The 226,628-nt window shown below is 64.1% G+C and carries 207 protein-coding genes and 1 riboswitch (1 of these 208 cut by a window edge); of the genes, 103 read left to right on the top strand and 104 right to left on the bottom strand.

The window, feature by feature from the left end:
* Positions 1-524 precede the first annotated feature (524 nt).
* On the top strand, positions 525-2,702 hold the full coding sequence (locus tag BM019_RS20190; protein ID WP_009045921.1) for a malate synthase G: 2,178 nt from the start codon (positions 525-527) through the stop codon (positions 2,700-2,702).
* 112 nt (positions 2,703-2,814) lie between these two features.
* Here the strand turns inward: BM019_RS20190 and BM019_RS20185 are convergent, their stop codons facing one another.
* The gene (locus BM019_RS20185) at positions 2,815-3,261 is read right to left on the bottom strand and encodes a response regulator (RefSeq protein ID WP_009045922.1); all 447 of its coding nucleotides are present in this window, start codon (positions 3,259-3,261) and stop codon (positions 2,815-2,817) included.
* 253 nt (positions 3,262-3,514) lie between these two features.
* On the opposite strand from BM019_RS20185, the gene BM019_RS20180 reads away from it, so the two are divergent.
* The 7 genes from BM019_RS20180 to BM019_RS20150 all read left to right on the top strand — a co-directional run bounded on the left by BM019_RS20180 (position 3,515) and on the right by BM019_RS20150 (position 11,930).
* Positions 3,515-5,455, top strand: a complete 1,941-nt coding sequence (locus tag BM019_RS20180; RefSeq protein ID WP_037005035.1) for a putative nucleotidyltransferase substrate binding domain-containing protein — start codon at positions 3,515-3,517, stop codon at positions 5,453-5,455.
* On the top strand, positions 5,452-6,159 hold the full coding sequence (locus tag BM019_RS20175; RefSeq protein ID WP_092419590.1) for a 3'-5' exonuclease: 708 nt from the start codon (positions 5,452-5,454) through the stop codon (positions 6,157-6,159). Before BM019_RS20180 ends, BM019_RS20175 begins: the two co-directional genes overlap by 4 nt.
* A gap of 274 nt (positions 6,160-6,433) precedes the next feature.
* Positions 6,434-6,952, top strand: a complete 519-nt coding sequence (locus BM019_RS20170) for an RNA polymerase sigma factor (protein WP_092419587.1) — start codon at positions 6,434-6,436, stop codon at positions 6,950-6,952.
* On the top strand, positions 6,949-7,935 hold the full coding sequence (locus tag BM019_RS20165) for a FecR domain-containing protein (RefSeq protein ID WP_092419584.1): 987 nt from the start codon (positions 6,949-6,951) through the stop codon (positions 7,933-7,935). Before BM019_RS20170 ends, BM019_RS20165 begins: the two co-directional genes overlap by 4 nt.
* Positions 7,936-8,119: 184 nt before the next feature.
* On the top strand, positions 8,120-10,549 hold the full coding sequence (locus BM019_RS20160; RefSeq protein ID WP_092419581.1) for a TonB-dependent siderophore receptor: 2,430 nt from the start codon (positions 8,120-8,122) through the stop codon (positions 10,547-10,549).
* A gap of 62 nt (positions 10,550-10,611) precedes the next feature.
* A complete protein-coding gene (locus tag BM019_RS20155) occupies positions 10,612-11,745 on the top strand; it encodes a PepSY-associated TM helix domain-containing protein (RefSeq protein WP_009045928.1) in 1,134 nt (377 codons plus the stop codon).
* Positions 11,742-11,930: a hypothetical protein gene (locus tag BM019_RS20150; protein WP_092419578.1), complete on the top strand. Its 189-nt coding sequence runs from the start codon at positions 11,742-11,744 to the stop codon at positions 11,928-11,930. Before BM019_RS20155 ends, BM019_RS20150 begins: the two co-directional genes overlap by 4 nt.
* Here BM019_RS20150 and BM019_RS20145 read toward each other — a convergent pair.
* Positions 11,908-12,330 (bottom strand): hypothetical protein, encoded by a 423-nt coding sequence (locus BM019_RS20145; RefSeq protein ID WP_092419574.1) that lies wholly within the window; start codon positions 12,328-12,330, stop codon positions 11,908-11,910. The two genes, BM019_RS20150 and BM019_RS20145, sit on opposite strands and share 23 nt — an antisense overlap.
* Before the next feature lie 111 nt (positions 12,331-12,441).
* On the opposite strand from BM019_RS20145, the gene BM019_RS20140 reads away from it, so the two are divergent.
* Positions 12,442-13,071, top strand: a complete 630-nt coding sequence (locus tag BM019_RS20140; RefSeq protein ID WP_092419571.1) for a glutathione S-transferase — start codon at positions 12,442-12,444, stop codon at positions 13,069-13,071.
* 194 nt (positions 13,072-13,265) lie between these two features.
* Here BM019_RS20140 and creD read toward each other — a convergent pair whose 3' ends face one another.
* The 4 genes from creD to BM019_RS20120 form a co-directional block, all read right to left on the bottom strand.
* Positions 13,266-14,642 carry a cell envelope integrity protein CreD gene (gene creD, locus BM019_RS20135; protein ID WP_092419568.1) on the bottom strand — a complete coding sequence of 459 codons (1,377 nt, stop codon included), beginning with the start codon at positions 14,640-14,642 and terminating at the stop codon, positions 13,266-13,268.
* A 364-nt stretch (positions 14,643-15,006) separates the two neighbouring features.
* Complete coding sequence (creC, locus tag BM019_RS20130) at positions 15,007-16,428, bottom strand: two-component system sensor histidine kinase CreC (RefSeq protein WP_092419565.1); 1,422 nt, start codon at positions 16,426-16,428, stop codon at positions 15,007-15,009.
* The gene (gene creB / locus BM019_RS20125; protein ID WP_092419563.1) at positions 16,428-17,108 is read right to left on the bottom strand and encodes a two-component system response regulator CreB; all 681 of its coding nucleotides are present in this window, start codon (positions 17,106-17,108) and stop codon (positions 16,428-16,430) included. Before creB ends, creC begins: the two co-directional genes overlap by 1 nt.
* Before the next feature lie 59 nt (positions 17,109-17,167).
* Positions 17,168-17,668, bottom strand: coding sequence for a retropepsin-like aspartic peptidase RloA2 (locus BM019_RS20120; RefSeq protein WP_038575213.1), 501 nt, complete (start codon positions 17,666-17,668; stop codon positions 17,168-17,170).
* A 212-nt stretch (positions 17,669-17,880) separates the two neighbouring features.
* Between BM019_RS20120 and BM019_RS20115 the strand changes: the two genes are divergently transcribed.
* The gene (locus tag BM019_RS20115) at positions 17,881-18,768 is read left to right on the top strand and encodes an acyltransferase (RefSeq protein WP_007926017.1); all 888 of its coding nucleotides are present in this window, start codon (positions 17,881-17,883) and stop codon (positions 18,766-18,768) included.
* On the opposite strand, the gene BM019_RS20110 is transcribed toward BM019_RS20115, so the two are convergent.
* On the bottom strand, positions 18,769-19,341 hold the full coding sequence (locus BM019_RS20110) for a DUF2780 domain-containing protein (protein WP_092419560.1): 573 nt from the start codon (positions 19,339-19,341) through the stop codon (positions 18,769-18,771). It abuts the gene before it with no gap.
* Positions 19,342-19,685: 344 nt separating this feature from the next.
* Between BM019_RS20110 and BM019_RS20105 the strand changes: the two genes are divergently transcribed.
* Positions 19,686-20,252, top strand: a complete 567-nt coding sequence (locus tag BM019_RS20105) for a hypothetical protein (RefSeq protein ID WP_092419557.1) — start codon at positions 19,686-19,688, stop codon at positions 20,250-20,252.
* 62 nt (positions 20,253-20,314) lie between these two features.
* Here the strand turns inward: BM019_RS20105 and fdhA are convergent, their stop codons facing one another.
* The 8 genes from fdhA to BM019_RS20065 all read right to left on the bottom strand — a co-directional run bounded on the left by fdhA (position 20,315) and on the right by BM019_RS20065 (position 30,608).
* Complete coding sequence (gene fdhA, locus BM019_RS20100) at positions 20,315-21,514, bottom strand: formaldehyde dehydrogenase, glutathione-independent (RefSeq protein WP_009045939.1); 1,200 nt, start codon at positions 21,512-21,514, stop codon at positions 20,315-20,317.
* A 211-nt stretch (positions 21,515-21,725) separates the two neighbouring features.
* The gene (gene purU, locus BM019_RS20095; RefSeq protein ID WP_007926386.1) at positions 21,726-22,583 is read right to left on the bottom strand and encodes a formyltetrahydrofolate deformylase; all 858 of its coding nucleotides are present in this window, start codon (positions 22,581-22,583) and stop codon (positions 21,726-21,728) included.
* Between the two features lie 144 nt (positions 22,584-22,727).
* The gene (gene soxG / locus BM019_RS20090; RefSeq protein ID WP_092419554.1) at positions 22,728-23,360 is read right to left on the bottom strand and encodes a sarcosine oxidase subunit gamma; all 633 of its coding nucleotides are present in this window, start codon (positions 23,358-23,360) and stop codon (positions 22,728-22,730) included.
* A 171-nt stretch (positions 23,361-23,531) separates the two neighbouring features.
* Positions 23,532-26,549 carry a sarcosine oxidase subunit alpha gene (locus BM019_RS20085; RefSeq protein ID WP_092419551.1) on the bottom strand — a complete coding sequence of 1,006 codons (3,018 nt, stop codon included), beginning with the start codon at positions 26,547-26,549 and terminating at the stop codon, positions 23,532-23,534.
* Complete coding sequence (locus tag BM019_RS20080; protein WP_007926380.1) at positions 26,546-26,875, bottom strand: sarcosine oxidase subunit delta; 330 nt, start codon at positions 26,873-26,875, stop codon at positions 26,546-26,548. Before BM019_RS20080 ends, BM019_RS20085 begins: the two co-directional genes overlap by 4 nt.
* A 14-nt stretch (positions 26,876-26,889) precedes the next feature.
* Positions 26,890-28,140, bottom strand: coding sequence for a sarcosine oxidase subunit beta family protein (locus BM019_RS20075; RefSeq protein ID WP_007926378.1), 1,251 nt, complete (start codon positions 28,138-28,140; stop codon positions 26,890-26,892).
* Positions 28,141-28,163: 23 nt separating this feature from the next.
* The gene (gene glyA, locus BM019_RS20070) at positions 28,164-29,417 is read right to left on the bottom strand and encodes a serine hydroxymethyltransferase (RefSeq protein WP_009045942.1); all 1,254 of its coding nucleotides are present in this window, start codon (positions 29,415-29,417) and stop codon (positions 28,164-28,166) included.
* A gap of 447 nt (positions 29,418-29,864) precedes the next feature.
* Entirely contained in the window at positions 29,865-30,608 is a 744-nt protein-coding gene (locus tag BM019_RS20065; RefSeq protein ID WP_092419547.1) for a TraX family protein, read from the bottom strand.
* A 224-nt stretch (positions 30,609-30,832) separates the two neighbouring features.
* On the opposite strand from BM019_RS20065, the gene BM019_RS20060 reads away from it, so the two are divergent.
* From BM019_RS20060 to BM019_RS20045, 4 genes are all read left to right on the top strand, one after another.
* Positions 30,833-31,873: a threonine aldolase family protein gene (locus BM019_RS20060; RefSeq protein WP_007926372.1), complete on the top strand. Its 1,041-nt coding sequence runs from the start codon at positions 30,833-30,835 to the stop codon at positions 31,871-31,873.
* 167 nt (positions 31,874-32,040) lie between these two features.
* Positions 32,041-33,486 carry a purine-cytosine permease family protein gene (locus tag BM019_RS20055; protein ID WP_092419543.1) on the top strand — a complete coding sequence of 482 codons (1,446 nt, stop codon included), beginning with the start codon at positions 32,041-32,043 and terminating at the stop codon, positions 33,484-33,486.
* Entirely contained in the window at positions 33,483-34,307 is an 825-nt protein-coding gene (locus BM019_RS20050) for a nitrilase-related carbon-nitrogen hydrolase (protein ID WP_092419540.1), read from the top strand. Before BM019_RS20055 ends, BM019_RS20050 begins: the two co-directional genes overlap by 4 nt.
* 137 nt (positions 34,308-34,444) lie before the next feature.
* The gene (locus BM019_RS20045) at positions 34,445-35,269 is read left to right on the top strand and encodes an SDR family oxidoreductase (RefSeq protein ID WP_092419537.1); all 825 of its coding nucleotides are present in this window, start codon (positions 34,445-34,447) and stop codon (positions 35,267-35,269) included.
* A 128-nt stretch (positions 35,270-35,397) separates the two neighbouring features.
* On the opposite strand, the gene gbcB is transcribed toward BM019_RS20045, so the two are convergent.
* Positions 35,398-36,498 carry a glycine-betaine demethylase subunit GbcB gene (gene gbcB / locus BM019_RS20040; RefSeq protein WP_009045947.1) on the bottom strand — a complete coding sequence of 367 codons (1,101 nt, stop codon included), beginning with the start codon at positions 36,496-36,498 and terminating at the stop codon, positions 35,398-35,400.
* Between the two features lie 284 nt (positions 36,499-36,782).
* Between gbcB and gbcA the strand changes: the two genes are divergently transcribed.
* On the top strand, positions 36,783-38,078 hold the full coding sequence (gene gbcA / locus BM019_RS20030) for a glycine-betaine demethylase subunit GbcA (RefSeq protein WP_007926366.1): 1,296 nt from the start codon (positions 36,783-36,785) through the stop codon (positions 38,076-38,078).
* Positions 38,079-38,963: 885 nt separating this feature from the next.
* Here gbcA and BM019_RS20025 read toward each other — a convergent pair.
* The 6 genes from BM019_RS20025 to BM019_RS20000 all read right to left on the bottom strand — a co-directional run bounded on the left by BM019_RS20025 (position 38,964) and on the right by BM019_RS20000 (position 46,840).
* A complete protein-coding gene (locus BM019_RS20025) occupies positions 38,964-39,734 on the bottom strand; it encodes an electron transfer flavoprotein subunit beta (RefSeq protein ID WP_007926363.1) in 771 nt (256 codons plus the stop codon).
* 16 nt (positions 39,735-39,750) lie between these two features.
* Positions 39,751-40,971 carry an electron transfer flavoprotein subunit alpha gene (locus BM019_RS20020; protein ID WP_009045950.1) on the bottom strand — a complete coding sequence of 407 codons (1,221 nt, stop codon included), beginning with the start codon at positions 40,969-40,971 and terminating at the stop codon, positions 39,751-39,753.
* Positions 40,971-42,920: a dimethylglycine demethylation protein DgcB gene (gene dgcB, locus BM019_RS20015; RefSeq protein ID WP_092419534.1), complete on the bottom strand. Its 1,950-nt coding sequence runs from the start codon at positions 42,918-42,920 to the stop codon at positions 40,971-40,973. The genes BM019_RS20020 and dgcB overlap by 1 nt, the downstream gene beginning before the upstream one ends.
* Before the next feature lie 172 nt (positions 42,921-43,092).
* Positions 43,093-45,153: a dimethylglycine demethylation protein DgcA gene (gene dgcA / locus BM019_RS20010; protein WP_009045952.1), complete on the bottom strand. Its 2,061-nt coding sequence runs from the start codon at positions 45,151-45,153 to the stop codon at positions 43,093-43,095.
* Positions 45,154-45,168: 15 nt separating this feature from the next.
* The gene (locus BM019_RS20005; RefSeq protein ID WP_007926354.1) at positions 45,169-45,699 is read right to left on the bottom strand and encodes a DUF5943 domain-containing protein; all 531 of its coding nucleotides are present in this window, start codon (positions 45,697-45,699) and stop codon (positions 45,169-45,171) included.
* A 163-nt stretch (positions 45,700-45,862) separates the two neighbouring features.
* Positions 45,863-46,840, bottom strand: a complete 978-nt coding sequence (locus tag BM019_RS20000) for a dipeptidase (protein ID WP_007926352.1) — start codon at positions 46,838-46,840, stop codon at positions 45,863-45,865.
* 227 nt (positions 46,841-47,067) lie between these two features.
* Between BM019_RS20000 and BM019_RS19990 the strand changes: the two genes are divergently transcribed.
* The 4 genes from BM019_RS19990 to BM019_RS19975 all read left to right on the top strand — a co-directional run bounded on the left by BM019_RS19990 (position 47,068) and on the right by BM019_RS19975 (position 48,710).
* Positions 47,068-47,469, top strand: coding sequence for a lysozyme inhibitor LprI family protein (locus tag BM019_RS19990; RefSeq protein WP_009051237.1), 402 nt, complete (start codon positions 47,068-47,070; stop codon positions 47,467-47,469).
* Between the two features lie 229 nt (positions 47,470-47,698).
* Positions 47,699-47,953 carry a type II toxin-antitoxin system RelE family toxin gene (locus BM019_RS19985; protein ID WP_085533063.1) on the top strand — a complete coding sequence of 85 codons (255 nt, stop codon included), beginning with the start codon at positions 47,699-47,701 and terminating at the stop codon, positions 47,951-47,953.
* Positions 47,892-48,260: a helix-turn-helix domain-containing protein gene (locus BM019_RS19980; RefSeq protein ID WP_092419528.1), complete on the top strand. Its 369-nt coding sequence runs from the start codon at positions 47,892-47,894 to the stop codon at positions 48,258-48,260. Before BM019_RS19985 ends, BM019_RS19980 begins: the two co-directional genes overlap by 62 nt.
* A 33-nt stretch (positions 48,261-48,293) precedes the next feature.
* A complete protein-coding gene (locus BM019_RS19975; RefSeq protein WP_092419525.1) occupies positions 48,294-48,710 on the top strand; it encodes a DUF3010 family protein in 417 nt (138 codons plus the stop codon).
* Positions 48,711-48,924: 214 nt separating this feature from the next.
* Here BM019_RS19975 and BM019_RS19970 read toward each other — a convergent pair whose 3' ends face one another.
* Positions 48,925-49,722 (bottom strand): hypothetical protein, encoded by a 798-nt coding sequence (locus BM019_RS19970; RefSeq protein ID WP_092419522.1) that lies wholly within the window; start codon positions 49,720-49,722, stop codon positions 48,925-48,927.
* Positions 49,723-49,887: 165 nt separating this feature from the next.
* The gene (locus BM019_RS19965; RefSeq protein ID WP_092419519.1) at positions 49,888-50,838 is read right to left on the bottom strand and encodes a GlxA family transcriptional regulator; all 951 of its coding nucleotides are present in this window, start codon (positions 50,836-50,838) and stop codon (positions 49,888-49,890) included.
* Positions 50,839-51,031: 193 nt separating this feature from the next.
* On the opposite strand from BM019_RS19965, the gene choX reads away from it, so the two are divergent.
* The 7 genes from choX to aac(6') all read left to right on the top strand — a co-directional run bounded on the left by choX (position 51,032) and on the right by aac(6') (position 57,008).
* Positions 51,032-51,976: a choline ABC transporter substrate-binding protein gene (gene choX / locus BM019_RS19960; RefSeq protein ID WP_092419516.1), complete on the top strand. Its 945-nt coding sequence runs from the start codon at positions 51,032-51,034 to the stop codon at positions 51,974-51,976.
* A gap of 73 nt (positions 51,977-52,049) precedes the next feature.
* Positions 52,050-52,937: a 3-dehydrocarnitine:acetyl-CoA trimethylamine transferase CdhC gene (locus BM019_RS19955; protein ID WP_092419513.1), complete on the top strand. Its 888-nt coding sequence runs from the start codon at positions 52,050-52,052 to the stop codon at positions 52,935-52,937.
* A 140-nt stretch (positions 52,938-53,077) separates the two neighbouring features.
* Positions 53,078-54,043 carry an L-carnitine dehydrogenase gene (locus BM019_RS19950; RefSeq protein ID WP_092419510.1) on the top strand — a complete coding sequence of 322 codons (966 nt, stop codon included), beginning with the start codon at positions 53,078-53,080 and terminating at the stop codon, positions 54,041-54,043.
* Positions 54,044-54,190: 147 nt separating this feature from the next.
* Positions 54,191-54,667, top strand: coding sequence for a thioesterase family protein (locus BM019_RS19945; RefSeq protein WP_092419507.1), 477 nt, complete (start codon positions 54,191-54,193; stop codon positions 54,665-54,667).
* 24 nt (positions 54,668-54,691) lie between these two features.
* The gene (locus BM019_RS19940; protein WP_092419504.1) at positions 54,692-55,855 is read left to right on the top strand and encodes a gamma-butyrobetaine dioxygenase; all 1,164 of its coding nucleotides are present in this window, start codon (positions 54,692-54,694) and stop codon (positions 55,853-55,855) included.
* Positions 55,856-56,238: 383 nt separating this feature from the next.
* Entirely contained in the window at positions 56,239-56,499 is a 261-nt protein-coding gene (locus BM019_RS19935; protein ID WP_007925996.1) for a hypothetical protein, read from the top strand.
* Positions 56,500-56,561: 62 nt separating this feature from the next.
* Positions 56,562-57,008, top strand: a complete 447-nt coding sequence (gene aac(6') / locus BM019_RS19930; protein ID WP_092419501.1) for an aminoglycoside 6'-N-acetyltransferase — start codon at positions 56,562-56,564, stop codon at positions 57,006-57,008.
* Here aac(6') and BM019_RS19925 read toward each other — a convergent pair whose 3' ends face one another.
* Positions 57,009-58,103 carry a choline metabolism transcriptional regulator GbdR gene (locus BM019_RS19925; RefSeq protein WP_009045963.1) on the bottom strand — a complete coding sequence of 365 codons (1,095 nt, stop codon included), beginning with the start codon at positions 58,101-58,103 and terminating at the stop codon, positions 57,009-57,011.
* 570 nt (positions 58,104-58,673) lie between these two features.
* Positions 58,674-60,050 carry an L-serine ammonia-lyase gene (locus tag BM019_RS19920; RefSeq protein ID WP_085533052.1) on the bottom strand — a complete coding sequence of 459 codons (1,377 nt, stop codon included), beginning with the start codon at positions 60,048-60,050 and terminating at the stop codon, positions 58,674-58,676.
* Positions 60,051-60,476: 426 nt separating this feature from the next.
* On the opposite strand from BM019_RS19920, the gene BM019_RS19915 reads away from it, so the two are divergent.
* The 3 genes from BM019_RS19915 (at position 60,477) to choV (ending at position 63,511) form a co-directional block, all read left to right on the top strand.
* Positions 60,477-61,424: a choline ABC transporter substrate-binding protein gene (locus BM019_RS19915; protein WP_007925988.1), complete on the top strand. Its 948-nt coding sequence runs from the start codon at positions 60,477-60,479 to the stop codon at positions 61,422-61,424.
* A 66-nt stretch (positions 61,425-61,490) separates the two neighbouring features.
* Complete coding sequence (gene choW, locus BM019_RS19910; protein ID WP_007925985.1) at positions 61,491-62,336, top strand: choline ABC transporter permease subunit; 846 nt, start codon at positions 61,491-61,493, stop codon at positions 62,334-62,336.
* On the top strand, positions 62,333-63,511 hold the full coding sequence (gene choV, locus BM019_RS19905; RefSeq protein ID WP_009045965.1) for a choline ABC transporter ATP-binding protein: 1,179 nt from the start codon (positions 62,333-62,335) through the stop codon (positions 63,509-63,511). Before choW ends, choV begins: the two co-directional genes overlap by 4 nt.
* A gap of 230 nt (positions 63,512-63,741) precedes the next feature.
* Here choV and betT read toward each other — a convergent pair whose 3' ends face one another.
* Positions 63,742-65,739, bottom strand: coding sequence for a choline BCCT transporter BetT (gene betT / locus BM019_RS19900; protein ID WP_007925980.1), 1,998 nt, complete (start codon positions 65,737-65,739; stop codon positions 63,742-63,744).
* A gap of 425 nt (positions 65,740-66,164) precedes the next feature.
* Here betT and betI point away from each other — a divergent pair, with 425 nt between their 5' ends.
* The 9 genes from betI to yccS all read left to right on the top strand — a co-directional run bounded on the left by betI (position 66,165) and on the right by yccS (position 80,414).
* The gene (gene betI / locus BM019_RS19895) at positions 66,165-66,758 is read left to right on the top strand and encodes a transcriptional regulator BetI (protein WP_009045966.1); all 594 of its coding nucleotides are present in this window, start codon (positions 66,165-66,167) and stop codon (positions 66,756-66,758) included.
* Between the two features lie 113 nt (positions 66,759-66,871).
* Positions 66,872-68,344 (top strand): betaine-aldehyde dehydrogenase, encoded by a 1,473-nt coding sequence (gene betB, locus BM019_RS19890; RefSeq protein WP_007925976.1) that lies wholly within the window; start codon positions 66,872-66,874, stop codon positions 68,342-68,344.
* 181 nt (positions 68,345-68,525) lie between these two features.
* Complete coding sequence (gene betA / locus BM019_RS19885; RefSeq protein WP_009045967.1) at positions 68,526-70,229, top strand: choline dehydrogenase; 1,704 nt, start codon at positions 68,526-68,528, stop codon at positions 70,227-70,229.
* Positions 70,230-70,639: 410 nt separating this feature from the next.
* A complete protein-coding gene (locus BM019_RS19875) occupies positions 70,640-72,082 on the top strand; it encodes a TldD/PmbA family protein (protein WP_092419498.1) in 1,443 nt (480 codons plus the stop codon).
* Positions 72,082-73,419 (top strand): TldD/PmbA family protein, encoded by a 1,338-nt coding sequence (locus tag BM019_RS19870; RefSeq protein WP_092419495.1) that lies wholly within the window; start codon positions 72,082-72,084, stop codon positions 73,417-73,419. The genes BM019_RS19875 and BM019_RS19870 overlap by 1 nt, the downstream gene beginning before the upstream one ends.
* A gap of 63 nt (positions 73,420-73,482) precedes the next feature.
* Entirely contained in the window at positions 73,483-74,955 is a 1,473-nt protein-coding gene (mdtD, locus tag BM019_RS19865) for a multidrug transporter subunit MdtD (protein ID WP_259679317.1), read from the top strand.
* Positions 74,956-75,168: 213 nt separating this feature from the next.
* Positions 75,169-76,506, top strand: coding sequence for an ATP-dependent RNA helicase DbpA (dbpA, locus tag BM019_RS19860; protein ID WP_230589677.1), 1,338 nt, complete (start codon positions 75,169-75,171; stop codon positions 76,504-76,506).
* 128 nt (positions 76,507-76,634) lie between these two features.
* The gene (locus tag BM019_RS19855) at positions 76,635-77,813 is read left to right on the top strand and encodes a BaiN/RdsA family NAD(P)/FAD-dependent oxidoreductase (protein WP_007922295.1); all 1,179 of its coding nucleotides are present in this window, start codon (positions 76,635-76,637) and stop codon (positions 77,811-77,813) included.
* A gap of 408 nt (positions 77,814-78,221) precedes the next feature.
* Positions 78,222-80,414, top strand: a complete 2,193-nt coding sequence (gene yccS, locus BM019_RS19850) for a YccS family putative transporter (protein WP_062824369.1) — start codon at positions 78,222-78,224, stop codon at positions 80,412-80,414.
* A 108-nt stretch (positions 80,415-80,522) separates the two neighbouring features.
* Here the strand turns inward: yccS and BM019_RS19845 are convergent, their stop codons facing one another.
* Positions 80,523-81,260, bottom strand: a complete 738-nt coding sequence (locus BM019_RS19845) for a substrate-binding periplasmic protein (RefSeq protein WP_085533045.1) — start codon at positions 81,258-81,260, stop codon at positions 80,523-80,525.
* A 275-nt stretch (positions 81,261-81,535) separates the two neighbouring features.
* Here BM019_RS19845 and BM019_RS19840 point away from each other — a divergent pair, with 275 nt between their 5' ends.
* Positions 81,536-81,988, top strand: a complete 453-nt coding sequence (locus BM019_RS19840) for a GNAT family N-acetyltransferase (RefSeq protein ID WP_085533043.1) — start codon at positions 81,536-81,538, stop codon at positions 81,986-81,988.
* Positions 81,989-82,085: 97 nt separating this feature from the next.
* On the opposite strand, the gene BM019_RS19835 is transcribed toward BM019_RS19840, so the two are convergent.
* Genes BM019_RS19835 through BM019_RS19825 form a run of 3 tightly spaced genes read right to left on the bottom strand, consistent with a single transcriptional unit; the run spans position 82,086 to position 85,081 of the window.
* The gene (locus BM019_RS19835) at positions 82,086-82,382 is read right to left on the bottom strand and encodes a winged helix-turn-helix domain-containing protein (RefSeq protein ID WP_007922307.1); all 297 of its coding nucleotides are present in this window, start codon (positions 82,380-82,382) and stop codon (positions 82,086-82,088) included.
* A 20-nt stretch (positions 82,383-82,402) separates the two neighbouring features.
* Positions 82,403-82,915 (bottom strand): M48 metallopeptidase family protein, encoded by a 513-nt coding sequence (locus BM019_RS19830; protein ID WP_007922309.1) that lies wholly within the window; start codon positions 82,913-82,915, stop codon positions 82,403-82,405.
* Between the two features lie 42 nt (positions 82,916-82,957).
* Positions 82,958-85,081, bottom strand: a complete 2,124-nt coding sequence (locus tag BM019_RS19825; RefSeq protein ID WP_092419492.1) for a putative bifunctional diguanylate cyclase/phosphodiesterase — start codon at positions 85,079-85,081, stop codon at positions 82,958-82,960.
* Between the two features lie 320 nt (positions 85,082-85,401).
* Here BM019_RS19825 and BM019_RS19820 point away from each other — a divergent pair, with 320 nt between their 5' ends.
* A complete protein-coding gene (locus tag BM019_RS19820) occupies positions 85,402-86,073 on the top strand; it encodes a polysaccharide lyase family 7 protein (protein WP_092419489.1) in 672 nt (223 codons plus the stop codon).
* 103 nt (positions 86,074-86,176) lie between these two features.
* On the opposite strand, the gene BM019_RS19815 is transcribed toward BM019_RS19820, so the two are convergent.
* From BM019_RS19815 to tkt, 7 genes are all read right to left on the bottom strand, one after another.
* Positions 86,177-87,133, bottom strand: coding sequence for a WaaS/CpsH family glycosyltransferase (locus BM019_RS19815; RefSeq protein ID WP_092419486.1), 957 nt, complete (start codon positions 87,131-87,133; stop codon positions 86,177-86,179).
* Positions 87,134-87,329: 196 nt separating this feature from the next.
* Positions 87,330-88,394 (bottom strand): class II fructose-bisphosphate aldolase, encoded by a 1,065-nt coding sequence (fba, locus tag BM019_RS19810; protein WP_003229012.1) that lies wholly within the window; start codon positions 88,392-88,394, stop codon positions 87,330-87,332.
* A 218-nt stretch (positions 88,395-88,612) separates the two neighbouring features.
* Entirely contained in the window at positions 88,613-88,942 is a 330-nt protein-coding gene (locus BM019_RS19805; RefSeq protein ID WP_007922315.1) for an MliC family protein, read from the bottom strand.
* A gap of 60 nt (positions 88,943-89,002) precedes the next feature.
* Positions 89,003-89,221: a hypothetical protein gene (locus BM019_RS19800; protein WP_009045980.1), complete on the bottom strand. Its 219-nt coding sequence runs from the start codon at positions 89,219-89,221 to the stop codon at positions 89,003-89,005.
* A gap of 31 nt (positions 89,222-89,252) precedes the next feature.
* Positions 89,253-90,416, bottom strand: a complete 1,164-nt coding sequence (locus BM019_RS19795) for a phosphoglycerate kinase (protein WP_009045981.1) — start codon at positions 90,414-90,416, stop codon at positions 89,253-89,255.
* Positions 90,417-90,458: 42 nt separating this feature from the next.
* On the bottom strand, positions 90,459-91,514 hold the full coding sequence (gene epd, locus BM019_RS19790; RefSeq protein WP_009045982.1) for an erythrose-4-phosphate dehydrogenase: 1,056 nt from the start codon (positions 91,512-91,514) through the stop codon (positions 90,459-90,461).
* Between the two features lie 184 nt (positions 91,515-91,698).
* On the bottom strand, positions 91,699-93,696 hold the full coding sequence (gene tkt / locus BM019_RS19785) for a transketolase (RefSeq protein WP_092419483.1): 1,998 nt from the start codon (positions 93,694-93,696) through the stop codon (positions 91,699-91,701).
* Between the two features lie 273 nt (positions 93,697-93,969).
* Between tkt and BM019_RS19780 the strand changes: the two genes are divergently transcribed.
* The 4 genes from BM019_RS19780 to BM019_RS19765 all read left to right on the top strand — a co-directional run bounded on the left by BM019_RS19780 (position 93,970) and on the right by BM019_RS19765 (position 98,598).
* Positions 93,970-94,965: an ArsR/SmtB family transcription factor gene (locus tag BM019_RS19780; protein ID WP_092419480.1), complete on the top strand. Its 996-nt coding sequence runs from the start codon at positions 93,970-93,972 to the stop codon at positions 94,963-94,965.
* A gap of 19 nt (positions 94,966-94,984) precedes the next feature.
* A complete protein-coding gene (gene metK / locus BM019_RS19775) occupies positions 94,985-96,175 on the top strand; it encodes a methionine adenosyltransferase (protein ID WP_009045984.1) in 1,191 nt (396 codons plus the stop codon).
* 244 nt (positions 96,176-96,419) lie between these two features.
* Positions 96,420-98,105 carry an NAD-dependent DNA ligase LigB gene (ligB, locus tag BM019_RS19770; RefSeq protein ID WP_092419477.1) on the top strand — a complete coding sequence of 562 codons (1,686 nt, stop codon included), beginning with the start codon at positions 96,420-96,422 and terminating at the stop codon, positions 98,103-98,105.
* Between the two features lie 97 nt (positions 98,106-98,202).
* The gene (locus BM019_RS19765) at positions 98,203-98,598 is read left to right on the top strand and encodes a DUF1090 domain-containing protein (protein WP_062824362.1); all 396 of its coding nucleotides are present in this window, start codon (positions 98,203-98,205) and stop codon (positions 98,596-98,598) included.
* A gap of 52 nt (positions 98,599-98,650) precedes the next feature.
* On the opposite strand, the gene BM019_RS19760 is transcribed toward BM019_RS19765, so the two are convergent.
* Positions 98,651-99,100: a c-type cytochrome gene (locus tag BM019_RS19760; RefSeq protein WP_092419474.1), complete on the bottom strand. Its 450-nt coding sequence runs from the start codon at positions 99,098-99,100 to the stop codon at positions 98,651-98,653.
* A 128-nt stretch (positions 99,101-99,228) separates the two neighbouring features.
* Here BM019_RS19760 and BM019_RS19755 point away from each other — a divergent pair, with 128 nt between their 5' ends.
* Complete coding sequence (locus tag BM019_RS19755) at positions 99,229-100,404, top strand: murein transglycosylase A (RefSeq protein ID WP_092419471.1); 1,176 nt, start codon at positions 99,229-99,231, stop codon at positions 100,402-100,404.
* 146 nt (positions 100,405-100,550) lie between these two features.
* Here the strand turns inward: BM019_RS19755 and BM019_RS19750 are convergent, their stop codons facing one another.
* Both BM019_RS19750 and BM019_RS19745 read right to left on the bottom strand, forming a co-directional pair.
* Entirely contained in the window at positions 100,551-100,937 is a 387-nt protein-coding gene (locus BM019_RS19750; RefSeq protein WP_092419468.1) for an MAPEG family protein, read from the bottom strand.
* A 36-nt stretch (positions 100,938-100,973) separates the two neighbouring features.
* Positions 100,974-101,807 (bottom strand): EamA family transporter, encoded by an 834-nt coding sequence (locus BM019_RS19745; RefSeq protein WP_092419465.1) that lies wholly within the window; start codon positions 101,805-101,807, stop codon positions 100,974-100,976.
* A gap of 209 nt (positions 101,808-102,016) precedes the next feature.
* Here BM019_RS19745 and BM019_RS19740 point away from each other — a divergent pair, with 209 nt between their 5' ends.
* Complete coding sequence (locus tag BM019_RS19740; protein WP_092419462.1) at positions 102,017-103,186, top strand: MFS transporter; 1,170 nt, start codon at positions 102,017-102,019, stop codon at positions 103,184-103,186.
* Between the two features lie 181 nt (positions 103,187-103,367).
* Positions 103,368-104,627 carry a cation:proton antiporter gene (locus BM019_RS19735; RefSeq protein WP_092419460.1) on the top strand — a complete coding sequence of 420 codons (1,260 nt, stop codon included), beginning with the start codon at positions 103,368-103,370 and terminating at the stop codon, positions 104,625-104,627.
* Here the strand turns inward: BM019_RS19735 and BM019_RS19730 are convergent.
* Both BM019_RS19730 and BM019_RS19725 read right to left on the bottom strand, forming a co-directional pair.
* Positions 104,621-105,508, bottom strand: coding sequence for a formate/nitrite transporter family protein (locus BM019_RS19730; RefSeq protein ID WP_037005041.1), 888 nt, complete (start codon positions 105,506-105,508; stop codon positions 104,621-104,623). The genes BM019_RS19735 and BM019_RS19730 overlap by 7 nt on opposite strands.
* A gap of 100 nt (positions 105,509-105,608) precedes the next feature.
* On the bottom strand, positions 105,609-106,013 hold the full coding sequence (locus BM019_RS19725; RefSeq protein WP_007932525.1) for an acyl-CoA thioesterase: 405 nt from the start codon (positions 106,011-106,013) through the stop codon (positions 105,609-105,611).
* A 197-nt stretch (positions 106,014-106,210) separates the two neighbouring features.
* Positions 106,211-106,317, top strand: a riboswitch (S-adenosyl-L-homocysteine riboswitch).
* A 22-nt stretch (positions 106,318-106,339) separates the two neighbouring features.
* Between BM019_RS19725 and ahcY the strand changes: the two genes are divergently transcribed.
* The 5 genes from ahcY to BM019_RS19700 all read left to right on the top strand — a co-directional run bounded on the left by ahcY (position 106,340) and on the right by BM019_RS19700 (position 112,902).
* The gene (ahcY, locus tag BM019_RS19720; RefSeq protein ID WP_009045993.1) at positions 106,340-107,749 is read left to right on the top strand and encodes an adenosylhomocysteinase; all 1,410 of its coding nucleotides are present in this window, start codon (positions 106,340-106,342) and stop codon (positions 107,747-107,749) included.
* A 189-nt stretch (positions 107,750-107,938) separates the two neighbouring features.
* Positions 107,939-108,784, top strand: coding sequence for a methylenetetrahydrofolate reductase [NAD(P)H] (gene metF / locus BM019_RS19715; RefSeq protein ID WP_007932530.1), 846 nt, complete (start codon positions 107,939-107,941; stop codon positions 108,782-108,784).
* Positions 108,785-108,866: 82 nt separating this feature from the next.
* Positions 108,867-109,949, top strand: coding sequence for a hypothetical protein (locus tag BM019_RS19710; RefSeq protein WP_092419457.1), 1,083 nt, complete (start codon positions 108,867-108,869; stop codon positions 109,947-109,949).
* Positions 109,950-110,004: 55 nt separating this feature from the next.
* On the top strand, positions 110,005-110,820 hold the full coding sequence (locus BM019_RS19705) for a substrate-binding periplasmic protein (protein WP_092419454.1): 816 nt from the start codon (positions 110,005-110,007) through the stop codon (positions 110,818-110,820).
* A 225-nt stretch (positions 110,821-111,045) separates the two neighbouring features.
* Positions 111,046-112,902 carry an RNA helicase RhlE2 gene (locus BM019_RS19700; RefSeq protein WP_009045996.1) on the top strand — a complete coding sequence of 619 codons (1,857 nt, stop codon included), beginning with the start codon at positions 111,046-111,048 and terminating at the stop codon, positions 112,900-112,902.
* Positions 112,903-113,089: 187 nt separating this feature from the next.
* Here the strand turns inward: BM019_RS19700 and BM019_RS19695 are convergent, their stop codons facing one another.
* Positions 113,090-113,689 carry a YceI family protein gene (locus BM019_RS19695; protein WP_007932534.1) on the bottom strand — a complete coding sequence of 200 codons (600 nt, stop codon included), beginning with the start codon at positions 113,687-113,689 and terminating at the stop codon, positions 113,090-113,092.
* A 32-nt stretch (positions 113,690-113,721) separates the two neighbouring features.
* Entirely contained in the window at positions 113,722-114,273 is a 552-nt protein-coding gene (locus tag BM019_RS19690; protein ID WP_062824355.1) for a cytochrome b, read from the bottom strand.
* A gap of 280 nt (positions 114,274-114,553) precedes the next feature.
* Here BM019_RS19690 and BM019_RS19685 point away from each other — a divergent pair, with 280 nt between their 5' ends.
* Both BM019_RS19685 and BM019_RS19680 read left to right on the top strand, forming a co-directional pair.
* Positions 114,554-115,960 (top strand): adenosylmethionine--8-amino-7-oxononanoate transaminase, encoded by a 1,407-nt coding sequence (locus BM019_RS19685; protein WP_092419451.1) that lies wholly within the window; start codon positions 114,554-114,556, stop codon positions 115,958-115,960.
* 96 nt (positions 115,961-116,056) lie between these two features.
* Positions 116,057-116,776 (top strand): 16S rRNA (uracil(1498)-N(3))-methyltransferase, encoded by a 720-nt coding sequence (locus BM019_RS19680; RefSeq protein ID WP_062824354.1) that lies wholly within the window; start codon positions 116,057-116,059, stop codon positions 116,774-116,776.
* A 65-nt stretch (positions 116,777-116,841) separates the two neighbouring features.
* Here the strand turns inward: BM019_RS19680 and BM019_RS19675 are convergent, their stop codons facing one another.
* The 3 genes from BM019_RS19675 to BM019_RS19665 are packed head-to-tail and all read right to left on the bottom strand — an operon-like array spanning position 116,842 to position 119,391.
* On the bottom strand, positions 116,842-117,744 hold the full coding sequence (locus BM019_RS19675) for a transporter substrate-binding domain-containing protein (protein ID WP_092419448.1): 903 nt from the start codon (positions 117,742-117,744) through the stop codon (positions 116,842-116,844).
* Positions 117,745-117,771: 27 nt separating this feature from the next.
* The gene (locus BM019_RS19670) at positions 117,772-118,122 is read right to left on the bottom strand and encodes a RidA family protein (RefSeq protein ID WP_009046000.1); all 351 of its coding nucleotides are present in this window, start codon (positions 118,120-118,122) and stop codon (positions 117,772-117,774) included.
* A 27-nt stretch (positions 118,123-118,149) separates the two neighbouring features.
* Complete coding sequence (locus tag BM019_RS19665; protein WP_092419445.1) at positions 118,150-119,391, bottom strand: D-amino acid dehydrogenase; 1,242 nt, start codon at positions 119,389-119,391, stop codon at positions 118,150-118,152.
* A gap of 107 nt (positions 119,392-119,498) precedes the next feature.
* Between BM019_RS19665 and BM019_RS19660 the strand changes: the two genes are divergently transcribed.
* A complete protein-coding gene (locus tag BM019_RS19660) occupies positions 119,499-120,413 on the top strand; it encodes a LysR family transcriptional regulator (RefSeq protein WP_092419442.1) in 915 nt (304 codons plus the stop codon).
* Between the two features lie 106 nt (positions 120,414-120,519).
* Here BM019_RS19660 and BM019_RS19655 read toward each other — a convergent pair whose 3' ends face one another.
* Entirely contained in the window at positions 120,520-121,137 is a 618-nt protein-coding gene (locus BM019_RS19655) for a PAQR family membrane homeostasis protein TrhA (protein WP_009046003.1), read from the bottom strand.
* A gap of 153 nt (positions 121,138-121,290) precedes the next feature.
* Here BM019_RS19655 and BM019_RS19650 point away from each other — a divergent pair, with 153 nt between their 5' ends.
* On the top strand, positions 121,291-122,208 hold the full coding sequence (locus BM019_RS19650; protein ID WP_009046004.1) for a LysR family transcriptional regulator: 918 nt from the start codon (positions 121,291-121,293) through the stop codon (positions 122,206-122,208).
* 95 nt (positions 122,209-122,303) lie between these two features.
* On the opposite strand, the gene madM is transcribed toward BM019_RS19650, so the two are convergent.
* From madM to pilG, 16 genes are all read right to left on the bottom strand, one after another.
* Positions 122,304-123,068 carry a malonate transporter subunit MadM gene (gene madM / locus BM019_RS19645; RefSeq protein ID WP_007932567.1) on the bottom strand — a complete coding sequence of 255 codons (765 nt, stop codon included), beginning with the start codon at positions 123,066-123,068 and terminating at the stop codon, positions 122,304-122,306.
* A 1-nt stretch (position 123,069) separates the two neighbouring features.
* Positions 123,070-123,486 carry a malonate transporter subunit MadL gene (gene madL / locus BM019_RS19640; RefSeq protein ID WP_037005044.1) on the bottom strand — a complete coding sequence of 139 codons (417 nt, stop codon included), beginning with the start codon at positions 123,484-123,486 and terminating at the stop codon, positions 123,070-123,072.
* Between the two features lie 66 nt (positions 123,487-123,552).
* A complete protein-coding gene (mdcH, locus tag BM019_RS19635; RefSeq protein WP_092419439.1) occupies positions 123,553-124,488 on the bottom strand; it encodes a malonate decarboxylase subunit epsilon in 936 nt (311 codons plus the stop codon).
* Entirely contained in the window at positions 124,485-125,105 is a 621-nt protein-coding gene (locus BM019_RS19630) for a malonate decarboxylase holo-ACP synthase (protein ID WP_092419717.1), read from the bottom strand. The genes mdcH and BM019_RS19630 overlap by 4 nt, the downstream gene beginning before the upstream one ends.
* A 5-nt stretch (positions 125,106-125,110) precedes the next feature.
* Complete coding sequence (gene mdcE, locus BM019_RS19625; RefSeq protein WP_092419436.1) at positions 125,111-125,914, bottom strand: biotin-independent malonate decarboxylase subunit gamma; 804 nt, start codon at positions 125,912-125,914, stop codon at positions 125,111-125,113.
* Entirely contained in the window at positions 125,911-126,762 is an 852-nt protein-coding gene (locus tag BM019_RS19620) for a biotin-independent malonate decarboxylase subunit beta (protein WP_092419433.1), read from the bottom strand. The genes mdcE and BM019_RS19620 overlap by 4 nt, the downstream gene beginning before the upstream one ends.
* The gene (locus BM019_RS19615) at positions 126,755-127,054 is read right to left on the bottom strand and encodes a malonate decarboxylase subunit delta (RefSeq protein ID WP_092419430.1); all 300 of its coding nucleotides are present in this window, start codon (positions 127,052-127,054) and stop codon (positions 126,755-126,757) included. The genes BM019_RS19620 and BM019_RS19615 overlap by 8 nt, the downstream gene beginning before the upstream one ends.
* On the bottom strand, positions 127,054-127,929 hold the full coding sequence (locus tag BM019_RS19610; RefSeq protein WP_092419426.1) for a triphosphoribosyl-dephospho-CoA synthase: 876 nt from the start codon (positions 127,927-127,929) through the stop codon (positions 127,054-127,056). The genes BM019_RS19615 and BM019_RS19610 overlap by 1 nt, the downstream gene beginning before the upstream one ends.
* Positions 127,930-129,600, bottom strand: a complete 1,671-nt coding sequence (gene mdcA, locus BM019_RS19605) for a malonate decarboxylase subunit alpha (protein ID WP_092419422.1) — start codon at positions 129,598-129,600, stop codon at positions 127,930-127,932.
* Positions 129,601-129,745: 145 nt separating this feature from the next.
* Positions 129,746-130,006 carry a hypothetical protein gene (locus BM019_RS19600; protein WP_092419419.1) on the bottom strand — a complete coding sequence of 87 codons (261 nt, stop codon included), beginning with the start codon at positions 130,004-130,006 and terminating at the stop codon, positions 129,746-129,748.
* Positions 130,007-130,963: 957 nt separating this feature from the next.
* On the bottom strand, positions 130,964-131,419 hold the full coding sequence (locus BM019_RS19595) for a chemotaxis protein CheW (RefSeq protein ID WP_009046013.1): 456 nt from the start codon (positions 131,417-131,419) through the stop codon (positions 130,964-130,966).
* Positions 131,412-137,366, bottom strand: a complete 5,955-nt coding sequence (locus BM019_RS19590; protein WP_092419416.1) for an Hpt domain-containing protein — start codon at positions 137,364-137,366, stop codon at positions 131,412-131,414. The genes BM019_RS19595 and BM019_RS19590 overlap by 8 nt, the downstream gene beginning before the upstream one ends.
* Before the next feature lie 30 nt (positions 137,367-137,396).
* Positions 137,397-139,433, bottom strand: coding sequence for a methyl-accepting chemotaxis protein (locus tag BM019_RS19585; protein ID WP_239691091.1), 2,037 nt, complete (start codon positions 139,431-139,433; stop codon positions 137,397-137,399).
* Positions 139,434-139,557: 124 nt separating this feature from the next.
* Positions 139,558-140,097 carry a chemotaxis protein CheW gene (locus BM019_RS19580; RefSeq protein ID WP_062824341.1) on the bottom strand — a complete coding sequence of 180 codons (540 nt, stop codon included), beginning with the start codon at positions 140,095-140,097 and terminating at the stop codon, positions 139,558-139,560.
* Positions 140,098-140,108: 11 nt separating this feature from the next.
* Positions 140,109-140,474, bottom strand: a complete 366-nt coding sequence (gene pilH, locus BM019_RS19575; RefSeq protein ID WP_092419714.1) for a twitching motility response regulator PilH — start codon at positions 140,472-140,474, stop codon at positions 140,109-140,111.
* Between the two features lie 43 nt (positions 140,475-140,517).
* The gene (pilG, locus tag BM019_RS19570; RefSeq protein WP_007929962.1) at positions 140,518-140,925 is read right to left on the bottom strand and encodes a twitching motility response regulator PilG; all 408 of its coding nucleotides are present in this window, start codon (positions 140,923-140,925) and stop codon (positions 140,518-140,520) included.
* A gap of 236 nt (positions 140,926-141,161) precedes the next feature.
* Between pilG and gshB the strand changes: the two genes are divergently transcribed.
* The 7 genes from gshB (at position 141,162) to BM019_RS19535 (ending at position 147,313) form a co-directional block, all read left to right on the top strand.
* A complete protein-coding gene (gene gshB / locus BM019_RS19565) occupies positions 141,162-142,136 on the top strand; it encodes a glutathione synthase (protein ID WP_092419410.1) in 975 nt (324 codons plus the stop codon).
* 150 nt (positions 142,137-142,286) lie between these two features.
* Positions 142,287-143,186 carry an energy transducer TonB gene (locus BM019_RS19560; RefSeq protein ID WP_062824340.1) on the top strand — a complete coding sequence of 300 codons (900 nt, stop codon included), beginning with the start codon at positions 142,287-142,289 and terminating at the stop codon, positions 143,184-143,186.
* Positions 143,187-143,378: 192 nt separating this feature from the next.
* Positions 143,379-143,948 (top strand): YqgE/AlgH family protein, encoded by a 570-nt coding sequence (locus BM019_RS19555; protein WP_007929972.1) that lies wholly within the window; start codon positions 143,379-143,381, stop codon positions 143,946-143,948.
* On the top strand, positions 143,948-144,385 hold the full coding sequence (gene ruvX, locus BM019_RS19550; RefSeq protein WP_009046019.1) for a Holliday junction resolvase RuvX: 438 nt from the start codon (positions 143,948-143,950) through the stop codon (positions 144,383-144,385). The genes BM019_RS19555 and ruvX overlap by 1 nt, the downstream gene beginning before the upstream one ends.
* Positions 144,386-144,507: 122 nt before the next feature.
* A complete protein-coding gene (gene pyrR / locus BM019_RS19545; protein WP_007929976.1) occupies positions 144,508-145,014 on the top strand; it encodes a bifunctional pyr operon transcriptional regulator/uracil phosphoribosyltransferase PyrR in 507 nt (168 codons plus the stop codon).
* A 26-nt stretch (positions 145,015-145,040) separates the two neighbouring features.
* Positions 145,041-146,045, top strand: a complete 1,005-nt coding sequence (locus BM019_RS19540) for an aspartate carbamoyltransferase catalytic subunit (protein ID WP_007929978.1) — start codon at positions 145,041-145,043, stop codon at positions 146,043-146,045.
* Positions 146,042-147,313 carry a dihydroorotase gene (locus BM019_RS19535; RefSeq protein WP_009046020.1) on the top strand — a complete coding sequence of 424 codons (1,272 nt, stop codon included), beginning with the start codon at positions 146,042-146,044 and terminating at the stop codon, positions 147,311-147,313. Before BM019_RS19540 ends, BM019_RS19535 begins: the two co-directional genes overlap by 4 nt.
* A gap of 105 nt (positions 147,314-147,418) precedes the next feature.
* Here BM019_RS19535 and BM019_RS19530 read toward each other — a convergent pair whose 3' ends face one another.
* A complete protein-coding gene (locus BM019_RS19530; RefSeq protein ID WP_092419407.1) occupies positions 147,419-147,838 on the bottom strand; it encodes an NINE protein in 420 nt (139 codons plus the stop codon).
* Positions 147,839-148,088: 250 nt separating this feature from the next.
* Here BM019_RS19530 and BM019_RS19525 point away from each other — a divergent pair, with 250 nt between their 5' ends.
* Positions 148,089-148,721: a C40 family peptidase gene (locus BM019_RS19525; RefSeq protein ID WP_009046022.1), complete on the top strand. Its 633-nt coding sequence runs from the start codon at positions 148,089-148,091 to the stop codon at positions 148,719-148,721.
* A gap of 76 nt (positions 148,722-148,797) precedes the next feature.
* Here the strand turns inward: BM019_RS19525 and BM019_RS19520 are convergent, their stop codons facing one another.
* Positions 148,798-149,832, bottom strand: a complete 1,035-nt coding sequence (locus BM019_RS19520) for a type IV pilus twitching motility protein PilT (protein WP_092419404.1) — start codon at positions 149,830-149,832, stop codon at positions 148,798-148,800.
* A 57-nt stretch (positions 149,833-149,889) separates the two neighbouring features.
* Between BM019_RS19520 and BM019_RS19515 the strand changes: the two genes are divergently transcribed.
* The 11 genes from BM019_RS19515 to BM019_RS19465 all read left to right on the top strand — a co-directional run bounded on the left by BM019_RS19515 (position 149,890) and on the right by BM019_RS19465 (position 157,632).
* Entirely contained in the window at positions 149,890-150,588 is a 699-nt protein-coding gene (locus BM019_RS19515; protein WP_009046024.1) for a YggS family pyridoxal phosphate-dependent enzyme, read from the top strand.
* A 34-nt stretch (positions 150,589-150,622) separates the two neighbouring features.
* On the top strand, positions 150,623-151,441 hold the full coding sequence (gene proC / locus BM019_RS19510; protein ID WP_009046025.1) for a pyrroline-5-carboxylate reductase: 819 nt from the start codon (positions 150,623-150,625) through the stop codon (positions 151,439-151,441).
* A gap of 10 nt (positions 151,442-151,451) precedes the next feature.
* Positions 151,452-152,042, top strand: a complete 591-nt coding sequence (locus tag BM019_RS19505; RefSeq protein WP_009046026.1) for a YggT family protein — start codon at positions 151,452-151,454, stop codon at positions 152,040-152,042.
* A gap of 13 nt (positions 152,043-152,055) precedes the next feature.
* The gene (locus BM019_RS19500; protein ID WP_009046027.1) at positions 152,056-152,349 is read left to right on the top strand and encodes a DUF167 domain-containing protein; all 294 of its coding nucleotides are present in this window, start codon (positions 152,056-152,058) and stop codon (positions 152,347-152,349) included.
* A gap of 209 nt (positions 152,350-152,558) precedes the next feature.
* Positions 152,559-153,698 carry a homoserine O-succinyltransferase MetX gene (locus BM019_RS19495; RefSeq protein ID WP_009046028.1) on the top strand — a complete coding sequence of 380 codons (1,140 nt, stop codon included), beginning with the start codon at positions 152,559-152,561 and terminating at the stop codon, positions 153,696-153,698.
* Between the two features lie 7 nt (positions 153,699-153,705).
* Complete coding sequence (gene metW / locus BM019_RS19490; protein WP_007921185.1) at positions 153,706-154,326, top strand: methionine biosynthesis protein MetW; 621 nt, start codon at positions 153,706-153,708, stop codon at positions 154,324-154,326.
* Positions 154,327-154,353: 27 nt separating this feature from the next.
* A complete protein-coding gene (locus tag BM019_RS19485) occupies positions 154,354-154,788 on the top strand; it encodes a DUF4426 domain-containing protein (RefSeq protein WP_009046029.1) in 435 nt (144 codons plus the stop codon).
* Positions 154,785-155,381, top strand: a complete 597-nt coding sequence (gene rdgB, locus BM019_RS19480) for an RdgB/HAM1 family non-canonical purine NTP pyrophosphatase (protein WP_009046030.1) — start codon at positions 154,785-154,787, stop codon at positions 155,379-155,381. Before BM019_RS19485 ends, rdgB begins: the two co-directional genes overlap by 4 nt.
* On the top strand, positions 155,378-156,580 hold the full coding sequence (hemW, locus tag BM019_RS19475) for a radical SAM family heme chaperone HemW (protein WP_092419401.1): 1,203 nt from the start codon (positions 155,378-155,380) through the stop codon (positions 156,578-156,580). The genes rdgB and hemW overlap by 4 nt, the downstream gene beginning before the upstream one ends.
* A 22-nt stretch (positions 156,581-156,602) precedes the next feature.
* On the top strand, positions 156,603-156,926 hold the full coding sequence (locus BM019_RS19470) for a DUF3392 domain-containing protein (RefSeq protein WP_007921199.1): 324 nt from the start codon (positions 156,603-156,605) through the stop codon (positions 156,924-156,926).
* Between the two features lie 157 nt (positions 156,927-157,083).
* Positions 157,084-157,632 carry an RNA 2'-phosphotransferase gene (locus BM019_RS19465; protein WP_092419398.1) on the top strand — a complete coding sequence of 183 codons (549 nt, stop codon included), beginning with the start codon at positions 157,084-157,086 and terminating at the stop codon, positions 157,630-157,632.
* 107 nt (positions 157,633-157,739) lie between these two features.
* Here the strand turns inward: BM019_RS19465 and trmB are convergent, their stop codons facing one another.
* The 4 genes from trmB to BM019_RS19445 form a co-directional block, all read right to left on the bottom strand.
* Positions 157,740-158,465, bottom strand: coding sequence for a tRNA (guanosine(46)-N7)-methyltransferase TrmB (gene trmB / locus BM019_RS19460; RefSeq protein WP_016704842.1), 726 nt, complete (start codon positions 158,463-158,465; stop codon positions 157,740-157,742).
* Between the two features lie 9 nt (positions 158,466-158,474).
* Positions 158,475-159,269, bottom strand: a complete 795-nt coding sequence (locus BM019_RS19455) for a thiazole synthase (RefSeq protein ID WP_007921204.1) — start codon at positions 159,267-159,269, stop codon at positions 158,475-158,477.
* 67 nt (positions 159,270-159,336) lie between these two features.
* Positions 159,337-159,537 (bottom strand): sulfur carrier protein ThiS, encoded by a 201-nt coding sequence (gene thiS / locus BM019_RS19450; RefSeq protein ID WP_007921206.1) that lies wholly within the window; start codon positions 159,535-159,537, stop codon positions 159,337-159,339.
* Between the two features lie 90 nt (positions 159,538-159,627).
* Positions 159,628-159,999, bottom strand: coding sequence for a DUF423 domain-containing protein (locus BM019_RS19445; protein ID WP_092419395.1), 372 nt, complete (start codon positions 159,997-159,999; stop codon positions 159,628-159,630).
* A 73-nt stretch (positions 160,000-160,072) separates the two neighbouring features.
* Between BM019_RS19445 and mtgA the strand changes: the two genes are divergently transcribed.
* Positions 160,073-160,795, top strand: a complete 723-nt coding sequence (gene mtgA / locus BM019_RS19440) for a monofunctional biosynthetic peptidoglycan transglycosylase (protein WP_092419711.1) — start codon at positions 160,073-160,075, stop codon at positions 160,793-160,795.
* A 137-nt stretch (positions 160,796-160,932) separates the two neighbouring features.
* Here mtgA and rpoH read toward each other — a convergent pair whose 3' ends face one another.
* The 4 genes from rpoH to ftsY form a co-directional block, all read right to left on the bottom strand.
* Positions 160,933-161,787 (bottom strand): RNA polymerase sigma factor RpoH, encoded by an 855-nt coding sequence (gene rpoH, locus BM019_RS19435; protein ID WP_007921212.1) that lies wholly within the window; start codon positions 161,785-161,787, stop codon positions 160,933-160,935.
* Between the two features lie 115 nt (positions 161,788-161,902).
* On the bottom strand, positions 161,903-162,925 hold the full coding sequence (gene ftsX / locus BM019_RS19430; protein WP_009046038.1) for a permease-like cell division protein FtsX: 1,023 nt from the start codon (positions 162,923-162,925) through the stop codon (positions 161,903-161,905).
* Positions 162,922-163,593 carry a cell division ATP-binding protein FtsE gene (gene ftsE / locus BM019_RS19425; RefSeq protein WP_007921216.1) on the bottom strand — a complete coding sequence of 224 codons (672 nt, stop codon included), beginning with the start codon at positions 163,591-163,593 and terminating at the stop codon, positions 162,922-162,924. The genes ftsX and ftsE overlap by 4 nt, the downstream gene beginning before the upstream one ends.
* The gene (gene ftsY, locus BM019_RS19420; protein ID WP_092419393.1) at positions 163,590-165,194 is read right to left on the bottom strand and encodes a signal recognition particle-docking protein FtsY; all 1,605 of its coding nucleotides are present in this window, start codon (positions 165,192-165,194) and stop codon (positions 163,590-163,592) included. Before ftsY ends, ftsE begins: the two co-directional genes overlap by 4 nt.
* A gap of 356 nt (positions 165,195-165,550) precedes the next feature.
* On the opposite strand from ftsY, the gene BM019_RS19415 reads away from it, so the two are divergent.
* From BM019_RS19415 to BM019_RS19395, 5 genes are all read left to right on the top strand, one after another.
* Complete coding sequence (locus BM019_RS19415) at positions 165,551-166,906, top strand: M16 family metallopeptidase (RefSeq protein ID WP_007921220.1); 1,356 nt, start codon at positions 165,551-165,553, stop codon at positions 166,904-166,906.
* The gene (locus BM019_RS19410) at positions 166,899-168,389 is read left to right on the top strand and encodes a M16 family metallopeptidase (RefSeq protein WP_092419390.1); all 1,491 of its coding nucleotides are present in this window, start codon (positions 166,899-166,901) and stop codon (positions 168,387-168,389) included. Before BM019_RS19415 ends, BM019_RS19410 begins: the two co-directional genes overlap by 8 nt.
* Positions 168,389-169,009: a 16S rRNA (guanine(966)-N(2))-methyltransferase RsmD gene (gene rsmD / locus BM019_RS19405; protein WP_009046042.1), complete on the top strand. Its 621-nt coding sequence runs from the start codon at positions 168,389-168,391 to the stop codon at positions 169,007-169,009. Before BM019_RS19410 ends, rsmD begins: the two co-directional genes overlap by 1 nt.
* A 63-nt stretch (positions 169,010-169,072) precedes the next feature.
* Complete coding sequence (locus BM019_RS19400) at positions 169,073-170,077, top strand: hydrolase (protein ID WP_092419387.1); 1,005 nt, start codon at positions 169,073-169,075, stop codon at positions 170,075-170,077.
* Positions 170,074-170,907 carry an AraC family transcriptional regulator gene (locus tag BM019_RS19395; protein ID WP_053262997.1) on the top strand — a complete coding sequence of 278 codons (834 nt, stop codon included), beginning with the start codon at positions 170,074-170,076 and terminating at the stop codon, positions 170,905-170,907. Before BM019_RS19400 ends, BM019_RS19395 begins: the two co-directional genes overlap by 4 nt.
* A 130-nt stretch (positions 170,908-171,037) precedes the next feature.
* On the opposite strand, the gene BM019_RS19390 is transcribed toward BM019_RS19395, so the two are convergent.
* On the bottom strand, positions 171,038-171,892 hold the full coding sequence (locus tag BM019_RS19390; RefSeq protein WP_092419384.1) for a sulfurtransferase: 855 nt from the start codon (positions 171,890-171,892) through the stop codon (positions 171,038-171,040).
* A gap of 39 nt (positions 171,893-171,931) precedes the next feature.
* Positions 171,932-172,603, bottom strand: a complete 672-nt coding sequence (locus BM019_RS19385; RefSeq protein WP_009046046.1) for a TetR/AcrR family transcriptional regulator — start codon at positions 172,601-172,603, stop codon at positions 171,932-171,934.
* A gap of 145 nt (positions 172,604-172,748) precedes the next feature.
* Between BM019_RS19385 and BM019_RS19380 the strand changes: the two genes are divergently transcribed.
* The 5 genes from BM019_RS19380 (at position 172,749) to BM019_RS19360 (ending at position 177,508) form a co-directional block, all read left to right on the top strand.
* Complete coding sequence (locus BM019_RS19380; protein ID WP_092419381.1) at positions 172,749-174,179, top strand: coniferyl aldehyde dehydrogenase; 1,431 nt, start codon at positions 172,749-172,751, stop codon at positions 174,177-174,179.
* Between the two features lie 27 nt (positions 174,180-174,206).
* A complete protein-coding gene (locus tag BM019_RS19375) occupies positions 174,207-174,752 on the top strand; it encodes a twin-arginine translocation pathway signal protein (RefSeq protein WP_092419378.1) in 546 nt (181 codons plus the stop codon).
* Positions 174,753-174,908: 156 nt separating this feature from the next.
* Positions 174,909-176,504: a GMC family oxidoreductase gene (locus tag BM019_RS19370; RefSeq protein WP_092419375.1), complete on the top strand. Its 1,596-nt coding sequence runs from the start codon at positions 174,909-174,911 to the stop codon at positions 176,502-176,504.
* Positions 176,505-176,619: 115 nt separating this feature from the next.
* Positions 176,620-177,099, top strand: a complete 480-nt coding sequence (coaD, locus tag BM019_RS19365) for a pantetheine-phosphate adenylyltransferase (RefSeq protein ID WP_003229157.1) — start codon at positions 176,620-176,622, stop codon at positions 177,097-177,099.
* A gap of 157 nt (positions 177,100-177,256) precedes the next feature.
* Positions 177,257-177,508 (top strand): YfhL family 4Fe-4S dicluster ferredoxin, encoded by a 252-nt coding sequence (locus tag BM019_RS19360; protein WP_007921257.1) that lies wholly within the window; start codon positions 177,257-177,259, stop codon positions 177,506-177,508.
* Positions 177,509-177,636: 128 nt separating this feature from the next.
* Here BM019_RS19360 and mutM read toward each other — a convergent pair whose 3' ends face one another.
* Together mutM and BM019_RS19350 are read right to left on the bottom strand one after the other, a co-directional pair.
* A complete protein-coding gene (mutM, locus tag BM019_RS19355) occupies positions 177,637-178,449 on the bottom strand; it encodes a bifunctional DNA-formamidopyrimidine glycosylase/DNA-(apurinic or apyrimidinic site) lyase (RefSeq protein WP_009046050.1) in 813 nt (270 codons plus the stop codon).
* Positions 178,450-178,483: 34 nt separating this feature from the next.
* Complete coding sequence (locus BM019_RS19350; protein ID WP_164485217.1) at positions 178,484-179,296, bottom strand: HDOD domain-containing protein; 813 nt, start codon at positions 179,294-179,296, stop codon at positions 178,484-178,486.
* A 276-nt stretch (positions 179,297-179,572) separates the two neighbouring features.
* Between BM019_RS19350 and BM019_RS19345 the strand changes: the two genes are divergently transcribed.
* From BM019_RS19345 to ilvD, 3 genes are all read left to right on the top strand, one after another.
* The gene (locus BM019_RS19345) at positions 179,573-180,769 is read left to right on the top strand and encodes a class I SAM-dependent rRNA methyltransferase (RefSeq protein ID WP_092419372.1); all 1,197 of its coding nucleotides are present in this window, start codon (positions 179,573-179,575) and stop codon (positions 180,767-180,769) included.
* A gap of 216 nt (positions 180,770-180,985) precedes the next feature.
* A complete protein-coding gene (locus BM019_RS19340; protein ID WP_009046052.1) occupies positions 180,986-181,444 on the top strand; it encodes an REP-associated tyrosine transposase in 459 nt (152 codons plus the stop codon).
* A gap of 333 nt (positions 181,445-181,777) precedes the next feature.
* The gene (gene ilvD / locus BM019_RS19335; protein ID WP_092419369.1) at positions 181,778-183,619 is read left to right on the top strand and encodes a dihydroxy-acid dehydratase; all 1,842 of its coding nucleotides are present in this window, start codon (positions 181,778-181,780) and stop codon (positions 183,617-183,619) included.
* Positions 183,620-183,705: 86 nt separating this feature from the next.
* On the opposite strand, the gene BM019_RS19330 is transcribed toward ilvD, so the two are convergent.
* Positions 183,706-184,761 (bottom strand): HAD family hydrolase, encoded by a 1,056-nt coding sequence (locus BM019_RS19330; RefSeq protein ID WP_062824325.1) that lies wholly within the window; start codon positions 184,759-184,761, stop codon positions 183,706-183,708.
* 240 nt (positions 184,762-185,001) lie between these two features.
* Between BM019_RS19330 and BM019_RS19325 the strand changes: the two genes are divergently transcribed.
* Positions 185,002-186,393 (top strand): L-cystine transporter, encoded by a 1,392-nt coding sequence (locus tag BM019_RS19325; protein WP_092419366.1) that lies wholly within the window; start codon positions 185,002-185,004, stop codon positions 186,391-186,393.
* Between the two features lie 218 nt (positions 186,394-186,611).
* Here the strand turns inward: BM019_RS19325 and BM019_RS19320 are convergent, their stop codons facing one another.
* Entirely contained in the window at positions 186,612-187,124 is a 513-nt protein-coding gene (locus BM019_RS19320; protein WP_092419363.1) for a dihydrofolate reductase, read from the bottom strand.
* Between the two features lie 96 nt (positions 187,125-187,220).
* Between BM019_RS19320 and BM019_RS19315 the strand changes: the two genes are divergently transcribed.
* Positions 187,221-188,600, top strand: a complete 1,380-nt coding sequence (locus BM019_RS19315) for a DUF2868 domain-containing protein (protein ID WP_092419361.1) — start codon at positions 187,221-187,223, stop codon at positions 188,598-188,600.
* Positions 188,593-189,981 carry a GTPase/DUF3482 domain-containing protein gene (locus BM019_RS19310; protein WP_092419358.1) on the top strand — a complete coding sequence of 463 codons (1,389 nt, stop codon included), beginning with the start codon at positions 188,593-188,595 and terminating at the stop codon, positions 189,979-189,981. The genes BM019_RS19315 and BM019_RS19310 overlap by 8 nt, the downstream gene beginning before the upstream one ends.
* A gap of 117 nt (positions 189,982-190,098) precedes the next feature.
* On the opposite strand, the gene BM019_RS19305 is transcribed toward BM019_RS19310, so the two are convergent.
* The 7 genes from BM019_RS19305 to BM019_RS19275 all read right to left on the bottom strand — a co-directional run bounded on the left by BM019_RS19305 (position 190,099) and on the right by BM019_RS19275 (position 199,317).
* On the bottom strand, positions 190,099-190,653 hold the full coding sequence (locus BM019_RS19305) for a phosphonate degradation HD-domain oxygenase (protein ID WP_092419355.1): 555 nt from the start codon (positions 190,651-190,653) through the stop codon (positions 190,099-190,101).
* A complete protein-coding gene (locus BM019_RS19300) occupies positions 190,653-191,786 on the bottom strand; it encodes a TIGR03364 family FAD-dependent oxidoreductase (protein WP_092419352.1) in 1,134 nt (377 codons plus the stop codon). The genes BM019_RS19305 and BM019_RS19300 overlap by 1 nt, the downstream gene beginning before the upstream one ends.
* 120 nt (positions 191,787-191,906) lie before the next feature.
* Positions 191,907-192,932 (bottom strand): putative 2-aminoethylphosphonate ABC transporter substrate-binding protein, encoded by a 1,026-nt coding sequence (locus BM019_RS19295; protein ID WP_092419349.1) that lies wholly within the window; start codon positions 192,930-192,932, stop codon positions 191,907-191,909.
* A gap of 50 nt (positions 192,933-192,982) precedes the next feature.
* Positions 192,983-194,707 (bottom strand): putative 2-aminoethylphosphonate ABC transporter permease subunit, encoded by a 1,725-nt coding sequence (locus tag BM019_RS19290; RefSeq protein ID WP_092419346.1) that lies wholly within the window; start codon positions 194,705-194,707, stop codon positions 192,983-192,985.
* Position 194,708: 1 nt separating this feature from the next.
* On the bottom strand, positions 194,709-195,785 hold the full coding sequence (locus tag BM019_RS19285) for a putative 2-aminoethylphosphonate ABC transporter ATP-binding protein (protein ID WP_092419343.1): 1,077 nt from the start codon (positions 195,783-195,785) through the stop codon (positions 194,709-194,711).
* Between the two features lie 288 nt (positions 195,786-196,073).
* Positions 196,074-196,937, bottom strand: coding sequence for a LysR family transcriptional regulator (locus BM019_RS19280; RefSeq protein ID WP_092419340.1), 864 nt, complete (start codon positions 196,935-196,937; stop codon positions 196,074-196,076).
* A gap of 16 nt (positions 196,938-196,953) precedes the next feature.
* A complete protein-coding gene (locus BM019_RS19275; protein ID WP_092419337.1) occupies positions 196,954-199,317 on the bottom strand; it encodes a heavy metal translocating P-type ATPase in 2,364 nt (787 codons plus the stop codon).
* Between the two features lie 85 nt (positions 199,318-199,402).
* Between BM019_RS19275 and cadR the strand changes: the two genes are divergently transcribed.
* Entirely contained in the window at positions 199,403-199,852 is a 450-nt protein-coding gene (gene cadR, locus BM019_RS19270; RefSeq protein WP_007930346.1) for a Cd(II)/Pb(II)-responsive transcriptional regulator, read from the top strand.
* Between the two features lie 214 nt (positions 199,853-200,066).
* Here cadR and BM019_RS19265 read toward each other — a convergent pair whose 3' ends face one another.
* From BM019_RS19265 to BM019_RS19255, 3 genes are all read right to left on the bottom strand, one after another.
* Positions 200,067-201,038 (bottom strand): thymidylate synthase, encoded by a 972-nt coding sequence (locus tag BM019_RS19265; protein WP_007927352.1) that lies wholly within the window; start codon positions 201,036-201,038, stop codon positions 200,067-200,069.
* A 47-nt stretch (positions 201,039-201,085) separates the two neighbouring features.
* Positions 201,086-201,907: a prolipoprotein diacylglyceryl transferase gene (gene lgt / locus BM019_RS19260; protein ID WP_009046066.1), complete on the bottom strand. Its 822-nt coding sequence runs from the start codon at positions 201,905-201,907 to the stop codon at positions 201,086-201,088.
* 78 nt (positions 201,908-201,985) lie between these two features.
* On the bottom strand, positions 201,986-202,768 hold the full coding sequence (locus BM019_RS19255) for a sulfite exporter TauE/SafE family protein (RefSeq protein WP_053263017.1): 783 nt from the start codon (positions 202,766-202,768) through the stop codon (positions 201,986-201,988).
* Positions 202,769-202,891: 123 nt separating this feature from the next.
* On the opposite strand from BM019_RS19255, the gene BM019_RS19250 reads away from it, so the two are divergent.
* The gene (locus BM019_RS19250) at positions 202,892-203,638 is read left to right on the top strand and encodes an NRDE family protein (RefSeq protein ID WP_092419708.1); all 747 of its coding nucleotides are present in this window, start codon (positions 202,892-202,894) and stop codon (positions 203,636-203,638) included.
* Positions 203,639-203,710: 72 nt separating this feature from the next.
* Here BM019_RS19250 and ptsP read toward each other — a convergent pair whose 3' ends face one another.
* Together ptsP and BM019_RS19240 are read right to left on the bottom strand one after the other, a co-directional pair.
* A complete protein-coding gene (ptsP, locus tag BM019_RS19245) occupies positions 203,711-205,990 on the bottom strand; it encodes a phosphoenolpyruvate--protein phosphotransferase (RefSeq protein ID WP_009046069.1) in 2,280 nt (759 codons plus the stop codon).
* Positions 205,991-206,012: 22 nt separating this feature from the next.
* Positions 206,013-206,492, bottom strand: coding sequence for an RNA pyrophosphohydrolase (locus BM019_RS19240; RefSeq protein WP_007927344.1), 480 nt, complete (start codon positions 206,490-206,492; stop codon positions 206,013-206,015).
* A 143-nt stretch (positions 206,493-206,635) separates the two neighbouring features.
* On the opposite strand from BM019_RS19240, the gene BM019_RS19235 reads away from it, so the two are divergent.
* Positions 206,636-207,292 carry a histidinol-phosphatase gene (locus BM019_RS19235; RefSeq protein ID WP_007927343.1) on the top strand — a complete coding sequence of 219 codons (657 nt, stop codon included), beginning with the start codon at positions 206,636-206,638 and terminating at the stop codon, positions 207,290-207,292.
* Between the two features lie 50 nt (positions 207,293-207,342).
* On the opposite strand, the gene BM019_RS19230 is transcribed toward BM019_RS19235, so the two are convergent.
* Positions 207,343-207,771 carry a DUF2269 family protein gene (locus BM019_RS19230; RefSeq protein WP_007927342.1) on the bottom strand — a complete coding sequence of 143 codons (429 nt, stop codon included), beginning with the start codon at positions 207,769-207,771 and terminating at the stop codon, positions 207,343-207,345.
* A 40-nt stretch (positions 207,772-207,811) separates the two neighbouring features.
* Complete coding sequence (gene ilvA / locus BM019_RS19225) at positions 207,812-209,326, bottom strand: threonine ammonia-lyase, biosynthetic (RefSeq protein WP_007927333.1); 1,515 nt, start codon at positions 209,324-209,326, stop codon at positions 207,812-207,814.
* Between the two features lie 285 nt (positions 209,327-209,611).
* Here ilvA and rpiA point away from each other — a divergent pair, with 285 nt between their 5' ends.
* On the top strand, positions 209,612-210,283 hold the full coding sequence (gene rpiA, locus BM019_RS19220; protein ID WP_092419334.1) for a ribose-5-phosphate isomerase RpiA: 672 nt from the start codon (positions 209,612-209,614) through the stop codon (positions 210,281-210,283).
* Between the two features lie 298 nt (positions 210,284-210,581).
* Positions 210,582-212,534, top strand: a complete 1,953-nt coding sequence (locus BM019_RS19215) for an autotransporter domain-containing protein (protein WP_092419331.1) — start codon at positions 210,582-210,584, stop codon at positions 212,532-212,534.
* Between the two features lie 214 nt (positions 212,535-212,748).
* On the opposite strand, the gene BM019_RS19210 is transcribed toward BM019_RS19215, so the two are convergent.
* The 4 genes from BM019_RS19210 to BM019_RS19195 all read right to left on the bottom strand — a co-directional run bounded on the left by BM019_RS19210 (position 212,749) and on the right by BM019_RS19195 (position 217,007).
* Positions 212,749-213,660 (bottom strand): SdiA-regulated domain-containing protein, encoded by a 912-nt coding sequence (locus tag BM019_RS19210; protein ID WP_053263023.1) that lies wholly within the window; start codon positions 213,658-213,660, stop codon positions 212,749-212,751.
* A gap of 115 nt (positions 213,661-213,775) precedes the next feature.
* Positions 213,776-214,705 carry an SdiA-regulated domain-containing protein gene (locus BM019_RS19205; RefSeq protein WP_009046074.1) on the bottom strand — a complete coding sequence of 310 codons (930 nt, stop codon included), beginning with the start codon at positions 214,703-214,705 and terminating at the stop codon, positions 213,776-213,778.
* 186 nt (positions 214,706-214,891) lie between these two features.
* A complete protein-coding gene (locus tag BM019_RS19200) occupies positions 214,892-215,557 on the bottom strand; it encodes a fumarylacetoacetate hydrolase family protein (RefSeq protein ID WP_053263025.1) in 666 nt (221 codons plus the stop codon).
* A 55-nt stretch (positions 215,558-215,612) separates the two neighbouring features.
* Complete coding sequence (locus BM019_RS19195; protein ID WP_092419328.1) at positions 215,613-217,007, bottom strand: FAD-binding oxidoreductase; 1,395 nt, start codon at positions 217,005-217,007, stop codon at positions 215,613-215,615.
* Between the two features lie 204 nt (positions 217,008-217,211).
* Here BM019_RS19195 and serA point away from each other — a divergent pair, with 204 nt between their 5' ends.
* A complete protein-coding gene (gene serA / locus BM019_RS19190) occupies positions 217,212-218,441 on the top strand; it encodes a phosphoglycerate dehydrogenase (RefSeq protein ID WP_007932850.1) in 1,230 nt (409 codons plus the stop codon).
* 73 nt (positions 218,442-218,514) lie between these two features.
* On the opposite strand, the gene BM019_RS19185 is transcribed toward serA, so the two are convergent.
* Positions 218,515-218,952: a DUF4399 domain-containing protein gene (locus tag BM019_RS19185; RefSeq protein ID WP_009046077.1), complete on the bottom strand. Its 438-nt coding sequence runs from the start codon at positions 218,950-218,952 to the stop codon at positions 218,515-218,517.
* Positions 218,953-219,085: 133 nt separating this feature from the next.
* Between BM019_RS19185 and BM019_RS19180 the strand changes: the two genes are divergently transcribed.
* The gene (locus BM019_RS19180) at positions 219,086-219,859 is read left to right on the top strand and encodes a transporter substrate-binding domain-containing protein (protein WP_009046078.1); all 774 of its coding nucleotides are present in this window, start codon (positions 219,086-219,088) and stop codon (positions 219,857-219,859) included.
* A 94-nt stretch (positions 219,860-219,953) separates the two neighbouring features.
* On the opposite strand, the gene BM019_RS19175 is transcribed toward BM019_RS19180, so the two are convergent.
* Both BM019_RS19175 and BM019_RS19170 read right to left on the bottom strand, forming a co-directional pair.
* The gene (locus BM019_RS19175; RefSeq protein WP_092419325.1) at positions 219,954-220,436 is read right to left on the bottom strand and encodes a 2-thiouracil desulfurase family protein; all 483 of its coding nucleotides are present in this window, start codon (positions 220,434-220,436) and stop codon (positions 219,954-219,956) included.
* A gap of 2 nt (positions 220,437-220,438) precedes the next feature.
* Positions 220,439-221,071, bottom strand: coding sequence for a 2OG-Fe(II) oxygenase (locus BM019_RS19170; RefSeq protein WP_009046080.1), 633 nt, complete (start codon positions 221,069-221,071; stop codon positions 220,439-220,441).
* A gap of 171 nt (positions 221,072-221,242) precedes the next feature.
* On the opposite strand from BM019_RS19170, the gene BM019_RS19165 reads away from it, so the two are divergent.
* Complete coding sequence (locus tag BM019_RS19165; protein WP_009046081.1) at positions 221,243-221,995, top strand: DUF2059 domain-containing protein; 753 nt, start codon at positions 221,243-221,245, stop codon at positions 221,993-221,995.
* Positions 221,996-222,118: 123 nt separating this feature from the next.
* On the opposite strand, the gene BM019_RS19160 is transcribed toward BM019_RS19165, so the two are convergent.
* On the bottom strand, positions 222,119-223,042 hold the full coding sequence (locus BM019_RS19160) for a phospholipase BipL (protein WP_092419322.1): 924 nt from the start codon (positions 223,040-223,042) through the stop codon (positions 222,119-222,121).
* A gap of 109 nt (positions 223,043-223,151) precedes the next feature.
* Between BM019_RS19160 and BM019_RS19155 the strand changes: the two genes are divergently transcribed.
* Positions 223,152-223,730: a DUF6436 domain-containing protein gene (locus BM019_RS19155; protein ID WP_007932728.1), complete on the top strand. Its 579-nt coding sequence runs from the start codon at positions 223,152-223,154 to the stop codon at positions 223,728-223,730.
* Positions 223,731-223,836: 106 nt separating this feature from the next.
* A complete protein-coding gene (locus BM019_RS19150; RefSeq protein ID WP_092419319.1) occupies positions 223,837-226,248 on the top strand; it encodes a penicillin acylase family protein in 2,412 nt (803 codons plus the stop codon).
* Positions 226,249-226,621: 373 nt separating this feature from the next.
* On the opposite strand, the gene BM019_RS19140 is transcribed toward BM019_RS19150, so the two are convergent.
* Positions 226,622-226,628 carry the 3' portion of an ABC transporter permease subunit gene (locus BM019_RS19140; RefSeq protein ID WP_009046085.1) on the bottom strand. It continues 884 nt past the right edge of the window, so only the last 7 of its 891 coding nucleotides appear in the window; the start codon falls outside the window, past its right edge; it ends in the stop codon at positions 226,622-226,624.

The following is a 226,628-nucleotide window of genomic DNA, read 5'->3' as shown; positions in this document are numbered from 1 at the left end:
TGTAGAAGGTCAAGTATAGGCAAGCCGCAGGGTCGCCGCGGCCCGGCAGGAGCGACGCCTGCTCGCGACAAGAATCACCCGGCCGGCATCGTTGGGACTGTCAGGACGCCATCGCGAACAAGCTTCGCGCCTACAAGGAAAAAAGGGGGCTTGAGACAAATCGTGTACATGTTTTTTGAATTCTATGGAACAATCTGCAAGTTTTTTGAGAACATCCTATTCCCCAGCGTGACCATGCCGCGAACTTGAGTCGCGGAACGACGTATTTAGTCTAATTTTCACAACCGCAATTCATCATGTAGTATGCCGCAGCGCGCACTACATAACGTTGAATCGATGTCTGCCAAGGCGCGGTCGCAACCCTGAAAGCCCTGTCAGCAAGGCTCCTAGCCGTTGATTGGAACCATCCCAGCCGCCCGCGATGGCATGTACTGGTAGAGGGGTTTGTGGTTTAAATGGCCAGAGGCTTCATTGTTAATTTGAAGAGCTGAAAAGCGAAATAGCTGAGCAGAGTGAGGCAAGCAATGACTGAACACGTTCAAGTCGGTGGCCTGCAGGTCGCCAAAGTCCTGTTCGACTTCGTGAACAACGAAGCCATTCCCGGTACCGGCCTCACCGCCGACACGTTCTGGGCCGGCGCCGACAAGGTCATCCACGACCTGGCGCCGAAGAACAAAGCCCTACTCGCCAAACGCGACGATTTCCAGGCGCGTATCGATGCCTGGCACCAATCTCGTGCCGGCCAGGCCCACGACGCCGTGGCCTACAAAGCCTTCCTGCAAGACATCGGTTATCTGCTGCCAGAAGCGGCGGACTTCCAGGCCACGACGCAAAACGTCGATGACGAGATCGCCCGCATGGCCGGTCCGCAGCTGGTGGTCCCGGTGATGAATGCCCGCTTCGCCCTCAACGCCTCCAACGCCCGCTGGGGCTCGCTGTACGACGCGCTCTATGGCACCGACGCCATCAGCGAAGCCGACGGCGCGGAAAAAGGCAAAGGCTACAACAAGGTGCGCGGCGACAAAGTCATCGCCTTCGCCCGCGCCTTCCTCGACGAGGCCGCGCCATTGGCCGCCGGCTCCCATGTCGACTCCACCGGCTACAAGATCGTCGACGGCAAGCTGGTGGTCGCCCTCAAGGGTGGCAGCAACAGCGGCCTGCGCGACGACGCCCAGCTGATCGGCTACCACGGCGATGCCGCGGCCCCGACCGCGGTGCTGCTGAAACACAACGGCCTGCATTTCGAGATCCAGATCGACGCCAGCAGCCCGGTCGGCCAGACCGACGCCGCCGGCGTCAAGGACGTGCTGATGGAAGCCGCCCTGACCACCATCATGGACTGCGAAGACTCGGTCGCCGCCGTCGACGCCGATGACAAGGTGGTGATCTACCGCAACTGGCTCGGCCTGATGAAGGGCGACCTGGCAGAAGAAGTGGCCAAGGGCGGCAAGACTTTCACCCGCACCATGAACGCCGACCGCGAATACACCGCGCCCAACGGCGGCAGTGTGAAGCTGCACGGCCGTTCGCTGCTGTTCGTGCGCAACGTGGGTCACCTGATGACCATCGACGCGATCCTCGACAGCCAAGGCAACGAAGTGCCGGAAGGCATCCTCGATGGCCTGGTCACCAGCCTGGCGGCGATCCACAACCTCAACGGCAACACCTCGCGCACCAACAGCCGCACCGGCTCGGTGTACATCGTGAAGCCGAAGATGCACGGCCCGGAAGAAGCCGCTTTCACCAACGAGTTGTTCGGGCGCATCGAAGACGTGCTGGAGCTGCCGCGCAACACCCTGAAAGTCGGGATCATGGATGAGGAGCGCCGCACCACGGTCAACCTCAAGGCCTGCATCAAGGCCGCCAGCGAGCGCGTAGTGTTCATCAACACCGGCTTCCTCGACCGTACCGGCGACGAAATCCACACCTCCATGGAAGCCGGCGCCGTGGTGCGCAAGGCCGAGATGAAGGCCGCCAAGTGGATCGGCGCCTACGAGAACTGGAACGTCGATATCGGCCTGAGCACCGGCCTGCAAGGCCGCGCGCAGATCGGCAAAGGCATGTGGGCCATGCCGGACCTGATGGCCGCCATGCTCGAACAGAAAATCGCCCACCCGCTGGCCGGCGCCAACACCGCCTGGGTGCCGTCGCCCACCGCCGCGGCCCTGCACGCCCTGCACTACCACAAGGTCGACGTGTTCGCCCGCCAGGCCGAGCTGGCCAAGCGTGCCCGCGCCTCGGTGGACGACATCCTGACCATCCCGCTGGCCAGCAACACCAACTGGTCGGCCGAAGAGATCAAGAACGAACTGGACAACAACGCCCAGGGCATTCTCGGTTACGTGGTGCGCTGGATCGACCAGGGCGTCGGCTGTTCCAAGGTGCCGGACATCAACGATGTCGGCCTGATGGAAGACCGCGCCACCCTGCGTATTTCCAGCCAGCACATCGCCAACTGGCTGCGCCATGGCGTCGTCACCCAAGCCCAGGTCATGGAAAGCCTCAAGCGCATGGCGCCCGTGGTGGACCGGCAGAACGCCGGCGACACCCTGTACCGTCCGCTGGCACCGAACTTCGACAGCAACATCGCCTTCCAGGCGGCGGTCGAACTGGTGATCGAAGGCACCAAGCAGCCCAACGGCTACACCGAGCCGGTGCTGCACCGCCGTCGTCGCGAGTTCAAGGCCCGCAACGGCCTGTGATCCTGCGTTGACGCGGTAAAAGAAAAAGCCCTGGTCGCAAGACCAGGGCTTTTGTGTTTCTGCCGGGGAGTCTTATCGCGAGCAAGCTCGCTCCTAGGGGGACACCCTGTTCCTAGCGCACCACTCCCAGCTCATGCTTGACCAGCGCCAGCAGCTTGCCGGTGTCGATCGGCTTGAGCAGGAAGTCCACCACGCTCAGGTGCATGGCCGCGATGGCGTCGCGCACATCGGCATCCCCGGAAATGATAATGATCGGCAACGCCGCCCGCTCCGATTCGCGCACCTGGCGTATCAGGTCCAGGCCGTTGCAGGGGGCCATGCGCAGGTCGGTGATCAGCAGTCCGATCGATTTGTTCGAGTTCAACAGTTCCAGCGCTGCCTTGCCACTGGCCGCGGTCATGCAGCGAATGCCATCCAGTCCGAGAATCTCCGACAGCAACTCACGGGCATCCTTGTCATCATCAGCGATCAACACGCGCTGGGGCGGCAGATCGGGCTCGAGCATCACGGCGTTCAACGCCTCGCGCTCGGCATCACTCAAAATATCGTGGTCGGACATGGCTTTCTCTACATATTCAAATCGTTCCCCTAGCACAGTGGTCAGACATCGCTAAGCAGGCCTCCAATGTGCACTTCGTCGGTTTTTTTTCCAAGAGGCCGGATAAGTACTTTTTTCACAGTTTTGACACCTGCTTGAAGCGAATTAACAGGTGCAGAGCCGCTACCTAGACTTACGTCCAATGGGCACCTGGCAGCGTGGGACCGACCATGACCGAAGACCCGACCACGACAAATCCAAAAAGACTGCGGTAATGGTTATGAGTAAAGCGGATGCCTTCACCCAGGCAGGGAAAACCGCGGTGTTGCAGAACATCCACGGCACGATGCAGTTTCTCCAGCGGTTCCCCCCCTTCAATCAGATGGAAAACGCTCACCTGGCGTACCTGGTCGAGCAATGCCAATTGCGTTTCTACGGCCCCGGCGAAAGCATCATCAAACCCGCCGACGGACCGGTCGAACACTTCTATATCGTCAAGCAGGGCCGGGTGGTCGGCGAGCGCCAGCACGCCCTCAAGGGCGGTACCGAAACCACTTTCGAGATCACCGCCGGCGAGTGTTTTCCCCTCGCCGCACTGCTGGGCGAGCGCGCCACTCGCACCGAACACCTGGCGGCCGAGGACACCTTCTGCCTGCAACTGAACAAGCCAGCCTTCATCAAGCTGTTCGCTCTTTGCGCGGTGTTTCGCGATTTCGCCCTGCGCGGCGTCAGCAGCCTGCTGGACCAGGTCAACCAGCAGGTCCAGCAAAAAGCCGTGGAAACCCTTGGCACCCAATACTCCCTCAACACCCGGCTGGGCGAACTGGCGATGCGCCACCCAGTGACCTGCAGCCCGTCCACCCCATTGCGCGAAGCCGTGAGCCTGATGCACGAACAGCAGGTCGGCAGCATAGTGGTCGTAGATGAACACAAGGCGCCGCTCGGCATCTTCACCCTGCGCGACCTGCGCCAGGTGGTGGCCGACGGCACCAGCGACTTCAACCAGGGTATCGAACGGCACATGACCCAAGCACCGTTCGCCCTCTCGCCGGACCACAGCGCCTTCGACGCCGCCATCGCCATGACCGAACGGCACATCGCCCACGTCTGCCTGGTCAAAGAGCAGCGCCTGTGCGGCGTGGTTTCCGAGCGCGACCTGTTTTCCCTGCAACGGGTCGACCTGGTGCACCTGGCGCGGACCATCCGCAACGCGCCGCGCATCGACAACCTGGTGGCGATTCGCGGCGAGATCGGCCAGCTGGTGGAGCGCATGCTCGCCCACGGCGCGTCCTCGACCCAGATCACCCACATCATCACCCTGCTCAACGACCACACCGTGTGCCGGGTCATCGAACTGACCCTGGCCGACAAGGGCGACCCGGGCGTGCCGTTCAGCTGGCTGTGTTTCGGCAGCGAAGGCCGGCGCGAGCAGACCCTGCACACCGACCAGGACAACGGCATCCTGTTCGAAGCGCGCGACGCCGCTCATGCGGCAGAGATTCGCGGCAAGCTGCTGCCCCTGGCGCAACAGATCAACCAGAGCCTGGCGCTGTGCGGCTTCACCCTGTGCAAGGGCAACATCATGGCCGGCAACCCCGAGCTGTGCCTGTCCCGCGCCGAATGGGCACGGCGCTTCGCCGCCTTCATTCGCGAGGCCACGCCGGAGAACCTGCTGGGTTCGAGCATCTATTTCGACCTGCGGGTGGTCTGGGGCGACGAGCAGGGCTGCGCGCAACTGCGCCGCGGCATCCTCGACCAGGTCGGCGACAACCGCCTGTTCCAGCGCATGATGGCCGAGAACGCGCTGCGCCAGCGCCCGCCGGTGGGGCGTTTTCGCGAGTTCGTCCTGGCCAGGAAAAATGGCGAAAAAGCCACCCTCGACCTCAAGGTCCAGGGCCTCACCCCCTTCGTCGACGGTGCGCGCCTGCTGGCCCTGGCCAATGGCATCGATGCCAACAACACCCTGGAGCGCCTGCGCCAGCTGGTGGCCAGGGAAGTCATCGAAACCCTCGACGGCGCCGCATATGAAGAGGCTTATCACTTCATCCAGCAGACCCGCATGCAACAGCACCAATTGCAGACCCGGCAGAACCTGCCCTACTCCAACCGCGTCGACCCGGACAGCCTCAACCACCTGGACCGGCGCATCCTGCGCGAGTCGCTGCGCCAGGCCCAGCGCCTGCAAAGCAGCCTGGCGCTGAGGTATCAGCTATGAGTCTGTTCGCCTGGTTGCGCCCGGCCAGCGCGGCACTCAGCGCCGAGCAGCAACAACGCCGCGAGCGCCTGCCCGTCGCCCCGGCGCTGGGCGAATGCAGCCTGCGCGAACAGCGCTGGGTGGTGCTGGACCTGGAAACCAGCGGGCTCAACCTCAATCGCGACCAGGTGCTGTCCATTGGCGCGGTGGTGATAGAAGACGGCGCCATCGATTTGGGCCAACAGTTCGAGCGCACCTTGCAGCGTACCGATCACAAGCTCAGCCCCAGCGTGCTGATTCACGGTCTCGGCCCTAGCGCGATCGCCGCCGGCAGCGACCCGGTGGAAGCCTTGCTGGATTTCATGGCGTTCGTCGGCAACAGCCCGCTGCTGGCCTTCCATGCGCCATTCGACCAGCACATGCTCGGCCGGGCGCTGAAGGACAGCCTGGGTTATCGCCTGCTGCACCCGTTCCTCGACGTCGCCGACATGGCCCCGCTGCTCTGCCCCCAGGCGCATATCCGCGAAGCCGGGCTGGATGACTGGATGGGCTACTTCAAGCTGCAGGCCGGCGAACGCCACCATGCCGCCGCCGACGCCCTGGCCACCGCCGAGCTGGCGCTGATCCTGTTCAGCCGCGCCCGCCAGCAGCAGATCCACAGCCCGCTGAACCTGCAACAGCGGCTCAGCCAATGGAAACGCCGACAGCAGAGCCACTCCTTCTGACCCTGTAGCCGCTGCCGAGCAACGCAAGGCTGCGATCGACCGCATATCGGTCGCCGGCCGGGGCAGCGCGCTCTGCCTGGCACACTGCAAGCCCAGGCTTTGCGGCAACTGCGTTGCCGGTCGCAGCCTCGCGTTGCTCGGCAGCGGCTACAGGTATCGGCCCGCAAACATTGGCTGCGCCCCCGCCGACCGGCGCCCATTGCGCGGCTCTTTGCGCCCTGCCACAATCGCGAATAATTCTCGTTAGTTTCAACTTCTCGATTGGGATACCCAGGTGCCGTCAGCCCAAAGCCCCCACAGTGACCTCGTTGGTGCGTTGTATCGCGACCATCGCGGCTGGCTGCTGGCCTGGCTGCGGCGCAACGTGGCCTGCCCACAACGGGCCGAGGACCTGAGCCAGGACACCTTCGTCCGCCTGCTGGGCCGCGACGAACTGAAAGCCCCGCGCGAGCCGCGGGCGTTCCTGGTGGCCATCGCCAAGGGCCTGCTGTTCGACTACTTCCGCCGCGCCGCGCTGGAGCAGGCCTACCTCACCGAACTGATGCTGATCCCGGAAGAGGAACAACCCTCACCGGAAGAACAGCAATCGATCTTCGAAGACCTCAAGGCCATCGACCGCCTGCTGGGCAAGCTGTCGAGCAAGGCCCGCGCCGCCTTCCTCTATAACCGCCTCGACGGCCTCGGCCACGCCGAAATCGCCGAACGCCTCGGCGTGTCCGTGCCGCGGGTCAGGCAGTACCTGGCCCAGGGCATTCGCCAGTGCTACGTCGCCCTGTACGGTGAGCCGGCATGAGCCCGCTCAACGCCAAACCGGTGTCCGCCCGGGTGCTGGACGCGGCGATTGCCTGGCAGTTGTCGCTGGATTCCGGCGAGGGCAATCCGATGGCCCGCGAAGAATTCGCCAAATGGCACGCCGCCGATGAAGAACACGCCCGCGCCTGGCGCCAGCTGGGCATGCTCGACCAGCGTTTCAGCGTCGCCAGCGGCCCGGCCCGCAGCGCCCTGCTGCAATCGCGGGACGGCCTCCGCCGTCGTGTGCGTAAGCTCGGCAGTGGGCTGGCCAGCGTCGCCCTGCTGCTGGGCCTGGCCCTGTTCGCCGGCGAACGTTACGGCCAGCTGGATTACTGGCTCGCCGACCAGCGCACCGCCACCGGCGAGCAGCGCACCCTGCGCCTGGCCGACGGCACGCTGATCAACCTCAATACCCACAGCGCCGTGGATGTGCGTTTCGACGAAAAGCAGCGGCGCATCGTGTTGCAGGAAGGCGAGATCCTGGTCGAGACCGGCCACAACGACGCCCGGCCCTTTATCGTCGAAACCCGCGAAGGCCACATGCGCGCGCTGGGCACGCGGTTCCTGGTCAAGCGCGAGGAACAGGGCACGCGCCTGAGCGTGCTGCAATCGGCCGTGGCCGCGCGGGCGGAATCCAGCCAGGACGAACAGATCCTCAAGGAGGGCCAGCAGGTGCTGATGCGCCGCGACGGCCTCGGCCCGCTGCTGGCCCTGAACCCCGGCGCCGACGCCTGGACCCGCGGCATGCTGGTGGTGGACAACGCGCGCCTGGCGGACCTGGTCAGCGAGCTGGGGCGCTATCGCCGCGGCCATCTGGGGGTGGCCGACGAGGTGGCCGACCTGCGCATCACCGGCAGCTTCCCGCTGCACGACACCGACCTGGCCCTGAGCGCGCTGCTGCCGACGCTGCCCGTGGCCATCGAGCGGCATACGCCCTGGTGGGTGACGTTGGTGGCGCGGGCCGAGAGCAAGGCCAAGCCCTAGGCGGCGTCGGCACGATTTTTATCGCGAGCAAGCTCGCGAAAATTCCAACTGACGCCGCCTGCCCCAACCTGAAACATCCCTCTTATTTTCGTGAACCGAAATTATTTTCAGTCCGCCCTATCACTTTTTGAATCTCGTCCGGCACATAGGCAATTGAGAAATGTTTCCATCCAGGAGCCGCCGTATGTCCCGCTCGCTAGACACCCTGTTGCGCCCCAGCCTGTTGGCCGTGGCGATTGCCCTTTGCGCCCCGCTGGCCAGCACCCCGCTGATCGCCGCCGAACAGGCGTCCAGCGTGCGCGCCTACAACCTGCCGGCCGCGCCCCTGGCCAGCACCCTGAACCAGATCGCCAGCCAGGCGGGCCTGGCCCTGAGCCTCAACCCGAGCCTGGCCACCGGCAAGACCTCGGCCCCGGTCAAGGGCCAGTTCGACGCCGCCGGCGCCTTGCGCGAGGCCCTGCGCGGCACCGGCCTGCAACTGGAACAAAGCAGCGCCGGCACCTACAGCCTGGTGGCGATTCCCGACGGTGTGGTGGCCCTGCCGGAAACCAGCATCACCGGCCAGCAGGCTTATGAGAGTGCCTGGGGGCCGGTGGACGGTTACCTCGCCACGCGCACCGCCGCCGGCACCAAGACCGACACCTCGCTGGTCGAAGCGCCGCGTTCGATTTCCGTCGCGACCCGCCAGCAGATGGAAGACCGCAACGTGCAGAATCTGGACGATGCCGTGCGTTACATGCCCGGCATCGTTTCCGCCAGCTACGGCAGCGACACCCGTTATGACTGGATGCGCGTGCGCGGCTTCGAGCCCACCCAATTCCTCGACGGCCTGCCACTGCCCCGCGGCGTGTATGCCAACCCGAAAGCCGAAACCTGGAACCTCGACCGCCTTGCCCTGCTGCGCGGCCCGGCCTCGTCGGTCTACGGCCAGACCCCGCCGGGCGGCCTGCTGGACATGGTCAGCCGGCGTCCCAGCGCGGAATCGAGCAATGCCATTCAGCTGCAGTACGGCAGCGACAACTACCGCCAGATCAACTTCGCCAGCACCGGCAAGATCGACGACGAAGGCCAGTTCCTCTACGGTCTCAGCGGCGTGGTGCGGGACGCCGGTACGCAGGTCGATCACATCGACAACAAGCGCTACAACATCGCCCCCAGCCTGACCTGGAACATCGATACCGATACCAGGCTGACCCTGCTCTCGCAGTTCACCCGCGACGATACCGGCGCGACCAGCCAGTTCATGCCGATCCAGGGCACCAAGATCAAGTCGCCACTGGGCGACGTCTCCCATCACAAGAACCTCGGCGACCCGGACTACGAGTTCTACGACCGTACCTACTACGCCCTGGGCTATGCCTTCGAGCACCGTTTCAACGATGTCTGGCAGTTCCGCCAGAACCTGCGCTATACCAAATCGGAGCTGTCCTTCCAGCAACTGACCGTGGGGTCCTACGCCTACGCCCCGGCCGACGAGCAAGGCAATATCAGCCGCACCTCGACCAATGTCGACGAGGACATCAGCCAGTTCGCGGTCGACAACAACTTCCAGGCCGACTTCGCCACCGGCGACATCACCCACACCGTGCTGATCGGCCTGGATCACCAACGGACCGACACCTCCTACCTGTCGATTTACGGCGACGGCGGGACCACCAACATCTTCAATCCGGTTTATGGCCAGCCGATCGTGCGCCCGGCGCGCTCCAGCGCTTACTACGACTACAACCAGAAAACCGTGCAGACCGGCCTCTACGTGCAGGACCAGATGGCCCTGGACAAATGGCGCCTGACCCTGGGCGGGCGTGAAGACTGGGTGCACCAGGGCACCACGTACTTCAACAAGAACGACGTGACCAACACCGACCGCAGCAAGAACTTCAGTGGCAACGCGGCACTGAGCTATGTGTTCGACTCGGGCCTGGTGCCGTACCTGTCCTACGCCGAATCCTTCCAGCCCGCCAGCAACGCCAGCGTCTCCCCCAGCGAGTCGTATAAACCCACCGAGGGCAAGCAATGGGAGCTGGGCATCAAGTACCAGCCGCCGGGCTCCAATACTCTGCTGAGTGCGGCGGTCTACGACCTGACCCAGAAAAACGTGCTGGTGACCAGCATCGGTGCCGGTGGCGAGTCGGTCACCAACCAGACCGGCGAAGTGAAGGTCAAAGGCCTGGAACTGGAAGCCGTGTCCGACGTGACCGACAACCTCAAGGTCATCGCCGCCTACACCCTGGCCAAGTCCGAGGTGCAAAAAGGCATCTACAAAGGCAACCGCCTGCAACTGATGCCCAACCAGCAAGCCTCGCTGTGGACCGACTACACCTGGCACAGCGGCGTGCTCGACGGTTTCGGCATTGGCGCCGGAGCCCGCTATACCGGCAACACCTACGGCGACCAGGCCAATACCTGGCTGGGCAAGGCCAATGCCTACACGGTGTTCGATGCCGCCGTGCATTACGACCTGGGCCGCCTGGACAACAGCCTCAAGGGCGCGTCGCTGAAGCTCAACGCCACCAACCTGTTCGACAAGGACTACCTGTCCACCTGCGATGGTTCCTACTGCTATTTCGGCGATCAGCGTAGCGTGGTCGCCAGTGCCACCTATCAGTGGTAATCGGCTGAGTAACCACCGGGCCGTCCTGCAAGGACGGCCTTGCTGTGTCTGAAGGCGAAGAAATGAAAAGCAAAACCATCCGCCGCTGGTCCTTTATCCACACCTGGACCAGCCTGATCTGCACGGTGTTCCTGCTGATGCTGGCCCTGACCGGCCTGCCGCTGATCTTTCACCACGAGATCGATCACCTGCTGGGCGACGCGCCGCAGTTGCGGGAAATGCCCGCCGACACCCCGCAGCTGGACCTGCAGCAGCTGGTGCGCGCCGCCGAGGCCCATCGGCCGGGCGAAGTCATGCAGTACTTCGGCTGGGACGAGGAAGACCCCAACGGCGTGCTCACCATCATGGCCAGGACCGCCGGCACCGAGCCCAACTCGTCCCACACCTTCATGCTCGACGCGCGCACCGGCGAAGCCGTGGAAACGCCCTCGGCCAACGGCGGGCTGATGATGTTCATGCTGCGCCTGCACGTGGACCTGTTCGCCGGCCTGCCGGGCAAGCTGTTGCTGGCGTTCATGGGGCTGCTGTTCGTGCTGGCGATCGTCTCCGGCGTGGTGCTGTACCTGCCATTCATGCGCCGGCTGGAATTCGCCACGGTGCGCCAGGACAAGTCCACCCGCCTGCGCTGGCTGGACCTGCATAACCTGATCGGCGTGGTGACCCTGACCTGGGCCCTGGTGGTCGGCGTCACCGGCGTGATCAGCGCCTGCGCCGACCTGCTGATCGCCGCCTGGCGCAACGACAGCCTCAGCGCGATGATCGAGCCTTACCGCGATGCCCCGCCACTGACCCGACTGGCCCCCGCCAGCCGCCTGCTGGAGATCGCCAAGGAGGTGGCGCCGGGCATGCAGCCGGACTTCATCGCCTTCCCCGGCACACGCTTTTCCAGCGAGCACCACTACGCGGTGTTCATGAAAGGCAGCACCCACCTGACCTCGCACCTGCTGACCCCGGTGCTGATCGACGCCAGCACCCTGGAAGTCACCGCGGTGGCCGAACGTCCCTGGTACATGGACGCCATGGGTATGTCGCAACCGCTGCACTTCGGCGACTACGGCGGCCTGCCGATGAAGATCCTCTGGGCGACCCTGGATGTGCTGACCATCATTGTCCTGGGCAGCGGGGTGTACCTGTGGCTGGTGCGGCGCCGTGCGGCCCGGCCGGCATTGGGCGAACCCGCCGCGGTGGCGCCATGAGGCCGCGGCAATCGAACTTCTGGAAGGTCTTCGGCGCGCCGCTGTTCATTGCCGTGCTCTGTGCCGCGGGGCTGTTCTCCGCGCTGCTCGGCGACGGCATCTGGGACGCCCTGAGCTGGCTCGGCCTGGGCGCCCCGGCCCTGATCGCCCTGCGGGGTCTGTTCAACCACCCGCCACCGGCCTGACCCCGGCGGCGGGGAAACCGCGCCACAGGTACAGCGCCAGCCCCAGGCCGATCGGCAGCACCGGGATGAATACGCGGTTTTCCTGCTGCGCCTCGGCGGCCACCAGTACGCAGAACAGCGCCAACCCCAGCAGCGGTACATAGCTCGCCGCCAGGCTCCAGCGCCAGGGCCGGGTCACCGGACCGGGGCCCCGCAGGCTCAACAGGGCACAGCCCAAAGCCGGCAGGGCCAGCGCCGGCAGCGCCCAGTACCAGGCCATGTAGGCGAACGCCATGATCAACTCCGGCTCACCCTCGCCGTGGCGACGAAACTCGTACTGCAAGGCCAGGTACACCGCCAGCGCGCCCGACAGCGTCAGGACCAGGCTGTACAACCCGTGTCGAAAATAACACCTGCGCATTCATCACTCCTTGTCTGTCCTGCATGCCGCCCCTGTGGCCGGGGCCAGAGGCTGCGTTAAGATCCCCGGGGCGGCGAGCCTGCGCTCCACTTCCACCTTCGAGGAATATTCATGTCCACCCCCAGCATGACGCTGTTCCACAACCCGGCATCACCTTATGTGCGCAAAGTCATGGTGCTGCTGCACGAGACCGGCCAGCTGGACCGCGTGGCCCTGCAAGCCAGCCAGTTGACCCCGGTGAACCCGGACACCGCCCTCAACCAGGACAACCCGCTGGGCAAGATTCCCGCCCTGCGCCTGGCCGACGGCAACGTGCTGTACGACAGCCGGGTAATCCTCGATTACCTCGACCAGCAGCATCTCGGCAACCCGCTGATCCCCCGCGAAGGCTCGGCCCGCTGGCGGCGCCTGACCCTGGCGGCCCTGGCCGACGGGATCCTCGATGCCTCGGTGCTGATCCGTTACGAACTGGCCCTGCGCGCCCCCGAGAAACACTGGGAGCAGTGGCTCGACGGCCAGCGCGACAAGATCCGCCGCGCCCTGGCCGTGCTCGAGGCCGATGCGATCGCCGAACTGGCCAGCCACTTCGACATCGCTTCCATCAGCGTTGCCTGCGCCCTGGGTTACCTCGATTTCCGCCACCCCGACCTGCGGTGGCGCGATGCCCAGCCCCAACTGGCGGCCTGGTACGCCGAGGTCAGTCGACGCCCTTCGATGCTGGCGACCCAGCCGCCGGTTTGAAGCCTCCCACCTGAAGCATGGTGGTGGCCGCGCCGACCCTATCGCGAGCAAGCTCGCTCCTACAGGTACTGCGCTGTTCCATGTAGGAGCGAGCTTGCTCGCGATGGCCGCCCCACGGAGCTTCAGGCAACAACCCGACTATCCATGCCAGCAAGGCTTCCGCTGCCTGCTGGTCCTCGCGCAACCCCAACGACCTACTCATGGGCCACCTGCGCCTCGAATGTCAGCGGCTGGGCCGGTTTGGCCTGGCCTACGCCGTACCAGTCGAGTTTGCGGGTCAGCACCATGAACACCCCCAGCAGGCCGAACAGCAGCAACGAGCCCATCAGCAGCGCGTAATCCTCGGCGCTGAGCAAGCCGTACAACAGGCCATACAAAGCGGCCAGGCCAGCGGCGAAACTCAGGCCGTGGCCCAGGCTGCGCAACACATGGCTGACGTAGAAACCGATCAGCGTCACGCAGGCACCGGCCGAAAGCAGGTAGGCCAGGGCGAAGCCGATGTGCTCCGACAGCGACAGCAGCAACAGATAGAAGAACGCCAGGGCCACGCCCACCAGGGCGTATTGCACCGGGTGCACCGCCAGGCTCTTGAGCACCTCGAAGAGGAAGAAGCCGGCAAAGGTCAGGGTAATGAACAGCAGCGCGTATTTGATCGCCCGGTCGCTCTTGAGGTACTGGTCCACCGGGTCGATGAAACTCACGCCGAAGGAGCGGTTCTTGAATTCCTTGCACTGCCCGCTGGCCAGGCAATTGATCAATGCGCTTTCCAGGTTGGTGGAGAAGAACGAGGTCTGCCAGTTGGCGGCGAAGCCCAGGTCGGAAATCTCACGCTGGGCCGGCAGGTAGTTGCCGATAAAGCTCGGATGAGGCCAGTCGGCACGCAGGCGCACCTTGCTGGTCTTGCCCACCGGCAGCACCTGCAACTGGCCGGTGCCTTGCAATTGCAGATCGAAGGCGAAGTCCAGGTCGGTGCTGCGCTTGCCGTCCAGCAGCGGCAGGTTGACGTGTACGCCCTCCCCGAGCCAGTCAATCCGGCTGCCGGGCGCGAAAGGCAGGTTCTGCCCGTTCAGTTCGAGGGCCAGCGCTTGTTCGATGCCGCGAATGTCGCTGATGCCCACGGCGAGAAACGGCTGCTCGAATTTGTAGTCGACGAAGTCTTCCTTGATCCCCAATTGCTCGGGCAGCGCAAACTGGCCGCTGATGCGGTTGTTGGCATGGAACAGCCGGGCCTGGTAGATGCCCCGGGCGCGCAATTCGGTCCGCACCTGGCCGTCGAGTTCGAAGTGCTCCGGCAGGAAATACAGCTGCCCGCGTTCTTCTCCCTGTTCCTGGTAACGCGTGTTGGTCTTCTCGTTGGTTTTCCAGGTGCGCACCACCTTGCGATAAGGCACCACCAGCAGCGGGCCGCTCAGTTGCTGGCTGTAGCTGGAGCTGCGGGCGATGTCGGTCAGCACACCGTCGCGCAGTTCCTGGCGCTCTTGGATCAGCCCGTCGATCATCAACAGCGGGACCAGCAGCCCCAGGATCAAAAGGGCGATAGCCCCAAGCTTTATGGTCAGATTGCGATTCATGGGTTTTCTCCCTGTTCGAATGAGGGAGAGTCTGGGCAGCCCATGTGGGGGTTTTATGGGGGCTGTGTGGAGACTGTGTGGAGATTGCGGTTCTGTCTTTGCAGGAACAGCCGGCCAACGACTGACAACCTGTAGCCGCTGGCGCAGCCTGCGATCGACTGCGCAGCGGTCGTAAAACCAGCCGGCACGTTTTTCCAGGTGAATCGCAGGTTCAGGGTTTACGGTCGCTACGTCGGAATGCCGCCCAAACCGGGCGCAGCCTCGCGGGCTCGGCAGCGGCTACATGGACTGCGCGCATCCTGTAGCCGCTGGCGAAGGCTGCGATCGGTCTGCAAAGCAGCCGCAAAACCGTACACGCAGGCAATCAGGCCGGGAACTGCAAGGTCACTTCAACGCCCCCGGCCACGTTGCCGATCCGCATCTGGCCGCCATGCAGCTGCACCACCTCTTCGACGAAGTTCAGCCCCAGGCCGGTGCTTTTGCGCCCGCTGTCAGGCCGTGGCAGGGAGTAGAAACGCTCGGTCAGGCGCGCCAGGGCGTAGTCCGGGATGGGCTCGGCCTGGTTGAACAGGCTCAACCGCAGCTGGTCGCCCACCCGGCTGGCGCTCACGCGCAACACACCACCGGCGGGGGTGAAATCCAGGGCGTTTTCCAGCAGGTTGCCCAGGGCCTGGCGCAACAGGAATGCCTCTCCCGACAGCTTCAGCCCCGGGTCGATACGCTGCTCGACCTGCAGGCCCTTGCCCTCGATCCGTGCCTTCTGGCTGTCCAGTACCTGGTTCGCCAGGTCCGCCAGCGGCACCGCTTCCCGTTCTTCCAGGCCATGGCGCTGCTCGACCAGCGCCAGGTTCAGCAAACGCTCGATCAAGTGCTGCATGCGCGCGCTTTCGCTGTCGATGTTGCTGACGAAACGTGCGCGCTGCTCGCCGGGCATATCGCTCTGCAGCAGCTCCGCCGCCCCGCGAATCGCCGCCAGCGGGCTTTTCAGTTCGTGGGTCAGGGTGTGCACATAACGCTCGACATAGGCCTTGCCCTCCAGCTGGGTGCGCATGTCCTCCACCGCCGTGGCCAGCTGTTCCAGCTCGCCGCCGCGATAGTGCGGCAGCTCGGCGCGACGGCCTTCGCTGACCGCCTGGGCATAACCGGTCAGGCGGCGCAGGGCAGCGCTCAGCCACCAGGACAGCAAGGCGCCGAACAACAGGCCCAGGCCGATCAGGCCGGCGCCGTACCACAGCAGGCGGCGCTCGGTGCGGTCGACATAGGGTTGCAGGGAACTGTTGGGCTTGGCCACGGTGACCACGCCGATGATCCGGCCGTTGTCGCGAATCGGCGCGCCGACATGCATCACCGAAGAGTTCGGGTCATCGGCCACGCTGCGCGAGGAGCGCGCGCCGTATTGGCCACGCAGGGTCAGGTACACATCGTTCCAGCGCGAATAGTCCTGGCCGACCGCCAGGCCACTGGAGTCCAGCACCACCTTGCCCTCGGCGTCGGTGACGTAGATGCGGTGGTTGACCTGGTTCTTCGGCAGGCCCCAGATGGTCGCCGCCGGCTGCCGCTCGCCATAAGCCTTGAGCAACTGCGGCCAACGGTTCTCGCTGAGGGTGCCGGCCTTGAAGTCATCGCGCAGGATTTCCGCCAGCAGGTTGGCGGTGTCCACCAGGGTTTCCTCGGTGGACTGGCGCACGCCCGGGCGGATTTCTTCCATTACGGTGCTGAGCACGAAATAGCCGGTCAGGCCGACGAACAGAACGTAGACCAGGAAAATCCGGATTCCCAACGGCATCAGCTGTGCCCCGGGCTGTAGCTGTAGCCCAGACCGCGATGGGTCTGGATCGGCTCGGCATCGGCCACCACCAGGCGCAGCTTGGCCCGCAGGCTCTTGATATGGCTGTCGATGCTGCGCTCGTAGCCGGCATCCGCCGCCACGCCCAGGGCATCGAGCAACTGCTCGCGGCTGAACACCCGCTCGGGTTGCTCCAGCAGGCAATGCAGCAGGCGGAACTCATGGCGGGTCAGGCTCAGCAACTGGCCGCGGTAGCTGATCTGGAACTTGTCGGTATCGATCTGGAACGGCGAGGCCGGCGCCTCGACCACCGCCCGCGGCGCCATGCGCTTGAGGATGGCCTTGACCCTTGCGGCGACCTCGCGCGGGCTGAAGGGCTTGACCACATAATCGTCGGCACCGATTTCCAGGCCCACCACCCGGTCGATTTCCCCGTCCCGGGCACTGAGGAACATCACCGGCACCTCGCTGAAGCGCCGCAGTTGCTTGCAGGTTTCGAAGCCGCTGATGTCCGGCAGGCCAATGTCGAGAATCAGCAGGTCCGCCGGTGTATGGCGCTGATAGTCCAGCGCCGCCTGCCCGAGATTCAGCCAGGTGGTGCTGAAACCTTCACCCTGCAGGGCAAAAATCAGCGTATCGGCAATCGCCGCTTCGTCTTCGACAATCAGGATATGAGGCATGGCATCCAAGCACGGGAAGTAAGTGCCAGAACGGTGCCGGATGCCTCATGCGCCGTCAATCAGCAGTCGGGCTTGTCCGCGGTATAACGCCGGGCCGGGTTCACCGCCGCGCCGAACTCACGCAGGGCCTTGGCGCCGATCAGCAGCGGATAATTGAAGCTGCTGCGGTCGGTCAGGTTGACCTCGACGGTGCGTTTGACGTTGCCCAGGCACATTTCCAGGTCGACCACCGGCCGCTTGGCCACCTGGGCCTCTTCCTTGTCTTCGTCTTCATCGGCGCGGCTCTTGATCTTGCTGATCCGCGCCACCTTGTGTTCGTAGACCTTGCCGTCGGCATCCTTGGTCGCCAGGCGGAAACGCACCCACTCCTCGCCATCGCGGGTGAAGGTCTCGATGTCCTTGGCCGACAGCGAGGCGGTCAGGGCGCCGGTGTCCATCTTGGCCTTGAGGGTTTCGCCGATTTCCGGCAGTTGAATGTATTCGTAGCGCCCGTAGAGGGTCGGCTCGGCGGCCATGACCGGCAGCGCCAGCAGGGACAGGAGTGCAAGGACGGATTTCACGTGAGCAGGTTCCTTGGAAAGTGGGCAGCAAGATTTTAGACCGTGGCCGGGCAATTGGTTCGGCCCGCGAGAAAACCCGCAGCCGCCACGGTCGGCGAAATTGACCGCCAGCATATCCCGGTATACGTGAAACATTCGTCAGCACATCAGGATTTGGCCAGCCCGGCGAAGGTGCTTATCATGGCGCGCCCAAAGGTTTTCAAGAGTTCCTTATGCGCCGCCTGCTCACCGGCTGTTTCGTCACCCTGCTGCTGTTGCTCAACACCCTGGTCCTGTTCGGGCCGCTGATGGTGTTCGCCCTGCTCAAGCTGGTCCTGCCAGGGCGCCTGCGCGACCATGCGTCGAAGGCGGTGATGTGGATTGCCGAAACCTGGGCCGAAATCGACAAACTGATCTTCGCCCTGTGCATTCCCACCCAGTGGGATATCCGCGGCGGTGACGAGCTGCGGGGCGACACGTCTTACCTGGTGATCAGCAACCACCAGTCCTGGGTCGACATCCCGGCGCTGATCCAGACCCTCAACCGCCGTACCCCCTTCTTCAAGTTCTTCCTGAAAAAAGAGCTGATCTGGGTGCCCTTCCTCGGCCTCGCCTGGTGGGCCCTGGATTACCCCTTCATGAAGCGCTACAGCAAGGCGTTCCTGGCCAGGAACCCGGAGCTGCAAGGCAAGGACCTGGAAATCACCAAGGCCGCCTGCGAGCTGTTCAAGCGCCAGCCGGTCACCGTGGTCAACTACCTGGAAGGCACCCGCTTCACGCCGGCCAAGCGTGAGCAGCAGCAATCCCCTTTCAAGCAGTTGCTCAAGCCGAAGGCCGGCGGCGTGGCCTTCGTGCTGGCGGCCATGGGCGAACAGCTCGACGCCATCCTCGATGTGACGGTGGTCTATCCGCAGCAGAAGATTCCCGGTTTCTGGGACCTGATCAGCGGCAACGTGCCGCGGGTGATCGTCGATATCCAGACCCGTGAGCTGGACCCGGCGTTGTGGCAGGGGGATTACGAAAACGATCCGGCGTTTCGCCAGACTGTCCAGAACTGGGTCAACCAGCTCTGGACCGAAAAGGACCAGCGCATCGACGCCTTGCGCGCCGAGCGCCGTTGATCAACTGCCGCTGCCGACGCCCCAGATCCCGCCCAGGCTGTTGAGCAGCGAACCGCCCACGCCCTGCTGACCCAGGTATTGCAGGAGCACCGGGGCGAACTGGCCGATCATGCCGCTGTCCATGCCCAGGGCGCTGAACGCGCTGTTCAGGTCATTGGTGTTCTGCACGTTACCCAGCGCACTCTCTAGGCCGGCGGCCTTGTTGCCACCGCTCTGCCCCAGCAGGCCACTCAAGGCGCCCAGGCTGCCCAGCGCGTTGCCGCCCGAGAGCTTGTCCAGCCCCGGAACGCTTTTGCTCAGTTGCGAGTAGTCGGTGCTGCTCAGCTGGTTCTTCGCCAGGCCCAGCATCGCGCCGGTACCGCCGATGGCCTGCTCCGGCGTGACATCCAGTTGCGAGAGTGCACTGAGCAGATTGGCGGTCTGCGAGGTTGGAGCGGCAGCGGCGGCCTTGTCGCCACCCTGCATGCTGGACACCGCATTGGCGGCATCGCTCAGGCTGAAGCCTGCGGCAAAAACCGGGCTGGCTCCCAGGGTCAGCAACGTAGCCAGTGCAACACTGCGGGAAATTTTCATCGAGACAACCTCTTGAGCATGAAAACCACCCGATATTGGGTGGGAAAAAGCAGCCATTTGACTGGTGGCCAATAGGAATGTTCCCGGTCGCCGATCACAGATCACCACAAGGTTACCTCCCCAGCGCGAAACCAGGTTTTCCGAAGATCGACCTTTAGCCCCGCACGACAAAACCTGAATCAATGTCGAGCAGGTTTTATTGCGGGCAAGCTCGCTTCTACAGCGCAGAAGCGGCCCCTGACCGATAACCTGGCAAAGACGTTTCTGAAAAGTCTCAGCATGGTCCCCATGCAACCGGGTCTATGATTTCGCTGTTTTCGTCAAAGCAGCCATAGCAAACCACAATGAAAAAAATCCTGTATCCACTCTTGGCCATTGCACTCATCTCCATCGTGGCCTGGCGCGTCTGGTCACCGGTCGATGATTTGGCCTGTGCGGGCCAAACCGTAGCCAACGGCCCGCTGACCCGTTTCGTTACCGACTACTTCAAGCAAGGTAATGAAAGAGCCTGGCAAGAAGACACCAACGTCTTCGATATCCTCGCCGAACCCACGGCCAGCAGCATCACCCAGCAGCCGCAAGCGTATTACTGCGAAGCGCTCGGTCTGCTTGAAAGCCCGACACGCACACAGTCGGAGAAGGTCTATACCTCGATCCTGATGCTGAAGCTGCCCATCAACCATTACCTGAGCCTCATGGATCACAGCCACAGGTTTTATAAAGAGGGGCGGATCGATGACACAGTGCTGGGGTTTGTCCTTAAACCCAGAGGAACCGCACTCAACTATTGGTGGCTTCCGCAATGGCGCTCCCGCTTCAACCGAGATGCGCCGTCTGTGTTCCCTCCACCCGATATTGCAGAAATACTGTCCGGGAAATACTGGCTCCACTATCCAGGCGCAGGTTTCTGAACATCGAAAACAGGCATAAAAAAGGGCGACCCGAGGGTCGCCCTTTTTACTGCGTCAAAGCCTTAGGCCGCACTGAACAGCTTGTGCGGGTCGATGACGAATTTCTTCGGCACACCGGCATCGAACTCGCCGTAGCCACGTGGGGCGTCGTCCAGGCTAATGACCTGCACGCCGACCACTTCGGCGATGTTGATGCGGTCCCACATGATGGCTTGCATCAATTGGCGGTTGTACTTCATCACCGGGGTCTGGCCGGTGTGGAAGCTGTGGGACTTGGCCCAGCCGAGGCCGAAGCGGATGCTCAGGCTGCCCATCTTGGCCGCGGCATCCACCGCGCCCGGGTCTTCGGTGACGTAGAGGCCGGGAATACCGATCTTGCCGGCGACCCGTACCACACCCATCAACGAGTTGAGCACCGTGGCCGGCGCTTCGTGCTGGGCACCGGAATGGCCATGGCCGCGGGCCTCGAAGCCCACCGCGTCGACCGCGCAATCCACTTCCGGCTCGCCGAGCAGCGCGGCGATCTGTTCGTGCAGCGGGGTGTCCTTGGACAGGTCGGCGATTTCAAAGCCCTGGGCCTTGGCGTGGGCCAGGCGTACCGGGTTGACGTCGCCAACGATCACCACCGCCGCGCCCAGCAGACGGGCGGACGCAGCCGCGGCCAGGCCCACCGGGCCGGCACCGGCGATGTAGACGGTGCTGCCCGGGCCAACGCCGGCCGTCACCGCGCCGTGATAGCCGGTCGGCAGGATGTCGGACAGGCAAGTCAGGTCGCGGATCTTCTCCATGGCCTTGTCGCGGTCCGGCAGCTTCAGCAGGTTGAAGTCGGCGTACGGCACCAGCACGTATTCGGCCTGGCCACCGGTCCAGTCGCCCATGTCGACGTAGCCGTAGGCACCGCCGGCGCGAGCCGGGTTGACGGTCAGGCAGACCCCGGTGTGTTGCTCCTTGCAGGAACGGCAGCGCCCGCAAGCCACGTTGAACGGCACCGAGACCAGGTCGCCGAGCTTCAGGTTCTCGACGTCGCTGCCCTTCTCCACCACCTCGCCGGTGATTTCGTGACCCAGGACCAGGCCGACCTGGGCAGTGGTACGGCCGCGCACCATGTGCTGGTCCGAACCGCAGATATTGGTGGATACCACGCGCAGGATGACGCCGTGCTCAATCTTCCTACCGCGCGGGTCCTGCATTTTGGGATAGTCGATTTTCTGTACTTCGACCTTGCCATTGCCGAGATACACGACACCACGATTACCAGACATGCTTTCACCTCGCTGTTGTTTTTATGAAACCGCGTTGCCGGAAAAAGGCAGCGCGTAGAGTGCTCGGGTACAGATGCTGTTTCGTTCTTCAAAATCGCTTCGCTGTAGCCGCTGCCGCAGGCTGCGATAAGTCCGGGCCACGTTGGTCGAAGGGCCCTCAAGAGCGGCGCCCCCTACGGGGTCGATCGCAGCCTTCGGCAGCGGCTACGGGTCATAGAACCACTGTTCGATTGGCGTTGAGGAACACCCGCCGTTCGATGTGATAACCCACGGCCCGCGCCAGGGTCAGGCCTTCGATATCGCGCCCCTTGGCGATCAGGTCCTCGGGGTAATGACTGTGGTCCACCACTTCCACGCCCTGGGCGATGATCGGGCCCTCGTCCAGGTCGTTGTTGATGTAGTGCGCGGTGGCGCCCACCAGTTTCACGCCCTTGTTGTAGGCCTGGTGATAAGGCTTGGCGCCCTTGAAACCGGGCAGCAGGGAGTGGTGGATGTTGATCGCCTTGCCATCGAGCTTGCGGCACAGCTCCGGCGACAGCACTTGCATGTAGCGCGCAAGGATCACCAGTTCGGCGCCGGAGTCCTCGATCACCTGCCACACCTGGCGCTCCTGGGACGGCTTGTCGTTGGGGTCCAGGGGGAAGTGGTAGTACGGGATCTGGTGCCAGTCGGCCAGGGGCTTGAGGTCCGGGTGGTTGGACACCACCGCCACCACGTCCATCGCCAGTTGGCCGATGCGCTGGCGGTAGAGCAGGTCGTTGAGGCAGTGATCGGCCTTGGAGACCATGATCACTACTTTCGGCCGATGCTGCGGCGGGGTCAGTTCGACGTTCATGTCGAAAGCCCGGGCGCGCTCGGCCAGACCGTCGCGCAGGCCCTGCTCGTTGAAATTCTCGGGCTGGCGGAATTCCACGCGAATGAAAAAACGCGCCGAAAGCCGGTCATCGAAAGAATGGTGCTCGGTGACGTAGCAGCCCTGCTCGAACAGAAAGCGGGTCACCGCGTCCACCGTGCCGAGCACGCTGGGGCAGTCGGCGGTGAGAATCCAGGTATCGGGTGCGCGGCTCATGCGGGGTGACTCCTGTTCGTAAGTACACTTCTGTAGCCGCTGCCGCAGGCTGCGATCGACCCCGAAGGGGGTGTGCCCTGCAGAGCCTCGGAAGGCCCTGCGGGCCTTCATCGCAGCCTGCGGCAGCGGCTACAGGGATTCGCGTCAGGCCTGGACGCTGAGGCCGTATTCGGCGGCGGCATCCTGCAGCCACAACCACCAGTAATCGGAGAAGCTGCGGCGGATCACCAGTTCCCAGGTGTCTTCGCCCATGCGGCGGATCACCAGTTGCGACTTGGCGAACACAGTGCCGACGGCCTTGCCCACCGGGAAGTTGTTCGGGTGCACGTCGTAGCTGGTGGACTTCATCAGCACTTGGCGCACGTTCGGGCCGGACAGTTCGAGAATCTGCTGGCCGCCACTGACGTTGACGATCTGGATGTGCAGGTCGCCCAGCGCTTCGCGCAGTTTTTTCTCGGCGGCGAATTCTTCGCCGCTCGGCACCACCAGCAACCACTCGTCCGGCCCCATCCACTGCAGGCTGGTTTCGCCCTTGGCGACCACGGTCAGGGCCACTGGCAGCTCCAGGCCCAGGGCCTTGTGCACGCCGGCAGCGAAGGTCGGGTCATGAGCATCGCCACGGATGGTCAGGTGGCCGAGGAGTTTCTTCTCGCGCAGGGTCACGCCTGCGTTCTTGCGGCCCTTGCCCACCAGGCTGGCGAGGTCGGCATGGTGCAGCGACGACTCGGCTTTGGCGCCAGTGGTCGGGCGCTGTTGGTAAACGTTGACTGCGGTCATAGAGCACCTGTCTTGAATTCTGTTGTGCGAAAACCACCGATCCCGTAGCCGCTGCCGAAGGCTGCGACAGGCCGGGGTCGCGCCCGACTCGAAGAACCTTCCTGCGCCCTCGAAAGCGGCGCCTGCTTCGCAGTCGTACGCAGCCTGCGGCAGCGGCTACATGGATCTTTGTTAAACGTTCTGGCGATCGCCTTTCGGATCGAAGAACACCGAAGAAACGATTTCCGCCTCGATCACCGTGCCGTCGGCCAATGGCGCGAACACCCGCTCGCCCATCCGCTTCAGGCCGCCCTTGACCACACCCATGGCAAACGAATAACCCAGGGAGTTATGGGCGTAGCTGGAGGTCACGTGACCGACCATGCTCATCGGGATCGCCTGCTTGGTGTTGAACACCAGCTGCGCGCCTTCCGGCAGCCACTGGTTCGGGTCGATCGGTTTCAGGCCCACCAGCTGCTTGCGCTGGTCGCGCACGCAGTCTTCGCGGTTCATGCCACGCCAGCCGATCCACGAGAACGGCTTGGTGCGACCGACGCACCAGCCCATGTTCAGGTCGTCCGGGGTCATCGAGCCGTCAGTGTCCTGGCCGACGATGATGAAGCCCTTCTCGGCCCGCAGTACGTGCATGGTTTCGGTGCCGTACGGGGTCAGGTTGTACTTCTTGCCGGCCTCGACGATCTGCTCCAGCACGCCCATGGCGTAGTCGGCCTGGACGTTGACTTCGTACGACAGCTCACCGGTGAAGGAAATGCGGAACACCCGCGCCGGCACGCCGCCCACCAGGCCTTCTTTCCAGGTCATGAACGGGAAGCCGTCCTTGTCCAGGTCGATGTCGGTGACTTCGCTGAGCAGCTTGCGGCTGTTCGGCCCGGACAGGGTCATGGTCGCCCAGTGGTCGGTGACCGAGGTGAAGTACACCTTGAGGTCCGGCCATTCGGTCTGCTGATAGATCTCCAGCCATTGCAGGACGCGCGCCGCGCCGCCCGTGGTGGTGGTCATGATGAAATGGTTTTCGCCGACGCAGGCGGTCACGCCGTCGTCGAAGACCATGCCGTCTTCCTTGCACATCAGGCCGTAGCGCGCCTTGCCCACGTCGAGCTTGGTCCAGGCGTTGGTGTAGATGCGGTTGAGGAACTCACGAGCGTCCGGGCCCTGGATATCGATCTTGCCCAGGGTCGAGGCGTCGAGCAGGCCGACGCTGTCGCGCACCGCCTTGCACTCGCGCTTGACCGCGGCATGCAGGTCTTCGCCATTCTTCGGGAAGTACCAGGGGCGCTTCCACTGGCCGACGTCCTCGAACTCGGCGCCGTTCTTCACGTGCCACGCATGCAGCGCGGTGAAGCGTACCGGCTCGAAGATGTGCCCGCAGTGACGGCCGGCCACGGCGCCGAAAGTCACCGGCGTGTAGTTCGGACGGAACATGGTGGTGCCCATCTGCGGGATGCTCACGTTCAGCGAGCGGGCCGCGATGGCCAGGCCGTTGACGTTGCCGAGCTTGCCCTGGTCGGTACCGAAGCCCAGCGCGGTGTAGCGCTTGACGTGCTCGACCGACTCGAAGCCCTCGCGGGTCGCCAGTTCGATGGCGGCGGCGGTGACGTCGTTCTGCAGGTCGACGAATTGCTTGGGTGCCCGCGCGGTGCCTTTTTCATGGGGCACCTGGAACAGCGCCAGGGTCGGCTCTTCCACACGGCTCAGGGCCTTGGGCAGTACCGCTTCCACGGCCTTGAAACCCGCTTCGCTGGCGGCGCGCACGCCCCCTTCGAAACCGTCGGCCAGGGAATCGCCGAGGCCGTAGACGCCGTTGATGCCGCCGACGCACACGCGTTTCTGCGGCGCTTCGCCCGGTACGAAACCGAGGATGTCTTCACGCCAGATCGGCTTGCCGCCCAGGTGCGACGCCAGGTGCACCACCGGGCTGTAGCCGCCGGAGCTGGCAATCAGGTCGCAGTCCAGCCACTCGCCTGGGCTGGTGACCTTGTGGGCCTTGACGTCGATCGCCGCGACGCGGGCGCCGGTCACATGCTTGCTGCCACGGGCTTCGATCACCGCACTGGAGGTGAGGATGCGAATGCCCTTGGCGCGGGCTTCTTCCACCAGCGCGCCACGTGGGTTGTGACGGGCATCGGCGATGGCCACCACTTGCAGGCTGGCGTCGAGCCAGTCCAGGGCCACACGGTAGGCATGGTCGTTGTTGGTGCTCAGCACCAGCTTCTTGCCCGGTGCCACGCCGTAGCGGCGCACATAGACCGAGACCGCGCCGGCCAGCATGTTGCCCGGCACGTCGTTGTTACCGTAGACCAGCGGACGCTCGCAGGCGCCGGTGGCCAGCACCACGCGCTTGGCGCGCACCCGGTGGATGCGCTGGCGCACCTGGCCGATTGGTGCGCGGTCGCCGAGGTGGTCGGTCAGGCGCTCGTGAATGGTCAGGAAGTTATGGTCGTGGTAGCCGTTCACGGTGGCCCGTGGCAGCAGGATCACGTCCGGCAGCGACTTCAGCTCGGCGACCACGGTGGCGATCCACTCGGCCGCCGGCTTGCCGTCCAGGCTTTCGCGGCTGTCCAGCAGGCTGCCGCCGAATTCTTCCTGCTCGTCGGCGAGGATCACCCGCGCACCGCTGCGCGCAGCCGCCAGGGCCGCGGCCAGGCCGGCAGGACCGGCGCCGACGATCAGCACGTCGCAGTGCTGGTTCATGTAGTCGTAGGTGTCCGGATCGTTCTCGGTCGGCGAGCGACCCAGGCCCGCGGCCTTGCGGATGTACTTCTCGTAGGTCATCCAGAACGATTGCGGGTACATGAAGGTTTTGTAGTAGAAGCCCGGTGGCATCAGCTTGCCGCCGACCTTGCCGAGAATCCCCATCATGTCGTTGTTGACGCTCGGCCAGCCGTTGGTGCTGGTGGCGACCAGGCCCTGATACAGCGCCTGTTGGGTGGCGCGCACGTTAGGGATCTGGGTGGCCTCGGTGGCGCCGATCTGCAGCACCGCGTTCGGCTCTTCGGCACCGGCGGCGAAAATGCCGCGCGGCCGGGAATACTTGAAGCTGCGACCGATGATGTCCACGCCGTTGGCCAGCAGGGCGGCGGCCAGGGTGTCGCCTTCAAAGCCTTTGTAGGTCTGGCCGTTGAAGGTGAAGCTGAGGACTTTGTTGCGGTCGATGCGTCCGCCGTTGGACAGGCGATTGGACTGGCTCATACCTTCTCTCCCAGAGCCTGCGTGGCCGCTTTCGGGCTATCGGTCTTGTCGGTGAATTGTGGCTTGGTACCGATCTTGTAGGTTTCGAGAATCTCGTAGGTCACGGTGTCGCGGGTGGCGTTGAAGTACTGACGGCAGCCGGCGGCATGGATCCACAGCTCGTGGTGCAGACCGCGAGGGTTATCGCGGAAGAACATGTAGTCGCCCCACTCCTCGTCGGTGCAGTTGTTCGGGTCCAGTGGACGCGGGATATGCGCCTGGCCGGACGAATGGAATTCCTCTTCGGAGCGCAGTTCGCCGCAGTGAGGACAGAAGATGTGCAACATAGGGATTTCTCCTGTTAGTGGGCGACAGCTGCAGCGCCGTGTTCATCGATCAGCGCACCGTTGTGGAAACGGTCGATGGAGAAAGGTGCGGCCAGCGGGTGCATTTCACCCTTGGCCAGGCTCGCGGCGAATACGTTGCCCGAGCCAGGTGTTGCCTTGAAGCCGCCGGTACCCCAACCGCAGTTGAAGAACATGTTCGGCACCGGAGTCTTGGAAATGATCGGGCAGGCGTCCGGGGTGGTGTCGACGATGCCGCCCCATTGGCGGTTCATGCGCACCCGCGAAAGGATCGGGAACATCTCGACGATGGCCTGGATGGTGTGCTCGATCACCGGGTACGAACCGCGCTGGCCGTAGCCGACCCAGCCGTCGATACCGGCGCCGATCACCAGGTCGCCCTTGTCGGACTGGCTGATGTAACCGTGCACCGCGTTGGACATGATCACGCTGTCGATGATCGGCTTGATCGGCTCGGACACCAGTGCTTGCAGCGGGTGCGATTCGATCGGCAGGCGGAAACCGGCGAGCTTGGCCATGTGCCCGGAGTTACCGGCGGTGACCACGCCGACGCGCTTGGCGCCGATGAAGCCCTTGTTGGTTTCCACGCCGATGCACACACCGTTTTCCTTGCGGAAGCCGATCACTTCGGTCTGCTGGATCAGGTCCACGCCCAGAGCGTCGGCGGCGCGGGCAAAGCCCCAGGCCACGGCGTCGTGACGGGCCACGCCGCCACGGCGCTGGACGGTGGCGCCCAGCACCGGGTAGCGGGTGTTCTTGGAGCAGTCCAGGTACGGAATCTCGTCCGCCACCTGCTTGGCGTTGAGCAGCTCGCCGTCCACGCCGTTGAGGCGGTTGGCGCTGACCCGACGCTCGGAATCACGGATGTCCTGCAGGGTGTGGCACAGGTTGTAGACGCCGCGCTGGGAGAACATCACGTTGTAGTTGAGGTCCTGGGACAGGCCTTCCCACAGTTTCATCGCGTGTTCGTACAGGTGCGCCGACTCGTCCCACAGGTAGTTGGAACGCACGATGGTGGTGTTGCGCGCGGTGTTACCGCCGCCCAGCCAACCTTTCTCGACCACGGCGACGTTGGTGATGCCGTGCTCCTTGGCCAGGTAGTAGGCGGTCGCCAGGCCATGCCCGCCACCGCCGACGATGACCACGTCGTAGACCTTTTTCGGGGTCGGCGTGCGCCACATGCGCTGCCAGTTTTCATGGTGGCTGAGGGAGTGCTTGAAGAGGCCGAAGCCCGAGTAGCGTTGCATAGTCATTTACTCCAAAACCGCACTCAGCGATAAACCGGGAAGTCCGCGCACAGGGCCGATACCTGACGAGCGACATTGGCCTCGACATCGGCATCGCCGAGGTGGTCGAGGATGTCGCAGATCCAGCCGGCCAGTTCCACGCACTGGGTAACCTTGAAGCCGCGGGTGGTCACCGCCGGGGTGCCGATACGCAGGCCGGAGGTCACGAACGGCGACTGTGGATCGTTCGGCACGGCGTTCTTGTTCACGGTGATGTGGGCGCGCCCCAGGGCGGCGTCCGCATCCTTGCCGGTGAGCCCCTGACGGATCAGGCTGACCAGGAACAGGTGGTTGTCGGTGCCGCCGGACACTACATCGTAGCCGCGTTTGATAAATACGCCGGCCATGGCCTGGGCGTTGTCGATCACTTGCTGCTGGTAGGCCTTGAAGCCAGGCTCCAGCGCTTCCTTGAAGCACACCGCCTTGCCGGCGATCACGTGCATCAGCGGGCCGCCCTGGGCGCCCGGGAAGACCGCGGCGTTGAGCTTCTTCTCGATTTCTTCGTTGGCCTTGGCCAGGATCAGGCCGCCACGCGGACCGCGCAGGGTCTTGTGGGTGGTGGTGGTGACCACGTCGGCGTAAGGCAGCGGGTTCGGGTACAGGCCAGCGGCGACCAGGCCGGCGACGTGGGCCATGTCGACGAACAGCAGCGCGCCGACCTTATCGGCGATCTGGCGGAAGCGTGGGAAGTCGAGGGTCTTGGAGTAGGCCGAGAAGCCGGCGACGATCATCTTCGGCTTGCACTCGACGGCCAGGCGCTCGACTTCGTCGTAGTCGATCAGCCCGGTGTTGGTGTCGATGCCGTACTGCACGGCGTTGTACAGCTTGCCCGAGGACGACACCTTGGCGCCGTGGGTCAGGTGGCCGCCGTGGGCCAGGCTCATGCCCAGGATGGTGTCGCCGGCTTGCAGCAGGGCCAGGTACACGGCGCTGTTGGCCGAGGAACCGGAGTGCGGCTGGACGTTGGCGTAGTCGGCGCCGAACAGTTGCTTGGCGCGTTCGATGGCCAGGGCCTCGACCTTGTCCACGTGCTCGCAGCCGCCGTAGTAGCGTTTGCCCGGATAACCTTCGGCGTACTTGTTGGTCAGGCCGCTGCCTTGCGCTTGCATCACGCGCTTGCTGGTGTAGTTCTCCGACGCGATCAGCTCGATGTGATCTTCCTGACGTTGCTCCTCGGCATTCATGGCCGCCAGCAGTGCATCGTCATAACCCTGGATTTGGTCTTGCTTGCTGAACATCGCGTCTCTCCCAGCGGCGGCGGTGCGCCTTTCGTCTCGGTGAGGCACGTACCCTGCGGTAGTGCCCTTTGGATGCGATGGTATGACCGGCGCTGACCGGCCAAATGCCTATGGACGCCACGCAAAGGTGCGTTTACGACATGGCCTGGCGCAGAGAGACAATTGCTTGCGGGCGCCACGCGCCGAAGGCTCTATATCGGTGGCTTGCCCGCGACCGCCAGCCCCCGCCACCGACCAGTGGCGCCACAGCTTTCGGGTTGGCGTGTCGCCTCTGTAGCCGCTGCCGAGCCCGCGAGGCTGCACTCGAGGACGCAGTCCTCGCAAAACCTGAGCACGCGATATGCCTGGAAGAACAGGTTGCCTGGTTTTACGACCGCTCCGTGGCCGAGCGCAGCCTCGCCAGCTCGGCAGCGGCTACAGGACGTTCGTAGCGACAACGGTTCGCCGTCAGGCCAGCAGGTTGCGCAGCATCAGCAGCAGGAGGAAATGCCCGGGGTACAGCAGATAGGCCCAGCGCCGCATCGGTGGCGGCGAAAAACCGCGCATCCGCCGCAGGATCGCCAGCCCCAGCCACGGCGCCAGCACGCAGGCGAGCAACGCCCAGGCCGCCACCTGATTACCCAGGCGCGCGGCCGGCAGCAGGCTTTGCCACTGGTTGGCCGCCAGGCACAGCAGCCCCGGCAGCAGCGCCCAGTACCAGCGGCGCTGCAGCACCAGCAACATCGCCAGCGGCAGCAAGACGCCGAACAGGCCGAACATCAGGTACCGGTCGAACAGCCCGCCGAGCAAGGCCGCGCCGATCCCCAGCCACAGCGCCAGCCCGCCGCGACGCTGCCAGGCGCGGGCCACCAACAGCCCCAGGGCCAGGGTCGGCAGCACATTCAGGGTGTCGGGGTCGGGAATGTACAGCCGGTACGGCACCTCGCTGAGCAGGCTGAACAGCAGCAGCCAGCCCAGGTAACGCCATTGCCCAGCCCCCTCGCGATCCACCGCGCCGGCCCGCGCCACATTGGCCGCCAGCGCCAGGCAGAACCAGGGAAACGCCAGGCGCCCGGGCACATACAGCAGATCGAGGCTCCAGCCGACGTAGCGCAGGTGATCGAGCACCATGCTCAGCAGCGCCAGCCACTTGAGCAGGTCCAGGGCGCCATCGCGCCGGGCGGCCAGCGGGGTCAGCATCGGGTCTGGCATATATCCTCATGGCCTGTGCATTTTTCACCCATAAACAGAGCCTGTGCTCCCCCCTCAATCTTGGGTAAAGTGGCGCTCCACCGATCTCTGCGGGGCCTGCGCTGTCCTGCTGGCCCAGACCTCGTTGCGGACGCTTTACCCAAGGGCTCCTTACCCAGGAGCGCCTTATCCGGAGCCCTTTATCGAAGGACTCCCCTTTCGGACCCTTAGCACGGAAGACGGCCATGACCGACAAGAGCCAACAATTCGCCAGCGACAACTATTCCGGCATTTGCCCCGAGGCCTGGGCGGCCATGGACCAGGCCAACCGCGGCCACGAGCGCGCCTATGGCGACGACCAGTGGACCGCGCGCGCCGCCGATTATTTCCGCAAGCTGTTCGAGACCGACTGCGAGGTGTTCTTCGCCTTCAACGGCACCGCCGCCAACTCCCTGGCCCTGTCGTCGCTGTGCCAGAGTTACCACAGCGTCATCTGCTCGGAAACCGCCCACGTCGAAACCGACGAATGCGGTGCCCCGGAATTCTTCTCCAACGGCTCCAAGCTGCTGATTGCCGGCACCGAGAACGGCAAGCTGACCCCGGACTCGATCCGCGACATCGCCCTCAAGCGCCAGGACATCCACTACCCCAAGCCACGGGTGGTGACCCTGACCCAGGCCACCGAGGTCGGCAGCGTCTATACCCCGGAAGAAATCCGCGCCATCAGCGCCACCTGCAAGGAACTGGGGCTGAACCTGCACATGGACGGCGCGCGCTTCTCCAACGCCTGCGCTTTCCTTGGCTGCTCGCCCGCCGACCTGACCTGGAAAGCCGGGGTCGACGTACTGTGCTTCGGCGGCACGAAAAACGGCATGGCGGTGGGCGAGGCGATCCTGTTCTTCAACCACAAGCTGGCCGAAGACTTCGACTACCGCTGCAAGCAGGCCGGCCAGCTGGCCTCGAAGATGCGTTTTTTGTCCGCGCCCTGGGTCGGCCTGCTGGAAAACGACGCCTGGCTCAAATACGCCCGCCACGCCAACCATTGCGCGCAATTGCTGGCCGAGCTGGTGGCGGACATTCCAGGGGTGGAACTGATGTTCCCGGTGCAGGCCAACGGTGTGTTCCTGCAACTCTCGGAACCGGCCATCGCCGCGCTGACCGCCAAGGGCTGGCGCTTCTACACCTTCATCGGTAAAGGCGGCGCGCGCTTCATGTGCTCGTGGGACACCGAAGAAGCGCGGGTCCGCGAACTGGCCGCGGACATTCGCCAGGTCATGGCCGGCTGAATGCCCTCGTCGGCCTGCCGCCTCCTGTCGAGATCGGGAGCGGTGGGCCGGCGCTGCGTGACATCAGTTCACAAATTCCTGAACTGATTATTTCCCTCCACTGATTCAACATCACAGGCGTATATCCGAGACTCCGGGGTCAATTTATAAAAACAAGGCACTGCCCCATGACCAGCCTGCCCGCGGCAACGGAAAAAGCCCCGTCCCCCAGCCTCAAGATCGAAACCCGCTCCATCGACTACGTGCCGCGCCACGAGCGCCACGGCAAGGTCTGGCACCAGGGTCCGTTCTGGTTCACCGGCAACTTCGTCCTGACCACCATGGTCACCGGCTTCACCGGCGCCGCCCTCGGCCTGAGCCTGCACTACTCGATCCTGGCCATCGTCCTCGGCGTGTGCCTGGGCACCTTCTGCATGGCCTTCCACGCCAACCAGGGGCCACGCATGGGCCTGCCGCAGATGATCCAGTCGCGGGCGCAATTCGGCCTGCGCGGGGCCATCGTGCCCTTCACTGCGGTGGTCTTCGTCTACGTCGGCTTCAACGTGTTCAACGTGATCCTCGCCACCGATGCCATCAACACCGTGGTGCCCGGCGCGCGGGCGCCCTGGTACAGCCTGATGATCATCCTTGCGGTGATCATCGCCGTGGTCGGGCATGACCTGCTGCACGCCGTGCAGCGCTGGCTGACCTACATCATGATCAGCGTGTTCACCGTGCTGACCATCAGCGCGCTGATGACCCTGCAGGCCGACGCCGCCGTGGCCGACGCGCACTTCTCCTGGTCGGCGTTCCTGATCCAGCTGTCGGCGGCCGCCGGCTACCAGATCAGCTACTCGGTGTATGTCTCGGACTATTCGCGCTACCTGCCGCACAAGACCTCGTCGCGCCAGGTGATTTTCTGGACCTACCTGGGCGCCGCGGGCTCGGCGCTGTGGCTGATGTCCCTGGGCGCCTTCCTCGCCTCCGCCCTGCCGTCGCCGGACGCCATCGGCAGCGTCCGCGAAGTCGGCAACCAGATGATCCCGGGCTTCGGCACCTTTACCGTGCTGATCGCCGTGCCCGCCCTGGTCGGCATCATGGCGGTCAACTGCTACGGCGCGATGCTCACCGGCATCAGCGCCATCGACGGTTTCCTGCAAATCCAGCCGAACCTCAAGAGCCGGGTGGTGGGCATCGCCCTGGTGGCGGTGGTGATTTTCCTGATCGCCATGAACATTCCCGACAGCTACCTGGCGAGCTTCAACACCTTCGTGCTGCTGATGCTGTATTTCCTGGTGCCCTGGACCGCGGTCAACCTGGCGGACTTCTACGTGGTGCGCAAAGGTCACTACGCCATCAACGACATCTTCAACCCGGCCGGCATTTATGGCCGCTGGGCCATGCCCGGGCTCATCGCCTATTTCCTCGGCCTGGTCGCGATGATTCCGTTCATGTCCCTGAGCTTCTACCAGGGCCCGGTGGCCCGGGCGCTGGAGGGCGCGGACATCGCCTTTGTCATCGGCCTGGCCGTGGCCGGCGTGGCCTACTGGGCGCTGACCCGGGGCCTGGACCTGGACGCCGAGCGCCTGGCGATCCAGGCCAGCGAACGCCAACTGGAAGGAGCCGGCCAATGACTGGATTGCCCACCCTGAAAGTCGCCTGCCAGCAGATCGCCCCACGGGTGGGCGAGCTCGACTACAACCGCGAGCTGGGCCAGCGGGCCATCCGCGAGGCCGCTGCCCAGGGCGCCCAGGTGGTGGTGCTGCCGGAACTGGTGCAGAGCGGTTATGTGTTCACCGATCGGCAGGAAGCGCTGGCGCTGTCCGAGGCCCTCGACGGGCCGACGCTGACCCTGTGGAAGGCCCTGGCCGCAGAACTGCAGGCGGTGATCGTCGGCGGTTTCTGCGAGCGCCTGAATGCCGGGCAAGTGGCCAACAGCGCCGCGCTGGTCGAGCCCGAGGGGCGGGTGACGGTGTATCGCAAGGCCCATCTGTGGGACCGGGAAAAGCTTGTGTTCACTGTCGGCGACCAACCGCCACCGGTGGTCGAAACCCGTTTTGGCGCGATCGCGATGCTGATCTGCTACGACCTGGAGTTCCCGGAGTGGGTGCGCCTGCCCGCGCTGGCCGGCGCCGCCCTGCTCTGCGCCCCGGTCAACTGGCCGGACGGGCCACGCCCGGCGGGCGAACGCCCGGCGGAAATGGTCCGGGTCCAGGCCAACGCCGCGGTCAACCGCATGTTCATCGCTGCTTGCGACCGCTGCGGCGACGAGCGTGGCGTGGCCTGGGTCGGCGGCTCGCTGATCGTCGACGCCGACGGTTATCCGCTGGCCGGCAGCGCCCGTCATCCCCAGCAGCAACTGCTGCTGGCGGAGTTGCCCCTGGCGGACGCCCGGCACAAGCACATCAGCGCCCACAACCACGTGCATCTGGACCGCCGCCCGGCGTTGTACTGAGCCCTCCCCGGCCGCGGGCAACGCTCGCGGCCCTTCGCCTTTTCGCCCCTGATCCGCGCGCGCCGCCAGACATGAACTAGATTGTCTGGCGAGCCGCTGTACCCGCTCGGATAACGACAATAATCAGGAGCGCATCCATGTCCTTACAAGGCAAGACCCTGTTCATCACCGGCGCCAGTCGTGGCATCGGCCGTGAAATCGCCCTGCGGGCGGCGCGGGACGGGGCCAATATCGTGATCGCGGCCAAAAGCGCCGACCCCCATCCCAAGCTGCCCGGCACCATCTTCAGCGTGGCCCGCGAGGTCGAGGCGGCGGGCGGCAAGGCCCTGGCGCTGCAGGTGGACGTGCGTGACGAAGAGACGGTGCGCCAGGCCCTGGCCAAGGCCGCCGAGCATTTCGGCGGCATCGATGCGCTGGTCAACAATGCCGGGGCGATCAAGCTGACCGGGGTGCAGCACATCGAGCTCAAGCGCTTCGACCTGATGCACCAGATCAACACCCGCGCCGTGCTGCTGTGCAGCCAGGCGGCCCTGCCCTACCTGAAAACCAGCGGTGGGCACATCCTCAACCTGTCGCCGCCGCTGAACCTGGCGAGTAAATGGTTCGCCCAGTACAGCCCCTACACCGTGACCAAGTACGGCATGAGCATGCTGACCCTGGGCATGAGCGAGGAATTCAGCAACTACGGCATCAGCGTCAACTCGCTGTGGCCGCAGACCATGATCGCCACGGCCGCCATCGAGTTCCAGCTGGGTTCGCGCGAGTCGTTCAAGCATGCGCGCACGCCTGCAATCATGGCCGACGCGGCCCACGCGATCCTCTCCAGCAGCCAGCGCCGCATCACCGGGCGCTTGCTGATAGACGAGGAAATACTGCGCGAACAGGGGGTGAGCGACTTCGCCCATTACCGCTTCGATCCCGACAGCAGCGAAACGCTGATGACGGATCTGTTTATCGATTGAAGAACCACAGCGCGCCAATCGCGAGCAAGCTCGCTCCTACAGGTCAGGTGCAGAACCTGTAGGAGCGAGCTTGCTCGCGATGAACGATAACGCGGTCCCAAGCCATGCCCGGGACCGGAAACGTTCGCTCAATACTCGACCCGCACATCCCCCTTCGGCACGCTGCAGCAGGACAGGATGTAGCCTTCGGCTTCGTCTTCCTCGGTGATGCCACCGTTGTGGTCCATCTCCACTTCACCACCCAGCTTGAGCACCTTGCAGGTGCCGCAGATCCCCATGCCGCAGGCCTTGGGGATCATCAGGCCAAGCTTGGCCGCGGCGGCGTGGACGGTCTCGCCCGGCGCCACGCGGATGCTCTTGCCGGAAGCGGTGAACTCCACCTGGTGCAGGTCGGCGATATCGATTTCCGGCGCCTCGGCGGCCTGCTCGGCCTGTTCCACGGCGTCGGCGCGGGCTTCCGCCGGCGTCGCGCCGAAGGATTCCTCGTGGTAGCGCGACATGTCGAAGCCGCTGGCTTCGAGCAGGCGCTTGACCGCGTTCATGTACGGCGTCGGGCCGCAGCAGAACACTTCACGCTCGAGGAAGTCCGGCGCCATCAGCTCCAGCATCTTGTGGTTCAGGTAGCCGCGATAACCGGCCCAGGGCTCGCCCAGGCCGTGTTTCTCGCAGATCAGGTGCAGGCTGAAGTTGTCGATCCGCGACGCCATGTGCTCCAGCTCGCGGTGATAGATGATGTCCTTCGGCGAACGGGCGCTGTGAATGAACACCATGTCGACATTGCCGTTGGTGTCGTAGAACCAGCGCGCCATGGACATCACCGGCGTGATGCCGACGCCGCCGCTGAGGTACAGGACTTTCGGGCTCGGGAAGTCGATGGCGTTGAACAGCCCCACCGGCCCGTGCACCGCCAGTTCCTGGCCTTCGTGCAGGGTGTCGTGCAGCCAGTTGGAGACCTTGCCGCCCGGGACGCGCTTGATGGTCACCGAGAAGCTGTACGGCACCGAGGGCGAGCTGGAAATGGTGTAGGAACGCATGATCGGCTGGCCTTCGATCTCCAGCTCCAGGGTGACGAACTGCCCCGGTTTGAAGAAGAACATGATCGGCTGGTCGGCCATGAAACAGAAAGTGCGCACGTCCCAGGTTTCCTGGATGACTTTGACGCAACGGACGATGTGTCGGCCATTGGCCCAGGTCTGGGTGGTTACCGGGTTCAGGAAGTTGTTGGACATGCTGATCTCCACGGCCGACTGCCGGCCTTTATGGTGGCGATTGTGCGCAGGCCCATGAACACCCATTTACCTATCTGCGACATTCACATACTTATCGCGACCAGCCCCCAACCACCGGGGCTTGCGCGTCGGGAACAGATTGGGCCATGTCGCCCATGGATAAGGTTCCGGGCCGCGCCGGCCCCACACTCGCCTCAACTGATAACCGCTGATTTTTCAGCCTTGCGTCGCACCAACCGTAGCCACTTTCGCCGGCCACACAGATGGCCATGAGGACCAAAACGATGGACGTCACCGCAACCCTGAGCCTGGGCGATCCGCTGGAACCCGCACGCAAGGCCACCGCACAAATGCTCCAAGAACGCGAGCGGACCTTTTCCCTGCCGCAACCGTTCTACTGCGACGAGCGCCTGTTCGATATCGACATGCAGGAGATCTTCCAGAAGGAATGGCTGATCGCCGGCATGACCTGCGAGATTCCGACCAAGGGCAACTACATGACCCTGCAGGTCGGCAAGAACCCGATCATCGTGATCCGTGGCGCCGACGGCGTGGTCCATGCCTTCCACAACGTCTGCCGCCACCGCGGTTCGCGCCTGTGCACCAGCGACAAGGGCAAGGTCGCCAAGCTGGTCTGCCACTATCACCAGTGGACCTACGAGCTGGACGGTCGCCTGCTGTTCGCCGGCACCGAGATGGGCGCCGACTTCGACATGAAGCAGTACGGCCTCAAGCCAGTGAACGTCAAGACCGCCGGAGGCTACATCTTCATCTCGCTGGCCGAGAACCCGCCGGCCATCGATGACTTCCTGGCGACCCTGACGCACTACATGGAACCCTACGACATGGAGAACACCAAGGTGGCGGTGCAAACCACCTTGATGGAAAAGGCCAACTGGAAGCTGGTGCTGGAAAACAACCGCGAGTGCTACCACTGCGGCGGTTCGCACCCGGAACTGCTGAAGACCCTGCTGGAGTGGGACGACGTCACCGACCCGCGCGCCGACCAGGCGTTCAAGGACCACGTGGCCGCCTCCGCCGCCGCCTGGGAAGCCGAGAAGATCCCTTACGCCCACGCCAGCTTCGGCCTGCGCAACCGCATCGTGCGCATGCCGCTGCTCAAGGGCACCGTGTCCATGACCATGGACGGCAAGCAGGGCTGCGCCAAGCTGATGGGCCGGATCAAGAACCCGGACCTGGGCTCGATGCGCATCCTGCACCTGCCGCACTCGTGGAACCACTGCATGGGCGACCACATCATCGTGTTCACCGTGTGGCCGATCAGCGCCCAGGAAACCATGGTCACCACCAAGTGGCTGGTGCACAAGGACGCGGTCGAAGGCGTGGACTACGACGTCGCGCGCATGCGCCAGGTGTGGGACGCCACCAACGACCAGGACCGTCGCCTGGCCGAAGAGAACCAGCGCGGCATCAACTCCACCGCCTACCAGCCAGGCCCGTACTCCAAGACCTACGAGTTCGGCGTGGTCAACTTCGTGGATTGGTACAGCGAGCGCATGCTGAGCAACCTCGGCGCCGAACCGGCTCCGTACCTCAAGGGCGTGCCGGTTCACGGCTGATCCCGGGCTGGGCTTCTGTAGGAGCGAGGCTTGCCCGCGAAGGCCGCGACACGGTGTACCGAACCACCGCGTTAGCGTTCATCGCGAGCAAGCTGCGCTCCTACAGGGGCAAGCTTGCTGTACGTTTTTTGATCGGAATCCCTCCCGGCCATGGCCGACAAGGCTCCCAGCCTTCCGCGAACAAGTTACCCACATCTCCACCCACAGCAAATGTGGGCAACTCGGCTTTCAGCCGGTGAAGTCGTTGGTAGAACCTGAAGAAAATCCGTGACTTGTCCGGAAAGGCCTTTTCCACAAGGCCTTGATCGTTTTTTGTACAACCTCCTGTAAGCCACGTATTTAAAGGCCCGCAGACGAAGGCGAACACCTTATCCACAGAAGCGCCAACAGACTTTGGGGGCAACTTTGCGGCCAAGGGCAGCGAGCTGTGGAAAACCGCCGAATAGCGCGAAATATCAAGGCTTCAGGGCCGCCGGCGAGGCAAAACCGCGGATTTGCCTGTTTTTTGATCAGACCTCTGTAGACCACTGTTTATAAGGCTCTCAGCGGAGAGCGAACATCTTATCCACAAAGAGGCCAACAGACTTTGGGGGCAACTCGGCAGCGGCAGAAGACCGAGGGAATTCCTTATCCACAGAAAAACCTTTGTAAAAACCTCGACTTAGCTTGATCGTTTTTCGTACAACGCGCTGTAGCGCTTGATTGGCGAGGCTTGCAGAGAGGGACGAACATCTTATCCACAGAGGCGCGCACAGGGATTGTGGGTAACCGTGGGGTATGTGGCGTTTGGAGGATTTATCGCGAGCAAGCTCGCTCCTACATGGGACTCACACATCCCTGTAGGAGCGAGCTTGCTCGCGATAACGGTACAACGGCGGCCCGACCCTAGCGGACCACACCCTCTTCGATCAGCAGCTTGAGGATGGCCTCGGCCCCGGCTTCGGCGCTGACGCCCTTGAGCACCTGGCCGCCACCGCCGCTGGCCTTGGCGGTCGCGGCTTTCATGCGGTCAGCGCCGCTCTTGGCCTTGATCACTTTCAGGCGCTTGGGCCGCGGTTTGGCCGGTTGCAGGGTGGCGCTTGTGAATAACTCATCGTCGAGCACTTCCACCTGCCGCGCCTGCAGCAGCCCACGCCGGGCCGGGCCGTAGGCGCTCTGCCGTGGCTTGGGCGCGGCGTTATCCACAGTGGCGAGGAACGGCAGGCGCACCTTCAGCCGACGGCGCTGGCCGCGCGGCAGGGCTTGCAGCACCAGGGCCACGCCGCCGTCGATGGATTCCACCTGGGCCAGGCCCACCACCAGTGGCCAACCGAGGTTTTCCGCCAGCAGGAACGGCAGCATGCCCGAGCCTTCGCCGGTTTCCGCCTGGCTGCCGGTCAGCACCACTTGCGCCCCGGCATCGCGCAGATAATCGGTCAGCGCCGGCAGCGCATCGGCACCGGCCGACTGCTCCAGCACGTGCATCTGTTCCAGGCCCATGCCCAGGTACGCGCGCAGGGCCGGCTCGGCGATATCGCCGGCGTGCAGCACCTGCAGCCTGTCCCCGGCCAGTTGCAGCCCCAGCTCGACCGCCCGCGCATCCTGCTCGGCGCGCCGTGGCCGGCCGGAAGTCGGGTGGGCGCCGATGGACACCAGGCTGATCACATTGGTACTCATAAGCTCTGTCCTTCCCTTAAGCCGCATCGCGCTTGGCGCCGTTGCGGTAGGCCTCTACCGCCGCGATCAAGGCTTGAAGCAGCTCGGCGCTTTCGCCAATCACCGACAGGTCGGCGCGTTTGATCATGTCGCAGCCCGGATCGAGGTTGATCGCCACCACCTTGTCGCAGGCACCGATGCCCTGCAGGTGCTGGATCGCCCCAGAAATCCCCACCGCCACGTACACCCGGGCGGTGACCCAGGTGCCCGAGGCGCCGACCTGACGGTCGCGGGCCATGAAACCGTCGTCCACCGCCACCCGCGACGCGCCTTCGGTGGCGCCCAGGGCCGCGGCGGTCCTGTGGAACAGCTCCCAGTCCTTGACCCCGTTGCCGCCGGAGAAAATGAACTCCGCCTCGGCCATGGGAATCGCCGCCGGATCCACCGCCACCGCGCCCAGGTCCTCGATTCGCGCCAGGCTGCGCGCCACCGTTGTGGATAACTCCACCGGCAGGGCTTCGTGGCGGGTTTCACTGACCGGCTCCGCGCATTCGGCAGCGGCCAGGATCAAGCGCGCCAGCGGCCGAGCCAGGTCCTGCAAGCCGGCACCCGCGCGGCCGACGCACTGCTCGTCCTTGACCTGCCAGACCCGCGTGGCCGGGCGTTCGCCCAGGGCCGCGGCAAAACGCCGGCCCAGTTCGCCGCCACCGGTACGGCTGTCGGGCAGCAACCAGTGGCGCGGGCTGAACTGGTTATCCACAGCCCGCAGGCCCTGGACTCGCTGTTCCGGTGCATAACCGCTGAATTCGTTGCCTTCGAGCACCAGCAGGCGGTCGACTCCGGCCGTGGCGAAGGCGTTTTCCTTGTGCTCGCCGAACACCACCGCCAGCACCGCGCCGTCCTTGCCGGCCAGCTGATGGGCCAGGCCCAGCAGGTCGCGGTCGTGGCTGCTCAGGCGGCCGCCGACCATATCCGGCACCACGCTGATGTAGAACGCCGGCTGCGCCACCTGATGCAGCGGCAGCTGGACTTCGACCGCGGCGCTGCGCTTGACCGCCCCGCCCTGCTGGGCGCCGCTGCGGTCGATGCGCTTGATGCCGTTGGGGCCGATGAAACCGATCCCGTGGGGGTTCTTGCGGAGGATGCCGTTGGGCCCCATCCAGCTGTGTTGCGCCGGTTGCATGGCCGCGTGCAGCGGGTGCAGGCGGTTACGGGCGATCCATTCGGCCCGCGGGTCGCGGCGGATAATGTCGCTCATCAGTGGGCCTCCGCAGGTTCACGTTTGGCCGGGGTCGCCGGCTTGCCGGGCGCGGCGTCTTCGAGCAAGGCATCGGCCACCAGTTCGGCGATGTCCTTGATCAGCGGTCGTGGTTCGACCACGCCTTCGAGCATCGCGGTGCACTGTGGACAACCCACGGCCACCAGCTCGGCACCGGTTTCGCGAATGTCGTCCATGCGCATGTCGGGGATCCGCTGCTTGCCCGGGATGTCGGTGATCGGCGCGCCGCCGCCACCGCCGCAGCAGCGCGAGCGGAAACCGGAGCGTTGCATTTCCTTGACCTCGATCCCCAGGGCGCGCAGGACCTCGCGCGGCGCCTCGTACTCGCCGTTGTAGCGGCCCAGGTAGCACGGGTCGTGATAGGTCACGCTGTTGCCTTTGTGCTGGCCCAGATTCAGGGCGCCGCCGGCAATCAGCTCGGCCATGTAGGTGCTGTGGTGCTGCACCACGTACTCGCCGCCGAGGGCGCCGTATTCGTTTTTCAGCACATGGAAACTGTGGGGGTCGCAGGTGACGATGCGCTTGAAGCTGTACTTGGCCAGGGTCTGGATATTGCGCTTGGCCAGCAGTTGGAAGGTCGCCTCGTCGCCCAGGCGCCGGGCCACGTCGCCGCTGTCGCGCTCTTCCAGGCCCAGCACCGCGAAGTCGACCTTGGCCGCTTTCAGCACTTTGACGAAGGCACGCAGGGTGCGCTGGTTGCGCATGTCGAAGGCACCGTCGCCCACCCAGAACAGCACGTCGGTGGTTTTCTTCTCGCCCAGCAGCGCCAGGTTGAGGTCCGCCGCCCAGTTCATCCGCCCACCCGGGGCGAAACCGCCCGGGTTGTCGGTGGCGATCAGGTTTTCCAGGACTTCGGCGCCCTTGTTCGGGGTAGCGCCCTTTTCCAGGGTCAGGTGACGGCGCATGTCAACGATGGCATCGACGTGCTCGATCATCATCGGGCATTCCTCGACGCAGGCGCGGCAGGTGGTGCAGGACCACAGGGTCTCGGCGTCCACCAGGCCGTTGACGATCGGCTGGTGCGGATTGCCGCTGTGTTCACCTATGGGCTTGCCTGGGTAAGGACTGCCAGCGAACTTGGCATCGGTACCGCCAGCCAGGCCGACGACCATGTCCTGGATCAGCTTTTTCGGGTTCAGCGGCTGGCCGGCGGCAAAGGCCGGGCACGCGGCTTCGCATTTACCGCACTGCACGCAGGCGTCGAAGCCGAGCAACTGGTTCCAGGTGAAGTCCTTGGGTTTTTCCACGCCCAGCGGCGCGTTCGGGTCTTCCAGGTCCAGCGGCTTGAGGCCAGTGGAGCGGCCGCCACCGAAGCGTTCGGCACGGCGGTGCCAGGCCAGGTGCAGGGCACCGGCGAAGGCGTGCTTCATCGGGCCGCCCCAGGTCATGCCGAAGAACAGCTCGGACACGCCCCACAACACACCGATGCCGAGGATCGCGGCCAGTACCCAGCCGCCGAAGTTTTCCGGGAGGATCCCGGCCACCGGCAGGGTCACCAGGAAGAACGACGCCGAGAACGCCAGCAGGCTTTTCGGCAGGCGCATCCACGGGCCTTTCGACAGGCGCGCCGGCGGGTTGCGACGGCGCAGGTAAACGAAGATCGCGCCGACGAACATCACCGCAGACATCAGCAGCAAGGCGTAGCCGAGGATGCGGTTATGCAGGCCGAAACCGTGCACCAGGATCGCCAGCACGATGGACGCCACGGCGCCACCGGCCGTGGCCACGTGGGTGTTGGCGATGTATTTGTCCCGCGCCACCACATGGTGCAGGTCGACCATGTAGCGCTTGGGCATGGCCAGCAGGCCGCCGATCAGGTCGACCTTGGACGCACGGCCCCGGCGCCACATGGCCACCCGCCGCAACGCGCCCAGGACAGCCAGGCCGATGGCTGCGAACAGCAGGATGGGAAGAAGGGTGTTCAACATGGTGGAGCTCCCAAAGACCTCGGGCTTAACTACCTGGATGACTTGCTTGATTCCTTGTAGGAGCGAGCTTGCTCGCGAAAAGCCCGAGAACGACGCGTTAAATCAGACCGCACGCGTCATCGTTCACGTCCATCGCGAGCAAGCTCGCTCCTACAGGGTTATCCACAAGCGCTTAGAAATCCTTGCAGATCCGCAGGGCGTCATAGATGGCCGCGTGGGTGTTGCGCTGCGCCACGCAGTCGCCGATGCGGAACAGCAGATAACCGTCGCCCGCCTGGCTCAACGAAGGCTGCGGCTTGATCGCGAACAGCGCTTCGACGTCGACCTGGCCCTTGTTGCGCGAGCCTTCCTTGAGCGCGTAGTAGATCGCTTCGTCGGGCCGCACGCCGTTCTCCACCACCACCTGGTCGACCACCCGCTCCTCTTTGGCGCCGGTGTATTCGTTCTCCAGCACCGCCACCAGCTTGTCGCCCTCGCGGTAGACCTTTTCCAGCATCATGTCGCCGGTCATGATCACTTCCTTGGGGTACATGCTGCGGTAGTAGGTCGGGAACGACGTACCGCCGATGGCCACGCCCGGCTTGATGTCGTCGGTGACGATCTCGACCTGGCTGCCCTTGTCGGCGAGGAAGTCGGCCACCGACATGCCGGTGAACTCGCAGATGGTGTCGTAGACCAGCACGTTCTTGCCCGGCGCGACCTTGCCGTCGAGCACGTCCCAGCTGCTGACCACCAGCCCTTCGGCGGCGCCCCAGTGTTCGTTCTGCTCAAGGAACGGATGCCCGCCGACGGCCAGCACCACGATGTCCGGACGCAGGTCGAGGATGGTCTCGGCATCGGCCGCGGTGCCCAGGCGCAAGTCGACCTTCAGCCGCGCCAGCTCCAGCTGGTACCAGCGGGTGATGCCGGCGATCTGGTCGCGCTGCGGCGCTTTCGACGCAGTGGTGATCTGCCCGCCGATGGCCTCTTTCTTCTCGAACAGGGTCACGTCGTGGCCACGTTCGGCCGCCACCCGCGCCGATTCCATGCCGGCCGGGCCGGCGCCGACCACCACCACCTTGCGTTTCGGCCCGGTGGACTTCTCGATGATGTGCGGCACGCCCATGTATTCACGGGAGGTCGCGGCGTTCTGGATGCACAGCACATCCAGGCCCTGGTACTGGCGGTCGATGCAATAGTTGGCACCCACGCACTGCTTGATCTGGTCGACCTGGCCCATCTTGATCTTGGCGATCAGGTGCGGGTCGGCGATGTGCGCACGGGTCATGCCGACCATGTCGACGTAACCACCCTCGAGGATGCGGGTGGCCTGGTTCGGATCCTTGATGTTCTGCGCGTGCAGTACCGGAACCTTGACCACTTCCTTGATCCCGGCAGCCAGGTGCAGGAACGGCTCCGGTGGATAACTCATGTTCGGAATCACGTTGGCCAGGGTGTTGTGGGTATCGCAACCCGAACCCACGACGCCGATGAAATCGAGCATGCCGGTGTCGTCGTAATACTTGGCGATCTGCTTCATGTCCTCGTGGGACAGGCCGTCCGGGTGGAACTCGTCACCGCAGATACGCATGCCCACGCAGAAATCGTCGCCGACTTCGGCGCGTACCGCCTTGAGCACTTCCAGGCCGAACTTCATCCGGCCTTCGAAGCTGCCGCCCCATTCGTCGGTCCGCTTGTTGACCCGCGGGCTCCAGAACTGGTCGATCATGTGCTGGTGCACGGCGGACAGCTCGACGCCGTCCAGGCCACCGGCCTTGGCCCGGCGCGCGGCCTGCGCGTAGTTGCCGATCACCCGCCAGATCTCTTCCACCTCGATGGTCTTGCAGGTGGCGCGGTGCACCGGTTCGCGGATGCCCGACGGCGACATCAGGGTCGGCCAGTTGAAACCGTCCCAGCGCGAGCGGCGGCCCATGTGGGTAATCTGGATCATGATCTTGGCGCCGTGCTTGTGCATGGCGTCGGCCAGGTTCTGGAAGTGCGGAATGATGCGGTCGGTGGACAGGTTCACCGAGCTCCACCATTCCTGCGGGCTGTCGATGGCCACCACGGACGAGCCGCCACAGATCGCCAGGCCGATACCGCCCTTGGCTTTCTCTTCGTAATACTTCACGTAGCGGTCGGTGGTCATGCCGCCATCGGTGGCGTAGACCTCGGCGTGCGCGGTGCTGAGCACCCGGTTGCGGATGGTCAGTTTGCCGATCTGGATCGGCTGGAACATCGCTTCGAAAGCCATTTTTCTTAACTCCGCTTACAACGGCTTGACGGTGAACAGGCCATCGTCGTGGCCTTCTTCGGAACCGCCGTAGACCTGTTCGGCGACGGTGCGGATCTTGCTGCCGCGGGCCGCCAGGATCTGGTCCATGGCGCCGGCGAACCAGCCGGTGAACATGTAGTCGACCTTGCGCCCGACCTTGCCATACACATAGACGAAGGCCGAGTGTTCGAGCTTGACGCTGGCGGTGCCCTTGTCGAGGTCGATGTCCTGGATCTTGAACAGGCCCCAGCCGCGCTGCGACAGGCGCTTCATGTAGTGCTCGAACACCGCGACGCCTTCCAGGCCATGGCACTCGGCTTCTTTTTCACACCAGTGCCAGGCGGACTTGTAGCCAGCCTTGTAGAGGATCTCGGCGTAGGCGTCGGCGCCCAGCACTTCCTCGATGCCCATGTGGTTGTTGACGAAGAAGTGACGCGGCACGTACAGCATCGGCAGGGCGTCGGAGGTCCAGACACCGGTTTCGCTGTCGACTTCGATGGGCAGTTGCGGGGCGATCTTGGCCATGTTTCAAAACTCCGGAATTCTTTTGGATTGGTGCATCCGTAGCCGCTGCCGAAGGCTGCGATAAGGCTCCAAGAGCCTTCCGAGGGCCGCAGGAGCGCGTCTCCTTCGGAGCCGATCGCAGCCTTCGGCAGCGGCTACAGGTGTGTGCTGTGGAGGGTTGGCGTTATTCGCCCCAGACGTCCTTGAGGACGTTCACCCAGTTCTCGCCCATGATCTTGCGCACCACACGCTCGGAGTGACCGCGCTTGAGCAGGGTCTCGGTGAGGTTGGGGAACTCGCCCACGGTGCGGATGCCCAGCGGGTTGATGATCTTGCCGAAGTTGGTCAGGCGACGGGCGTAGCCCTTGTCGTGGGTCAGGTATTCGAAGAAGTCCTGGCCATGGCCCTGGGTGAAGTCGGTGCCGATGCCGATGGCGTCTTCGCCGACGATGTTCATGGTGTATTCGATGGCCTCGGCGTAGTCGTCGATGGTCGAATCGATGCCCTTGGCCAGGAACGGCGCGAACATGGTCACGCCGACGAAACCGCCGTGGTCGGCGATGAACTTCAGCTCTTCATCGGACTTGTTGCGCGGGTGTTCCTTGAGGCCCGACGGCAGGCAGTGGGAGTAGCAAACCGGCTTTTTCGATTCGAGGATGACTTCCTCGGAGGTCTTGGAACCGACGTGGGACAGGTCGCACATGACGCCGACGCGGTTCATCTCGGCGACGATCTCGCGACCGAAGCCCGACAGGCCGCCATCGCGCTCGTAGCAGCCGGTGCCCACCAGGTTCTGGGTGTTGTAGCACATCTGCACGATACCCACGCCCAGCTGCTTGAACACCTCGACGTAGCCGATCTGGTCCTCGTAGGCATGGGCATTCTGGAAGCCGAACAGGATGCCGGTCTTGCCCAGTTCCTTGGCCTTGCGGATGTCGGCGGTGGTGCGCACCGGCATCACCAGGTCGCTGTTCTCGCGGATCAGCTTCTGGCTGGAGGCGATGTTGTTGACCGTGGCCTGGAAGCCCTCCCACACCGACACGGTGCAGTTGGCCGCGGTCAGGCCGCCCTTGCGCATGTCTTCGAACAGTTCACGGTTCCACTTGGCAATGATCAGCCCGTCGATAACGATGCTGTCGGCGTGCAATTCGGCTGGGCTCATCAGGCAGTCCCCTTATTGGCAATTCATGCGCCGAATCGTCTGCCGGCGCTTTGGGGTCAGCATATGCCTCGGTGCCCGGGCAACCGGGTGCAAAAACGACAGGGGAATTGCCGAAAGCGTCAATCCGCGACAAAGGGTCTGCCGGGCGTCCCTTGCACCATCTGTTCTTTGTCATGCGCATGGGCCAGAATCCGCCGCATCACTGGATTAGAGGGGGCTGCGACGCAATGAAATCGATCTTCCTGGCTTTGGCACTGCTGGCGACGGGCGCACAGGCGGCTGAAGAGGCCGACAACTCCCCGTGCGACAGCGTCGAACAGGATCAACAGACTCTGGAATGCGCCACCTTCAACAAAACCACCGCCGAGCAACTGCTGAGCGACAACCTGCAGGGCCTGCTCGAACGCCTGGGCACGCAATACGGCAGCGACAAGGCGCAGCTGGCCGACATCACCGCCAAGGTGCAGAACGCCCAGCAGCTGTGGCAGAAACAGCGCGACGCCGACTGCGCCATCGACACCTTCCCCGCCAAACCCGGCAGCAAGGCCTACGCCATTGCCCAGGCCGATTGCCTGGCGCGCATGAGCGATGAACGGTCGGAGTTTCTTGAGTCGATCGGGCAGGAATAGGCCCGACCGATACCTCTGCGGCAACCGTCATGACGTCATCGCGAGCCAGCTCGCTCCTACAGGCGTTGCGCCATACCTGTAGAGCGAACTTGCTCGCGAAAATCCCCCGGCCTCCCCTCTCTCCCCGCTGTAACAAGCCATGAGCAATACCCGGACAAGGTTCTCGCCTTGGCCCGCGAGCGAATATAAGCAAAGATTGATTAATCTTATAAAAGGCTTATATTTGTTCATGAACAGCATCCTGTGGACCCGTAAGGCCGTCAAACAACTGCTGCGATTGCACAGCGCCCATCAGGTACAGATCCGCGACGCGGTGACCTTGCTCGGCGACATGCCCGACACCGGCAACGTCAAGGCACTCAGCGGTCACACCCATGCTTACCGCCTGCGAGTGGGCAACTATCGAATCCTGTTCGACTGGGATGGCGCTATCAGAGTGGTCAGTATCCAAGAGGTCAAGAAACGTGACGAACGCACCTACTGACATCCAAATCATCAACGGCACGGACGGCAAGCCGGCGTTCGTGGTGATCCCTTATGCGGACTATGTGGCGCAACGCCAGGAGCCGGACCTGATCCCCCATGACGTGGTCAGCCGCATCGTTGACGGCGCCACGCCAATCCGCGCCTGGCGCGAGCACCTGCACCTGACCCAGGACGAGGTCGCCAGGCGCCTGGGCATTTCCCAGCCGGCCTTCGCCCAGCAGGAAAGCGTCGCCAAGCCCCGCCGCGCCACCCGCGAGAAGATCGCCGCGGCCTTTGGCATTCGCGCCGACCAGCTGGAACTGTAAGCTGCACGCCATTCATCGAGAAAAGGTTTTCCCATGAGCATCTGCGGCATCGAAATCAAAGGCAGCGAAGCCATCTTCGCCCTGGCCACCCTGCAAGACGGCACGGCGCAACACCTGGCCAACGCCTGCAAGAAAATCGCCCTGGACGACGATGACGAAGCCGCCAACGTCAAAGCCTTCGCGGCCCAGGTGGCCGCCTTCGTCCGCGACAACGGCATCAGCCGCATCGCCATCAAGAAACGCAGCAAAAAAGGCGAATTCGCCGGCGGCCCGACCACCTTCAAGATCGAAGGCGTGTTCCAGCTGCTGGACAACTGCGAGGTGACCCTGCTGTCGCCGCAGACCATCAACGCGCAGAACAAGAAGCACAACTTCGACCTGCCGGCGAGCCTCAACAAATACCAGCACGAAGCTTACAAAACTGCCTGCGCGGCCCTGGCTAAACTTTAACACTCAACTATTTAGCCTGAGCCTGTATGGGGGCCTAGTTAATCCAGAGCCCCCTCAAATTTGACATCAAGGCCACTGTTAAAAACAATCAAGCCACTTGTGCACTCATAAAAACCAGCCAGGTCACAGCCAGAACAGATAAGCACCAACCCACACAATGTGCACGGCGAAAGCTTCGCATCACTTTTACCCAGACCCAAGCAACACCTGCTCTTCAAAAAGCATGCTGGGCACAACCAACTTTCTCAGAACTTTCCATCAAGTTACGAACATCTTTCATCACATTAGAATATTCACCCTCCGCCGCTTCTTTTGAAAATACAAAATGCGGAGGAGCCAAAGACTTTCCGGCAGCATTACGATACATACCTATGACTACCTTACTATCTGTCGCGACAATGGACATAGTAAAGCTATAACCAAATTTATAGATACTTAGCTCATTCGACTCTGGAGCGCCTTTGTAGAAGTCTTGATAATCCTTTATACACTCTTGTATTTTTCTACCGTAATAACCAGCCCCCTCCTTTCCGTTTCTCTTATTCAGAATATCCTCTGATGAAGAGGTATCAGAAAGAAGGATAATAACAGTTTTTCTATTTTCTTTCTTGAAACGCTCGGCAAGTTTCTTTGCGTTATTTGTGAAGAAGTTCTTCCCATCATTCATAACAATATAAAGATTTGGCTCGCTTACTAAATCAATACCAACGACCTCCATATTATTACCATAAACAATCTCCTCCAGTCCTAGGCGCTCAAACTCCAGCAATCTCGGAATATGCTTTTCTATTAACTCATTGACCTCCAACTCCTTACTTGCAGATATTCGCTTATCCACAAGAAAAGTTATTGACATGGCCGCAAGTAATGACGTCCCAAAACCTTGCAGCACGTTCAACCAGACCCCATCTAATTTAAGCAGTGTCGGCAACACAGTAAACACAATAAACCCGATAACCCCCAACAATGCATAGTTCGCTTTCAGCAGCTTAGCAACTCTATTTTCGGACATCATAAACCTCCTTGTTAACATTAGCTCAATAGACCGTCCTGCCGACAAACATTAACCAAAAGCCCTCACAACGTCCAACATCTTAGTTCGAATAACATAGACTCCGCCGTGTAACCCCGTAACGCTCTAATTTATAAAAGTAGCTATCTGGATCACCTTCCCGAGTCAACCTGACACAGCGGACCCGCGCCGGTCTTCCCGCGGGCACTGGGCAAACCGGGCGCGATAGCTGCGGGTGAAATACGAGGGTGATTCGAAGCCGCAGGCGATGCTGACTTCCAGCACGCTCATGTCGGTCTGGCGCAGCAGTTGCCGGGCCTTTTCCAGGCGCAGCCCCAGGTAGAAGTTGCTCGGCGTGTCGTTCAGGTGCAGGCGGAACAGGCGTTCGAGCTGACGCCGGGTGACCTTGATCGACTCGGCCAGCTGCAGGGTGCTCAGGGGCGGCTCGCTGTGTTGTTCCATCTCGCCGATCACCTGCACCAGCTTCTTGTTGCGGATGCCGTAGCGGGTGGCGACTTCCATGCGCTGGTGGTCCTTGCGCGGACGGATGCGTCCGAGCACGAACTGTTCGCTGACCTGGATCGCCAGCTCCGGGCCGTGGGCCTGGCCGATCAGGTCGAGCATCATGTCGATGGACGCGGTGCCGCCGGCCGAGGTGATGCGCCGTCGGTCGATCTCGAACAGCTCCTGGGTCACGCTGATCTGCGGATAGGACTCCTTGAACGCCTCGATCGCTTCCCAGTGCAGGGTCACGCGGTGGCCTTCGAGCAGCCCGGCTTGTGCGAGGACCACGCTGCCGGTATCGATGCCGCCCAGGGTCACGCCCTCCACATCCAGGCGGCGCAACCAGTGCACCAGCGCCGGGGTGACGAACTTCAGCGGCTCGAAGCCGGCCACCACCAGCAGGGTCGCGCCCTTCTTCAACGGCTCCAGCGCCGCGTCGGCGTTGACCGACATGCCGTTGCTCGCCAATACCGCGCCACCATCGGCGCTCAGCACATGCCAGCGATACAGCTCGCCGCGAAAGCGATTGGCCACGCGCAGCGGCTCGATGGCCGAGATGAACCCGATGGCCGAGAAGCCCGGCATCAGCAAGAAATAGAAATCCTGGGACATGGAACGCACTCGGATGACGGGCAGCGTGGCCACTGTGATACGCCGTTTCCACGCCGGGTTCAAGACCAAGGTCGCCGCAGTGCAAGAGCCGGTCGCCGCTGTGCGTTTTCAGCGCCCGCCGGCTGCGTAACGTGGCATCACCGGCGCACATAGACGCCGGAACCGACAATAACGACCTGCCGAGGAAACCTTCATGAAACGACTGATCAGCAGTTGCGTCCTTGCACTCAGCGGTACCGTCTTTCTCAGCTCCGGCGCCATGGCCGCCGACGCCGCCAGCTGCCAGAACGTGCGCCTCGGCGTGGTCAACTGGACCGACGTGATCGCCACCAGCGCCATGGCCCAGGTACTGCTCGACGGCCTCGGCTACAAGACCAGGCAGACCAGCGCCTCGCAGCAGATCATTTTCGCCGGCATCCGCGACCAGCGCCTGGATCTGTTCCTCGGCTACTGGAACCCGCTGATGACCCAGACCATCACCCCCTTCATCGAAGCCAAGCAGGTCAAGGTGCTGGCCGAGCCCAGCCTCAAGGACGCCCGCGCGACCCTCGCCGTGCCTACCTACCTGGCGGACAAGGGTCTGAAAACCTTCGCCGACATCGCCAGATTCGAGAAGGAACTGGGCGGCAAGATCTACGGCATCGAGCCCGGCTCGGGCGCCAATACCCAGATCAAGGCAATGATCACCAAGAACCAGTTCGGCCTGGGCAAATTCCAGCTGGTCGAATCCAGCGAGGCCGGCATGCTCGCGGCGGTGGATCGCGCCGTGCGACGCAAGGAAGCCGTGGTGTTCTTCGGCTGGGCGCCGCACCCGATGAACGTCAATGTGCAGATGACCTACCTCACCGGCAGCGACGACGCCCTGGGCCCGAACGAAGGCATGGCCACGGTGTGGACCGTCACCGCGCCGACCTACGCCGAACAGTGCCCGAACGTCAGCCGGCTGCTGAGCAACCTGACCTTTAGCGCCGAGGACGAGAGCCGCATGATGCAACCGCTGCTCGACCACAAGGACGCCCTGGAATCGGCCAGGCAATGGCTGGCCGAGCATCCGCAGGACAAGGCGCGCTGGCTCGAAGGGGTCACCACCTTCGACGGCAAGCCCGCCGCCGACAACCTGAAACTGACCAGCCAATAACCACCCCGAACTCCCTCTGCGCAGCGCCAAACGGCTGCGCAGCGACCCACCACGCCTGTAAGGAACCCGCACCATGAACCACGACGTCATCATCACCTGCGCACTCACCGGTGCTGGCGACACAACCGCCAAGAGCCCCCACGTGCCGGTCACCCCGAAACAGATTGCCGCCGCCGCGGTGGAAGCGGCCAAGGCCGGCGCCACCGTGGTCCACTGCCACGTGCGCAACCCGGACACCGGCAAGTTCAGCCGCGACGTCGCGCTGTACCGCGAAGTGATGGAGCGCATTCGCGAAGCGGACGTCGACATCATCGTCAACCTCACCGCTGGGATGGGCGGCGACCTGGAGATCGGCGCCGGCGAAAACCCGATGGAGTTCGGCCCCAACACCGACCTGGTCGGCCCGCTGACCCGCCTGGCCCACGTCGAGGAACTGCTGCCGGAAATCTGCACCCTGGACTGCGGCACCCTGAACTTCGGCGACGGCGACACCATTTACGTGTCCACCCCGGCGCAACTGCGGGCCGGCGCCAAGCGCATCCAGGAACTGGGGGTGAAGGCCGAGCTGGAGATCTTCGACACCGGCCACCTGTGGTTCGCCAAGCAGATGATCAAGGAAGGCCTGCTGGACGACCCGCTGTTCCAGCTGTGCCTGGGCATTCCCTGGGGCGCGCCGGCCGACACCACCACCATGAAGGCCATGGTCGACAACCTGCCGGCCGGCGCGGTCTGGGCCGGCTTCGGTATCGGCCGCATGCAGATGCCGATGGCCGCGCAGGCGGTGCTGCTGGGCGGCAACGTGCGGGTCGGCCTGGAGGACAACCTGTGGCTGGACAAGGGCGTACTGGCGACCAACGGCCAGTTGGTGGAGCGCGCCAGCGAGATCCTCAGCCGCCTCGGCGCCCGCGTCCTGACCCCGGCCGAGGGCCGGGCCAGGATGGGCCTGCGCAAGCGCGGCTGACCCCGATATCCCTTCTTCTGTAGGAGCGAGCTTGCTCGCGAAAAATGGCTGCATCCGATGCAATTTCTGCGTCTGGAAGATTGCCATCGCGAGCAAGCTCGCTCCTACAGGAAGACCGTGAACTCTTTCAGGAAATGACCATGAGCTTTATCACCGAGATCAAAACCTTCGCCGCCCTGGGCAGCGGTGTCATCGGCAGCGGCTGGGTATCGCGCGCCCTCGCCCACGGCCTGGACGTGGTGGCCTGGGACCCGGCGCCCGGCGCCGAGGCGGCCCTGCGCAAGCGTGTGGCCAATGCCTGGGGCGCCCTGGAGAAACAGGGCCTGGCACCGGGCGCTGCGCAGGATCGCCTGCGCTTTGTCGCGACCATCGAGGAGTGCGTGAAAGACGCCGACTTCATCCAGGAAAGCGCCCCGGAACGCCTGGAGCTGAAACTCGAGTTACACGCCAAGATCAGCGCCGCGGCCAAGCCCAATGCGCTGATCGGCTCCAGCACCTCCGGCCTGCTGCCGAGCGAGTTCTACGAGAGCTCCACCCACCCGGAACGCTGCGTGGTCGGCCACCCGTTCAACCCGGTGTACCTGCTGCCGCTGGTGGAAGTGGTCGGCGGCAAGAACACCGCGCCAGAAGCCGTGCAGGCCGCGATCAAGGTCTATGAATCCCTGGGCATGCGCCCGCTGCATGTGCGCAAGGAAGTCCCGGGCTTTATCGCCGACCGTCTTTTGGAAGCGCTGTGGCGCGAGGCCCTGCACCTGGTCAACGACGGCGTCGCCACCACCGGCGAAATCGACGACGCGATCCGCTTCGGCGCCGGCCTGCGCTGGTCGTTCATGGGCACTTTCCTGACCTACACCCTGGCCGGGGGCGATGCCGGCATGCGGCACTTCATGGCCCAGTTCGGCCCGGCCCTGCAACTGCCGTGGACCTACCTGCCGGCCCCGGAACTGACCGACAAGCTGATCGACGACGTGGTCGAAGGCACCGCCGAGCAGCTCGGCACCCACAGCATTTCGGCGCTGGAGCGCTATCGTGATGACTGCCTGCTCGCCGTGCTCGAAGCGGTTAAAACCACCAAGGCCAAACACGGCATGAGCTTCAGCGAGTAACCCTGACGCCCCCTGTAGCCGCTGCCGCAGGCGGCGATAAGGCTCGAAGAGCCTTCCGAGGGCCGCAAGAGCGCGTCTCCTGCGGAGCCGATCGCAGCCTGCGGCAGCGGCTACAGGTTCAGCCCGCCATTTTCGTGAGCCCATGACATGCCCGTACTCACCACCTACACCACCCGCATCAGCCCCGACTGGGTCGATTACAACGGCCACCTGCGGGACGCCTTCTACTTGCTGATTTTCAGCTACGCCACCGACGCCCTGATGGACCGGCTGGGCATGGACAGCAACCACCGCGAAGCCAGCGGCAACTCGCTGTTCACCCTGGAGCTGCACCTCAATTACCTGCATGAAGTGAAGCTCAATACCGAGGTCGAAGTGCGCACCCAGATCATCGGCCACGACCGCAAGCGCCTGCACCTGTACCACAGCCTGCACAAGGTCGGTGACGACCTGGAACTGGCCGGCAACGAGCAGATGCTGCTCCACGTCGACCTCGCCGGCCCGCGCTCGGCGCCGTTCAGCGAGTCGGTGCTGCAGTGCCTGCAGGCCATCGCCGCCGAGCAGGCCGACCTCCCCGCCCCCGCCTGGATCGGTCGGGTGATTGCCCTGCCGCCGGAAAAATAACCGCCCATAAGAAAGGACCGCACCGTGAATACCTCCACCGCTTTTGCCGACTTCCGCAGTTACCCGTTGATCAGCGCGTTGACCGCTGTACAAGCCCAGGCGGACCGTGTTCAGGTGCAGTGGGCCGACGGTCGCTCGAGCCCCTTTCATCATCAGTGGCTGCGCGACAACTGCCCCTGCGCGCACTGCGTGTACAGCGTGACCCGCGAGCAGGTGCTGGAGATCGTCGACGTCGCCGAAGGCCTGGCCCCGGCCGCCAGCCGGATCGACGCCCAGGGCTGCCTGAGCATCGACTGGCAGGACGGTCACCTCAGCCGCTTCGATCCGGGCTGGCTGCGGGCCCACGCCTACGACGATGAAAGCCGCGCCGAGCGCCGCGCGCGTCGCCCGCACAGCCAGCTGTGGGACAGTCGGCTGCAACTGCCGGTGTTCGAGTACCAGGCGCTGATGGAGGATTCCCGGGCGCTGTTGCAATGGCTGCTGGCGGTGCGCGATATCGGCCTGACGCAGGTCCGTGGCGTGCCCACCGAACCGGGGTCGCTGGCCCAGGTCGCCAAGCGCATTGCCTTTATCCGCGAGAGCAATTTCGGCGTGCTGTTCAACGTGCAATCCAAGGCCGACGCCGACAGCAACGCCTACACCGCCTTCAACCTGCCGCTGCACACCGACCTGCCGACCCGCGAGCTGCAACCGGGCCTGCAATTCCTGCATTGCCTGGTGAACGATGCCGAAGGCGGCGAAAGCATCTTTGTCGACGGTTTTGCCATCGCCGACGCCTTGCGCCGCGAAGACCCCGAGGCGTTTCGCGCGCTGTGCGAGATTCCCGTGGAGTTTCGCAACAAGGACCGCCACAGCGACTACCGCTGCCTGGCGCCGGTGATCGCCCTGAATACAGTGGGCGAGGTCGCGGAGATCCGCATGGCCAACTTCCTGCGCGGGCCGTTCGAGGCCTCGGTGGACGACATGCCCCGGCTCTACCACGCTTATCGACGTTTTATCGTCATGACCCGCGAGCCGCGCTTTCGCCTGATCCAGCGCCTCAACCCGGGCGAGCTGTGGTGCTTCGACAACCGCCGCACCCTGCACGCGCGCAACGCCTTCGACCCCGCAACCGGCGCGCGGCATTTCCAGGGTTGCTACATCGACCGCGACGAGTTGCTGTCGCGGATCCTGGTGTTGCAGCGCTAGACCGCGTCGCGTCAATCGCGAGCAAGCTCGCTCCTACAGAGGCGATGTCGTACCCAGCATCGTGCTACGACGCGAACCTGTAGGAGCGAGCTTGCTCGCGAAAAAACCTCCCAGGCAGCCCCTTTTTCCCAGACAAAAAAAGACCCCGATCAAGCCGTGACAGGATCGGGGCAGAGGAGGTTTTCTGAGGAGCCGACACGAGGGTGACCAAACCTTCGATGACCGAGCTGGAATCCAGTGTGCCCAGTCGCCTTCAAGCCAAGTTAGCCGAAAACGACCTGTTCATAGGCATCCCGGCCATTGCGACAATTCGCCCTTGCCGACTGTCCGGGTGGCTACCAGAATCGGCTCACGACCACGCTCCCTGAACAAGGATAAGAGTCATGATGCACGCGGATCTGATTGACCAGGACGACCTGCTCGGCCAGCTGAGGGCCCTGGGTTTTGAAATGCCGGCCGGCGCCACGGCCGACCAGGCCTGCGAGTGTGCGGTGCGCGGCTTGAGCGATGCCCGGGCCAAGGCCCTCAAGGGCATGGTCGAGCAGATGCTCACCGGCAATGCGACCATCCTGCCGGCCGTGCGCCAGGCCATCGACAAACAACTGTTGCCGGCCCTGGCCCAATTCCAGAACAGCCGCGCCTGAGCCTTCGCCGGGCGCGGATCGCAGAGTAGAGTGCGGTGCCTGCAAGCCAAGGAGCCGCCCCCATGATTCGAATCGAACCCTGCCAGTCAGCCCATCAAGCGGGCTGGCTGTCATTGCGCCAGGCGCTGTGGCCCGACTGTCCGGCCGAGGAACACCGGGACGAAATCGCCCGCTTGCTGGGCGACCCGCGGCGCTATATCAACCTGCTGGCTTATACCGCCGATGGGCAGCCAGTAGGGTTGGCCGAGGCTTCGTTGCGCCACGACTACGTGAACGGCACCGAGCATTCGCCGGTGGTGTTTCTGGAGGGTTTGTACGTCAGCGCCGAACAACGGCGCCAGGGCATTGCCGAACGACTGATCGATGCCGTCGCCCAATGGGGACGGGAGCAGGGCTGCGTGGAAATGGCTTCGGATACCGGCCTGGAAAACCTGGTGAGCCAGACCGTGCACAAGGCGCTCGGTTTCGAGGAAACCGAGCGCGTCGTGTACTTCAGGAAAAGCCTGTGATTACAGCCTGACGCTGGCAAAGGTCGATTCGTTGCGCGCCTGGCTCAGCGAGGACATCGGGCCAGCCAGCACCAGCGCCTGCGGAATCGGCATCATCGCCACCTGTTGGGCGGTGTTGGAGCCCACGCGTTCGTCACGCGGAGGAATGCCGAAGTACTCGCGGTAGCACTTGGAGAAGTGCGGCGTGGAGACAAAACCGCAGACCGAAGCCACTTCGATGATCGACATCGGCGTCTGCTTGAGCAGCTGGCGGGCGCGGATCAGCCGCAGCTTCAGGTAGTAGCGCGATGGCGAGCAGTGCAGGTATTTCTGGAACAGCCGCTCCAGCTGGCGACGGGATACCGAAACGTAGACCGCCAGTTCGTCGAGGTCGATCGGCTCTTCCAGGTTGGCTTCCATCAGCGCGACGATTTCCTGCAGTTTCGGCTGGTTGGTGCCGAGCATGTGCTTGAGCGGCACGCGCTGGTGATCCTGCTCGTTGCGGATACGTTCGTAGACGAACATTTCCGAGATCGCCGCCGACAGTTCACGGCCGTGATCGCGGCTGATCAGGTGCAGCATCATGTCCAACGGCGCGGTGCCGCCGGAACTGGTGAAGCGATTGCGGTCGAGGGTGAACAGGCGGGTGCTCATGGCCACCCGCGGGAAGGCTTCCTGCATCGAGGCCAGGCATTCCCAGTGCACGCTGCAATCGAAGCCGTCGAGCAGGCCGGCGCAGGCCAGGGCCCAGCTGCCGGTGCAGACCGCGCCGAGGCGACGGGACTGGCGCGCCTGGCTTTGCAGCCAGGACACATGTTCGCGGGTCACGGTGCGCTGGATGCCGATGCCGCCGCAGACGATCACGGTGTCCAGGGCCGGGGCTTTGTGCATGGAGGCGTCGGGGGTGATCTGCAGGCCATCACTGGCCCAGACCTGGCCGCCGTCGACGCTGAGGGTGGTCCAGCGATATAGCTCGCGGCCGGACAACTGGTTGGCCATGCGCAGCGGCTCGACCGCGGACGCCAGGGAAATCAGCGTGAAATTGTCCAGCAGCAAAAAGCCGATGGATTGAGGCGCACGGTTCTGGGGTTGAGCCCCGGAGTTGAACGTCGTCATCGCGGTATCTCCTCACACAAAGCAGGTGATGGCCTCAGGCGGAGGCTCTTGTTATTGCCATCATTCTCACGCGGGAGACGGGCTTTGTGATGACAGAGCAATTGCCATGCCTAAAATTGAATGGCCATTCAATAACTCCTGAAAACGACGTCGCGATGCGTCTATATAAGCCGTGCGCAATGTGCGGGTTATCAGTGCCGAATCGGCCGTGGAGGGCCCTGGGCCGGTGGCTGTGAGCAAATCGGTAGCACTTGTGGGAACGGCGAGAAACGTCCCGGGAAAAGAGTGTCACCGCAAGCACAGGTGGGCGCTCAGCCGAGGTCAGCAAAAAACCTGACCGATGGGCCTTGGGACTTACCTGTTTGCGACGCTCCAAAAGGTGGCGTGGGCGTCGCGAGGTGTTCAATTTATGAGCAGAACCCGGCTGACCTGACGGATGAATTCTACTTGTGGTTGGCGGTAAAAAGCCTGACGTCATCGCGAGCAAGCTCGCCCCTACAGGAGAACGCAGCACCTTGTAGGAGCGAGCTTGCCCGCGATGAACTGCGCAGCAGTCCCGCTGTTAAAGCATCAACACTCCACGGCGCTGACCGCCAAGCCGCCGCGGGATGTCTCCTTGTATTTGTCATGCATGTCGGCGCCGGTATCGCGCATGGTGCGGATCACCCGGTCCAGGGAAATGAAGTGCTGGCCGTCGCCGCGCAGGGCCATTTGCGCGGCGTTGATGGCCTTCACCGCGGCAATTGCGTTGCGCTCGATGCACGGCACCTGTACCAGGCCGCCGACCGGATCGCAGGTCAGGCCGAGGTTATGCTCCAGGCCGATTTCCGCGGCATTGCACAGCTGCTCCGGCGACGCCCCGAGAATCTCCGCCAGACCAGCGGCGGCCATGGCGCAGGCCGAGCCCACCTCGCCCTGGCAGCCGACTTCGGCGCCGGAGATCGAGGCGTTTTTCTTGCAGAGGATGCCCACCGCCGCCGCGCCGAGGAAAAAGTCCACCACGTTGGCGTCGGTGACGTCCTCGCTGAAGCGCATGAAGTAATGCAGCACCGCCGGGATGATCCCCGCCGCGCCGTTGGTCGGCGCCGTCACCATGCGTCCGCCGGCGGCGTTTTCCTCGTTCACCGCCAGGGCGAACAGGTTGACCCACTCCATGGCGCTCAGGGTCGAGCCGATCACATTGGGTTTGTTCAACTCCTGCAGGCTGCGGTGCAGCTTGGCCGCGCGGCGCCGCACATTGAGCCCGCCGGGCAGGATGCCTTCGTGTTTCAGGCCCTGCTCGACGCAATCCTGCATGGCCTGCCAGAGCTTCATCAGGCCGGCGCGGATCTCCTCCTCCGAACGCCAGACCTTCTCGTTGGCCATCATCAGTTCGGCCACCCGCAGGTTGTGCTTCTGGCACAGGCTCAGCAGCTCCACGGCGCTGGAGAAGTCATAAGGCAATTCGGTGCGATCCAGGTCCACCACGCCGCTGCTGGCCTGGGCTTCGTCGACGACAAAACCGCCGCCCACGGAATAATAGGTATCGCGGTGCAGTTCCCCGGACTCGCCTTCGGCCACCAGGGTCATGGCGTTGGGATGGAACGGCAGGTTCTCGTCGATCAGCAGCATGTCGCGCGCCCAGACGAAGGGAATCGGCAGGCGGTTGTCGAGCAGCAGGGTATTGGTTTCGCGCAGGGTCTCGATACGACAGCCGATCTGCGACGGATCGATCGCATCCGGCCATTCGCCCATCAGCCCCATGATCACCGCGTTGTCGCTGCCGTGGCCGATGCCGGTGGCCGACAGCGAACCGTAGAGCCGTACCTCGATGCGGCGCACCTGCTCCAGCAGGTCTTTTTCCCGCAGTGCCTGGACGAACAGCGCCGCGGCACGCATGGGCCCGACGGTGTGAGAACTGGAGGGGCCGATGCCGATTTTGAACAGATCGAAAACACTGATAGCCATGACTGCGAAACTCCTCGATGAGCACACGCCGGGCGCCAAAACGCCCGGTGGCGAAGCTGCTACGCTCAAGCAGTAATCCGCCGAGATACGCGCATCATCAGGCTTTTGCAGTGTCGTTCGACGTCTCACACCGACTCACTCATGCCCACCAACGCCGTGGCCCGCCGACCTCTGGTTTCGGCCGTTTTTTTGCGGTTCAGATGGGCAAAAAGTGCTGAAAAAAGCTGTAAGCGACCTCACCGACACTGGATGCGACCCTCCCTGTACTGGATACGACGCACCCTGTAGGCGTCAGATTTTCACTGGTACATGATCAGTCTCGACTCGATTGCAAGGCACTGTGGTAGAGCTGTCCCACTCGCCCCAACCGCAACACTTATAAGTGCGGTCAGATACACCGCCAGAAAACACCCAGGAGTCCACCCCATGAAAGGTTCCCCGTCGTTGTTGTTGGCCGCCATGCTGAGTCTGCCGCTTCTGGCGCACGCCGCAGAACCGGCGCAATGCAGCACCGTAAACTTCTCCGATGTCGGCTGGACCGACATCACCGTCACCACCGCGACCACCAGCGTCGTGCTCGATGCCCTTGGCTACAAGACCAAGACCACGATGATTTCCGTGCCGGTGACCTACAAGTCCCTGGCCGATGGCAAGAACATGGATGTGTTCCTCGGCAACTGGATGCCGACCATGGAAAACGACATCAAGCCCTACCGCGATGCCGGCACCGTGGAAACCATCCGCGCCAACCTGGAGAACGCCAAGTACACCCTGGCGGTCCCGGAAGAGCTGTACAACAAGGGCCTGAAGGATTTCGCCGACATCGCCAAGTTCAAGAAAGAACTGGACGGCAAGATCTACGGCATCGAGCCGGGTAACGACGGCAACCGCATGATCCAGAGCATGATCGACAAGAACGCCTTCGGCCTCAAGGACGCCGGCTTCAAGGTGGTCGAGTCCAGCGAGGCGGGCATGCTGTCCCAGGTCGAGCGCGCGCAACGGCGCAGCACCGCGGTGGTGTTCCTGGGCTGGGAACCGCACCCGATGAACACCCGCTTCAAGATGAAGTACCTGACCGGCGGCGACGAGTTCTTCGGCCCCAACTACGGCCAGGCGACCATCTACACCAACACCCGCAAGGGCTACGCCGAGGAATGCAGCAACGTTGGTCAGTTGCTGAAGAATCTGTCGTTCACCCTGAACATGGAAAGCACCCTGATGGGTAACGTCCTGGACGACAAGATGAAGCCCGAGGCGGCCGCCAAGGCCTGGCTGAAGAAAAACCCCGAGGTACTCGATACCTGGCTCGCTGGCGTGACCACCATTGACGGAAAACCTGGCCTGGAGGCCGTGAAAGCCAAGCTTGCACAGTAAGTCGCTTATGCCGGGTGGGGTCGCCCGCCCGGGCTGTTTATTCCTTGCATGCGGACGTTCAATACCATGCTCATTGATCAGAAAATCCCTTTAGGCCAGTACATCGCTGCCTTCGTCGAATGGTTGACGCAACACGGCGCCAACACATTCGATGCGATCGCATCGACCCTGGAAACGATGATCCACGGCGTGACGTTTGCGCTGACCTGGTTCAACCCCCTGGCCTTGATCGGCCTGATTGCCTTGCTGGCGCACATCATTCAACGCAAATGGGGCCTGACGGCCTTCGTCGTGCTGTCCTTCCTGCTGATTCTCAATCTGGGTTACTGGCAGGAAACCATGGAAACCCTGGCCCAGGTGCTGTTCGCCACCCTGGTCTGCGTGCTCATTGGCGTGCCGTTGGGCATCGTCGCCGCGCACAAGCCGATGTTCTACACCATGATGCGTCCGGTGCTCGATCTGATGCAGACCGTGCCGACCTTCGTTTACCTCATTCCTACCCTGACCCTGTTCGGTCTGGGCGTGGTACCAGGCCTGATTTCCACGGTGGTGTTCGCCATTGCCGCGCCGATCCGCCTGACCTACCTGGGCATCCGCGATGTACCACAAGAGTTGATGGACGCCGGCAAGGCCTTTGGCTGCTCCCGCCGTCAACTGTTGTCGCGTATCGAGCTGCCCCATGCCATGCCGAGCATCGCCGCCGGCATCACCCAGTGCATCATGCTGTCGTTGTCGATGGTGGTGATCGCGGCCCTGGTGGGCGCCGATGGCCTGGGCAAACCCGTGGTCAACGCACTGAACACCGCCGATATCGCCCTGGGCTTCGAAGCAGGCCTGGCAATCGTACTGCTGGCGATCATGCTCGACCGTATCTGCAAACAACCCGAAGCCAAAGTAGGGGGTGACGCATGAGCATAATCCGCTTCGATAACGTCGACGTTATCTTCTCCAAGGATCCACGCGAGGCGCTCAAGCTGCTGGATCAGGGCATGACCCGCAACGAGATCCTGAAAAAGACCGGCCAGATCGTCGGTGTGGAAAAGGCCAGCCTGGACATCGAGAAAGGCGAAATCTGCGTGCTGATGGGCCTCTCCGGCTCCGGCAAGTCGAGCCTGCTGCGCTGCATCAACGGCCTCAACACCGTGAGCCGCGGCAAGCTGTTCGTCGAGCATGACGGCAAGCAGATCGACATCGCCTCCTGCACCCCGGCGGAACTGAAGATGATGCGCACCAAGCGCATCGCCATGGTGTTCCAGAAGTTCGCCCTGATGCCCTGGCTGACCGTTCGCGAGAACATCAGCTTCGGCCTGGAGATGCAGGGCCGGCCGGAAAAGGAACGGCGCAAGCTGGTGGACGAGAAACTCGAGCTGGTGGGCCTGACCCAGTGGCGCAACAAGAAGCCCGACGAGCTGTCCGGCGGCATGCAGCAGCGTGTCGGCCTGGCCCGCGCCCTGGCGATGGACGCCGACATCCTGCTGATGGACGAACCTTTCTCCGCCCTCGACCCGCTGATCCGCCAGGGCCTGCAGGACGAACTGCTGGAACTGCAACGCAAGCTGAGCAAGACCATCGTGTTCGTCAGCCATGACCTCGACGAGGCCCTGAAGCTGGGCAGCCGCATCGCCATCATGAAAGACGGCCGGATCATCCAGTACAGCAAGCCGGAAGAAATCGTGCTGAACCCGGCGGACGACTATGTGCGCACCTTCGTCGCCCATACCAACCCGCTCAATGTGCTCTGCGGTCGCAGCCTGATGCGCACCCTGGACAACTGCAAACGCATCAACGGCTCGGTGTGCCTGGACCCGGGTGGCGACTCCTGGCTCGACCTGGCCGAGGGCAACACCATCAAGGGCGCACGCCAGAACGGCGCGAGCCTCGACCTGCAGAACTGGATCCCGGGCCAGGCGGTGGAAGGCCTGGGCCGCAAGCCGACCCTGGTCGACTCCAATATCGGCATGCGCGACGCCCTGCAGATCCGCTACCAGACCGGCAACAAGCTGGTGCTGCACGACAACAACAAGGTGGTGGGGATCCTCGGCGACAGCGAGCTCTACCACGCGCTGCTCGGCAAGAACCTGGGGTAACAGCGACACGCAAACAAAAACGCCGCGACATCGATCGCGGCGTTTTTGTTTTATCGGAAATAAAGAGTGCAGGTTTGCTCCCTGTTGCGGGAGCCGGTGTTGCGCTGGGTCAGGGATGGCGCTTCGCGAGCAAGCTCGCTCCTACAGGTCAAATGCAATCCTTGTAGGAGCGAGCTTGCTCGCGATACAGACAACGAGGTGTAACAGGGCTACACCGCGCCTCTCACGTCTTAGCTGTAGACCCGGCCAAGGAGCTGCCGATGGCTTTCGAACTGGTCGAGCACGTCACGGGTGATCTGCTCCTGAGTGAAGCCCATCAAGTCGTATTCCTGGCTGCCGTTGTGCAGGTAGACCTCGGCGCGGTAGTAGCGCGCACGCTCTTCGGGCGCATCGGCCGATTCGCTCGGCGCCGCCAGGTAGCCGTCCAGGCTCACTTCATAGACAAACGGGTTGCCCTCTTCCATCTCGATCCGCACGCCCATGCAACGCTTGGACTTGCCCAGCAGGGTTTGCACATCCAGGCCCTGGTTGCGCAGCTGGGTCGCGGCTTCTTCCAGTGCCGGCGTCACGTGCTTGTCCATGAAACGCTGGACCACCGCCTGGGTCGGCTGCAGGTCCAGCTGGGTCAGGCGCTCGCTGAAACCACGACGGCCACGGGCCGCCAATTCCGCCTGTTCCTGTTCGATCTGCGTGTCCTGGCGCATGGCCTTGTGCAGGCCGAACATAAAGCACACCAGCACCACCGAGAACGGCAGGCCGGCCAGCACCACCATGGTCTGCATGGCTTCGAAGTTACCGGCGAACAGCAGGCCGACGGTCACCAGGGTGATCACCACCGACCAGAAGATCCGCAGCCAGTGCGGGGCGTCTTCATCGACGTTGCCGCCCTTGCAAGACAGGTTGGCCATCATCACCGCGCCGGAGTCGGCCGGGGTCAGGAACAGCACGAAGCCGACGAAAATCGACACGCCGATGACAATCTTCGACGCCGGGTAATGATCCAGCAGCTGGTAGATCGCCATGGACGGCTGTTCCAGCGCCGTCTTGCCGAGTTCCACCGCGCCATGGTTCATCACCAGGTCCAGGGCCGAGTTACCGAACACCGACAGCCAGGCCAGGGTGAAGCCCAGCGGAATCAGCAGCACGCCCGCCACCAGCTCGCGCACGGTACGGCCACGGGAAATACGCGCGATGAACATGCCCACGAATGGCGCCCAGGAAATCCACCAGGCCCAGTAGAACAGGGTCCACAGGCCCAGCCAGCGGTCGGACTTGGCGCTGTCGCCTTCGTACACATAGAGGTCGAAGGTCTTGAGCACCACACCGTTGAGGTAATCGCCGACGTTTTGCACGAAACCGTTGAGCAGGTGCAGGGTCGGACCAAACAGCAGCACGAAGATCAGCAGGCCGCTGAACAGCACGATGTTCAGGTTGGACAGGCGGCGAATGCCGTTTTCCACACCCGATACCGCGGCGATGGTGGCCACGGTGCTCATGACGATGATCACGATCAGCAGGTTGGTGTTGCTGTGTTCCATGCCGAACAGGTTTTCCAGGCCGGAAGACACCTGCATCGAGCCGATGCCCAGGTTGGTCACCAGGCCCAGCAGGGTCACGAACATGCCGAAACCGTCCACCGCGTGGCCGGCCGCGCCTTTGACCCAGCGCTCGCCCACCAGCGGGTAAAGCGCCGATCGCAGCGCCAGCGGCTGGTTGTGGCGGTAGGCAAAGTAGGCCACGGCCAGGCCGACCAGGGCGTAGATCGCCCAGCCGTGCAGGCCCCAGTGCAGGAACGTCAGTTGCAGCGCCGAACGCGCGGCCTGGTTGCTGCCCGGTACGCCTTCAGGCGGATTGAAGTAGTGGTCCAGCGGTTCGGAAGCGCCGAAGTACAGCAGCGAAATGCCGATACCGGACGAAAACAGCATGCCGGCCCAGGCGCCATAGCTGAAATCCGGAGTGTCTTGCTTGGTCCCCAGCTTGAGTTTGCCGTAGGAGGAAAACGCCAGGCCGACGACGAACACCAGGTAGGCGGCGATCACCACCATGTAGTACCAGCCGAAGCTGCGGGACAACCAGGCCTGGGCAATGCCGAGCAGTCTGCCGGCCTCTTGCGGGGCGATGATCAGAATGGCGGTCAGCAACAGGATCAGCGCGGTAGAGGTGTAGAACACCCAACCGTTGACCCGCACCTTTTCCGGTGGGGTCTTTATAAGAGAGGCAGAACTCATGGCACAGATGCTCCAGGCAGTGCGAGAGAAGAACACAAGGCAACACGGCACCCGACCAATCGGTTAGTTGGCAGCCGACCGACGGGTGATATAAAGACACCCCGAAAAAAGCCCGAACCCGCAGGGGTTGCGTTGAGAACCAGCGTCGAAGGCCTTGTGCAAACGTGCAGTTCGTCACCTGGCCTTAAGCGTCTTGCCCATTCAACACATCCGTCCTCACTGGTTCACGCCATGCCCTGCTTGGGTTTCAGACTTTTTCGGAGGTCGCTTTTCCGCCATCTACACGCAGGAAGGACCTGGAGGCAGCGACGATTTGTCGCAGATCTTATTCTTTGTTGATTGAACGTTCAATCAAAACAAAATAGACTGGCCCTCACGCCGGTAGCCGTTTCACGACTGCCAGCAGGCCTAAGGAGATGTGCAAGATGCCCAAGGTCGGTATGCAACCCATACGCCGCCAGCAGTTGATCGAAGCCACGTTGCTGGCGGTCGATCAGGTCGGGATGGGGGACGCCAGCATTGCGCTGATCGCCCGTTTGGCCGGTGTCTCGAACGGCATCATCAGTCATTACTTTCAGGACAAGAACGGCCTGATCGCCGCCACGGCGCAGTATCTGATGAGTGTCCTCAGCGAGAACGTCACCGCGCGCCGTCAGGCGCTGGAGGACAGCAGCCCGCGGGCGCACCTCCAGGTGATCATCGAAGGCAACTTCGACGCCAGCCAGGTCAATGGCCCGGCAATGAAAACCTGGCTGGCCTTCTGGGCCACCAGCATGCACCACCCGTCTTTGCACAGGTTGCAGCGGATCAACGATCACCGCCTGTATTCCAACCTGTGCTGCCAGTTCCGCCGCGTCCTGCCGCTGGATGATGCACGCAGCGCAGCGCGAGGCCTGGCAGCCCTGATCGACGGTTTGTGGCTGCGCGGCGCGCTGTCGGGAGACTCTTTCGACACCGAGCAGGCGCACCGGATCGCTTACGAATACATGGATTTCCAACTGGCTAAGCAGGAGCGCTAGAGCACATTACAAGACGCTCGGCCCCCTGAACTGCCACTGACCAGCGCGCCCAGGCTACACGGCACGCCCAGTGGTGAACGCCAACCACTCATGCACTTGCGAGGACTATCAACATGGCCCGTTTCGAACTGCAAAAACTCTACATTGACGGCGGCTACACCGACGCCGGCAGCGACGCCACCTTCGATGCCATCAACCCGGCCAACGGTGAAGTTCTCGCTCAAGTGCAACGTGCGACTAAAGAAGACGTCGAGCGCGCTGTCGTCAGCGCCGAAAAAGGCCAGAAGATCTGGGCCGCGATGACCGCCATGGAGCGTTCGCGCATCCTGCGTCGCGCCGTGGACATCCTGCGCGAGCGCAACGATGAACTGGCTGCCCTGGAAACCCTGGACACCGGCAAGGCCTACTCCGAAACCAAGTATGTCGACATCGTCACCGGCGCCGACGTGCTGGAATACTACGCGGGCCTGGTACCGGCCATCGAAGGCGAGCAGATCCCGCTGCGCACCACTTCGTTCGTCTACACCCGTCGCGAGCCGCTGGGCGTCGTGGCCGGTATCGGCGCGTGGAACTACCCGATCCAGATCGCCCTGTGGAAATCCGCGCCAGCCCTGGCGGCCGGTAACGCGATGATCTTCAAGCCAAGCGAAGTCACTTCGCTGACCACCCTGAAACTGGCCGAGATCTACACCGAAGCCGGCGTTCCGGCTGGCGTGTTCAACGTCCTGACCGGTAGCGGCCGCGAAGTCGGCACCTGGCTGACCGAACACCCGCGCATCGAGAAAGTCTCCTTCACCGGCGGCACCGACACCGGCAAGAAGGTCATGGCCAGCGCTTCCAGCTCCTCGCTGAAAGACGTGACCATGGAACTGGGCGGCAAGTCGCCGCTGATCATCTTCGACGACGCCGACCTGGATCGCGCCGCCGACACCGCGATGATGGCCAACTTCTACAGCTCCGGTCAGGTCTGCACCAACGGTACCCGCGTCTTCGTACCGAGCCACCTGAAAGCCGCTTTCGAAGCCAAGATCGTCGAGCGCGTCGCGCGCATTCGCGTTGGCAACCCGGAAGACGAAAACACCAACTTCGGCCCGCTGGTCAGCTTCGCCCACATGGAAAGCGTGTTGGGCTACATCGCCAAGGGCAAGGAAGAAGGCGCCCGCCTGCTGTGCGGCGGCGAACGCCTGACCGACGGCGCATTCGCCAAAGGTGCTTTCGTGGCGCCGACCGTGTTCACCGACTGCACCGACGAGATGACCATCGTTCGCGAAGAAATCTTCGGCCCGGTGATGAGCATCCTGACCTACGAAACCGAAGAAGAAGTGATCCGTCGCGCCAACGACACCGACTTCGGCCTGGCCGCCGGTGTGGTAACCCGTGACCTGAACCGCGCGCACCGCGTGATTCATCAGCTCGAAGCCGGTATCTGCTGGATCAACGCCTGGGGCGAATCCGACGCCAAGATGCCGGTCGGCGGCTACAAGCAGTCGGGTGTTGGCCGTGAGAACGGCATCAGCTCGCTGAACAACTTCACCCGCATCAAATCGGTACAGGTCGAGCTGGGCGACTACGCCTCGGTGTTCTAAGACACCCAGCCTGAACGACAAACCCTGTAGCCGCTGCCGAACTTGCGAGGCTGCGACAAGGCCCGTAGGGCCTTCGAGAGCCTCAAGAGCGCGTCCCGTTCCGGGCCGATCGCAGCCTTCGGCAGCGGCTACAGGTTTATTGATCGTCCGATCTGACCCCATCTCAAAGAGGGTGCATTCAATGTCCCAAGAATACGATTACATCATCATCGGTGCCGGCTCCGCCGGTAACACCCTGGCGACCCGTCTGACTGAAGACGAAGGCGTCACCGTGCTGCTGCTCGAAGCCGGCGGCCCGGACTACCGTTTCGACTTCCGCACGCAGATGCCGGCCGCCCTGGCGTTCCCGCTGCAAGGCCGTCGCTACAACTGGGCCTACGAAACCGACCCGGAGCCACACATGAACGGTCGCCGGATGGAATGCGGCCGCGGCAAGGGCCTGGGCGGCTCGTCGCTGATCAACGGCATGTGCTACATCCGCGGCAACGCCATGGACTACGACGGCTGGGCAAAACTGCCAGGCCTGGAAGACTGGACCTACCTGGACTGCCTGCCGTACTTCCGTAAAGCCGAAACCCGCGACATCGGCCCGAACGACTACCACGGCGGCGACGGCCCGGTCAGCGTGACCACGCCGAAAGCCGGCAACAACCCGCTGTTCCACGCCATGGTCGAAGCCGGCGTGCAGGCCGGTTACCCGCGTACCGAAGACCTCAACGGCTACCAGCAGGAGGGTTTCGGCCCGATGGACCGTACCGTGACGCCTAAAGGCCGTCGCGCCAGTACCGCCCGCGGTTACCTCGACGTGGCGAAAAAGCGTTCGACCCTGAGCATCGTCACCCACGCCCTGACCGACAAGATCCTGTTCGAAGGCAAGCGTGCCGTTGGCGTGCGTTACCTGGTCGGTTCCGCCGAAGAGCGCGTCGAAGCCCGTGCCCGCAAGGAAGTGCTGCTGTGCTCCGGCGCCATCGCCTCGCCACAGATCCTGCAACGTTCCGGCGTCGGCCCGGCCAAGCTCCTGGAAAGCCTGGACATCCCGGTGGTCCACGACCTGCCGGGCGTTGGTGAAAACCTGCAAGACCACCTGGAACTGTACCTGCAGTACGCCTGCACCCAGCCGGTCTCGCTGTACCCATCGCTGCTCTGGTACAACCAGCCAGCCATCGGTGCCGAGTGGCTGTTCAACGGCACCGGCATCGGCGCCAGCAACCAGTTCGAAGCCGGCGGTTTCATACGCACTCGCGAAGAGTTCGAATGGCCGAACATCCAGTACCACTTCCTGCCGGTGGCGATTAACTACAACGGCAGCAACGGTGTAAAAGAACACGGCTTCCAGGCGCACATGGGTTCCATGCGCTCGCCAAGCCGCGGCCGGATCCAGCTCAAGTCGAAGAACCCGCGCGACTACCCGAGCATCCTCTTCAACTACATGGCCACCGAGCAGGACTGGCAGGAATTCCGCGACGGCATCCGCCTGACCCGGGAAATCATGCAACAGCCGGCGCTGGACGCCTTCCGCGGCCGCGAAATCAGCCCGGGCATCGAAGTGCAGACCGACGAGCAACTGGATAAATTCATCCGCGAGCACGCCGAAACCGCGTTCCACCCATCCTGCTCGTGCAAGATGGGCACCGACGAAATGGCCGTGGTCGATGGCCAGGGTCGCGTGCATGGCATGCAGGGTCTGCGCGTGGTCGATGCCTCGATCATGCCGATCATCACCACCGGCAACCTGAACGCGCCGACGATCATGATGGCCGAGAAAATCGCCGACAAGATCCGTGGCCGTCAGCCTCTGCCACGCAGCAAGGCCGCCTACTACGTGGCGGGCGATGCCCCGGTACGTGGCAAGCCGGTACGTGAAGTGAGCGCTACCGCGCAGTAACTTCGAACGGCGCCGATCGCAACGATCGGCGCCCTTTTGCTGTATCCGACCTGTAGCCGCTGCCGCAGGTTCGGGCCGCGTTCGGACGATCGGCGGCGCAGCCGACGTAAACCAGCCACCACGATTCACCAGGCAAGAACCCGATTGCCGAATCACAGCCCTTGGCCACAACTACAGTTCTCCAACATTTCCCTGCCCCTCCCCGCTTGATACCGCCCATCGCACAGGCCTAATCTAGGCGCTCGCAGCATTCCCCAGCACCTTTTCCGACCTGGCTTCAAAGCCCTTCGGGCTTTATCGCGAGCAATCGAGCGTCGACCGGCTGCTCCTACAGAAAACCCCTGGCCCGACGCCCGCTTGCTCTCGATAAGGCCTGCAACAGCCAGACTGTTCACATGGAGGTTCCTCAGATGTTCGATTTCCACCCCCAGCTCAAGCAGCGCTTCGCTGCCTTGCGCACGGGCGCCGAATTCTTTTCCCTGCGCTACGTGCGCGAATCCGGCCAGTACCTGTCGGTGCGCAAGAACGTCGCGGAGCCGCCGAGCCTGAGCCGCGACGAAGGCGCGATGCTCACCGTGCGGGTCAATGGCGTCGAGGCTTACGCCGCCACCAACGACCTGTCGCAAAGCGGCCTGCAGACCGCGCTGCAACGCGCCGAGCAACAAGCCCGGCTGATCGCCGCCCACGCCCTGCTTGACCTGCGCGAACAGGCGGTGTCCAGCGACCGCGGCGACTACTTCTCGCCCAACCTCGACCAACCCTTTCCCTCCCTGAGCGACTGCTACCAGTTGCTCGGCGACGAATCCGCGGCCGTGCCCAAGGACGAGCGCCTGGTGAACTGGCAGGTCAGCCTCGGCCTCACCCAGGTCGAGCAGATCTACCTCAACAGCGCCGGCGCCGAACTGCGCCAGGCCCAGCGCTTCGTCTACCCGGGCATGGACGTCACCGCCTACGACGGCAGCGACAGCCAGACCCGCAGCCTGGGCCGCGAGAACTTCGGCCAGCAGGGCGGCGCCGACGTAATCAGCCGCTGCGGGCTGATCGGCGCCGGGGCCCAGGTCGCCGACCAGGCGCTGCAATTGCTGCTCGCGCCCAATACGCCCCAGGGCCCGCGCGACCTGTTGCTGATGCCGGACCAGATGATGCTGCAGATCCACGAATCCATCGGCCACCCGCTGGAGCTGGACCGCATCCTCGGCGACGAGCGCAACTACGCCGGCACCAGCTTCGTGAAAAGCAGCGACTTCGGCAGCCTGCAATATGGCTCCAGCCTGCTCAACGTGACCTTCGACCCGGACATTCCCGAGCAACTGGCCAGCTACGGCCATGACGACGATGGCACGCCCGCCAGCAAGCAGTTCCTGATCAAGCAGGGCCTGCTGCTGCGCCCGCTGGGCGGCGCGCTCTCGCAATTTCGCGCCGGCCTCGACGGCGTGGCCAACAGCCGCGCCTGCAGCTGGAACCGCCCGCCCATCGACCGCATGGCCAACCTCAATATCGAACCCGGCGACCAGCCGCTGGAGAAGCTGATCGGCGGTATCGAGAACGGCATCCTGATGTCCACCAACCGTTCCTGGTCCATCGACGATGCGCGCAACAAGTTCCAGTTCGGCTGTGAATGGGGCCAGTTGATCGAGAACGGCGAACTCAAGGGCGTGGTGAAAAACCCCAACTACCGGGCGATTTCCGCGCACTTCTGGAAAAACCTCAGCGCCGTCGGCGACGCCAGCACCTTCCAGGTCCTGGGCACGCCGAACTGCGGCAAGGGCGAGCCGAACCAGGTGATCCGCGTCGGCCATGCCTCGCCGGCCTGTGTGTTCAGCCATGTCGATGTATTTGGAGGAGATGCCTGATGAGTACGTCCCTGAATCAGGCCGAGCAGTTCAAGGCCTTGGTGGACTGGCTGCGCGATGCCGTGCGCGAGCCCGAACAGTTCACCCTGAGCTACGCCGCCGAGTCTTCGCAGTTCATCCGTTTCAACCACGCCAAGGTGCGCCAGGCCGGGCAAGTGCAGCAGGCCAGCCTCGGCTTCAAGCTGATCGACGACGGGCGCCATGCCGACCTCGAGATCACCCTCGCCGGCGACCCGCAGGTCGATGTCCAGCGCCTGGCCGAAGGCCTGCAACAGTTGCGCGAGACCCTGCCGCTGCTGCCCCGGGACCCGTACCTGCTGCTCAACCCCGATGCCTGGAACACCCACAATGTGCAGGAGCACCCGCTGCCCAGCAGCGAGCAGGTAGTGGCCGAAATCGGCCAGGCCGCCGCCGGGCTGGACCTGGTGGGGTTCTATGCGGCCGGCCCGATCAGCCGGGGTTTTGCCAGCTCCTCGGGAGCCTTTGGCTGGCACCAGGCCAACAGCTTCAACTTCGACTTCAGCCTGTTCCACGAGAATGGCCAGGCCGTCAAAGCCAGCTACGCCGGGCATGAATGGAGCAGCCAGGGCTTCGCCCAGCGCTTCCAGCAGGCCCGGGAACAGCTGGCGTTTCTCGGACGACCGCTGCGCACCCTGGCGCCCGGGCAGTATCGCGCCTACCTGGCGCCGGCGGCCCTGGAGGAAATCATGGGCATGCTGAGCTGGGGCGGGTTTTCCGCGCAGTCCATCGCCAGCAAACACAGCCCGCTGCAAAAGCTCTATGCCGGCGATGCCAGCCTGAGCCCCCTGGTGTCGCTGGACGAGCAGGTCAGCGGCTCGTTGAGCCCGGCGTTTTCCGATGAAGGCTACCCGCGCAGCGACCTGTCGCTGATCGCCGGCGGCGTCGCCCAAGGGCAACTGATCAACTCGCGCAGCGCCGCCGAATACCGCCTGGCCACCAACGGTGCCGGCAGCGGCGAATACCCCAGCGCGTTGAACATGGCGCCCGGGCAGTTGTCGCAGCAGGAGATTCTCAAGCAACTGGGCACCGGCCTGTACATCAGCAACCTGTGGTACCTGAACTACTCGGACCAGCCGGCGGCGCGCCTGACCGGCATGACCCGCTTCGCCACCTTCTGGGTGGAGAACGGCGAAATCCAGGCTCCGGTCAGCACCATGCGTTTCGATGACAGCGTCTACAGCCTGCTGGGTTCGCACCTGGAAGGCCTGACCCGGGAGCGCGAGCTGCTGCTGTCGGCCAGTACCTACAGCCAGCGCCAGACCGCCTCGGCGCAATTGCCGGGCGCGCTGGTGAGCCGGCTGACGCTGACCTTGTAACCGCTGTCGCACGCAAATCTCGCTCCTACGGGATGGCGTCTGTAGGCGCGAGGTTTGCCCGCGATGCGGTTGCAGGGGGATACGTGCTCACCACAAGAAAGAGGTCCCATGCCCAACCGTGCCGAACTTGACGCCACCACCGCCCGCTGGCTGCCATGGGTGGTGGCCATCGCCTTTTTCATGCAATCCCTCGACGGGACCATCCTCAACACCGCCCTGCCGGCCATGGCCCGCGACCTGGCGGAAGATCCGTTGCGCATGCAGGGCGTGGTCATCGCCTACATGCTCACCGTGGCGCTGCTGATCCCTGCCTCGGGCTGGATCGCCGACCGTTTCGGCACCAAGAAGATCTTCTTCGGCGCCATCTTGCTGTTCAGCATCGGCTCGTTGCTCTGTGCCCTGTCCAACTCCCTGAGCATGCTGGTCGGCGCCCGGGTGATCCAGGGCCTGGGCGGCGCCCTGATGCTGCCCGTCGGCCGGCTGGTGGTGCTGCGCGCCTACCCGCGCTCGGAACTGGTGCGGATCATGGGTTTCATCACCATTCCCGGGCTGCTCGGCCCACTGATCGGCCCGACCATGGGCGGCTGGATGGTGCAGTACCTGACCTGGCACTGGATCTTCCTGATCAACCTGCCGGTGGGCGCGATCGGCTGTTATGCCGTCTGGCGCTTCATTCCCGACCTGCGCGGCAGCGAGCGCACGCGTTTCGACGGCCTGGGCTTTTTGCTGTTCGGCGCGGCAATGGTGCTGATCACCATCGCCATGGAAGGCCTGGGCGAACTGCACCTGCCGCACCTGCGGGTGATGTTGCTGCTGTTCGGCGGCCTGGCCTGCCTCGCGGCCTACTGGCTGCGGGCCGGGCATATCGACAATCCGCTGTTCGCGCCTTCGCTGTTCAAGGTGCGGACTTTTGCCGTGGGCATCCTCGGCAATCTGTTCGCCCGCCTCGGCAGCGGCGCCCTGCCGTTCCTGGTGCCGCTGCTGCTGCAAGTGGCCCTCGGTTATTCACCGTCACAGGCCGGGATGAGCATGCTGCCGCTGGCCGCCGCGGCGATGCTCGCCAAGTCCATCGCCCGCCCGCTGATCGAACGCCTGGGCTATCGCATCGTCCTCACTGGCAACACCCTGGCGCTGGGGATCATGCTCGCCAGCATGGGCCTGGTCACGCAGCAGACGCCCTACCCGCTGCTGCTGGGCATGCTGGCGGTGCTGGGGGCGATCAACTCGCTGCAGTTCACGGCGATGAACACCGTGACCCTGATCGACCTCGACGACGCTTCCGCCAGCAGCGGCAACAGCCTGCTGTCGGTGGTGGCGCAACTGTCCCTGAGCCTGGGGGTGGCCTGCGCCGGCGCGCTGCTCGGCGGCTTCACCGCCGAAGTCGGCAATGACGGCGTGAACACCGTGCTCGGCGCCTTCCAGCTGACCTTCCTCACGGTGGGGATCATGGCAATGCTGGCGGCGGCGATCTTCCTGCAGCTGTCGCCCAGGGACGGCCGGCGGGCGAAGAAGGTCCAGGAGCATATCGAGCACTGAGCCGCATCGGATAAAACATGCAGCTCGATTGACGTCGGCTGCGCCGCCGATCGCAGCCTTCGGCAGCGGCTACAGGAGGGAGCGATGGCTCGCTCGTCCAGAAATTGCAGGTAAAGGGAGCGGGACTGATACACTGCGCGACATTTTGTTTTGCAGGCCCGTCCCGTGACCACCATTGCCACCGCTTTTAATACTTTGCCGCTGTCCGCCGCCATGCTGGCTAACCTCGACTCACTCGGTTATGCCCAGATGACGCCGGTCCAGGCGCAAAGCTTGCCGGTGATCCTCAAGGGGATGGACTTGATCGCCCAGGCCAAGACCGGCAGCGGCAAGACCGCCGCGTTCGGCATCGGCCTGCTGAACCCGATCAATCCGCGTTATTTCGGTTGCCAGGCCCTGGTGATCTGCCCGACCCGCGAGCTGGCTGACCAGGTGGCCAAGGAAATCCGCCGCCTGGCCCGCTCCGAAGACAACATCAAGGTCCTGACCCTGTGCGGCGGCGTGTCCTTCGGCCCGCAGATCGCCTCGCTGGAACACGGCGCGCACATCATCGTCGGCACCCCGGGCCGTCTGTCCCAGCACCTGCGCAAGGGTTCGCTGAAACTCGACGGTCTCAACACCCTGGTCCTCGACGAAGCCGACCGCATGCTGGACATGGGCTTCTACGACCCGATCGAAGAGATCATCGCCTACACCCCCGAGCGCCGGCAGACCCTGCTGTTCTCCGCCACCTACCCGGTGGGCATCAAGCAGCTGGCCTCGAAGTTCATGCGCGACCCACAGCAGGTGAAGGCCGAAGCCCTGCACGCCGACAGCCAGATCGAGCAGCGTTTCTACGAGATCTCGCCGGAAGAGCGCATCGACGCGGTGGTCAAGGTGCTGAACCACTTCCGTCCGCAATCCTGCGTAGCCTTCTGCTTCACCAAGCAGCAGGTCCAGGAAACCGTCGACCACCTGACCGCCAAGGGCATGTCCGCGGTGGGCCTGCACGGCGACCTGGAACAGCGCGACCGCGACCAGGTATTGGCGATGTTCGCCAACCGCAGCACCTCGGTGCTGGTGGCCACCGACGTGGCCGCCCGCGGCCTGGACATCGATGCCCTGGACATGGTGATCAACGTCGAACTGGCGCGGGATTCGGAGATCCACATCCACCGCGTCGGCCGCACCGGACGCGCCGGCGAGAAAGGCCTGGCGGTCAGCCTGGTGGCGCCGTCCGAGGCGCACCGCGCCCAGGCCATCGAGCAACTGCAGAAGTCGCCCTTGAACTGGGAACAGATCGACAGCCTGAAATCCCAGGGCGGCGGCCCGCTGCTGCCGGCCATGAGCACCCTGTGCATCGGCGCCGGGCGCAAGGACAAAGTGCGTCCGGGCGACATCCTCGGCGCCCTGACCGGTGAAGCCGGCATCCCCGGCACCCAGGTCGGCAAGATCGCGATCTTCGACTTCCAGGCCTATGTCGCCGTGGACCGCGGCATCGCCAAGCAGGCCCTGCAACGCCTGAACAGCGGCAAGATCAAGGGCCGTTCGCTGCGCGTGCGCATCCTGTAATCCCGCAGCCCCCTTGTAGGAGCGAGCTTGCTCGCGATAGCGTCCGAACGGCCAACATCGATGCTGAACCAGACGCCGTCATCGCGAGCAAGCTCGCTCCTACACAAATTTTGTGTGAGGACACCGTTTTGCGCTCTACCGAAGTCGTGATCATTGGCGCTGGCGCCGCAGGGTTGATGTGTGCGCTGACCGCGGCCGGCCGTGGCCGCCAGGTGCTGCTGCTGGACCACGCCAACAAGGCCGGCAAGAAGATCCTCATGTCCGGCGGTGGGCGCTGCAACTTCACCAATATGTACACCGAGCCGGGCAATTTCCTCTCGCACAACCCGCACTTCTGCAAGTCGGCCCTGGCCCGCTACACCCAGTGGGATTTCATCGGCCTGGTGGCCAAGCACGGCGTGCCGTACCACGAGAAAAAACTCGGCCAGCTGTTCTGCGACAACAAGTCCAGCGACATCCTCGGCATGCTGCTCGACGAGTGCGACCAGGTCGGCGTGCAGCTGCACCTGGACACCTCGATCCAGCAGATCGAGAAGCTCGACAGCGGCTACCTGCTGGAAACCACCCTCGGCCAGCTCCAGTGCCAATCCCTGGTGATCGCCACCGGCGGCCTGTCGATTCCGACCCTGGGCGCCACCGGCTTCGGCTATCAGGTGGCCAGGCAGTTCGGCCACGAGCTGCTGCCGACCCGCGCGGGCCTGGTGCCGTTCACCATCACCGACCAGCTCAAGGAGCTGTGCGGCGAGCTGTCCGGCACCTCGGTGGACTGCCTGGTGAGCTGCAACGACATGAGTTTCCGCGAGAACATCCTGTTCACCCACCGTGGCCTGAGCGGTCCGGCGATCCTGCAGATTTCCTCGTTCTGGGAATCCGGCGACACGGTGGAGATCAACCTGCTGCCGGACCACGACGCCGCTAGCTGGCTGCAACAGCAACAGGCCGAACGCCCGAACAGCGAGCTGAAGACCCTGCTCGGCGAGATCTTCACCAAGAAGATGGCCGGCCTGCTGGCGGACAACTGGTTCGTCTCCAAGCCGATGAAGCAGTACACCCACGCCGAACTGGCGCAGATCGCCGAGCAACTGGCGTGCTGGAAAGTGGTCCCGGCCGGCACCGAGGGTTATCGCACCGCCGAAGTGACCCTGGGCGGCGTCGACACCCGCGAGGTGTCGTCCAAGACCATGGAGTCGCTGAAGAGCCCGGGGCTGTATTTCATTGGCGAGGTGCTGGACGTCACCGGCCACCTGGGCGGCTTCAACTTCCAGTGGGCCTGGGCCTCCGGCTACGCGGCCGCGCAGTACGTCTGATCCGCTTCCCGGCATTCCCCTGACACCTGTAGCCGCTGCCGCAGGAGCCGCAGAACCGGCCACTGCGGTGGGACAGGCCGAACACGGTCGCCTGTTATGCGGCCGCTGCGCGCCCGATCGCAGCCTCGCGGGGCTCGGCAGCGGCTACAAGGTTTCCCCATTTCCTGTAACCGCTGCCGCAGGCTGCGATCGACCCGAAGGGGCGCTACGATCTGGCGTCTCCCCCTGAGGTCCTGCGGACCTATCGCAGCCTTCGGCAGCGGCTACAGCGAGCGTCCGGCAACACGCCGGATGAACACTCCAGCTCCGGGCGGGAACAGAATTTGCCGTCGGATGTGACGACCCCATTGCGCGGTCGTCAATACTGGCTCAATTTAGCGGCATCGCCCCGGAAGGCTTTCTCACTTCATGTCATCGACCAGCTTTCGTCAGTCACTGCGGCGCCTTTGGGCGCTGGATAAATTCAGCTACAGCGTGCGGGTGTTCATCGCTCTGACCGGGAGCATGGCGCTGTGCTGGTACCAGGACGAAATGGCCTTGCTGATCCCCTTGTTCCTGGGGATTATCGCCAGCGCCCTGGCCGAGACCGACGACAGCTGGCAAGGCCGGATCAATGCCCTGGCCGTGACCCTGGTGTGTTTCAGCGTCGCCGCCCTTTCCGTCGAACTGTTGTTCCCCTATCCCTGGATCTTCGTCATCGCCCTGGCGCTGGCCAGCTTTGGCCTGACCATGCTCGGCGCCCTGGGCGAACGTTATGGGGCGATTGCCTCGGCGACCCTGATCCTGTCGGTCTACACCATGATCGGCGTGGACCAGCGCGGCGGCGCCGTCACCGACTTCTGGCACGAACCGCTGCTGCTGGTGGCCGGCGCCGCCTGGTACGGCCTGCTGTCGGTGCTGTGGCAGGCGATGTTTTCCAACCAGCCGGTGCAGCAGAGCCTGGCGCGCCTGTTCCGCGAGCTGGGCTATTACCTCAAGCTCAAGTCGTCGCTGTTCGAGCCGATCCGCCAGCTGGACGTGGAAGCACGCCGGCTGGAACTGGCGCAGCAGAACGGCCGGGTAGTGGCGGCCCTGAACGCCGCCAAGGAAATCATCCTGCACCGGGTCGGCAACGGCCGGCCGGGCTCGAAAGTCAGCCGCTACCTGAAGCTGTACTTCCTCGCTCAGGACATCCACGAACGCGCCAGCTCGTCCCACTACCCCTACAACGCCCTGGCCGATGCGTTCTTCCACAGCGACGTACTGTTCCGCTGCCAGCGCCTGCTGCGCCAGCAGGGCAAGGCTTGCCGGGCCCTGGGCGAATCCATCCAGCTGCGCCAGCCCTTCGTCTACGACGCCAGCTTCGCCGAAGCCCTGAGCGACCTGCACGCCTCCCTGGAACACCTGCGCATCCAGAGCAACCCGGCCTGGCGCGGCCTGCTGCGTTCGCTGCGGGCGCTGGCCGCCAACCTCGGCACCCTCGACCGCCTGCTCAGTGACGCCAGCAACCCCGACGCCCTTGCCGACGCCACCGACAGCAGCCTGCTGGACCGTTCGCCGCGCAACCTCAAGGACGTCTGGACCCGCCTGCGCACCCAGCTGACCCCGACGTCGCTGCTGTTTCGCCACGCCCTGCGCCTGCCCCTGGCCCTGAGCATCGGCTACGGCATGGTGCACCTGATCCACCCCTCCCAGGGTTACTGGATCATCCTCACCACCCTCTTCGTCTGCCAGCCGAACTATGGCGCCACGCGGCGCAAGCTGGGCCAGCGGATCATCGGCACCGCCATCGGCCTGGTGGTCGCCTGGGCGCTGTTCGACCTGTTCCCCAGCCCGCTGGTGCAGTCGCTGTTCGCGATTGCCGCCGGGGTGGTGTTCTTTACCAACCGCACCACCCGCTACACCCTGGCCACCGGCGCCATCACCATCATGGTGCTGTTCTGCTTCAACCAGGTGGGCGACGGCTACGGGCTGTTGCTGCCGCGCCTGTTCGATACCCTGCTGGGCAGCCTGATCGCCGGCCTGGCGGTGTTCCTGTTCCTGCCGGACTGGCAGGGCCGACGCCTGAACAAGGTGCTGGCCAATACCCTGACCTGCAACAGCATCTACCTGCGGCAGATCATGCAGCAGTACGCGGCCGGCAAGAGCGACGACCTGGCGTACCGCCTGGCCCGGCGCAACGCCCACAACGCCGACGCGGCGCTGTCCACCACCCTGGCCAACATGCTGATGGAGCCCGGGCATTTCCGTAAGGAAGCGGACGTGGGCTTTCGCTTCCTGGTGCTCTCGCACACCCTGCTCAGTTACCTCTCCGGCCTCGGCGCGCATCGGGAAACCCAGCTGCCGGCGGAAGTCCGCGAGCACCTGATCGACGGGGCCGGGGTCAGCCTGGCCAGCAGCATCGATGAAATCGCCCAGGGCCTGGCGAGCAAGCAGCCGGTGGCGATCCAGAGCGATGCCGAAGAAGCCCTGGCCAACGAGCTGGAGCAGATGCCGGACGAGATCGATGAAGGCCAGCGGCTGGTGCAGACCCAACTGGCGCTGATCTGCCGCCAACTGGGCCCCTTGCGGACCCTGGCGGCGCATCTGATCAAGGACACCGGCGAAGAACAGGCCGCGTAGCCGCTGCCGCAGGCTGCGATCGCCTCCGCAGGAGGCGCAAGCTTTCAAGAACGCCGCAGGTTTTGGCCTCGGCGCCCAGCCTGCGGCAGCAGCTTTAATGACGCCGTTTCACATCCCGTGCTGGCGCAGCAGGCGGTCGTAGCTGCCGTCGGCTTTCATCGCCTCGATCTCTCGATCGAACCCCGCCACGATCTGCGCATGCGCGGGGTTCTTCAGGCTGACCAGGATATGCAGGCCGTTCTCGCTCAGGGAATTGGGCAGGAACTCCACCGCGTTACGCACCCGCGGCGACTCCCGCGCCAGGTAATAGCGGGCGACGTACTCGTCCTCCAGGGTCAGCTTGACCCGGTCGGCGGCCAGCATGCGCACCGCCATCGCGAAGTTGTGCACCAGGACCTTCTGCAGCTCTGGATCGCTGTCGAAATCGGGGGAGTAGGCATAACCGCGCACCACCGCGATGGGGTACTGGTGCAGTTGCTTGAGGCTGGTGTATTCGATGGGGGCATCCTTGCGCCGGATGAAACGCACCCGATTGACCAGGTACTCCGAGGAGAATTGCCCCAGCTGGGTGCGGGCCTCATTGAACCAGGCATTCACCAGCACGTCGTAACGCCCCTCGCCGACGCCAAGCAAGGCCCGCGCCCAGGGCACCTGTTCGAACTCGCTGGCATAACCGGCCCGGGCCAGCGCGGTGCTGACGATGTCGGTGGCCAGCCCGCCGTTGACCAGCGTCGCATCCGTGAAGGGTGGCCAGGCGTCGGCCACCAATCGCAATTTTTCCGCATAAGCGCTCTGGCCCAGCAACAGCAATCCGATCAAAGCAAAAGCTCGATGCAATCGCGGCATGCGAAAAGATCCTTAGCGGGCGGACAGCCCTGCGTGTTTTTTTGCCCAGACTCGAGGTTCTCCGGCCGGTGGACGGCCGCGACCCAGCTCCTAACAGTAGCTTATGGGCGCCACTGCACAGCGCTTCAGCGCAGATTACACAAAGAAGACCGCTACGAACCAACGCAATGATGGCATTTTGACCTGCCTCACAGAAACGCTACTCCAGCGCCGGGCAAGACAAGCCACCCGCCAGTCGCTTAACATCCGGGCACCGCTTTCCAAAGGATGAAACGATGACAATCGAATGGGTCTGCAAACACCACACCGATCTGGGCAAGGAGCAGCTGTACGCGATCCTGCAGTTGCGTACCAAAGTCTTCGTGGTCGAGCAGAAATGTGCCTACCAGGAAGTCGATGGCCAGGACCTGGAAGGCGACACCTGCCACCTGATGGCCTGGGACGATGACCAACTGGTGGCTTACCTGCGCCTGCTCGACCCGACCTCCCAGGGCGGCGACGTGGTCATCGGCCGCGTGGTGATCGCCCCGCAAGCCCGGGGCAAGGGGCTGGGCCATGAACTGATGGAGCACGCCCTGAAACAGGCGCAGAAACGCTGGCCGCACATACCGATCTATCTGTCGGCCCAGGCGCATTTGCAGGGGTATTACGGGCGCTACGGCTTCAATGTCGTGGGCGAGGAGTACCTGGAAGACGATATTCCCCATATCGGCATGCGCCGGGCCTGAGAACGCTATCGCGAGCAAGCTCGCTCCTACAGGGACGGCACAAATCCTGTAGGAGCGAGCTTACTCGCGACAGGATCGACCGACCGCCGCGAATCCCTCAGGGATACTCCAGCACTGTCTTGATCCGCGACAGGTTCGCTTCGATCCAACCCTTGTCGATCGCGCCCCAGCTTTTGATCCGATAGCTGCCGGCATGATTGCGCGCGCCGTCCTGCTGCTCGAACTCACAGACGATATCCAGATCCGCCAGGGCGGCGATGGTGTCCTGCGCCGTGCGCCGCGGCATGCCGGTGGCCTCGGTCAGGGCCGGGACATTGCTGGCCAGGCCGCTGTCGATCAGGTACGCCACATACAGCCGGCGGTAAAAGCTGCTCTTGGTCTTGCTCACATCCATCGCCCGTTCCTTGTACAGGGTTACTCGGAACCACCTGCCCTGGCTTGCAGGTCGCGCCAGGTCAGGTAGACCCGCAGGTCGAATTCCAGTTGGTGATAGCCCGGCAGCATGTGCTCGCAGAGCTTGTAGAACGCCTTGTTGTGCTCGCTTTCCTTGAAGTGCGCCAGCTCGTGGACAACGATCATGCGCAGGAACTCCGGCGCCGCCTCCTTGAACAGCGAAGCGATGCGGATTTCCTTCTTGGCCTTGAGCTTGCCGCCCTGGACCCGCGAGATCGTGGTGTGCAGGCCCAGGGCGCGGTGCGTCAGGTCCAGGCGGTTGTCGAACAGCACCTTGTCGATGGCCGGGGCGTTGCGCAGGTACTCCTGCTTCAACTCCAGGGCATAGCCGTACAGCGCCTTGTCGCTCTGCACCCCGTGCTTGCCGGGGTACCGCTGGCTCAGGTAATCGCCCAGCCGCCCTTGCGCAATCAGCTGGCGCACTTGCTCTTGCAGGGTGGCGGGATAGGCCTGGAGGTATTTCAACGCGGTCATGGGGCGGCAACGCAATCACGAAAGGCCGCCAGTGTAGCGAATTCAACCCGGCAACGCGCTCCAGTCGAAAGGCTCGGCAAAGCGCTCGGCATCCGCGGCGATCAATGGCCGCGCCACCAGGAAGCCCTGCACGTACTCGCAGCCGTTGGCCTGCAGCCAGCGGTACTGCTCCAGGGTCTCCACGCCCTCGGCGATCACCAGCACGCCGAACGCCTTGCACAGGTCGATCACGCAGCGCGCCAGCGCCGCATCCCGTGCCGAATCCGGCAACCTGGCGATCAGGTGACGGTCGAGCTTGAGGGTGTCGAGCTCCAGATCCCGCAGGTGGGCCAGCGAACAGGCGCCCGAACCGAAGTCATCCAGCGCCACCCGCACCCCGAGACTGCGCAACAGGCGCAGCTGCTTGCGCGACTCGTCGAGGTTCTGGGTCAAGGCGTCTTCGGTGATTTCGACCTCCAACTGCCGAGGTTCCAGGCCATGGCGCTCCAGGACCTGGCGCAGTTCGGTGGCGAGGTTCGGCATGGCGAACTGGGTGCCGCTCAAACTCACGCCCAGCACGGTCTGTTCGGCGAACAGCGTTTTCCAGGACGCCCGCTGGCTCGCACTCTGCTGATAGATCCAGCTCCCCAGGCGGCTGATCAGCCGCGCCTCCTCCAGCAGCGGCAGAAACAACCCCGGCGGCACATCGCCGACGCTCGGATGCCGCCAGCGCAACAGGGCTTCGAAACCGCGCAGGCGCCCATCGGCAATCGCCACTTGGGGCTGGTACACCAGGTTGAACTCCTTGTGCTCGACCGCGCTGCGCACACTTTCCTCGAGCATCAGCCGCGAGCGGGCACGGCCGTTCATTTCGTGGTCGTAATAGCGATATTGCTGGCGCCCGGCACGCTTGGACTCGTACATGGCGATGTCCGCCGCGCGCATCAGGCCATCCAGGTTGGAACCGCAATCGGGGTAGGTGGCGATACCGATACTGGCCCCCAGCGCGACCTCCAGGCCATCGAACTGCTGACAGATCGATATGCGCTCGATGAGCTTCTCGGAAATCTTCGCCGCCTGTTCCGGAAATTCCAGCTCCAGCAAGGCGGTGAACTCATCGCCGCCCATGCGCGCCAGGATGTCGAAGGAACGCAAGCAGGCCTTTATCTGCTCGGACACCCAGCGCAGCACCCGGTCTCCGGCGTCATGCCCCAGGGAATCGTTGACCCGTTTGAAACCGTCCAGGTCCAGGTACAACAGCACCAGCGACTTGTCGGAGCGCTCGCTGCGCAACAACAGGCTCTCCACGGTCTGGTAGAAACCACGCCGGTTGAGCAGGCCGGTCAGCGGATCGGTCACTGCCTGGTATTCCAGCTGCTGGTGCAGATGACGGACTTCCGACATGTCGAGCAAGGTCACCACCATCGCCTTCTGCTCGCTCGGCAGCGGCGCGCAGGACAACGCCACCGACACCTGCTGGCCCGGAGCCGTACGCAACGTGGCGTCGTGCAGGCGGTAGGTCTCGCCCTTGCGGTAGCTGGCATACAGCTCGGATTCGGCCCACTGCGGCACATGGGGCTTTTGCAGATAGTCGAGCAGCCACGCCCCCTCCAGCTCATTCACCGGAGCGTTGAGCAAGCGTGAAATCGCCGGATTGGCAAAGCGGATGACCCCGCCCTCATCCACCACCAGAATCCCCTCCGCCGCGTTCTCCAGCACCGAGGCATTGAAGGCCCTGGCACTCTCCAGGTCATGGCTCAGGCGCTGCAGTGCGCGGCGATTGCGCTGCTGCTCCAGTAGCGCCTGTACCTTGGGCTTGAGAATCTGCGGATCGAACGGCTTGAACAGATAATCCACCGCGCCGCTGGCGTAGCCCTTGATCACCGCGTCCTTGGACTGCTCGTTGGCGGTGAGGAAAATGATCGGGGTCAGCCGGGTTCGCTGGCTGCCGCGCATCAGGCGGGCGACTTCGAAACCGTCCATTTCCGGCATCTGTACATCCAGCAACACCAGATCGATCTCGTGTTCCAGTAACAGCCCCAGGGCCTCGACACCCGAGGCGGCGGTCATGACCTGCCAGTCGTGGCGCTGCAGGAGTGCTCGCATGCTGAGCAGATTTTCGGGGTAATCATCAACAATCAGTAAGACCGAGCTGGCTTCACCTGGCCGAGTTTGCGCGCATTCCATGCTGCTTCTCTTGTCTGTGTAGGGTCGGCCTGCGAACAAGACCGGACAAATACTGTGACTTCACTCTAGCCCTGGATCCAATAAAGCAGAAGCTGTCACAGCGCCATCATTTAGCCAAAGCCCGAGGCTCCCGACTAACGGTCAGCTCCATAGCTGCTGAAACCGGTGGAAGCGTTTTTTCGACAGATGGTTGACGCCAATTATCCGCCGGACGGGCATTAACAAAAGTCCCTTCTACGCTTATAAAGATCGCCTTCAAAAGCGCAGGCTAAAGCCTTTGTCGGCTTTTTTATCCGGCATCAAATCGGGAAGCTTTGACTATGATCGACCTCGCAACCTGGAATCTGAGCATTCCCGAAGGCAGTCCACCGGCGACTATCGACACCCCCCGACTGGTGGATGGCTTCAAGGATCAATATTTCCATTCCGACACCGGCACCCTGTTCTTCTGGTCGCCCGTCACCGGCTCCCGCACCGCCAATGCCATCTACCCACGCAGCGAGCTGCGTGAAACCTACTCCAACGGCACCCTGAAGAACTGGACCTACCCGGAAGCCGACAACTTGCTCTACGCCACCCTGGCGGTGAACCAGGTGCCGTCCACGGGCAAGATCGTCATCGGCCAGATCCACGCCTACAACAGCACCAAGCCCCTGGTGAAGGTCGAGTACCAGTACAAGACCACCACCCAGAGCGGCAACATAGTCGCCAAGGTCCGCATGCATCCGGACGATACCGATAGCCGGGTGATCATCGTCGCCGAAAACGTGCCGCTGGATCGCGAGTTCTCCTACCTGATCCACCTGAGCCCGGGCGGTGCCCTGGGCGTCAGCGCCGCGGGCTATCAATGGGACACCCAGCTCAGCAGCACCTGGCGTGACAAGCCGCTGTACTTCAAAGCCGGGGTGTACGTGCAGGACAACACCGGCTACACCACCGAAGGCGGCAAGGTGACCTTCTACAAGCTGGATATCGATCACAACCCGACCTGACGCTCCCGCGAATGGCAGATACGTGAGGCATGTCGGGAGACAGGTACAGAAAAACCGCATCGCTGCGGTTTTTTCTCAAGGGGTGGCCAACGCCTTATCGAGCCTAGTGCATGGCGCCAACATCTTCGATGATGCGTTCGAGCATACGGTCAGGGGTGTATCTGCATAAGATATCCCGATCCACCTTGACCGATTTTCCCCTCAGAAAGCTGCCGATGCCCGGAAGCGAGCCATCCACAGTGATGAATATGTTTTCCGGCCGGTAGAAATCCAGGGTCTTTATCGACTCGTTGGTAGTGATCAGCTTCTTGTTGAAGAAAGCTGCCTCGAGTGCTCTCAGCGTCAGGCCCGACTGGCCGTCCTGATTGACTTCCAGCAGCACATCCGCCGCGAGCGATCGGCGGATGTTGTCGTCATATGTCAGGACCTTGTCGATATGGAACCTGGAGTGTTCCTTCGAGGTACTGTCCCGGACGATGGCGAAATCGACGCTCGCACCTTCACGCTCAAGCGCCTGCGCCATGGCCTCAATCCTGGCAACACGCCGCTTGTCCTGTCCAAGAAAGAAGCATTTTGGCGCGTGCTCGTTCGCCGTCGCGGCGTCGACCAGCCCTTGCATTTCGTGGAATCCGAAGGGGAAAAACTGCTCCATGTACTCCATGCCGAAAGCAGCGCACTGGTCTTTGTCGAAGCTATAGATACGATCGAAATGCCGATGCATTTCCCGGACAAAGTCCGCGTCCACCAGATCGCGCATCAACAACACTTTCTTGCCGGTGAAACTGGCGATGACACTGGGAATCAAGCCCCGTTTCACCTGCCCCTCGTTGCAAACCAGGATGTCGTCGCGCCCCACCCGGTTGATCGAAAGCACCAGCTTCCCAAGCCAGCCAGTGCCCACTCTTGGATGGCGTAGCCTTTTGTTGATCGACTTGATGTAGCGGCCCATTCTCTTGGCCGTCGAAGGGAAGACCATCAACCTCGCGCTGTGTCGGGTGGACAAATAATCAATCATCCGACGCTCGTATTGAGCCGTCCAGCCCAGGAAAAAAATCTTCATGTACTACCTGACACGACTACATTCGACTTTAAGAAAGCAGGATTTCTGTATCGTCCAGCCCGAATCAAAACAGCGTCGATACTAACATGATGGCTCCCTGGATAGCCGGCCAAATAATAGCGCAAGGCCACTCCATCCGGATGACAGGCACAAAAAAGCCCGCATCGCTGCGGGCTTTTTTGTGAAACGCTAAGGCTTAGTTGACCTTGGCGTTCAGCTCACCTTTGAGGTAACGCTGGAACATCGCTTCCAGGGAGATCGGCTTGATCTTCGAGGCGTTGCCGGCGGTGCCGAAGGCTTCGTAACGGGCGATGCACACGTCGCGCATGGCGGTCACGGTGGCGCCGAAGAACTTGCGCGGGTCGAACTCGCTCGGGTTGGTGGCCATCAGGCGACGCATCGCACCGGTGGACGCCAGGCGCAGGTCGGTGTCGATGTTGACCTTGCGCACGCCGTACTTGATGCCTTCGACGATTTCTTCAACCGGCACGCCGTAGGTTTCTTTGATGTCGCCGCCGTACTGGTTGATGATCGCCAGCCACTCTTGCGGCACCGAAGACGAACCGTGCATCACCAGGTGGGTGTTGGGGATGCGCTTGTGGATCTCTTTGATGCGGTCGATGGCCAGCACGTCGCCGGTAGGCGGCTTGGTGAACTTGTAGGCACCGTGGCTGGTACCAATGGCGATGGCCAGGGCGTCGACCTGGGTCTTCTTGACGAAGTCCGCGGCTTCTTCCGGGTCGGTCAGCATCTGGCTGTGGTCCAGCACGCCTTCGGCGCCGATGCCGTCTTCTTCACCGGCCATGCCGGTTTCCAGGGAACCCAGGCAGCCCAGCTCGCCTTCCACCGAAACGCCGCAGGCGTGAGCCATGGCCACGGTCTGCTGGGTCACGCGAACGTTGTACTCGTAGTCGGTCGGGGTCTTGCCGTCTTCGCCGAGGGAGCCGTCCATCATGACCGAGGAGAAGCCCAGCTGGATCGAACGCTGGCAGACGTCAGGGCTGGTGCCGTGGTCCTGGTGCATGCACACCGGGATATGCGGGAATTCTTCGATCGCCGCCAGGATCAGGTGACGCAGGAAAGGCGCGCCAGCGTATTTGCGGGCACCGGCCGAAGCCTGGACGATCACCGGAGAGTCAGTCTTGTCAGCGGCTTCCATGATGGCGCGCATCTGTTCAAGGTTGTTGACGTTGAAGGCTGGAACGCCGTAGCCGAATTCGGCTGCGTGGTCCAGCATCTGGCGCATGCTGATGAGTGCCATTGTGTGTATCTCTCCCGGTCGAGGGTCGTTAATCGTGCAAGCCTGCCGTAGCGGCGGCTGCTATTCAAGTGATTGCAGATCGGGGGTCAGCCCGGCCTGCCGGCATTATTACTACTGTAGGAGCGAGCTCGCTCGCGATGGGCTTCGGGACAACGCGATCATCCAGACGGATGGCGTTATCGTTGACGATCATCGCGAGCAAGCTCGCTCCTACAGGCCTACGGCGCTTTACAGCCGCGGCCGATCAAATCGTTGGTGGCGACCCAGTAAACCAGGCCTTCGTCACCTTTTTCGTGAAACGCCAGCATGTCGTTGCTGTACAGCGAACCGGAACCGCTCGGCTCCAGCTTCAGGCGATAGACCTGATCGGCCCCGCCCAACCGCACATCGACTTCCTTGCGGCTGCTGTCGGTATAGCGCCAGACCACTTGCGCCTGGCTGTCACACACCCAGGTCGTCCAGTTGTCCGTCTCGGCCGGTTTGAACAGGTCGAAGTTGGCGCAACCTGCCAGCAATCCCAGCGCAGCCACGGCGATAAAGCCTTTCATCGGTGTTCCTCGGCTGACGGCCCACGGCCGCCAGCACAACGCGTTATCGAATCAGACCCGTCAAGGGCAACCATGTTCCTTGGCCTTGGCTGGAGTCTCGTACTTGTCCAGACCATCGGGCCCCATGCGCTTGTTGATCACAGGCGCAGTCTCGGCCTGCCAGTCGGCCTGATAGCAACCTCTCTCAGGCTCTCCCGACTCGGGCTCCGGCTGGGCAGGCTGGCTGCCGCAACCGGCCAGCAAGCCCGCGACGATCAACAGCGGTAACGTCTTGACCATATGAACACTCCTTTGCCTGGCCATCGGGACTTCAGGCTTTGGCCCGGCTTTCCAGGACTTCGACCGCCGGCAGCACCTTGCCCTCGACGAATTCGAGGAAAGCGCCACCGCCGGTAGAAATGTAGGAGATTTGCTCGGCCACGCCATATTTATCGATGGCCGCCAGGGTGTCGCCGCCGCCGGCGATGGAGAACGCCGCGCTCTCCGCGATGGCCTGGGCCAGCACCTTAGTGCCGTTACCGAACTGGTCGAACTCGAACACGCCGACCGGACCGTTCCACAGGATGGTCTTCGACGACTTCAGCAGCTCGGCGAAGTTCGCCGCGGTTTGCGGGCCGATGTCCAGGATCATGTCGTCGGCCGCCACCTCGGCAATCAGCTTGACGGTAGCGGTCGCGCTTTCGGCGAATTCCTTGGCCACCACCACGTCCACCGGCAGCGGCACACTGACCTTGGCGGCGATGGCGCGCGCGGTATCCAGCAGGTCCGGCTCGTACAGCGACTTGCCGACCGGGTGACCGGCAGCGGCGAGGAAGGTGTTGGCGATGCCGCCGCCGACGATCAGTTGGTCGCAGATCTGGCTCAGGCTATTGAGGACGTCGAGCTTGGTCGAGACCTTGGAGCCGGCGACGATAGCGGCCATCGGCTTGGCCGGGGCGCCCAGGGCCTTGCCCAGCGCGTCCAGCTCGGCGGCCAGCAGCGGGCCGGCAGCGGCGACCTTGGCGAACTTGGCCACGCCGTGGGTCGAACCCTCGGCGCGGTGCGCGGTGCCGAAGGCGTCCATCACGAACACGTCGCACAGGGCGGCGTATTGCTGGGCCAGTTCGTCGGCGTTCTTTTTCTCGCCCTTGTTGAAGCGCACGTTCTCGAACAGCACGATGTCGCCGGCCTTGACGTCGACGCCGCCCAGGTAGTCGGCCACCAGCGGCACTTCACGACCCAGGGCACGGCTCAGGTAGTCGGCCACTGGCTTGAGGCTGTTCTCGGCGGAGAACTCGCCTTCGGTCGGACGGCCGAGGTGCGAGCAGACCATCACGGCCGCGCCTTTTTCCAGGGCCAGCTTGATGGTCGGCAGCGAAGCCAGGATTCGCGCATCGCTGGTGACAACACCGTCCTTGACTGGGACGTTGAGGTCTTCGCGGATCAGTACGCGCTTACCTTGCAGATCGAGGTCGGACATCTTCAACACGGTCATGGGTCGCAATTCCTGGGTTACTGTTTTTTTGGAAACGGGAAGTTAAGAGACAGCTTTGGGTGCGGCTGTTTGCAGATAGTGTCCTGCAACGTCCAGCATTCGGTTGGCAAAACCCCATTCGTTGTCGAACCAGGCCAGGATGTTCACCAGCCGCGGGCCGGAAACACGGGTCTGGCTGGCATCGACGATCGCCGAATGCGGATCATGGTTGAAATCACAACTGGCGTGCGGCAACTCGGTATAGGCCAACAGGCCCTTGAGCGGACCGCTGGTGGCGGCCTCGCGCAGGATCCGGTTGACTTCGCCGGTGTCGGTATCGCTCACGGTCTGCATCGTGATGTCGAGGCAAGACACATTGACGGTCGGCACGCGCACAGCTTTGGCCTGAATTCGCCCGGCAAGTTCCGGCAGCAGCCGTTCGATACCGCGCGCCAGACCAGTGGACACCGGGATCACCGACTGGAACGCCGAACGGGTTCGGCGCAGGTCTTCATGGTGATAGGCGTCGATCACCGGCTGATCGTTCATCGCCGAGTGGATGGTGGTGATCGACACGTATTCCAGGCCAATGGCCTGGTCCAGCAGGCGCAACAGCGGCACGCCGCAATTGGTGGTGCAGGACGCGTTGGACACCAGCAGCTCGTCGCCGGTCAGGCAGTCCTGGTTGACGCCGTAGACAATGGTGGCGTCGACATCCGCCTCGCTGGCCATCGGCTGGGAAAACAGCACCCGCGGCGCACCGGCGTCGAGAAAACGCTGGCCGTCTTCACGGGTGTGATAGGCGCCGGAACATTCGAGCACCAGATCGACGCCCAGGGACGCCCAATCGATGCCTTCGGGGGTGGCACTGCGCAGGACCTTCACGCAGTTGCCATTGATATGCAGACAGTCGCCGTCGACCTTCACTTCGCCGGGAAACCGGCCGTGGGTGGAGTCGAAGCGCGTCAGGTATTCCACGCTGGCCATGTCGGCCAGATCGTTGATCGCGACAATCTCGAACCCGGCCGCAGCCCCCCGTTCGAACAGGGCACGCAAGACACAACGACCGATCCGGCCGTAGCCGTTGAGTGCAACTTTGTAGGGACGCGGTTGAGGCATGGGGTTCTCGTTAGCCGACAACTTCATGAGCGATACAAAACCATTGCAGGAGCGAGCTTGCTCGCGATGGACTTCAGGACGACGCGGTTATCCAGATAGCCAGCGTTATCGTTGACGACCATCGCGAGCAAGCTCGCTCCTACAAAGTGATGCGGCGACCAGAGGCCACCGCATTCGCGCTTCTTTAGTCTTCCAGCAGCTCTTCGGCCTGACCCAGGATGTTTTCCAGGGTGAAACCGAACTCTTCGAACAAGGCCGGCGCAGGCGCCGACTCGCCGTAGGTGGTCATGCCGATGACGCGACCTTCCAGGCCGACGTACTTGTACCAGTAGTCCGCGTGTGCGGCCTCGATGGCGATACGCGCGCTGACCTGCAGCGGCAGGACCGACTGCTTGTAGCCGGCGTCCTGGGCATCGAACACGCTGGTGCATGGCATGGACACCACGCGCACCTTGCGGCCCTGCTCGGTCAGCTTGTCGAAAGCCTGCACCGCCAGGCCGACTTCGGAACCGGTGGCGATCAGGATCAGCTCAGGCTCGCCTGCGCAGTCCTTGAGGACGTAGCCGCCGCGGCTGATTTCGGCGATCTGCACGGCATTGCGGGTCTGATGCTGCAGGTTCTGACGGGAGAAGATCAGCGCCGAAGGGCCGTCCTTGCGCTCGATCGCGTTTTTCCAGGCCACCGCCGATTCCACGGCATCGGCTGGACGCCAGGTGTCGAGGTTCGGGGTGCAGCGCAGGCTGGCGATCTGCTCGATCGGCTGGTGCGTCGGGCCGTCTTCGCCCAGACCGATGGAGTCGTGGGTGTAGACATGGATCACGCGCTGCTTCATCAGGGCCGACATGCGTACCGCGTTGCGCGCGTATTCCATGAACATCAGGAAGGTCGCGCCGTAAGGCACCAGGCCGCCGTGCAGGGCCACGCCGTTCATGATGGCGGTCATGCCGAACTCGCGAACGCCGTAGTACATGTAGTTGCCGCTGGCGTCTTCGGCGCTGACGCCCTTGCAGCCTTTCCACAGGGTCAGGTTGGAACCGGCCAGGTCGGCCGAACCGCCGAGGAATTCCGGCAGCAGCGGGCCGAACGCGTTCAGGGCGTTCTGGCTGGCCTTACGGCTGGCGATGGTTTCGCCCTTGGCCGCGACTTCGGCGATGTAGGCATCGGCCTTCTCGGAGAAATCGGCCGGCAGGTCGCCGCTCAGGCGACGCACCAGCTCGTTGGCCAGCTCGGGGAATTCGGCGGAGTAGGCGGAGAAACGCTGGTCCCACTCGGCTTCGACGGCGCGACCGGCTTCCTTGGCATCCCATTCGGCATAGATGTCGGCCGGGATTTCGAACGGGCCGTGGTTCCACTTCAGCGCGGCGCGGGTCAGGGCGATTTCCTCGGTGCCCAGTGGCGCGCCGTGGCAGTCTTCCTTGCCTTGCTTGTTCGGCGAACCGAAGCCGATGGTGGTCTTGCAGCAGATCAGGGTCGGCTGCTCGCTTTTGCGCGCGGTGTCGATCGCGGTCTTGATCTCTTCCGGGTCGTGACCGTCGACGTTGCGGATCACCTGCCAGTTGTAGGCTTCGAAACGCTTTGGCGTGTCGTCGGTGAACCAGCCTTCGACTTCGCCGTCGATGGAGATGCCGTTGTCATCGTAGAAGGCGATCAGCTTGCCCAGGCCCAGGGTGCCGGCCAGGGAAGCGACTTCATGGGAAATGCCTTCCATCATGCAGCCATCACCCAGGAACACGTAGGTGTGGTGGTCGACGACGTTGTGCCCTGGACGGTTGAACTGCGCCGCCAGGACCTTTTCCGCCAGGGCGAAGCCCACGGCGTTGGCCAGGCCTTGGCCCAGCGGGCCGGTGGTGGTCTCGACGCCCGGGGTGTAGCCGAATTCCGGGTGGCCCGGGGTGCGGCTGTGCAGCTGGCGGAAACTCTTCAGGTCGTCGATGGTGACGTCGTAGCCGGTCAGGTGCAACAGCGAGTAGATCAGCATCGAGCCGTGGCCGTTGGACAGCACGAAGCGGTCACGGTCGGCGAAGGATGGATTGCTCGGGTTGTGCTTCAGATAGTCACGCCAAAGTACTTCGGCGATATCCGCCATCCCCATGGGGGCGCCGGGATGGCCGCTGTTGGCTTTTTGCACGGCATCCATGCTGAGGGCACGAATGGCGTTGGCACGCTCACGACGGCTTGGCATCGCTGATCTCCTGAGGGTTATCTAAGTCGGGTTGAATAAAAACGAATCGGAAAAAGGCGTGCATTTTCCCTCAGCCGGTAGGCGGGGGCAATGACAGATAGTGACTCTGGCGCGTTTTTCCGGTCGATAAAGGGGCAATCGCCTGATGAAACCATTCCGCAGTTCGTTTGTAGAACACAGGGACCTGCGTTAAGTGCCATCTATCGAGCAATATCAAAACTTTTTGATATTGGTCTTGCGAGGTTGGGGGTGCGTCACTAGACTGCTGGCCTTATGAATTTACGCGCGCCCTCCATGAACCATGACGACTGCGACGAGCTGGCGGCCCTGTGCAAGGCCGGCGGCGATCCGCTGCGGCTGAATGTATTGCGCGCGCTGGCCAACGACTCGTTCGGCGTACTGGAGCTGGCGCAGATCTTCGCCATCGGCCAGTCCGGCATGAGCCACCACCTGAAGGTCCTGGCCCAGGCCGACCTGGTGGCAACCCGCCGCGAAGGCAACGCGATCTTCTACCGGCGCGCCCTGCCCCACACCGAACGGCTGGGCGGCAGGCTGCACGCCGCCCTGCTGGATGAAGTGGACAACCTGACGCTGCCCGGCGAAGTGCAATCGCGTATCGGCCTGGTGCACCGCCAGCGGGCGGCCGCCAGCCAGGACTTTTTCTCACGGGTCGCGGAGAAATTTCGCGCCCAGCAGGACCTGATCGCAGGACTGCCCCAGTACCGCGAAAGCGTGCTGGCACTGCTCGACAAACTGAACTTCACGGACACCGCCACGGCGATCGAAGTCGGCCCCGGGGATGGCAGTTTCCTGCCGGAACTGGCCCGTCGTTTCGCCCGGGTGACCGCGTTGGACAACAGCCCGGCCATGCTCGAACTGGCACGCCAGGTCTGTGAGCGCGAAACGCTGGCTAACGTCAGCCTGCAACTGGCCGATGCATTGAATGGCGCGAGCCTGACGGCCGATTGCGTGGTGCTGAACATGGTCCTGCACCATTTCGCCGCACCGGCCGATGCGCTGAAACGCCTGGCCGGCTTGCTGCAACCGGGCGGCAGCCTGTTAGTGACAGAGTTGTGCAGCCACAACCAGAGTTGGGCCAGGGAGGCCTGCGGTGATCTCTGGCTGGGGTTTGACCAGGATGATCTGGCCCGCTGGGCCACCGCTGCGGGACTGGTTCCCGGAGAAAGTCTGTATGTAGGTTTACGTAATGGTTTCCAGATCCAGGTCCGCCACTTTCAGCGACCGGCTGGCGACACTCACCATCGGTAAATTTTAGGAAACCGTCGAGATGAGCGAATACTCCCTTTTCACCTCCGAGTCCGTGTCTGAAGGGCATCCGGACAAAATCGCCGACCAGATTTCCGATGCGGTGCTGGACGCCATCATTGCCCAGGACAAGCACGCCCGCGTAGCGGTGGAAACCCTGGTCAAGACCGGTGTGGCCATCGTCGCCGGCGAAGTCACCACCTCGGCCTGGGTTGACCTGGAGCAGATCGTTCGTGACGTCATCACCGACATCGGCTACACCAGCTCCGACGTCGGTTTCGACGGCGCGACCTGCGGCGTGATGAACATCATCGGCAAGCAGTCCCCCGACATCAACCAGGGTGTCGACCGCGCCAAGCCTGAAGACCAGGGCGCCGGCGACCAGGGCCTGATGTTCGGCTACGCCAGCAACGAAACCGACGTGCTGATGCCGGCCCCGATCACCTTCTCGCACCAACTGGTGCAGCGCCAGGCCGAAGCCCGCAAGTCCGGCCTGCTGCCGTGGCTGCGTCCGGATGCCAAGTCCCAGGTCACCTGCCGCTACGAAGGCGGCAAGGTGGTCGGCATCGATGCCGTGGTCCTGTCGACCCAGCACAACCCTGACGTGTCGTACAAAGACCTGCGCGAAGGCGTGATGGAACTGATCGTCAAGCACGTGCTGCCGGCCGAACTGCTGTCCAAGGACACCCAGTTCCACATCAACCCGACTGGCCAGTTCATCATCGGCGGCCCGGTCGGCGACTGCGGCCTGACCGGTCGCAAGATCATCGTCGACAGCTACGGCGGCATGGCCCGTCACGGCGGCGGCGCGTTCTCCGGCAAGGACCCATCGAAGGTCGACCGTTCGGCCGCCTACGCCGGTCGTTACGTGGCCAAGAACATCGTCGCCGCCGGCCTGGCCGAGCGCTGCGAGATCCAGGTGTCCTACGCCATCGGCGTGGCGCAACCGACTTCGATCTCGCTGAACACCTTCGGCACCGGCAAGATCAGCGACGACAAGATCATCAAGCTGGTGCGCGAAGTGTTCGACCTGCGTCCGTACGCAATCACCACCATGCTCGACCTGCTGCACCCGATGTATCGCGAAACCGCGGCCTACGGCCACTTCGGCCGTACCCCGCAAACCAAGACCGTAGGTGATGACACCTTCACCACCTTCACCTGGGAAAAGACCGACCGCGCCGAAACCCTGCGCGCCGCTGCCAACCTGTAATCCCGGCAGCACTTACCCAAGCCCCGCACGGTTCGCCTTGCGGGGCTTTTTTGTGGCTGAAGGTTTCATGATTTGCAGGGCGCTCCTATAGGGTCAGCCTGATTCCTGGGGGTATAAGCCGGCTCGCGAAAAACCGGCGCATCGTCCAACCAGCCCGCGAAATACCCGGCAATCCATACGCCCTTTCTCTCTCCCGCCCACCCCTCTAGCCTGCAATCTGACTCCCCGAGCAAGGATGCTCCCCATGTCCTACAGAGCAACGCTATTGGCCGCAATCCACCTGAGCGCCATCGCCCTGCCAAGCGTCGCCAGCCCGTGCCCCGACTGGACACCTGCCCAGGCGCAAACCGAAACGGCCACCCTGCAACAGCAAATCAATCGCTGGGACGACAGCTACCACCGTGAAGGCCTGTCGCCGGTGACTGACGAGCTCTACGACCAGTCCCGCGCCCGGCTCGAACATTGGCAAAGCTGTTTCCCCACCGTCAGCGCAGGCCGCGCCAACCCGCTACGCACCGCACGCGGTACTGTCCCGCACCCCATTCCCCATACCGGTGTGGAGAAACTGGCCGATGAAAGTGCCGTACGCCAGTGGCTCGCCGGGCGCGAGGAGGTCTGGGTACAGCCCAAGATCGACGGCGTGGCCGTGACCCTGATCTATCGCCAGGGACGCTTCCAGCAAGCCATCAGCCGCGGGGATGGCCTTCAGGGCCAGGACTGGACCGGGCCCGCGCAACTGATAAGCGCCATCCCCAAGCGCCTGCCCGAACCTCGGGACCTGCTGCTACAGGGCGAGCTCTATTGGCGCCAGAACGATCACATACAGGCCAAGGCCGGCAGCCTGAATGCCCGCGGCCAGGTTGCCGGCCTATTGGCCCGCAACCAGCTGGACCCTCGGCAAGCCAGCCGGATCGGCCTGTTCGTCTGGGACTGGCCACAAGGCCCGAGCACCCTGGCGCAGCGCCTGGCCGGCCTCAAGGCCCTGGGATTTGCCCACAGCAGCGAGTACAGCCAGCGCGTCAGCACATTCGCCGAGGTCCGGCACTGGCGAGAGCACTGGTATCGCTCGGCCCTGCCCTTCGCCAGCGATGGCATCGTCCTGCGCCAGAGCCGACGCCCAGAGGCGCAACGCTGGCAGGCCAAGGCGCCCTACTGGATCGCCGCGTGGAAATACCCGTTCGCCCAGGCCCTGGCCAGGGTGCGCAAGGTCGACTTCAAGATCGGCCGCACTGGCCGGATCACCCCGATGCTTGAGCTGGAGCCGGTCCTGCTCGACGACCGGCAGATCAGGCGGGTCAGCGTCGGCTCGCTGCCGCGCTGGCAGAAACTGGATATCCGCCCTGGCGACCAGGTGTCGATCAGCCTCGCCGGCCTGACCATCCCGCGCCTGAACGCGGTGATACTGCGCACGCCCCAGCGTGTGCCGCTGCAGGTTCCGGATGCCTCGGCCTTCCATGCGCTCAGTTGCTGGCACCCCCTGCCCGGCTGTGAGAGCCAGTTCCTAGCACGCTTGACCTGGCTGAGCGGAAAATCCGGGCTGGACCTGCCCCATGTCGGCCCCGGCACCTGGGAGAAGCTGGTGGACGCCGGACTGATCAACGGCTTGGTCGATTGGTTGACCCTTGAACCTGCAGAGCTTGCTAACATTACCGGCCTTGGCGAACGCAGCATCGCGCGTTTGCTGAGCAGCCTGCACAGCGCCCGCCGGCAGCCGTTTCATCGCTGGCTCAAAGCCCTTGGACTGCCACCGACCGGCGATGCCAGGCTCGAAGATGGCTGGGCGGCGTTGGCGGCCAGAACCACCGAACAATGGCAGGCCCAAAGCGCTATCGGCCCGGGACGCGCCGCTCAGTTGAGCGCCTTTTTCCGCGATCCGCAGGTCCTGGCCGTGAGTGAAGAATTACGTGCCGCCGGAATCGAAGGCTTCTGAGGCTTTTACAGCCGGCGGCGTTGAACCCCGGGGACGCAGATGGCTCAAACAGCCCGTCGCCCCACTCCTGCTATTCATCTTTTCACATGGAGCCTTTATGAAATTTCTTGCACCGCTCACCCTCTTCGCCGCATTCGCCCTGACAACCCCAGCCCTGATGGCCGCCGAGCAGGCCCCGGAACTCACCGGCTGCGCCGCCAAGCGCCAGGCCATCAGCACCCAGCTCGAACAGGCCAAGGCCCACGGCAACAGCGAACAACAGGCCGGCCTGGAAAAAGCCCTGAGCGAAGCCACCGCGAACTGCACCGACGCCTCGCTGAAAAAGGAACGCGAAAACAAGGTGCTGGACGCCAAGCATGAAGTCAGCCGGCGCCAGACCGACCTGGACAAGGCCATGAAAAAAGGCGACGCCGAAAAGATCAACAAGCGCAAGGACAAGCTGGCCGAGTCCCGCAAGGAATTGCAGGAAGCCCTCGACGAACTGGACAAGTAAGTTCGAGCCGCCGCGGCTGATGTGCCCGCCGCAGACACCTCAGGCGACAGAATCAGTGATCGCGAAACTCTTTATGGCAGGCGCTGCAGGCATCTTCGACTTTCTGTACCGCCGGCCCCAGGTTGCTGGCCTTGTACGGCTGGACCTTGCTGGCGATGACCAGTTCACCGGTGGCCTCCTCGAGGGTACGGGCCAGTTCCTGGAAACGTGCCTGCTTCTGCCAGACATCGTCAGTCGCGCTGGTGTGCTCCTGTTCCTTGACCTGCGGGAAATGCTTCCAGGGTTCGTGGGACAGGTTGTCCAGCTTGATCGCGCCTTCGGTAAAGCGCGGGCCGTCGAACGGGATACGCCCACGGAGCATGCCGCCCAGGTCTTCACCGGTCTTGAGCATCTGTTTGAAGATCGCCTTGCGCTGACCCAGCGGGGAGTTCGGATCGACACCGCCGCAGGCGGACAGCGTCAGGCAGGCCAGCAATACAACAGAGAGTCTTTTAAGCGTCATGGTGGCTTCGGGTCACGGGAAACGGCCGCCAGTATCCTCGCCTGTCCGGCAAAGACCAATAGCCCTATTAACAATATGGATTGCCTGACGTTGCCATGCGCCCAGGCAAGCCACAAAGGAAGTACCCAATGAACACCCGTTTCAAGCTGTGGCGTCGACACCTGGCCTGGGCCTTGCCGACCGCGATCCTGCTGGCCGGATGCAATGGCGGCGAAGTCGGCAAGCCACCCCAGCCCCATGCCATCGCCACCTATACCAGCGCCAGTTGGGAAACCTTGCCCACTGTGTCCGACGACGACCTGCTGGCCGGCTTCGGTTCCTGGCGCAGCGCCTGTACCCGGCTGAAAGCCGACCCGGTGTGGGGCCCGACCTGCGCGACGGCGGCCAATGTGCCGCTCACCGCCCTCGATGTCCGCAGCTTCCTCAAGCAGCACCTGGACGTCTACGGCCTGCGCTCGGCCAGCGGCAGCAGCAATGGCCTGATCACCGGCTACTACGAGCCGGTCTATCCGGGCAGCCTGACCCAGACCCAGGCTGCGTCAGTGCCAGTCTATGGCGTGCCGGAAGACATGATCATCGTCGCCCTCGACAGCATTTATCCCGAACTCAAGGGCAAGCGCCTGCGCGGCCGCCTCGAAGGCCGGGTGCTGAAACCCTACGACGATGCCGCGACCATCGAGACCAAGGGGGTCAAGGCGCCGGTGATCGCCTGGCTGACCGACCCGATGAACCTGCAATTCCTGCAGATCCAGGGCTCGGGCCGCATCCAGCTGGAAGACGGGCGCCAGTTGCGCATCGGTTATGCCGACCAGAACGGCCACCCGTACCGCCCCATCGGCCGCTGGCTGGTGGGTCAGGGCGAGCTGAAGAAAGAGGACGTGACCATGGGTACCATCGCGGCCTGGGCCAAGGCCAACCCCAATCGCATCCCGGAACTGCTGGGCAGCAACCCCAGCTACGTGTTCTTCAACCGCAACCCGGACAGCAACGAAGGCCCGCGCGGCTCGCTGAACGTACCGCTGACGTCCGGCTACAGCGTGGCGGTGGACCGCAAGGTGATCCCCCTGGGCAGCCTGTTGTGGCTCTCCACCACCCGGCCCGATGGCAGCAGCCTGATCCGCCCGGTGGCGGCACAGGACACCGGTGGCGCGATCGCCGGCGAAGTTCGCGCCGACCTGTTCTGGGGCACCGGCGACGCGGCCGGGCAACTGGCGGGAGACATGAAACAGCAGGGCCAGATCTGGATGCTCTGGCCCAAGGGCGCCACGCTGCCGAAAGTGCCTCAAGTCACCGACAGCAAATGACCCTGTAGCCCCGTAGCCGCTGCCGAGCCCGCGAGGCTGCGATCGACTGCGTAGCAGGCGCAAAACCTGAGAATGCGCGGGGTCAGGATAACCGCGCCGGCTGCACGCCCAAGCGCAGCTTCGCGGGCTCGGCAGCGGCTACAGGATCAGATCGAAACGAAAAAGAAGCTGGCAATCAGCGCCATGCCGACGAGCCACACCAGCGAGCGCAGGATCGCCCAGTCCGCCAGGTAGCAGATGATGTACAGCAGGCGGCTGGTGATGAACAGCACCGCCAGCACATCGATGGTCACCAGTTCGGCGACGTTGGCGATGTGGGCAACGATCACCCCCGCGGCAAAGGCCGGGGTCACTTCAAAACTGTTGAGCTGCGCCGCTTGCGCCCGCCGGGCGAAACCTTCGAGGGTTTCGAGGTAGGCCCGCGGGTCATGGTTCTGCCGCAGGCCAAAGTCGCCCCCGCTGAACTTGGCGATGCTGTTACACAGGTACGGCAGGAAGATGGCGATCAATACACACCAGAAAGCGACGGTCATGGCAGAGTCCTTTTTAAAGTCATGAGGGGAGCGGGGTCAGAACTTCATCACCAGCATGCCGATCAGCACCAGCCCACAAGCTAAGAGCCGAGGTCGGCCGAAAGGTTCTTTCAGGTAACGCATGCCGAACAGCACCACCAGGATCACGCTGATTTCCCGCAGCGCCGCCGCCTCGGCGATCGATCCCAGCTGCATGGCCCACAGCACCAGAGCGTAGCTGAACAATACGCAGAACCCGACGCTCAACCCCAGCCTCCATTGTTCGCGCCAGAACAGGCTGAAGGCCGCACGCTTGCGCAGCAACGCCAGCAACGGAAAGGGCCAGGCGCTGAGCAGCGTCACCCACACCAGGTAATCCAGCGGATGGGACCAGCGGCGCAATGCCTGGCCGTCGATAAAGGTGTAGCAACCGATGCACAGGCCGATCAGCACCACCACCGGCAACATCGACCATGGCAGGCGGTCGCCGCCACCGCCCTGCCACAGCAGGCACAGCATGCCGAAAGGGATCAACAGGATGCCGAGGATCTGCTGGGGGCTGAGCACCTCGCCCGCGAAGATCAGGGTCAGGGCCAGCACCACCAGGGGCGAAAGACCGCGCATCAGTGGGTAGACCAGACCCAGGTCGCCGACCCGATAGGCCTGGATCAGCAGGTAGCGGTAGAGCAACTCGAAAACCGCCGACGCCAGGATCCACGGCCAGATCTGCAGCGGTGGCCACTCGACGAACCCCAGCATCAATGCCACGAACAACAAGGCGACGCTGTCCATGCAGGCCACCACCAATAACCGTTCGCCACTGAACTTGATCAGGGTATTCCACGCCGCATGCAGCAGCGCCGCCACCAGAACCAGAGTTGTCGCCAGCACCTCACACTCCCTGTTTGCTATAAGAGAATCGATTCACCTAAGGGCCTCGGCTGTCTATACTGACGCCGACCACGCCGCACTCAGTTGCGCATATCCACTCCAATAATTCCTGCCGCTGCCCGATCCGCCGGACCTGATCCGATGGAGGAGCAAAGCCGGCATGCGTATGCCTGATCAGGGCGTCAAGACTACAGACAGAGATTCCTCGCATGCCACTCGCCTTGCTCGCACTGGCTGTTGCCGCCTTCGGCATCGGCACCACTGAATTCGTCATCATGGGCCTGCTGCCCGATGTCGCCCGCGACCTGTCCGTCAGCATTCCCCATGCCGGCCTGCTGATTACCGGTTACGCCCTGGGCGTGGTGTTCGGCGCGCCGATCCTCGCCGTCGGCACCGCCAACATGCCGCGCAAGGCCACGTTGCTGGGCATGACCCTGATGTTCATCCTCGGCAACGTGCTCTGCGCGCTGGCGCCGAACTACGCCACGCTGATGGCCGCGCGGGTGATCACCGCGCTGTGCCACGGTGCGTTTTTCGGCATTGGCTCGGTGGTCGCCGCCAGCCTGGTGGCGCCGAACAAACGCGCCCAGGCGATCGCCCTGATGTTCACCGGCCTGACCCTGGCCAATGTGCTCGGCGTGCCGCTGGGCACGGCGCTGGGGCAATACGCCGGCTGGCGCTCGACCTTCTGGGCGGTGTCGGTAATCGGGGTGATCGCCGCCATTGCCCAGTGGTTCTGGCTGCCCCGGCACATCGCCATGGACAAGGCCAACCTGGCCAGCGAGTTCAAGGTCCTGGGCAAGACCAACGTGCTGCTGGCCCTGGGCATGAGCGTGCTGGCCTCCACCAGCCTGTTCAGCGTCTTCACCTATATCGCGCCGATCCTGCAGGACGTCACCGGCGTCAGCCCCCATGGCGTGACCATCATGTTGCTGCTGTTCGGCGTCGGCCTGACGGCCGGCAGCATGCTCGGCGGCCGCCTGGCCGACAGCCGCCTGCTGCCGTCGCTGGTGGCCATGGCACTGGCCGTGGTGCTGGTGCTGGCCGCGTTCAGCCAGACCAGCCACCTGCTGATCCCGGCGGCGATCACGTTGCTGCTGTGGGGGATTTTCGCCTTCGCCCTGTGCCCGATCCTGCAATTGCTGATCATCGACCAGGCCCACGAGGCTCCCAACCTGGGCTCGACCCTGAACCAGAGCGCCTTCAACCTGGGTAACGCCGCCGGCGCCTGGATCGGCGGGCTGGTCGTCGCCAGCGGCGCCGACCTGGCCGACCTGCCGTGGACCGGCGCACTGGTCGGCGGACTGACGGTGCTGACCGCGCTGCTGTTCATTCACCTGCAACGTTGCCAGGCGGCCGCGATCAATGTATCCGGCTGAGCCTCGACGAGCGTGCGACTGACCCACGGTCGCCTGCAGAACCGCGCACTGTCCGACCGGCTCACCGACAGAAGAATCTGAACTTTCCTTGTCGGTGTGCCCCGGGCCGCCAGCGGCCCATCAAACCCTTGCCCGATGGCTTTCGGGCTTTCTTTTCACGTTTCTATCCAAGGGACTCCGGATGCTTGAACTCGTTGCCGCCTTCATCTGCCTGACCACCCTGCTCACCTACGTCAACTTCCGCTTCATCGGCCTGCCGCCGACCATCGGCGTGATGGTCACCGCCCTGCTGTTTTCCCTGCTGTTGCAAGGCTTGAGCTTCCTCGGCTATCCCGGCCTGGAAGAGCATGTGCAACAGCTGATCGGCCAGATCGACTTCGGCGACCTGCTGATGAACTGGATGCTGTCGTTCCTGCTGTTCGCCGGCGCCTTGCACGTCAACCTCAACGACCTGCGCAGCTATCGCTGGCCCATCGGCCTGCTGGCCACGGTCGGCGTGCTGATCGCCACGTTCGTCATCGGCAGCCTGGCCTACTGGATCTTCGGTCTGTTCGGCTGGCACGTGAGCTTCCTCTATTGCCTGCTGTTCGGCGCCCTGATCTCGCCGACCGACCCGATCGCGGTGCTCGGCGTGCTGCGTACCGCCAACGCCTCGAAGCCGCTGAAAACCACCATTGTCGGCGAGTCGCTGTTCAACGACGGCACCGCGGTGGTGGTGTTCACCGTGCTGCTGGGTATCGCCCAGCTCGGCGAAACCCCGACCGTCGGCGCCACCGCCCTGCTGTTTGCCCATGAGGCCATCGGCGGCGTGGTGTTCGGCGGGCTGATCGGCTACCTGGTGTACCTGATGATCAAGAGCATCGAGCAACACCAGATCGAGGTGATGCTGACCCTGGCCCTGGTGATCGGCGGCTCGGCGATGGCCAGCGAACTGCACGTCTCGGCACCGATCGCGATGGTGGTGGCGGGCCTGATCATCGGCAACCTGGGGCGCAACCTGGCGATGAACGACATGACCCGGCGTTACCTGGACGGCTTCTGGGAACTGCTCGACGACATGCTCAACGCCCTGCTGTTCGCCCTGATCGGCATGGAGCTGTTGCTGCTGCCGTTCAACTGGCTGCACCTGCTGGCCGCGAGCCTGCTGGCGGTGGCGATCGTGTTGTCGCGCCTGCTCACCGTGGCCCCGGCCATCGTCCTGCTACGCCGCTGGCGCAGCGTGCCGCGCGGCACTATCCGGGTGCTGACCTGGGGCGGCCTGCGCGGCGGGGTTTCGGTGGCGCTGGCCCTGGCCCTGCCATTGGGCCCGGAGCGCGACCTGGTGCTGAGCATCACCTACATCGTGGTACTGTCGTCGATCCTCCTGCAGGGCCTGACCATCGGCAAACTGGTGCGCCATGTCACCCAGGATGCACCGGCGGCCACCCAGGACGCTCACTGATCGTTTCTTGATCGATCGCGGACCCGCCCAGGGTCCGCAGTCGTTTTTGGCAGGCCACTTTCACTGCGCACCTGGGCATGGCTGATCAGGGCGAAGATGAAGCTGCCGCCGATGATATTCCCCGCCAGCGTCGGCCCGGCGAACACCCACCAGAAATCCCGCCACGGCAACTCGCCGGCGAACACCAGGTACGAGACCTCCACCGAACCGACCACAATATGGGTGAAGTCCCCCAGGGCCATCAGGTAGGTGATCAGGATGATGATCCACATCTTGGCGCTCTCCATGGACGGGATCATCCAGACCATGGTGGCGATCATCCAGCCGGAGACGATGCCCTTGGCGAACATCTGTCCGGCATCGTTTTCCATGACCTTGCGCCCGATATCGAGGAAGGCCAGGTCGGTCCTGGCGTCGAAAATCGGCAGGTGCAGCATTACGTAGGCCACCAGCAGCGTGCCGCACAGGTTGCCCACCAGGACCACGCCCCACAAGCGGCACAGGCGCGCGAAATTGCCCAGGGTGGGTTTGCTCATGATCGGCAGCACGGCCGTCAGGGTGTTTTCCGTGAACAGTTGCTGGCGCGCCAGGATCACCGCCAGGAAACCCGCGCAGTAACCGAAACTGGCAATCACCTTGAACCCTTCGCCGTCGGGCAGGCGCGAGTCGAGCAGGCCCATGCCCATCAGCGACAGGCCCATGGTCAGGCCGGCGGCCAGGGCCGACCACCAGAGCGCAGCGACGCTGCGCTCCAGCTCCTTGTCGCCCTGGGTGCGGATGATCTCGTGCAAGACCGCCGCGCGGGGCGGCTGGTTCTTGTCTACGTCGTGCTGCTCTTCGGGAGAAAGGCCCGGGGTCTTGCCGTCTGTCTGCACGTTAATGGCTCCTGAACCTGTGGGTACCCTGTCAGGTACGACATCCGGGGTTCAGGGCTCGTTCAGTGGCCTCATGCAGGAGCAGGCAGACTCACGCCCACAGCGGTCAGGCGATCGGCTCGTCGTCCTTGAACTGGTCCTTCACGTACCGGATCTCGGTACGGCCGTGGGGAGCCGGCAAGCCGTCCTCGCCCAGGTTGACGAAGACCATCTTCTCGACGGTGAGGATGCTCTTGCGGGTGATCTTGTTGCGCACTTCACAGGTCAGGGTGATCGAGGTCCGGCCGAATTCGGTGGCGGTGATGCCCAGCTCGATGATGTCGCCCTGGCGCGAGGCGCTGACGAAGTTGATTTCGGAAATGTACTTGGTGACCACGCGCTGGTTGCCCAGCTGGACGATGGCGTAGATCGCCGCTTCTTCGTCGATCCAGCGCAACAGGCTGCCGCCGAACAGCGTGCCGTTGGGGTTGAGGTCTTCGGGTTTTACCCATTTGCGGGTGTGGAAATTCATACTCACTCCTGACCGTCTTGCCGATTGATGCCGGCATCATGGCAGACCCCGGCGCAGAGCTCTATTGAGCTTCTACTATGGTCGCGATAACCGTTCGATCATTGTCCGACAGAAATCCTTGGGAAGTCGCTGGCAGACGGCTATAATCGCCTCCGTTTCAAAACGGTAACGATCACCTGATACCGTTTTCCCGCCACCTGTCCGAGGGGCGCTGCAGCAGGTTCGACCTGTCAGGCTCGGATGGGGCGTTGTCTGGCCGTGATGGTTCGGTCAGTCACTAAACGCACAACGGCGCCCATTCGCATACTTACGAATGGAGGCTCTTCATGAGCGCTGTCATCACGCCTGCAGATTTTACCGACTACAAAGTCGCCGACATGTCCCTGGCCGCCTGGGGCCGTCGTGAAACCATCATCGCCGAATCGGAGATGCCGGCCCTGATGGGTCTGCGTCGCAAGTACGCCGCTGAACAACCGCTCAAGGGCGCGAAGATTCTCGGCTGCATCCACATGACCATCCAGACTGCCGTGCTGATCGAAACCCTGGTTGCCCTGGGTGCCGAAGTACGCTGGTCGTCCTGCAACATCTTCTCGACCCAGGACCAGGCCGCTGCCTCCATCGCTGCCGCCGGTATCCCGGTATTCGCCTGGAAAGGCGAGACCGAGCAAGAGTACGAGTGGTGCCTGGAGCAGACCATCCTCAAGGATGGCAAGCCTTGGGACGCCAACATGATCCTCGACGACGGCGGCGACCTGACCGAGCTGCTGCACAAGAAGTACCCGCAGGTGCTGGATCGCGTCCACGGCGTGACCGAAGAAACCACCACCGGCGTGCACCGCCTGCTGGACATGCTGGCCAAGGGCGAGCTGAAGATCCCGGCCATCAACGTCAACGACTCGGTGACCAAGAGCAAGAACGACAACAAGTACGGCTGCCGTCACAGCCTGAACGATGCGATCAAGCGCGGTACCGACCACCTGTTGTCCGGCAAGCAGGCGCTGGTCATCGGCTACGGTGACGTGGGCAAGGGTTCGGCCCAGTCCCTGCGTCAGGAAGGCATGATCGTCAAGGTTTCCGAAGTCGACCCGATCTGCGCCATGCAAGCCTGCATGGACGGTTTCGAACTGGTCTCGCCGTTCATCGACGGCATCAACACCGGCACCGAAGCGAGCATCGACAAGGCCCTGCTGGGCAAGATCGACCTGATCGTGACCACCACCGGTAACGTCAATGTTTGCGACGCCAACATGCTCAAGGCCCTGAAGAAGCGCGCCGTTGTCTGCAACATCGGTCACTTCGACAACGAAATCGACACCGCTTTCATGCGCAAGAACTGGGCATGGGAAGAAGTGAAGCCGCAGGTGCACAAGGTTCACCGCACCGGCCCAGGCGCTTTCGACGCCCAGAACGACGACTACCTGATCCTGCTGGCCGAAGGCCGCCTGGTGAACCTGGGCAACGCCACCGGTCACCCAAGTCGCATCATGGACGGTTCGTTCGCCAACCAGGTTCTGGCGCAGATCTTCCTGTTCGGCCAGAAGTACGCCGACCTGTCGCCAGCCCAGAAAGCCGAGCGCCTGACCGTTGAAGTACTGCCCAAGAAACTCGACGAAGAAGTGGCCCTGGAAATGGTCCGCGGCTTCGGTGGCGTGGTCACCCAACTGACCAAGCAGCAGGCTGACTACATCGGCGTGACCGTCGAAGGCCCGTTCAAGCCGCACGCTTACCGGTACTAAGAGCAGTTGCAAGCCTTGAGCTTCAAGCGGCAAGCAAAGGCCACAAGCCGCGCTTGCCGCTCGAAGCTTTCGGCTTCGTCCCTATTTGCTTAAACAGTTTCAAGCAGCCCGTTCCAGGCACAAGAGCTGAGCGCACCTCCGCTACTCTTGCAGCTTGTGGCTTGCAGCTTGTAGCTGGAGGTTTCCTCCATGTCCCAAGACCGTCGCTACAGCTTCGAGTTCTTCCCGACCAAGACCGATGCTGGGCATGAAAAACTGCTCGCCACTGCCCGCCAGCTGGCCAGTTACAACCCCGATTTCTTCTCCTGCACCTACGGTGCCGGTGGCTCGACCCGCGACCGCACGATGAACACCGTGCTGCAGCTCGAAAGCGAAGTGAAGATCCCCGCCGCACCGCACCTGTCTTGCGTGGGTGACAGCAAGGCCGACCTGCGTGGCCTGTTGACCCAGTACAAGGCCGCCGGCATCAACCGTATCGTCGCCCTGCGCGGCGACCTGCCTTCGGGCATGGGCATGGCCAGCGGCGAGTTGCGTCACGCCAACGACCTGGTGAGCTTCATTCGTGAAGAGACTGGCGATCACTTCCACATCGAAGTGGCGGCCTATCCGGAAATGCACCCACAGGCGCGCAATTTCGAAGACGACCTCAACAACTTCGTGCGCAAGGCCAACGCCGGCGCCAACAGTGCGATCACCCAGTATTTCTTCAACGCCGACAGTTATTTCTACTTCGTCGAACGCGTGCAACAAATGGGTGTGAACATCCCGATCGTGCCCGGCATCATGCCGATCACCAACTACAGCAAGCTGGCGCGTTTCTCCGACGCCTGCGGCGCGGAAATCCCGCGCTGGATCCGCAAGCAACTGGAAGCCTACGGCGACGACAGCCAAAGCATTCAGGCGTTCGGCGAACAGGTCATCACCGAAATGTGTGAGCGTTTGTTGCAAGGCGGTGCGCCAGGGCTGCATTTCTATACCCTGAACCAAGCCGAGCCAAGCCTGGCCGTCTGGAACAACCTGAAGCTGCCGCGTTAACCGCCCGACAGCATCAGAAAAGGCCTTGGCGAAATCCAGGGCCTTTTTTTTAACCCCCAATACATCCGAAGGATCGCCGTAGATGTCCACAGGCAGCACCGCAGCACGCCCACAATTGATTTATCTGGTTTACGGCGCCGCGACCTATCACCAGGAAGCCGCGTTCAGTATTGCCAGCGCCCTGGCCGGGCTGCGCGAAACACCGGGCGAAGCCCTCGACATCCAGGTCTTCACCGACAATCCCGCGCCTTACCGCGACCTGCCTGTGCGCGTGCGCTCCTTGGACGAAAACACCCGCCAGGCCTGGATCGCCCCACACGGCTACCACTTTCGCGCCAAGCACGTGGTGATGCAGCAGGTGCTGCAAGAGTCCGAACTGGCGTTGCTGATCGACACCGATACCTTTTTCCACTGCTCGCCGCTGGAGCTGTTTCGGCGCATCCAGCCCGGCACCCTGCTGTGTAACGCATTCGGCATGTGCTACGGCGCCAACAAGGAGTCCGGCCTCTACCAGTGCCTGGCCGGCTTGCTGCGGGAACGAAAACTCGCCGACGAGCAGATGCCGCTGCTGAACTCCGGCGTAATCGGCCTGCACCGCGCGGACGCCAATGTGCTGGACCGCTCCATCGCCCTGATGGACGAGCTGTACCCGCTGGCCAACGGCGCCTACACCCTCGAAGAATTCTGCCTGTCGGTGGCGGCCTATCGCACCAAACAGGTTCGCGAATGCCCCGACCTGATCCACCACTACTGGAGCCGCAAGCAGCTGTTTCGCGCCAAGATCAAGGCCTGGCTGGACAAGCACATCGCAGCGCCCACCAGCAGCGTCGCCCTGGACGAAACCCGCCTGGTCACCGCGACCCTGCCACTCCCGCCGACCTTGCAACGCCTGGCCTACAAGATCGTGACCCTGGCCCTGCCCGGGCACCAGCGGCAGTTCATGCGCGAAATCCTCTACGGCTGCTACCGCCACACCAACGAATTCGACCAGGCCTGCGCCCCGGTCTGGTGGGAGAAAGCCCGGGAAAACGCCGAAGGCCGCCTGAAAAAACCGCTCAACAGCCATCAACTCGAGCGCTGGTTCAACCACCCGGTGATTCGCCTGGTACTGGGCCAGCGGCGCAAGGCCATCTACCTGCATCTGATCGAGACAAAGGCTGACTGAGGCTTGAGCTAGACGGCCTCTAGCATTGGACGACCTGTCGTCGTAATCTCCAGCGATGCCCGTCATTGCCCAGCTGCTGACAGCCTTTATCTGCGCTTGCCTGAGCCTCACCGCTCATGGCGAGAAGCTGCGCATTGTCACCGAGCCCTGGGCCCCTTATGTCTATGAGGAACAGGGCAAGGCCCAGGGCCTGGATTACGAAACCACGGCGATCGTCTTCCAGCGTCTGGGGATCGAAGTCGAATGGCAGTTCCTGCCCTGGAGACGTTGCCTGGCCATGCTCGAACAAGGCCAGGCCGACGGTGCCCTGGACATCTTTCACAGCAACGAACGCGAAAGCAGCCTGCTCTACCCCAGCGAGCCGCTGTCGGACGTCGAGTTCGTGATGTTCTATGCCAACGCCCGGCCCTTTCCGTTCCGTACCCTGGAAGACTTGCGCGGACTGACCGTGGGCACCTCCCCCGGCTACCTGTACAGCCAGGACTTCAGGGAATCCACCCTGTTCAAGCACGAACCGGCACCGACCCACGAAGCCAACTTCGGCAAGCTGCTGCGCGGCCGCATCGACCTGCTGATCACCGATCGGCGGGTCGGCCAGCATCTGCTCGACCAACTGAACATTCGCCAGCAGATCACCGAGAACCCGGTGGTCATCAGCCGCCAGAGCCAGTTTCTGGCCGTGCGGCGCAATGCCGGCATGGACTTGCTGGTGCAGCGTTTCGGCGCCGAACTCAAGCGCTTCAAGCGCGAGCCGGCCTACGCCGAACTGAGCGCCCGCTATGGCGCGGCGCCGGCCATCGCCGACTCAAGCGCAATGCCGCCCGGCACACCGCGCAAAACCGTTGAGCAGCAGGAAAGCAGCGCACGCTGATTGCTCTGTTATACTCCGGCCTTCCCGCCAGGCTCACGCCCGGACGCTCGATCCTGTTCAAGGCATCTCGATACCGCTACAGCGCAGCCACAAGGCCCGCGCGAGCCCTCGCCGATGAGCCTTCAGGAGCCAGCAGGACCGGACGGGATTGCGTCCTCTTAAACGCCATTCGCGCCAGGCAAGACTATCCCTCTGGGCCAAGCCCTCACTAAAACAGGATTACTCATGTCCTTTGCTTCCCTCGGTCTCTCCGAGGCTTTAGTCGGCGCCATCGAAGCCGCCGGCTACACCCAGCCTACTCCGGTGCAACAGCGGGCCATTCCCGCCGTGTTGCAAGGTCGCGACCTGATGGTCGCGGCACAGACAGGTACTGGTAAAACCGGCGGTTTCGCCCTTCCGATCCTGGAACGGCTGTTTCCCAACGGTCACCCGGACAAATCCCAGCGTCACGGCCCGCGCCAACCGCGCGTACTGGTCCTGACCCCGACCCGCGAACTGGCCGCGCAAGTGCACGAGAGCTTCAAGGTCTATGCCCGCGACCTGAAGTTCGTCAGTGCCTGTATCTTCGGCGGCGTCGGCATGAACCCACAGGTTCAGGCCATGGCCCGTGGCGTCGATGTACTGGTGGCCTGCCCCGGCCGCCTGCTCGACCTGGCCGGCCAGGGCAGCGTCGACCTGTCCCACGTGGAAATCCTCGTGCTCGACGAAGCCGACCGCATGCTCGACATGGGCTTTGTCCATGACGTGAAGAAAGTCCTCGCGCGCCTGCCCGCCAAGCGCCAGAACCTGCTGTTTTCCGCGACCTTCTCCAAGGACATCACGGACCTGGCCGGCAAACTGCTGCACAACCCGGAGCGCATCGAAGTCACGCCGCCGAACACCACGGTCGAGCGTATCGAGCAACGGGTGTTCCGCCTGGCCGCCAGCCACAAGCGCGCCTTGCTGGCCCACCTGATCACCGCCGGCGCCTGGGAACAGGTACTGGTCTTCACCCGCACCAAGCACGGCGCCAACCGCCTGGCCGAGTACCTGGACAAGCACGGCCTGACCGCCGTCGCCATCCACGGCAACAAGAGCCAGAACGCCCGCACCAAGGCCCTGGCCGACTTCAAGGCCGGTGAAGTGCGGATCCTGGTCGCCACCGATATCGCCGCCCGTGGCCTGGACATCGACCAGCTGCCACACGTGGTCAACTTCGAGCTGCCGAACGTCGACGAAGACTACGTGCACCGTATCGGCCGTACCGGCCGCGCCGGTCGTTCGGGCGAAGCGATCTCGCTGGTCGCGCCGGACGAAGAGAAGCTGCTCAAGAGCATCGAGCGCATGACCAAGCAGAAGATCCCCGACGGCGATCTGATGGGCTTCGACGCCAGTGCCGTGGAAGCCGAGAAACCGGAAGTGCGCGAGCGTCCGGACGTGCGTAACCCACGCAATTCCCGTGGCCCGCGTGGCGACGGTCCGAATGGCGGCGGTGGTGGCGGCGGCCGTAAAGACAAAGGCAAGGACAAGGGCAAGGACAAACCGGCCGCTCGCGGCGACCGCCCGGCCCGTGAGCAGAAGCCTCGCGAAGGCACCCCGGCCCGCGAACAGCGCCAGCCGACGCCACGCGCCGACCGCGCCCCGGATGAGTTCCTGGACGACGACGTGGACAACTTCGGCAATCGCGCCGACTACGTCAGCCCGTACCAGAACAAGAACAACCAGGGCCGCGGCCGTCGTCCTGGCGCGCCAGCCCAGGGTGCAACCAGCAGCAACGCGCCACGCAGCGGCGGCCAGGGTCGCTCCGGCGGTCCGCGCACCAGCAACGGTGCCACCACCGGCACCCCGCCTGCCAAGCGCAACGGCCCACGCAGCGGCGCTCCACGTGACGGCCAGGCCCGTCGCGAAGAGTCGCGCAATCGTCGTCCGGCCCGTGACGACCAGGCGCGTCAGGAGCCGGCGGTGCAGAACCCGCGCGGCAACCAGCCGAAGATCATGCACAAGGAATCGAAAGCCGACCGCTTCCCGACACCCGAGCAGCTCGATCAACTGCCAAGCCGTCCACGTGGCGAGAAACCAGCCTTGCTGACCCGCAATCGCTGAAGTTTTCGCGACAATAAAAAACGCCCCTGATCTCGCGATCAGGGGCGTTTTTTTATGATCTCTGTAGCCGCTGCCGAGCTCGCGAGGCTGCGATCGACCGGGAACCGGTCGCAGGCCTTGAAGACCATGAAGGTCCTGCGGACCTTATCGCAGCCTCGCGAGCTCGGCAGCGGCTACAGGCGAAGCATTACTTCGCTTTCACACCTTCGAAGGTGATGTACAGCTGAACGGTGTCGGACTGCGGGCCAACATCCATCCCGTCCTTGTTGAACTCTTTGCGGCTGATGCTGGTGGTGCCTTCAAAACCGGCACGGTAGCCGCCCCATGGATCCTTGCCTTCACCCAGGAAGGTGGCCTTGACCACGATAGGCTTGGTCACACCGTGGAAAGTCAGGTCGCCAGCCACATCGGCGGTCTGCTTGCCATCAGCATTCTTGCCGGTTGGCTTGACGCTGGTGGAAACGAACTTCGCATCAGGGAATTTGCCCGACTCCAGGAAGTCCTTGCTGTTGACGTGTTTGTCACGCTCGGCGTGGTTGGTGAACACGCTGGCGGTGCGCACGTTGACTTCGATCTTGGCGTCTTCAGGCTTGGCCGCGTCGAAGCTGAACTTGCCGTCCAGGTCCTTGAAAGTACCGGTGATGAAGCTGTAGCCCAGGTGGCTGATCTTGAAGTCGACGAAGGCGTGCTGGCCTTCCTTGTCGATCACATAGTCCGCGGCCATCGCCTGACCGGCAGACAACAGAGCAGAACCGATTGCCAGAGCGGCGAGAGTCTTTTTCAACATGCTTTCTATTCCTTTTGAGTCGAGGTTGAGCATCAGGCTTTGCGCCCCAGCATACGAGCCAGGGTCGTGTCACGATCGATAAAGTGGTGTTTCAAGGCAGCCAGAGCATGCACTCCGGCGAAGATCACCAGGGCCCAGGCCAGGTACAGATGCACCTCGCCGGCCACATCTGCCTGGTCCGGCAGTCCGGAAACCAGGGCAGGTACTTCAAACAGGCCAAACACCGGAATCCCGACACCGTCTGCGGTGGAAATCAGGTAACCGGCAATCATCACAGCGAACAGACTGAGATAAAGGAAGGCATGGCCGAACTTGGCGCCCAGGCGCGTCAGGCGCCCGTGGTTGGCCGGTGCCGGTGGCGGCGGGCTGACAAAGCGCCACAGCACCCGCAGCAACATGATCGCGAACAACGTCAAGCCAATGCTCTTGTGCAGGTCCGGCGCATCTTTACGCCAGGCACTGTAGTAATCCAGGCCGACCATCCACAGGCCCAGGGCGAACAATCCAAAGACTGCCAGCGCCACGCTCCAGTGCAGAAAAATGCTTACCCAGCCGTAGCGGGAAGAAGAGTTACCTAGCTGCATTACTTAAATCCTGTAAGAACTGCTGCCCAAGACTATCGATTTAACTATCGAATTAAAGCGGAAATTTTCGCTTTGAAATATCGAGAAATACGATGTTGATCCTACGAACACTAAATTAACCAGGCATTAAGGTCTACGTGGGGAAAACGTGACAGACCGTCCTGCGACCGCGATCAATTCGCCCTTCCAGGCATGCAATGGGTTGTGACACGGCCTGGCATTGCATAGGCTTGCGCGATTGTTTGCTCGCGTACTTAGAGCCGCCTCCAGGAGACTGAACATGGGCCTCAACAACCAGTGGATGCAACGCGATCTCGCGGTGTTATGGCATCCCTGCACCCAGATGAAAGACCACGAGCAGCTGCCGCTGATCCCGATCAAGCGCGGCGAAGGCGTGTGGCTGGAGGACTTCGAAGGCAAGCGCTACCTCGACGCGGTCAGTTCCTGGTGGGTCAACGTATTCGGCCACGCCAACCCGCGCATCAACCAGCGCATCAAGGATCAGGTCGATCAGCTGGAGCATGTGATCCTCGCCGGCTTCAGCCATCAGCCGGTGATCGAGCTGTCCGAGCGCCTGGTGAAAATGACTCCCGAAGGCCTGACCCGCTGCTTCTATGCCGACAACGGCTCGTCGTGCATCGAAGTGGCGATGAAGATGAGCTTCCACTACTGGTTCAACCGCGGCCAGAAAGACAAGAAGCGCTTCGTCACCCTGACCAACAGCTACCACGGCGAAACCATCGCCGCGATGTCGGTGGGCGACGTGCCGCTGTTCACCGAAACCTACAAGGCCCTGCTGCTGGACACTATCAAGGTGCCGAGCCCGGACTGCTACCTGCGCCCCGAAGGCATGAGCTGGGAAGAACACTCGTGCAACATGTTCGCGGCCATGGAGCAGACCCTGGCGGAACACCACGACAGCGTTGCCGCGGTGATAGTCGAACCGCTGATCCAGGGCGCCGGTGGCATGCGCATGTACCACCCGGTGTACCTCAAGCTGCTGCGCGAGGCCTGCGACCGCTACGGCGTGCACCTGATCCATGATGAGATCGCCGTCGGATTCGGTCGTACCGGCACGATGTTCGCCTGCGAACAGGCCGGCATCCGCCCGGACTTCCTCTGCCTGTCCAAGGCCCTGACCGGCGGCTACCTGCCGCTGGCCGCGTGCCTGACCACCGACGAAGTCTATAGCGCCTTCTACGACGACTACCCGACCCTGCGCGCCTTCCTCCACTCCCACAGCTACACCGGCAACCCGCTGGCCTGTGCGGCGGCGCTGGCGACCCTGGATATCTTCGAGCAGGACAACGTCATCGAGAACAACCGGGCGCTGGCCCAGCGCATGGCCAGCTCGACCGCGCACCTGGCGGACCACCCGCACGTTGCCGAGGTGCGCCAGACCGGCATGGTGCTGGCCATCGAAATGGTCCAGGACAAGGCCAGCAAGACCGCCTACCCGTGGCAGGAACGCCGTGGCCTGAAAGTCTTCCAGCACGCCCTGGAGCGTGGCGCCCTGCTGCGTCCGCTGGGCAGCGTGGTGTATTTCCTGCCGCCCTACGTGATCACCCCGGAGCAGATCGACTTCCTCGCCATCGTTGCCAGCGAAGGCATCGACATTGCTACCAACGACAAGGTCAGCGTGGCGGTGCCCAAGGACTTCCACCCAGGCTTCCGCGATCCGGGTTGAGCCCCTCGCCGGCAAGCCCGCCGTTTTGCAGAAGCGGGCTTGCCGACGCAAAGATCCATTGACCCACCTCGAACCGAATTTTCCCAGAGAACCACCATGAGACTGTCCCGCTTCTTTATCGACGCCCCCCTGAGCCTCGGCGAGCACGAGCTGCCGGAAGCCCAGGCCCACTACATCGGGCGCGTACTGCGCATGGCCGAGGGCGACGCGCTGCAGCTGTTCGACGGTTCGGGCAACGAATTTCGCGGCACGCTGCTGGAAGTCGGCAAGAAACGCGTGGTGGTCCGACTCGATGAAAGCTTCGCCGGGCAGGTCGAGTCGCCGCTGCAGATCCACCTCGGCCAGGGCCTGTCCCGGGGCGAGCGCATGGATTGGGCGATTCAGAAGGCCACCGAGCTGGGGGTGAATGAAATCACCCCGATCTTCAGCGAGCGCTGCGAAGTGCGGCTCAAGGACGAACGCGCCGACAAACGCCTGGCCCACTGGCGCCAGGTGGCCGTGAGCGCCTGCGAACAATGCGGGCGCTCGCGGGTGCCGGTGATTCATCCGCCGGTGCTGCTGGCCGACTGGATCAAGCAGACCCAGGCTGACCTCAAGCTGGTGCTGCACCCGGTGGCCGAGCCGCTGGTAAGCCACGCCAAGCCTGCGACCCTGGCATTCCTGATCGGCCCGGAAGGCGGTTTGTCCGATGCCGAAGTGGACCAGGCCCAGGACGCGGGCTTCCTGCCGGCGCGCCTCGGGCCGCGGGTGCTGCGCACCGAAACCGCGCCAGTGGTAGCGCTGGCGGTAGCCCAACAGCTGTGGGGCGACTTCTAACCCGCCTGACATACGCGCCGCCCCCATCGCCAGCAAGCCTGGCTCCTACAGAAGCGGACCGGTGTTTACTCCACCGGATCGCTCACCGGTTTGGCGATGATCGCCTTCAACTCGCTGGTCATCGGGAACTCCAGGTTCAGGCCCTTGGGTGGAATCGGTTGTTCGAACCAGCGCTGGTAGATCCTGTTGATTTCCCCTGAGCGGTACAGGTCCGCCAGGGTGGCGTTCACCAGCTCCAGGAACTGCGGATCGTCCTTGCGCACCATGCAGCTGTAGATTTCCCGCGACTGCTCCTCGCCGACCACCACCCAGTTGTGCGGATCGCGGGCCTTGGCCCGTTCGCCGTAGAGCAGCGCGTCGTCCATGTAGAACGCTGCGGCGCGACCCGATTGCAACATCTGGAAGGCTTCGCCGTGGTCCTTGGCGCTGATCACGAACATGTCGATCTTGTGCTCGACGTTGTAGCTCTTGAGGAAGCGCTCGTTGGTGGTGCCGGCGGTGGTCACCACGTTCTTGCCGCGCAGGTCGGCAAAACTCTTGATCCCGCTGTCTCTGGCCGTCAGCAACTGGCCCTTGACGTAGATGAAGCCGTAGGAAAACGCCACCTGCTTCTGCCGTTCGGCGGTCACCCCGGTGGAGCCGCATTCCAGGTCCACGGTGCCGTTCTGCACCAGCGGAATGCGCGTCTGCGACGTCACCAGGTTGTACTTCACCGCCAGTTGCGGCAGCGCCAGCTTGTCGCGGATGCGCTCGACGACCTTGCTCGCCAGGTCCACCGAGTAGCCCATGGGTTTGCCGCTGTTGTCACCCACGTAGGAAAACGGCACCGAGGCATCGCGATAACCCAGGGTAATACTGCCGGCAGTGGCGATCTTGCCCAGGGTGCCGGTCAGCGGCGCCTCGCTGGCGTACAGCGGGGAGCCAAGCAACAGGCCCAGGGTGCAGCCGAGCAACGTGATTTTTTGCATTGTTATTCTCCGTTGTGGGTGAAGGCGTTAGCGGCGAACCGCGATGACAGTGATTTCCACCAGGATGTCCGGACGCGCCAGGGCGGCCTGCACCGTGGTGCGGCTTGGCGCCTGGCCCGGGGACAACCAGGCCGACCAGACCTCGTTCATCGCGGCAAAGTCCCGCTGGATGTCTTTCAGGTAGAGGGTCGCACTGAGCAGATGATCCTTGTCGCTGCCGGCCTCGGCCAGCAAGGCGTCGATCTTCGCCAGCACTTCGCGGGTCTGGCCGGCGGCATCGGTGGCCGCGCCCGGCACCTGGCCAGACAGGAACAGCAGATCGGCAAAACCCGCGACAGCGCTGAGGCGGTCATTGCTGTGAAGACGCTGGATGGTCATGGGACAGCTCCTTGTACGTGAAAGAAATCAGGCGGCATGGGGCGCTAGCCCCTGCATGTCGATGGAAGTGCGGCGCTGGCCGATCAGCTCGGCCAGCAGGCGCCCGCTGCCACAGGCCAGGGTGAAACCCAGGGCGCCATGGCCGAGGTTGAGCCACAGGTTGCGGTAGCCGGTGGCGCCAATCAGCGGTACGCCGCTGGGGGTCGCCGGGCGCATGCCGGCCCACTCGATGGCGGCATCGTAGTCGCCGGCGTTGGCGAAGGTTTCCCGGGCCTGGCGCTGCATCAGGGCCAGGCGCCTGGGGTCCAGGGCCGGGTCGAAACCGACGATATCGACCATGGCCGCCACCCGCAGCTGCTGGCCGATCCGCGCGTAGACGATCTTGCGGTTGTAATCGGTGATGCTGATTTCCGGTGCCCGGTGCCCCGCGCCGATCGGCACGCTGAGGCTGTAGCCCTTGAGCGGATACAGCGGCAGCTTCAGCCCGGGCAACGCCAGTTCGCCACTGCGATGACCGGCGGCGAGTATCAGTTGATCCACCGCCAGCACCTCGTCGCCCAGCTCGATGGCCTGCACCTGGCCGCCCATCTGGCGAATGCCGGTGACCGGGCGCCCGGTCAGCAACTGGCAACGGCCGGAAGCCTGTAGCCGCGCCACCAGTTGCTGGCAGAAGGCGTGGCAGTCGGCCACTTCTTCGTCCGGGGTGAAGATGCCGCCGACAAAGGGCGCGCCGCCGAGGGTCGGCTCCAGTTGCGCGCATTCGCCAGCGGACAGCACCTGCTGTTGGCGGGGATCGGCCAGGCCGTGGCGGGCGTGCTCGAAACTGGCGGTTTCGCGGAAGGTCACCAGCTTGCCGTTGCGCCGCCAGTGAAAACCGTCGAGCCGGTCCTCGTCGCGCCAGCTCTGCAAGGTGGCCTGGCTCAGCAGCGCCAGGCGCAGCAGATGGGCGCCGTTGCGGCGGTTGACCGAACCGCGGCAGGCCGCCAGGAACCCGGCCATCCAGCGCCACTGCGCCAGGTCCAGGCGCAGGCGCAGCTTCAGCGGCGAGTCGCCACGCAGCATCCAGCCCAACGCCTGCCAGGGCACGCCGGCATCGGCCAGCGGCGCCACGTAGCGGTACGACAGCTGGCCGCCGTTGGCGAAGCTGGTCTGGCTGGCGAAGGCGTCGCGCGCCTCCACCAGGCTGACGTCGAACCCCTCGCGAACCAGGGCGTAGGCGCTGGCCAGGCCAATGACCCCGCCGCCGATGATGCAAACCCGCTGTGCCATGTCAGTCCTTAAAGCCTTGTTGAGCGGGCTTCAGGTTAGGACCAGGTGACAGGCCCGGGACAATGAATAAAGATGGACCACCCATAAACAAAGGTTATGGACTCATCATGCGACTGCGCCATATCGAGATTTTCCAGGCCATCCGCCAGACCGGCTCGATCAGCGGCGCGGCGCAACTGCTGCACGTCTCCCAGCCGGCGGTGACCAAGGTCTTGCAGCACGCCGAGCAGCAGCTGGGCTTCCCGCTGTTCCTGCGGGTCAAGGGCAAGTTGCAGGCCACCCCGGAAGCCCTGGAACTGGAGCGCGAGGTCGACAAGGTCAGCGAAAGCCTGCAAGGGGTGCGGCGCCTGGCCCAGAGCCTGCGCCGCGAGCCGGGCCACAGTCTGCGGATCGGCGCCACGCCGGCGCTGGCCCTGTCCTTGTTGCCGCCGGCCATCAACCAGTGGACCCGGCGCTACCCGGACATCGTCTGCGAGCTGTCCAGCGCCCACAGCCGCGAGCTGGTGCAGAACCTGCTGATGCGCGAGATCGACGTGGCCCTGACCCTGCAACGCCCGGATCATCCGGGGCTGACCGCCCAGGCCCTGGCCAGCGGGGTGCTGGTGGCGCTGGCGCCGCTGGATTACTGGCCCCAGGCGGCCAGGGGCACGCCGCTGCCGCTGCTGGAGCTGGCGGGTGCGCCCTTGATCGGCCTGTCCAGCGCCGACCCGCTGGCGGCGAAACTCGACGGCTACCTGAAAGCCGTGGAACCGGCGCCCCGAGTCAGCATTGCCGTGCAGACCTACTCCCTGGCCCGGGCCATGGTCGAATCCGGCGCCGGGCTGGCGGTGATCGACCCCTTCACCGCCCTCGGCGCCTCGCCCGCCAGCACCGCGATCCGCCCGCTGACCCCGGCGCTGCCGATCACCCTGTATGCCGTGACCCGCGCGGCGGAGGCGCTGCCGCACACCTTGAGCAGCCTGCTGGAGATCTTCGGCGGCCGCGCGCAGGAGCAGCTGGATCGGTTGATGACCGGGGATTGAGGACACCTGCCAGAACGTTATCGCGAGCAAGCTCGCTCCTACAGGGATGTACGCTACCCGTTGTAGAAGCGAGCTTGCTCGCGATGAACGATAACGCGCTCGCCGATCAGAGCACGTAGAAGAAAATCGCCACGAAGTGCAGCAGGCTGCCGGCGATCACGAACAGGTGCCAGATCCCGTGGGCGTGGCGCAAACGGCTGTCGAGGGCGAAGAAGATGATGCCCACGGTGTAGAGCACTCCGCCCGAGGCCAGCCAGGCGAAGCCGGCGGGGCCCAGGGCCGCCAGCAGCGGCTTGACCGCCACCAGCACGATCCAACCCATCACCGCGTAGATCACGATAGACAGGATGCGCGCCTCGGAGCGCGGCTTGATCTCCTGCAGGATGCCGATCAGCGCCAGCCCCCAGACGATCCCGAACAGCGTCCAGCCCCAGGGCCCGCGCAGGGTCACCAGGCAGAACGGCGTATAGCTGCCGGCGATCAGCAGGTAGATGGAGAAATGATCGACCTTCTGCATGATGCTTTTCGCCCGCCCGCGCACGCTGTGGTACACGGTCGAGGCGCTGTACAGCACCAGCAAGGTGAAGCCGTAGATCGCCACGCTGACGATTTTCCAAGGGCTGCCGTCGAGGCTGGCCAACACCAGCAGCCAGATCCCCCCGACCAGTGCCGCAATCGCGCCCACCAGATGCGTCCAGGCGTTGAGTCTTTCCCCGTGATACATGTGCCACTCACCTCCCAAGGCGAAAATCTGCGCAAGGCTCAGGCCTGTAGCCTGAAAGCGCAATGTTTGCGAATAAAGCTATGGACGAAAAAACCTCCAGCCAAGTCATGACCCGGCAGGCACAATCGGAGCATTCGAATAAGAGCGCCCATCATGCTGATCGATGAAGAGTTGACCCTGAAAAAGCTCGAAGTGTTTCTGGCATTCATGCGCACCGGCAACCTGGCGCGCGCCGCCGCCGAGTTGCAGACCAGCAATGTCAGCGTGCACCGGGCCATTCACTCCCTGGAAAGCGCCCTGCGCTGCCCGCTGTTCAAGCATGAAGGACGTAACCTGACACCGCTGGAAAGCGCCTTCGTCCTCGAAGAACGGGCGCAGAAGCTGATCCAGGACGTGGTCGAAAGCGTGCGCCTGACCCGCGAAGCCGCCGGGTTCTCGGCGGAACGCTTCAAGCTCGGCTCGTTGTATTCATTGACGGTGAAGACCGTTCCGCAGCTGATCATGGGCCTGAAGCTGCGCCGTAGCGAGCTGAATATCGACCTGATCCTGGGCTCCAACATCGACCTGCTGTACAAGCTGAAGAACATGGAGGTCGACGCGATCCTGGTGTCCCTGGACGACAGCGTCAGCGACCCGGACTGCGAGCAGATCCCGCTGTTTTCCGACGATATCTTCCTGGCCACGCCGGCCGACTCGCCGTTCGCCCAGCAGGCGGAAGTCGACCTCAGCGATGTGCGCGACGCGACCTTCATCACCCTGACCCAGGGCTTCGCCACCCATCAGGACGGGGTGCGGGTGTTCAAGCAGGCGGGGTTCGAGCCGAAGGTGGCGATGCAGGTCAACGACATCTTCACCCTGCTGAGCATGGTCAGCTCGGGGGTGGGCTATGCCCTGCTGCCGGGAAGGATTGCCGCGGTGTACGAAAACCGCGTGAAGCTGATTCCGCTGCAGGCGCGCTACCGGCTGCAACAGCATATCGGCGTGGTGTTCCTCAAGGCCAAGGAGCGCGACCCGAACCTGCTGGCGCTGCTGGCCGAGTGCCGGATGTATGCCAATCGGCAAGACACATAAAGCGCGGTGTTTACACGAGCGCTATCGCGGCTCGCTCCTATAGGAGACCGTATACCTCTGTAGGAGCGAGCTTGCTCGCGATAAGGCCAGCCGCCCTACCCCACCAACCCGCGCACGATGAAATACAGCAACGAAGGCCCGAGCAGGCAACCCAGCCCGGTATGGAAGGTCGCGGTCAGCGCGCCGTAGGGCACCAGGCGCCGGTCGGTCGCCGCCAGGCCCGCGGTCACCCCGCTGACGGTGCCGGCCAGGCCACCGAAGACCATCGCCGAACGCGGGTTGTCCAGGCCCATCCAGCGCGCCGCCATGGGCGTGCCGACCATCACCAGGATCGCCTTGATCAGCCCCGTGGCGATGGACAGCGCCACCACATCGGAGCTGGCGCCGATCGCCGCCCCGGTCACCGGACCGACAATGTAGGTCACCGCACCGGCGCCGATGGTGGTCATGCTCACCGCATCGCGATAACCGAAGGCCCAGGCGATGCTCGCCCCGACAATGAACGGCAGCACCGTACCGAGAAACAGCGCGATGGCGCCGATCATCCCGGCCTTGCGTGCCTCGGTGGCCTGGACCTCGAAGGCCGTGGCGACAATCGCGAAGTCGCGCAGCATGGCGCCGCCCATCAGGCCGATGCCGGAGAACAGCGCCAGGTCCGCCAGGCCCTTTTGCCCACCGGTGACAGTGCCGCCGACCCAGGCCAGCACCAGGCCGATGACGATGGCGATGGCCGAGCCGTGTACCCGGCCGAACGTCAGGCGCTTGGACAGCAGCACCGAGACCCACATGATCACGCCGACGAAGGCGAAGGCGGTGACCAGGCCGTTGTGTTCCAGGCCTTTCTCGATCAGATCCCACATATCAGCGTCCCCCTGCCGGAGCGGCGCCAGGAGCGACAGCGTCCGGTTCGTCCGGCAACGGTTCGCCTTTGTTGGTGCGGCTGATCAAGGCAATGGTGCAACCACAGAGCAGCACCGAGCCGATGGCCGCCAGCACCGCCACCGGGCCGCCGTGCAGGGCGGTCACCACATTCTGTTGCGCAGCCATGGCCACCACCACCGGGATGTACATGGCACCCCAGAAACCGACGCCCATCTCGCAATCCTTGGTCATGCCGCCGTGCCTGTGCATCCACAGCCGCGCGCAAATCAGCAGGATCATGGCGATGCCCACCCCGCCGACGTTGGATTTCACCCCCAGCAGGACGCCGAGCATGTCACCGATAATCACCCCTGCCAGCGTACAGATCGCCAGCAGCGCCACACCGTAAATAATCATTGTTGTAGTCCTCAAAGTGCATCGTCGAAGTTGTTGTTCTTGTGCTTCGCCAGCTTGAGTCGGTGTCTAGGGTTGGCGGTTTCCCTCCTCACGCAACAGCGCTTGCAGGGTGTCGAGCCGGGCCCCGTCGCAGGCCATCACGGTGCCCTGCTCGAACACCCGACGCGCCAGAGCGGTCAGTACCGCGCCGGGCGGCAGTTCGATCTGCAGTCGCACGCCGCGCTCGTAGGCGCTTTGCACGGTGCCGCGCCAATCCACCAGCCGGCACATGTTGAACGCCAGGTCGTCGCGCAACTGCTCCGGCGTACGCAGCGGCCGCGCCCGGCTGCCGCTCAGGTAACCCAGGCGCGGCGGTTGCAACGCCACCCTGGCGAACGCCTCGGTCAGGGCCTGGGCCGGCTGCTCCAGCAATGGGCAATGGGACGGCACGCTGACCGCCAGACGCTTGGCCACTCCGACACCGCAGCCCCGGGCCAGCTCGGCGACCTGGGCCATGGCGGCATCGCTGCCGGCGATCACCACCTGGCTATCGGCATTGATATTGGCCAGGTACACCGGGTTGTCCGGACTGTGCACCCGGACCAGCAAAGCCTCCACCGTCGCCAGTTCCAGGCCGATGATCGCGGTCATGCCATAACCCTGCGGATAGGCCTGCTGCATCAGCTCGCCGCGCAGGCTGACCAGACGCAGCGCATCACCGAAATCCAGGGCCCCGGCGACCACCGCGGCGGGATAGGCGCCAATCGACAGGCCCGCCACGTAATCCGCGCCCGGCCCGTTTTCCAGCAACACCCGGGCATGGGCCACGCCGGCGATCAGCAGGCACAGCTGCACTGCCCGGGTGCTCGCCAGGGCCTGGGGCGAATCCAGGGCCAGGGCATCCTCGCCCAGGACCTCGCTCGCCTGTCGCAGGCAGGCCTCGGCCAGAGCGCTGGGCGGCAGCCGATGCAACATCCCCGGCTGCTGCGCGCCCTGGCCCGGAAACACCAGCAGGCTGCTCACGCCACCTGCTCCAGGGCCTGCCACGGATCGCCGACCAACCGCGCGCCGCTGGCGCTTTTCAGCAGCACCCGCGCCGAAGTCCCGGCCCACTCGCGCAGGGCCACGGCGCCGTTGGGTGTCTGCAATTGCAGGTCCACCGGGCAGGCGGCGGCGTCGAGCAGCGCCAGCAACGCCCGGGCCTCGGCCCGGTCCATGGGCTGCGCAGTGCGCAGGATCAGGTCCAGATCGCTGTGCCGATGCAGCGCCGGCACGCCGCTGGCCAGTTCAAAACCGGCGCTGCCGCTGACACCCCAGGCCAGGCCGAGGGCATCCAGGGGATCGCGCAACCGAGCCAGTGCCTGGAGCGCTGGCCAGGCCCGATCCGACTCGATATAACGCAGCTCTTCCGGCCGCACCCGGCGTTCGATGGCCGCCACCGCCATCAGCGTCCCGTAGCGCTGTTCCCGCAGCCGCCCACGCACGCCCACCGCCACCTGCCCGGGCGCGGTCAACGCACGGCGCACCACCACCGGTTGCCCGGCGGCCATGGCCGCCACCGCCCAGGCCGGGGCATCGGCGGGCAACTGCCGAGGGGACAGGCCCCACAGCAGGTCATGGGGCAGCAAGGCGCTGGTCATGGCGCTCACCATTGCTCGCGCAACAGCTGGCGGACCCGGCTGGAAGCGCCACGGTTAGTGGCGCCCAGGCGTCCCGACAGATCGCGGCCATGGGTGCGCACATCGGCAATCGCCTGGCCCAGGCATTGCCGCACCTGAGTCAGGTCGTCGGCGCTCGGCTGTTCGATCTGGCTGACCGACAATGTCTCCCAGAGCAGGCCGAGGCTGGCATAGCTGTCGATGTCGTAGGCCATGGGCGGCACGCTGGCGGCCAGGGCCTCCAGTTCCTCGACGCTGCGCAGGGTGACCCGCGCCGCCGAGACCTTGCCCATGGCGTGCACCATCACCCCCGGATCGCGCAGGGCGATCAGGCGGTTGGCCTGGTAACCGTGGGCCAGGAAGGCCCCGGACATGGCCTTGCCCACCAGCAGGCCGATCACCGGATGCCCGGCCAGCCGGGCCCGGGCATAGCTGTCGGCGGCCGCGGCCAGGGCCTGATGAATGCCCAGGGCCTCTTCGCGACGCCCATAGGCCTGGCTCGGCACGTCGACTATGGCGATCAGCGCGCGCTTGAGGCTCTGCTCGCGGTCGGCCTCGATCGCTTCGTCCACCGCCTTGGCCAGGCCCCAGCCTTCCAGCAGGCCGACCTCGCCATTACGCGCCCGCACAAAAGGGTTGGCCGGGTCGGCGACCACGGCGATAAACCGCACCGGTTGCTGCTCCAGGGTGGCGTCCGCCACCTTCAACGAGGCCGGCAAACCCGCTACCGGGGCGGCACCCGCGCTCAGGGCCGTGAACCAATGCAGGCCCCGCAGGGAATAAGCACTCATGAGCGGTCTCCTCGATACAGCTGGCGAACCGTCGCCGGGTCGATCTGTGGATAGCTGTCCAGCCGGGCCAGGCGTTGCAGGTACAGCTCGGCCTGATGGCTGCGTTGTGCGCTGGGCAGGCCCTGGGCCAGCAGCTCGCCGAGCTGTTGGCGGATCTGCGCCACATCGTCGGCCACATAGCGGTCCGCCAGGCCGCTGGCGAAACGCTGCTCGCCGCCGGTCAGGCTCCAGATAAAGGGCCGGTCGCGGGAGTCGTATTCCTCAAGGCCGGCTTCCTGCTCGATCACCTGCGGGCCGTTGAGGCCCAGGCGTGCCTCCTGGGTCACCAGCAGGTAGCTGCACAGCCCGGCGGCAATCGACATGCCGCCAAAACAGCCGACGCTGCCGGCCACGATGCCTATCACCGGCTGGTACTGGCGCAGGTCGACGATGGCCGCGTGAATGTCAGCAATCGCCGCCAGCCCGAGGTTGGCTTCCTGCAGGCGCACGCCGCCGGTTTCCAGCAGCAGTACGGCGCGGGTAGCAATGCCCTTGCGGTTGTCTTCGGCCGCCAGCTCCAGGGCGCCGGCGATCTTCGCCCCGCCGACTTCGCCGAGGCTGCCGCCCTGGAACGCGCCTTCGATGGCGGCGATCACCACCGGCAGGCCGTCGATGCGGCCCTTGGCGATCACCACCCCGTCATCGGCCTGGGGCACCACGCCCTGGCGCGCCAGCCACGGCGACATGACACGCTGGAACGGATCAAGCAACTCGCGAAAGCTGCCGGCGTCGAGCAGGGCCTTGGCGCGCTGCCGGGCACCGAGTTCGACGAAGCTGTGTTTGTTGAGCAAACGGGCGCTGTCAGTCATGGCCGATCTCCTCGAAGCCCTGCTCCAGGCGCAGGCGCACCACGCCCGGGGTGGCGCCGAAATCATGGATGTCGATGCTCAGGGCCGGCGGCGTCTGGTCGTCGAACATGCGCTCGAACAGATGCTGCCAGCGCGACGCGCTGCCGTTGACCGAGGTCTGCACCTGAATGCTCAGCTTGCCAGGCTGCCCGGGTTCGAGCAGCACCTCCAGGTCGCCCGAGCCGACACAGCCCACCAGCGCCCGGCCCCGAGCGGGTTGCCCGGCGGGAAATTCGAAAGACAAGGTTTCCATCACACTGCTCCCTGGATAAAGGCGGCGCCGGAGGCGATCCGGTCGATCAGCAGGCAGGCCGCGAGCAAGTCCGCGGCGCCACCGGGTGAGGCATTCAAGGCCAGCAGGCACAGGTCCAGCTCATGCAGGCGGCGACGCCCGGCCAGGCTGGCGCTGCCGCCGGCGTCGAGCACCGCCTGGGCGCCCTGGTGCATGGCCCGCAGGCCCGCCTCGCCGGCGCGATAGAGCACGCAGGTATCGGCCAGGCCGGTCATGATCGCCAGCAACGCATCGAGCCGGGCGTTCTGTTCGCCATGCCCCTGGGCACGGCTGCGTTCGAGTTGCGGCAGGCCCCGTTGCAGCACCGCCGGAAAGCCCAACTGGGCTTCTTCCCGAGCGCCACGCACGCCATAGCGCAGCGCCACTTGCGCGCCGTGGCTGAGGGGCCGTGGCGCGTAACGGTCGTCCAGCAGCGCCAGACGCGCGGCCCGCAGGCACAGGGCGCCGGCGCTGTTGGCTTGAGGTTGCAGCGCGGCGGCGGCCACCAGCAGGCCCAGGGCCCAGATCGCGCCACGATGAGTGTTCACCCCGTGAGTCGTAGCGAGCATCGTCGCTTCGCCTTCACGGCCAATGCGGCCCAGGGCTTCGCGCAGGGGCAGGCCGACCGTGCCGAACGTGCTGGCGGCTTCGGCCATTTCCTTGAAGGCTGGCCACAGCGACAGCGCCGAGGCGTGCATCAGCCCCAGGTGCAGATCGCTGTGGGCACCGTTGCCGCGACGGTCGACCAGGGCCGGTTTCGGCGACAGATCGGCTTCATCGATCAGCGCGTCCACCGCCAGGTCCGCCAGGCGCTCGGCCAGGCTCAGGGGTTTGCTTTGCAGGTTGAAGGCGTGCATTTACCAGCTCCTGAACTTGGCGGGCGGGTTGTACAGGCCACCCGACCACTCCACCAGATCGGCGACGCTTTTCGCCGCCAGCAGCTCGCGACTGGCGTCGGTGCGGCGGATACCGAGGTCTTCGGGCAAGGCGATCAGGCCTTCGCGGCGCATGCGCGCGGTGTCTTTCGGGTTGTGGCGCAGGCCGATGGCGGTTACCCCCGCCACCGCCGCGATCATCGCCTGGCGCTCTTCCAGGGAACGCGCCTTGTACAGGTAGGCGATGCCCTCTTCGGTCAGCAGGTGGGTGACGTCGTCGCCATAGATCATGATCGGCGCCAGGGGCATGCCGCTTTTCTTCGCTACTTCCACGGCATCGAGGGTTTCGACGAAGGTCGGTTTACCGCCTTCCTGGAAGGTCTCGACCATTTGCACCACCAGCTTCTTGCCTCGCTCCAGCATCGGCTGTTGCGAGTCGTCGTGGCGCATATCCAGCCAGGCCGGGGTGCCGTGGCGCCGGCCACGGGGGTCGTGGCCCATGTTCGGCGCACCGCCGAAGCCGGCCAGGCGGCCGCGGGTCACAGTGGAGGAATGGCCGTCGCCATCGACCTGCAGGGTCGCGCCGATAAACAGGTCCACCGCGTACTGCCCGGCCAGTTGGCAGAACATCCGGTTGGAACGCAACGAACCGTCGCGCCCGGTGAAGAACACATCCGGCCGCGCGGCGATGTAGTTTTCCATGCCCAGTTCGGTGCCGAAGCAATGCACGCTTTGCACCCAGCCGCTTTCGATGGCTGGGATCAGGGTCGGGTGGGGGTTGAGGGTCCAGTTGCGGCAGATCTTGCCTTTCAGGCCCAGGGACTCGCCGTAGGTCGGCAGGATCAGCTCGATGGCCGCGGTGTTGAAGCCGATGCCGTGGTTCAGCGACTGGACCTTGTGTTTTTCATAGATGCCGCGGATCGCCATCATCGCCATCAGCACATGCACCGGCTTGATGTGGCGCGGGTCGCGGGTGAACAGCGGCTCGATGTAGAACGGCTTGTCGGCCACCACCACGAAGTCGACCCAGGACGCCGGGATATCCACCCGCGGCAACTCGCTGACGTCGTCCACCAACTGGTTGACCTGGACGATGACGATGCCATCGCTGAACGCCGCCGGCTCGATCAGTGCCGGGGTGTCCTCGGTGCTCGGCCCGGTGTAGATGTTGCCCGCGCGGTCGGCCATGAACCCGGCCGAGAGCACCACGTTGGGGATCAAATCCACCACCAACCGCGCATAGAGTTCGATGTAGGTGTGGATGGCGCCAATTTCCAGCAGGCCGTCTTCCAGCAGTTGGCTGATGCGCAGGCTCTGGGTGCCGGCGAAGGAGAAGTCGAGCTTGCGGGCGATGCCGCGTTCGAACAGGTCCAGGTGCTCCGAGCGGCCGACGCTGGGCATGATCATGTGCAGGTCGTGCAGGCGGCTCGGGTCGGCCTTGGCCAGGGCGCGCGACAGGAAGTCCGCCTGCTTCTGGTTGTTGCCCTCCAGCACCACGCGGTCGCCGGGCAGAATCAACGCCTCCAGCGCCGCGACTATCTTGTCGGTGGGCAACACCGCACCATCGGCGAGACCCCGCACCTGCTCGAGACGCCGCTGCTTTTCAGCGCGCCGCCGCGTCCAGCGCGAGTCGGGGGATATTGTTGTTGTCATGCTCACTCCACGGGTTCGCTGTCGTGGCCGCTACCTTAGGAGCGGAGGATGCATGGCATCAATCAAGCAGAGTGGTGGATCGTTACGGTGAGGGTAATGATCAAGGGCGTAGCCATTTCGCCTACGCCCGGAAACCACCTTGCGCTTAACCCACAATCCGCCACTGCAACGCATCCAGCGCATCGCAGCCATCCTGCAGCAGCAGATGGGCCGCATTGACGATATGGCGCAGGTCCTGGTCGTTTACGCCTTTGAGACTCAGGCAGTTGAGGCTGTGCATCAGGTCACGAGTGGCTTTGATGCGCTGCACAGCGCAGCCGTGCAGGTCGGCCGCCGAGGCCTTGGGGTTGAGGTAGAGCACCGGGGTGGTGGTGAGATTGCTGTGTAGCGGGATGAAGTCCGTCATGGGTATTTCTCCGTGAATGCTGAAGAGTTACCACCCTATGCGGCTAAACAAAGAGGGTGGCAGCTGTACGCGGGTTAGCCGACCGGACCATTCACGGAAGTCCGGCACACCCGCAGGTGTCCCACGCACAGCCGCCATAGCAAATGCAGGCAGCAAAAAGCGCCAGCATTATAGGAGGGCGCTTGTGCGTCCGTGAACAGTTTCGACCGGCTAAGATCGGCCACCGATGCGTCGGCGGCAAACCCACTATGGCTATGCAAAAAACCAGCGACAACCCGCAATGTGTTGCCATTGCCTTCAGCAAAACCAGATCTGCCCCACTCTCCCCTGATGCCTCCCCAAACCTGTAGCCGCTGCCGCAGGCTGCGATAGGACCGCAGGTCCTCCAGCGGTTTCAAGATCCTGCGCCTGCTGCGCAGTCGATCGCAGCCTCGCGGGCTCGGCAGCGGCTACAGGAGTTAGCGCCGACCGGTAGGTCGCGCATGGCGCAGCTTTGGCTTTTGATCTTGATCTACCCGCCCCATCGGGAGGCCGAGTGGAGGCGTTCATCAGGGGACAGGCGCGCAGCGCCCCTCGACGTAGTCGAGGACATCGTATGGAGGTCGAAGCGAAGCCGACCGGAGTCGATGCCCCCTGATGGACGCCGGAGCGAGGGAACCTGAGCGCAGCGAAGGCCGTACGCCAGGGGCGAGACCTTTTGGTTACTTTTGGGGCGTTTGCCAAAAGTGACCCGCCGTAAGGGCGGAACCGCCAGCCGCCGTTACCGCAGGAATGGATATGCATCCCGTCCAAAAAATGCAGCGCCAGGATGGGTGCCATCGCGAGCAAGCTCGCTCCTACAGGTCCGATGCCACACCAAAAACCAGAGGCTACGTCGCCCAACATAGTTGCCCCCATCAGTCCCCAAAAGGGACCGACAAGTCCCTTTCTGGGAGCGATCAAGCCGCTCGGCAGGATCTAGGACAACCCCGCCTTCACCAGCATCTCCTCCAACCCCAACAAATCCGGGATCTTCGCCACCTGCTCCCCCACCTGCACCGCGGCTTTCTCCAGCCGGCACAACGGCACGTCAACGTAGCTCAGCTGGCTGTCGAGCCGGCAGGAACGCGGGATGCCCTGGATCACCAGGGCGATGAACTTCAGGCGCTCGCGGCCGCCCAGGGTATTGAGCACGACGATGCGGGCGCGCTCGCCGATGGCCAGGGGCTGGCCGCAGGCGGCCTCGAAGCTGATCAGCGGCAGCTGGCGGTCGCGCCAGGCAACAGAACGCAGGTACCAGGGTGGCGCGTCGCTGGCCGGTTCGCCACGTTGATAGTCGATCAATTCGGCCACCGCGACGTTGGGCAGGATCAGGGTGCGGTCGGCCAGGGGCAGCAGCAGCCCGGTGAGGAAGCTGGCGCGGTAGTCATGCATGGGGTCTGCTCCACTGGGCGATGCTCTCCAGCAGCACCGACTCCTGGTAAGGCTTGCCGAGGTAGTCGTTGACGCCGATGGCCATGGCCCGGTCGCGGTGTTTCTGCCCGGTGCGCGAGGTGATCATGATGATCGGCAGCTGGTGCAGGCGCGGGTCGGCGCGCACCTGCATCGCCACCTCGAAGCCATCCATGCGCGGCATTTCGATGTCCAGCAACATCAGGTCCGGGGTGTACTCCTGCAGCAACGCCATGGCATCGACCCCGTCCTTGGCGGTCAGCACGTTCATGCCGTGGCGTTCCAGCAGGCGGCTGGTGACCTTGCGCACCGTCACCGAATCGTCGACCACCAGCACCAGCCTCGGCCGCAGCGGTTCGACCTCGGCAATCACTTCGTCGCCAGCCGCCATGCGCGGCGCCGGCAAGCGCGTTTGCAGGGCGCGGATATGCGCCAGCAGATCGAGGATCAGCACCACCCGGCCATCGCCGAGGATGGTCGCGCCGGACAGCCCCTGCACCGCCGCGAACTGCGGCCCCAGGCTCTTGACCACGATCTCCCGGGTGCCGGCCATGGCGTCCACCTGCACGGCGATCCGATGTTCGTTGTAATGCACCAGCAGCACCGGCAGCGGCAGGCTCTGCCCCAGCAGTTTCGGCCGGGCCAAGGTGTGCAGCAGTTCGCCGAGGTAGCACAGCTCATAACGCTGGCCGGCGTATACGTAATGGGGCGGGTCGAGCTGGTAATGGCTTTCCAGTTCGTTGGGCAACACCCGCACGATGCCTTCGATGGTGTTCAGCGGGATCGCGTACTGCTCCTCCAGGCACTGCACCATCAGCGCGCGGTTGACCGACAGGGTGAACGGCAGGCGGATGCGGAAATGCACGCCCTGCCCCGGGATCGAGTCGATGGTCATCGAGCCGCCGAGCTGGCGCACCTCTTCATGGACCACGTCCATGCCCACCCCGCGCCCGGAAATCTGGGTGATTTTCTCCGCCGTGGAAAACCCCGGCTGCATGATGAATTGCAGCACGTCGCGGTCGCTGATCTCGGCATTGGGGGCGAGCAGGCCACGCTTGATCGCCTTGCGCCGCACCGCCTCCAGCGGCACCCCGGCGCCGTCGTCGCGCATGTCGAAAACGATATCGCCGCCTTCGTGGGACAGGTCCAGGGTGATCCGCCCCTGCTCCGGCTTGCCCGAGGCGCGCCGCACCTCGGCGGACTCCAGGCCATGGTCGACGGCGTTGCGCAGCATGTGCTCCAGGGGCGCGACCATGCGCTCCAGCACATTGCGATCCATCTCGCCCTCGGCGTTGCCGACGCTGAACGAGACGTCCTTGCCCAACTCCTCCGCCACCTGGCGGACGATGCGCTTGAGGCGCGGTACCAGACGCTCGAACGGCACCATGCGCGTGCGCATCAGGCCTTCCTGCAATTCGGTATTGACCCGCCCTTGCTGCTGCAACAGGTTTTCCGCGTCCTGGTTGCGCCGGTCCAGGGTTTCCTTGAGGTCGAGCAGGTCGGACGCCGACTCGAACAGGGCCCGCGACAGTTGCTGCAACTGCGAATGGCGGTCCATCTCCAGCGGGTCGAATTCCTCGTAGCCCAGGCGCTCGGCCTCGACCTGCTGGCGGCTGAGAATCCGCCCCTGGGTTTCGGTGTCCAGGCGGCGCAACTGGTCACGGATACGCTCGATGGTGGTTTCCATTTCGCTCAGGGCCACCCGCGCATCGTTGACCTGTTGCTCGATGCGCCCACGGAAGATCGAGGTTTCCCCGGCCAGATTAACCAGGTCGTCCAACAGCTCGGCCGAGACCTTGACCATATCCCCGGCCACCGCGGCTTCCGCCTGCGCCACCGGCGGTTCGGGTTTGCTCGGCGGGCTAAGGTCGGGCAGCAACAGAGGCGGCGCTTCGGCCTGGGCCGGATGAGTAAAGCCGCGAATCGCCTCGATCAGGCTGTCGGCCGGCTTGATCGGTTGCTCGGCGCGGGCGGCGTCGAGCATCTGCGCCAGGCGGTCCTGGCTTTTCTGCAACAGGCCGAACAGCGCCGGGGTCGGTTGCAGCAGGCCCGCGGACAGGCCTTCATAGAGAAACTCCAGTTCATGGGCCAGGTCGCCGATCGGCACGATCTCCACCATGCGCGCACCGCCCTTGAGGGTGTGCAGGTCACGCAGCAGGGTTTCCACTTCCTGGCGGCTGGCCGGCTCGGCCTGCCAGCGCGTCAGCGCCGCCCCCGAACTGTCGAGGATGTCGAAACCTTCTTCGAGGAAGATCTCCAGCAGCTCCGGATCGTGGGCCGCCGAATCGTCGGTCACCGCGGCCTCGGGCACCTCGCTGGTGGCCCCGCTGCGCTGGCGAAAACCGCGAATCGCTTCGATCAGCGCCTTGGGGTCGCTCAGCGCTTGCTGCGCCTGCAACTGCTGCAACAGCAGCGCCAGTTGCGCATGGCTGCGTTGCAGCAGATCGACCAGGGCCTCGCCATGCTGGTAACGGCGATCCACCAGGCCTTCGTAGAGGTTTTCCAGTTCCTGGGCCAGGTCGCCCACCGGCCCGACTTCGGCCATGCGCGCACCGCCCTTGAGGGTGTGCAGGTCGCGCTGCAGGGAAGACAGCGGCGCGCCGTTGTCCGGATCGGCCAGCCAGCGCTGCAAGGCCTGGCCGGCGCTTTCGAGAATATCCATCGCCTCTTCGAGGAAGATCGCCACGATTTCATCGTCCGGCTCCTCCACCTCGATCTGCGCCTTCTGCTCCATCTCGGCGGTGGCACTGGCCAGGTCGGTGATGCTCAGGGTGCGGCTGCCGTCGCTGCGGATCAGGCCCATGGCCGCAGGGTCGAGGCTTTCCTCGAGCAGTTCGCGCAAGGCCCGGACCATGGCCGGTTGCAGGCTGATTTCCTGGCCGGCGGCCAGTTCGTCGAGCATGTTGATCAGGGCTTCGTGGGCGTTTTCCGCCTCATGGAAAAACCGTTCGCCCACCGCCAGGCTGCTTTCTTCCACGGCGCCGTACAGGTCCAGCAGCGCTTCGCACAGCTCGTCCATCGGCTGCAAATCCGCCAGGTGCGCGCCTTCGCCAAGGGTGGTCAACTCGTCCAGCAGGGCGCTGAGTTCCTGCCGCTCGCCGGGGTGCTGTTGCCAGCGGCGCAGCAGGTTTTCGGCATCCAGCAGGATGTCCATGCCCTGGGCCAGGAAGCTGCTGATCAACTGCGCATCGCGCTTGACCCGCAGCCCGGTATTGGGCGCGTTGAGCAGGGTTTCCAGGCGCTCGGCGGTCAGTGCCTTGACTCGTTCGATCAGGTCGGCGGCGCCTTCGATGGGCGCCAGCGGATCGCTGCCCAGCTGTTGCAGGCTGCGGCGAAACAGGCCTTCGGCTTCCAGCAGCAGTTCGACCTCGTCCAGGTCCAGGGCCATCAGGTGCGCGCGGTATTCCCGGGCCAGCAGGTCCAGCGGCGCCGCCAGCTCGGCGATCGGCAGTACGCCGGCCATGTAGGCGCTGCCCTTGAGGGTGTGCAAGGCGCGCTGCAATTCGTCGCTGGCCTGCAGCGGCAGGTGCTCGGCAGCCTGATCGAGAAAGCGCTTGATGCTCTCCAGATGGGTTTCGGCCTCGTTGCGGAAGATCTCCAGCAACTGCGGGTCGAGCTCGTCTGCCAAGCCGTCTGGCGACGCCGTGTCGCCCTTGGCCAGGGCATGCGCCCGGGCAGCCAGGCGGTCGACATCGTCGCGCTGGCGCTGGGCCTGGGCGGCGAACTCGGCGACCAGCTCCGGCAGCAGCTGCAATACCTCTTCAAGCAGTTGCCGCACCTGCGGCCCCGGCTCCACGCTGTGTTCCAGGACCCGGTTGAGCAGGTTCTCCACGGCCCAGGCCAGCTCGCCCAGCACCAGCGCACGCACCATCCGCCCGCTGCCCTTGAGGGTGTGGAAGGCCCGGCGCAGTTCGCCCAGCGCCGCCTTGCCGTGAGGATCGGCGGCCCAGCGCGGCAGGTACTCGCGCAGCACGTCGAGCACTTCGTCGGTCTCTTCGAGGAAGACTTCACGCAGCTCGTCGTCCACCGGCGCTTCATCGCCCGGCGGCGGCAACAGGCTGCCCGGCGTGTCCAGCGCTGGTGGGTTGAGCGCCGAGACCGGGCTGGCCAGTACATCGGCCAGGGACTGCGCCACTTCCGGGTTGTCCAGCTCCTGCAGGTCCTGCATCACCAGGGCTTCGTTGGGGCTGAGCACATCGCTGAGCAGCGGCACCTGTTCGTTCGGCAGCCACTCGTCCGGCGCCCGCTTTTGTGGCGCATAGCCCAGCGCGGCCAGGCCCTGCTCGGCCACGTCGAGAATCTTTTCCCCCGGCGCCTGGGGATCGTCGTTCAGGCGCTCCAGGTAATACTCGATGCTGGTGATCACGTCGGCCAGATTGTCCAGCTGCTGCCAGCCGGGCTGGCGCGGGTCCAGCAGCAGGTGTTCGCGCACGAAGCCGATGCAGGCTTGCAGCAGGCCCGCCGCACGGCCCAGGGGAATCATCGCCAGGGCGCCGCGCACCTGGGTCAGCAGCTCCGGCAGGGCCTGCAAGTGTTCGCGGTCCCAACCGGCATCGATGTAGTCGACGATCAGGTCCTTGGCCTGTTGCAGGCAGATCCGCGCCTCCTTGATCACCAGTTGGTGGATCTGGGTCAGGTCGGTGGTCGGCAGGCGGCTTTCTTCGCGGCTCTCGGGTTCGGCCGGGCCGACCATGCCGGCCAGGGTCGCCTCGACATACAGCAGGGCCCCGGCCACATCCATCAGCACCGCGTCATTCGGTTCGCGCTGGCCCTGGGCCAGGCTCAGCACCACCGCCAGCTGGTCGATGATGACCTTGCGCGGCTGGCCGAAACCCAGCACCGCCAGGGTGTCGGCGATCTGTCGCAGGGGCGCCAGCAGGCTGTCCAGGTCCGACGCGTGCTGGCGGTCGCTGCGCACGAACAGGTCCAGGCGTTCCTTGACCCGCACCAGCTCTTCGCACAGGGCCGCCAGCACCGAGCGCATGGCGTCGCGGTCGGGACCGGCCATGCGCGCCCGCTCCTGGTCGACCAGCGCATTGTCGGGCAAAGCGTCATCGAGTCCGTAGGTGTCTTTCATGGTCTGCATCTGCGCGGTGGGATAGCGGGCCTTGGCGATGTAAAACAGCAGGCTTTTCAACAGTTCGTCGGGGGCCGCCTGGTTGATCCCGGCGATGCCTTGTTCATAGAGACGCTTGAGTTCGCGGTCGGCATCCTTGAGCAGGCTGCGCACCGCCGGGCTGTTGGCGATCGCCCCGCTGCCCATGCCTTCCACCAGGGCCAGGGCGATCTGCCACAAGGGCCCCAGCGGGGCGTTCTGGCACAACACCTGGAGGCGTTCGAAAACCTTGGCCATGTAGCCCAGGCTGTTTTTCACATCCTGTTCGCGCAGCAGGTCGACCAGCGCGGTTTGCAGCATGTGCCGCAACTTGCGCAGCAGGATGGTCAGGTCGGGGGGGGCCAGGCGGTTCAGTGTCGCCTGGTCCAGCGCCGGCAGGTCCGGCAGCTGCGGGCTGAACAGGCTGGTTTCGCTCAGCAGGCCTTCGCCCCGGGCGCTGCGCAGGTCGTTGAGCAGCGGCAACACCACCAGCGGCAGGTCGCGGCGCGCGCTTTGCACCCGGTCGAGGTACTGCGGCAACTGGCTGATGGCTTGGCGCAGCAGGTAGATCGCCTCGTCCCGCTGGGCCACGCGGTACTCGCGCAGGGCCAGGGTCAGGGCTTCCATTTCTTCGGCGAGCAGCGCCGCCCCATAGAACTCGACCATCTGCAGGCTGCCGTGGACCTGATGGATGCAGTCCAGGCACTGTTCGAGCGCTTCCACCGCCTGCGGCTCGTCGACCAGATGATCGAGCGCCTGGTGGGCCTGCTTCAGCGTTTCGGCAATTTCGCCCTTGACCCATTCCAGGGCCACATAGTCGTGCCGATCACCCATTACCATTCCCATCAAAGTCGTGCTCCGGCCTCAGCGGTTGTCCCGCGGCGTCTGCTCGCGACCGGCCGGCAAGGTGAAACCGGACACCGAGCGCCGCAGCTGGCTGGCCATTTTCGCCAGGTTGCCGATGCTCTCGGCCGTCGCGGTCGAGCCGGACGAAGTCTGTGAAGTAATCTGCTGGATCACGTTCATGGTCAAGGATATCTGTCCGGCCGACGACGTCTGCTGCTGGGCGGCGTTGGAGATGCTCTGGATCAGCGCCGCCAGGGTCTTGGAGACGCCTTCGATTTCTTCCAGGGCCACGCCGGCATCCTGCGCCAGCCGGGCGCCGCGCACCACTTCCGAAGTGGTCTGCTCCATGGAGATCACCGCCTCGTTGGTGTCGGTCTGGATCGCCCGTACCAGGGTCTCGATCTGCCGGGTCGCCGCCGAAGAACGTTCCGCCAGGCGCTGCACCTCATCGGCCACCACCGCGAACCCACGCCCGGCATCCCCGGCCATGGAAGCCTGGATCGCCGCGTTGAGGGCGAGGATATTGGTCTGGTCGGCAATGTCATCGATCAGGCTGACAATGTCGCCAATTTCCTGGGACGACTCGCCCAGGCGCTTGATGCGCTTGGCGGTGTCCTGGATCTGCTCGCGAATGTTGTCCATGCCGTGGATGGTGTTGTGCACCACCTCGTTGCCCTTGTTGGCGATCTCCACCGAACGCTCGGCCACCGCCGAGGACTCGGCGGCGTTGGCCGACACCTGATCGATCGACTGGGCCATTTCGTTGATCGCGGTGGAGGCCTCGGAAATCTGCTGGGCCTGATGCTCCGAGGCTTCGGCCAGTTGCATCGCGGTGGCCTGGGTTTCCTGCACCGCGCCGGCGACCTGGCCGGCGGTGAGGTTGATGGTCGCCACCAGGTCGCGCAGTTGGTCCACGGAATAGTTGATCGAGTCGGCGATGGTGCCGGTGAAGTCCTCGGTCACCGAGGCGGTCACGGTGAGGTCGCCGTCGGCCAGGTCTTCGATCTCGTCCAGCAAACGCATGATCGCGTTCTGGTTGCGCTCGTTCTTCTCCGCGGTCTCGTGCAGTTGGCGGTTGGTTTCGCGGACCATCACCAGGCCAATGAGGATGATCGAGGCCAGCGCCGCCAGGCCCAGGACATAACCGCCGATGGTGTCCAGCGAACGGCCGCCGGCCAGGTTCTCGAAACCGATGGCCAGGTGCGAGGCCTCGTCGAGCAGGGTCTGCGACAGGCTGAAGATATTGCTCGCCGATTCGCGGACCTGGAACAGCTCGGGGGAGGTTTCGAGGATTTCGTCCACCGAGCCTGAGACGAACTGGAACAGTTCGCTGATCTCGCTCAGCCGCGCCCGCGCATCGCGGTCCTCGACCTGGCTGATCTTCAAGGTCGGGTTGCCCTGGAGCATGCCGCTGAGCACCTGGCCGAAGCGCGCCGCGTCACGGCCGAAGGCGTCGGCGGCCTGCACCGCGTTTTCGTCGCCGGCCAGCACGGTATTCACCGCGCCGAGAATCCGTTCGGCGAGCAGCGACTGGCGTTGCGCCATGGCCACCTGGGCGGCCGGAGCGCCGCGTTGCAGGAGGATCTCCACGACCTTTTCATACTCGACCTGCAACTGCGGCACGGTTTCCGCCAGGGTCGCGGCCACCTGATGCAGGGACAATACGGTCTGTTCGCTGGCCAGGATCGCGTCGGCGTTGTGCAGCAGCTTGTCCCAGTCCTGCTGCACCGCGCGCATTTCCTGACGCACCGCCACCGGCGCGGCGGGCAGCCCGGTGGCCGGGTCGCCTTTTTTCAGGTAGCCCCAGCGCTGGGCGAAATCGTTGCGCGCATCGCCCAGCAGCTTGAAGGCCGCGGCCTTGCCCGCGGCGGCTTCCGTGGCGTTCTTGGCAATGCGCTGGGACAGCACCCGCAGCTCGCCGGCGTGGCCGATGTACTGTTTGTCGTACGTGGCCTGGGTGTTGAGGTAAGCGAAGTTGGCGAACAGCAGCATGATGAACACGATCAGGGCGATGAACAGCACGATGATCTGCGAGCGGCTGCGCGATCCTTCCATTGGCTTGCCTGGGTTGGCTTTTAGCATCTGCACACCTGAATTCCGGTTGTTCTGTTGCCCGCGCCATGGACGGCGCGGTCCTGCAGGTTCATCGCGCAATATTCATCGCGAGCAAGCCTCGCGCCTACAGCGCCACATCCAGGAACCCCGGCGACTGCGCCAGGGCGAAGGGACTGAATACCCACCAGACCGGCTCACAGGGGAAATACCCGCGCAGGTACGGCGTGATGGCGCCCTGTTCGCTAGCGTTGGCCGCCGTTTCCAGGCTGCTCTGCTCGAAGTGCTGCATGCCGGCCACCTCGTCCACCATCAAGCCGGCGAACACCTCTTTGTGCTCGACCACCAGCACCCGCCGCTGCTTGCGCAGGGCCGACAGCTCATGGCCGAAGAACCCGCACAGGTCCATGATCGGCAGCAGCCGTCCGCGCAGGTTGGCCACGCCTTTCACCCAGGGCTTGACCCCGGGCAGCAGGGTGTAACGGGGCTCGTGCAGGACTTCGCTGACTTCGCCCATCGGCGCCACATACCAATGCTCGCCGATGCGAAAGCCGATACCGCTCCAGCCGTGCTGGCGGGTTTCCTGGGAAGGCAGGTCGGCTGCCAGCAGGCGGCAGCGCTGGTCGATCTCGAGCAGCAGTTCGAAGGCGGTTTGCGACTCGGCCATGGCGCGGGCGGTCAGCCGGCCAGGACGGTGTTCAGGGTCTTGATCAGGGTGTCTTCGTCGACCGGCTTGGTCAGGTAATCCTTGGCGCCCTGGCGAGTGCCCCAGACCTTGTCGGTTTCCTGATCCTTGGTGGTGATGATGATCACCGGGATATGGCTGGTTTCCGCGTCCTTGGTCAACTGACGGGTCGCCTGGAAACCATTGAGGCCGGGCATGACGATGTCCATCAGGACCGCGTCGGGCTTTTCCTGGCGCGCCAGGGCCACGCCGTCGGCGCCGTTTTCGGCCTTCAGGACTTCATGGCCGTGCTTTTCCAGCATGCCGGTCAGTTTGTACATTTCAGTCGGCGAGTCATCGACGATCAGAATACGAGCCATGGTCTTCCCCATACGAATAGGCGTGCGGCCCGCTGGCCGAACCTCAATGTGCTTGTTCTACTGCGGCGAACCCCGGCACATGGGCCTTGATCGCGCTCAGCAGCTCTTCCTTGCTGAAAGGCTTGGTCAAAAACTGGTCAGAGCCGACGATGCGACCCTTGGCCTTGTCGAACAGACCGTCCTTGGAGGACAGCATAATCACCGGCGTGGACTTGAACGCGCTGTTGTTCTTGATCAACGCGCAGGTCTGATAGCCATCGAGCCGCGGCATCATGATGTCGACGAAGATGATGCCCGGGTGGTTGTCGGCGATCTTGGCCAGGGCCTCGAAACCGTCGACCGCGGTGATGACTTCACAGCCCACATTCTTCAGCAGCGTTTCGGCCGTGCGGCGAATCGTCTTCGAATCATCGATCACCATCACCTTGAGGGCGCTGGATTGCTGTTCCATATCTGCTCTACCATCGCCACAGCGAATCGATTTTCTGCCCGTACTGGTGGCCAATGCCTCAAGCCCTTGATGTTCAAGGCCTGAGCACGGCATGCGAGCCTTTTTAGCATACTCTCCCCATGCAATCTATCGGCCGACCGGCGCGGTGGTTTTTCCTTGACCGGGAACCGCCCGAGCGCCACTCTGACGCCACTTTTTCAAGCCATTGCGCCCACTAATTTTCGAGGAAACCGCCCATGAGCGTTCGCGTCGGGATTGTCATGGACCCTATCGCCAGCATCTCCTATAAGAAGGACAGCTCGCTGGCCATGCTGCTGGCCGCCCAGGAGCGCGGCTGGACCCTGTTCTATATGGAACAGCGCGACCTGTACCAGGCGACCGGTGGCGTGGCCCGGGCGCGGATGCGCCCGCTGAAGGTGTTCGCCGACCCGCACAAGTGGTTCGAACTGGAAGCCGAGACCGACAGCGCCCTGAGCGAGCTGGACGTGATCCTGATGCGCAAGGACCCACCGTTCGACATGGAGTTCGTCTACTCCACCTACCTGCTGGAGCAGGCCGAGCGCGACGGCGTGCTGGTGGTCAACAAGCCGCAGAGCCTGCGTGACTGCAATGAAAAGCTGTTCGCCACCCTGTTCCCGCAGTGCACGCCGCCGACCATCGTCAGCCGTCGTCCGGACGTGTTGCGCGAATTCGCCGACCATCACGGCGACGTGATCCTCAAGCCGCTGGACGGCATGGGCGGCTCGTCGATCTTCCGTCACACCGCCGGCCACCCGAACCTCTCGGTGGTCGTCGAAACCCTGACCCAGCACGGCAAGCAGCAGATCATGATCCAGGAGTACCTGCCGGCCATCGTCGATGGCGACAAACGCATCCTGATGATCGACGGCGAACCTGTGGATTATTGCCTGGCGCGGATTCCCGCCCAGGGTGAAACCCGTGGCAACCTTGCCGCCGGTGGCCGTGGCGAAGCCCGGCCGCTGACCGAGAAAGATCGCTGGATCGCCGCACAGGTCGGCCCGACCCTGCGCGAGAAAGGCCTGCTGTTCGTGGGGCTCGACGTGATCGGCGAGCACCTGACCGAAATCAACGTCACCAGCCCGACCTGCATCCGCGAGATCGACAACGCCTTTGGCACCAACATCGGCGCAATGCTGATGGATGCCATCGAGAAGAAGCTGCAAGCCGCGAGCCGCAAGCCACAAGCTTGATCGGCGTCACATGCAGCTTGTCGCTTGAAGCTTGAGGCTTACGGCTTGAAACCAACATTGCGTTATCATGCGCCGCCTGTGAAACGCGCGATGTTGGTCTTGTGATGCTTTTTGTGATGTTGAACCGCTGATGACTTTTGTGAACCGCTAATGGCTCTCCCTTCCGATCTGCCCCCCGAGCTGGCCCACAGCGGTGTGCGCCCGGCCGATCGCCTGGGGTTTACCCTGTTCCTGGCCGCCCTGCTGCATATCGCGCTGATTCTCGGCCTGGGCTTCTCCTTCGCCGAACCCAAGCAGATCAGCAAGACCCTGGAAATCACCCTGGCCACCTTCAAGAGCGAGACCAAGCCGAAGAAGGCCGATTTTCTCGCCCAGGAAAACCAGCAAGGCAGCGGCACCCTGGACAAGAAGGCGATCCCGAAGACCACCGAAGTGGCGCCGTTCCAGGAAAACAAAGTAAACAAGGTCACCCCGCCGCCTCCGGCCAAGACCGAAGTCAAGCAAGCCGCGCCCAAGGCCGCGGTCGCCACCACCGCGCCGAAGCCGAAAAAGACCGTCACCCAGCGTGAAGAGGTCAAGACCGAGGCCAAACCCAAGGTTCCCGTGCCGACGTTCGACAGCGAGCAGCTGTCCAGCGACATCGCCAGCCTGGAGGCCGAACTGGCCCAGGAGCAGCAGCTGTACGCCAAGCGCCCACGCATCCACCGCCTGAGCGCGGCCTCGACCATGCGCGACAAGGGCGCCTGGTACAAGGACGAGTGGCGCAAGAAAGTCGAGCGCATCGGCAACCTCAATTACCCGGAAGAAGCCCGGCGCAAGCAGATCTACGGCAACCTGCGGCTGATGGTCTCGATCAACCGCGACGGTTCGCTGTACGAGGTGCTGGTACTGGAGTCCTCCGGCCAGCCGCTGCTGGACCAGGCGGCCCAGCGCATCGTGCGCCTGGCGGCACCGTTCGCGCCCTTTACCGGCGACCTGTCGGATATCGACCGCCTGGAGATCATCCGCACCTGGAAGTTCGCCCGCGGCGACCGGCTGTCCAGCAACTGATCCCAGGGCGAAACCGCCCGCCTGGCCTTATCGCGAGCAAGCTCGCTCCTACAGGTCCTGCGCCATCCCTGTAGGAGCGAGCTTGCTCGCGATGGCGCCGACGCCGGCACCGCCGCAAAAGGCCGAGCAAAATGCCCGGAGCCACACATCCCCAGCTTGTCAGTTCGCCCCTCCACCGCCACACTAGCGCTCATGAAAAACGTCAGCCCCAGCTACCTCAAGCATCACTTCCTGATCGCCATGCCGCACATGGCCGACCCGAACTTTGCGCACACCTTGACCTACATCGTCGAGCACAATGCCAATGGCGCCATGGGGTTGGTGGTCAACCGTCCGCAGGACCTGAACCTCGCCGATATCCTCGAGCAATTGCGCCCCGAGATCGACCCGCCAGCGCTCTGCCAGCATGTGCCGATCTTCATCGGCGGCCCGGTGCAGACCGATCGCGGTTTTGTCCTGCACCCCAGCGGCCCGACCTTCCAGGCCACGGTCGAGCTGGACGGCCTGTCGCTGTCGACGTCCCAGGACGTGCTGTTCGCCATCGCCGATGGCGTCGGCCCGGCCAAAAGCCTGATCGCCCTCGGTTATGCCGGCTGGGAAGCCGGGCAGCTGGAAGCCGAGCTGGCGGACAACGCCTGGCTGACCTGCCCGTTCGACGCCGACATCCTGTTCAACACCAGCAGCGAACTGCGCCTGGAAGCGGCGGCCAAGCACCTGGGCATCAATCTCGCCCTGCTGACCAGCCAGGCGGGCCACGCCTGATGGCCCTGCGACTGATCCTCGGGTTCGACTACGGCACCAAACAGATCGGCGTGGCGGTTGGCCAGGCCATCACCGGCCAGGCCCGCGAGCTGTGCACCCTGAAGGCGCAGAACGGCGTGCCGGACTGGAACCAGGTCGAAGCCCTGATCAAGGAATGGAAGCCGGATGCGGTGGTGGTCGGCCTGCCATTGAACATGGACGGCACCCCGAGCGAGATGTGCGTGCGCGCCGAGAAGTTCGCCCGGCGCCTCAATGGCCGCTACAACCTGCCCTTCTATACCCATGACGAACGCCTGACCACCTTCGAGGCCAAGGGCGAACGCCTGGCCCGCGGCGGCCAGAAAGGCAGTTACCGCGACAACCCGGTCGACGCCATCGCTGCCGCCCTGCTGCTGCAAGGCTGGCTCGACGAAAACGCAGCGCTGTTGAACAACTGAAACGCCGAATCCTGAAGATGCGTGGTCACCCCCCCGGCCACGCGCCTCCTGGCCACAACACCAGCCGTAAGACCCTGCGCCTTGCTGCATGCAACCAGGCGCGGGCCCACGAAGGAGCAATCATGAGCCTGCCCAATCCCGCCGAACTGATCAGCCAGATGGCCGTGCGTCTCACCGCCCACCTGGAACAACGCGCCATCAGCGAGCCCCGCTATATCGGCATCCGTACCGGCGGCGTCTGGGTCGCCCAGGCCCTGCTCGCCGAACTGGGCAGCGACGCGCCGCTGGGCACCCTGGATGTGTCCTTCTACCGCGACGACTTCAGCCAGAACGGCCTGCATCCGCAAGTGCGCCCTTCCGAGCTGCCGTTCGAGATCGAGGGCCAGCACCTGATCCTGATCGACGACGTGCTGATGAGCGGCCGCACCATCCGCGCCGCCCTCAACGAGCTGTTCGACTACGGCCGCCCGGCCAGCGTGACCCTGGTCTGCCTGCTGGACCTGGACGCCGCCGAGCTGCCGATTCGTCCGAATGTGGTCGGCGCCACCCTGTCGCTGGCCGCCCACGAGCGGGTAAAATTGTCCGGTCCTGCGCCGCTTCAACTCGAGCTTCAAGACCTCGCCCTTTAATTCGCCCCTCTAAAGAGTCCATTGCGATGACGCCTCTAGACGCCAAGCGCCCGCTGCAGCTCAACGATCAGGGCCAGCTGCGCCACTTCCTCTCGCTCGACGGTCTGCGTCGCGAGCTGCTGACGGAAATCCTCGACACCGCCGACTCCTTCCTCGAAGTCGGCGCCCGGGCCGTCAAGAAAGTCCCTTTGCTGCGCGGCAAGACCGTGTGCAACGTGTTCTTCGAAAACTCCACCCGCACCCGCACCACCTTCGAACTGGCGGCCCAGCGCCTGTCGGCGGACGTGATCACGCTCAACGTGTCCACCTCCTCGGCCAGCAAGGGTGAAACCCTGCTCGACACCCTGCGCAACCTCGAAGCCATGGCCGCCGACATGTTCGTCGTGCGCCACGGCGACTCCGGCGCCGCGCACTTCATCGCCGAGCATGTGTGCCCGCAGGTGGCAATCATCAACGGCGGCGACGGCCGCCACGCCCACCCGACCCAGGGCATGCTCGACATGCTCACCATCCGTCGGCACAAGGGCGGCTTCGAAAACCTCTCGGTGGCCATCGTCGGCGACATCCTGCACTCGCGGGTGGCACGCTCGAACATGCTGGCCCTGAAAACCCTGGGTTGCCCGGACATCCGCGTGATCGCGCCCAAGACCCTGCTGCCGATCGGCATCGAGCAATACGGGGTGAAGGTCTACACCGACATGGCCGAAGGCCTGAAGGACGTCGACGTGGTGATCATGCTGCGCCTGCAACGTGAGCGCATGCAGGGCGGCCTGCTGCCGAGCGAGGGCGAGTTCTACCGCCTGTTCGGCCTGACCACCGCGCGCCTGGCCGGCGCCAAGCCGGACGCCATCGTCATGCACCCGGGCCCGATCAACCGCGGCGTGGAGATCGAATCGGCGGTGGCCGACGGTCCGCATTCGGTGATCCTCAATCAGGTGACCTACGGCATCGCGGTACGCATGGCCGTACTGTCCATGGCCATGAGCGGGCAGACCGCCCAGCGACAATTCGAGCAGGAGAACGCCCAGTGAAGCTCAGCATTCTCGGCGCCCGTGTCATCGATCCAAGCAGCGGCCTGGATCAAGTCAGCGATATCCATCTGGAAGCCGGCAAGATCGTCGCCATCGGCGCCGCTCCCGCCGGTTTCAACGCGGCTGAAAGCCTCGACGCCAAAGGCCTGGTGGCCGCGCCCGGGCTGGTGGACCTGAACGTCTCCCTGCGCGAGCCGGGCTACAGCCGCAAAGGCACCATCGCCAGCGAAACCCGCGCCGCCGCGGCCGGTGGCGTCACCAGCCTGTGCTGCCCGCCGCGCACCAAGCCGGTGCTGGACACCTCGGCAGTGGCCGAGCTGATCCTCGATCGCGCCCGCGAAGCCGGCAATACCAAGGTGTTCCCAATCGGTGCCCTGAGCAAAGGCCTGGACGGCGAACAGCTGGCCGAGCTGATCGCCCTGCGCGACGCCGGCTGCGTGGCCTTCGGCAACGGCCTGGAGGGCTTTCGCAGCACCCGCACCCTGTGCCGGGCGCTGGAATACGCGGCGACCTTCGACCTGACGGTGATTTTCCACTCCCAGGACCGCGACCTGGCCGAAGGCGGCCTGGCCCACGAAGGCGCCACCGCCAGCTTCCTCGGCCTGCCGGGCATTCCGGAAACCGCGGAAACCGTGGCCCTGGCCCGTGACCTGCTGCTGGTGGAGCAAAGCGGCGTGCGCGCCCACTTCAGCCAGCTGACCAGCGCCCGGGGCGTGGCCCTGATCGCCCAGGCCCAGGCCCGTGGCCTGCCGGTGACCGCCGACGTGGCGCTGTACCAGCTGATCCTCACCGACGACGCGCTGATCGACTTCTCCAGCCTCTATCACGTCCAGCCGCCGCTGCGCTCGCGCGCTGACCGCGAAGGCCTGCGCGAGGCCGTGAAGTCCGGGGTGGTCCAGGCCATCTCCAGCCATCACCAGCCCCACGAACGCGACGCCAAGCTGGCGCCTTTCGGCGCCACCGAGCCGGGCATCAGCAGCGTCGAGCTGCTGCTGCCGCTGGCCATGACCCTGGTGGAAGACGGTCTGCTCGACTTGCCGACCCTGCTGGCCCGCCTGAGCAGCGGCCCGGCCGACGCCCTGCGCCTGCCGGCCGGCAAGCTGGCGGTAGGCGCTCCGGCGGACCTGGTGTTGTTCGACCCGAGCACGTCCACCGTGGCCGGCGAACACTGGTTGTCGAAAGGCGAGAACTGCCCGTTCCTCGGCCATAGCCTGCCAGGCGTGGTGCGTTACACCCTGGTGGATGGACGGATCAGCCACAAGGGCTGACGGCCATGATCGCGAGCAAGCTCGCTCCTGCAGGTACGGCGCAGACCCCATGGGCGCCGCACTTCTTCTGTAGGAGCGAGCTTGCTCGCGATGGCGCTCCTGCATTCAACGCCGCTGCGCGTTACGCAACGACACCTGGTCGTTCAGCGTCCAGAAGTCATACAAGACCCCCAGAAAGAACACCCCGCCAGTCAGCAGGTACAGCAGGCCGCTGATCCATTTGCCCTGATACATGCGGTGCACGCCGAAGATCCCGAGAAAGGTCAGGAGGATCCAGGCGACGCTGTATTCGATGGGTCCCGGGGTAAAACGCAGGTCGGCCTCGCGGTCCATGGTCGGGATCAGGAACAGGTCGATCAGCCAGCCGATGCCCAGCAAGCCCAGGGTGAAAAACCAGAGGGTTCCGGTAACCGGCTTGCCGTAATAGAAGCGGTGAGAGCCGGTAAAACCGAAAATCCACAACAGGTAACCGATCACCTTGCTGTGGGTGTCATGGGTCGAACCGTCCGGGCGATAGGTGTTCATTGAGTACCTCGTTCCACGCAATAGATAAATTTTCTTTAATTCTTTGTGACTTTTTTACAGGCAGCCGACGTGTGGCAAATGTTAAGGTCGCTGCCGTGAAACCCTTGTACTGCCTGACTTCTGTCGGACAATTGCGTCAATTTGCCGCCTCTTCAGCGAATTTGACCTCCAGGTTGAATCGACCAACGGCCTGAGAAGTGACAAAAAAGCTGTTATAAAGTTGCGCGCTAACCCATATGAGCCTTGCCTAATGCGTCCATTTTTCAAGACATGGCTAACCATTTGCCTATTGATGCCACTGGCTGCCCACGCCACCAATCGTGAGCAACGTCTTCCCAACGTGAACGGCTTCACTCCAAAAGCCCACGTTACCCAAGTCAGCAAGAACAGCTCCAAGAACAAGCTGTCGGTCAAACGCCCGACTCATCTGAGCAGCGTCAGCAGCAAGCCGGTACCGCAGATGGCGGCCAAGCAGAGCAGCACCGTGCTCAGCCGTGCCGTCAACGTACTGGGTACCCCTTACCGTTGGGGCGGCAGCAGCCCAAGTAAAGGCTTCGACTGCAGCGGCCTGGTGAAATACGCCTTCAACGACGTCGCCGCCGTCGATCTGCCGCGCACCTCGAACGCCATGGCCAGCGGTCACGGGCAGAAAGTCGAGCGCAAGGACCTCAAGCCTGGCGACCTGCTGTTCTTCAACCTCAAGAGCCGCCGGGTCAACCACGTCGCCATCTACCTGGGCAACGATCGCTTCATCCACGCGCCGCGCCGCGGCAAGTCGGTGACCATCGATACCCTGAAGAAGCCGTACTGGGACAAGAACTACGTAGTGGCCAAGCGGGTCCTGCCAAAAGAGCAGAACACCCTGCGCATCGTTCAGCGCTGATCGCCCTCCCTGATCGCGAGCCATCGAGCCACCATGCTCGATGGCTCGCGATTGCATTTGCCGCTCCGATACCTCTTCAAATACTGTCCGGCGCCCTCGCCTTTTCCCGGGCGTGCTCCCGGCTGACCCGCCCCGCATCCACCAGCGCCTTCAGGCTCATGTCCAGGGTCTGCATCCCCAGCGCCCCGCCGGTCTGGATCGCCGAGTACATCTGCGCCACCTTGTCCTCGCGGATCAGGTTACGGATCGCCGCGCTGCCCAGCATGATCTCGTGAGCCGCTACCCGGCCTCCGCCAATACGCTTCACCAGCGTCTGGGAAATCACCGCCTGCAGCGATTCCGAGAGCATGGAGCGGACCATCGCCTTCTCCTCGGCCGGGAACACGTCCACCACCCGGTCCACGGTTTTCGCCGCCGACGTGGTGTGCAGGGTGCCGAACACCAGATGCCCGGTCTCCGCGGCGGTCAGCGCCAGGCGGATGGTTTCCAGGTCGCGCATTTCCCCTACCAGAATCACATCCGGGTCTTCGCGCAGGGCCGAGCGCAGGGCCGTGGAGAAGCTGCGGGTGTCGCGATGCACCTCGCGCTGGTTGATCAGGCACTTCTTCGATTCGTGGATGAACTCGATGGGATCCTCGATGGTGAGGATGTGCTGGTGCCGGCTCTGGTTCAGGTGATCGATCATCGCCGCCAGGGTGGTCGACTTGCCCGAGCCGGTCGGCCCGGTCACCAGCACCAGGCCGCGGGGCACTTCGCTGATCCGCCGAAACACCTCGCCCATGCCCAGCTCGTCCATGCCCGGCACCTTGGCCGCAATGCTGCGAAAGACCGCGCCGGCGCCGCGCTGATGGTTGAAGGCATTGACCCGAAAGCGCGCCAGGCCCGGCACCGCGAAGGAAAAGTCGATCTCCAGCGCGGCCTTGAACTCGGCCCGTTGCGGATCAGTCATGCTGGCCAGGATCAGCTCGTGCACCTGTTGCGCCTCCAGCACCGGCAGGTTGATCCGGCGAATATCGCCGTCGATGCGAATCATCGGCGGCAAACCGGCCGAGAGGTGCAGGTCCGAAGCGCCCTGTTTGACGCTGAAGGCCAGCAACTCAGTGATATCCATAGCGTTCCCCAATTCCAGTAGAATGCCGCGAACCCAAGACCCGCTGGCGTACATCGAATGTCCACGATAGCAGACAACATCGCCCTGGTTAGCGCACGGATCCGTGCCGCGGCGCAGGCCTCGCAACGTGACGAAAGCAGCATCCATCTGCTGGCCGTGAGCAAGACCAAGCCCGCCGCGGCGCTGCGTGAAGCCTACGCGGCCGGCCTGCGCGACTTCGGCGAGAACTACCTGCAAGAAGCCCTGGGCAAACAGGCGGAACTTGGCGACCTGCCCTTGAGTTGGCACTTCATCGGCCCCATTCAGTCGAACAAGACGCGAGCTATCGCCGAGAACTTCGCCTGGGTGCATTCCGTGGATCGCTTGAAAATCGCTCAACGCCTGTCCGAGCAACGCCCGGCCGACTTGCCGCCGCTGAACATCTGCATTCAGGTCAATGTCAGTGGCGAGGCCAGCAAATCTGGCTGCACACCGGCCGACCTGCCGGCCCTGGCCAGCGCCATCAGCGCCTTGCCGCGCCTGAAACTGCGCGGGCTGATGGCGATTCCCGAGCCGACTGAAGATCGTGCCGCCCAGGATGCCGCCTTCGCGGCCGTGCGCAGCCTGAACGACAACCTGCGCGACAGCCTGGACCTGCCAACCGACACACTTTCCATGGGCATGAGCCACGACCTCGAAGCGGCCATTGCCCAAGGCGCCACCTGGGTACGTATCGGTACCGCTTTGTTTGGCGCACGCGATTATGGCCAGCCATGACTGTGGCGGCCTCACCTCTGAATAAGGACCTGTCATGAGCAAGACTCGTATCGCCTTTATCGGCGCCGGCAACATGGCTGCCAGCTTGATCGGCGGCCTGCGCGCCAAGGGCCTGGACGCCAGCCAGATCCGCGCCAGCGACCCGGGCGCCGAAACCCGCGCCAAGGTCCAGGCCGAGCACGGCATTGAACTGTTCGCCGACAACGCCGAGGCCATCGCCGGCGTCGACGTGGTGGTGCTGGCGGTCAAGCCACAGGCCATGAAGGCCGTGTGCGAAGCCCTGCGCCCCAGCCTGAAACCGCACCAGTTGATCGTGTCCATCGCCGCCGGCATCACCTGCGCCAGCATGAACAAATGGCTCGGCGAGCAGCCGATCGTGCGCTGCATGCCCAATACCCCGGCCCTGCTGCGCCAGGGCGCCAGCGGCCTGTACGCCACCGCCGCGGTGAGCGCGGCGCAACGCCAGCAGGCCGAAGAACTGCTGTCGGCCGTGGGCATCGTCCTGTGGCTGGAACAAGAGCAGCAACTGGACGCGGTGACCGCCGTGTCCGGCAGCGGCCCGGCGTATTTCTTCCTGCTGATCGAAGCCATGACCGCCGCCGGCGAGAAACTCGGCCTGCCACGGGAAACCGCCCGCCAACTGACCCTCCAGACCGCGCTGGGCGCGGCGCACATGGCGGTGTCCAGCGACGTGGACGCGGCCGAACTGCGCCGCCGCGTGACCTCGCCGGCCGGGACCACGGAAGCCGCGATCAAGTCGTTCCAGGCCAGTGGCTTCGAAGCCCTGGTGGAAAAAGCATTGGGTGCCGCCGCGCACCGCTCGGCCGAGATGGCCGAACAACTGGGCCAATAAGGAGCCAATGATGATTGGATTGAACACTGCGGCGGTGTACGTGCTGCAAACCCTGGGCAGCCTGTACCTGCTGATCGTGCTGCTGCGCTTCGTGCTGCAACTGGTACGCGCCGACTTCTACAACCCGCTGTGCCAGTTCGCCGTGCGCGCCACCCAGCCGCTGCTCAAGCCGATGCGCCGGGTCATCCCGAGCCTGTTCGGCCTGGACATGTCGTCGCTGATCCTGGCGATCCTCGTGCAACTGCTGCTGATGGCCCTGACCCTGCTGTTGACCTACGGCACCACCGGCAACCCGCTGCAACTGCTGATCTGGTCGATCATTGGCGTGACCGCGCTGTTCATGAAGATTTTCTTCTTCGCCCTGATCATCAGCGTGATCCTCTCCTGGGTCGCCCCGGGCAGCCATAACCCGGGCGCCGAACTGGTCAACCAGATCTGCGAGCCGGCCCTGGCGCCGTTCCGCCGCATCCTGCCGAGCATGGGCGGCCTGGATATCTCGCCGATCCTGGCGTTCATGGTGCTCAAGCTGATCGACATGCTGGTGATCAACAACCTGGCGGCCATGACCATGATGCCGGAAATCCTGCGTCTGCTGATCTGACCCGGCCTCTGCGATGAGTTACTTTCGCTGGGACGGCGACGACCTGATCCTGGAGTGCCACTTGCAACCTGCGGCCCGTAGCGATGACTTCGCCGGGCTGCATGGCGAGCGCCTGAAGATCCGCCTCACCGCACCGCCGGTGGAGGGCAAGGCCAACGCTTATTTGATGGCGTTCCTGGCCAAGGCGTTCGGCGTGTCCAAGAGCCAGGTCAGCCTGATCAGCGGCGAGCTGAACCGGCAGAAACGGGTGCGGATCAACGCGCCGAAAAAACTCCCGGATCTGCCCGGACTGCAGCGTCCGTCCTGATCACTCTCTGTAGCCGCTGCCGTAGGCTGCGATAAGGGCCGAAGGCCCTTCGAGGCCCTCAAGAGCACGTCTCCTGCGGAGCCGATCGCAGCCTGCGGCAGCGGCTACAAGGTTCGTCACAAGTCGCGGGAGAATCAGCCCCGGCCTTTGCTTGCCGCTGGGGGCAGCGGTCTTTAGACTTACGCCTCATTTAAACGAGAGCAGGGTCGATGCCAACTGCCTTTCCCGCCGATTCCGTTGGTCTGGTGACGCCGCAAGTGGCGCATTTCAGCGAGCCCCTGGCCCTGGCCTGCGGCCGCTCCCTGCCAGCCTATGATCTGATCTACGAGACCTACGGCCAGCTGAACGCCACGGCGAGCAATGCCGTGCTGATCTGCCACGCCCTGTCCGGCCATCACCACGCCGCCGGCTACCACAGCCCCGACGACCGCAAGCCGGGCTGGTGGGACAGCTGCATCGGCCCGGGCAAGCCGATCGACACCAACAAGTTCTTCGTCGTCAGCCTGAACAACCTCGGCGGCTGCAACGGCTCCACCGGCCCGAGCAGCATCAACCCGGACACCGGCAAGCCGTTCGGCGCCGATTTCCCGGTGCTGACCGTGGAAGACTGGGTGCACAGCCAGGCGCGCCTGGCCGACCGCATTGGCATCCACCAGTGGGCCGCCGTGATCGGCGGCAGCCTGGGCGGCATGCAGGCCCTGCAATGGACCATCACCTACCCGGACCGGGTGCGCCATTGCCTGGCCATCGCTTCGGCGCCCAAGCTGTCGGCACAGAACATCGCCTTCAACGAAGTGGCGCGCCAGGCCATCCTCACCGACCCCGAATTCCACGGCGGTTCGTTCCAGGAACAGGGCGTGATCCCCAAGCGCGGGCTGATGCTGGCGCGGATGGTCGGGCACATCACCTACCTGTCCGACGACTCCATGGGCGAGAAATTCGGCCGTGGCCTGAAGAGCGAAAAGCTCAACTACGATTTCCATAGCGTCGAGTTCCAGGTCGAAAGTTACCTGCGTTATCAGGGCGAGGAGTTCTCCGGGCGGTTCGACGCCAACACCTACCTGCTGATGACCAAGGCGCTGGATTACTTCGATCCAGCGGCGAACTTCGACGATAACCTGGCGAAAACCTTCGAAGGCGCCAAGGCCAAGTTCTGCGTGATGTCCTTCACCACCGACTGGCGCTTCTCTCCGGCCCGCTCGCGGGAGCTGGTGGATGCCCTGATGGCCGCGCGCAAGGACGTCAGCTACCTGGAAATCGATGCCCCACAGGGCCACGACGCCTTCCTGATTCCGATCCCGCGTTACCTGCAGGCGTTCGGCAACTACATGAACCGTATAACGCTGTGAGGACGCCATGAGAGCTGATCTGGAAATCATCCAGGAATGGATCCCCGCCGGCAGCCGCGTGCTCGACCTCGGTTGCGGCAATGGCGAACTGCTGAGCTGGCTGCGCGATCACAAGCAAGTCACCGGCTACGGCCTGGAAAACGACCCGGACAACATCGCCGAGTGCGTGGCCAAGGGCATCAACGTCATCGAGCAGGACCTGGACAAGGGCCTGGGCAACTTCGCCAGCAACAGCTTCGATATCGTGGTCATGACCCAGGCCCTGCAGGCCGTGCACTACCCGGATCGGATCCTCGACGAAATGCTGCGGGTCGGCCGCCAGTGCATCATCACCTTCCCCAACTTCGGCCACTGGCGCTGCCGCTGGTACCTGGCCAGCAAGGGGCGGATGCCGGTCTCCGAATTCCTGCCGTACACCTGGTACAACACGCCGAACATCCACTTCTGCACGTTCGAGGACTTTGAAGAGCTTTGCCGCGAACGTGAAGCCAAGGTCATCGATCGCCTTGCGGTGGATCAACAGCACCGGCACGGGTGGGCCAGTAAGCTATGGCCTAATCTGTTAGGTGAGATCGGCATCTACCGCGTCAGCAGCCCCGGCCTGCAGGACCACCAGATCGCGGTATAAACCAGGTTCAAAGCAAGGAGAACGATCATGGGTCGCTTGGTTACTTTTCTATTGGCAGCGTGCCTGAGCGCGTCGGCGATGGCCGCCGACACCATCAAGGGCGAGCGCCAGGAAGTGTTCGGTGACGTGACCGTGCACTACAACACCTTCAACTCCACCTTCCTGCAACCGGATATCGCCAAGGCCGCGGAGCTGGTGCGCAGCAAGAACCAGGGCGTGATCAACGTTTCCGTGCTCAAGGCCGGCAAACCGTTGGTCGCCCAGGTCACCGGGACCGTCAAGGACCTGACCAGCCAGTCGGTGCCGCTGAAATTCAAGCAGGTCACCGAACAGGGCGCGATCTACTACATCGCCCAGTACCCGGTGGAACAGCAGGAAACCCGCACCTTCGAAATCAAGGTGCAGACCGGTGACGCGATCAACACCATCAACTTCAACCAAGAGCTTTTCCCCGGCGAATGATGACTTTTACCCAACTCGTACTGGCCAGCCATAACGCCGGCAAACTCAAGGAACTCCAGGCCATGCTCGGCGACTCGGTGCACCTGCGCTCGATCGGCGAGTTCAGCAGCGTCGAACCGGAAGAAACCGGCCTGTCGTTCGTCGAGAACGCCATCCTCAAGGCCCGCAACGCTTCGCGCATTTCCGGCCTGCCGGCGCTGGCGGACGATTCCGGCCTGGCGGTGGATTTCCTCGGCGGCGCGCCGGGCATCTATTCGGCGCGCTACGCCGACGGCCAGGGCGACGCGGCGAACAACGCCAAGCTGCTGGACGCCCTGAAGGACGTTCCCGAGGCCGAGCGCGGCGCGCAGTTCGTCTGTGTGCTGGCGCTGGTGCGACATGCCGAGGATCCACTGCCGATCCTCTGCGAAGGCCTGTGGCACGGGCGCATCCTCACGGCCGCCAGCGGCGAACACGGTTTCGGCTACGACCCGCTGTTCTGGGTGCCGGAGCGCAACTGCTCCAGCGCCGAGCTGGACCCGATCCAAAAGAACCAACTCAGCCATCGCGCCCGCGCCATGGCCATTCTGCGGCAACGCTTGAGCCTGCAATGACCATTGATTCGTCCGCGCCACCGCTGATTCTCGGCGGTGCGCAAACGCCCCGGGCGGCCCTGCCCCAGCTGCCGCCCCTGGCGCTGTACATCCACATCCCGTGGTGTGTACGCAAATGCCCTTACTGCGACTTCAACTCCCACGCCGCCAGCCCGGTGCTGCCGGAAAAAGAGTACGTCGACGCCCTGCTGGCCGACCTCGACCAGGACCTGCCCGCCGTCTACGGCCGCGAGCTGAGTTCGATCTTCTTCGGCGGCGGCACGCCGAGCCTGTTCAGCGCCCAGGCCCTGGGCCGGTTGCTCAAAGGCGTGGAGCAACGCATCCCGTTCGCCCGCGACATCGAGATCACCCTGGAAGCCAACCCCGGGACCTTCGAACAGGAGAAGTTCACCGCCTATCGCGCCCTGGGCATCAATCGCCTGTCAATCGGCATCCAGAGTTTCCAGGAAGACAAGCTCAAGGCCCTGGGCCGCATCCACAATGGCGACGAAGCCGTGCGCGCCGCCGGCATGGCGCGCCAGGCCGGGTTCGACAACTTCAACCTGGACCTGATGCACGGCCTGCCCGACCAGTCCCTGGACGACGCCCTGGGCGACCTGCGCCAGGCCATCGCCATGAAGCCGACCCACCTGTCCTGGTACCAGCTGACCCTGGAACCCAATACGGTGTTCTGGAACCAGCCGCCGACGCTGCCGGAAGACGACACCCTGTGGGACATCCAGGAAGCCGGCCAGGCGCTTTTGGCCGAGCACGGCTATGCCCAGTACGAAGTCTCGGCCTATGCCCAGCCCGGTCGGGCGGCCCGGCACAACCTCAATTACTGGAGCTTCGGCGACTTCATCGGCATCGGCGCCGGCGCCCACGGCAAGCTCAGCCATCCGGACGGGCGCATCGTGCGCACCTGGAAGACCCGCCTGCCCAAGGACTACCTCAACCCGGCGAAAAACTTCAAGGCCGGCGAAAAGGACCTGAGCAACGAAGAGCTGCCGTTCGAGTTCCTGATGAACGCCCTGCGCCTGACCGAAGGCGTCGAGGCGCGGCTGTATCCGCAGCGTACCGGGCTGCCCCTGGAAAGCCTCGCCGAAGGTCGCCGCGACGCCGAACAAAGCGGCCTGTTGCAGGTCGAACCGTCACGCCTGGCCGCCACCCCGCGCGGCCAGCTGTTCCTCAATGACTTGCTGCAGAAATTTCTGAGCTGATTTCAGCCCTAAGGGAAAACGAATGGATTTGATACTCGACCTGCTCGCTACCGTGTCCCGCTGGAGTCGCAGCAACCTTTCAGAAATCTCCCTGGCCCTCGTCGGCTGCCTGTTGGTGCTGTTCGGCGCCGATATCAAGGGCTGGGTCGAAGCACGCCTGGGCGGCCTCGCTGGCGCCCTGCGCGTACCGATGATGGCGTTGCTGTGCATGATCGGCAGCGGCGCCGCGCTGATCTACGCCACGCCGTGGATCGTCCGCGGCCTGAGCCAGTTCAACAACTACAGCCTGGCGCCGGTGCTGCTGGTGGTGCTGGTGCTGATCGGTGTCGTCGCCGACCGTCGCTGACCTGTAGCCGCTGCCGCAGGCTGCGATTGGCTGCGCAGCAGCCATAAACCCAGACACCGCGTTACACCTGACGTATCGCATCGACAGGCTTGGCAGTCGCTTCGCAACCGATCGCAGCCTGCGGCAGCGGCTACATGACTTATGCACAAGGATGAATATGAGCAGGAAAGCCGCCGAAGAAGTCAGCAAGTTCCTCAGCTACGTGCTGCGTCACGAGCCGCAGGCGATTGGCCTGCGGCTGGACAGCGAAGGCTGGGCCGAAGTCGAGGCCTTGATCGGCGGTGCAGCCAGGGAAGGACGCCAGCTGACACCCGAACTGATCGCCGAGGTGGTCGCCAGCAACGACAAGAAACGCTTTGCCCTGTCCGAGGACGGCCAGCGTATCCGCGCCGTGCAAGGCCATTCCAGCAAGACCGTGAGCCTGCAGCTCGCTGAACAGCAGCCACCGGCCGTGCTTTACCACGGCACCGCCACGCGGTTCATGGACTCGATCAACGAGAAAGGCCTGATCCCGGGCACACGTCATCACGTGCACCTGTCACAGGACCTGGCGACCGCCGAAGCAGTGGGGCAGCGTTACGGGAAGGTGGTGGTACTCAAGATCGCCGCACAGGACATGCAGGCGCAGGGCTTCAAGTTCTATCAGGCGGAGAACGGGGTCTGGCTGACCGATCACGTTCCCGTCGATTTCCTCTCGCCCCTGTAGGAGCGAAGCTTGCTCGCGATAGCGGACTTCGCAGCGCCGCTATCTTTCAGCCTGGCAGCCGATCGCGAGCAATCGAGCATCGACCGGATGCTCCTACACAGCAGGGCTCACGCCAGCTTTTCGAACTTCAGGTCCCACACCCCATGGCCCAGGCGTTCGCCGCGGCGCTCGAACTTGGTGATCGGGCGTTCGGCCGGGCGCGGCACGCACTTGCCGTCTTCGGCCAGGTTGCGGTAACCCGGCGCGACATTCATCACTTCCAGCATGTACTCGGCATAAGGCTCCCAGTCGGTGGCCATATGCAGGATGCCGCCGACCTTCAGCTTGCTGCGCACCAGCTCGGCGAAGGACGCCTGGACGATACGCCGCTTGTGGTGACGGCTCTTGTGCCACGGATCGGGGAAAAACAGCATCAGGCGATCCAGGCTGTTATCGGCGATGCAGCGGTTGAGCACTTCGATCGCATCGCAATCGTAGACCCGCAGGTTGGTCAGGCCCTGGGTCAGCACGCCGTTGAGCAACGCGCCGACACCCGGACGGTGCACTTCCACGCCAATGAAATCCTGCTCCGGCGCAGCCGCGGCCATTTCCAGCAGCGAGTGGCCCATGCCGAAGCCGATTTCCAGGGAGCGTGGCGCCGAGCGGCCAAACACCTGATCGAAATCCACCGGTGCGTCGGCCAGTGGCAGCACATACAGCGGCGCGCCCTGCTCCAGGCCGCGCTGCTGGCCTTCGGTCATGCGCCCGGCGCGCATCACGAAACTCTTGATGCGGCGGTGTTGGCGCTCGTCGCCGGCTTCCGGCTGGATTGGCGTGTCGTTTGATTCAGTCATCAATGGCTCTTACTTGATCAGACCATCCAGCGGCGAGGAGGCGCTGGCATAGAGTTTCTTCGGCATGCGGCCGGCGAGGTACGCCAGGCGGCCTGCCACAATGGCGTGCTTCATGGCTTCGGCCATCAGCACCGGTTGTTGCGCATGGGCGATGGCCGAGTTCATCAGCACCGCTTCGCAACCCAGCTCCATGGCGATGGTGGCGTCGGAGGCAGTGCCGACACCGGCATCCACCAGCACCGGGACCTTGGCTTCTTCGAGGATGATCTGCAGGTTGTACGGGTTGCAGATCCCCAGGCCGGTACCGATCAGGCCGGCCAGCGGCATGACCGCGATGCAGCCCATTTCCGCCAGCTGGCGGGCGATGATCGGGTCATCGCTGGTGTACACCATCACGTCGAAACCTTCCTTGACCAGCACTTCGGCGGCCTTGAGGGTTTCCAGCACGTTGGGGAACAGGGTTTTCTGGTCGGCCAGCACTTCCAGCTTCACCAGATTGTGACCGTCGAGCAGCTCACGGGCCAGGCGGCAGGTGCGCACGGCCTCGACCGCGTCATAGCAGCCAGCGGTGTTCGGCAGGATGGTGTAGCGATCCGGCGGCAGGATATCCAGCAGGTTCGGTTCGCCCGGGTTCTGCCCGATATTGGTCCGGCGCACGGCGACGGTGACGATCTCGGCCCCCGAGGCTTCGATGGCCAGGCGGGTTTCTTCCATGTCACGGTACTTGCCGGTGCCTACCAGCAAACGCGACTGGTAAGTACGACCGGCCAGGACGAAAGGCTTGTCGCTGCGAACGTTGCTCATCGGAAATCCTCTGTTGGGGTGAGGTTCTTGCAGAATGCGTGGGTGGGGCCAGCCCTGGCCCGGGTGGCTAGCCGCCGCCGATGGCGTGTACCACTTCGACCTGATCGCCCTCGTTGAGGGTGGTCTCGGCGTGCTGGCTGCGCGGGACGATATCCAGGTTGAGTTCGACCGCGATCCGGCGTCCGGTCAGGTCCAGACGGGTCAGCAGGGCCGCAACGGTTTCGCCGTCGGGCAGTTCAAAGGATTCGCCGTTCAATTGAATGCGCATGCCGAATGCCGCCATCATTTTTAGGGGCCAGCATTCTAGCCCGATCAGTCTGGCCGACCCAAGCCATTCGTCTCGAAATGGACCTGCCGGTCAGCTCAACCGCCAGGCGGCAAGACCCAGGCACAACCAGCCGACCAGGAAGGCCAGGCCACCGAAGGGGGTGACGATGCCCAGCTTGCTGAAACCGGTCAGGGTCAGCAGGTAGAGGCTGCCGGAAAACAGCAGGATGCCGATGGCGAACGAAGCGCCGGCCCAGGTCATCAGGCGGCCGGGAATCTGCGTGGCCAGCAGCGCCACACCCAGCAGCGCCAGGGCATGCACCAGCTGGTAGGTGACGCCGGTATGGAAAATCGCCAGGTATTCCGCGCTCAGGCGATTTTTCAGGCCGTGGGCGGCAAATGCGCCCAGGGCAACGCCGGTGAAGCCGAAAAAGGCGGCCAGCATCAGGAAGCCACGCAGCATGAGGAACTCCAGTCAGAATCGTCGGTCGGGCCTGTATAATGGCGCGCTCAATGGGTTCGGCCAAGCCATCTCTATGCTGCGTTTATTTTTCCGTCGTTTCTCTAAAGCCCTGCTCTGGTTCGCCGTCGGCAGCGTTTTGCTGGTGCTGGTGTTCCGCGTCGTGCCGCCTCCGGGCACGGCCTTGATGGTCGAACGCAAGATCGAATCCTGGATCGACGGCGAGCCCATCGACCTGCAACGCAGCTGGAAACCCTGGGACGAAATCTCCGACGACCTGAAGGTGGCGGTGATCGCCGGCGAAGACCAGAAGTTCCCTGAGCACTGGGGGTTCGACATTGGCGCGATCCAGGCCGCCTTTGCCCACAACGAGCGCGGCGGCTCGATTCGCGGCGCCAGCACCCTGAGCCAGCAGGTGGCGAAAAACCTGTTCCTGTGGTCTGGGCGCAGTTGGCTGCGCAAAGGGCTGGAAGCCTGGTTCACCGGACTGATCGAGATCTTCTGGCCCAAACAACGGATTCTCGAGGTCTACCTCAACAGCGCCGAGTGGGACGAAGGCGTATTTGGCGCCGAGGCCGCGGCGCGGCACCACTTCGGTGTCAGCGCGGGCTCGCTGTCGCGGCAACAGGCCAGCCTGCTGGCCGCGGTCCTGCCCAACCCTCGGGTATGGAGCGCCAGCCATCCGAGCAGCTACGTGGCACAACGGGCCGGCTGGATCCGCCGACAGATGAGCCAGTTGGGTGGCGACAGCTACCTGCTGGGCCTGAACGATTCGCGCAAGGCGCTGTGGGCGCAGTGACGCCCAGGATCTGATCGCGCTACAGGCCCGCGTCTTCTTCTGTAGGATCGCGATAACGTCCCCACAGACACCACAGCGTCAACGCCACAAACAAAAACGCCCCGATCGGATCGGGGCGTTTTTTATTGCGTGGCGTCTTACGCGGCAATCGACAGTTTGAGCTTGTTCATCGCGCTCTTCTCGAGCTGACGAATACGCTCGGCCGACACGTTGTACTTCTGTGCCAGGTCGTGCAGCGTGGCTTTCTCTTCCGCCAGCCAGCGCTGGTAGAGAATGTCGCGGCTGCGGTCGTCCAACACTTCCAGCGCCTCGTGCAGGTTGCTGGTGGAGTTGTCGGTCCAGTCGGCATCTTCCAGCTGACGGGCCGGATCGTACCGGTGGTCTTCCAGGTAGTTGGCCGGCGATTGGAAGGCGCTGTCGTCATCCGCTTCGGCGGCTGGGTCGAAGGCCATGTCATGGCCGGTCAGGCGGCTTTCCATCTCGCGCACTTCGCGCGGCTCCACACCGAGGCTTTCCGCCACACGATGGACTTCTTCGTTGTTCAACCAGGCCAGGCGCTTCTTCTGGCTGCGCAGGTTGAAGAACAGCTTGCGCTGGGCCTTGGTGGTCGCGACTTTCACAATGCGCCAGTTGCGCAGGATGAACTCGTGGATTTCCGCCTTGATCCAGTGCACGGCGAACGAAACCAGACGCACACCCATTTCCGGGTTGAAGCGTTTTACAGCCTTCATCAACCCGACATTGCCTTCCTGAATCAGGTCGGCCTGGGCCAGACCGTAGCCGGAATAGCTACGGGCGATATGTACGACAAAACGCAGGTGGGCGAGCACCATCTGCCGAGCCGCCTCAAGATCCTGCTCATAGTAGAGACTCTCGGCCAGTTCACGCTCCTGCTCGGGCGTCAGCAAGGGAATGCTGTTCACCGTGTGCACATAGGCCTCCAGGTTCGCACCCGGGACCAAGGCATAAGCAGGTTGCAAAGAAGTGGTCATACGAAAAAACCTCCGACTCACATAACTCGTGCTTATTCAGCACTGCTGAAAATTGACCGGAAACCGCAAAACAAGTTCCCAAAAATTCTAAAAGGTCAATACAAGCAAAAAGACACTATTTCGGCGCCAGCTCCCGCAAGTGGCGGGCGACCGCAATCCACGCACCGATATACCCCAACAACACCGCGCCAAGCAAGAGTGATAGACCATCGGCGACCGGCACGCCAGCCAGGGCAAAATCACTGCCGTACAAACCGGCCAGCCCCACTACCGCGTCGTTCAGCCAGTCGAGGCCGAACGCCAGAACACCCCAGGACAGTATCCCCGCACCGAAGCCATACAGGGCGCCCATATAAAGGAAGGGACGCCGCACATAACTGTCCGTGCCGCCGACGAGTTTAATCACTTCTATCTCGGTGCGGCGGTTTTCAATATGAAGACGAATGGTATTGCCTATCACCAAAAGTAATGCGGAAACCAGCAACACCGTCAGGCCGAAGACAAACCGGTCGCCCAGCTTGAGGATCGCCGCCAGCCGCTCGACCCACACCAGGTCCAGTTGCGCCTGCTGCACTTTGGGCATTTCTGCCAGGCGCTGACGCAAGGCTTCCAGGGTTGCCTTGTCCACTTCGTTCGGCGTGACCAGGACCACGCCCGGCAGCGGGTTCTGCGGCAACTCCTTGAGCGCCTCGCCCAGCCCGGACTGCTGCTGGAACTCGTCCAGGGCCTTGTCCTTGCTGATGAACTCGGCATCCGCCACGCCCGGCATGGCCTTGATCTGCTCGCTCAGGCTTTCGCCCTCGGTGGCGCTGGCGTCGAGTTCCAGGTACAGGGAAATCTGCGCCGCGCGCTGCCAGGACCCGCCCAGGCGCTCGACGTTGTTGAGCAACAACGACAAGCCCATCGGCAGGCTCAGGGCCACGGCCATCACCAGGCAGGTGAAGAAGCTGCCGATCGGCTGCTTGCCCAGGCGACGCAGGCTGTCCAGCAGGCTGGCGCGGTGGCTTTCGATCCAGGCATGCAGCAGGGTGCCGAAATCCGGGCCGTCGTCTTCGTCGCGTTTTTTCTTCTGCGGCGGCTGGTCCGAGGCTTTCGGAGCCACGCGTTCGGCCACTTTGGGGCTACGGGTTGCACTCATACGCCAGCCTCCCCGTCGCCGATCAATCGGCCGCGTTGCAAGGTCAGCATGCGGTGACGCATGCGCGCGATCAGCGCCAGGTCGTGACTGGCGATCAGCACGCTGGTGCCCAGACGGTTGATATCTTCGAATACGCCCATGATTTCCGCCGCCAGACGCGGGTCGAGGTTACCTGTGGGTTCGTCCGCCAGCAGCAAGGCCGGGCGGTGCACGATGGCGCGGGCAATGCCGACACGCTGCTGCTGACCGGTGGACAGGTCGCCCGGGTAGAGATCGGTCTTGTCCGAGAGCGCCACGCGCTCCAGGGCCGAGTCCACGCGCTTGGCGATTTCAGCCTTGGACAGGCCGAGGATCTGCAGCGGCAAGGCGACGTTGTTGAAAACGGTGCGATCGAACAGCAGTTGGTGGTTCTGGAACACCACGCCGATCTGCCGCCGCAGGAATGGAATCTGCGCATTGCTGATGGTGCTCAGGTCCTGACCGGCCAACAGCAGCTTGCCGCTGGTTGGACGCTCCATGGCCAGCAGCAACCGCAGCAGCGTGGACTTGCCGGCGCCGGAGTGGCCGGTGACGAACAGAAACTCGCCGCGACGAACCCGGAAACTCAGCTCGTGCAGGCCGACATGGCCATTCGAGTAACGCTTACCGACCTGTTCGAAACGAATCATGAACGCTCCCGCTCGGCAAACAGTGCCTGGACAAAGGGTTCGGCTTCAAAGGTACGCAGGTCGTCGATGCCCTCACCGACGCCGATGTAGCGGATCGGCAGGCCGAACTGCTTGGCCAGGGCGAAGATCACCCCGCCCTTGGCGGTGCCATCGAGCTTGGTCAGGGCCAGGCCGGTCAGCTCGACCGTCTGGTTGAACTGCTTGGCCTGGTTGATGGCGTTCTGGCCGGTACCGGCGTCGAGCACCAGCAGCACTTCGTGCGGCGCGTCGGCGTCCAGCTTGCCGATCACCCGGCGAACCTTCTTCAACTCTTCCATCAGGTTGTCTTTGGTGTGCAGGCGACCGGCGGTGTCGGCGATCAACACATCGATGCCACGGGCCTTGGCGGCCTGCACGGCGTCGAAAATCACCGAAGCCGAATCGGCGCCGGTGTGCTGGGCGATGACCGGGATCTTGTTGCGCTCGCCCCAGACCTGCAGCTGTTCCACCGCCGCGGCGCGGAAGGTGTCGCCCGCAGCGAGCATGACCTTCTTGCCTTCGAGCTGCAGCTTCTTGGCCAGCTTGCCGATGGTGGTGGTCTTGCCGGCGCCGTTGACGCCCACTACCAGGATCACGAACGGCTTGGTTTGCGAAGCGATCCGCAGCGGCTGCTCGACCGGCTTGAGCATGCTCGCCAGCTCGGCCTGCAGCGACTTGTACAGCGCATCGACGTCGGTCAGCTGTTTACGCGCGACCTTCTGGGTCAGGTTCCGAATGATCACCGCAGTGGCTTCCACGCCCACGTCGGCGGTCAGCAGGCGGGTTTCGATATCTTCCAGCAGCTCGTCGTCGATGGTCTTCTTGCCCAGGAACAGGCTGGCCATCCCTTCGCCGATGCTGGCGCTAGTCTTGGACAGGCCCTGCTTGAGGCGGGCGAAGAAACCGACTTTGTTTTCCTCGGCACGGGGCGGCTCGGCGACAGCGGGCGCTTCGACCGCCGCGACTGGAGCAACTGGAGCAACTGGAGCAACTGGAGCAACTGGAGCAACTGGAGCAACTGGAGCAACTGGAGCAACGACAACCGGGGCAGGTTCCGGTTCTGGAACAGGTTCGGGTTTCACGAAAGCCGCGATCACCGGTTGTGGCACATCCTCTGCTTCAATCTGCGCCTGGGCTTCAGTTGGCTCGCTGCTGTGTGCCAACTCGGCCACCAACAGCTCGGCAGCTTGCTGCAGATCGGTCGCGGCCGGAATCGGCGGAGTAATGTGCGGCGCCTGCTCGTCTTCCACCAGCGCCACCGGCTCTTCCGCCACCGGCAGGGTCAGCCAGGGCTTGTGCTCGGCATCGGGGGTCAGCGGCAGTTCTGGCGCAGGAGCAGGTTCGGCCGCTGGTGCGGGCTGTTCAGGCTGCCGGATCGGCTCGGCGATCGGCAACGCCACAGGAGCCGCGGCCTCGGCAACCGGGGCTTGTTCTATCACGGGAGCGGGAGCCGGGGCAGGCTCGACAGGGACTTGTGGCTGTTCGACGACGGTTTCCTGCGGCTTTTTGCGCAGCCATCCGAACAGGCCTTTCTTCTCGCCAGCCGCGGCTGGGGTCTTCTTGTCGTCGTTGGAACCAAACATGGAGGACGGCTATCTCAAGGTAGCGACGCGCCATCAAGGCGCACCGGCAAATAAATATTCGATGCAGAACAGACTGCGTTTCCGCCGGCTTGTTCACGCGCAACATTTTGTCGAGGTGCCCAATGGCATCTCAAGGATCGATTTTACTAAAGGACTGAAACGGCAAAATCGGCGAAAAGTCGAAGTTTAGCTGGTAAATCCAGACTTCTTGCCGGAAACCCATGCAACCTGCTCAAGCACACTCTGATCTGCGAAGGCCTGATAGGCGTGGCCGCCAGTAAAACGGATCAGTATCCTAGCACCTCCTCGCCCGTAGGCTAAGACCAAGCGGGCAGTCCAACAGGTTTAAAAAACGAATGAATGCTCTAGCCCGCCGCGCCGCAGGCCTGCTGCTCAGTACGGTTTGTCTGCCCCTTTCAGCCTTGGCTGCCGATCCACAACCCACCCACGAATTCACCCTCGACAACGGCCTCAAGGTCGTGGTCCGCGAAGACCATCGGGCTCCGGTCGTGGTCTCCCAGGTCTGGTACAAAGTCGGCTCCAGCTACGAAACCCCGGGCCAGACCGGTTTGTCCCACGCCCTGGAACACATGATGTTCAAAGGCAGCGAAAAGGTCGGCCCCGGCGAAGCCTCGCTGATCCTGCGCGACCTGGGCGCCGAAGAGAACGCCTTCACCAGCGACGATTTCACCGCCTATTACCAGGTGCTGGCCCGTGACCGCCTGGGCGTGGCCTTCGAGCTGGAAGCCGATCGCATGGCCAGCCTGCGCCTGCCGCCCGACGAGTTCAGCCGCGAAATCGAAGTGATCAAGGAAGAGCGCCGCCTGCGCACCGACGACAAGCCGATGTCCAAGGCCTTCGAGCGCTTCAAGGCGATGGCCTACCCGGCCAGCGGCTACCACACGCCGACCATCGGCTGGATGGCCGACCTCAACCGGATGAAGGTCGAGGAACTGCGCCACTGGTATGAATCCTGGTACGTGCCGAACAACGCCACCCTGGTGGTGGTCGGCGACGTGACCCCGGACGAAGTCAAAACCCTGGCCCAACGTTATTTCGGCGCCATTCCCAAGCGCGCCGTGCCCGCGGCGAAGATTCCCCTGGAACTGGCCGAGCCCGGCGAGCGGCAGATCACCCTGCGGGTGAAGACCCAGCTGCCGAGCGTGATGCTGGCCTTCAACGTGCCGAGCATCGCCACCGCCGAAGACAAGCATTCGGTGCACGCCCTGCGCCTGATCGCCGCGCTGCTCGACGGCGGCTACAGCGCCCGCATCCCGACCCGCCTGGAGCGCGGCGAAGAGCTGGTGTCCGGCGGCTCGTCGAGCTTCGACGCCTACACTCGCGGCGACAGCCTGTTCCTGCTTTCGGCCATGCCCAACAGCCAGAAGAAGAAAACCATCGCCCAGGCCGAAGCCGGGCTGTGGCGCCTGCTCGAGGAGCTGAAAACCACCCCGCCGACCGCCGAAGAACTGGAACGCGTGCGCGCCCAGGTGATCGCCGGCCTGGTCTACGAACGTGACTCCATCACCAGCCAGGCCACCGCCATCGGCCAGCTGGAGACCGTCGGCCTGTCGTGGAAACTCATGGACACCGAACTCGCCGAACTGCAAAGCGTGACCCCTGAAGACATCCAGAAGGCCGCTCGTACCTATTTCACCCGCGAACGCCTGAGCGTTGCCCACGTATTGCCTGAGGAGTCCGCTCATGAGTAAGCGCAAAAGCGCCAGCCCGGTCCTGCTCGGCCTGGCACTCGTGGCCCTGATCGCCGCCGCCGGCCTTTATCTGCTGCGCGCGGCCCCATCCGACGCCAGCCAGGCGCTGGACAAGGCCAAGAGCAGCCAGAAGCTGCAATCCCTGGCCGAGCTCGACGGCAAGGCCCCGAGCCGCCGCAGCCTCGACATCAAGACCTGGAGCACTGTCGAAGGCGCCAAGGTGCTGTTCGTCGAAGCCCATGAGCTGCCGATGTTCGACATGCGCCTGACCTTCGCCGCCGGCAGCAGCCAGGATGGCGACGCGCCGGGCCTGGCGATGCTGACCAACGCCATGCTCAACGAAGGCGTGGCCGGCAAGGATGTCGGCGCGATCGCCGAAGGTTTCGAGGGCCTGGGTGCCGATTTCGGCAACGGTGCCTACAAGGACATGGCCATCGCTTCCCTGCGCAGCCTCAGCGCGCCGGACAAGCGCACGCCGGCCCTGCAGCTGTTCGCCGATGTCGTCGGCAAGCCGACCTTCCCGGCCGACTCCCTGGCGCGCATCAAGAACCAGATGCTCGCCGGCTTCGAGTACCAGAAGCAGAACCCCGGCAAGCTGGCGAGCCTGGAACTGATGAAGCGCCTGTACGGCAGCCATCCGTATGCCCATTCCAGCGATGGCACCGCGCAGAGCGTGCCGCCGATCAGCCTGGCCCAACTGCGGGCGTTCCACGCCAAGGCCTATGCCGCCGGCAACGTGGTGATCGCATTGGTGGGCGACCTGTCGCGCAGCGATGCCGAGGCGATTGCCGCGCAGATCTCCGCCGCCCTGCCCAAAGGCCCGGCGCTGGCGAAAATCCCGCAACCGAGCGAGCCACAGGCCAGCATCGGCCATATCGAATATCCCTCCAGCCAGACCAGCCTGCTGTTGGCGCAACTGGGCATCGATCGTGACGATCCGGACTACGCCGCGTTGTCCCTGGGCAACCAGATCCTTGGCGGTGGTGGTTTTGGCACGCGGCTGATGAGTGAAGTGCGCGAGAAGCGCGGCCTGACCTACGGCGTCTATTCCGGCTTCAGCCCGATGCAGGCCCGTGGCCCGTTCATGATCAACCTGCAGACCCGTGCCGAAATGAGCGAGGGTACCCTCAAACTGGTGCAGGACGTGCTCGCCGACTACCTCAAGTCCGGCCCGACCCAGAAGGAACTCGACGACGCCAAGCGCGAACTGGCCGGCAGCTTCCCGCTGTCCACCGCCAGCAACGCCGACATCGTCGGCCAACTGGGCGCCATCGGCTTCTACAACCTGCCGCTGAGCTATCTTGAAGACTTCATGCAGCAGTCCCAGAGCCTGACCGTGGAGCAGGTCCGGGACGTACTGAACAAGCACCTGAGCGCCGACAAGATAGTCATCGTCACCGCCGGCCCGACCGTGCCGCAAAAGCCGCTGCCGGCCCCTACTGACAAACCCGCCGAGCAGCCGCTCGGGGTTCCGGAGCACTAATGGCCAGCCCATCGCGTCCCAGCAAGAAACCCGTCCATAACCAGCACAACGGTGTGGGCCAACTGCGCATCATCGGCGGCGAGTGGCGCAGCCGCCGCCTGAGCTTCCCCGATGTACCGGGCCTGCGCCCGACTCCGGACCGGGTGCGCGAAACCCTGTTCAACTGGCTGGCGCCCTATGTCGCCGGGGCCAAGGTGCTCGACCTGTTCGCCGGCAGCGGCGCGCTGTTTCTCGAAGCCCTGTCCCGTGGCGCCGCCATGGGCCAGGCGCTGGATGCCAGCAACCTGGCCGTGTCGCGCCTGCGCGAACACCTGGGCACCCTGCGCTGCACCGTCGGCCAGGTGCAGACCGCCGACGCCCTGCGTTATCTGGAAACCCAGCCGGCCAGCCGTTTCGACCTGGTGTTCCTCGACCCGCCGTTCCATCAGAACCTTCTGCCGGCCGCCTGTGCCCTGCTGGAAGAACGCGACTGGCTGGCCGACGACGCCTGGGTCTATACCGAAAGTGAAACCGCGCCTTCGACCCTCGGCCTCCCGGCGAACTGGCGCCTGCACCGCGAGCAAAAATCCGGGCAGGTGTACTACGCCTTGTGGCAACGTACGGCAGAGATCGCCGGTTAAACCACTGGCCTGAAAAGGTGCGCAGCCCCGCCGGGGACGCGCACCGCTGCTACGAGAATCACCGTGCCTACTCCGTCAGATCGCTTCATTCCCGCCTTCGGCCTCGGCAACCCGCACCTGCAGACCCTGTGGGGCCCGCTATGGCGCAAGACCACTCACCTCGAGCGCCAGCGCGAACGCCTGTGGCTCGACGACGGCGACTTTCTCGATCTCGACTGGCACGGCCCGCACTCCGCCACCGCGCCCCTGGTGCTGGTGCTGCACGGCCTGACCGGCTCTTCCAACTCGCCTTACGTGGCCGGCCTGCAAAAAGCCCTGGCGAGCCAAGGCTGGGCCAGCGCGGCGCTGAACTGGCGTGGCTGCTCGGGCGAACCCAACCTGCTGCCGCGCAGTTACCACTCGGGAGCCAGCGAAGACCTGGCCGCCGCCATCGACCACCTGCGCAGCAAACGCCCGCAGGCCCCACTGTTCGCGGTGGGCTACTCACTGGGCGGCAATGTATTGCTCAAGCACCTGGGGGAAAGCGGCAGCGCCAGTCAGCTGCAAGGCGCCGTCGCAGTGTCGGTGCCGTTTCGCCTGGACCAGTGCGCCGACCGCATCGGCCAGGGGTTTTCCAAGGTCTACCAGGCGCATTTCATGCGCGAGATGCTGGCCTACATCAAGGACAAGCAGCGCCAGTTCCAGCACGACGGGCGCCATGAGGGCCTGGCCGTGCTGGAACGGCTCGGGCCGCTGGAGAAGATGCGCACCTTCTGGGACTTCGACGGCCGGGTCACCGCGCCGCTGAATGGCTTCGCCGATGCCCAGGACTATTACCGGCGCGCCTCCAGCCGGTATTTCCTCGGGGAAATCCGCACGCAAACCCTGATTATCCAGGCCGCGGACGATCCTTTCGTGTTCCCCCACAGCCTGCCGGAAGCCGGCGAGCTGTCCGACAGCACCCACCTCGAGCTGCAGGCCAAGGGCGGGCACGTCGGTTTTGTCGAGGGTTCGGTGAAGACTCCGGGTTATTACCTGGAGCGACGCATTCCCCAGTGGCTGGCCGGCCTGGGGGGAGAGTTGCGATGAACGGCGGCCAGGGCGAGTCGATCCGTTTCTGGCAAACCGCGCCCCTGGCCGGCGTGGAGTTGCTGGCCGCGCGTTACATCGAGCATCGCTTCGTGCCCCATGTGCATGACGGCTATGTGATCGGCATGATCATGGACGGCGCCCAGCGCTACCGTTATCGCGGCGCCGAGCACCTGGCGGGGCGCGGCACCCTGGTGCTGATCAACCCGGACGAGCTGCACACCGGCCACAAAGGCACCGAGGACGGCTGGCTGTACCGGGCGTTTTATCCGGACAACGCGCAGATCCTCGCCATGCTCGGCGAGCTGGAACTACCCACCGACAGCCTGCCGGCCTTCGGCGCCACGCTGTATCGCGACCCCGATCTGGTCAGCGGTTTCTGCCAGTTGCATCAACTGCTGGAAAGCCCGGCCACCGCCCTGCAACAACAGACCCTGTGGCGGGAAATGATGCTCTTGCTGCTGCGGCGTCACGCCGGGGTCAAGGCGCCGGGCAAACCCGGGCGGGAACACCGGGCGATCGTCCAGGCCAAGGAGTTGCTGCAAGCGCAGCTGGCGGCCCCGCCCTCCCTGGAGGAACTGGCCGCGGCGGTGAATCTCTCGCCCTTCCATTTCGCCCGGGTGTTCCGCCGCGCCACCGGCATGCCGCCGCACACCTGGCTGATGCAACAGCGCATCGCCCAGGCCCGGGCACTGCTGCGCGACGGCTGCCTGCCGCTGGAAGTGGCGACACAATTGGGGTTCGCCGACCAGAGCCATCTGAGCCGGCAGTTCAAGCAGGTCTACGGCGTGGGGCCGGCGGCCTATCGCAGCGCCCGCCAGTCCCTCTGAACCGACACTCCCTTGCAGGAGCGAGCTTGCTCGCGATCCACCCTTGCAGACGGCACGCCATTTCTGGCAGAGCACGCCGCCGAAAGGTTTTTTTCGCGAGCAAGCTCGCTCCTACAGGAATGCTTTTGGCTCAGTCGCCCGTGGCGACTGCGCGCTGCGGATCGGTGATCCATTCGCTCCAGGAGCCGGCATACAGCCTGCCCAGGGGATAACCGGCCAGGCACAGGGCGAACAGGTTGTGACAGGCAGTCACGCCCGAGCCGCAGTACGCCACCAGTTCGCTCGGCGAACGCTCGCCCAGCTTCGCGGCAAAGCGCTTCTTGAGCTGATCGGCCGGCAGGAAACGGCCGTCGCTATCCAGGTTGTCGGTGAAAGCCGCGCATTGCGCGCCGGGGATATGCCCGGCCACCGGGTCGATCGGCTCCACTTCGCCGCGAAAACGTGGCTGGGCGCGGGCGTCGAGCAGGGTCAGGGTCGGCTGGCCGAGGCGCTTTTGCAGTTGCTCGGCACTCAACAGCAGGGGTTGGTCGGGCTGGCCAGTGAAGTGGCCGGGGACATTGGCCGGTGGATCCAGGCTCAATGGCAGGCCCGCGGCGTGCCAGGCTTTCAGGCCGCCATCGAGAATGAACACGCCGTCGCGCTTGCCCAGCCAGGCCAGCAGCCACCAGGCGCGGGCGGCATAGGCACCGGGGCCGTCGTCGTAAAGCACGATGTCACTGTCGGCGTCGATGCCCCAGGCTTGCAGGCGCGCGATCAGCGTCGCCGGTTCGGGCAGCGGATGGCGCCCGGTCACGCCCTTGACCACCCGGCCACTGAGGTCGCGCTCCAGGTCGGCAAAATGCGCGCCGGCCAAATGCCCCCCGGCATAGCTGCGCTGGCCGTAATCCGGGTCTTCCAGGGCAAAACGACAATCGAGAATCACCAGCCCGGGCTGCTCCAGGCGAGCGGCCAATTGCTGTGGACTGATCAGTTGCGCGATGGGCATGACGGGCTCCAGTAATTGAACGATGACTTGATCCAGATCCTACTGCACTTCTTCCAGGGCTTGCGCCAGGGGCACGTAAAACTCGTCGTATAGCGCGTCGACCGCCTCCCGGGCGTGGTCGGTGACAAATCCGGCTTCCAGCACCAGCACCTGATACACGCCGCGCTTGATGGCTTCTTCGCTCAGGTGCGCGGAGTTTTCCCGGGTGGTGCACAAAAAACGCACCCAGGAGGTAAGGATGATCCAGGCATTGAGGGTCAGGGACTCGATCTGCACCTTGTCCATCCGCAGGATGCCGGCCTCGACGAAACCTTCGTAGATCGCCGTGCCGTGGATCAGGCAGCGCTGGGAGAAGCGCCGATAACGGGCGGCCAGTTCGGCGTCGCTGTCGAGCAGGTGTTCCAGGTCGCGGTGCAGGAAGCGATAGCGCCACATGGCGGCCAGCAGCTCCTGCAGGTAATAGCGCTTGTCCTCGACGGTCACGGTACGGCCCTGGGGCAGGCGCAGGAAGCTGTCGACCAGGGCTTCGTACTCGCAGAACAGCACGGCGATGATCGCCTGCTTGTTGGGGAAGTGGTAATACAGGTTGCCCGGCGAAATCTCCATGTGGGCCGCAATGTGGTTGGTGCTGACACTGCGTTCGCCTTGCTGGTTGAACAGCTCCAGGCTGTTCTGGACGATACGTTCGCGGGTTTTTATGCGTGGGGCCATGAGCGTGGGCTTTAATCGAGAAGGCGTTGCCCGGCATCTTACGACCTATCCCCAACGGGATAAATCAAAGCCGGCCCGGGATGTCATTTGACATTTTAGAGCATAAACTCTAAAAACTTCCCACCCACAAAACCCGGAGTCGCCCATGTCTGCCGAAATCGCCTACTTGCCGGAAGCCCACCAGCAGCTGGATGAGCTCCACCGTCTGTTCGCCGCCCAGCGCCAGGCCTTCGCAGCCAACCCCATGCCGCCGGCCGCCCAGCGCCAGCAATGGCTCAAGAGCCTGCGCGAGCTGCTCGACAGCGAACGCCAGGCCCTGATCGATGCCATCAGCGAAGATTTCAGCCATCGCAGCGCCGACGAAACCCTGTTCGCCGAAATCATGCCCAGCCTGCATGGCATCCACTACGCCAGCAAACACCTCAAGGGCTGGATGAAACCTTCGCGGCGCAAGGTCGGCGTGGCCTTCCAGCCGGCCTCGGCCAAGGTCGTCTACCAGCCATTGGGCGTGGTCGGGGTGATCGTGCCGTGGAACTACCCCCTGTACCTGGCCATCGGCCCGCTGGTGGGCGCGCTCGCCGCCGGCAACCGGGTGCTGCTCAAGCTCAGCGAATCGACCCCCGCCACCGGCCTGCTGCTCAAGCGCCTGCTGGCCAAGGCGTTCCCCGAGGACCTGGTCGCCGTGGTGCTGGGCGAAGCCGATGTGGGCGTGGCCTTCTCCCGGCTGCCCTTCGATCACCTGCTGTTCACCGGCGCCACCAGCATCGGCAAGCATGTGATGCGCGCCGCGGCGGAAAACCTGACCCCGGTGACCCTGGAGCTGGGCGGCAAGTCTCCGGCCATCGTGTCCGACGACGTACCGCTCAAGGACGCCGCCGAACGCATCGCCTTCGGCAAGACCATGAACGCCGGCCAGACCTGCGTCGCCCCGGACTACGTGCTGGTCCCGGAACACCGCGTCGGCGCCTTCGTCGACGCCTATCGCCAGGTGGTCCGTGGTTTCTTCCCGACCCTGGTCGACAACCCCGACTACACCGCAATCATCAACCCGCGGCAGCTGGCGCGCCTGAACAGCTACATCAGCGACGCCACCAGCAAGGGCGCGCTGCTGATCCCGCTGTTCGAAGAGAACCAGGAACGGCGCATGGGCCACAGCCTGATGCTGAATGTCAGCGACGACATGACGGTGATGCAGGATGAGATCTTCGGCCCGATCCTGCCGATCGTGCCCTACACCGGCCTGGACCAGGCCTTCGCCTACATCAACCAGCGCCCTCGCCCGCTGGCGCTCTATTACTTCGGCTACGACAAGGCCGAGCAGGACCGGGTACTCAACGAAACCCACTCGGGCGGGGTCTGCCTCAACGACACCCTGCTGCACGTCGCCCAGGACGACATGCCGTTTGGCGGCATCGGCCACTCGGGCATGGGCCATTACCACGGTCACGAGGGCTTCCTGACCTTTAGCAAGGCCAAGGGGGTGCTGAGCAAGCAGCGCCTGAATGCCGCACGGCTGATCTACCCGCCCTATGGCAAACCGATCCAGAAGCTGATCCAGAAGCTGTTCATCCGTTAACCAGACCATTGCCGGGTAATAACAATAATGACCCCCAACCTGCCTGCCGCACCCGTACTGTCGCGCCGTGGCCTGTTGAAAATCGGCCTGTGCGCCAGCGCGTTCCTGACCACCGCCGGCCTCGGCGCCAGCCTCAGCGGTTGCTCGTCCAGCACCCCTGCCAGCGGCTTTGCCGCATTGCGCAGCAGCGACCTGCCGATTCTTCGGGCGCTGCTTCCGGTCATGCTCGACGGTGCCGTGGCCGCCGAGAAGTTGCCGGCGGCGCTCGACGCCACCCTGAAAAGCCTGGATCACAGCCTCGACCACCTGTCGCCGGAAATGCTCAAGCTCACCCAGCAGCTGTTCGACGTGCTGGGCATGGGCATCACGCGCGGCCCCCTGACCGGCATCTGGGGCCGTTGGGAGAACGCCAGCGCCGACGATATCCGGCACTTCCTCAAGCGCTGGGAAAACAGCTCCCTCAGCCTGCTGCGCATGGGCCACGCGTCCCTGCTGCAACTGGTGATGATGGCCTGGTACAGCCGCCCCGAATCCTGGGCCCATTGCGGTTATCCCGGGCCACCCAGAATCTGAAGACTGCTCGCTCTGTAGCCGCTGCCGAAGGCTGCGATCGGCTCCGCAGGAGACGCGCTCCTAAAGCCCTCGGAAGGTCCTACGGACCTTGTCGCAGCCTTCGGCAGCGGCTACACAAGCACCCAGAAGCCCCAGAACAACAAGAGAGCGCCTGATATGCCCGTACCCGATCTGTTTCGCGAAGGCCTGGCCCGAGGCTGGAAAACCTACAACGGTTCGCAATTGCAGGAGAACCTGACCCTCGAAGCGGATGTCGCCATCATCGGCAGCGGCGCGGGCGGCGGCACCACCGCCGAGATCCTCAGCGCCGCCGGCTACAAGGTGCTGCTGATCGAGGAAGGGCCGCTCAAGACCAGCGACGACTTCAAGATGCTCGAGGACCAGGCCTACGCCAGCCTCTATCAGGAAGGCATCGGCCGCATGAGCAAGGATGGCGCCATCACCATCCTGCAAGGCCGCGCGGTCGGCGGCACCACCCTGATCAACTGGACGTCCAGCTTCCGTACCCCCGAGCCGACCCTGGAGCACTGGGCCAAGGAGCACGACGTCAAGGGCCACAGCCCGGCCGAAATGGCGCCCTGGTTCGAAAAAATGGAGCAACGCCTGGGCGTCACCCCCTGGATCATGCCACCCAACGCCAACAACGACGTGATCAGGATCGGCTGCGAGAAACTCGGCTACAGCTGGCACGTGATCCCGCGCAACGTGCGCGGCTGCTGGAACCTCGGCTATTGCGGCATGGGCTGCCCGACCAACGCCAAGCAGTCGATGATGGTTACCACCATTCCCGCGACCCTGGAGAAAGGCGGCGAGCTGCTGTACCTGGCCCGCGCCGAGCGCCTGCAGATCAAGGGCGACCAGGTCGAGAGCCTGCTCTGCCTGGCCATGGACGAGCGCTGCGTGGCGCCCACCGGGCGCACCATCCAGGTCAAGGCCCGGCACTACGTGCTGGCCGGTGGCGGGATCAACAGCCCGGCCCTGCTGCTGCGCTCCGACGCGGCCGACCCGCACAAGCGCCTGGGCAAACGCACCTTCCTGCACCTGGTGAACTTTTCCGCCGGGCAGTTCGACCAGGTGATCAACCCGTTCTACGGGGCGCCGCAGTCGATCTATTCCGATCATTTCCAGTGGCTGGACGGTACCACCGGCAAAATGTCCTACAAGCTCGAGGTGCCGCCGCTGCAACCGGCGCTGGCCGCCACCCTGCTCGGCGGTTTCGGCCCGCAGAGCGCCCTGAACATGCAGCAGTTGCCCCACACCCACGCCATGCTCGCGCTGCTGCGCGACGGTTTTCACCCGGACAGCAGCGGCGGCAGCGTGGAACTGCGCGGCGACGGCTCGCCGGTGCTCGACTACCAGGTCTCGGACTACGCCTGGGACGGCGTGCGGCGGGCCTTTCACAGCATGGCGCAGATCCAGTTCGCCGGCGGCGCCAAAGCAGTCATGCCAATGCACAGCGATGCCCGCTACGTGAAGACCCTGGCCGAGGCCAAGACACTGATCGACGGCCTGAACCTTGCGCTGTACCGCACCCGCCTGGGCAGCGCCCATGTGATGGGCGGTTGCGCCATGGGCGAAGACCCGAAAAACGCCGTCGCCGACAGCCTGGGCCGGCATCACCAGCTGGCCAATCTGTCGATCCACGACGGTTCGCTGTTCCCCACCAGCATCGGCGCCAATCCGCAACTGTCGGTCTACGGCCTGACCGCGCAACTGGCCACGGCCCTGGCCGAACGGCTGAAAAGCGGGTGAAAACGCCGCTTATTTTCGTCGTCTATAGTGCTTTCTTCCGTTACAGGCGACTTGGCCGACCGGAAAGGCTGCGATACCATCCGACTCCCCAACGGACTCCCGCCAGGACGACGCGATGAACCGAGTGTTGTACCCAGGTACCTTCGACCCTATTACCAAGGGCCATGGCGATCTGGTCGAACGCGCCTCGCGCCTGTTCGATCATGTGATCATCGCCGTCGCCGCCAGCCCGAAGAAAAACCCGCTTTTTCCCCTGGAACAGCGTGTGGAACTGGCTCGCGAGGTCACCAAGCATCTGCCGAACGTTGAAGTCGTCGGTTTTTCCACGCTGCTGGCGCATTTCGCCAAGGAGCAGAACGCCAATGTCTTCCTGCGGGGGCTGCGGGCGGTTTCGGACTTCGAATACGAATTCCAGCTGGCCAACATGAACCGCCAACTGGCGCCGGACGTGGAAAGCCTGTTCCTCACGCCGTCGGAGCGTTATTCGTTCATTTCCTCGACCCTGGTCCGGGAAATCGCGGCATTGGGCGGCGATATCAGCAAGTTCGTGCATCCGGCCGTGGCCGACGCCCTGACCTTGCGCTTCAAGAAATAACTCCCGCGGGAGCTGGCGCAGCCCGCGCCGGCTTCCGCGCAGTCGACCTGCAAACGCCCCTCCCATCGCGCCCGCGTGCACTGCGCTCGCCAATGCGGCACAATTGCGCCATTGGTTTTTCAAATGCCTGGGCCCGCCGCCCCGGCCGGAGTGCCCCATGTCCCTGATCATCACCGACGATTGCATCAACTGCGACGTCTGCGAACCCGAGTGCCCGAACGCCGCGATTTCCCAAGGCGAAGAGATCTACGTGATCGACCCGAACCTGTGCACCCAATGCGTCGGCCACTATGACGAGCCGCAATGCCAGCAGGTCTGCCCGGTGGATTGCATCCCGCTGGACGAGGCCCATCCGGAAACCGAAGAAGAGTTGATGGCCAAGTACCGGAAGATCACCGGCAAGGCATAACACAGCCATCGAGACTTGCGATCGTAGCCGCTGCCGAAGGCTGCGATCGGCCGAAACGGCCGCGACGCCAGTAAGATCGCCACAGGTCCTACGGACCTATCGCAGCCTTCGGCAGCGGCTACAGGCGATCAGCTCTGGCATTTAGGGCAATACACGCTCGCACGCTGCCCCAGCTTGATCTCCCGCAGCCCCGTGCCACAGACCTTGCAGTGTTCCCCGCCGCGCCCGTAGACGAACAGTTCCTGCTGGAAATAGCCCGGCTGCCCGTCGCCGCCGATAAAGTCGCGCAGGGTGGTGCCGCCGCGCTCGATGGCCGCGGCCAGGATGCGCTTGATCTCGATCGCCAGCTTCAGGTAGCGCGCCCGGGAAATCCCCTTGGCTTCGCGGCGCGGGTCGATGCCAGCGGCGAACAGCGCTTCGGTCGCATAGATATTGCCCACCCCCACCACCACCGCGTTGTCCATGATGAACGGCTTGACCGCCATCGAACGTCCCCGCGACAGCTGATACAGGCGCTCGCCGTCGAACAGGTCGGTCAGCGGCTCCGGCCCCAGGCGGATCAGCAGTTCGTGATTGAGCGGGTCCAGGCTCCAGAGCATCGCGCCAAAGCGCCGCGGGTCGGTGTAGCGCAGGGCCAGGCCGGACTCCAGCTCGATGTCGACATGCTCGTGCTTGGCCGCCGGCAAGCCGACCTCCACCAGGCGCAGGTTGCCCGACATGCCCAGGTGACTGATCAGGGTGCCGACTTCGGCATTGATCAGCAGGTACTTGGCGCGGCGCTCGACCTTGACGATCTGCTGGCCGGACAGGCGCACATCGAGGTCCTCCGGAATCGGCCAGCGCAGACGCCGGTCGCGCACGATCACGCGGCTGACGCGCTGCCCTTCCAGGTGCGGCGCGATACCGCGCCGGGTGGTTTCGACTTCCGGTAATTCAGGCATGTGTGCCTCGTATTCTCTATAACGTGGTCGGGAATCAGTGCGCGCCCAGTTCGCGCACGGTTTCCTTGAGGTTCTCGAAGTCGTAGTCGGACAGACCGACGTAATCGAGGATCAGATGGCCGATGCTGTTCCATTCATGATCATCGACCTGATTGCCCAGCACCCGGTAGGACGCGCAGATATGCTCGGCCATTTTCAGGATCGCCAGCAGGTTCTTCAGCTGGCTGTTGCGCGACGACTCGTCGCTGAAGATCGCCAGGGCGTTGTGGTGATTGGCGATGGCGTTGGTCACGTGCTCCGGCAGGCGCCAGGACTTGGCCGTGTAATAACCGACCACCGCGTGGTTGGTGTTGAACACACGGTTTTCCGTATCCACCACGCGGTTCTCGGGGCCCGCGCTAGCGTAGGCCTCTTCCAGCACCGTCATGTAGTCGGGGAAGCGCTTGAGCATCAGCGGCACGCCGCAATCGTGGAACAGGCCCAGGGCATAAGCCTCGTCGACCGCTTGCGAGCCGGTGCGCTTGGCCAGGGTCAGGCAGGTCATCGCCACATCCTGGGCGGTGTCCCAGAAACGGTTGAGGGTGACGATGGTTTCGTCGCTCATCTCGCCCTTGATCGACTGCGCGTTGATCAGGTTGATGATCGAACGGCTGCCCAGCAGGTTCACCGCGCGCTGGATCGAGGCGATCTTGTTGCTCAGCCCGTAATACGGCGAGTTGACGATTTTCAGCAGGGCGCCGGAGAGGCCCGGGTCCTGGGAGATCAGCCGCGCGATCACTTCCAGGTCAGGGTCGGGCATGTACTGCTCCATCTGCAGATCCACCATGATCTGCGGTTGGGGCGGCACGCTGATGCCTTGCAGGGCCTGTTGAATCTGTTCGGCGGAAAGCTCTTGGGACATCGCTTGGGACATAGGTACGCACTCTGGGCTAGGCGGCGATTCTAACCCTTTAGATGGCGCCCATGGCCAGCCGGAAGGAACTTTACAACGGGCGCCTCGGGGCAATGCCGGGCCAGGCGCGGGGTATCCACGGCGGGTTTGCCCTGTCACCGCATATCCACTCGCCAGCCTCTCGGCGAGCGCAACACGTTATACTCCCGCTCTTTTTTCCGGAGCGACGTCATGTCCCTGCCAAGCCTGCGCCTCAAAGCCAACGCCGATCGCCGCCTGCGCGCCGGCCACCTGTGGGTCTACAGCAACGAAATCGATGTAGCCGCCACCCCACTCCACGGCTTCAAGGCAGGCGACCAGGCAGTGCTGGAAGCCGCCGGCGGCAAGCCGCTGGGCGTCGTCGCCATGAGCCCGAACAACCTGATCTGCGCCCGCCTGCTGTCGCGCGACGCCAAGCTGGCGCTGGACAAGTCGCTGCTGGTGCACCGCCTGAACGTGGCGCTGTCGCTACGCGAGCGCCTGTTCGACAAACCGTTCTACCGCCTGGTCTACGGCGACTCCGACCTGCTGCCGGGCCTGGTGGTCGACCGTTTCGGCGACATCCTCGTCGTGCAGCTGGCTTCGGCGACCATGGAACAGCACAAGGACGACGTGATCGCCGCCCTGCTCCAGGTCCTCAAGCCCAGCGGCATCCTGTTCAAGAACGACTCCGCCGCGCGCGACGCCGAAGGCCTCAACCGCTACGTGGAAACCGTGTTCGGCCTGGTGCCGGAGTGGGTCGCCCTGGAAGAGAACGGCGTGAAGTTCGAGGCCCCGGTGATGGAAGGCCAGAAGACCGGCTGGTTCTACGACCACCGCATGAATCGCGCCCGCCTGGCGCCTTACGCCAAGGGCAAGCGCGTGCTGGACCTGTTCAGCTACATCGGCGGCTGGGGCGTGCAGGCCGGCGCCTTCGGTGCCAGCGAAGTGTTCTGCGTCGATGCCTCGGGCTTCGCCCTTGACGGTGTCGAGCGCAACGCCGCGCTCAACGGCATCGCCGAGAAAGTCACCTGCATCGAAGGCGACGTGTTCGAAGCCCTGAAAGAGCTCAAGGCCGCCGAAGAGCGTTTCGACGTGATCGTGGCCGACCCGCCCGCCTTCATCAAACGCAAGAAAGACCTGAAGAACGGCGAAGGCGCCTACCGCCGCCTGAACGAACAGGCCATGCGCCTGCTCAGCAAGGACGGCATCCTGGTCAGCGCTTCGTGCTCGATGCACCTGCCCGAAGACGACCTGCAGAACATCCTGCTCACCAGCGCCCGCCACCTGGACCGCAATATCCAGCTGCTGGAACGCGGCGGCCAGGGTCCGGACCATCCGGTACACCCGGCCATCCCGGAAACCCGCTACATCAAGAGCATCACCTGCCGCCTGCTGCCTAACAGCTAACCGCTAACCGCTACACAAGGCGTCACAAAACCTGTAGGAGCGAGCTTGCTCGCGAGAAACGTCAACGATAACGCGCCCGCCCTGCCGGATCGCGGTACCTGATGTTTTTTCGCGAGCAAGCTCGCTCCTACAGATACATTCAGTCCCATTGTCACTACGACAGCCTTCTTCACAGCACCTACCGTTGCTCTTCCATCCATCGAAGAGGACAACGGAATGTCCAACACCCCCCATGCCCATCGCCTGCGCCTCGGTCGTTATTCGGAATCAGGCCGTATCTATCTGCTCACGGCTGTCACCCGAAACCGTTCGGCGATCTTCCACGACTGGCACCTGGGTCGCCGGGTAGTCGACGAACTCAGGCATGCCCAACAAACAGGCGCAGCAACCTCGCTAGCCTGGGTGGTAATGCCCGACCATTTCCACTGGCTGATCGAACTGCACAGCGGCGACTTGCCAAAACTGATGCAAGGCAGCAAATCCCGTAGTGCCAGGGCTATCAACCGCATCCGCAACAGTTCGCAACCTGTCTGGCAGAAAGGCTATTTCGACCGGGCCCTGCGCCGTGACGAAGACCTGAAAGCCATGGCCCGCTACATCATCGCCAACCCGCTGCGCGCTGGTTTGGTCCGGCGCATCGGCGACTACCCCCTATGGGACGCCATCTGGCTCTGATCGACCTGTAGGAGCGAGCTTGCTCGCGATAGCCATTTTGCAGGCGCCGCCGGATTTCAGCCTGGCGGCTGATCGCGAGCAAGCTCGCTCCTACAGGGGGCTGCGTGTTCTTACTGCCGGTCATTCGCACCATTCCTTCCTGGCGCCAGCGGTGTAGAATCGCGAGATTCATCGCCAGTCATCCCCCGGCGGGTTTATGAGCTCAGGCTGAGGCGCGCGGCGATCCCGCGGCGTCATCGGCAGCTTCAGGACACACGGCCATTTCTGAGTGTTCCAGGGGTCAATAGAAGCTCACTCCCCATTTGTTACCTGATTAGCCGCCCGGAGTGCTCCATGCCTGATTACCGCTCGAAAACATCCACCCACGGCCGCAACATGGCCGGCGCCCGCGCACTGTGGCGCGCCACGGGGATGAAAGATGACGACTTCAAGAAGCCGATCATCGCCATTGCCAACTCCTTCACCCAGTTCGTCCCGGGCCACGTGCACCTCAAGGACCTGGGCCAGCTGGTCGCCCGCGAAATCGAACGCGCCGGCGGCGTGGCCAAGGAATTCAACACCATCGCCGTGGATGACGGCATCGCCATGGGCCACGACGGCATGCTGTATTCGCTGCCGAGCCGCGAGATCATCGCCGACTCCGTGGAGTACATGGTCAACGCCCACTGCGCCGACGCCATCGTCTGCATCTCCAACTGCGACAAGATCACCCCCGGCATGCTGATGGCCGCCCTGCGCCTGAACATCCCGGTGATCTTCGTTTCCGGCGGCCCGATGGAAGCCGGCAAGACCAAGCTCGCCGCCCACGGCCTCGACCTGGTCGACGCCATGGTGATCGCCGCCGACTCCAGCGCTTCTGACGAGAAGGTTGCCGAGTACGAGCGCAGCGCCTGCCCGACCTGCGGTTCCTGCTCCGGCATGTTCACCGCCAACTCGATGAACTGCCTGACCGAAGCCCTGGGCCTGGCCCTGCCGGGCAACGGTTCGACCCTGGCCACCCACAGCGACCGCGAACAGCTGTTCCTGCAGGCCGGCCGCACCATCGTCGAGCTGTGCAAGCGCTACTACGGCGAGAACGACGAGTCGGTGCTGCCGCGCAACATCGCCAACTTCAAGGCGTTCGAGAACGCCATGATGCTCGACATCGCCATGGGCGGTTCGACCAACACCATCCTGCACCTGCTGGCCGCCGCCCAGGAAGCCGAGATCGATTTCGACCTGCGCGACATCGATCGCCTGTCCCGCAGCGTGCCGCAACTGTGCAAGGTGGCGCCGAACATCCAGAAGTACCACATGGAAGACGTGCACCGCGCCGGCGGCATCTTCAGCATCCTCGGCTCCCTGGCGCGCGGCGGCCTGCTGCACACTGACCTGCCGACCGTGCACAGCCGCAGCATGGAAGAAGCCATCGCCAAGTGGGACATCACCCAGACCAACGACGAAGCGGTGCACCACTTCTTCAAGGCAGGCCCGGCCGGCATCCCGACCCAGACCGCATTCAGCCAGTCGACCCGCTGGCCGAGCCTCGACGACGACCGTGAAAACGGCTGCATCCGCAGTGTCGAGCACGCCTACTCGAAAGAAGGCGGCCTGGCCGTGCTGTACGGCAACATCGCCCTGGACGGCTGCGTGGTGAAGACCGCCGGCGTCGATGAGTCGATCCACGTCTTCGAAGGCAACGCGAAGATCTTCGAAAGCCAGGACAGCGCGGTGCGCGGCATCCTCGCCGACGAAGTGAAGGAAGGCGACATCGTCATCATTCGCTACGAAGGTCCGAAAGGCGGCCCGGGCATGCAGGAAATGCTCTACCCGACCTCCTACCTGAAGTCCAAGGGCCTGGGCAAAGCCTGCGCCCTGCTGACCGACGGCCGCTTCTCCGGCGGTACTTCGGGCCTGTCCATCGGCCACGCTTCGCCAGAGGCAGCGGCGGGCGGCGCCATCGGCCTGGTTCAGGACGGCGACAAGGTGTTGATCGACATTCCGAACCGCTCGATCAACCTGTTGGTCAGCGACGAAGAACTGGCCGCGCGCCGTGTCGAGCAGGACAAGAAAGGCTGGAAACCGGTGGAAAAACGCCCACGCAAGGTGACCACTGCCCTGAAGGCCTACGCCCTGCTGGCCACCAGCGCCGACAAGGGCGCGGTGCGCAACAAGGCGATGCTCGACGGCCTATAAGCAGCTACAAGCCTCAAGCTACAAGCCGCAAGAAAAAGCCAATCCGCTCTTACTTGCAGCTTGCAGCTTGAAACTTCCCGCTGCTCCTATTGAATGTCCTCCGGTTTGACGATCACCCAGTTCTTGTCCGCCGTCACCGGCAGCCCTTCCTTGGCCTGGGCCGCGGCGTGCTTGGCCATCATGCCGTTGATCTGGGCCATGTACTTGTCCTTGCGGTTGATCCACAGGTGGATGCCGCCCTTGGCCACGTCGACACCGTGGAACAGCATGTAGCCATCGCTGGTCGGGGTGTCGCCGCCCACCAGCACCGGTTTTTTCCACTCGTCGATGTAGGTCAGGATCGCCGCGTGCTTGCCGGCCATCCAGGTCGCCGGGGTCCACAGGTAAGGGGTCAGTTCCAGGCCGAGGTTGGCCTTCTCGTCATACTTGCCGGCGGTGATCTGCTTGCGCGCGGTGGTCAGCTCGCCGGTCTTGCGGTCCTTGAGCAGGGTGGTCACGCCGATGACGTTCTGCGGCTTGACGTTGTAGCCGTACTTCGGATCGGACGCGACCATGCGCACCAGTTCCTCGGAGGCGGCGGTCATCACGTAGACCTCGATGCCGTTCTCCATCAGCTTGTTGTACAGCTCTTTCTGGCCGGTGAAGATTTTCGGCGGATTGATCTCGGTGTTCTTGACCACGTCGCCTTCGAAATAGGTGGCCGGCACCGGTTTGCCCGAGGCCATCAATTCGTCGACATAGCCCTTGAGTTCCTTGAGGGTGAAGCCGGAGAACACCTGCGCCACCCAGGGGTAGCAGACCATGTCGTCGATTTCACAGAGGCGGTAGTAATAGCTGAACAGGCTTTCCTTGTGCTCGGCGGTATCCTTGAACGGCATCAGCTTCAGGGAGGGGTCGAGGGTCTCGCGGGTGATCAGGCCCTTGTTCTCCATGAACGGCAGCAGCGACTCTTCCAGGTCGTAGCGGTAACTGGTGTTGTCCATGTCGAACACCGCGTAGTTACCCTTGTTCGCGTTGGCCGCGATCATCGCGTCCAGTTGCTTGGCCTGGTCCGCGGGCCAGTGCTGCAAGTCGGTGGCGAGAACCTGGCCGGCAAGGCCCAGGCAGAGTGCGGCAACCAGAAATTTCGGAGCGAGTTTCATCGGCGTTTTCTCCCTGATTTAAAGAGATCGACGCTAACAAATCGCTGTGACAATTCTCGCCTGTGGGCGACCGCCCGCGTCCTGATCCCGTCACCGGCATGTGCCTGAGCGTCAGCGGCTTATTCCAAAAACGACAGCCCCAATGCGTTTTTGATATTAATTCATTAGATATCAAGCTGTTAGGCTTGCCGGTTCGCAATCGCAGCCACAAGCGATTGGCACAAGTCTTATGGAGCCTTAATGAACCTGCCGCTGATCCTCAACCTGCTGGTGTTCCTCGCCTTGCTGCTGGGCCTGGCACAAACCCGTCACACCACCTGGAGCCTGGCCAAGAAGGTCCTGCTGGCGCTGGTGCTGGGCGTGGTTTTCGGTGTTGCCCTGCACGGCATCTACGGTGCCGGCAACCCCGTCCTGAAAACCTCCATCGGTTGGTTCGACCTGGTGGGCAACGGTTATGTGCAATTGCTGCAGATGATCGTGATCCCGCTGGTGTTCGCCTCGATCCTCAGTGCCGTGGCGCGCCTGCACAACGCCTCGTCCCTGGGCAGGATCAGCTTCCTGACCATCGGCACCCTGCTGTTCACCACCGCCATCGCCGCGCTGATCGGCATCGCCCTGACCAACCTGTTCGGCCTGACCGCCGAAGGGCTGGTGGCCGGCACCCAGGAAATGGCCCGCCTGCAGGTGATCCAGAGCGATTACGCGGGCAAGGTCGCCGACCTGAATATCCCGCAACTGCTGCTGTCGTTCATTCCGCAGAACCCCTTCGCCGACCTGGCCCGGGCCAAGCCGACCTCGATCATCAGCGTGGTGATCTTCGCCGCCTTCCTCGGCGTCGCCGCCCTGCAGCTGCTCAAGGACGACACCGACAAGGGCCAGAAAGTGGTCAACGCCATCGACACCCTGCAAGCCTGGGTCACCCGCCTGGTACGCCTGGTGATGAAGCTGACCCCTTACGGCGTGCTGGCGCTGATGACCAAGGTGGTCGCCAGCTCCAACCTGCAGGACATCATCAAGCTCGGCAGTTTCGTGGTGGTGTCGTACATCGGCCTGGGCCTGATGTTCGTGGTTCACGGCCTGCTGGTGTCGCTGGCCGGAATCAACCCGCTGCGCTTCTTCCGCAAGGTCTGGCCGGTGCTGACCTTCGCCTTCACCAGCCGCTCCAGCGCCGCGAGCATCCCATTGAGCATCGAGGCGCAAACCAGCCGCCTGGGCATTCCGCAGTCCATCGCCAGCTTCGCCGCCTCGTTCGGCGCGACCATCGGCCAGAACGGCTGCGCCGGCCTGTACCCGGCCATGCTGGCGGTCATGGTGGCCCCGACCGTGGGCATCAACCCGCTCGACCCGCTGTGGATCGCGACCCTGGTGGCGATAGTGACCTTGAGTTCGGCCGGTGTGGCCGGGGTAGGCGGTGGCGCCACGTTCGCCGCGCTGATCGTGCTGCCCGCCATGGGCTTGCCGGTGTCCCTGGTGGCGCTGCTGATTTCCGTGGAGCCTCTGATCGACATGGGCCGCACCGCCCTGAACGTCAGCGGTTCGATGACCGCCGGTGCGATCACCAGCCAGATCATGCAGCAGACCGATAAAGAAAAGCTCGATGCCGATGAGCATGCGGAGCTGGCGCAGGCCTGATTCCAGCCCCGTTCCGGGTTCACGCCCGGAACGGGACTGCGACCTGTAGCCGCTGCCGAGCCCGCGAGGCTGCGATCGAGGACACAGTCCTCGCAAAACCTGAACACGCGGTGTTTCAGGAAGAACAGGTTGTCTGGTTTTACGACTGCTCCGCAGTCGATCGCAGCCTCGCAGGCTCGGCAGCGGCTACAGGGCTACAGGGCTACAGGGCTACGGGGTTAAACCCTTTCCCAGACTTCGAAGCTGTAGGCCGGCTTGTCGCCTTCCGCCGGGTTCGACATGTCAGACACCAGTTTCCACTGCTGCTGATCGAACTCCGGAAACCACGCGTCGCCCTCCGGGCTCAGCGCCACGCGCGTCAGGTACAGGCGATCGGCCTGCTCCAGGCCCTGGGCATACAGCTGCGCACCGCCGATCAGCATCAGCTCGGTAACGCCCTGTTCCAGCGCCCACTCCTCGGCACGCGCCACCGCGGCTTCAAGCGACGGGTACACCTCGGCGCCTTCGAGCCGCAGGTCGGCCTGGCGACTGACCACGATATTCAGCCGCCCCGGCAGCGGACGCCCCAGCGAATCCCAGGTCTTGCGACCCATGATGATCGGCTTGCCCAGGGTCGTGGCCTTGAAGTATTTGAAATCCCCCGGCAAGTGCCAGGGCATGCTGTTGTCGACGCCGATCACGCGGTTTTCACCGAGGGCCGCGATCAGGCTGAGAGGGAGAGATTTTTTCATGCCGGCGAGGATACCAGAGGCTCGGTGCCCCGCAACGTACCCCGATCAGCGCGACAGCGGTTATGCTCAGCGCTCATTTGAGCAACGGAATGACGCGTGACAGCACTGACCCCACTGCAAAAACTCTGGCTCACCGAAGCCGTACGCCTGCGCGAGGAACACGCCGGCGCCCTGGAAGACCAGGAAGCCAATCGCCTGGCGCGCACTGCGGGCGGCGATCTGGCGAGCCGCCTCCAATACCGCGCGCTGTGGCTGGCCGAACGCGACGGCCTGGCCGCCGCCCTGCGCCACTGGGTCCAGGGTGCACGCCTGGCGCTGATGCTGCTGGCCGTGTTGGCCATGGTCAGCGGTGCCGGCCTGGCCTTCGCCGCCCTGGGTAACGGGCAGGCGCCGGTCAACGTGTTCTGGGCCCTGGGCAGCCTGCTCGGTCTCAACCTGCTTCTGCTGCTGAGCTGGGCCCTGGGCCTGCTGTTCGCCGGCGAACACGGCGCCAGCCTCGGCCGCCTGTGGCTGTGGCTCAGCGCCAAGCTCGCCCGCGACGCCAAGGCCGCGCAGCTGGCGCCCGCCCTGCTGCTGTTGCTGCAACGGCGCAAACTCAATCGCTGGGCCATTGGCACCCTGATCAACGGCTTGTGGCTGCTGGCCCTGCTCAGCGCTGTGGCGATCCTGCTGATGCTGCTGATCACCAAGCGCTACGGGTTCTACTGGGAAAGCACCCTGCTCGGCGCGGATGCCTTCGTGGCGATCACCAACGCCCTCGCGGCCATACCCCGTGCCATAGGTTTCGGCGTACCGACCGTAGAGATGATTCACGCCAGCACCCGGGATGTTTACAACACTGAACTGGTGCGCCAGATGTGGGCCGTCTGGCTGGTGGCCTCGCTGATCATTTACGGGGTGCTGCCGCGCCTGCTGTTGATGCTGTTCTGTCGCTGGCGCTGGAAGCACGGGCAGGCGCGCCTGCGCCTGGACCTCAACCTCCCCGGCTACAGCCAGCTGCGCGAAGCGCTGATGCCCAGCAGCGAACGCCTGGGGATCAACGATGTCGCCCCCGAACTGCTGCACCGCGTCGAAGGCGGCGTCAGCGCGCAGGACAGCGATGGCGCCCTGCTGGTGGCCATCGAACTGGACGACCAGCGCCCCTGGCCACCGCAATTGCCGGCCACGGTGAAAGACGCCGGCATCCTCGACAGCCGCGAATCCCGGCACAAGCTGCTGGAACAGATGAGCCGCTTTCCGCCGGCGCGCCTGGCCATCGCCTGCGATCCACGGCGCTCGCCGGACCGTGGCAGCCTGGCGCTGATCGCCGAACTGGCCCGCAGCGCGACCGCCACCCGCATCTGGCTGTTGCAGGCGCCGCCCGGCGAAGCGCTGGACGCCGAACGCCTGGGCGACTGGCACGTGGCGTTGCAACAGCTGGAGCTGCCATTCGCCGATTGCGCACCGCTGAACTGGCTGGAGACCGGGCATGACTGATCCTCGCAAACCACCGTTGAAGCTGGCGGTGGTCGGCCACACCAACGTCGGCAAGACCTCCCTGCTGCGCACCCTGACCCGGGACGTGGGGTTCGGCGAAGTCTCCCATCGCCCCAGCACCACCCGCCATGTCGAGGGCGCGCGGCTGTCGGTGGATGGCGAACCGCTGCTCGACCTGTACGACACCCCCGGCCTGGAAGACGCCATCGCCCTGCTCGACTACCTGGAACGCCTGGAGCACCCCGGCGAGCGCCTGGACGGCCCGGCCCGCCTGGCGCGGTTTCTCGAAGGCAGCGAGGCGCGCCAGCGTTTCGAACAGGAAGCCAAGGTGCTGCGCCAGTTGCTGGACTCCGACGCCGGGCTGTATGTGATCGACGCTCGCGAGCCGGTACTGGCCAAGTACCGCGACGAGCTGGAAGTCCTGGCCAGCTGCGGCAAGCCGCTGCTGCCGGTGCTGAACTTCGTCAGCAGCGCCAACCATCGCGAGCCGGACTGGCGCGAAGCCCTGGCCCGCCTGGGCCTGCATGCACTGGTGCGGTTCGACAGCGTGGCGCCGCCGGAGGATGGCGAGCGGCGGCTGTATGAAAGCCTGGCGTTGCTTCTGGAAAGCTCGCGGCCGCAGCTGGAACGCCTGATCGCCGACCAGCAGGCGCAGCGCCTGGCTCGCCAGCAAAGCGCCGCGCGGCTGATCGCCGAACTGCTGATCGATTGCGCCGCCTGCCGGCGCAGTGTGGTCAGCGAGGTCGAGCAGGAACAGCAAGCCATCGGCGAGCTGCGCAAGGCCGTGCGCCAGCGCGAACAGCGCTGTGTCGAGGCGCTGCTCAAGCTCTACGCCTTCCGCCCGCAGGATGCCGCCGCCAGCGATGTGCCGCTGCTCGACGGGCGCTGGGGCGATGACCTGTTCAACCCGGAAACCCTCAAGCAACTGGGCGTGCGGGTCGGTGGCGGGATCGCCGCCGGCGCGGCGGCCGGGGCTGGCGTCGATCTGCTGGTGGGCGGCCTGACCCTGGGCGCGGCGGCCCTGGCCGGGGCGATTGCCGGTGGCGCGCTGCAAACCGCTCGCAGCTACGGCGGCCGCCTGCTGGGCAAGCTCAAGGGCCAGCGCGAACTGACCGTGGACGACAGCGTGCTGCGCCTCTTGGCCCTGCGCCAACGGCAATTGGTGCAAGCGTTGAATGTGCGCGGGCATGCAGCGCTGGGCAGCATCCAGCTGGCCACGCCTCAGGACCAGAGCTGGCGCGAGGGCAAGCTGCCGGAGGCGCTGAACAAGGCCCGCGCCCATCCGCAATGGTCGTCGCTGAACCCGGCGCCGCGCCTGAGCCAGGCCGAGCGTCAGGAGCAGATCGAGGTGTTGGCGCAGAAGCTGGTGGTCGACAGTTAAGCCTGCGGCGCCCCCGCCTACGTCATCGCGAGCAAGCTCGCTCCTACAGAACATGCGTTCCCCTGTAGGAGCGAGCTTGCTCGCGATAGCTGTCCCCCGGGCACCGCAGGACTCGGATCAGACAGCCAACAACCGCACCGCCTTGTCCTTGAGCATCTGCAAATCCATCACCGGCACCCGCAGCTCCTTGGCCTGTTCGTCCCAATGTCGCAGGCGCAGGCTGACCGCGCATAGCGGGTCCTGCTCGAACGCCCGGGCCTCCTCGGCGCTCATCACCCCGCCCTGGTATTCCAGGGTGCGCCGGCTGGCTTGGCTGAGCCGCTCGTAGTAGCCCGGCTCCTTGCAGGTCAGGTAACGCTTGGCCTGCACGTGGTACTCCACCAGCCGCGCCAGGCGCTCGCTGAAACCGGCGCGGCGCAGGTAGTCGGCGCCCAGCCGCTCATGGCCGACCACGCCGAAACCGCCCATGCTCTCGGCATCCTGCCCACAGATATGCCCGATATCGTGGAAGAACGCCGCCAGCACCACTTCGTCGTCGAAGCCCTCGGCCATGGCCAGTTGCGCGGCCTGGGACATGTGTTCGATCTGCGACACCGGCTCGCCGATGTAGTCGCTGTCGCCAAAGCGCTCGTACAGGCCGAACACCTCGGCGATCCGCTGCTCAGGCCGCATCAGGCTTCCTCCAGCAAACGGGCGATATTGCCCTCGGCCATGGCCGGGCCGACGCTCATGCCCACACCGGTGTGCATCAGCGCCACGCTGACCCCGGCGGCCGGGCGCAGGAACGAAAACGGCCCCGGGCCGCGGGCGCCATAGACACCCTGCCAGCGCTCGACCACCCGCACCTTGCAGCCCAGGGTGTGTTCGGCCAGTTCGAGCATCCAGGTGTCCACCTGCTCGGCATTGAACGGCGACGGGTCGCTGCCGTAATGGTGGGAGTCGCCGATGATCAGCTCGCCATAGGGCGTCGGGCTGATCAGCAGGTGGATGCCGTTTTCGTGCAGGTGCGGCACGTCCCGCAGGATCTGCGCCTGCACCGCCGCCGCTTCGGGCAGGTCGGCAAAGGCGCCGTAATGCACGCAGCTCAAGCCGGTGAGCAGCGCGTGTTGCAGGTCCAGCTGCACCTCGGGCCGGGCGCAGAGCATTTGCAGGCGGCAGACCTGCGGCGCCAGCGCGGCAATCGGCTCGGCCAGCAAGGTCTGGTAGTCATGCCCGGAACAGACCAGGATCTGCCCCGCGCGAAAGCTGCCGGCGGTGCTGTGCAGTTGGCCGGGCTCGATGTCGCGCACCAGGGTGGAAAAATGAAACTCCACCCCCAGGTCGCGGCGCAGGTAGTCGATCAGCATCGGCAGGGCTTCGCGGGAATACAGCTGCTGGTCGTCCAGGCCGTGCAGCGCTGCGCGATGATGGCGGAAGCGGCCGCCGTACAAATCGTTCAAGGCCGCGCCGCGCAGCAGTTCGACGCGGTAGCCGTGTTCCTGCGCACGTCCGGCACAGAAGGCCTGCAGCAATTGCTCTTCGGCCTCGGTGCGGGCGAACAGGTAGGAGCCGTTGCGCTTGAGCGGCAGGCCGGCCAATTGCGCCCAGTCGCCCCAGATGCCGCGGCTGGCCCTGGCCAGGTCGAGCATCACGCCCGGCGGCTGGCCGGTCACCAGGGCCTGGCCGAAGTTACGCACCGACGCGCCCAGGGGCGTGGCACTGCGCTCGAAAACCTTGACCCGCAAACCGCGCTTGGCCGCGGCATAGGCATGGGACAGCCCGAGAATGCCGGCGCCGACGATCAGTAGGTCGTTGTGGTTGCTCATGGGTGTGGTCCTTGGGAAATGACCCTACGAGGTCAATCGCGAGCAAGCTCGCTCCTACAAAGGCCAACCCTGTAGGAGCAGCCGGTCGACGCTCGCTTGCTCGCGATAGCGGTCTATTGGTTACTGGGCGGCGACCTTCTCGGACTTGCCGTCATACCGCTTGCGCCACTCGGCGAGGATCTGGTCGCGGTTCTTCGAGGCCCAGGCGAAGTCGTTCTTGATCAGGCGCTGCTCGTAGTCGGCCGGCAGCTCGGTCTGCGGCTTGGCGATCCCCGGCTGGGCCAGGACGGCGAAGTTTTCCTTGTACAGCTCCATGGCCGCGGGGCTAGCGGAGAAGTCGGCGAGCTTCTTCGCCGCGTCTTCATGAGGGGTGCCCTTGATCACCGCGGTGGCTTCGATTTCCCAGCCCAGGCCTTCCTTGGGCAGCACGATGTCCAGCGGCGCGCCCTGGCGCTTGAGCTGCACGGCCGGGTATTCGAAGGAGATGCCGATCGGGAATTCGCCGGCCGCCGCCAGCTTGCACGGCTTGGAACCGGAGTGAACGTACTGGCCGATGTTCTGGTGCAGCTCGTCCATGTACTGCCAGCCCTGCTTCTCGCCAAAGGTCTGCAACCAGGCGCTGACGTCGAGGAAGCCGGTGCCGGACGAGGCCGGGTTGGGCATGACGATCTTGCCCTTGTACTCAGGCTTGGTCAGGTCCTGCCAGCTCACCGGCTTGGTCAGGCCCTGCTTTTGTGCCTCGACGGTGTTGAAGCAGATGGTCGCGGCCCAAACGTCCATGCCGACCCAGGCCGGCGGGTTGGCGGCGTCGCGGTAGTTGCCGCCGATCTTGCCCAGATCCTTCGGCGCATAGCTTTGCAGCATGCCCTGCTGATCGAGAATCGCCAGGCTGGAAGCGGCCAGGCCCCACACCGCGTCCGCCTGCGGCCGGGCTTTTTCCGCCAGCAGCTTGGCGGTGATGATCCCGGTGGAATCGCGCACCCATTTGATTTCCACATCCGGGTTGGCGGCTTCGAAGGCTTGCTTGTAGCTCTTGAGCTGTTCGGCTTCGAGGGCGGTATAGACCGTCAGTTCGGTCTTCGCGGCAAAGGCGTTCATGCTGAAGGCAGTGAGGACAGCAGCGGCAACAGCCAGGGGCTTGAACATGGTGCGGTTCCTTTCTGGAGTGGGGGCTTGTTAGTGGGGGTTGGGCAGAGTCAGTGACCGGGCGCGCTCTGCCTCCAGGCCTGGGAGCGGCGCAGCAAACCGCGCGAAGCCCAGGCCAGGAGCAGCGACACGCCCGCCGAGGTCAAGAGGATCAGGGTCGACATGGCGGCCGCGCCGCCGACGTTGCCGGCGTCGTCCATATTCAGCACCGCCACCGCCGCGAGGATGGTGTCGGGGCTGTAGAGGAAGATCGCCGCCGAGACGGTGGTCATGGCCGAGACGAACAGGTAGCGCAGGATGTCCAGCAGCGCCGGCAGGCAGATCGGCACGGTGACCCGCAGGTAATGGCGGTACAGCGGGGCCTTGAGCGACAGCGCGGCGGCCTCGAACTCGGCATCGAGCTGACGCAGCGCGGTGGTGGCGGTCATCTGCGCGGTGGTCAGGTAGTGGGCGATGGTGCACACCACCAGCAGGGTCATGCTGCCGTAGAACACATGCAGCGGGTTGCCGCTGAGGTTGAAGAAGAAGACGTAACCCAGGCCCAGCACCAGGCCCGGCACAGCCATCGGCACGAAGCTGAGCATGCGCAGCGCCAGGTTGAGGCCGCGCTGGGCGTGGGTCTTCTCCATCAGGTAGGCGCCGGTGAAGATCAGCGCGCTGCCGATCAGCGCCGTGCACAGGGCCATGGTCAGGCTGTTGCGGTAGGCCAGCCAGCCGCCACCGGCGGTGTCGTTGAACTGGTAGTGATTGAGCGACAGCGACAGGTTATAGGGCCAGAACTTCACCAGCGACGAGAACACCGCCATGCCGAACACCAGCAGCAGCGCCGCGCAGATCAGCAGGACAATCGCCAGGTAGCAGCCGTCCCGCAGCCGGGAAGGCGCCGGCTGGAACACCTGGGCGCGGCCGCTCATGGAATCGCCATGGCGACGGCGCAGCCAGGCATCGACACCGAAGCTGAACAGCGCCGGCAGCAACAGCACCATGCCGATCAAGGCGCCACGGCCGAACTGTTGCTGGCCGACCACCGCCTTGTAGGCTTCCAGCGCCAGGACCTGATAGTCGCCACCGACCACCACCGGCACGCCGAAATCGGTGATGGTCAGGGTGAACACCAGGCAGAACGCGGCGAACACCGCCTGCCGGGTGGCCGGCCAGGTGATGCTGCCAAAGGCCCTGGCCGGGCTGGCGCCCATGCTCGACGCGGCATCGAACAGCCGCGCATCGGCCAGGGACAGGGCCGACAGCAGGATCATCAGGGCGTGGGGAAAGGTGTAGATCACCTCGCCGAGGACGATGCCCCAGAAGCCGTAGATATTGTCCGAGAGCAGGCCACGGAGCAGGCCCTGGTTGCCGAACAGATAGACCAGGGCGATCCCCGGCAGCATCGACGGCGCCATCAGCGGCAGCAACGACAGGCCGCGCCAGATCGCCTTGCCGGGAATCAGCGTGCGTTGCAGGGCATAGGCGAACAGGTAGGCCAGCGGCACCACGATGGCGGCGACGCTGAGGGAGACTTTCAGGCTGTTGCCCAGCAGCCAGTGGAAGTTGGCGCTGGTCACCAGTTCACGGGCGGCGACCAGGCCACCGCCCTGCCCGGCTTCGCCGCTGAAGCCGCGCCAGAAGATCGCCAGCAACGGCAGCAACACCGCCAGGCCCAGCAGCACCAGCAGCACCAGCTTGCCGCCGAGCACGAAGATACGGTCGCCGATTTGCGCACGGGCCGCCTGGCGCGCCCGTTTTGCGGGTAGCGGCAGGGTCAGTTCAACGGCCATCTCAGGCAAACACCTGCAGGCTGCGCGGTGGCAAGGCGACCCAGATGTCCTGGACACCGAGGCGCGGCATGGCTTCCGGGGCCAGTTCGGCCAGCAGCGGATGGCCGGGCAATTGGTTGAGTTCGAAACTCATGCGGCAGCGGTTGCCGAGGAAGGTGATCTCCCGGACCTTGGCCGGGAACAGGTTTTCCTCGTGCACCGGCGGGTTGACGCTGATCGCCTCCGGGCGGCAGAACAAGCGGCCCGAGGCGGCCTTGCCGGAGTCGGCCGCCAGCCGCAGGTTCATCCCGCCGACCTGGGCGTGGCTGTCGCTGCTGCGGCGGAACGGCAGCCAGTTGCCCTGGCCGACGAATTCGGCAACGAACGGGGTGGCCGGGCGATCGTAGATTTCCTGCGGCGTGGCGTATTGCTCGACCTTGCCGTTGTTCATCACCGCGATGCGGTCGGCCATCAACATGGCCTCATCCTGGTTGTGGGTGACCATCAGGGTGGTGATGCCCAGGCGCCGCTGCAGTTGGCGCAGTTCGGTGCACAGGTGCTCGCGCACCCGCGCATCCAGCGCCGACATCGGTTCATCCAGCAACAACAACGAAGGCGCCGGGGCCAGGGCGCGCGCCAGGGCCACCCGCTGCTGCTGGCCGCCCGACAGCTGGCCGGGGTATTTCTTTTCGCTGCCGGTCAGGCCCACCAGTTCCAGCATCTGCGCTACGCGCTTGCGCACTTCGTCGCGGCCGCTGCCGGCCAGGCCATAGGCAATGTTGGCTTCGACGCTGAGGTTGGGGAACAGCGCATAGGACTGGAACAGAATGCCGTAGTCCCGGGCCTGGGGCGCCAGGTGCGAGACGTCGCGGCTGCCCAGGTACAACTCGCCCCGGTCCTGGCGCTCGAGACCGGCGATGCAGCGCAGCAAGGTGGTCTTGCCGCAGCCCGACGGACCGAGCAGGCACACCAGCTCGCCGGCTGTCACGTCCAGGGAGACGTTATCCAGCGCGGTGAAAGCGCCAAAGCGTTTCTGCATGCCGCGCACTTTCATCGGTGCGCCGGGGTTGCTCAGGGCAGTTGCGATCGGGTGGTTCATGGACGGACCTCATCAAGCAGATGCAGGCCATCCTAGGGCGCGAATGCGTAGTTACTGTGGCAGTGAGGCAAAAGCTGCCGATAGTGGTATTGGCGGATTTGGGTTCAAGAGAACGCAGAGCCTTGTAGCCGCTGCCGAGCCCGCGAGGCTGCGAGGCTGCGAACGGTTGCGCAGCAACCGCAGGTCCGACAACGCGATCTGGCGAGGTAACCGCAGGGCGCCTTTTGCGGGCGCTGCGCACCCGTTCGCAGCCTCGCTGCGCTCGGCAGCGGCTACAAGGAGCAGGGTTCAGGCCGGCGCCATTTCCTGCGCCAACCCGAGGAAGGCCGCCGGCAGACGCGCGCCCTTGCGCTCCTTGAGGCAGTACAGGTATTCGGCGATCTGCGGCGCGTTCTCGATGGTCAGCACCCGCAGCTGCGGATCGTGCGGAACTTCCTGACGGGCAATGATGCTGATGCCGATATTGCGCAACACCGCCTCGCGGATCGATTCGCGGCTGCCGATCTCCAGCAGCGGCCCGAAGCTGACCTGGGCGCTGTCGAGCAATTCTTCGGTCAGGCGCCGGGTGGTGGAGCCCGGCTCGCGCATCAGCAGGGTATGCCCGGCCAGGGCGTTCAAGGGCACGTGATCGAGGGCCGCCAACGGATGATTGCGGTGCACCGCCAGCACCAGCGGGTCGCTGCCGAGCACCCGGCGAATCAAGCGCGAATCTTCCAGCAGCTGCGAGGACGCGGCAATGTCGACCCGGTATTCCTCCAGCGATTCCAGGACCTGCTGCGAGTTGCCGATTTCCACCGACACTTCCACCTGGGGCAGGCGCTCCCGGAAGGTCTTCACCAGATCGAGGATGTAATACGGCGCCGTGGCGGCAATCCGCAGGGTGCCTTGCAGCTGGCCGCTATTGCGCAGGAAAAACTCGATATCGGCTTCCTGCTGCAACAGCGCCTTGACCATCGGCAGCAGCCGGGCGCCCTCTTCGCTGACACTGAGGCGGCGGCCGCCGCGGTAGAACAGCTCGACCGCATACTGGCTTTCCAGATGACGGATCTGGGTGGTCACCGTGGGCTGGCTCAGGCCGAGCTTTTTCGCCGCCAGGGTGATGCTGCCCAGGCGGGCCACCAGGTAAAACGCCTTCAGCTCGGCACTCAGCACTGCGTCCTCTCATCGTCTATTTGCGCAACAGGCGCAAACCGTTGAAGACCACCAACAGGCTGACGCCCATGTCGGCGAACACGGCCATCCACATGGTGGCCAACCCGAAGAAGGTTACCCCAAGAAAGATCGCCTTGATGACCAGGGCCAGGGCGATATTTTGCACGAGGATGTTCGAGGTCTGGCGGGACAGCCGGACAAAGGCCGGAATCTTGCGCAGATCGTCGTCCATCAAGGCGACATCGGCGGTCTCGATGGCGGTGTCGGTGCCTGCCGCGGCCATGGCGAAACCGATCTCCGCGCGGGCCAGGGCCGGGGCGTCGTTGATGCCGTCGCCGACCATGCCGACCCGGTGCCCTTGGGCGTACAGGTCTTCGATGGCTTGCAGCTTGTCGGTGGGCAGCAGGTCGCCGCGGGCCTGATCGATGCCCACCTGGGCGGCGATGGCTTCGGCGGTGTGCGGGTTGTCGCCGGTCAGCATCAGGGTCTTGATACCCAGCTCGTGCAACTGCCGGATCGCTTCGCGGCTGGACTCCTTGACCGTGTCCGCCACGGCGAACAGGGCCAGGGGGCCGACGCTGTCGAGCAACAGCACCACGGTCTTGCCCTGTTTCTCCAGGGCGAACAGCTTCTCTTCCAGCTCCGGCGAGCACAGCCCCAGTTCCTCCACCAGGCGGTGATTGCCCAGGTGGTAGAGCTGGCCGTTGATTTCGCCACGCACACCCCGACCGGCCAGGGCTTGGAAGTTATCCACAAGGTGCAGGCTCAGCTGCTTATCCACAGCCGCATTGGCGATGGCCAGGGACACCGGGTGGTCGGAACGGGACGCCAGGCTGGCGGCGATGGCCGGGGCGCTGCTGTCCGCCAGCGGGTCGAGGGACAGGAAATCGGTCTGCACCGGCTTGCCGTGGGTGATGGTGCCGGTCTTGTCCAGCGCCAGGTAGTCGAGCTTGTAACCGCCCTCCAGGTAGACCCCGCCCTTGATCAGGATGCCTTTGCGCGCCGCCGCGGCCAGGCCGCTGACGATGGTCACCGGAGTGGAAATCACCAGCGCGCAGGGGCACGCCACCACCAGCAGCACCAGGGCGCGGTAGATCCAGTCGAACCAGGCGGCGCCCATGAACAGCGGTGGAATCACCGCCACGGCCAGGGCGAAGGCAAACACCGCGGGGGTGTAGATTTTCGAGAAGCTGTCGACGAAGCGCTGGGTCGGCGCGCGCGCGCCCTGGGCTTGTTCCACGGCATGGATGATCCGCGCCAGGGTCGAGTTGTTGGCCACCGCGGTCACCTTGTACTCCAGCGAGCCGGCCTGATTGATAGTGCCGGCGAAGACCTTGTCGCCCAGGGTCTTTTCCACCGGCAGGCTTTCGCCGGTGATCGGTGCCTGGTCGATGGTCGAGCTGCCGGCCACCACCTCGCCGTCGAGGCCGATGCGTTCACCCGGACGTACCCGTACCAACGCGCCCAGCTCGATGCTTTTCGCTTCCCGTTCGACCCAACTACCGTCCGCCTCCTGCACCGTGACCCGTTCCGGGGTCATCTGCATCAGGCCACTGATGGCATTGCGCGCGCGGTCCAGGGACCGGGCCTCGATCAACTCGGCCACGGTGAACAGGAACATCACCATCGCCGCCTCCGGCCATTGGCCGATCAGCACCGCGCCGGTCACGGCGATGCTCATCAAGGCGTTGATGTTGAGGTTGCGGTTCTTCAGGGCGATCCAGCCCTTCTTGTAAGTGCCGAGGCCACCACTGAGGATCGATACCAGGGCGATCACCGCCACCACCCAGGTCGGCGCGACGCTGGTGAAGTGGATCACTTCCGCGGCCAGCGCACCGACGCCGGACAGCGCCAGCGGCCACCAGTGCTTTTTCACCTGCGCCACGGCCGGGGCATCGGACTCGCCGCCCAGGCCAATGGGCTCGGCCTCCATGCCCAGGGACTTGATGGCGGCGATGATCGGGGCGACGTCCTGCAGGTCGTGGGTCACGCCCAGCACCCGGTTGATCAGGTTGAACTCCAGTTGCTGCACGCCCGCCAGCTTGCCCAGCCTGTTCTGGATCAGCGTCTGCTCGGTCGGGCAGTCCATGGCCTCGATGCGAAAGCTGCTCAGGCGCGCATTGGCGCTCGACGCCGCGCTGAGCACAACCCGCGATGGCGCGGCGGCCGACGAACAGCAGGAATCGCCATGGCTGGCGGCCTGGGGCTCGCTCAACTGGACCAGCGACGGCGACGAGCAGCAGGAAGCGCCGTGGCCAGCATGGTCGTGTTTTTTCAGCGGATGCAGTTTTGCGCCGTGATCGTGATCGTGATCGTGATCGTGGCCAGCATGCTTGGAGTCAGCGCCGGGCTTGCCGTGGGTGTGCAGGGAATCGCTCATAAGGTCGCGTCCGAAAAGGTGCCTGTTGCCAAGTGAACACCCTGTAGCCACTATAGGGTCAAGCACCCTTTCGGAGATTGTCGCGATGAAAATTGGCGAGCTGGCGAAACTGACCGACTGTCAGGTCGAAACCATCCGTTACTACGAGCGCGAAGGCCTGCTGCCGGAACCGGCCCGCAGCGAGGGCAATTACCGTCTGTATACCCAGGCCCACACCGAACGCCTGACCTTCATCCGCAACTGCCGCAGCCTGGACATGACCCTCGAGGAAATCCGCAGCCTGCTGAACCTGCGCGACAGCCCCCAGGACCAGTGCCAGAACGTGAACGCGCTGATCGACGAACATATCCACCACGTCAAGGCGCGGATCGACGGGCTGCTGGCCTTGCAGACACAGCTGCTCGACCTGCGCCAACGCTGCAGCGAAGGGCCGGACCTGGATCAGTGCGGGATTTTGCAGCGCCTGGAAGTCAGCGGCTCGGTGGCGCCCAGCGAAGCCGAGGACTCTCATGTGGGCCGTAGCCACGGGCATTGAAACCATCAACCCCCTGTAGGAGCGAACTTGCTTGCGATCAGCCACCAGGCTGGATACTCAGGCGGGCACTATCGCGAGCAAGCTCGCTCCTACAGAGAGGCAGATGCCCCGTATCGACCACGTGTGGGCGTGGTCTTCGGGATTGCTAGAAGGCCCTGCGGGCCTTATCGCAGCCTGCGGCAGCGGCTACAGGAGCCGCCGCCGGGTATCTCGCTCAGACCGCCATCGGCGCGGTCATCGGCGCGTGGTGCTCGTAGCCTTCCAGCGAGAAGTCGCTCGGCTCAACCTTTTCCAGCCACTCCGGCTGGTACACGCCGGTCTTGGCGAACTCCGGTACACGCTCGGAAATCACCAGCTTCGGCATCGGGAACGGCTCGCGCTTGAGCTGCTCGTTGAGCATGTCCAGGTGGTTTTCGTAGACGTGGGCGTCACCGATGAAATAGGTGAACCAGCGCGGAGTGTAGCCGGTCAGGCGACCGATCAGGCTCAGCAGGGCGGCGCCTTCGGTGAGGTTGAACGGCGTGCCCAGGCCCAGGTCGTTGGAGCGGATGTAGAGGGTCAGGGAAATTTCCCGGGTCTCGACATTCGGGTGGAACTGGTACAGCAGGTGGCACGGCGGCAGGGCCATTTCATCCAGCTGGGCGCAGTTCCAGCCGTGGAACAGGATGCGCCGGCTGCCCGGGTCCTTGATGATGGTATCCACACACTGGCGCACCTGGTCGATGGCCTTGTACAGCACCACGTAGGCCTGGCCGTTTTCCTCGCCTTCGGCGATCTGCCGGTAGCCCTGGTTCAGGGTCTGCTCGATGGCGGCCGGGTTGCTCAGGGGGATCTGCTTGTACGCCGGCCACTTGCGCCATTGCACGCCGTAGATCTCACCCAGGTCGTCCTCGCCCTGGCGGAAGGGATTGGCCAGCCACTGGGCGTTTTCGTTGGCGTTCTGGTCCCAGACCTTGCAGCCCAGGGCACGGAATTCGGCGGCGTTGTTCACCCCACGGAGGAAACCGCACATCTCGCCGATGGCCGACTTGAAGGCCATCTTGCGGGTGGTGATCGCCGGGAAACCGTCTTTCAGGTCGTAACGCAGCATCGCGCCGGGAAAGCTGATGGTGTTCACGCCCGTGCGGTTGGCCTGCTTGGTGCCGTTCTTGATGACGTGGGCGACCAGATCGAGATATTGCTTCATGTATTACCTGTGTCCTTGAAGGCAGGGCTCGCGCCCTGCGATCCGAATTAGAGCGCGGCGTCTTTCGCCACCGGTGCCGCTGGAGCGCGGTGATAGGCCAGCCAGATCAGGAACAGGCCGCCAACGATCATCGGCAGGCACAGCACCTGGCCCATGGTCAGCCAGTTCCACGCCAGATAGCCCAACTGCGCATCCGGGACCCGGACGAACTCGACGATAAAACGGAAAATACCGTAAAACAGGGCGAACATCCCGGAAACCGCCATGGTTGGACGGGGTTTGCGCGAGAACAGCCAGAGGATGAGGAACAACGCCACACCTTCCAGGGCGAACTGATACAGCTGCGAAGGATGGCGCGGCAGCTGGGCCGGGTCGCTGAACGGCGGGAAGATCATCGCCCACGGCAGGTCGGTCGGCTTGCCCCACAGCTCGGCGTTGATGAAGTTGCCGATGCGCCCGGCGCCCAGGCCGATCGGCACCATTGGCGCGACGAAGTCCATCAGCTGGAAGAACGACTTGCCGTTCTTCTTGCCGAACCACAAGGCCGCGAGCATCACCCCGATGAAACCGCCGTGGAACGACATGCCGCCTTTCCAGACCTCGAAGATCAGCGTCGGGTTGGCCAGGTAGGCGCTCAGGTCGTAGAACAGCACATAGCCCAGGCGCCCGCCGACAATGACCCCCATCGACATCCAGAACACCATGTCGGAGAGCTTCTCCTTGGTCCAGGTCGGGTCGAAGCGGTTCAACCGGCGCGACGCCAGCAGCCAGGCGCCACCGATGCCGATCAGGTACATCAGGCCGTACCAGTGAATTTTCAGCGGACCGATGGCCAGGGCCACCGGGTCGATCTGCGGGTAAGGCAGCATTGCGACTCCTCGTTAGAGTGAAACTCGATTGCGCCGCGACCATGTCACGCGCGGATTAAGCCAGGATTGCGGAACCTGTCAGAGCAGGAACGTCAGGCCGACCACAAACAGCAGGCCGGCGAACAAGCGCTTCAACAGGCGCGCCGACAGCCGATGGGCCAGGCGCGCGCCGAACCGGGCAAAGACCATGCTGGTCAGGGCGATGCCCAGCAGCGCCGGCAAATACACAAAACCCAGACTATGGGCCGGCAGCAACGGATCATGCCAGCCCAGAATCATGAAACTTATTGCACTGGCCACGGCAATCGGCAAACCGCAGGCCGAAGACGTGGCCACCGCCTGCTGCATCGGCACGCTGCGCCAGGTCAGGAACGGCACGGTCAGCGAGCCGCCGCCGATGCCGAAAATCGCCGAGGCCCAGCCGATCACACTGCCGGCCAGGGTCAGCCCGAGCTTGCCGGGAACGTCGCGGCTGGCCTTGGGCCGCAGGTCCAGGGTCATCTGCAGGGCGACCACCAGGGCGAAGACGCCGATGATTTTCTGCAGGTTCGGCCCGGAAATCGCTTCGGCCGTCAGCGCCCCGACTCCGGCGCCGAGCAGGATGCCCAGGGTCATCCAGGCAAAGATCGGCCAGCGTACCGCGCCCCTGCGCTGGTGTTCGCGAACCGCGTTGACCGAGGTAAAAATGATGGTCGCCAGCGACGTGCCAACGGCCAGGTGGGTCAGGATCGACGGATCGAAACCTTGCAGGGTGAAGCTGAACACCAGCACGGGAACGATGATGATGCCGCCACCTACGCCAAACAGACCGGCCAATATGCCCGCGCAGGCCCCCAGCAGCAGATAGAGCAGAAATTCCATGGAGGCACCCCGAAAAGAGAGCGGCATGGTAACGGATGCACGGCCCTTGGCTCCACTGGATGGCGATGGATACCCAGTCGTTCTGTGCGTAAAGTGAGCAAAAAACACAAAAGGGACAACCTGATGTGCTTGATCGTATTCGCCTGGCGGCCGGGCCACGCCCTGCCCCTGATCGTCGCGGCCAACCGTGACGAGTTCTACGCCCGCCCCAGCCTGCCGTTGGCGCAATGGCCCGAAGCCCCCGATATCTATGCCGGGCGCGACCTGGAAGCGGGCGGCACCTGGCTCGGCCTGGGCGCCGACGGACGCTTCGCCGCCCTGACCAATATCCGCAATCCCCATCAGCCCCCCGCGCGCCGCTCCCGAGGCGAACTGGTGGCGCGTTTTCTTAGCAGCAAGATGTCGATAGACGACTATTTCAGCGACGTTGTCGGCCGATCGCTGGAATATGCCGGCTTCAACCTGCTGGTGGGTACCCCCGATCAGCTCTGGCACTACAACGCCCAGGCCCGTGAGCCGCAGCAACTGGACAGTGGCGTGTACGGCCTGTCGAACGCCGGGCTCGACACGCCCTGGCCCAAGCTGCTCAAGGCCAAGGCAGCATTACAGGAAGTACTGGACGACCCGCAGCCCCAGGCTCTGCTCGCCCTGCTCAGCGATGCGCAGACCGCGCCGTTTGCCGACCTTCCCGATACCGGGGTCGGCCTGGCCACCGAGAGCCTGCTGTCGAGCGTATTTATCGCCAGCCCCAGCTACGGCACGCGGGCCAGCACGGCGCTGATCGTCCGGGCCGATGGTTCGAGGCACATAGTCGAGCGCAGCTTCGGGCCCTATGGCGGGCATCTGGGGGAAGTAGAGCTGAGGATTTAGCGGACGCTATCGCGAGCAAGCCCGCTCCTGCAGCTGTAGGAGCGGGCTTGTTTGCAATGGAAACAACGGAAATTAAAGGGTCTTGGCCGACGCCGGATTGATCATCCGCGCCAGGCCCAGGTTCTTCAGCGCCAGTTGCAGCGAGCTGTGGATAACTTGCGGGTTGTCGATGGTCATCAGCTCGGCCAGCAATTCCTTGGCCTTGCTGAGATTGATCTGACGCAGCATCCACTTCACTTTCGGCAGGTTGGTGGCGTTCATCGACAGGCTGTCGAAGCCCATCGCCATCAACAGCACCGCCGCCGCCGGATCGCCGGCCATCTCGCCGCAGATACTCACCGGCTTGCCTTCGGCATGGGCGTCGCGCACCACGGTCTGCAAGGCTTGCAGCACCGCCGGATGCAGGTAGTCGTAGAGGTCCGCCACCCGTGGGTTGTTGCGGTCCACGGCCAGCAGGTACTGGGTCAGGTCGTTGGAGCCGACCGACAGGAAGTCCACCTGGCGCGCCAGTTCCTTGGTCTGGTACACCGCGGCCGGGATCTCGATCATCACCCCGATCGGCGGCATCGGCACGTCGGTGCCTTCGTCGCGCACTTCGCCCCAGGCGCGGTGGATCAGGTGCAACGCTTCTTCCAGCTCATGGGTGCCGGAAATCATCGGCAGGAGGATGCGCAGGTTGTTCAGGCCTTCGCTGGCCTTGAGCATGGCGCGGGTCTGGACGAGGAAAATCTCGGGATGGTCGAGGGTGACGCGAATGCCGCGCCAGCCGAGAAAGGGGTTGTCTTCCTTGATCGGGAAATACGACAGTGACTTGTCGCCGCCAATGTCCAGGCTGCGCATCGTCACCGGTTGCGGGTGGAAGGCCGCGAGTTGCTCGCGATAGATCGCCAGCTGCTCCTTTTCGCTCGGGAAGCGTTGGTTGATCATGAACGGCACTTCGGTGCGGTACAGACCCACGCCTTCGGCGCCACGCTTCTGCGCCCGCGCCACGTCCGCCAGCAGGCCGGTGTTGACCCACAGCGGCATGCGGTGGCCGTCCAGGGTCACGCATGGCAGGTCGCGCAGAGCATCCAGGCCCTGGGCCAGTTGCCGCTCTTCCTCGACCACATCGGCGAACTGCTTGCGCAGCACATCGCTGGGGTTGGTGTAGACCTCGCCGTGGTAGCCGTCGACGATCATCTGGATGCCGTCGACTTTCGAGTACGGCAGGTCGACCAGGCCCATCACCGTCGGAATGCCCATGGCCCGGGCCAGGATCGCCACGTGGGAGTTGCCCGAACCCAATACCGAGACCAGGCCGACCAGCTTGCCTTCGGGCACCTCGCCGAGCATGGCCGGCGTCAGTTCTTCGCTGACCAGGATGGTGTTGTCGGGGTAGACCAGGGTCTGCTGGCGTTCTTCCTGCAGGTAGGCCAGCAGGCGCCGGCCCAGGTCCTTGACGTCCGACGCCCGCTCGCGCAGGTAGGCATCGTCCATCAGCTCGAAACGGTTGACGTGATCGGTGACCACCTGGCGCAACGCGCCCTGGGCCCATTGGCCGGTCTTGATCACGGTGGTCACTTCGCTGCCCAGGGAGGCATCGTCGAGCATCATCAGGTAGACGTCGAACAGCGCCCGCTCTTCGGGACGCAGCTGGGTGGCGAGTTTTTCCGAGAGGGTGCGCATGTCGGCACGCACGCCTTCGATGGCGGTCTTGAACAACGCCAGCTCGGCGTCGATGTCGGTAATGCTCTTGTCAGGCACCACATCCAGGTCGGCCGGCGGCAGCATGACCACCGCGGTACCGACCGCCGCGCCAGGCGAGCCGGGCACGCCGACGAACTTGGCTTCCTGGATGCCCTTGCCCTGGCGGCCCAGGCCACGGATCGAACCGGTGGCTTCGGCATGGGCAATAACGCCCGCCAGCTGGGCGCTCATGGTCACCAGGAAGGCTTCTTCGCCCTCGTCGAACTGACGACGCTCCTTTTGCTGGATGACCAGGACACCGACGACCCGGCGGTGGTGAATGATCGGCGCACCGAGGAAGGAGGCATAACGCTCCTCGCCGGTCTCGGCGAAGTAGCGATAACGCGGGTGATCGGCGGCGTTTTCGAGGTTCAGCGGTTCTTCGCGCGTACCGACCAGGCCGACCAGACCTTCGTTGGGTGCCATGCTGACCTTGCCGATCGAGCGCTTGTTCAAGCCCTCGGTGGCCATCAGGACAAAACGGTTGGTCTCCGGATCCAGCAGATAGACCGAGCAGACCTGGCTGCCCATGGCCTCTTTGACGCGCAACACAATAATCCCCAACGCCGCCTTGAGATCCTTGGCGGAGTTAACTTCCTGGACGATCTTGCGCAGCGTATTGAGCATGGCTCGGGGTCGAACTCCGTCGTCAGTCGCGCGCTAGAAGGCGCGGGGCAAGCTCTTTGAGAGCGCGGCGGTAAACCTCGCGCTTGAATGTCACCACCTGGCCCAACGGATACCAATAACTGACCCAGCGCCAGCCATCGAACTCCGGTTTACCGGTCAAATCCATCCGCACCCGCTGCTCGTTGGAGATCAGGCGCAGGAGAAACCATTTCTGTTTCTGGCCGATGCACAGCGGTTGGCTGTGGGTACGGACCAGGCGTTGCGGCAAACGATAGCGCAACCAGCCCCGGGTGCAGGCGAGAATTTGCACATCTTCGCGTTCCAGGCCTACTTCTTCGTTCAACTCGCGGTACAAAGCGTCTTCCGGCGTCTCTTCGGGGTTGATCCCCCCTTGCGGAAACTGCCAGGCATCTTGATTGATACGGCGAGCCCATAGCACCTGGCCGGCATCATTCGTCAGAATGATCCCGACATTGGGGCGGAAACCATCGGGGTCGATCACGGCAACAACCTCGCAAACGCATGTCGCCGCATTGTTCCACAAAGGTTGTGAAAGCAGCAACGAGGCTTCCTACCTTATGTGCACTCTTGTGAAAAGACCGTATTCTGATCGCCTTTTTTCAGACTTATCAGCGAGTAACCGTGATGCGCCTGGCTTTATTCGACTTGGACAACACCCTTCTGGGCGGCGACAGTGACCACGCCTGGGGCGACTACCTGTGCGAACGAGGCTTCCTCGACGCCGTCACCTACAAGGCCCGCAACGACGAGTTCTACCAGGACTACCTGGCCGGCAAGCTCGACAATGCCGCTTACCTGAACTTCTGCCTGGAGGTTCTCGGCCGCACCGAGATGGACGTGCTCGACCAATGGCATCGCGACTACATGCGCGACTGCATCGAGCCGCTGCTGCTGCCCAAGGCCGCGCAACTGCTGGCCAAGCACAAGGCCGCCGGCGACAAGCTGGTGATCATCACCGCCACCAACCGCTTCGTCACCGCGCCGATCGCCGAACGCCTGGGCGTGGAAACCCTGATCGCCACCGAATGCGAGATGCAGGATGGCCGCTACACCGGTCGCAGCACCGACGTCCCGTGCTTTCGCGAAGGCAAGGTCACCCGCCTGACGCGCTGGCTCGAGGAAACCGGCCATAGCCTGGAAGACAGCTACTTCTATAGCGATTCGATGAATGACTTGCCGTTGCTGGATCTGGTGGCGAACCCGATCGCCGTGGACCCGGACCCAAACCTGCGGGCCCTGGCCCAGCAGCGTGGCTGGCCGGTGATCAGCCTGCGCGACTGAGAAAGCTAGCGCGAGCTCGCCCCTATAGGAGCAAGCTCGCGATCAGGCCGTCAAACCGGCTTGGCGCCCATCAACCCGGCAATGGCGAAGAAACACACGAAGCTGAACACAGCCAGCGCCAGGGTGAACTTCGGACTTCCTACTCCCGAGGCGATCCGCACGCGGTTGAGCCGCGCCAACAGCCAGAAACAGCTCAAGGCACCCACGGTGTAGATCAGGCTGGAGGCCAGGATCCAGGTCTGCCCCAGCGACCAGCCCAGCAGATGCACCAGCCACCAGCCACTGAACGGCAGGCTGGCCAGGCAGATCACCAGTAACAGCCAGACGAACACCAGCGGCCGGCGCAACAGCCGGCTGTAGATGCTTGCGTCACCCTTGCTACGAGCGCGCCAGACCCAGATCGCCAGCCCCAGCGCGCTGCCCAGCAGCAACACGGTGGCCAGGATATGGACGGTTTTGAGGACGGTCAGCGTTTCCATGTCATTAACTCCTTGAGTCCTTGCCCACCAGCGTAGCCGTTCAGCCGAGGAACAGCTGATACGCCGGGTTATCACTCTCGTCCCAGTACGGGTAACCGATCTGCGCCAGCGCCGCCGGTACCAGGTGGCGTTCGCTCGCCGGTACTTGCAGGCCGGCGACCACCCGGCCATCGGCCGCGCCATGGTTGCGGTAGTGGAACATCGAGATGTTCCAGCGCCCGCCGAGCTTGTTGAGGAAGTTGAACAGCGCGCCCGGGCGTTCCGGGAACTCGAAGCGGAACACCACTTCATCGCTGACCCGCGCCGCATGGCCACCGACCATGTGACGGATATGCAGCTTGGCCAGTTCGTTGTCAGTCAGATCGGTCACCGGGAAGCCCTGTTCGGACAGGCTGGCGATCAGCGCGCTGCGTGGATCGTTTTCCGGGTGAGTCTGCACGCCCACGAAGATGTGCGCTTCGCTGCCGGTGTTGTAGCGGTAATTGAATTCGGTGATCTGGCGCTTGCCGATGGCTTCGCAGAAGGCCTTGAAGCTGCCCGGCTTCTCCGGGATCGTCACGGCGATGATGGCCTCGCGGCCCTCGCCCAGCTCGGCGCGCTCGGCGACATGGCGCAGGCGGTCGAAGTTGACGTTGGCGCCGGAGTCGATGGCCACCAGGGTCTGCCCGCTGACACCGCGCTGCTCGACGTATTTCTTGATCCCGGCCACACCCAGGGCGCCAGCCGGCTCGGTGATGGAACGGGTGTCGTCGTAGATGTCCTTGATCGCCGCGCAGATCTCGTCGGTGCTGACGGTGATCACCTCATCCACGTAGTCCTTGCAGATATCGAAGGTGTGCTGGCCGATCTGCGCCACCGCGACACCGTCGGCGAAGATGCCCACGGTCGGCAGCACCACGCGTTCGCCGGCGGCCATCGCTGCTTGCAGGCAGTTGGAGTCGTCCGGCTCGACGCCGATGATCTTGATTTCCGGCCGCAGGTATTTGACGTAGGCCGCGATCCCGGCGATCAGGCCGCCACCGCCGACCGGCACGAAGATCGCGTCCAGGCGCCCCGGATGCTGGCGCAGGATTTCCATCGCCACGGTGCCCTGCCCGGCAATGGTGTGCGGATCGTCGTACGGGTGGATATAGACGTAGCCTTTTTCGTCCACCAGCTTCAGCGAGTAGGCCAGGGCTTCCGGGAAAGTATCACCGTGCAGCACCACTTTGCCGCCGCGCGAGCGCACGCCTTCGACCTTGATCTCCGGGGTGGTCTTGGGCATCACGATGGTCGCCTTCACCCCCAGCACCTTGGCCGCCAGGGCCAGGCCCTGGGCATGGTTGCCGGCCGAGGCGGTGACCACGCCCCGGGCGCGCTCGGCATCGCTGAGCTGGGTCAGCTTGTTGTAGGCGCCGCGAATCTTGAACGAGAACACTGGCTGCAAGTCTTCGCGCTTGAGCCAGATCTGATTGCCCAGCCGCTCGGAGAGCTGGCGGGCAGTCTGCAACGGGGTTTCTACGGCAACGTCGTAAACGCGCGAGGTGAGGATCTTTTTGACGTACTGTTCGAGCATCGGAAAGCATCACTGAGCGGGTTGGGCAGGGCCAGCGAGTCTAACCCAGCGTTTACCCGGGCGACCACACGAATCCAGAGGTTTTAAAAGCCCCGTAGCCGCTACCGGAGGCTGCGATAGGTCTGCAGGTCCTCCGGCCACTCGCGTCCGTCACGACCTGACGGTCGATCGCAGCCTTCGGCAGCGGCTACCAAAAGCGGTTCGCCAAACGGGCAATGACCTGCTCAGGACACCGGCCTATAATGCCGGCCTTTCCGTTCCCCCTTGCCCGCTTCCGGAGCCCGCATGACCCAGGATCAACTCAAACAGGCCGTGGCCCAGGCTGCCGTCGACCTCATCCTCCCGAAACTCGGTGACAAGAGCATCGTCGGGGTCGGCACCGGCTCTACCGCCAACTGCTTCATCGACGCCCTGGCCCAGCACAAGGCCGCCTTCGACGGCGCGGTCGCCAGCTCCGAAGCCACCGCGGCGCGCCTCAAGGGCCACGGCATCCCGGTGTACGAACTGAACACCGTCAGCGACCTGGAGTTCTACATCGACGGCGCCGACGAAAGCGACGAACACCTGAACCTGATCAAGGGCGGCGGCGCGGCCCTGACCCGCGAGAAAATCGTCGCGGCGGTAGCCAAGACCTTTATCTGCATCGCCGACGCCAGCAAGCTGGTGCCGGTGCTGGGCGCCTTCCCACTGCCGGTGGAAGTGATCCCCATGGCCCGCAGCCATGTGGCCCGCGAGCTGGTGAAGCTCGGTGGCGACCCGGTCTACCGCGAAGGCGTGATCACCGACAACGGCAACATCATTCTTGACGTGCACAACATGCAGATCACCAATCCGGTGGAGCTGGAAGCGCAGATCAACGCGATTGTCGGCGTGGTCACCAACGGCCTGTTCGCCGCCCGCCCGGCCGACGTGCTGCTGCTGGGCACCCGCGAAGGCGTGAAGACCCTCACCGCCTGATGCCGCCGATTTCGCCCCTGCCGCAAAGGCGGGGGCGAAAGCTCTCCCATCCAGCCCCCGCCCTGCCCTCCCGCACCAACCTCGCCACTACTGCTACTTTTCGCTGCATTTAGCCGCAGAAATATCCGGATTCGCGCACCAGGTCTCAGTGCGGCCCAGGACTTCCGGTATCAAATCCGTTACAAATTAGCGCCAGGCGACGTTCGGTTTAAGCAATGCGTCAATACAAGGTCGCCCAGGGAATGAGGCGCGCATTGTGCAACTGCCCCCGTTTTTTCATCCCTCAAGGAAGATCACCGTGCTCAAGCCCCTCACGCTTGCCGTCAGTCTCGCCAGCGTTCTGCTGTCCACCCAGGCCTTCGCCTATGAATACGGCGAACACGCCGCCACCACCCTCGACAAACTGATCAACGACTACCCCGGCCGCTACCGTGGCACCGCCAACTTCGCCGGTGCCGCCGACTGGATGCAGAGCCAGATGGGCAGCGCCTACGGCATCAGCCGCCAGGACTTTTCCTGGACCGCCGGCGGCAACAGCCGCACCTCGCAAAACGTGGTGGCCTACGCCGCCGGGACCAAGCCGCAATACGTGGTGGTCGGCGCGCACTTCGATACCTATTTCGGCCGCCCGACCCTGCAAGGTCTGGACGACAACGGCTCCGGCGCCAGCGTGCTGACCGAAATCGCCCGCAACCTCGGCGGGCTGCAGCTGGAAAACGGCTTGCAGGTGGTCGGCTTCGGCGCTGAAGAGGAAGGCCTGCGTGGTTCCAGGGCGTTCGTCGACGCCCTCAGCGCCAGCCAGCGCGCCAACATGCTGGCCATGATCAACCTCGACAGCCTGATCACCGGCGACATGATGTATACCCACGCCGGACAGAACAGCAGCGCCAACCCGGCCCTGGCCTCGTTGCGCGAACATACCCTGCAGATCGCCAGGGAACTGCAGATCAATCTGTTCACCAACCCCGGCCTCGACCCGGCATACCCCGCAGGCACCGGCTGCTGCAGCGACGGCGAAGCCTTCGAAGGGCTGAACATCCCGATTCTCTACATCGAGGCCACCAATTGGGAAATCGGCGACCTGGACGGCTACACCCAGACCACCAACCCGGCCATCCCTGGCGGCTCCACCTGGCACGATCCCGCCGAGGACAATAAGGCGGTGCTGACCAACGCCTTCGGCCAGGAACGCATCGACCAGCGCCTGCGCGATTACTCGCGCCTGCTCAGCCGCCTGGTCCTGGAGCTGACCAATGCCGACCTGCTGGCCTCCACCGCTTCCGGCGGCGCCGTGGCGCGCAACCAGCAGGATCATCTGCAACGCCAGCATCAGGCCATGGTCCGGCTGCACGACCGGCGCTGGCTGACCTTGCAGGCGATGGGACGGGAAGTCGGCAGTTTCGATGGTGAGATCGGCATCGACGGCGAATACAGCCCCGACAGCGGTTTCGACAGCGCGCCCAATCCCGAGGCGCGTCGGCTGGGGGTGCATGCCTTGGGCGACTACCAGCTCAATTCGAGCCTGAACGTCGGCGCCAGCCTCAACTACCAGAACGGTCGCGACAAGCTCGAACACCGCGGCAAGCTCGACAGCGACACCTGGCAGGCGGCGGTCTACGCCTTGCTCAACGATGGCGGCCCGCAATGGCTGGCCGGCGACCTGAGCGTCGGTCGCACCCGCTTCGAATCCAAGCGCAACCTGGTGATCCAGGCCAACGGCGGCCCGGTGCTGCTGAACCAGAAACTGACGGGCGATACCGACGCCCTGACCCTGGGCGCCCGCGTGCTCGGCGGTTATGACCTGGACTTCGGTGCGATCAAGAGCGGCCCCTTCGCCGGCCTGGATTACACCCACTACCGCATCGACCGCTTCCACGAGAAGCAGGACCTGCGCACGGCGCTGAGTTATGAGGAGCAGTCATTCGATTCGCTGGAAGCCAGCCTCGGCTGGCGTGTTCGCGGTGCCGTGGCCCTGCCTTACGGCATGAGCTTGCTGCCTTATGGCGACCTGGCCTGGGTCAAGGAGTTGGCGGATGGCCGCCTGGACGGCCTGGACCTGACCAGCCGCGCCGATGGTCAAGTGCGCGTGGCTCGCCTGGGCGGCGTGGACAAGAGCTTCGGCCGCGCCCAGCTCGGCAGCCAGCTGGCGATCACACCGCAGCTGGGGCTGTACGCCGAGGTCAACGGCCGGATCGGTCATGCCGAAGGCAGCCAGACCGGCTACTCCCTCGGCGTGCAGTGGCAGTTTTGAACGCACTTGGGTAGCCGCTGGCGAACCTGCGAGCCTGCGTACGAGGTGGGCGGTATTGCGACGCAGTCCTCGCAGGTTCGGGGGTATACGAATTGCCGGAACAGAAAGGTCGCCTGGTTTTACGGCCGCTGCGCGCCCGGGCGCAGCCTCGCGGGCTCGGCAGCGGCTACAGGGCTACGGGGTTACGGGGTTACGGGGTTACGGGGTTACGGGGTTACGGGGCGGGTTTCTTGAAGACGTAGAACAGGTTCGGCTCACTGACCAGGTACAGGGTGCCGTCGTCGTCCATGGCAATGCCTTCGGCCTGCGGCACCGTGGCCTGCAAGCCTTGCCGGCCCTTGCGCAGCGACATGGTGCTCAGGGGCCGGCCATCCACGTCCAGCTCCAGCACCAGCCACGACTCATCCGACAGCGCCAGCAGATGCCCGGTGCGCTCGTCGTATTGCAGGCTGGACAGGTCACGCACGAACAACCCGGCATCGCGCTTGGGGTTGTTGACCACATGCACCGCGTAGGATTTCTCCGGGTCGTAATGCGGGAAACCCTTGACCTCGTAGATCAGCATCGGGTCGCGTTCCTTGGCGACGAACAGGCGCTTGCCCACCGAATCGTAGGCCAGGCCCTCGAAGCCCTTGTTGCCGCTCATGTGCACACCCAGGGTCATCTGCTCGGCGTCCGCCGCGTCGAGGAACACCGTGTCCTCCTCCAGATGGATCTTGATCAGCCGCTGCTGGCGCTCGTCGGTGATCACATAGGTGTCGGCGCTGATGAACTCGACCGCTTCCGGGTCGCCAAACCCGGTCAGGGCGATGCGCCGCAGGATGCGCCCGTCGAGCGACAGCTCGATCAGCTCGGCATTCTTGTTGGTCACGGTGAACAGGCTTTTGCGCACCGGGTCGTAGGTCAGCGCCGAGACGTCATCCAGGCCTTCGATCTTTTGTGCTTCGAGAGTCACCCGATAGCCATCAAGGCCAATGGCGTCGGTGTTGGCCGGCTGCGACATGACCCGCCAGTTGAACCACAGGCGCTCGAAATAGCGGTGGTGCTGCCCGGCAATGCCCAGCAGCACCAGCACGATAAAACACAGGAGGAGGAACAGCGGTTTGGGATAGGCGAGTCGACGCATGCTGGCAAGCTCAAATACAAATCAGGCGGATGAAATATCACAGCCGGATGAATTTAAACTTAATCGCAGCGGGCGTATGCCGGATTATGGCCTTTTGCCGCCAGAAACCTCTGAATCAGTGCTTCTCAAAGCGATAGAACAGGTTGGGTTCGCTGACCATGTACAGGTTGCCCTGCTCATCCATGGCCACGCCCTCGGCCCGCGGAATGGTGTCTTTGAGGCCATTGAAACCGCCCAGCAAGGTCATGAAGCTGACCTGCTCGCCGGTTTCGTCCAGCTCCAGCAACATGTGCGAATCGGCGGACAGCACCAGGGTATGACCGGTGCGAGGGTCAATGCTCAGGGCGGACAGGTTGCGCAGGTCCAGCTCATCGCTTTCCAGTTTCTGCTTGTCACCCTTGAGGGTCTGGCTGCCGTCGCTGTTCCAGGTGAACAGTGCCGGCGGACGCTCCTCGCCCAGCAGTAGCTGCTGCTTGCGTGCATCCCAGGCCACGGCCTCGAATGCCTTGTTCTGGTCCTGCGAAGGCCCCAGGTCGTATTTCGGGAAGTCGGAAATATTCAGCTCGCGGGTATTGGCATCCACCTTGACGATGGTCAGCAGGTGATCGCGCTCGTCGACAATCCCCAGCAGGCCGTTCCCCATGACCGTCACCCCCTCCGGGTTGCTCCAGCCCACCAGCGGCATCTTGCGCAGCACATCGCCCTGCAGGTTCAACTCGACCAGGAACGGGTTCTTGCCCATCACCGAAAACAGGGTCTTGGTCTGCGGGTTGTAGGCCAGGTCGGAGGCCTCGTCCTTCTCCATGCCCGGCAGTACCTTGGCGTCGATGACCGCGCGGTAATCCGGCAGCCAGACACTTTCCTGGCGCTCGGCCGGGGTTTCGAAACGCTCCAGCACCCAGAGCAGGCCACGGTCGTCCCAGTGCATGGCGATCGCGACGCCATACATCACCACGCCTGACAGCAGCAGCCAGGAATACCAGCGCATGGCGAACAATCCGCGGCGGCGAACAGTGTGAAGCTCGGGGGTGTGAGGCACGGACATGGGACGCGTTCCAGAAAACCAGCTATGGGTAATAGCACATCGGGGCAGACTCAGACGTCTGTAATCGGAAAATTATCCAGAACGGATGTGAAAAAAACGGCAAAAGGTCGGAAATGCCCCAGCGCCGGTACTTTCGCTGAAGAGGCCCGCCCATTGCAGGCGGGCCTCGCGTCGAAAACCGCTGGATCAGCTAACGCGACTCTCGAAGCGGCTGACGCCCGGCAGTTCCAGCACCAGCTCGTCGCCCACGTTCAGCGGACCAACGCCCACCGGCGTACCGGTCAGGATCACGTCGCCCGCCTGCAGGGAGAAGCAGCCGGCCATGTACTGGATCATCGGTACGATCGGGTTGAGCATGATGCTGCTGTTGCCGTCCTGGCGGACCTCGCCGTTGATGGTCAGGCGAATATTGATGTCGGTCAGGTCCGGGAATGTACTGCCGACCACAAAGGGCGCCAGCACGCAGGCGCCGTCGAAGCACTTGGAGATTTCCCACGGCAGCCCCTTGGCCTTGAGCTCGGCCTGCTTGTCGCGCAGGGTCAGGTCCAGGGCCGGGGCGAAACCGGAGATGGCATCCAGCACTTCTTCGCGGCTGGGCTGGGTCGACAGCGGCTTGCCGATCAATACCGCGATTTCCGCCTCGTAATGCACAGAGCCACGCTCGGTGGGGATGGCAAAACCGCCTTCCAGCGGCACCACACAACTGCCCGGCTTGATAAACAGCAGCGGCTCGCTCGGCACCGGATTGTCCAGTTCCTTGGCGTGCTCGGCATAGTTGCGCCCGATGCACACGATCTTGCCGACCGGGAAATGAATACGGGTACCGTCGACATACTGGTGCTGATAGCTCATTACCGACTCCTGCTCGTTTGGTTCATCAGGTACCGCTGCTTGAGTGACCCTGAGGTCAAACAGCGAAAATCTTGCCCGGGTTCATGATGCCGTTCGGGTCGAACACCGCCTTGACCGCCTTCATGTAGTCGATTTCCACCGGCGAACGGCTGTAGGTCAGGTAATCGCGCTTGGTCATGCCCACCCCGTGCTCGGCGGAAATCGAGCCGTTGTACTTCTCGACAGTCTCGAACACCCACTTGTTGACGGTGGCGCACTTGGCGAAGAACTCGTCCTTGCTCAGGTCGTCCGGCTTGAGGATGTTCAGGTGCAGGTTGCCGTCACCGATATGGCCATACCAGACCACTTCGAAGTCCGGGTAGTTTTGCGCGACGATCGCGTCAATATCCTTCAGGAAAGCCGGCACCTTCGACACCGTGACCGAAATGTCGTTCTTGTACGGGGTCCAGTGCGAGATGGTCTCGGAGATGTACTCGCGCAATTTCCACAGGTTCTGCAGTTGCTGCTCGCTCTGGCTCATCACGCCATCCAGCACCCAGCCCTGCTCCACGCAATGCTCGAAGGTGGCCAGGGCGTCGTTGGCCACGTCCTCGTTGCTGGCTTCGAACTCCAGCAGCACATAGAACGGGCAGTCGGTCTCGAACGGCGCCGGGACGTCGCCGCGGCCGAGGATCTTGGCCAGGGCCTTGTCGGAGAAGAACTCGAAGGCGGTCAGGTCGAGCTTGCCCTGGAAGGCATGCAGCACCGGCATGATCGAGTCGAAATCCGGCGTACCGAGCACCATCGCCGTGAGGTTGTTCGGCGCGCGTTCCAGGCGCATGGTGGCCTCGACCACGAAGCCCAGGGTGCCCTCGGCGCCGATGAACAGCTGGCGCAGGTCATAGCCGGTGGCGTTCTTGACCAGGTCCTTGTTCAACTCCAGCAGGTCGCCCTTGCCAGTGACCACTTTCAGGCCGGCCACCCAGTTGCGGGTCATGCCGTAGCGAATCACCTTGATCCCGCCGGCATTGGTGCTGATATTGCCGCCAATCTGGCTGGAACCGGCGGAAGCGAAGTCCACCGGGTAATACAGGCCGCTTTCTTCGGCGCGGTTCTGCAACTGCTCGGTCACCACGCCCGGCTGGCAGACCGCGGTGCGGTCGGTCAGGTTCAGGTCGAGGATCTGGTTCATGTAGTCGAAAGACACCACCACTTCGCCATTGGCCGCCACGGCGGCGGCCGACAGGCCGGTGCGGCCGCCGGACGGCACCAGCGCGACCTGGTGCCGGTTGGCCCAGCGCACGATGGCCTGGACCTGCTCGATGGTCTTGGGAAAGACGATGGCGCTCGGCGCCGGGGCGAAGTGTTTGGTCCAATCCTTGCCGTAAGCATTCAGGGAGTCGGCATCGGTCAGGACCTTGCCAGCCTCGACCAGGGTCTTCAGCTCATCAATCAGCGCAGGATTGGTCATCGACAGAACTCTCGAACAATTCATGGTCATCCTGAGAACGCTTCACGTCGCAGGAACGAGTGTTTCGCGGGGTCCGTATGCTAGCATACGACCCCCCGCAGAATAGTGCCGAAGGGCGTTCTGCGGCGACGGCTTTCCTGCCGTCCGGGTCAGCATCTGTTGACCATTTCCTGCCATTTTTCTCCGGGACACAGGTTTACGCAGATGAGCAAGACTTCTCTCGATAAGAGCAAGATCAAGTTCCTTCTTCTCGAAGGCGTCCACCAATCGGCTGTCGACGTCCTCAAGGCCGCGGGCTACACCAGTATCGAGTACCTCACCGGTTCTCTGCCGGAAGCCCAGCTGAAGGAAAAGATCGCCGATGCGCACTTCATCGGCATTCGCTCCCGCACCCAGCTGACTGAAGAAATCTTCGATCACGCGAAGAAGCTCGTCGCTGTTGGCTGCTTCTGCATCGGCACCAACCAGGTCGACCTCGACGCGGCTCGCGAGCGCGGTATCGCGGTGTTCAACGCACCGTACTCCAACACCCGTTCCGTAGCCGAACTGGTGCTGGCCGAAGCGATCCTGCTGCTGCGCGGTATCCCGGAGAAGAACGCCTCCTGCCACCGTGGCGGCTGGATCAAGAGCGCGGCCAACTCCTTCGAGATCCGTGGCAAGAAGCTGGGCATCGTCGGCTACGGCTCGATCGGCACCCAACTGTCGGTCCTGGCCGAAGGCCTGGGCATGCAGGTGTTCTTCTACGACACCGTGACCAAGCTGCCGCTGGGTAACGCCACTCAGGTCGGCAACCTGCACGAGCTGCTGGGCATGTCCGACATCGTCACCCTGCACGTTCCGGAAACCGCTGCCACCCAGTGGATGATCGGCGAGAAGGAAATCCGCGCCATCAAGAAAGGCGGCATCCTGATCAACGCCGCCCGCGGCACCGTGGTCGAGCTGGACCACCTGGCCGCAGCGATCAAGGACAAGCACCTGATCGGCGCCGCCATCGACGTGTTCCCGGTGGAGCCACGCTCCAACGACGAAGAGTTCGAAAGCCCGCTGCGTGGCCTGGACAACGTGATCCTGACCCCGCACATCGGCGGCTCGACCGCCGAAGCCCAGGCCAACATCGGCCTGGAAGTGGCGGAGAAGCTGGTCAAGTACAGCGACAACGGTACTTCGGTATCGTCCGTGAACTTCCCGGAAGTGGCCCTGCCGGCTCACCCTGGCAAGCACCGCCTGCTGCACATCCACGAGAACATCCCGGGTGTGATGAGCGAGATCAACAAGGTCTTCGCCGAAAACGGCATCAACATCTCCGGTCAGTTCCTGCAGACCAACGAGAAGGTGGGCTACGTGGTGATCGATGTCGACGCCGAATACTCGGAGCTGGCGCAAGAGAAGCTGCAACACGTCAACGGCACCATCCGCAGCCGCGTGTTGTTCTAAGCACTCGCTGGCAATAAAAAGGGAGGCCCTGGGGCCTCCCTTTTTGTTTACAGGCAGTTTTTACCGTCTGCGCTTACTTGACGGTGATGGTGATCTTTTCCGAAACGATTGGCGGGTCGAACGGCACGTGGTTCTTGTCGCCCAGCTCCAGCTGCAGGGTGTGCTTGCCCGGGGCCAGGGTCAGCTCGGTTTCGGTCTGGGCCTTGCCGAAGTGGATATGCTGGGCGTCGGCCGGGATCGGCATGTTTTCGGCTGGCAGCTTGTCGACGTCGACCAGCAGATGGTGGTGCCCGGTGTGCGGAGTCTGGTCGCCGGCGGGCGCCAGGGAGATGTCGCTGACGCCGAACTTGACCTTGAAGGTCTTGGCCACGGTATCGCCATTGACCGGGGTGACGATAAATACAGAAGCGCCTTCCGGCGCCTTGGTGCGAGGAATATCCGCCGCACAAGCCAGCATCGAGGCCCCCAGCATCAGGCCGGCCAATGCAGCACGAGATATAAAGGTTTTCATTCTACTCTCCAGTTTTTCCGCAAAATCGGTACGGTTATGACAACTTCGTGGCATATCGTTGTCGAAGGGCAATCAACACCATAGCAAAGCGAGCCTGAACAGCGCATCGCACATATAAATTCAAGGAGTGACCATGCGTTTCCTGCCTGGCCTGATACTTTTGCTACCTCTTGTGAGCACTTACGCTCAAGCCGAACTGATCGACGATGTGAACGATCGCGGGGAACTGCGTATCGCGCTGGAAGCCAACACCCCGCCCTTCAACTTCAAGGACGACGGCAAACTCACCGGTTTCGAAGTCGAGCTGGGCCAACTGCTCGCCCGGGAACTGGATGTGCGGGCGGACTTCGTGGTCGCCGACGCTGCCGACCTGCTACCTGGCGTCGAAAGCGGCCGCTACGACATCGCCATCAATCACGTAGCAATGACCCCGGAACTCAAGGATCGTTTCGACTTCAGCGAACCTTACAGTTATTCCAGCGCACAATTGATCGTACGCAAGGAAGAACAGCGCGCGCTGGGCAGCCTGCAGGCGCTCCAGGGCCAGGCCCTCGGCGTGGCCCAGGGCAGCCAGTTCGCCGAGCAGGCACGCACCGTTGAAGGCATCGACCTGCGTAGCTACCCGAACGCCCAGCAACCCATCAAGGATGTGGCCGACAAGCAGCTCGACGCCGCCATCAGCGACCGCCTGCTGATCCCCTACGCCATTCGCGACAGCCGCTTGCCGGTGAAGGAAGGCGCCAAGGTCGGGCCGACCCTGAGCCTGGCGATCCCGTTCCAGAAAGGTAACCCGGCGTTCCAGGCGAGTCTCGACGGCGCGCTGCAGCGCATCAAGGCCGATGGCCGGCTGATGGCGTTGTCGGAAAAATGGTTCGGCATGGATGCGAGCAAGCCGCCCAAGCCTTGATGTGGTAGTCGCTGCCGCAGGCTGCAGCCGCGGAAAACTTGATATCGCAGAGCTCCTGCGGAGCTTTCGCAGCCTGCGGCAGCGGCTACAGGGGCTAGAGCGCCGCCAGGGCCGCGGCGGCCTCGGCCAGCTCCAGCTCGCTGAACACTTGCACCCCGGCGCGCTTGAGCAAGGCGGCGGTGACGCCCTCGCCGCTGACCTTGACCCCGCGGAAGCTGCCGTCATAGGTCAGCAGATTGCCGCAGGACGGGCTGTTGGCCTTGAGCACGGCGATGCGAATCCCGTGTTCGCGTACCAGCTCCAGCGCCTGCCGAGCGCCGCTGAGGAACTCGGCGCTGACATCCTCGCCCTCGGTAGTAATGACCTGCGCCAGGCCATCGAGCACTTCACCGCCCTGCCCGCCGGGTATTTCCGCAGCCGCCCGTGGCGTCGGCAAGCCGCCGGCGACTTCCGGGCACAACGCAACCACCCGGCCCTCGGCCTGCCAGCTCGCCAGTTGATCGAACGGCCCGCTGGCGCCACCGTCGTAACGCACGCGGTGGCCCAACAGGCAGCGACTGACCAGTATCTTGTGCATGATCAGAACGGCTCGTTGCCACGCCGGCGGAACCAGCCCGTCAAGGACAGGCGCTCCCGGGTCGCGGGCAGGACTTCGTGGGGCACCTCGCCGGAGAGGAACACCACCAACCGGCCGCCGGCGGGATCCACGTCGTATTCCGTCTCACCATCGAAGTACATGCGCAGTTGCCCGCCCTGCTCCGGCAGCCATTCCTGGTTGAGGTAGATCACCGCCGACACCATGCGCCGGTCATCGTCGCGGAAACGGTCGACGTGCTTGAGGTAGAACGCCCCTGGCGGGTACAGCGCGAAGTGGCTTTCGAAGTCTTCCAGGCCGAGGAACAACCCACGGTTCAGCGCCTCGCGCAGGCTGTCCATCAAGCCCAGGTAGGTATCGCAGCAGTCGGCCTGGCCGGGCTCAAGCCACTGGATGTGATCGCCACGGATCCCCTCGCGAATCTCCTGCGCCGGGCCACGGCCAACCGCCGCTGGCGCCAGCTCGCCTTCGGCCGCGCGCTTACGGCACTCGGCCGCCAGCTCCAGGGTCAGGGCTTCTGGCAGGAAGATGTTCTGCTGCGACCAGCCACGGGTGGCCAGGTCATCGACAATGCGTAACAGCAGGGGGTGATCAGAGGGTATTTGCATGGCGCGCATAGTATCCACACCCAGATGAATCCGACAGATCCGCGAGAGAATTCTGACCAAGCAGCCTGGCGCTGCTTCTGTTCGTCGTTCGATCGGACAGTTTGCGTACTGAACCTGATACGAATTCTCGACAACCATCGCCTCGCCCCGGAGAATAGTGGGCTGCCGACAGGAGTCCTTATGCGCCGTTTGCTTTTTTCACTGTTGATGTTCTGTGTGTTGCCCGCCTGGGCAGACGGCCACGACCAGTTGTACAAGGTCGCCGGCTGGCCGGAACAACGCGCGCATTTCAACGATGCTCTTACCGCCGCCCAGCAGCGTTACCAGAATAGCTTGCCGCCAGCGGTCTATCAGGCCCTGGTCAACAACAGCAACCAGCGCTTCGCGCCGCAGGCCATGGACCGCCGCGCCCAGGCGCAGTTGCGGCAGAACCTCGCCGACCCGAAACCGGCCCTGGCGTTTTTCCAGTCGCCGCTGGGGCGCAAGATCGTTGCCGCCGAACTGCTGGCAACCCGCCGCGACCAGTTGGCGAAAAACGCCCAGGGCCTGCCGAAGATGCAGGCCAGCGATACCCGTCAGCTGATCATCGGCCACCTGGCCCAGGCGCTGCCGGCCCGTGAAGCCGGCGCCGAAGTCAGCCTGGCGATCGCTGGCGTGGCTGCCGACAGCCTGAGCCAGATGATCCCCGGCCTGCTGGGTGCCGGCCAGGCGCAGAACATGCTCAACGGCCAGCGCCAGCGGCTGATGGCGCAGATCGGCAACGACCTGAACAACACCCTGCTGTACGTCTATCGCGACCTGTCCGACCCCGAGCTGGAAGAGTTCGCCAACTTCGCCGAGTCCGCCGAAGGCAAGGCCTACTACCAGGCCGCCCTCGCCGCGATCCGCGCCGGGCTGGCCGTCGGCCAGAGCACTTCCAGCCTCACGCCCTAAACACCTCTTGTAGCCGCTGCCGCAGGCTGCGATCGACCGGTACGGTCGTGACGATCTTTCGACCACTGAGGTCCTGCGGACCTGTCGCAGCCTTCGGCAGCGGCTACAGGTGCGTGAATACCTTCAAAGATGCTGGTTCAGGAAGGCGAAGTATTCCTGGCGAATGCGCGCCGCCTCGTTCGCCAGGTGATGCCGCGCCTCGGGCAGCATCAGCACCTGGGGCTGCTGGAACTTCTGCCGGATCACCTGCAGGTTGTGCTGCCAATCCACTGTCATGTCCGCCTGCCCCTGAACGATCAGCGGCTGCCGGCTGCTGCGCGGGGCCAGTTCGATGCGCTTGATCCACTGCGCCAGCGCGCCGACCCAGGCGGTCGGCAGGCGCAGGGGTTGCAACGGGTCGCGCTGCAGGAACGGCAGGAAATCGGGGTCGGTGGAGTTCTCGCTGAAGCGCCGGGCGATGCCTTTGACGAAAGGCCGGAGCATGTAATAGCTGAGCTTCGACCAGCCCCAGGCGCGCGGGCGCACCAGCGGCGAGAGCAGGATCACCTGGCCCTGGGCCGGGCTCTGCGTGCCCTGGTTGAGCAGATGGTCGATCACGATCGCCCCGCCCGTGCTTTGCCCGCACAGGTGCCAGGGCTGGGGCAGATCGAGGGAGCGGGCTTCGTCGAACAGGCCTTGCAGCACCGCCTGGTACACCGCGAAATCATCGATGCTGGCGCGCTCGCCGCTGGACAGGCCGTGGCCCGGCAAGTCGCAGGCAATCACCGCCCACTGCCGCTGCAGCGCCCACTCGATCACATGCCGGTACAAGCCCATGTGATCGTAGAAACCGTGCAACAGAAACAAGGTCGCCACCGGCTGCTCGGGCCACCAGACCTGGCCAACCACCTCAAAACCACCAACCGCGAAACGCCCCAGCCCACGCTTGACCGGCAGATCCAGCCCATAGAAACGCTGATAGGCCTGCGCCTGGGCCGAGAGCGGTTGCGCCTCGGCCAGGGGCCGCAGGCTGGCGCGCAGAAGGTCGGGGTCGAAGGTCGCAGGCATAAGGGTTTTCCCAGGGTGGCGCGGAACGCGAAACAGGCTTTATCGGCCTGCGATATTCATCTGTCGGGGCAAGCATGGCAAGCTACGCGACCTTCGAGGAATGATCCGTATGCGTCTGCCCTACCGCACGACCCTGCTTGCCAGCCTGCTCGCCCTCCTGTGCGCCGGGGTGCTGTGGGTCGCCTACGACTGGTTCCAGGGACGTTTTCTGCGCACCTTCAGCGAACACACCGCGGTGTTTTCCGGCGACCCGCTGCAACTGCCGCCCGGGCTGGCTGGCGAAGGCGCCATCCGCCTGGTGCATTTCTGGGACCCGGCCTGCCCGTGCAATGTCGGCAACCAGCAGCACCTGGCCGAGTTGATCGAACACTACGGCCCGCAGGGCGTGGAGTTCTACTCGGTGCAGAAGGCCGGCAGCCACGGCCAGTTGCCCGCCACCCTGAGCCGCCTGAAAATCCTCGACGGCTTGCCCGGCTCGGAGCAGATCCCCGCCAGCCCGGCCGTGGCGATCTGGGACCGCAACGGCACCCTGGCCTACTTCGGCCCCTACAGCGAAGGCCTGACCTGCAATTCCAGCAACAGCTTTATCGAACCTATCCTCCAGGCCCTGCACGAAGGCCGCGCGGTCAGCGCCACCCACACCTTGGCGGTGGGCTGTTATTGTCCATGGCCGAAACAGACGGATTAAGGCATTCCTGACTTTTCGCAGACAACGGATGCCCGGCACAGAAGGCCTGTGCTAAATGTTTGCCTTCCCCACGGCAGGCAAATCGCAGAAAGAACAAGGAGTCGCCATGAAACGCAGCCTGACCGTACTCGTCGTCCTGATCCTCGCCCTTGCTGCCGGAGGGGGCTGGTACCTGTACAGCAAGCAGCCGTCGCGCCAGGGCCAGGTCGAACTGGAGCGCCTGCAGGGCTCGGTCACGGTGCGCTACGACGAACGCGGCGTGCCGCATATCCGCGCGGAAAACGAAACCGACCTGTACCGCGCGCTGGGTTATGTCCACGCCCAGGACCGGCTGTTCCAGATGGAAGTCATGCGGCGCCTGGCCCGCGGCGAGCTGGCCGAGATACTCGGCCCCAAACTGCTCGACACCGACAAACTGTTCCGCAGCCTGCGTATCCGCGAGCGCGCCGACAGCTACGTCGCCGGGCTGGATCGCCAGTCCCCTGCCTGGAAGGGCCTGCAAGCCTACCTGGACGGGGTCAACCAGTATCAGAACAGCCATCCGCAACCGATCGAATTTGATGTCCTGGGGATTCCCAAGCGTTCCTTCACTGCCGAAGACAGCATCAGCGTTGCTGGCTACATGGCCTACAGCTTCGCCGCGGCTTTCCGCACCGAACCGCTGCTGACCTACGTGCGCGACCAGCTCGGCAGCGACTACCTGAAAGTCTTCGACCTCGACTGGCAGCCCAAGGGCGCCCTGGCCAAGGGCCGCGGCCCGCTGGCGCCAAGCCTGGCCGCCAGCGACTGGCAGGACCTCGGTGCCATCGCCCGGCTGAGCGAACAGGCCCTGGCCGACGCCGGCCTGCCGCAATTCGAGGGCAGCAACGCCTGGGCGGTGTCCGGCAGCCGCACCAAGAGCGGCAAACCGTTGCTGGCCGGCGACCCGCACATCCGCTTCGCGGTGCCGTCGGTGTGGTACGAGGCCCAGCTGTCGGCACCGGGCTTCGAACTCTACGGTCATCACCAGGCGCTGGTGCCCTTCGCCTTTCTCGGCCACAACCTGGACTTCGGCTGGAGCCTGACCATGTTCCAGAACGACGATCTGGACCTGATCGCCGAGAAGGTCAACCCGAACAATGCCAACCAGGTCTGGTACCGCGGCAAGTGGGTCGACCTGGTCAACAGCGAGCAGCAGATCGCGGTGAAGGGCCAGCCGCCGGTCACCCAGATCCTGCGCCAGTCGCCCCACGGGCCTATCGTCAACGACGTGCTCGGGGCCAATGCCGGCAAGACGCCGATCGCCATGTGGTGGGCCTTCCTCGAAACGCCGAACCCGATCCTCGACGGCTTCTACCAGCTCAACCGCGCCGACACCCTGGCCAAGGCCCGCAGTGCCGCGTCCAAGGTCCAGGCGCCGGGCTTGAACATCGTCTGGGCCAACGCCAAGGGCGATATCGGCTGGTGGGCCGCGGCACTGTTGCCTAAACGCCCGATTGGCGCCAAGGGCACGTTCATCTTCGACGGCAGCACTTCGCTGGCGGACAAAGAGGGCTTCTACCCGTTCAGCGCCAACCCCCAGGAAGAAAACCCGGCGCGCGGCTATATCGTTTCGGCCAACTTCCAGCCGGTCTCGCCCACCGGCATGGAGATTCCTGGCTACTACAACCTCGCCGACCGTGGCCAGCAACTGGACCGCCAGCTCGGCGACAAGAGCGTGAAATGGGATATCGACGCCAGCCAGAAACTCCAGCTGGGCACCGCCACCGCCTATGGCCCGCGCCTGCTGGCACCGCTGCTGCCGGTCCTGCGCGAGGTGGTGAGCGACCCGCAGGAGCTCAAGCTGGTGGAGCAACTGGCGCAGTGGAAAGGCGACTACCCGCTGGACTCCACCAGCGCCACCCTGTTCAACCAGTTCCTGTTCAACCTCACCGACGCGGCCTTCCACGACGAGCTGGGGGACGCCTTCTTCGACACCCTGCTGTCCACCCGGGTGATCGACGCCGCGCTGCCACGCCTGGCCGCCTCCGCCGATTCGCCGTGGTGGGACAACCGCAACACCCTGGGCCAGGAAAGCCGCGCCGACACCGTCAGGGTCGCCTGGCGCGCCAGCCTCGCTCATCTCAAGGCGACCTTTGGCGAGGACTCGACGAAGTGGCTGTGGGGCCAGGCGCATACCCTGACCCACGGTCATCCGCTGGGCCTGCAGAAGCCCCTGGACCGGGTGTTCAACGTCGGCCCGTTCGCCGCACCCGGCACCCACGAAGTGCCGAACAATCAATCGGCCAAGATCGGCCCGGCGCCCTGGCCGGTGACCTATGGTCCGTCCACCCGGCGCCTGATCGACTTCGCCGATCCGGCCCACAGCCTGAGCGTCAACCCGGTCGGGCAAAGCGGCGTGCTGTTCGACAAGCACTATCAGGATCAGGCCGAGGCCTATATCGAAGGGGTGTACCAGCAGGCGCACTTCAACGAAGAAGAGGTCACGGCCAATACCCACAGCACCCTGAAGCTGTTGCCGGCGCGGACGGCGCAGTAACCCCCGTGGTGAACGACGCCTGACCCGCAGCAACCAGCTTGGCTGGCGATCCAGTCGACGCGGCACTCAAGTCCGGGGCCACCCGTGAAGAGATTGCCGCCACCCTGGCCACCGCCATCTCACTGAATGCCAGAACGGCCTATGTCTATTCACTGCACGCCCTGGCGGCATACGACTCGCTGAAGAGCCGAGGCGTTTTCTGCTGTAGCCGCTGCCGCAGGCTGCGATAGGTCCGAAGGACCTCGGCGACCTTGAGAGCGCTGCGACCGTTCCGGTCGATCGCAGCCTGCGGCAGCGGCTACCCCCGAAAACGACATCGCCCCTGAACAGGGGCGATGTCTTGTCGCGGTCAACGCCTTCCGGCTGTCGCGTATCAGGCC

It is taken from the genome of Pseudomonas sp. NFPP07, assembly GCF_900115645.1.
GTDB lineage: Bacteria > Pseudomonadota > Gammaproteobacteria > Pseudomonadales > Pseudomonadaceae > Aquipseudomonas > Aquipseudomonas chlororaphis.
Note: the sequence above shows the minus strand (reverse complement) of the source record. Positions and strands in the feature narration are given on the sequence as shown.

Bases quoted from the DNA above. Each gene is read 5' to 3' on its own strand.
- BM019_RS20190 (WP_009045921.1), top strand. From the start codon at position 525: ATGACTGAACACGTTCAAGTCGGTGGCCTGCAGGTCGCCAAAGTCCTG.
- BM019_RS20185 (WP_009045922.1), bottom strand. From the start codon at position 3,261: ATGTCCGACCACGATATTTTGAGTGATGCCGAGCGCGAGGCGTTGAAC.
- BM019_RS20180 (WP_037005035.1), top strand. From the start codon at position 3,515: ATGGTTATGAGTAAAGCGGATGCCTTCACCCAGGCAGGGAAAACCGCG.
- BM019_RS20175 (WP_092419590.1), top strand. From the start codon at position 5,452: ATGAGTCTGTTCGCCTGGTTGCGCCCGGCCAGCGCGGCACTCAGCGCC.
- BM019_RS20165 (WP_092419584.1), top strand. From the start codon at position 6,949: ATGAGCCCGCTCAACGCCAAACCGGTGTCCGCCCGGGTGCTGGACGCG.
- BM019_RS20160 (WP_092419581.1), top strand. From the start codon at position 8,120: ATGTCCCGCTCGCTAGACACCCTGTTGCGCCCCAGCCTGTTGGCCGTG.
- BM019_RS20155 (WP_009045928.1), top strand. From the start codon at position 10,612: ATGAAAAGCAAAACCATCCGCCGCTGGTCCTTTATCCACACCTGGACC.
- BM019_RS20150 (WP_092419578.1), top strand. From the start codon at position 11,742: ATGAGGCCGCGGCAATCGAACTTCTGGAAGGTCTTCGGCGCGCCGCTG.
- BM019_RS20145 (WP_092419574.1), bottom strand. From the start codon at position 12,330: ATGCGCAGGTGTTATTTTCGACACGGGTTGTACAGCCTGGTCCTGACG.
- BM019_RS20140 (WP_092419571.1), top strand. From the start codon at position 12,442: ATGTCCACCCCCAGCATGACGCTGTTCCACAACCCGGCATCACCTTAT.
- creD (WP_092419568.1), bottom strand. From the start codon at position 14,642: ATGAATCGCAATCTGACCATAAAGCTTGGGGCTATCGCCCTTTTGATC.
- creC (WP_092419565.1), bottom strand. From the start codon at position 16,428: ATGCCGTTGGGAATCCGGATTTTCCTGGTCTACGTTCTGTTCGTCGGC.
- creB (WP_092419563.1), bottom strand. From the start codon at position 17,108: ATGCCTCATATCCTGATTGTCGAAGACGAAGCGGCGATTGCCGATACG.
- BM019_RS20115 (WP_007926017.1), top strand. From the start codon at position 17,881: ATGCGCCGCCTGCTCACCGGCTGTTTCGTCACCCTGCTGCTGTTGCTC.
- BM019_RS20110 (WP_092419560.1), bottom strand. From the start codon at position 19,341: ATGAAAATTTCCCGCAGTGTTGCACTGGCTACGTTGCTGACCCTGGGA.
- BM019_RS20105 (WP_092419557.1), top strand. From the start codon at position 19,686: ATGAAAAAAATCCTGTATCCACTCTTGGCCATTGCACTCATCTCCATC.
- fdhA (WP_009045939.1), bottom strand. From the start codon at position 21,514: ATGTCTGGTAATCGTGGTGTCGTGTATCTCGGCAATGGCAAGGTCGAA.
- purU (WP_007926386.1), bottom strand. From the start codon at position 22,583: ATGAGCCGCGCACCCGATACCTGGATTCTCACCGCCGACTGCCCCAGC.
- soxG (WP_092419554.1), bottom strand. From the start codon at position 23,360: ATGACCGCAGTCAACGTTTACCAACAGCGCCCGACCACTGGCGCCAAA.
- BM019_RS20085 (WP_092419551.1), bottom strand. From the start codon at position 26,549: ATGAGCCAGTCCAATCGCCTGTCCAACGGCGGACGCATCGACCGCAAC.
- BM019_RS20080 (WP_007926380.1), bottom strand. From the start codon at position 26,875: ATGTTGCACATCTTCTGTCCTCACTGCGGCGAACTGCGCTCCGAAGAG.
- BM019_RS20075 (WP_007926378.1), bottom strand. From the start codon at position 28,140: ATGCAACGCTACTCGGGCTTCGGCCTCTTCAAGCACTCCCTCAGCCAC.
- glyA (WP_009045942.1), bottom strand. From the start codon at position 29,417: ATGTTCAGCAAGCAAGACCAAATCCAGGGTTATGACGATGCACTGCTG.
- BM019_RS20065 (WP_092419547.1), bottom strand. From the start codon at position 30,608: ATGCCAGACCCGATGCTGACCCCGCTGGCCGCCCGGCGCGATGGCGCC.
- BM019_RS20060 (WP_007926372.1), top strand. From the start codon at position 30,833: ATGACCGACAAGAGCCAACAATTCGCCAGCGACAACTATTCCGGCATT.
- BM019_RS20055 (WP_092419543.1), top strand. From the start codon at position 32,041: ATGACCAGCCTGCCCGCGGCAACGGAAAAAGCCCCGTCCCCCAGCCTC.
- BM019_RS20050 (WP_092419540.1), top strand. From the start codon at position 33,483: ATGACTGGATTGCCCACCCTGAAAGTCGCCTGCCAGCAGATCGCCCCA.
- BM019_RS20045 (WP_092419537.1), top strand. From the start codon at position 34,445: ATGTCCTTACAAGGCAAGACCCTGTTCATCACCGGCGCCAGTCGTGGC.
- gbcB (WP_009045947.1), bottom strand. From the start codon at position 36,498: ATGTCCAACAACTTCCTGAACCCGGTAACCACCCAGACCTGGGCCAAT.
- gbcA (WP_007926366.1), top strand. From the start codon at position 36,783: ATGGACGTCACCGCAACCCTGAGCCTGGGCGATCCGCTGGAACCCGCA.
- BM019_RS20025 (WP_007926363.1), bottom strand. From the start codon at position 39,734: ATGAGTACCAATGTGATCAGCCTGGTGTCCATCGGCGCCCACCCGACT.
- BM019_RS20020 (WP_009045950.1), bottom strand. From the start codon at position 40,971: ATGAGCGACATTATCCGCCGCGACCCGCGGGCCGAATGGATCGCCCGT.
- dgcB (WP_092419534.1), bottom strand. From the start codon at position 42,920: ATGTTGAACACCCTTCTTCCCATCCTGCTGTTCGCAGCCATCGGCCTG.
- dgcA (WP_009045952.1), bottom strand. From the start codon at position 45,153: ATGGCTTTCGAAGCGATGTTCCAGCCGATCCAGATCGGCAAACTGACC.
- BM019_RS20005 (WP_007926354.1), bottom strand. From the start codon at position 45,699: ATGGCCAAGATCGCCCCGCAACTGCCCATCGAAGTCGACAGCGAAACC.
- BM019_RS20000 (WP_007926352.1), bottom strand. From the start codon at position 46,840: ATGAGCCCAGCCGAATTGCACGCCGACAGCATCGTTATCGACGGGCTG.
- BM019_RS19990 (WP_009051237.1), top strand. From the start codon at position 47,068: ATGAAATCGATCTTCCTGGCTTTGGCACTGCTGGCGACGGGCGCACAG.
- BM019_RS19985 (WP_085533063.1), top strand. From the start codon at position 47,699: ATGAACAGCATCCTGTGGACCCGTAAGGCCGTCAAACAACTGCTGCGA.
- BM019_RS19980 (WP_092419528.1), top strand. From the start codon at position 47,892: ATGGCGCTATCAGAGTGGTCAGTATCCAAGAGGTCAAGAAACGTGACG.
- BM019_RS19975 (WP_092419525.1), top strand. From the start codon at position 48,294: ATGAGCATCTGCGGCATCGAAATCAAAGGCAGCGAAGCCATCTTCGCC.
- BM019_RS19970 (WP_092419522.1), bottom strand. From the start codon at position 49,722: ATGTCCGAAAATAGAGTTGCTAAGCTGCTGAAAGCGAACTATGCATTG.
- BM019_RS19965 (WP_092419519.1), bottom strand. From the start codon at position 50,838: ATGTCCCAGGATTTCTATTTCTTGCTGATGCCGGGCTTCTCGGCCATC.
- choX (WP_092419516.1), top strand. From the start codon at position 51,032: ATGAAACGACTGATCAGCAGTTGCGTCCTTGCACTCAGCGGTACCGTC.
- BM019_RS19955 (WP_092419513.1), top strand. From the start codon at position 52,050: ATGAACCACGACGTCATCATCACCTGCGCACTCACCGGTGCTGGCGAC.
- BM019_RS19950 (WP_092419510.1), top strand. From the start codon at position 53,078: ATGAGCTTTATCACCGAGATCAAAACCTTCGCCGCCCTGGGCAGCGGT.
- BM019_RS19945 (WP_092419507.1), top strand. From the start codon at position 54,191: ATGCCCGTACTCACCACCTACACCACCCGCATCAGCCCCGACTGGGTC.
- BM019_RS19935 (WP_007925996.1), top strand. From the start codon at position 56,239: ATGATGCACGCGGATCTGATTGACCAGGACGACCTGCTCGGCCAGCTG.
- BM019_RS19925 (WP_009045963.1), bottom strand. From the start codon at position 58,103: ATGACGACGTTCAACTCCGGGGCTCAACCCCAGAACCGTGCGCCTCAA.
- BM019_RS19920 (WP_085533052.1), bottom strand. From the start codon at position 60,050: ATGGCTATCAGTGTTTTCGATCTGTTCAAAATCGGCATCGGCCCCTCC.
- BM019_RS19915 (WP_007925988.1), top strand. From the start codon at position 60,477: ATGAAAGGTTCCCCGTCGTTGTTGTTGGCCGCCATGCTGAGTCTGCCG.
- choW (WP_007925985.1), top strand. From the start codon at position 61,491: ATGCTCATTGATCAGAAAATCCCTTTAGGCCAGTACATCGCTGCCTTC.
- choV (WP_009045965.1), top strand. From the start codon at position 62,333: ATGAGCATAATCCGCTTCGATAACGTCGACGTTATCTTCTCCAAGGAT.
- betT (WP_007925980.1), bottom strand. From the start codon at position 65,739: ATGAGTTCTGCCTCTCTTATAAAGACCCCACCGGAAAAGGTGCGGGTC.
- betI (WP_009045966.1), top strand. From the start codon at position 66,165: ATGCCCAAGGTCGGTATGCAACCCATACGCCGCCAGCAGTTGATCGAA.
- betB (WP_007925976.1), top strand. From the start codon at position 66,872: ATGGCCCGTTTCGAACTGCAAAAACTCTACATTGACGGCGGCTACACC.
- betA (WP_009045967.1), top strand. From the start codon at position 68,526: ATGTCCCAAGAATACGATTACATCATCATCGGTGCCGGCTCCGCCGGT.
- BM019_RS19875 (WP_092419498.1), top strand. From the start codon at position 70,640: ATGTTCGATTTCCACCCCCAGCTCAAGCAGCGCTTCGCTGCCTTGCGC.
- BM019_RS19870 (WP_092419495.1), top strand. From the start codon at position 72,082: ATGAGTACGTCCCTGAATCAGGCCGAGCAGTTCAAGGCCTTGGTGGAC.
- mdtD (WP_259679317.1), top strand. From the start codon at position 73,483: ATGCGGTTGCAGGGGGATACGTGCTCACCACAAGAAAGAGGTCCCATG.
- dbpA (WP_230589677.1), top strand. From the start codon at position 75,169: ATGCTGGCTAACCTCGACTCACTCGGTTATGCCCAGATGACGCCGGTC.
- yccS (WP_062824369.1), top strand. From the start codon at position 78,222: ATGTCATCGACCAGCTTTCGTCAGTCACTGCGGCGCCTTTGGGCGCTG.
- BM019_RS19845 (WP_085533045.1), bottom strand. From the start codon at position 81,260: ATGCCGCGATTGCATCGAGCTTTTGCTTTGATCGGATTGCTGTTGCTG.
- BM019_RS19840 (WP_085533043.1), top strand. From the start codon at position 81,536: ATGACAATCGAATGGGTCTGCAAACACCACACCGATCTGGGCAAGGAG.
- BM019_RS19835 (WP_007922307.1), bottom strand. From the start codon at position 82,382: ATGGATGTGAGCAAGACCAAGAGCAGCTTTTACCGCCGGCTGTATGTG.
- BM019_RS19830 (WP_007922309.1), bottom strand. From the start codon at position 82,915: ATGACCGCGTTGAAATACCTCCAGGCCTATCCCGCCACCCTGCAAGAG.
- BM019_RS19825 (WP_092419492.1), bottom strand. From the start codon at position 85,081: ATGGAATGCGCGCAAACTCGGCCAGGTGAAGCCAGCTCGGTCTTACTG.
- BM019_RS19820 (WP_092419489.1), top strand. From the start codon at position 85,402: ATGATCGACCTCGCAACCTGGAATCTGAGCATTCCCGAAGGCAGTCCA.
- BM019_RS19815 (WP_092419486.1), bottom strand. From the start codon at position 87,133: ATGAAGATTTTTTTCCTGGGCTGGACGGCTCAATACGAGCGTCGGATG.
- fba (WP_003229012.1), bottom strand. From the start codon at position 88,394: ATGGCACTCATCAGCATGCGCCAGATGCTGGACCACGCAGCCGAATTC.
- BM019_RS19805 (WP_007922315.1), bottom strand. From the start codon at position 88,942: ATGAAAGGCTTTATCGCCGTGGCTGCGCTGGGATTGCTGGCAGGTTGC.
- BM019_RS19800 (WP_009045980.1), bottom strand. From the start codon at position 89,221: ATGGTCAAGACGTTACCGCTGTTGATCGTCGCGGGCTTGCTGGCCGGT.
- BM019_RS19795 (WP_009045981.1), bottom strand. From the start codon at position 90,416: ATGACCGTGTTGAAGATGTCCGACCTCGATCTGCAAGGTAAGCGCGTA.
- epd (WP_009045982.1), bottom strand. From the start codon at position 91,514: ATGCCTCAACCGCGTCCCTACAAAGTTGCACTCAACGGCTACGGCCGG.
- tkt (WP_092419483.1), bottom strand. From the start codon at position 93,696: ATGCCAAGCCGTCGTGAGCGTGCCAACGCCATTCGTGCCCTCAGCATG.
- BM019_RS19780 (WP_092419480.1), top strand. From the start codon at position 93,970: ATGAATTTACGCGCGCCCTCCATGAACCATGACGACTGCGACGAGCTG.
- metK (WP_009045984.1), top strand. From the start codon at position 94,985: ATGAGCGAATACTCCCTTTTCACCTCCGAGTCCGTGTCTGAAGGGCAT.
- ligB (WP_092419477.1), top strand. From the start codon at position 96,420: ATGTCCTACAGAGCAACGCTATTGGCCGCAATCCACCTGAGCGCCATC.
- BM019_RS19765 (WP_062824362.1), top strand. From the start codon at position 98,203: ATGAAATTTCTTGCACCGCTCACCCTCTTCGCCGCATTCGCCCTGACA.
- BM019_RS19760 (WP_092419474.1), bottom strand. From the start codon at position 99,100: ATGACGCTTAAAAGACTCTCTGTTGTATTGCTGGCCTGCCTGACGCTG.
- BM019_RS19755 (WP_092419471.1), top strand. From the start codon at position 99,229: ATGAACACCCGTTTCAAGCTGTGGCGTCGACACCTGGCCTGGGCCTTG.
- BM019_RS19750 (WP_092419468.1), bottom strand. From the start codon at position 100,937: ATGACCGTCGCTTTCTGGTGTGTATTGATCGCCATCTTCCTGCCGTAC.
- BM019_RS19740 (WP_092419462.1), top strand. From the start codon at position 102,017: ATGCCACTCGCCTTGCTCGCACTGGCTGTTGCCGCCTTCGGCATCGGC.
- BM019_RS19735 (WP_092419460.1), top strand. From the start codon at position 103,368: ATGCTTGAACTCGTTGCCGCCTTCATCTGCCTGACCACCCTGCTCACC.
- BM019_RS19725 (WP_007932525.1), bottom strand. From the start codon at position 106,013: ATGAATTTCCACACCCGCAAATGGGTAAAACCCGAAGACCTCAACCCC.
- ahcY (WP_009045993.1), top strand. From the start codon at position 106,340: ATGAGCGCTGTCATCACGCCTGCAGATTTTACCGACTACAAAGTCGCC.
- metF (WP_007932530.1), top strand. From the start codon at position 107,939: ATGTCCCAAGACCGTCGCTACAGCTTCGAGTTCTTCCCGACCAAGACC.
- BM019_RS19710 (WP_092419457.1), top strand. From the start codon at position 108,867: ATGTCCACAGGCAGCACCGCAGCACGCCCACAATTGATTTATCTGGTT.
- BM019_RS19705 (WP_092419454.1), top strand. From the start codon at position 110,005: ATGCCCGTCATTGCCCAGCTGCTGACAGCCTTTATCTGCGCTTGCCTG.
- BM019_RS19700 (WP_009045996.1), top strand. From the start codon at position 111,046: ATGTCCTTTGCTTCCCTCGGTCTCTCCGAGGCTTTAGTCGGCGCCATC.
- BM019_RS19695 (WP_007932534.1), bottom strand. From the start codon at position 113,689: ATGTTGAAAAAGACTCTCGCCGCTCTGGCAATCGGTTCTGCTCTGTTG.
- BM019_RS19690 (WP_062824355.1), bottom strand. From the start codon at position 114,273: ATGCAGCTAGGTAACTCTTCTTCCCGCTACGGCTGGGTAAGCATTTTT.
- BM019_RS19685 (WP_092419451.1), top strand. From the start codon at position 114,554: ATGGGCCTCAACAACCAGTGGATGCAACGCGATCTCGCGGTGTTATGG.
- BM019_RS19680 (WP_062824354.1), top strand. From the start codon at position 116,057: ATGAGACTGTCCCGCTTCTTTATCGACGCCCCCCTGAGCCTCGGCGAG.
- BM019_RS19675 (WP_092419448.1), bottom strand. From the start codon at position 117,744: ATGCAAAAAATCACGTTGCTCGGCTGCACCCTGGGCCTGTTGCTTGGC.
- BM019_RS19670 (WP_009046000.1), bottom strand. From the start codon at position 118,122: ATGACCATCCAGCGTCTTCACAGCAATGACCGCCTCAGCGCTGTCGCG.
- BM019_RS19665 (WP_092419445.1), bottom strand. From the start codon at position 119,391: ATGGCACAGCGGGTTTGCATCATCGGCGGCGGGGTCATTGGCCTGGCC.
- BM019_RS19660 (WP_092419442.1), top strand. From the start codon at position 119,499: ATGCGACTGCGCCATATCGAGATTTTCCAGGCCATCCGCCAGACCGGC.
- BM019_RS19655 (WP_009046003.1), bottom strand. From the start codon at position 121,137: ATGTATCACGGGGAAAGACTCAACGCCTGGACGCATCTGGTGGGCGCG.
- BM019_RS19650 (WP_009046004.1), top strand. From the start codon at position 121,291: ATGCTGATCGATGAAGAGTTGACCCTGAAAAAGCTCGAAGTGTTTCTG.
- madM (WP_007932567.1), bottom strand. From the start codon at position 123,068: ATGTGGGATCTGATCGAGAAAGGCCTGGAACACAACGGCCTGGTCACC.
- madL (WP_037005044.1), bottom strand. From the start codon at position 123,486: ATGATTATTTACGGTGTGGCGCTGCTGGCGATCTGTACGCTGGCAGGG.
- BM019_RS19630 (WP_092419717.1), bottom strand. From the start codon at position 125,105: ATGACCAGCGCCTTGCTGCCCCATGACCTGCTGTGGGGCCTGTCCCCT.
- mdcE (WP_092419436.1), bottom strand. From the start codon at position 125,914: ATGAGTGCTTATTCCCTGCGGGGCCTGCATTGGTTCACGGCCCTGAGC.
- BM019_RS19620 (WP_092419433.1), bottom strand. From the start codon at position 126,762: ATGACTGACAGCGCCCGTTTGCTCAACAAACACAGCTTCGTCGAACTC.
- BM019_RS19615 (WP_092419430.1), bottom strand. From the start codon at position 127,054: ATGGAAACCTTGTCTTTCGAATTTCCCGCCGGGCAACCCGCTCGGGGC.
- BM019_RS19610 (WP_092419426.1), bottom strand. From the start codon at position 127,929: ATGCACGCCTTCAACCTGCAAAGCAAACCCCTGAGCCTGGCCGAGCGC.
- mdcA (WP_092419422.1), bottom strand. From the start codon at position 129,600: ATGACAACAACAATATCCCCCGACTCGCGCTGGACGCGGCGGCGCGCT.
- BM019_RS19600 (WP_092419419.1), bottom strand. From the start codon at position 130,006: ATGACGGACTTCATCCCGCTACACAGCAATCTCACCACCACCCCGGTG.
- BM019_RS19595 (WP_009046013.1), bottom strand. From the start codon at position 131,419: ATGCATGACTACCGCGCCAGCTTCCTCACCGGGCTGCTGCTGCCCCTG.
- BM019_RS19590 (WP_092419416.1), bottom strand. From the start codon at position 137,366: ATGGGTGATCGGCACGACTATGTGGCCCTGGAATGGGTCAAGGGCGAA.
- BM019_RS19585 (WP_239691091.1), bottom strand. From the start codon at position 139,433: ATGGAAGGATCGCGCAGCCGCTCGCAGATCATCGTGCTGTTCATCGCC.
- BM019_RS19580 (WP_062824341.1), bottom strand. From the start codon at position 140,097: ATGGCCGAGTCGCAAACCGCCTTCGAACTGCTGCTCGAGATCGACCAG.
- pilH (WP_092419714.1), bottom strand. From the start codon at position 140,474: ATGGCTCGTATTCTGATCGTCGATGACTCGCCGACTGAAATGTACAAA.
- pilG (WP_007929962.1), bottom strand. From the start codon at position 140,925: ATGGAACAGCAATCCAGCGCCCTCAAGGTGATGGTGATCGATGATTCG.
- gshB (WP_092419410.1), top strand. From the start codon at position 141,162: ATGAGCGTTCGCGTCGGGATTGTCATGGACCCTATCGCCAGCATCTCC.
- BM019_RS19560 (WP_062824340.1), top strand. From the start codon at position 142,287: ATGGCTCTCCCTTCCGATCTGCCCCCCGAGCTGGCCCACAGCGGTGTG.
- BM019_RS19555 (WP_007929972.1), top strand. From the start codon at position 143,379: ATGAAAAACGTCAGCCCCAGCTACCTCAAGCATCACTTCCTGATCGCC.
- ruvX (WP_009046019.1), top strand. From the start codon at position 143,948: ATGGCCCTGCGACTGATCCTCGGGTTCGACTACGGCACCAAACAGATC.
- pyrR (WP_007929976.1), top strand. From the start codon at position 144,508: ATGAGCCTGCCCAATCCCGCCGAACTGATCAGCCAGATGGCCGTGCGT.
- BM019_RS19540 (WP_007929978.1), top strand. From the start codon at position 145,041: ATGACGCCTCTAGACGCCAAGCGCCCGCTGCAGCTCAACGATCAGGGC.
- BM019_RS19530 (WP_092419407.1), bottom strand. From the start codon at position 147,838: ATGAACACCTATCGCCCGGACGGTTCGACCCATGACACCCACAGCAAG.
- BM019_RS19525 (WP_009046022.1), top strand. From the start codon at position 148,089: ATGCGTCCATTTTTCAAGACATGGCTAACCATTTGCCTATTGATGCCA.
- BM019_RS19520 (WP_092419404.1), bottom strand. From the start codon at position 149,832: ATGGATATCACTGAGTTGCTGGCCTTCAGCGTCAAACAGGGCGCTTCG.
- BM019_RS19515 (WP_009046024.1), top strand. From the start codon at position 149,890: ATGTCCACGATAGCAGACAACATCGCCCTGGTTAGCGCACGGATCCGT.
- proC (WP_009046025.1), top strand. From the start codon at position 150,623: ATGAGCAAGACTCGTATCGCCTTTATCGGCGCCGGCAACATGGCTGCC.
- BM019_RS19505 (WP_009046026.1), top strand. From the start codon at position 151,452: ATGATTGGATTGAACACTGCGGCGGTGTACGTGCTGCAAACCCTGGGC.
- BM019_RS19500 (WP_009046027.1), top strand. From the start codon at position 152,056: ATGAGTTACTTTCGCTGGGACGGCGACGACCTGATCCTGGAGTGCCAC.
- BM019_RS19495 (WP_009046028.1), top strand. From the start codon at position 152,559: ATGCCAACTGCCTTTCCCGCCGATTCCGTTGGTCTGGTGACGCCGCAA.
- metW (WP_007921185.1), top strand. From the start codon at position 153,706: ATGAGAGCTGATCTGGAAATCATCCAGGAATGGATCCCCGCCGGCAGC.
- BM019_RS19485 (WP_009046029.1), top strand. From the start codon at position 154,354: ATGGGTCGCTTGGTTACTTTTCTATTGGCAGCGTGCCTGAGCGCGTCG.
- rdgB (WP_009046030.1), top strand. From the start codon at position 154,785: ATGATGACTTTTACCCAACTCGTACTGGCCAGCCATAACGCCGGCAAA.
- hemW (WP_092419401.1), top strand. From the start codon at position 155,378: ATGACCATTGATTCGTCCGCGCCACCGCTGATTCTCGGCGGTGCGCAA.
- BM019_RS19470 (WP_007921199.1), top strand. From the start codon at position 156,603: ATGGATTTGATACTCGACCTGCTCGCTACCGTGTCCCGCTGGAGTCGC.
- BM019_RS19465 (WP_092419398.1), top strand. From the start codon at position 157,084: ATGAGCAGGAAAGCCGCCGAAGAAGTCAGCAAGTTCCTCAGCTACGTG.
- trmB (WP_016704842.1), bottom strand. From the start codon at position 158,465: ATGACTGAATCAAACGACACGCCAATCCAGCCGGAAGCCGGCGACGAG.
- BM019_RS19455 (WP_007921204.1), bottom strand. From the start codon at position 159,269: ATGAGCAACGTTCGCAGCGACAAGCCTTTCGTCCTGGCCGGTCGTACT.
- thiS (WP_007921206.1), bottom strand. From the start codon at position 159,537: ATGCGCATTCAATTGAACGGCGAATCCTTTGAACTGCCCGACGGCGAA.
- BM019_RS19445 (WP_092419395.1), bottom strand. From the start codon at position 159,999: ATGCTGCGTGGCTTCCTGATGCTGGCCGCCTTTTTCGGCTTCACCGGC.
- mtgA (WP_092419711.1), top strand. From the start codon at position 160,073: ATGCTGCGTTTATTTTTCCGTCGTTTCTCTAAAGCCCTGCTCTGGTTC.
- rpoH (WP_007921212.1), bottom strand. From the start codon at position 161,787: ATGACCACTTCTTTGCAACCTGCTTATGCCTTGGTCCCGGGTGCGAAC.
- ftsX (WP_009046038.1), bottom strand. From the start codon at position 162,925: ATGAGTGCAACCCGTAGCCCCAAAGTGGCCGAACGCGTGGCTCCGAAA.
- ftsE (WP_007921216.1), bottom strand. From the start codon at position 163,593: ATGATTCGTTTCGAACAGGTCGGTAAGCGTTACTCGAATGGCCATGTC.
- ftsY (WP_092419393.1), bottom strand. From the start codon at position 165,194: ATGTTTGGTTCCAACGACGACAAGAAGACCCCAGCCGCGGCTGGCGAG.
- BM019_RS19415 (WP_007921220.1), top strand. From the start codon at position 165,551: ATGAATGCTCTAGCCCGCCGCGCCGCAGGCCTGCTGCTCAGTACGGTT.
- BM019_RS19410 (WP_092419390.1), top strand. From the start codon at position 166,899: ATGAGTAAGCGCAAAAGCGCCAGCCCGGTCCTGCTCGGCCTGGCACTC.
- rsmD (WP_009046042.1), top strand. From the start codon at position 168,389: ATGGCCAGCCCATCGCGTCCCAGCAAGAAACCCGTCCATAACCAGCAC.
- BM019_RS19395 (WP_053262997.1), top strand. From the start codon at position 170,074: ATGAACGGCGGCCAGGGCGAGTCGATCCGTTTCTGGCAAACCGCGCCC.
- BM019_RS19390 (WP_092419384.1), bottom strand. From the start codon at position 171,892: ATGCCCATCGCGCAACTGATCAGTCCACAGCAATTGGCCGCTCGCCTG.
- BM019_RS19385 (WP_009046046.1), bottom strand. From the start codon at position 172,603: ATGGCCCCACGCATAAAAACCCGCGAACGTATCGTCCAGAACAGCCTG.
- BM019_RS19380 (WP_092419381.1), top strand. From the start codon at position 172,749: ATGTCTGCCGAAATCGCCTACTTGCCGGAAGCCCACCAGCAGCTGGAT.
- BM019_RS19375 (WP_092419378.1), top strand. From the start codon at position 174,207: ATGACCCCCAACCTGCCTGCCGCACCCGTACTGTCGCGCCGTGGCCTG.
- BM019_RS19370 (WP_092419375.1), top strand. From the start codon at position 174,909: ATGCCCGTACCCGATCTGTTTCGCGAAGGCCTGGCCCGAGGCTGGAAA.
- coaD (WP_003229157.1), top strand. From the start codon at position 176,620: ATGAACCGAGTGTTGTACCCAGGTACCTTCGACCCTATTACCAAGGGC.
- BM019_RS19360 (WP_007921257.1), top strand. From the start codon at position 177,257: ATGTCCCTGATCATCACCGACGATTGCATCAACTGCGACGTCTGCGAA.
- mutM (WP_009046050.1), bottom strand. From the start codon at position 178,449: ATGCCTGAATTACCGGAAGTCGAAACCACCCGGCGCGGTATCGCGCCG.
- BM019_RS19345 (WP_092419372.1), top strand. From the start codon at position 179,573: ATGTCCCTGCCAAGCCTGCGCCTCAAAGCCAACGCCGATCGCCGCCTG.
- BM019_RS19340 (WP_009046052.1), top strand. From the start codon at position 180,986: ATGTCCAACACCCCCCATGCCCATCGCCTGCGCCTCGGTCGTTATTCG.
- ilvD (WP_092419369.1), top strand. From the start codon at position 181,778: ATGCCTGATTACCGCTCGAAAACATCCACCCACGGCCGCAACATGGCC.
- BM019_RS19330 (WP_062824325.1), bottom strand. From the start codon at position 184,761: ATGAAACTCGCTCCGAAATTTCTGGTTGCCGCACTCTGCCTGGGCCTT.
- BM019_RS19325 (WP_092419366.1), top strand. From the start codon at position 185,002: ATGAACCTGCCGCTGATCCTCAACCTGCTGGTGTTCCTCGCCTTGCTG.
- BM019_RS19320 (WP_092419363.1), bottom strand. From the start codon at position 187,124: ATGAAAAAATCTCTCCCTCTCAGCCTGATCGCGGCCCTCGGTGAAAAC.
- BM019_RS19310 (WP_092419358.1), top strand. From the start codon at position 188,593: ATGACTGATCCTCGCAAACCACCGTTGAAGCTGGCGGTGGTCGGCCAC.
- BM019_RS19305 (WP_092419355.1), bottom strand. From the start codon at position 190,653: ATGCGGCCTGAGCAGCGGATCGCCGAGGTGTTCGGCCTGTACGAGCGC.
- BM019_RS19300 (WP_092419352.1), bottom strand. From the start codon at position 191,786: ATGAGCAACCACAACGACCTACTGATCGTCGGCGCCGGCATTCTCGGG.
- BM019_RS19295 (WP_092419349.1), bottom strand. From the start codon at position 192,932: ATGTTCAAGCCCCTGGCTGTTGCCGCTGCTGTCCTCACTGCCTTCAGC.
- BM019_RS19290 (WP_092419346.1), bottom strand. From the start codon at position 194,707: ATGGCCGTTGAACTGACCCTGCCGCTACCCGCAAAACGGGCGCGCCAG.
- BM019_RS19285 (WP_092419343.1), bottom strand. From the start codon at position 195,785: ATGAACCACCCGATCGCAACTGCCCTGAGCAACCCCGGCGCACCGATG.
- BM019_RS19275 (WP_092419337.1), bottom strand. From the start codon at position 199,317: ATGAGCGATTCCCTGCACACCCACGGCAAGCCCGGCGCTGACTCCAAG.
- cadR (WP_007930346.1), top strand. From the start codon at position 199,403: ATGAAAATTGGCGAGCTGGCGAAACTGACCGACTGTCAGGTCGAAACC.
- BM019_RS19265 (WP_007927352.1), bottom strand. From the start codon at position 201,038: ATGAAGCAATATCTCGATCTGGTCGCCCACGTCATCAAGAACGGCACC.
- lgt (WP_009046066.1), bottom strand. From the start codon at position 201,907: ATGCTGCCTTACCCGCAGATCGACCCGGTGGCCCTGGCCATCGGTCCG.
- BM019_RS19255 (WP_053263017.1), bottom strand. From the start codon at position 202,768: ATGGAATTTCTGCTCTATCTGCTGCTGGGGGCCTGCGCGGGCATATTG.
- BM019_RS19250 (WP_092419708.1), top strand. From the start codon at position 202,892: ATGTGCTTGATCGTATTCGCCTGGCGGCCGGGCCACGCCCTGCCCCTG.
- ptsP (WP_009046069.1), bottom strand. From the start codon at position 205,990: ATGCTCAATACGCTGCGCAAGATCGTCCAGGAAGTTAACTCCGCCAAG.
- BM019_RS19235 (WP_007927343.1), top strand. From the start codon at position 206,636: ATGCGCCTGGCTTTATTCGACTTGGACAACACCCTTCTGGGCGGCGAC.
- BM019_RS19230 (WP_007927342.1), bottom strand. From the start codon at position 207,771: ATGGAAACGCTGACCGTCCTCAAAACCGTCCATATCCTGGCCACCGTG.
- ilvA (WP_007927333.1), bottom strand. From the start codon at position 209,326: ATGCTCGAACAGTACGTCAAAAAGATCCTCACCTCGCGCGTTTACGAC.
- rpiA (WP_092419334.1), top strand. From the start codon at position 209,612: ATGACCCAGGATCAACTCAAACAGGCCGTGGCCCAGGCTGCCGTCGAC.
- BM019_RS19210 (WP_053263023.1), bottom strand. From the start codon at position 213,660: ATGCGTCGACTCGCCTATCCCAAACCGCTGTTCCTCCTCCTGTGTTTT.
- BM019_RS19205 (WP_009046074.1), bottom strand. From the start codon at position 214,705: ATGTCCGTGCCTCACACCCCCGAGCTTCACACTGTTCGCCGCCGCGGA.
- BM019_RS19200 (WP_053263025.1), bottom strand. From the start codon at position 215,557: ATGAGCTATCAGCACCAGTATGTCGACGGTACCCGTATTCATTTCCCG.
- BM019_RS19195 (WP_092419328.1), bottom strand. From the start codon at position 217,007: ATGACCAATCCTGCGCTGATTGATGAGCTGAAGACCCTGGTCGAGGCT.
- serA (WP_007932850.1), top strand. From the start codon at position 217,212: ATGAGCAAGACTTCTCTCGATAAGAGCAAGATCAAGTTCCTTCTTCTC.
- BM019_RS19185 (WP_009046077.1), bottom strand. From the start codon at position 218,952: ATGAAAACCTTTATATCTCGTGCTGCATTGGCCGGCCTGATGCTGGGG.
- BM019_RS19180 (WP_009046078.1), top strand. From the start codon at position 219,086: ATGCGTTTCCTGCCTGGCCTGATACTTTTGCTACCTCTTGTGAGCACT.
- BM019_RS19175 (WP_092419325.1), bottom strand. From the start codon at position 220,436: ATGCACAAGATACTGGTCAGTCGCTGCCTGTTGGGCCACCGCGTGCGT.
- BM019_RS19170 (WP_009046080.1), bottom strand. From the start codon at position 221,071: ATGCGCGCCATGCAAATACCCTCTGATCACCCCCTGCTGTTACGCATT.
- BM019_RS19165 (WP_009046081.1), top strand. From the start codon at position 221,243: ATGCGCCGTTTGCTTTTTTCACTGTTGATGTTCTGTGTGTTGCCCGCC.
- BM019_RS19160 (WP_092419322.1), bottom strand. From the start codon at position 223,042: ATGCCTGCGACCTTCGACCCCGACCTTCTGCGCGCCAGCCTGCGGCCC.
- BM019_RS19155 (WP_007932728.1), top strand. From the start codon at position 223,152: ATGCGTCTGCCCTACCGCACGACCCTGCTTGCCAGCCTGCTCGCCCTC.
- BM019_RS19150 (WP_092419319.1), top strand. From the start codon at position 223,837: ATGAAACGCAGCCTGACCGTACTCGTCGTCCTGATCCTCGCCCTTGCT.